At 45.0% G+C, this 230,686-nt stretch carries 208 protein-coding genes, 20 tRNA genes, 1 other RNA gene, 2 pseudogenes and 1 riboswitch (2 of these 232 only partly in view); of the genes and pseudogenes, 126 read left to right on the top strand and 105 right to left on the bottom strand.

What is annotated here, in order from left to right:
* Window positions 1-1,238, bottom strand: partial view of a DNA phosphorothioation system sulfurtransferase DndC gene (gene dndC / locus OCV20_RS13390; RefSeq protein ID WP_086775564.1) — the 5' portion only. 724 nt of this gene lie to the left of the window's left edge; only the first 1,238 of its 1,962 coding nucleotides appear in the window; the start codon lies at window positions 1,236-1,238; its stop codon lies off the left edge, out of view.
* Between the two features lie 207 nt (window positions 1,239-1,445).
* Between dndC and dndA the strand changes: the two genes are divergently transcribed.
* Together dndA and OCV20_RS13380 are read left to right on the top strand one after the other, a co-directional pair.
* Window positions 1,446-2,570, top strand: a complete 1,125-nt coding sequence (dndA, locus tag OCV20_RS13385; RefSeq protein WP_086775565.1) for a cysteine desulfurase DndA — start codon at window positions 1,446-1,448, stop codon at window positions 2,568-2,570.
* 5 nt (window positions 2,571-2,575) lie between these two features.
* Window positions 2,576-3,379 carry a restriction endonuclease gene (locus OCV20_RS13380; protein WP_086775566.1) on the top strand — a complete coding sequence of 268 codons (804 nt, stop codon included), beginning with the start codon at window positions 2,576-2,578 and terminating at the stop codon, window positions 3,377-3,379.
* A 4-nt stretch (window positions 3,380-3,383) separates the two neighbouring features.
* Here the strand turns inward: OCV20_RS13380 and OCV20_RS13375 are convergent, their stop codons facing one another.
* Both OCV20_RS13375 and OCV20_RS13370 read right to left on the bottom strand, forming a co-directional pair.
* Complete coding sequence (locus tag OCV20_RS13375; RefSeq protein ID WP_086775567.1) at window positions 3,384-5,408, bottom strand: DNA phosphorothioation-associated putative methyltransferase; 2,025 nt, start codon at window positions 5,406-5,408, stop codon at window positions 3,384-3,386.
* A gap of 26 nt (window positions 5,409-5,434) precedes the next feature.
* Window positions 5,435-5,962 carry a hypothetical protein gene (locus OCV20_RS13370; protein WP_086775568.1) on the bottom strand — a complete coding sequence of 176 codons (528 nt, stop codon included), beginning with the start codon at window positions 5,960-5,962 and terminating at the stop codon, window positions 5,435-5,437.
* Window positions 5,963-6,149: 187 nt separating this feature from the next.
* Between OCV20_RS13370 and OCV20_RS13365 the strand changes: the two genes are divergently transcribed.
* The 4 genes from OCV20_RS13365 to OCV20_RS13350 all read left to right on the top strand — a co-directional run bounded on the left by OCV20_RS13365 (window position 6,150) and on the right by OCV20_RS13350 (window position 10,816).
* Window positions 6,150-6,944 (top strand): YeeE/YedE thiosulfate transporter family protein, encoded by a 795-nt coding sequence (locus tag OCV20_RS13365; RefSeq protein WP_086775569.1) that lies wholly within the window; start codon window positions 6,150-6,152, stop codon window positions 6,942-6,944.
* Between the two features lie 46 nt (window positions 6,945-6,990).
* Window positions 6,991-7,674 carry a DUF429 domain-containing protein gene (locus OCV20_RS13360; RefSeq protein ID WP_086775570.1) on the top strand — a complete coding sequence of 228 codons (684 nt, stop codon included), beginning with the start codon at window positions 6,991-6,993 and terminating at the stop codon, window positions 7,672-7,674.
* 143 nt (window positions 7,675-7,817) lie between these two features.
* Window positions 7,818-8,627 (top strand): M15 family metallopeptidase, encoded by an 810-nt coding sequence (locus tag OCV20_RS13355; RefSeq protein ID WP_086775571.1) that lies wholly within the window; start codon window positions 7,818-7,820, stop codon window positions 8,625-8,627.
* Between the two features lie 305 nt (window positions 8,628-8,932).
* Window positions 8,933-10,816, top strand: coding sequence for an ATP-dependent zinc protease family protein (locus OCV20_RS13350; protein ID WP_086775572.1), 1,884 nt, complete (start codon window positions 8,933-8,935; stop codon window positions 10,814-10,816).
* A 217-nt stretch (window positions 10,817-11,033) separates the two neighbouring features.
* Here OCV20_RS13350 and ssrA read toward each other — a convergent pair.
* Together ssrA and smpB are read right to left on the bottom strand one after the other, a co-directional pair.
* Window positions 11,034-11,400, bottom strand: a transfer-messenger RNA (tmRNA) gene (gene ssrA, locus OCV20_RS13345).
* 66 nt (window positions 11,401-11,466) lie between these two features.
* Window positions 11,467-11,952 carry an SsrA-binding protein SmpB gene (gene smpB / locus OCV20_RS13340; protein WP_004735156.1) on the bottom strand — a complete coding sequence of 162 codons (486 nt, stop codon included), beginning with the start codon at window positions 11,950-11,952 and terminating at the stop codon, window positions 11,467-11,469.
* A 119-nt stretch (window positions 11,953-12,071) separates the two neighbouring features.
* On the opposite strand from smpB, the gene OCV20_RS13335 reads away from it, so the two are divergent.
* Window positions 12,072-12,500 carry an SRPBCC family protein gene (locus tag OCV20_RS13335; RefSeq protein WP_012603332.1) on the top strand — a complete coding sequence of 143 codons (429 nt, stop codon included), beginning with the start codon at window positions 12,072-12,074 and terminating at the stop codon, window positions 12,498-12,500.
* Between the two features lie 3 nt (window positions 12,501-12,503).
* The gene (locus tag OCV20_RS13330; protein ID WP_017084430.1) at window positions 12,504-12,815 is read left to right on the top strand and encodes an RnfH family protein; all 312 of its coding nucleotides are present in this window, start codon (window positions 12,504-12,506) and stop codon (window positions 12,813-12,815) included.
* 144 nt (window positions 12,816-12,959) lie between these two features.
* On the opposite strand, the gene OCV20_RS13325 is transcribed toward OCV20_RS13330, so the two are convergent.
* The 4 genes from OCV20_RS13325 to recN form a co-directional block, all read right to left on the bottom strand.
* Entirely contained in the window at window positions 12,960-13,802 is an 843-nt protein-coding gene (locus OCV20_RS13325; RefSeq protein ID WP_108721729.1) for an IS3 family transposase, read from the bottom strand.
* The gene (locus tag OCV20_RS13320; protein WP_086774936.1) at window positions 13,799-14,308 is read right to left on the bottom strand and encodes a helix-turn-helix domain-containing protein; all 510 of its coding nucleotides are present in this window, start codon (window positions 14,306-14,308) and stop codon (window positions 13,799-13,801) included. The genes OCV20_RS13325 and OCV20_RS13320 overlap by 4 nt, the downstream gene beginning before the upstream one ends.
* A gap of 103 nt (window positions 14,309-14,411) precedes the next feature.
* A complete protein-coding gene (gene bamE / locus OCV20_RS13315) occupies window positions 14,412-14,771 on the bottom strand; it encodes an outer membrane protein assembly factor BamE (protein WP_004735159.1) in 360 nt (119 codons plus the stop codon).
* 167 nt (window positions 14,772-14,938) lie between these two features.
* Window positions 14,939-16,603 carry a DNA repair protein RecN gene (gene recN / locus OCV20_RS13310; RefSeq protein ID WP_017059862.1) on the bottom strand — a complete coding sequence of 555 codons (1,665 nt, stop codon included), beginning with the start codon at window positions 16,601-16,603 and terminating at the stop codon, window positions 14,939-14,941.
* 726 nt (window positions 16,604-17,329) lie between these two features.
* Between recN and OCV20_RS13305 the strand changes: the two genes are divergently transcribed.
* Window positions 17,330-17,617, top strand: a complete 288-nt coding sequence (locus OCV20_RS13305; RefSeq protein WP_086775469.1) for a GIY-YIG nuclease family protein — start codon at window positions 17,330-17,332, stop codon at window positions 17,615-17,617.
* A gap of 139 nt (window positions 17,618-17,756) precedes the next feature.
* On the opposite strand, the gene nadK is transcribed toward OCV20_RS13305, so the two are convergent.
* Complete coding sequence (gene nadK / locus OCV20_RS13300) at window positions 17,757-18,641, bottom strand: NAD(+) kinase (protein WP_017066747.1); 885 nt, start codon at window positions 18,639-18,641, stop codon at window positions 17,757-17,759.
* Window positions 18,642-18,784: 143 nt separating this feature from the next.
* Between nadK and grpE the strand changes: the two genes are divergently transcribed.
* From grpE to dnaJ, 5 genes are all read left to right on the top strand, one after another.
* Entirely contained in the window at window positions 18,785-19,366 is a 582-nt protein-coding gene (gene grpE, locus OCV20_RS13295) for a nucleotide exchange factor GrpE (protein ID WP_017069543.1), read from the top strand.
* Between the two features lie 388 nt (window positions 19,367-19,754).
* Entirely contained in the window at window positions 19,755-21,029 is a 1,275-nt protein-coding gene (locus tag OCV20_RS13290) for a dicarboxylate/amino acid:cation symporter (protein ID WP_086775470.1), read from the top strand.
* A gap of 522 nt (window positions 21,030-21,551) precedes the next feature.
* The gene (locus OCV20_RS13285) at window positions 21,552-22,589 is read left to right on the top strand and encodes a polysaccharide lyase family 7 protein (RefSeq protein WP_086775472.1); all 1,038 of its coding nucleotides are present in this window, start codon (window positions 21,552-21,554) and stop codon (window positions 22,587-22,589) included.
* A 389-nt stretch (window positions 22,590-22,978) separates the two neighbouring features.
* Complete coding sequence (dnaK, locus tag OCV20_RS13280) at window positions 22,979-24,892, top strand: molecular chaperone DnaK (RefSeq protein WP_017059868.1); 1,914 nt, start codon at window positions 22,979-22,981, stop codon at window positions 24,890-24,892.
* 284 nt (window positions 24,893-25,176) lie between these two features.
* Window positions 25,177-26,325 (top strand): molecular chaperone DnaJ, encoded by a 1,149-nt coding sequence (gene dnaJ / locus OCV20_RS13275; RefSeq protein ID WP_048608049.1) that lies wholly within the window; start codon window positions 25,177-25,179, stop codon window positions 26,323-26,325.
* A 155-nt stretch (window positions 26,326-26,480) separates the two neighbouring features.
* On the opposite strand, the gene OCV20_RS13270 is transcribed toward dnaJ, so the two are convergent.
* On the bottom strand, window positions 26,481-26,963 hold the full coding sequence (locus tag OCV20_RS13270; protein ID WP_414503115.1) for a type IV pilin protein: 483 nt from the start codon (window positions 26,961-26,963) through the stop codon (window positions 26,481-26,483).
* A 51-nt stretch (window positions 26,964-27,014) separates the two neighbouring features.
* On the opposite strand from OCV20_RS13270, the gene OCV20_RS13265 reads away from it, so the two are divergent.
* The 7 genes and pseudogenes from OCV20_RS13265 (at window position 27,015) to tadA (ending at window position 33,954) form a co-directional block, all read left to right on the top strand.
* Window positions 27,015-27,521, top strand: coding sequence for a GspH/FimT family pseudopilin (locus OCV20_RS13265; protein WP_086775474.1), 507 nt, complete (start codon window positions 27,015-27,017; stop codon window positions 27,519-27,521).
* A complete protein-coding gene (locus OCV20_RS13260) occupies window positions 27,502-28,134 on the top strand; it encodes a PilW family protein (RefSeq protein WP_086775475.1) in 633 nt (210 codons plus the stop codon). Before OCV20_RS13265 ends, OCV20_RS13260 begins: the two co-directional genes overlap by 20 nt.
* A complete protein-coding gene (locus OCV20_RS13255; RefSeq protein ID WP_086775476.1) occupies window positions 28,131-29,471 on the top strand; it encodes a hypothetical protein in 1,341 nt (446 codons plus the stop codon). The genes OCV20_RS13260 and OCV20_RS13255 overlap by 4 nt, the downstream gene beginning before the upstream one ends.
* Window positions 29,461-29,910 (top strand): prepilin-type N-terminal cleavage/methylation domain-containing protein, encoded by a 450-nt coding sequence (locus tag OCV20_RS13250; protein ID WP_086775477.1) that lies wholly within the window; start codon window positions 29,461-29,463, stop codon window positions 29,908-29,910. The genes OCV20_RS13255 and OCV20_RS13250 overlap by 11 nt, the downstream gene beginning before the upstream one ends.
* A gap of 298 nt (window positions 29,911-30,208) precedes the next feature.
* Window positions 30,209-31,771 carry an AbgT family transporter gene (locus OCV20_RS13245; protein ID WP_086775478.1) on the top strand — a complete coding sequence of 521 codons (1,563 nt, stop codon included), beginning with the start codon at window positions 30,209-30,211 and terminating at the stop codon, window positions 31,769-31,771.
* Window positions 31,772-31,965: 194 nt separating this feature from the next.
* Window positions 31,966-33,255 (top strand): hemolysin family protein, encoded by a 1,290-nt coding sequence (locus OCV20_RS13240; RefSeq protein WP_086775479.1) that lies wholly within the window; start codon window positions 31,966-31,968, stop codon window positions 33,253-33,255.
* 85 nt (window positions 33,256-33,340) lie between these two features.
* Window positions 33,341-33,954 (top strand): annotated as a pseudogene (tadA, locus tag OCV20_RS13235) (tRNA adenosine(34) deaminase TadA).
* A gap of 61 nt (window positions 33,955-34,015) precedes the next feature.
* Here tadA and OCV20_RS13230 read toward each other — a convergent pair.
* On the bottom strand, window positions 34,016-34,147 hold the full coding sequence (locus OCV20_RS13230; RefSeq protein ID WP_017059878.1) for a hypothetical protein: 132 nt from the start codon (window positions 34,145-34,147) through the stop codon (window positions 34,016-34,018).
* A 317-nt stretch (window positions 34,148-34,464) separates the two neighbouring features.
* Window positions 34,465-36,033, bottom strand: coding sequence for a membrane-bound lytic murein transglycosylase MltF (mltF, locus tag OCV20_RS13225; RefSeq protein WP_086775481.1), 1,569 nt, complete (start codon window positions 36,031-36,033; stop codon window positions 34,465-34,467).
* 329 nt (window positions 36,034-36,362) lie between these two features.
* On the opposite strand from mltF, the gene purL reads away from it, so the two are divergent.
* From purL to OCV20_RS13210, 3 genes are all read left to right on the top strand, one after another.
* Window positions 36,363-40,274 carry a phosphoribosylformylglycinamidine synthase gene (purL, locus tag OCV20_RS13220; protein ID WP_086775482.1) on the top strand — a complete coding sequence of 1,304 codons (3,912 nt, stop codon included), beginning with the start codon at window positions 36,363-36,365 and terminating at the stop codon, window positions 40,272-40,274.
* 254 nt (window positions 40,275-40,528) lie between these two features.
* A complete protein-coding gene (locus OCV20_RS13215; RefSeq protein WP_086775483.1) occupies window positions 40,529-41,062 on the top strand; it encodes a DUF3332 domain-containing protein in 534 nt (177 codons plus the stop codon).
* A 120-nt stretch (window positions 41,063-41,182) separates the two neighbouring features.
* A protein-coding gene (locus OCV20_RS13210) for an IS3 family transposase (protein WP_108721736.1) occupies window positions 41,183-42,354 on the top strand; the annotation gives its coding sequence in 2 pieces (ribosomal slippage) (window positions 41,183-41,465 and window positions 41,465-42,354; 1,173 coding nt in all).
* Window positions 42,355-42,435: 81 nt separating this feature from the next.
* On the opposite strand, the gene dapD is transcribed toward OCV20_RS13210, so the two are convergent.
* Entirely contained in the window at window positions 42,436-43,467 is a 1,032-nt protein-coding gene (dapD, locus tag OCV20_RS13205; RefSeq protein WP_050653306.1) for a 2,3,4,5-tetrahydropyridine-2,6-dicarboxylate N-succinyltransferase, read from the bottom strand.
* Between the two features lie 504 nt (window positions 43,468-43,971).
* On the opposite strand from dapD, the gene ushA (OCV20_RS13200) reads away from it, so the two are divergent.
* Window positions 43,972-45,672, top strand: coding sequence for a bifunctional UDP-sugar hydrolase/5'-nucleotidase UshA (ushA, locus tag OCV20_RS13200; RefSeq protein ID WP_086776002.1), 1,701 nt, complete (start codon window positions 43,972-43,974; stop codon window positions 45,670-45,672).
* A gap of 83 nt (window positions 45,673-45,755) precedes the next feature.
* On the opposite strand, the gene OCV20_RS13195 is transcribed toward ushA (OCV20_RS13200), so the two are convergent.
* The 6 genes from OCV20_RS13195 to OCV20_RS13170 form a co-directional block, all read right to left on the bottom strand.
* Entirely contained in the window at window positions 45,756-46,397 is a 642-nt protein-coding gene (locus OCV20_RS13195) for a MarC family protein (RefSeq protein ID WP_048614308.1), read from the bottom strand.
* 145 nt (window positions 46,398-46,542) lie between these two features.
* On the bottom strand, window positions 46,543-47,856 hold the full coding sequence (locus OCV20_RS13190; RefSeq protein WP_086775497.1) for an IS4 family transposase: 1,314 nt from the start codon (window positions 47,854-47,856) through the stop codon (window positions 46,543-46,545).
* A gap of 208 nt (window positions 47,857-48,064) precedes the next feature.
* Window positions 48,065-49,054, bottom strand: a complete 990-nt coding sequence (locus tag OCV20_RS13185) for a GGGtGRT protein (RefSeq protein WP_050646971.1) — start codon at window positions 49,052-49,054, stop codon at window positions 48,065-48,067.
* A gap of 23 nt (window positions 49,055-49,077) precedes the next feature.
* Entirely contained in the window at window positions 49,078-49,770 is a 693-nt protein-coding gene (locus tag OCV20_RS13180) for an iron-sulfur cluster assembly scaffold protein (protein ID WP_048608014.1), read from the bottom strand.
* A 194-nt stretch (window positions 49,771-49,964) separates the two neighbouring features.
* Window positions 49,965-50,049, bottom strand: a riboswitch (Fluoride riboswitch).
* Between the two features lie 155 nt (window positions 50,050-50,204).
* Window positions 50,205-50,498, bottom strand: a complete 294-nt coding sequence (locus tag OCV20_RS13175; RefSeq protein WP_008223840.1) for a YebG family protein — start codon at window positions 50,496-50,498, stop codon at window positions 50,205-50,207.
* Window positions 50,499-50,586: 88 nt separating this feature from the next.
* The gene (locus OCV20_RS13170; protein ID WP_050645516.1) at window positions 50,587-51,483 is read right to left on the bottom strand and encodes a LysR family transcriptional regulator; all 897 of its coding nucleotides are present in this window, start codon (window positions 51,481-51,483) and stop codon (window positions 50,587-50,589) included.
* 163 nt (window positions 51,484-51,646) lie between these two features.
* Here OCV20_RS13170 and OCV20_RS13165 point away from each other — a divergent pair, with 163 nt between their 5' ends.
* The 5 genes from OCV20_RS13165 to recD all read left to right on the top strand — a co-directional run bounded on the left by OCV20_RS13165 (window position 51,647) and on the right by recD (window position 62,532).
* On the top strand, window positions 51,647-52,624 hold the full coding sequence (locus tag OCV20_RS13165) for a TDT family transporter (RefSeq protein WP_048615247.1): 978 nt from the start codon (window positions 51,647-51,649) through the stop codon (window positions 52,622-52,624).
* 127 nt (window positions 52,625-52,751) lie between these two features.
* Window positions 52,752-56,228, top strand: a complete 3,477-nt coding sequence (gene recC / locus OCV20_RS13160) for an exodeoxyribonuclease V subunit gamma (RefSeq protein ID WP_086773665.1) — start codon at window positions 52,752-52,754, stop codon at window positions 56,226-56,228.
* A 6-nt stretch (window positions 56,229-56,234) separates the two neighbouring features.
* Window positions 56,235-56,396, top strand: a complete 162-nt coding sequence (locus OCV20_RS13155; RefSeq protein ID WP_162290804.1) for a hypothetical protein — start codon at window positions 56,235-56,237, stop codon at window positions 56,394-56,396.
* Between the two features lie 260 nt (window positions 56,397-56,656).
* On the top strand, window positions 56,657-60,331 hold the full coding sequence (gene recB, locus OCV20_RS13150; RefSeq protein ID WP_086773664.1) for an exodeoxyribonuclease V subunit beta: 3,675 nt from the start codon (window positions 56,657-56,659) through the stop codon (window positions 60,329-60,331).
* Window positions 60,331-62,532 carry an exodeoxyribonuclease V subunit alpha gene (gene recD, locus OCV20_RS13145; RefSeq protein ID WP_086773663.1) on the top strand — a complete coding sequence of 734 codons (2,202 nt, stop codon included), beginning with the start codon at window positions 60,331-60,333 and terminating at the stop codon, window positions 62,530-62,532. Before recB ends, recD begins: the two co-directional genes overlap by 1 nt.
* Before the next feature lie 52 nt (window positions 62,533-62,584).
* Here the strand turns inward: recD and OCV20_RS13140 are convergent, their stop codons facing one another.
* Together OCV20_RS13140 and argA are read right to left on the bottom strand one after the other, a co-directional pair.
* The gene (locus tag OCV20_RS13140) at window positions 62,585-62,776 is read right to left on the bottom strand and encodes a hypothetical protein (RefSeq protein ID WP_008223046.1); all 192 of its coding nucleotides are present in this window, start codon (window positions 62,774-62,776) and stop codon (window positions 62,585-62,587) included.
* Window positions 62,777-63,070: 294 nt separating this feature from the next.
* Window positions 63,071-64,408 (bottom strand): amino-acid N-acetyltransferase, encoded by a 1,338-nt coding sequence (gene argA / locus OCV20_RS13135; RefSeq protein WP_086773662.1) that lies wholly within the window; start codon window positions 64,406-64,408, stop codon window positions 63,071-63,073.
* Window positions 64,409-64,569: 161 nt separating this feature from the next.
* On the opposite strand from argA, the gene OCV20_RS13130 reads away from it, so the two are divergent.
* The 4 genes from OCV20_RS13130 to csdE all read left to right on the top strand — a co-directional run bounded on the left by OCV20_RS13130 (window position 64,570) and on the right by csdE (window position 67,629).
* Window positions 64,570-65,043, top strand: coding sequence for a DUF2850 domain-containing protein (locus tag OCV20_RS13130; protein ID WP_086773661.1), 474 nt, complete (start codon window positions 64,570-64,572; stop codon window positions 65,041-65,043).
* 81 nt (window positions 65,044-65,124) lie between these two features.
* Window positions 65,125-66,237: a murein transglycosylase A gene (gene mltA / locus OCV20_RS13125; protein ID WP_086773660.1), complete on the top strand. Its 1,113-nt coding sequence runs from the start codon at window positions 65,125-65,127 to the stop codon at window positions 66,235-66,237.
* 113 nt (window positions 66,238-66,350) lie between these two features.
* Window positions 66,351-67,160, top strand: a complete 810-nt coding sequence (tcdA, locus tag OCV20_RS13120) for a tRNA cyclic N6-threonylcarbamoyladenosine(37) synthase TcdA (protein ID WP_086773659.1) — start codon at window positions 66,351-66,353, stop codon at window positions 67,158-67,160.
* A gap of 37 nt (window positions 67,161-67,197) precedes the next feature.
* A complete protein-coding gene (csdE, locus tag OCV20_RS13115) occupies window positions 67,198-67,629 on the top strand; it encodes a cysteine desulfurase sulfur acceptor subunit CsdE (protein WP_086773658.1) in 432 nt (143 codons plus the stop codon).
* 332 nt (window positions 67,630-67,961) lie between these two features.
* Here the strand turns inward: csdE and csdA are convergent, their stop codons facing one another.
* The 3 genes from csdA to OCV20_RS13100 all read right to left on the bottom strand — a co-directional run bounded on the left by csdA (window position 67,962) and on the right by OCV20_RS13100 (window position 71,014).
* The gene (gene csdA / locus OCV20_RS13110; RefSeq protein WP_086773657.1) at window positions 67,962-69,173 is read right to left on the bottom strand and encodes a cysteine desulfurase CsdA; all 1,212 of its coding nucleotides are present in this window, start codon (window positions 69,171-69,173) and stop codon (window positions 67,962-67,964) included.
* A gap of 87 nt (window positions 69,174-69,260) precedes the next feature.
* Window positions 69,261-70,154 (bottom strand): 2-dehydropantoate 2-reductase, encoded by an 894-nt coding sequence (panE, locus tag OCV20_RS13105; RefSeq protein ID WP_086773656.1) that lies wholly within the window; start codon window positions 70,152-70,154, stop codon window positions 69,261-69,263.
* Between the two features lie 110 nt (window positions 70,155-70,264).
* On the bottom strand, window positions 70,265-71,014 hold the full coding sequence (locus OCV20_RS13100) for an outer membrane protein OmpK (RefSeq protein WP_065104971.1): 750 nt from the start codon (window positions 71,012-71,014) through the stop codon (window positions 70,265-70,267).
* A gap of 587 nt (window positions 71,015-71,601) precedes the next feature.
* On the opposite strand from OCV20_RS13100, the pseudogene OCV20_RS13095 reads away from it, so the two are divergent.
* A pseudogene (locus OCV20_RS13095) lies at window positions 71,602-72,896 on the top strand (DUF4397 domain-containing protein).
* Window positions 72,897-72,963: 67 nt separating this feature from the next.
* Here the strand turns inward: OCV20_RS13095 and OCV20_RS13090 are convergent.
* The 4 genes from OCV20_RS13090 to OCV20_RS13075 form a co-directional block, all read right to left on the bottom strand.
* Window positions 72,964-74,322, bottom strand: coding sequence for an AmpG family muropeptide MFS transporter (locus OCV20_RS13090; RefSeq protein WP_050052883.1), 1,359 nt, complete (start codon window positions 74,320-74,322; stop codon window positions 72,964-72,966).
* A gap of 53 nt (window positions 74,323-74,375) precedes the next feature.
* Window positions 74,376-74,924 (bottom strand): peptidylprolyl isomerase, encoded by a 549-nt coding sequence (locus tag OCV20_RS13085; protein WP_019823852.1) that lies wholly within the window; start codon window positions 74,922-74,924, stop codon window positions 74,376-74,378.
* Complete coding sequence (locus tag OCV20_RS13080) at window positions 74,924-75,493, bottom strand: YajG family lipoprotein (protein WP_017059907.1); 570 nt, start codon at window positions 75,491-75,493, stop codon at window positions 74,924-74,926. The genes OCV20_RS13085 and OCV20_RS13080 overlap by 1 nt, the downstream gene beginning before the upstream one ends.
* Before the next feature lie 66 nt (window positions 75,494-75,559).
* The gene (locus OCV20_RS13075; protein WP_086773655.1) at window positions 75,560-76,711 is read right to left on the bottom strand and encodes a methyltransferase; all 1,152 of its coding nucleotides are present in this window, start codon (window positions 76,709-76,711) and stop codon (window positions 75,560-75,562) included.
* A gap of 174 nt (window positions 76,712-76,885) precedes the next feature.
* Between OCV20_RS13075 and bolA the strand changes: the two genes are divergently transcribed.
* The 9 genes from bolA to nqrM all read left to right on the top strand — a co-directional run bounded on the left by bolA (window position 76,886) and on the right by nqrM (window position 85,006).
* Window positions 76,886-77,194, top strand: a complete 309-nt coding sequence (bolA, locus tag OCV20_RS13070) for a transcriptional regulator BolA (protein WP_017064186.1) — start codon at window positions 76,886-76,888, stop codon at window positions 77,192-77,194.
* A gap of 521 nt (window positions 77,195-77,715) precedes the next feature.
* Window positions 77,716-79,056, top strand: coding sequence for a Na(+)-translocating NADH-quinone reductase subunit A (locus OCV20_RS13065; protein WP_019823845.1), 1,341 nt, complete (start codon window positions 77,716-77,718; stop codon window positions 79,054-79,056).
* A 5-nt stretch (window positions 79,057-79,061) separates the two neighbouring features.
* Window positions 79,062-80,306 carry an NADH:ubiquinone reductase (Na(+)-transporting) subunit B gene (locus tag OCV20_RS13060; protein ID WP_017067139.1) on the top strand — a complete coding sequence of 415 codons (1,245 nt, stop codon included), beginning with the start codon at window positions 79,062-79,064 and terminating at the stop codon, window positions 80,304-80,306.
* Entirely contained in the window at window positions 80,296-81,063 is a 768-nt protein-coding gene (locus OCV20_RS13055) for a Na(+)-translocating NADH-quinone reductase subunit C (protein WP_019823841.1), read from the top strand. The genes OCV20_RS13060 and OCV20_RS13055 overlap by 11 nt, the downstream gene beginning before the upstream one ends.
* Window positions 81,063-81,695, top strand: a complete 633-nt coding sequence (locus OCV20_RS13050; protein ID WP_008223083.1) for an NADH:ubiquinone reductase (Na(+)-transporting) subunit D — start codon at window positions 81,063-81,065, stop codon at window positions 81,693-81,695. Before OCV20_RS13055 ends, OCV20_RS13050 begins: the two co-directional genes overlap by 1 nt.
* A gap of 7 nt (window positions 81,696-81,702) precedes the next feature.
* Window positions 81,703-82,299, top strand: a complete 597-nt coding sequence (gene nqrE / locus OCV20_RS13045; protein ID WP_009848375.1) for an NADH:ubiquinone reductase (Na(+)-transporting) subunit E — start codon at window positions 81,703-81,705, stop codon at window positions 82,297-82,299.
* A 29-nt stretch (window positions 82,300-82,328) separates the two neighbouring features.
* On the top strand, window positions 82,329-83,555 hold the full coding sequence (gene nqrF, locus OCV20_RS13040) for an NADH:ubiquinone reductase (Na(+)-transporting) subunit F (RefSeq protein WP_017631923.1): 1,227 nt from the start codon (window positions 82,329-82,331) through the stop codon (window positions 83,553-83,555).
* A gap of 175 nt (window positions 83,556-83,730) precedes the next feature.
* A complete protein-coding gene (locus OCV20_RS13035; RefSeq protein WP_048607978.1) occupies window positions 83,731-84,735 on the top strand; it encodes an FAD:protein FMN transferase in 1,005 nt (334 codons plus the stop codon).
* A 16-nt stretch (window positions 84,736-84,751) separates the two neighbouring features.
* Window positions 84,752-85,006 carry a (Na+)-NQR maturation NqrM gene (gene nqrM / locus OCV20_RS13030; protein ID WP_009848378.1) on the top strand — a complete coding sequence of 85 codons (255 nt, stop codon included), beginning with the start codon at window positions 84,752-84,754 and terminating at the stop codon, window positions 85,004-85,006.
* 135 nt (window positions 85,007-85,141) lie between these two features.
* On the opposite strand, the gene OCV20_RS13025 is transcribed toward nqrM, so the two are convergent.
* A complete protein-coding gene (locus tag OCV20_RS13025; protein WP_086773654.1) occupies window positions 85,142-86,380 on the bottom strand; it encodes a GGDEF domain-containing response regulator in 1,239 nt (412 codons plus the stop codon).
* A gap of 164 nt (window positions 86,381-86,544) precedes the next feature.
* Here OCV20_RS13025 and dinB point away from each other — a divergent pair, with 164 nt between their 5' ends.
* On the top strand, window positions 86,545-87,621 hold the full coding sequence (gene dinB, locus OCV20_RS13020; RefSeq protein WP_086773653.1) for a DNA polymerase IV: 1,077 nt from the start codon (window positions 86,545-86,547) through the stop codon (window positions 87,619-87,621).
* 107 nt (window positions 87,622-87,728) lie between these two features.
* On the opposite strand, the gene OCV20_RS13015 is transcribed toward dinB, so the two are convergent.
* Window positions 87,729-89,663: a RecQ family ATP-dependent DNA helicase gene (locus OCV20_RS13015; RefSeq protein ID WP_086773652.1), complete on the bottom strand. Its 1,935-nt coding sequence runs from the start codon at window positions 89,661-89,663 to the stop codon at window positions 87,729-87,731.
* Window positions 89,664-89,808: 145 nt separating this feature from the next.
* Between OCV20_RS13015 and OCV20_RS13010 the strand changes: the two genes are divergently transcribed.
* From OCV20_RS13010 to OCV20_RS13000, 3 genes are all read left to right on the top strand, one after another.
* The gene (locus OCV20_RS13010; protein WP_050052877.1) at window positions 89,809-90,282 is read left to right on the top strand and encodes a GreA/GreB family elongation factor; all 474 of its coding nucleotides are present in this window, start codon (window positions 89,809-89,811) and stop codon (window positions 90,280-90,282) included.
* Window positions 90,283-90,370: 88 nt separating this feature from the next.
* Window positions 90,371-91,129: a YggN family protein gene (locus OCV20_RS13005; RefSeq protein WP_086773651.1), complete on the top strand. Its 759-nt coding sequence runs from the start codon at window positions 90,371-90,373 to the stop codon at window positions 91,127-91,129.
* A gap of 289 nt (window positions 91,130-91,418) precedes the next feature.
* Window positions 91,419-92,780 carry a sodium-dependent transporter gene (locus tag OCV20_RS13000; RefSeq protein WP_048614238.1) on the top strand — a complete coding sequence of 454 codons (1,362 nt, stop codon included), beginning with the start codon at window positions 91,419-91,421 and terminating at the stop codon, window positions 92,778-92,780.
* 181 nt (window positions 92,781-92,961) lie between these two features.
* Here OCV20_RS13000 and lipA read toward each other — a convergent pair whose 3' ends face one another.
* From lipA to leuS, 12 genes are all read right to left on the bottom strand, one after another.
* Window positions 92,962-93,927, bottom strand: a complete 966-nt coding sequence (gene lipA, locus OCV20_RS12995) for a lipoyl synthase (RefSeq protein ID WP_017059920.1) — start codon at window positions 93,925-93,927, stop codon at window positions 92,962-92,964.
* A 4-nt stretch (window positions 93,928-93,931) separates the two neighbouring features.
* Window positions 93,932-94,591: a lipoyl(octanoyl) transferase LipB gene (gene lipB / locus OCV20_RS12990; protein ID WP_086773650.1), complete on the bottom strand. Its 660-nt coding sequence runs from the start codon at window positions 94,589-94,591 to the stop codon at window positions 93,932-93,934.
* 198 nt (window positions 94,592-94,789) lie between these two features.
* Window positions 94,790-95,068 carry a DUF493 family protein YbeD gene (gene ybeD, locus OCV20_RS12985; protein ID WP_086773666.1) on the bottom strand — a complete coding sequence of 93 codons (279 nt, stop codon included), beginning with the start codon at window positions 95,066-95,068 and terminating at the stop codon, window positions 94,790-94,792.
* Between the two features lie 232 nt (window positions 95,069-95,300).
* Window positions 95,301-96,482 (bottom strand): serine hydrolase, encoded by a 1,182-nt coding sequence (locus OCV20_RS12980; RefSeq protein ID WP_017068508.1) that lies wholly within the window; start codon window positions 96,480-96,482, stop codon window positions 95,301-95,303.
* Window positions 96,483-96,575: 93 nt separating this feature from the next.
* The gene (locus tag OCV20_RS12975; RefSeq protein ID WP_019820805.1) at window positions 96,576-97,415 is read right to left on the bottom strand and encodes a septal ring lytic transglycosylase RlpA family protein; all 840 of its coding nucleotides are present in this window, start codon (window positions 97,413-97,415) and stop codon (window positions 96,576-96,578) included.
* 3 nt (window positions 97,416-97,418) lie between these two features.
* The gene (gene rodA / locus OCV20_RS12970; protein ID WP_086773649.1) at window positions 97,419-98,540 is read right to left on the bottom strand and encodes a rod shape-determining protein RodA; all 1,122 of its coding nucleotides are present in this window, start codon (window positions 98,538-98,540) and stop codon (window positions 97,419-97,421) included.
* Window positions 98,540-100,432 (bottom strand): penicillin-binding protein 2, encoded by a 1,893-nt coding sequence (mrdA, locus tag OCV20_RS12965; protein WP_061040425.1) that lies wholly within the window; start codon window positions 100,430-100,432, stop codon window positions 98,540-98,542. Before mrdA ends, rodA begins: the two co-directional genes overlap by 1 nt.
* Before the next feature lie 6 nt (window positions 100,433-100,438).
* Window positions 100,439-100,909: a 23S rRNA (pseudouridine(1915)-N(3))-methyltransferase RlmH gene (rlmH, locus tag OCV20_RS12960; protein WP_004735246.1), complete on the bottom strand. Its 471-nt coding sequence runs from the start codon at window positions 100,907-100,909 to the stop codon at window positions 100,439-100,441.
* A gap of 3 nt (window positions 100,910-100,912) precedes the next feature.
* Window positions 100,913-101,230: a ribosome silencing factor gene (gene rsfS / locus OCV20_RS12955; protein WP_004735247.1), complete on the bottom strand. Its 318-nt coding sequence runs from the start codon at window positions 101,228-101,230 to the stop codon at window positions 100,913-100,915.
* Between the two features lie 64 nt (window positions 101,231-101,294).
* Window positions 101,295-102,320, bottom strand: coding sequence for a DNA polymerase III subunit delta (gene holA, locus OCV20_RS12950; protein WP_048607954.1), 1,026 nt, complete (start codon window positions 102,318-102,320; stop codon window positions 101,295-101,297).
* 12 nt (window positions 102,321-102,332) lie between these two features.
* Entirely contained in the window at window positions 102,333-102,986 is a 654-nt protein-coding gene (locus tag OCV20_RS12945; RefSeq protein WP_086773648.1) for an LPS-assembly lipoprotein LptE, read from the bottom strand.
* A 175-nt stretch (window positions 102,987-103,161) separates the two neighbouring features.
* A complete protein-coding gene (gene leuS / locus OCV20_RS12940) occupies window positions 103,162-105,738 on the bottom strand; it encodes a leucine--tRNA ligase (RefSeq protein WP_050052874.1) in 2,577 nt (858 codons plus the stop codon).
* A gap of 263 nt (window positions 105,739-106,001) precedes the next feature.
* Here leuS and OCV20_RS12935 point away from each other — a divergent pair, with 263 nt between their 5' ends.
* Window positions 106,002-106,472 (top strand): zinc ribbon-containing protein, encoded by a 471-nt coding sequence (locus OCV20_RS12935; RefSeq protein WP_017062329.1) that lies wholly within the window; start codon window positions 106,002-106,004, stop codon window positions 106,470-106,472.
* Between the two features lie 90 nt (window positions 106,473-106,562).
* Here OCV20_RS12935 and lnt read toward each other — a convergent pair whose 3' ends face one another.
* The 5 genes from lnt to miaB all read right to left on the bottom strand — a co-directional run bounded on the left by lnt (window position 106,563) and on the right by miaB (window position 112,295).
* Window positions 106,563-108,080, bottom strand: coding sequence for an apolipoprotein N-acyltransferase (gene lnt / locus OCV20_RS12930; RefSeq protein ID WP_086773647.1), 1,518 nt, complete (start codon window positions 108,078-108,080; stop codon window positions 106,563-106,565).
* Between the two features lie 32 nt (window positions 108,081-108,112).
* Window positions 108,113-109,003, bottom strand: a complete 891-nt coding sequence (gene corC / locus OCV20_RS12925; protein WP_012603382.1) for a CNNM family magnesium/cobalt transport protein CorC — start codon at window positions 109,001-109,003, stop codon at window positions 108,113-108,115.
* 120 nt (window positions 109,004-109,123) lie between these two features.
* A complete protein-coding gene (gene ybeY, locus OCV20_RS12920) occupies window positions 109,124-109,585 on the bottom strand; it encodes an rRNA maturation RNase YbeY (RefSeq protein WP_012603383.1) in 462 nt (153 codons plus the stop codon).
* Window positions 109,586-110,707, bottom strand: coding sequence for a PhoH family protein (locus tag OCV20_RS12915; RefSeq protein WP_048607945.1), 1,122 nt, complete (start codon window positions 110,705-110,707; stop codon window positions 109,586-109,588).
* A gap of 163 nt (window positions 110,708-110,870) precedes the next feature.
* The gene (miaB, locus tag OCV20_RS12910; RefSeq protein ID WP_012603385.1) at window positions 110,871-112,295 is read right to left on the bottom strand and encodes a tRNA (N6-isopentenyl adenosine(37)-C2)-methylthiotransferase MiaB; all 1,425 of its coding nucleotides are present in this window, start codon (window positions 112,293-112,295) and stop codon (window positions 110,871-110,873) included.
* A gap of 308 nt (window positions 112,296-112,603) precedes the next feature.
* Between miaB and OCV20_RS12905 the strand changes: the two genes are divergently transcribed.
* Window positions 112,604-113,779, top strand: coding sequence for a 2-octaprenyl-3-methyl-6-methoxy-1,4-benzoquinol hydroxylase (locus tag OCV20_RS12905; protein ID WP_086773646.1), 1,176 nt, complete (start codon window positions 112,604-112,606; stop codon window positions 113,777-113,779).
* A gap of 75 nt (window positions 113,780-113,854) precedes the next feature.
* On the opposite strand, the gene OCV20_RS12900 is transcribed toward OCV20_RS12905, so the two are convergent.
* The 25 genes from OCV20_RS12900 to lolB form a co-directional block, all read right to left on the bottom strand.
* The gene (locus OCV20_RS12900) at window positions 113,855-114,895 is read right to left on the bottom strand and encodes a lactonase family protein (protein WP_086773645.1); all 1,041 of its coding nucleotides are present in this window, start codon (window positions 114,893-114,895) and stop codon (window positions 113,855-113,857) included.
* Window positions 114,896-115,053: 158 nt separating this feature from the next.
* A tRNA-Leu gene (locus OCV20_RS12895) sits at window positions 115,054-115,138 on the bottom strand.
* 55 nt (window positions 115,139-115,193) lie between these two features.
* Window positions 115,194-115,270 (bottom strand) — tRNA-Met (locus tag OCV20_RS12890).
* Window positions 115,271-115,302: 32 nt separating this feature from the next.
* A tRNA-Leu gene (locus OCV20_RS12885) sits at window positions 115,303-115,387 on the bottom strand.
* A 55-nt stretch (window positions 115,388-115,442) separates the two neighbouring features.
* A tRNA-Met gene (locus OCV20_RS12880) sits at window positions 115,443-115,519 on the bottom strand.
* A gap of 50 nt (window positions 115,520-115,569) precedes the next feature.
* Window positions 115,570-115,654: transfer RNA gene (locus tag OCV20_RS12875), tRNA-Leu, on the bottom strand.
* Window positions 115,655-115,722: 68 nt separating this feature from the next.
* Window positions 115,723-115,797 (bottom strand) — tRNA-Gln (locus tag OCV20_RS12870).
* A gap of 30 nt (window positions 115,798-115,827) precedes the next feature.
* A tRNA-Leu gene (locus OCV20_RS12865) sits at window positions 115,828-115,912 on the bottom strand.
* Between the two features lie 94 nt (window positions 115,913-116,006).
* Window positions 116,007-116,081, bottom strand: a tRNA-Gln gene (locus OCV20_RS12860).
* 29 nt (window positions 116,082-116,110) lie between these two features.
* Window positions 116,111-116,195 (bottom strand) — tRNA-Leu (locus OCV20_RS12855).
* A gap of 68 nt (window positions 116,196-116,263) precedes the next feature.
* Window positions 116,264-116,338: transfer RNA gene (locus OCV20_RS12850), tRNA-Gln, on the bottom strand.
* Window positions 116,339-116,367: 29 nt separating this feature from the next.
* Window positions 116,368-116,452: transfer RNA gene (locus OCV20_RS12845), tRNA-Leu, on the bottom strand.
* Between the two features lie 108 nt (window positions 116,453-116,560).
* Window positions 116,561-116,635 (bottom strand) — tRNA-Gln (locus tag OCV20_RS12840).
* A 30-nt stretch (window positions 116,636-116,665) separates the two neighbouring features.
* Window positions 116,666-116,750, bottom strand: a tRNA-Leu gene (locus OCV20_RS12835).
* A gap of 68 nt (window positions 116,751-116,818) precedes the next feature.
* A tRNA-Gln gene (locus OCV20_RS12830) sits at window positions 116,819-116,893 on the bottom strand.
* A 30-nt stretch (window positions 116,894-116,923) separates the two neighbouring features.
* Window positions 116,924-117,008: transfer RNA gene (locus tag OCV20_RS12825), tRNA-Leu, on the bottom strand.
* Window positions 117,009-117,082: 74 nt separating this feature from the next.
* Window positions 117,083-117,159: transfer RNA gene (locus tag OCV20_RS12820), tRNA-Met, on the bottom strand.
* Window positions 117,160-117,236: 77 nt separating this feature from the next.
* Window positions 117,237-117,311, bottom strand: a tRNA-Gln gene (locus tag OCV20_RS12815).
* A 29-nt stretch (window positions 117,312-117,340) separates the two neighbouring features.
* A tRNA-Leu gene (locus OCV20_RS12810) sits at window positions 117,341-117,425 on the bottom strand.
* A 67-nt stretch (window positions 117,426-117,492) separates the two neighbouring features.
* Window positions 117,493-117,569 (bottom strand) — tRNA-Met (locus OCV20_RS12805).
* A 280-nt stretch (window positions 117,570-117,849) separates the two neighbouring features.
* Complete coding sequence (gene ychF, locus OCV20_RS12800; RefSeq protein WP_010439159.1) at window positions 117,850-118,941, bottom strand: redox-regulated ATPase YchF; 1,092 nt, start codon at window positions 118,939-118,941, stop codon at window positions 117,850-117,852.
* 10 nt (window positions 118,942-118,951) lie between these two features.
* Window positions 118,952-119,542 carry an aminoacyl-tRNA hydrolase gene (gene pth, locus OCV20_RS12795; RefSeq protein ID WP_004739815.1) on the bottom strand — a complete coding sequence of 197 codons (591 nt, stop codon included), beginning with the start codon at window positions 119,540-119,542 and terminating at the stop codon, window positions 118,952-118,954.
* A 208-nt stretch (window positions 119,543-119,750) separates the two neighbouring features.
* On the bottom strand, window positions 119,751-120,695 hold the full coding sequence (locus OCV20_RS12790; protein WP_004739814.1) for a ribose-phosphate pyrophosphokinase: 945 nt from the start codon (window positions 120,693-120,695) through the stop codon (window positions 119,751-119,753).
* Window positions 120,696-120,722: 27 nt separating this feature from the next.
* On the bottom strand, window positions 120,723-121,598 hold the full coding sequence (gene ispE, locus OCV20_RS12785; protein ID WP_162290825.1) for a 4-(cytidine 5'-diphospho)-2-C-methyl-D-erythritol kinase: 876 nt from the start codon (window positions 121,596-121,598) through the stop codon (window positions 120,723-120,725).
* Window positions 121,595-122,242 (bottom strand): lipoprotein insertase outer membrane protein LolB, encoded by a 648-nt coding sequence (gene lolB, locus OCV20_RS12780; RefSeq protein WP_086775694.1) that lies wholly within the window; start codon window positions 122,240-122,242, stop codon window positions 121,595-121,597. The genes ispE and lolB overlap by 4 nt, the downstream gene beginning before the upstream one ends.
* 160 nt (window positions 122,243-122,402) lie before the next feature.
* On the opposite strand from lolB, the gene hemA reads away from it, so the two are divergent.
* From hemA to kdsA, 6 genes are all read left to right on the top strand, one after another.
* Window positions 122,403-123,662: a glutamyl-tRNA reductase gene (gene hemA, locus OCV20_RS12775; RefSeq protein ID WP_019821588.1), complete on the top strand. Its 1,260-nt coding sequence runs from the start codon at window positions 122,403-122,405 to the stop codon at window positions 123,660-123,662.
* 28 nt (window positions 123,663-123,690) lie between these two features.
* Complete coding sequence (gene prfA, locus OCV20_RS12770; protein ID WP_019821589.1) at window positions 123,691-124,779, top strand: peptide chain release factor 1; 1,089 nt, start codon at window positions 123,691-123,693, stop codon at window positions 124,777-124,779.
* 5 nt (window positions 124,780-124,784) lie between these two features.
* Window positions 124,785-125,645, top strand: coding sequence for a peptide chain release factor N(5)-glutamine methyltransferase (gene prmC, locus OCV20_RS12765; RefSeq protein ID WP_086775693.1), 861 nt, complete (start codon window positions 124,785-124,787; stop codon window positions 125,643-125,645).
* Between the two features lie 173 nt (window positions 125,646-125,818).
* Window positions 125,819-126,202, top strand: a complete 384-nt coding sequence (locus tag OCV20_RS12760; protein WP_009848726.1) for a SirB2 family protein — start codon at window positions 125,819-125,821, stop codon at window positions 126,200-126,202.
* 27 nt (window positions 126,203-126,229) lie between these two features.
* The gene (locus OCV20_RS12755; protein WP_048609600.1) at window positions 126,230-127,039 is read left to right on the top strand and encodes a SirB1 family protein; all 810 of its coding nucleotides are present in this window, start codon (window positions 126,230-126,232) and stop codon (window positions 127,037-127,039) included.
* 22 nt (window positions 127,040-127,061) lie between these two features.
* Window positions 127,062-127,916 carry a 3-deoxy-8-phosphooctulonate synthase gene (gene kdsA, locus OCV20_RS12750; RefSeq protein WP_017069619.1) on the top strand — a complete coding sequence of 285 codons (855 nt, stop codon included), beginning with the start codon at window positions 127,062-127,064 and terminating at the stop codon, window positions 127,914-127,916.
* 63 nt (window positions 127,917-127,979) lie between these two features.
* Here kdsA and OCV20_RS12745 read toward each other — a convergent pair whose 3' ends face one another.
* Together OCV20_RS12745 and OCV20_RS12740 are read right to left on the bottom strand one after the other, a co-directional pair.
* Entirely contained in the window at window positions 127,980-128,822 is an 843-nt protein-coding gene (locus tag OCV20_RS12745) for an IS3 family transposase (RefSeq protein WP_108721729.1), read from the bottom strand.
* On the bottom strand, window positions 128,819-129,328 hold the full coding sequence (locus OCV20_RS12740) for a helix-turn-helix domain-containing protein (protein WP_086774936.1): 510 nt from the start codon (window positions 129,326-129,328) through the stop codon (window positions 128,819-128,821). The genes OCV20_RS12745 and OCV20_RS12740 overlap by 4 nt, the downstream gene beginning before the upstream one ends.
* 474 nt (window positions 129,329-129,802) lie before the next feature.
* Here OCV20_RS12740 and ushA (OCV20_RS12735) point away from each other — a divergent pair, with 474 nt between their 5' ends.
* Window positions 129,803-131,464 (top strand): bifunctional UDP-sugar hydrolase/5'-nucleotidase UshA, encoded by a 1,662-nt coding sequence (gene ushA, locus OCV20_RS12735; RefSeq protein WP_017064163.1) that lies wholly within the window; start codon window positions 129,803-129,805, stop codon window positions 131,462-131,464.
* A gap of 118 nt (window positions 131,465-131,582) precedes the next feature.
* A complete protein-coding gene (gene ybaK, locus OCV20_RS12730; protein ID WP_086774113.1) occupies window positions 131,583-132,056 on the top strand; it encodes a Cys-tRNA(Pro) deacylase in 474 nt (157 codons plus the stop codon).
* 103 nt (window positions 132,057-132,159) lie between these two features.
* Here the strand turns inward: ybaK and rluF are convergent, their stop codons facing one another.
* The 3 genes from rluF to OCV20_RS12715 form a co-directional block, all read right to left on the bottom strand.
* Window positions 132,160-133,293: a 23S rRNA pseudouridine(2604) synthase RluF gene (rluF, locus tag OCV20_RS12725; RefSeq protein WP_086774112.1), complete on the bottom strand. Its 1,134-nt coding sequence runs from the start codon at window positions 133,291-133,293 to the stop codon at window positions 132,160-132,162.
* 176 nt (window positions 133,294-133,469) lie between these two features.
* Window positions 133,470-134,051, bottom strand: a complete 582-nt coding sequence (gene smrA, locus OCV20_RS12720; protein WP_086774111.1) for a DNA endonuclease SmrA — start codon at window positions 134,049-134,051, stop codon at window positions 133,470-133,472.
* A 170-nt stretch (window positions 134,052-134,221) separates the two neighbouring features.
* Window positions 134,222-134,362 (bottom strand): DUF3149 domain-containing protein, encoded by a 141-nt coding sequence (locus OCV20_RS12715; protein ID WP_017062321.1) that lies wholly within the window; start codon window positions 134,360-134,362, stop codon window positions 134,222-134,224.
* Window positions 134,363-134,617: 255 nt separating this feature from the next.
* Between OCV20_RS12715 and OCV20_RS12710 the strand changes: the two genes are divergently transcribed.
* Window positions 134,618-134,694 (top strand) — tRNA-Pro (locus OCV20_RS12710).
* A gap of 279 nt (window positions 134,695-134,973) precedes the next feature.
* On the opposite strand, the gene OCV20_RS12705 is transcribed toward OCV20_RS12710, so the two are convergent.
* Together OCV20_RS12705 and OCV20_RS12700 are read right to left on the bottom strand one after the other, a co-directional pair.
* On the bottom strand, window positions 134,974-135,396 hold the full coding sequence (locus tag OCV20_RS12705) for a hypothetical protein (protein ID WP_086774110.1): 423 nt from the start codon (window positions 135,394-135,396) through the stop codon (window positions 134,974-134,976).
* A gap of 121 nt (window positions 135,397-135,517) precedes the next feature.
* On the bottom strand, window positions 135,518-136,405 hold the full coding sequence (locus tag OCV20_RS12700; RefSeq protein ID WP_086774109.1) for a TraB/GumN family protein: 888 nt from the start codon (window positions 136,403-136,405) through the stop codon (window positions 135,518-135,520).
* A gap of 405 nt (window positions 136,406-136,810) precedes the next feature.
* On the opposite strand from OCV20_RS12700, the gene OCV20_RS12695 reads away from it, so the two are divergent.
* Window positions 136,811-139,462 carry a beta-N-acetylhexosaminidase gene (locus OCV20_RS12695; RefSeq protein WP_086774108.1) on the top strand — a complete coding sequence of 884 codons (2,652 nt, stop codon included), beginning with the start codon at window positions 136,811-136,813 and terminating at the stop codon, window positions 139,460-139,462.
* Window positions 139,463-139,998: 536 nt separating this feature from the next.
* A complete protein-coding gene (locus OCV20_RS12690) occupies window positions 139,999-140,712 on the top strand; it encodes an oligogalacturonate-specific porin KdgM family protein (protein WP_048615708.1) in 714 nt (237 codons plus the stop codon).
* A 247-nt stretch (window positions 140,713-140,959) separates the two neighbouring features.
* On the opposite strand, the gene OCV20_RS12685 is transcribed toward OCV20_RS12690, so the two are convergent.
* Both OCV20_RS12685 and OCV20_RS12680 read right to left on the bottom strand, forming a co-directional pair.
* Complete coding sequence (locus OCV20_RS12685) at window positions 140,960-141,400, bottom strand: DUF411 domain-containing protein (protein ID WP_048615709.1); 441 nt, start codon at window positions 141,398-141,400, stop codon at window positions 140,960-140,962.
* Window positions 141,390-144,203 (bottom strand): heavy metal translocating P-type ATPase, encoded by a 2,814-nt coding sequence (locus OCV20_RS12680; RefSeq protein ID WP_086774107.1) that lies wholly within the window; start codon window positions 144,201-144,203, stop codon window positions 141,390-141,392. Before OCV20_RS12680 ends, OCV20_RS12685 begins: the two co-directional genes overlap by 11 nt.
* Window positions 144,204-144,491: 288 nt before the next feature.
* On the opposite strand from OCV20_RS12680, the gene gltX reads away from it, so the two are divergent.
* Window positions 144,492-145,919: a glutamate--tRNA ligase gene (gene gltX / locus OCV20_RS12675; protein WP_017069020.1), complete on the top strand. Its 1,428-nt coding sequence runs from the start codon at window positions 144,492-144,494 to the stop codon at window positions 145,917-145,919.
* 89 nt (window positions 145,920-146,008) lie between these two features.
* Here the strand turns inward: gltX and OCV20_RS12670 are convergent, their stop codons facing one another.
* From OCV20_RS12670 to OCV20_RS12585, 18 genes are all read right to left on the bottom strand, one after another.
* Window positions 146,009-146,473 (bottom strand): Sbal_3080 family lipoprotein, encoded by a 465-nt coding sequence (locus tag OCV20_RS12670; protein WP_086774106.1) that lies wholly within the window; start codon window positions 146,471-146,473, stop codon window positions 146,009-146,011.
* An 8-nt stretch (window positions 146,474-146,481) separates the two neighbouring features.
* Window positions 146,482-147,705 carry a beta-ketoacyl-ACP synthase gene (locus OCV20_RS12665; RefSeq protein WP_048611281.1) on the bottom strand — a complete coding sequence of 408 codons (1,224 nt, stop codon included), beginning with the start codon at window positions 147,703-147,705 and terminating at the stop codon, window positions 146,482-146,484.
* Complete coding sequence (locus OCV20_RS12660) at window positions 147,702-148,427, bottom strand: 3-ketoacyl-ACP reductase FabG2 (protein ID WP_086774105.1); 726 nt, start codon at window positions 148,425-148,427, stop codon at window positions 147,702-147,704. Before OCV20_RS12660 ends, OCV20_RS12665 begins: the two co-directional genes overlap by 4 nt.
* Window positions 148,424-148,888 carry a hotdog family protein gene (locus OCV20_RS12655; protein WP_086774104.1) on the bottom strand — a complete coding sequence of 155 codons (465 nt, stop codon included), beginning with the start codon at window positions 148,886-148,888 and terminating at the stop codon, window positions 148,424-148,426. The genes OCV20_RS12660 and OCV20_RS12655 overlap by 4 nt, the downstream gene beginning before the upstream one ends.
* Window positions 148,881-150,080, bottom strand: coding sequence for a beta-ketoacyl-[acyl-carrier-protein] synthase family protein (locus OCV20_RS12650; RefSeq protein WP_086774103.1), 1,200 nt, complete (start codon window positions 150,078-150,080; stop codon window positions 148,881-148,883). The genes OCV20_RS12655 and OCV20_RS12650 overlap by 8 nt, the downstream gene beginning before the upstream one ends.
* Window positions 150,081-150,085: 5 nt before the next feature.
* Window positions 150,086-150,709 carry a DUF3261 domain-containing protein gene (locus OCV20_RS12645; protein WP_086774102.1) on the bottom strand — a complete coding sequence of 208 codons (624 nt, stop codon included), beginning with the start codon at window positions 150,707-150,709 and terminating at the stop codon, window positions 150,086-150,088.
* Window positions 150,706-153,078, bottom strand: coding sequence for an MMPL family transporter (locus OCV20_RS12640; protein WP_086774101.1), 2,373 nt, complete (start codon window positions 153,076-153,078; stop codon window positions 150,706-150,708). Before OCV20_RS12640 ends, OCV20_RS12645 begins: the two co-directional genes overlap by 4 nt.
* A complete protein-coding gene (locus tag OCV20_RS12635; protein WP_086774100.1) occupies window positions 153,050-153,736 on the bottom strand; it encodes a LolA family protein in 687 nt (228 codons plus the stop codon). The genes OCV20_RS12640 and OCV20_RS12635 overlap by 29 nt, the downstream gene beginning before the upstream one ends.
* Window positions 153,723-154,250: an acyl-CoA thioesterase gene (locus OCV20_RS12630; RefSeq protein ID WP_086774099.1), complete on the bottom strand. Its 528-nt coding sequence runs from the start codon at window positions 154,248-154,250 to the stop codon at window positions 153,723-153,725. The genes OCV20_RS12635 and OCV20_RS12630 overlap by 14 nt, the downstream gene beginning before the upstream one ends.
* Window positions 154,251-154,305: 55 nt before the next feature.
* On the bottom strand, window positions 154,306-155,853 hold the full coding sequence (locus tag OCV20_RS12625) for an HAL/PAL/TAL family ammonia-lyase (protein WP_086774098.1): 1,548 nt from the start codon (window positions 155,851-155,853) through the stop codon (window positions 154,306-154,308).
* On the bottom strand, window positions 155,831-157,636 hold the full coding sequence (locus OCV20_RS12620) for a glycosyltransferase family 2 protein (protein ID WP_086774097.1): 1,806 nt from the start codon (window positions 157,634-157,636) through the stop codon (window positions 155,831-155,833). Before OCV20_RS12620 ends, OCV20_RS12625 begins: the two co-directional genes overlap by 23 nt.
* Window positions 157,629-157,991: an ApeI family dehydratase gene (locus tag OCV20_RS12615; RefSeq protein WP_086774096.1), complete on the bottom strand. Its 363-nt coding sequence runs from the start codon at window positions 157,989-157,991 to the stop codon at window positions 157,629-157,631. The genes OCV20_RS12620 and OCV20_RS12615 overlap by 8 nt, the downstream gene beginning before the upstream one ends.
* Before the next feature lie 89 nt (window positions 157,992-158,080).
* Window positions 158,081-159,469 carry an AMP-binding protein gene (locus tag OCV20_RS12610; RefSeq protein WP_086774095.1) on the bottom strand — a complete coding sequence of 463 codons (1,389 nt, stop codon included), beginning with the start codon at window positions 159,467-159,469 and terminating at the stop codon, window positions 158,081-158,083.
* Between the two features lie 6 nt (window positions 159,470-159,475).
* Window positions 159,476-160,033, bottom strand: coding sequence for a COG4648 family protein (locus OCV20_RS12605; protein ID WP_086774094.1), 558 nt, complete (start codon window positions 160,031-160,033; stop codon window positions 159,476-159,478).
* Window positions 160,033-160,290, bottom strand: coding sequence for an acyl carrier protein (locus OCV20_RS12600; protein WP_004739745.1), 258 nt, complete (start codon window positions 160,288-160,290; stop codon window positions 160,033-160,035). Before OCV20_RS12600 ends, OCV20_RS12605 begins: the two co-directional genes overlap by 1 nt.
* Before the next feature lie 10 nt (window positions 160,291-160,300).
* Complete coding sequence (locus OCV20_RS12595; RefSeq protein WP_017040431.1) at window positions 160,301-160,561, bottom strand: phosphopantetheine-binding protein; 261 nt, start codon at window positions 160,559-160,561, stop codon at window positions 160,301-160,303.
* Between the two features lie 105 nt (window positions 160,562-160,666).
* Complete coding sequence (locus OCV20_RS12590) at window positions 160,667-161,437, bottom strand: lysophospholipid acyltransferase family protein (protein WP_086774093.1); 771 nt, start codon at window positions 161,435-161,437, stop codon at window positions 160,667-160,669.
* The gene (locus OCV20_RS12585; RefSeq protein WP_197275617.1) at window positions 161,434-162,183 is read right to left on the bottom strand and encodes a beta-ketoacyl synthase chain length factor; all 750 of its coding nucleotides are present in this window, start codon (window positions 162,181-162,183) and stop codon (window positions 161,434-161,436) included. Before OCV20_RS12585 ends, OCV20_RS12590 begins: the two co-directional genes overlap by 4 nt.
* 72 nt (window positions 162,184-162,255) lie before the next feature.
* Between OCV20_RS12585 and OCV20_RS12580 the strand changes: the two genes are divergently transcribed.
* From OCV20_RS12580 to OCV20_RS12570, 3 genes are read left to right on the top strand one after another with little or no spacing between them, the layout of a single operon-like run.
* Window positions 162,256-162,645 (top strand): hypothetical protein, encoded by a 390-nt coding sequence (locus tag OCV20_RS12580; protein ID WP_048611313.1) that lies wholly within the window; start codon window positions 162,256-162,258, stop codon window positions 162,643-162,645.
* Between the two features lie 28 nt (window positions 162,646-162,673).
* Complete coding sequence (locus OCV20_RS12575) at window positions 162,674-163,747, top strand: methyltransferase (RefSeq protein WP_086774092.1); 1,074 nt, start codon at window positions 162,674-162,676, stop codon at window positions 163,745-163,747.
* A gap of 23 nt (window positions 163,748-163,770) precedes the next feature.
* Window positions 163,771-165,012 carry an NAD(P)/FAD-dependent oxidoreductase gene (locus OCV20_RS12570; protein WP_086774091.1) on the top strand — a complete coding sequence of 414 codons (1,242 nt, stop codon included), beginning with the start codon at window positions 163,771-163,773 and terminating at the stop codon, window positions 165,010-165,012.
* 129 nt (window positions 165,013-165,141) lie between these two features.
* Here the strand turns inward: OCV20_RS12570 and OCV20_RS12565 are convergent, their stop codons facing one another.
* Both OCV20_RS12565 and OCV20_RS12560 read right to left on the bottom strand, forming a co-directional pair.
* Window positions 165,142-165,648, bottom strand: coding sequence for a Fe3+-citrate ABC transporter substrate-binding protein (locus OCV20_RS12565; RefSeq protein WP_086774090.1), 507 nt, complete (start codon window positions 165,646-165,648; stop codon window positions 165,142-165,144).
* A gap of 139 nt (window positions 165,649-165,787) precedes the next feature.
* Window positions 165,788-166,921 (bottom strand): flagellar assembly protein FlgT, encoded by a 1,134-nt coding sequence (locus tag OCV20_RS12560; RefSeq protein WP_050633648.1) that lies wholly within the window; start codon window positions 166,919-166,921, stop codon window positions 165,788-165,790.
* Between the two features lie 192 nt (window positions 166,922-167,113).
* On the opposite strand from OCV20_RS12560, the gene OCV20_RS12555 reads away from it, so the two are divergent.
* Together OCV20_RS12555 and flgP are read left to right on the top strand one after the other, a co-directional pair.
* Window positions 167,114-167,749, top strand: a complete 636-nt coding sequence (locus tag OCV20_RS12555) for a FlgO family outer membrane protein (RefSeq protein ID WP_017064137.1) — start codon at window positions 167,114-167,116, stop codon at window positions 167,747-167,749.
* A 9-nt stretch (window positions 167,750-167,758) separates the two neighbouring features.
* Window positions 167,759-168,190 carry a flagellar assembly lipoprotein FlgP gene (flgP, locus tag OCV20_RS12550; RefSeq protein ID WP_017062265.1) on the top strand — a complete coding sequence of 144 codons (432 nt, stop codon included), beginning with the start codon at window positions 167,759-167,761 and terminating at the stop codon, window positions 168,188-168,190.
* A 313-nt stretch (window positions 168,191-168,503) separates the two neighbouring features.
* Here flgP and OCV20_RS12545 read toward each other — a convergent pair whose 3' ends face one another.
* The 3 genes from OCV20_RS12545 to flgA all read right to left on the bottom strand — a co-directional run bounded on the left by OCV20_RS12545 (window position 168,504) and on the right by flgA (window position 170,238).
* Window positions 168,504-168,929: a flagella synthesis protein FlgN gene (locus tag OCV20_RS12545; protein WP_017064136.1), complete on the bottom strand. Its 426-nt coding sequence runs from the start codon at window positions 168,927-168,929 to the stop codon at window positions 168,504-168,506.
* A gap of 66 nt (window positions 168,930-168,995) precedes the next feature.
* Window positions 168,996-169,313 (bottom strand): flagellar biosynthesis anti-sigma factor FlgM, encoded by a 318-nt coding sequence (gene flgM, locus OCV20_RS12540; RefSeq protein ID WP_086774089.1) that lies wholly within the window; start codon window positions 169,311-169,313, stop codon window positions 168,996-168,998.
* Window positions 169,314-169,491: 178 nt separating this feature from the next.
* Complete coding sequence (gene flgA / locus OCV20_RS12535) at window positions 169,492-170,238, bottom strand: flagellar basal body P-ring formation chaperone FlgA (protein WP_048611324.1); 747 nt, start codon at window positions 170,236-170,238, stop codon at window positions 169,492-169,494.
* 77 nt (window positions 170,239-170,315) lie between these two features.
* On the opposite strand from flgA, the gene OCV20_RS12530 reads away from it, so the two are divergent.
* The 59 genes from OCV20_RS12530 to ccmI form a co-directional block, all read left to right on the top strand.
* The gene (locus OCV20_RS12530; RefSeq protein WP_019825285.1) at window positions 170,316-171,242 is read left to right on the top strand and encodes a chemotaxis protein CheV; all 927 of its coding nucleotides are present in this window, start codon (window positions 170,316-170,318) and stop codon (window positions 171,240-171,242) included.
* An 11-nt stretch (window positions 171,243-171,253) separates the two neighbouring features.
* Complete coding sequence (locus OCV20_RS12525; RefSeq protein ID WP_004736174.1) at window positions 171,254-172,081, top strand: protein-glutamate O-methyltransferase; 828 nt, start codon at window positions 171,254-171,256, stop codon at window positions 172,079-172,081.
* A gap of 255 nt (window positions 172,082-172,336) precedes the next feature.
* The gene (gene flgB / locus OCV20_RS12520) at window positions 172,337-172,732 is read left to right on the top strand and encodes a flagellar basal body rod protein FlgB (RefSeq protein WP_004736175.1); all 396 of its coding nucleotides are present in this window, start codon (window positions 172,337-172,339) and stop codon (window positions 172,730-172,732) included.
* A gap of 4 nt (window positions 172,733-172,736) precedes the next feature.
* Complete coding sequence (gene flgC, locus OCV20_RS12515) at window positions 172,737-173,150, top strand: flagellar basal body rod protein FlgC (RefSeq protein WP_017631739.1); 414 nt, start codon at window positions 172,737-172,739, stop codon at window positions 173,148-173,150.
* A gap of 17 nt (window positions 173,151-173,167) precedes the next feature.
* Window positions 173,168-173,881 (top strand): flagellar hook assembly protein FlgD, encoded by a 714-nt coding sequence (flgD, locus tag OCV20_RS12510; RefSeq protein ID WP_010439286.1) that lies wholly within the window; start codon window positions 173,168-173,170, stop codon window positions 173,879-173,881.
* Between the two features lie 49 nt (window positions 173,882-173,930).
* Complete coding sequence (gene flgE, locus OCV20_RS12505; RefSeq protein WP_017062260.1) at window positions 173,931-175,235, top strand: flagellar hook protein FlgE; 1,305 nt, start codon at window positions 173,931-173,933, stop codon at window positions 175,233-175,235.
* Window positions 175,236-175,488: 253 nt separating this feature from the next.
* Window positions 175,489-176,238, top strand: a complete 750-nt coding sequence (locus tag OCV20_RS12500; protein ID WP_019825277.1) for a flagellar basal body rod protein FlgF — start codon at window positions 175,489-175,491, stop codon at window positions 176,236-176,238.
* A gap of 21 nt (window positions 176,239-176,259) precedes the next feature.
* Window positions 176,260-177,048, top strand: a complete 789-nt coding sequence (gene flgG / locus OCV20_RS12495) for a flagellar basal-body rod protein FlgG (RefSeq protein ID WP_017062259.1) — start codon at window positions 176,260-176,262, stop codon at window positions 177,046-177,048.
* A gap of 88 nt (window positions 177,049-177,136) precedes the next feature.
* Window positions 177,137-177,913 carry a flagellar basal body L-ring protein FlgH gene (flgH, locus tag OCV20_RS12490; RefSeq protein ID WP_017064132.1) on the top strand — a complete coding sequence of 259 codons (777 nt, stop codon included), beginning with the start codon at window positions 177,137-177,139 and terminating at the stop codon, window positions 177,911-177,913.
* Window positions 177,914-178,007: 94 nt separating this feature from the next.
* Window positions 178,008-179,099 (top strand): flagellar basal body P-ring protein FlgI, encoded by a 1,092-nt coding sequence (locus OCV20_RS12485; RefSeq protein WP_086774088.1) that lies wholly within the window; start codon window positions 178,008-178,010, stop codon window positions 179,097-179,099.
* Window positions 179,100-179,110: 11 nt separating this feature from the next.
* On the top strand, window positions 179,111-180,037 hold the full coding sequence (gene flgJ / locus OCV20_RS12480; RefSeq protein ID WP_086774087.1) for a flagellar assembly peptidoglycan hydrolase FlgJ: 927 nt from the start codon (window positions 179,111-179,113) through the stop codon (window positions 180,035-180,037).
* Between the two features lie 209 nt (window positions 180,038-180,246).
* The gene (flgK, locus tag OCV20_RS12475) at window positions 180,247-182,127 is read left to right on the top strand and encodes a flagellar hook-associated protein FlgK (protein WP_086774086.1); all 1,881 of its coding nucleotides are present in this window, start codon (window positions 180,247-180,249) and stop codon (window positions 182,125-182,127) included.
* 10 nt (window positions 182,128-182,137) lie between these two features.
* A complete protein-coding gene (gene flgL / locus OCV20_RS12470) occupies window positions 182,138-183,328 on the top strand; it encodes a flagellar hook-associated protein FlgL (RefSeq protein ID WP_086774085.1) in 1,191 nt (396 codons plus the stop codon).
* A gap of 418 nt (window positions 183,329-183,746) precedes the next feature.
* Window positions 183,747-184,883, top strand: a complete 1,137-nt coding sequence (locus tag OCV20_RS12465; RefSeq protein WP_086774084.1) for a flagellin — start codon at window positions 183,747-183,749, stop codon at window positions 184,881-184,883.
* A 648-nt stretch (window positions 184,884-185,531) separates the two neighbouring features.
* A complete protein-coding gene (locus tag OCV20_RS12460; RefSeq protein ID WP_048616124.1) occupies window positions 185,532-186,665 on the top strand; it encodes a flagellin in 1,134 nt (377 codons plus the stop codon).
* An 881-nt stretch (window positions 186,666-187,546) separates the two neighbouring features.
* On the top strand, window positions 187,547-188,677 hold the full coding sequence (locus OCV20_RS12455) for a flagellin (RefSeq protein ID WP_048607820.1): 1,131 nt from the start codon (window positions 187,547-187,549) through the stop codon (window positions 188,675-188,677).
* Window positions 188,678-188,758: 81 nt separating this feature from the next.
* Window positions 188,759-189,184, top strand: a complete 426-nt coding sequence (gene flaG / locus OCV20_RS12450; RefSeq protein ID WP_048607821.1) for a flagellar protein FlaG — start codon at window positions 188,759-188,761, stop codon at window positions 189,182-189,184.
* A 22-nt stretch (window positions 189,185-189,206) separates the two neighbouring features.
* Window positions 189,207-191,234 (top strand): flagellar filament capping protein FliD, encoded by a 2,028-nt coding sequence (fliD, locus tag OCV20_RS12445; RefSeq protein WP_086774082.1) that lies wholly within the window; start codon window positions 189,207-189,209, stop codon window positions 191,232-191,234.
* A 3-nt stretch (window positions 191,235-191,237) separates the two neighbouring features.
* Window positions 191,238-191,543 (top strand): flagellar protein FliT, encoded by a 306-nt coding sequence (gene fliT / locus OCV20_RS12440; RefSeq protein ID WP_086774081.1) that lies wholly within the window; start codon window positions 191,238-191,240, stop codon window positions 191,541-191,543.
* A 12-nt stretch (window positions 191,544-191,555) separates the two neighbouring features.
* Window positions 191,556-191,966, top strand: a complete 411-nt coding sequence (gene fliS, locus OCV20_RS12435) for a flagellar export chaperone FliS (RefSeq protein WP_004736194.1) — start codon at window positions 191,556-191,558, stop codon at window positions 191,964-191,966.
* A 228-nt stretch (window positions 191,967-192,194) separates the two neighbouring features.
* Entirely contained in the window at window positions 192,195-193,661 is a 1,467-nt protein-coding gene (locus OCV20_RS12430; RefSeq protein WP_017064122.1) for a sigma-54 dependent transcriptional regulator, read from the top strand.
* 184 nt (window positions 193,662-193,845) lie between these two features.
* Entirely contained in the window at window positions 193,846-194,886 is a 1,041-nt protein-coding gene (locus OCV20_RS12425; protein ID WP_019820743.1) for a sensor histidine kinase, read from the top strand.
* A 33-nt stretch (window positions 194,887-194,919) separates the two neighbouring features.
* On the top strand, window positions 194,920-196,329 hold the full coding sequence (locus OCV20_RS12420; RefSeq protein WP_017060685.1) for a sigma-54-dependent transcriptional regulator: 1,410 nt from the start codon (window positions 194,920-194,922) through the stop codon (window positions 196,327-196,329).
* Window positions 196,330-196,461: 132 nt separating this feature from the next.
* The gene (gene fliE, locus OCV20_RS12415) at window positions 196,462-196,773 is read left to right on the top strand and encodes a flagellar hook-basal body complex protein FliE (protein WP_017060684.1); all 312 of its coding nucleotides are present in this window, start codon (window positions 196,462-196,464) and stop codon (window positions 196,771-196,773) included.
* Window positions 196,774-196,789: 16 nt separating this feature from the next.
* Window positions 196,790-198,532 carry a flagellar basal-body MS-ring/collar protein FliF gene (gene fliF / locus OCV20_RS12410; protein WP_017060683.1) on the top strand — a complete coding sequence of 581 codons (1,743 nt, stop codon included), beginning with the start codon at window positions 196,790-196,792 and terminating at the stop codon, window positions 198,530-198,532.
* Window positions 198,525-199,586, top strand: coding sequence for a flagellar motor switch protein FliG (gene fliG, locus OCV20_RS12405; protein WP_017060682.1), 1,062 nt, complete (start codon window positions 198,525-198,527; stop codon window positions 199,584-199,586). Before fliF ends, fliG begins: the two co-directional genes overlap by 8 nt.
* A 125-nt stretch (window positions 199,587-199,711) precedes the next feature.
* Window positions 199,712-200,512, top strand: a complete 801-nt coding sequence (fliH, locus tag OCV20_RS12400; protein ID WP_017060681.1) for a flagellar assembly protein FliH — start codon at window positions 199,712-199,714, stop codon at window positions 200,510-200,512.
* Complete coding sequence (gene fliI / locus OCV20_RS12395) at window positions 200,512-201,831, top strand: flagellar protein export ATPase FliI (RefSeq protein WP_086774080.1); 1,320 nt, start codon at window positions 200,512-200,514, stop codon at window positions 201,829-201,831. The genes fliH and fliI overlap by 1 nt, the downstream gene beginning before the upstream one ends.
* Before the next feature lie 19 nt (window positions 201,832-201,850).
* Window positions 201,851-202,288 (top strand): flagellar export protein FliJ, encoded by a 438-nt coding sequence (gene fliJ, locus OCV20_RS12390; protein ID WP_017056876.1) that lies wholly within the window; start codon window positions 201,851-201,853, stop codon window positions 202,286-202,288.
* 182 nt (window positions 202,289-202,470) lie between these two features.
* Entirely contained in the window at window positions 202,471-204,588 is a 2,118-nt protein-coding gene (locus OCV20_RS12385) for a flagellar hook-length control protein FliK (protein ID WP_086774079.1), read from the top strand.
* Window positions 204,589-204,641: 53 nt separating this feature from the next.
* On the top strand, window positions 204,642-205,130 hold the full coding sequence (fliL, locus tag OCV20_RS12380; RefSeq protein WP_050621056.1) for a flagellar basal body-associated protein FliL: 489 nt from the start codon (window positions 204,642-204,644) through the stop codon (window positions 205,128-205,130).
* Window positions 205,131-205,137: 7 nt separating this feature from the next.
* Window positions 205,138-206,181: a flagellar motor switch protein FliM gene (fliM, locus tag OCV20_RS12375; protein WP_017631770.1), complete on the top strand. Its 1,044-nt coding sequence runs from the start codon at window positions 205,138-205,140 to the stop codon at window positions 206,179-206,181.
* 29 nt (window positions 206,182-206,210) lie between these two features.
* Entirely contained in the window at window positions 206,211-206,621 is a 411-nt protein-coding gene (fliN, locus tag OCV20_RS12370; RefSeq protein ID WP_004739851.1) for a flagellar motor switch protein FliN, read from the top strand.
* On the top strand, window positions 206,621-207,061 hold the full coding sequence (fliO, locus tag OCV20_RS12365) for a flagellar biosynthetic protein FliO (protein ID WP_017060675.1): 441 nt from the start codon (window positions 206,621-206,623) through the stop codon (window positions 207,059-207,061). Before fliN ends, fliO begins: the two co-directional genes overlap by 1 nt.
* Window positions 207,048-207,977 (top strand): flagellar type III secretion system pore protein FliP, encoded by a 930-nt coding sequence (fliP, locus tag OCV20_RS12360; RefSeq protein WP_181949921.1) that lies wholly within the window; start codon window positions 207,048-207,050, stop codon window positions 207,975-207,977. The genes fliO and fliP overlap by 14 nt, the downstream gene beginning before the upstream one ends.
* An 11-nt stretch (window positions 207,978-207,988) precedes the next feature.
* The gene (gene fliQ, locus OCV20_RS12355) at window positions 207,989-208,258 is read left to right on the top strand and encodes a flagellar biosynthesis protein FliQ (protein ID WP_029235191.1); all 270 of its coding nucleotides are present in this window, start codon (window positions 207,989-207,991) and stop codon (window positions 208,256-208,258) included.
* Window positions 208,259-208,264: 6 nt separating this feature from the next.
* Window positions 208,265-209,047, top strand: a complete 783-nt coding sequence (gene fliR, locus OCV20_RS12350) for a flagellar biosynthetic protein FliR (protein ID WP_017060672.1) — start codon at window positions 208,265-208,267, stop codon at window positions 209,045-209,047.
* A 9-nt stretch (window positions 209,048-209,056) separates the two neighbouring features.
* Entirely contained in the window at window positions 209,057-210,187 is a 1,131-nt protein-coding gene (gene flhB, locus OCV20_RS12345; RefSeq protein ID WP_017060671.1) for a flagellar biosynthesis protein FlhB, read from the top strand.
* Window positions 210,188-210,397: 210 nt separating this feature from the next.
* On the top strand, window positions 210,398-212,497 hold the full coding sequence (gene flhA / locus OCV20_RS12340; RefSeq protein ID WP_086774078.1) for a flagellar biosynthesis protein FlhA: 2,100 nt from the start codon (window positions 210,398-210,400) through the stop codon (window positions 212,495-212,497).
* A 27-nt stretch (window positions 212,498-212,524) separates the two neighbouring features.
* A complete protein-coding gene (gene flhF / locus OCV20_RS12335; RefSeq protein ID WP_048607835.1) occupies window positions 212,525-214,087 on the top strand; it encodes a flagellar biosynthesis GTPase FlhF in 1,563 nt (520 codons plus the stop codon).
* A gap of 13 nt (window positions 214,088-214,100) precedes the next feature.
* Window positions 214,101-214,988 (top strand): MinD/ParA family protein, encoded by an 888-nt coding sequence (locus OCV20_RS12330; RefSeq protein ID WP_017060668.1) that lies wholly within the window; start codon window positions 214,101-214,103, stop codon window positions 214,986-214,988.
* Entirely contained in the window at window positions 214,981-215,715 is a 735-nt protein-coding gene (locus tag OCV20_RS12325) for an RNA polymerase sigma factor FliA (protein ID WP_017060667.1), read from the top strand. The genes OCV20_RS12330 and OCV20_RS12325 overlap by 8 nt, the downstream gene beginning before the upstream one ends.
* Before the next feature lie 42 nt (window positions 215,716-215,757).
* Window positions 215,758-216,126: a chemotaxis response regulator CheY gene (gene cheY / locus OCV20_RS12320; protein ID WP_016767062.1), complete on the top strand. Its 369-nt coding sequence runs from the start codon at window positions 215,758-215,760 to the stop codon at window positions 216,124-216,126.
* Between the two features lie 105 nt (window positions 216,127-216,231).
* Window positions 216,232-216,963, top strand: coding sequence for a protein phosphatase CheZ (locus OCV20_RS12315; protein WP_017064113.1), 732 nt, complete (start codon window positions 216,232-216,234; stop codon window positions 216,961-216,963).
* A gap of 9 nt (window positions 216,964-216,972) precedes the next feature.
* On the top strand, window positions 216,973-219,171 hold the full coding sequence (locus tag OCV20_RS12310) for a chemotaxis protein CheA (RefSeq protein WP_086774077.1): 2,199 nt from the start codon (window positions 216,973-216,975) through the stop codon (window positions 219,169-219,171).
* 13 nt (window positions 219,172-219,184) lie between these two features.
* A complete protein-coding gene (locus tag OCV20_RS12305; RefSeq protein ID WP_048616090.1) occupies window positions 219,185-220,309 on the top strand; it encodes a protein-glutamate methylesterase/protein-glutamine glutaminase in 1,125 nt (374 codons plus the stop codon).
* Window positions 220,310-220,319: 10 nt separating this feature from the next.
* Window positions 220,320-221,102: a ParA family protein gene (locus OCV20_RS12300; RefSeq protein WP_017064111.1), complete on the top strand. Its 783-nt coding sequence runs from the start codon at window positions 220,320-220,322 to the stop codon at window positions 221,100-221,102.
* Window positions 221,089-222,267: a chemotaxis protein CheW gene (locus OCV20_RS12295; RefSeq protein ID WP_261881412.1), complete on the top strand. Its 1,179-nt coding sequence runs from the start codon at window positions 221,089-221,091 to the stop codon at window positions 222,265-222,267. The genes OCV20_RS12300 and OCV20_RS12295 overlap by 14 nt, the downstream gene beginning before the upstream one ends.
* Window positions 222,268-222,320: 53 nt before the next feature.
* On the top strand, window positions 222,321-222,815 hold the full coding sequence (locus tag OCV20_RS12290; protein WP_017064109.1) for a chemotaxis protein CheW: 495 nt from the start codon (window positions 222,321-222,323) through the stop codon (window positions 222,813-222,815).
* Window positions 222,815-223,327, top strand: coding sequence for a DUF2802 domain-containing protein (locus tag OCV20_RS12285; protein ID WP_086775685.1), 513 nt, complete (start codon window positions 222,815-222,817; stop codon window positions 223,325-223,327). Before OCV20_RS12290 ends, OCV20_RS12285 begins: the two co-directional genes overlap by 1 nt.
* Before the next feature lie 278 nt (window positions 223,328-223,605).
* Window positions 223,606-224,223 carry a cytochrome c biogenesis heme-transporting ATPase CcmA gene (gene ccmA / locus OCV20_RS12280; protein WP_017060659.1) on the top strand — a complete coding sequence of 206 codons (618 nt, stop codon included), beginning with the start codon at window positions 223,606-223,608 and terminating at the stop codon, window positions 224,221-224,223.
* Window position 224,224: 1 nt separating this feature from the next.
* Window positions 224,225-224,893: a heme exporter protein CcmB gene (ccmB, locus tag OCV20_RS12275; RefSeq protein ID WP_017060658.1), complete on the top strand. Its 669-nt coding sequence runs from the start codon at window positions 224,225-224,227 to the stop codon at window positions 224,891-224,893.
* A 148-nt stretch (window positions 224,894-225,041) separates the two neighbouring features.
* Complete coding sequence (locus OCV20_RS12270; protein WP_017064107.1) at window positions 225,042-225,782, top strand: heme ABC transporter permease; 741 nt, start codon at window positions 225,042-225,044, stop codon at window positions 225,780-225,782.
* A gap of 14 nt (window positions 225,783-225,796) precedes the next feature.
* Window positions 225,797-226,003: a heme exporter protein CcmD gene (gene ccmD, locus OCV20_RS12265; RefSeq protein WP_009848525.1), complete on the top strand. Its 207-nt coding sequence runs from the start codon at window positions 225,797-225,799 to the stop codon at window positions 226,001-226,003.
* Window positions 226,000-226,482 (top strand): cytochrome c maturation protein CcmE, encoded by a 483-nt coding sequence (gene ccmE / locus OCV20_RS12260; RefSeq protein WP_017064106.1) that lies wholly within the window; start codon window positions 226,000-226,002, stop codon window positions 226,480-226,482. Before ccmD ends, ccmE begins: the two co-directional genes overlap by 4 nt.
* Entirely contained in the window at window positions 226,479-228,449 is a 1,971-nt protein-coding gene (locus tag OCV20_RS12255) for a heme lyase CcmF/NrfE family subunit (RefSeq protein ID WP_017060654.1), read from the top strand. The genes ccmE and OCV20_RS12255 overlap by 4 nt, the downstream gene beginning before the upstream one ends.
* 5 nt (window positions 228,450-228,454) lie before the next feature.
* Window positions 228,455-229,006 carry a DsbE family thiol:disulfide interchange protein gene (locus tag OCV20_RS12250; RefSeq protein ID WP_017060653.1) on the top strand — a complete coding sequence of 184 codons (552 nt, stop codon included), beginning with the start codon at window positions 228,455-228,457 and terminating at the stop codon, window positions 229,004-229,006.
* A complete protein-coding gene (locus OCV20_RS12245) occupies window positions 229,003-229,494 on the top strand; it encodes a cytochrome c-type biogenesis protein (RefSeq protein ID WP_086775686.1) in 492 nt (163 codons plus the stop codon). Before OCV20_RS12250 ends, OCV20_RS12245 begins: the two co-directional genes overlap by 4 nt.
* Window positions 229,494-230,686, top strand: partial view of a c-type cytochrome biogenesis protein CcmI gene (ccmI, locus tag OCV20_RS12240; RefSeq protein ID WP_050621064.1) — the 5' portion only. It continues 28 nt past the right edge of the window; 1,193 of the gene's 1,221 nt are visible here — the first part of the coding sequence; its start codon is at window positions 229,494-229,496; its stop codon lies off the right edge, out of view. The genes OCV20_RS12245 and ccmI overlap by 1 nt, the downstream gene beginning before the upstream one ends.

Raw genomic sequence — 230,686 nt, 5'->3', positions numbered from 1 at the left:
TTTTTAACATCAGATGGTCCGCACTCTCTAACTTCCATCTGAGCTTGCAAAACTTTACGAAGCATTGATTCCCTGAAGGTCTGTTTATAAGGACCACGAACAATATCAGCAGGTAAATTTTCGTATTTAAAATCGGTGTTATCTTCATATTGAGCTAACAACTCAAACATATCCTCACTATCAGCCAGATCTTTTTGTTCGCTGAACTCTTTCATGCTGATATGAACGGTAAGGCTACCATTCATTCTTCTAAAGTCGCGATTGTGTTTATCTCTCGCGATTTTATTGGCTTTAGCGTCTTTGTTAGAGTCATTGATGTCTATCTCATTGCGCAGAGCAAGCAGTGGTAACATCCACTCTTTTTCTTCGTCATTAGCAATCATTGCTGCCATAGACTTATCTTCCCCTACCATAGTGCATACGTAACAACCAAAACGGCTGTCACCACAACTTGGAGTAGACTTATCAACGACAAGAGGACATTCACCACCGTCAGTAGCACCTTGGTACATACCTAAGAGGTCAGTGTTTCTATAACCCCAAGGGTTTTTCTGTTGGGTTAGAAAAGACCAAACATCATCATTTGTCCAATCTTCCACGGGTGTATATACCCATACGCGATCAAGCTGAGTATTTACGTTTAATCCATCATCTTTACGAGTATTGTCTGAGCGGTTTTCTATGTTCTCCATACTCGCAGCGCGAACTGTGCTCTCATGTTTACGAGTACCTAGTACTAAAATCGCTTCACCGTTCTTTTTAACAACATCCTGAATAAATGTGTTTGAAGGGCTGATCTTTAATCTATCTGTACACCAACGGAACTTATAGCGAGGTGCAGGGTAACCTTTACCAATTAAGTTAACCCAGAATCTGTCTTCAGTTTTTGGTGTGAGACGATGAGGATGAATAGGCAGTTCTTGTTCATCAACCGCTTTCTGCATTTGTTTAAGAGAACGATCAACCCAAAGAGCTACGATTGGGTTTTCGACTAATGTGTCGGTGCTAATGACGTGAACAGGCTTAGTCGCTTTCCCTTCTTCTTTTAGTTCGGACATAGCATTCCAAACGATTTGAAGTATGGCTGTTGAATCTTTACCGCCGCTATAACCTATAACCCAAGGGATATCATCCTTTTGGTAAAGCTCTTTTGTTTTTTCCGTTAGCTGTCGTATAGTTTTTTTGAAGCCGAGTCGGTTAAATGCAGAGTAGGTAACATGTTGATTTTCAAGTGCCATGGGGTTCTCTTAGGTAATAGGGAGACTTTCCGTATTAAGATTTGTAGAATTGCAGTTTCTTTAACTAAACGAGCCAGAAAGACAGCGTAGTTTAAACGAATACGGTTGTCGTATCTACATGCTAAATACAGGGACTTATCAACAAGGTTGTTGTGATGAAACTGTCACCGTTGACCAAACTGATCTAATTACGCAACAGGAAACTTAATGACTACATACCTAGACTGCAACGCAACAACTCCAATAGCACCAGAGGTCGCTGAAATTGTTAGTAAATATATGTTTGAAGAGTACGGAAATGCAGGAAGTCGAACTCATGAATTTGGTGTAAGGGCAAAGCAAGCTACTGAACTAGCGAGGCAACAAGTTGCGGATGTTGTTGGAGCTGGGAAGAATGAGGTGATTTTCACTAGTGGTGCAACTGAAAGCAATAATATTGCTATTTTAGGTCTGAAGTCATGGGCAAATAGCCAAAACAAAAAACACATCATAACCACTAAAATTGAGCATAAAGCGGTTTTAGAACCATTTGAAGTTCTTGAAAAAGAAGGGTTCGATGTTACCTATTTAGATTGCGATGAATCTGGACTGATATCGAAAGAGTCATTAGTAGAGTCCTTGAGAGACGATACTTGTTTAGTGAGCATTATGCATGTCAACAATGAAACAGGTTCTATTCAGGACATTTCTGGGTATTGTGAAGTTTTAGAAAACCACACTGCATATTTCCATGTTGACGCTGCACAAGGTTTTGGGAAGTACAGTGAACCTCTAAACCATAGCCGTGTTGATATGATGAGTGTAAGTGGTCATAAGTTGTATGGCCCGAAAGGTATTGGGGCTCTTATTGTTAGGCGTCGAGGCTTTAAAAAGGTTCCATTACAACCGTTGATGTACGGCGGTGGTCAGGAGCGTGGCTTAAGACCTGGTACATTGCCAGTTGCTTTGATTGCTGGTTTAGGTGAAGCATGTTCTTTAGCATATAAAAACTCAGAAATGTGGTCGCAACACTGCCAATCTTTAAAGGATAAAGCTTTGAGTGCTCTTTCTGAGATTGGAGTAGAGGTTAATGGGCAAAATGCAGCGCCTCATGTACTCAATTTCTCTATCCCCGAAGTGAATTCTGAAGCTACTATGGTGGCTTTGAAAGGTATTGCGGCAGTTTCAAATGGCTCGGCTTGTACTTCATCAAGCTACACTCCTAGCCATGTTTTAACGGCTATGGGGTTAGATGAAGAACGTATTGATAGTGCGATCCGTATGTCTTGGTGTTATCAAACAAAAGAGTTACCATTGGAAGCTATAGTAGAAAAAATCAAACAATATCTGTGAGTTAAATGAAAATTTATGAGGCTGCTATAGCGGCATTAAACTCTCTTCAAAAGCCAGCAACAGCGTCTGAAGTGTATGAAACGATTGTTGGTAATCAGCTATATGTTTTTGGGGCAAAGAAGCCGATTGAAGTTCTTCGAGTGACGATGGATAAGCACACTAAGAACAAAGCGTTCACAAAAATGAATGCTGAAAGGTATTTCTACAAACATACAAATGGTAAGTATGAACTTTTGGAAGAGTACCGTAAATTTTCAATAGGCTATGAAATTAAAGAACCTTCTCCCGAAGAAATTCAAAGTGACGATTGTTCTGAGCAAATTTTTGAGTTGGCAACGCAACAAAAAGAGAAGTGTAAAGCTGAAATCCTTTCTTACTTACGATCTCTGTCCCCTAGTGAATTTGAAGAGTTTAGTGAGTTGTTTTTGAATAGGTATGGCTTTAAAAGTATGAATGTTACCTCTGTTGGCAGAGATGGTGGGATTGATGTGAAAGGAGCTTTGAAAATTGGTATTGCAGAGATGAGAGTTGCTGCTCAATGTAAACGGTATGCTGAAAACAATAAAGTTGGCCGTCCGGATGTTTCTCAGTTTCGAGGTGATATTACCGGTGAGTACGAGCAAGGAATTTTTATAACGACGAGCAGCTTTACAAAAGAAGCCCAAGAGGTTTCATTCAAGCCTGGTTGCGTTCCTATCGTTCTAATTGATGGTGAACAATTAGCGGAAACAATTATTGAAAAAGGCATCGGTATTCAAAAGCAACAAGTTGAGATTTATGACTTTGATGCTGACCTTATTTATAGTTGATTCACTAGTTAGTAGAGGAACTCAAAGTAAACCCTTTGATTTCTTTGTGTTCCTTCCCTAAAAGCACCTCAAATTCTGCTCTCACCATTTGCGTTTCTTCACTTGATTCAAACTCCATGAGCTTCGCCAATCGTTTGTCGAAGCTCTTTTGTTTCTTGTAGTTATCATGTTCTGTGGGCATGTAAAGGTGCTTATTGAGCAGTGGCGGCCTGCGATCTTCATTGACGTAGTCGAAGAAATCGATGTCTTGTTCTGCCATCTTGATTTTTATGCGTTCTACTAAGAAAGGCACAGATTTTTTAAAGTCATCATAGGCGGTGAGGGTAAGTTTTCCTGATGTGATATGAATTTTAATTAGGTCTATTTCTTCATCCAGTTCGCCATACATTTGCAACCCTGCACCAACGTATACTCGCAGCAGTAGTGGTAAGTCGTCGATAAAGTCTCGATGTAGGATCAGTGAATGTCCTTCGTTGAGTAGGCTTGCTGGTAGTAGGCTGTATGCTTTCTCGCATTGCTGATGAATTAAGTCTGTGTCTGCAATCGCGAACAGTAATTCTGCAGCCAGGTTGATCGCGGTTTTGTAATCATCAAACAAGGCTTTGATGTCGCGCTTTAGCAGCTCTGGTTGCTGCGTATAGGGTTTTCTTTTCTCAAACAGTCCCATAGTAAAATAGAGGAGAAGATCTTCTTTTCGGCTCTTTTCTGCTTGTTCAAACTCTTTGGTATCAAACATCTCTTGCAGTAAGTTAAAGGTTTTTCTGTGTGAGCCAACCAGCTCTCTTACTTTGTCTGATTGTTCAAATTCATCATTGGCAGGAATACGCCCTAGCTCTAAGCAGGTGTTCCAAAAGTCATTAAACAAGTTTTGATGCTGGGTAATAAGCAGTTTGGCTTTGTCTTTGGCTTCAATAGGCTCTGGCGAAGTCAGTTGCTGCCATTTATGGTGGCGTTTGTATTTACTCTGCAGGTACTGTTGCTCTTCCAATTTGTCTTTGAAGATATAGAAAATACCAGGCGCGACGGTAATGGCGTCTTCTTGTAGACTTCTCTCTATGTACGCTTTGATCTCTGATTGCGCATAGTATTTTTGGAAGGTGTTACGAGAGGTGATGACCCCATCCTTATAAGGTTTGAACTGAGCAATGTAGTTTTCGTTGGCCAGCATGACAGAAACCACCAGAAATTTATCTACTAGCTCCCATGCGCCTAGTAGGGCATCGAGTCTTTCATCTTGATCTTCTATTACGTTAAGAACAAACCCTATGTTTACGATATCAGAATTGGATTTGTCGTTGTCGGGTTGAAAGTTCGGATCCCAACCCAGAGCGTCGAGGCCATGTGCTTCAAGCTCTCTTAAATCGTCTCCGCGGCCGCAGCCATAATCGAAAATTGAGTGTTCGCCTTTTAAGTAACCATGTTTAACGAGAGTCTTCATTGGTGCGGAGAGTTCATGACGCACTATGGCTGTTCTGTGCCTATCAATCCCAGCCTCTTCTTGCGTTGTCACAGAGGAGCATCGGAATAATCGACCATCGACAAGCTCGTAACCATGGCGCGCTATTAGGTTTTCCCAAGAACGTTTAAAACCAATCAAACGGCTGTTTTCGTACAGGCCTGCATTCTCGCCTTCTTGTGTGAGTGAAACGAAGTGTTCGTAATATTCACTTGTTGGCAAAACCATGGTTTCTTTTCGATGTAAGATCGGCGGGTTTTCAGATTCGCGATAGCCTGTAATTTTGTGACTTAGCTTAGAGAGGTCGACATTGAGGCTTTGTTCTAATGCGGGATAGGAATCAGTATAAAAATCAGGGTAATGAAGAAGAGATAAACGGAACTCTTTTTTAAACAGCTTAACGAGGTTCCAGTCTTCTTCATCTAAGTTAACGGCTTTTGCTACGGCAGGAATGAACTGTGTTAATACTTTAGGCAATGCGCTGAATGCGTCTTTATGAAGATAAATGGCATCGGGAAGTTGTTTTCCAACTTTTATTTGAGAGGTAAGTTCAGCAAATAGCTCTTCGTTCATTCCTAATCCTTAGGTGTTTTTGAAGATTATAAATCATCAAACAATGCCTGTGTGGCGCTGCCTTTTGCACTTTTTGTGTTTACGCGAAGCCCATCACTTCGGCGTTGTCGGATAAGGGCGTATTTTGAATTATCAGCCCCAACGCTAATATGTAGAGGTTTATCTTTGCCATAAAAATAGAGTCGATCGAACTCTAAATGCGTGCAGATAAATCGAGCGACCTCATCCATACGTTGCTCATACCCTTCAACATAAATATCACACGCAGCCCCATTGCGCTTACAGATACGGCTATCCCGGGAGTTGAGTTCCATAGAGGCATGTTGGTCAATATCTGGCGCCATATCTCCAGGGCTATTTTTCAATATCCACCTCAAAAGAGGATGACTTGTATAACCATAGGTCACCGTTACTTCTCCTAGTGAGCATTCGATAGGTTGTAAAATTTGAACCGCTAAACACTGAAGCTCAGTGGCAGAAAGTTTATTAACCTTGTTGTCTCCTAAGTAATTAGGGTGCCTAAACTTATGCCAATCAATAAGCTTGTGGTGCATGTTCTGTCCTTAGGGTTCTTGCTTCCTACTATATTTAACGAACGACGACAGCAAAATCAATGCAATTCGGGGGCTATGTATGTTGTTCATTCTCGCTTTACTCTGCATTTTCTTATTGGGATATCTAGCCCAAACCACAGGCCTCTGTATGGTGAGAGGAGTAAAAGAGGCGATAAAAGGCTCACCAATGTTCATCGTCGCGATTGTTTTTAGTGGTTCATTGGCTTGGGTCTCTATGGCTCTTGGCTCTGTCGTAGAAGGGCGGCTTTTATCCACCGCTTTTTGGCCGAGTCTGTTTTCTCTGTTTGGTGGTTTTCTGTTTGGTATTGGAGCGGCAATTAATAGTGGTTGCGGGGTATCGACGGTTAGCCGTTTAGCTCGTGGTGAAGTTGTGATGCTGGCGACCATATTAGGGTGGTTCGTTGCTTGGTTGTTATTTGCTCCCGTTTTACCTAACGAGTTAAAGGGAGATAAGTTGGTATTGTCTGATTTTTCTCGCTATGCATTTCTTGGAAGCATTTCGCTCATTATTGTGGTGAGTTGCTCTTTCATGAATGCGGTAAATCGTAAGTTATGGTTATCAATGCTGGGAATTGGCTTAACGGCAGGTTTTGTATTCCTTTATGAACCACACTGGACGCCAAGTGGGTTGTTGAAATCTATGGGGACTTCTCTTTGGCATGGTAAAGCTGAAGATTGGCCAAGCAGCGAGCGTTTTATCTTAATGATCTCTCTGTTAGTTGGAATGGTCAGCGCCGCGTTATTTACTGGGTCGTTTTCACTGAGGTTAAGTCCTATACGTCGATTGGGTAAACATTTGGTTGCTGGTGTGCTTATGGGGCTTGGCGCTGTGATGGCTGGTGGAGGGAACGATACTCAACTGTTAGTGGCGATGCCTGTACTTTCTCTGGCGGGTGTTTTTTCTGTGTTGAGTATCATTGTGGGTATATATACCGGAGTTAAGTTGATTCAAAGCCGATAGTTAGCGACAGTACGTAAATAACATGGGCACGTAATTTGAGAACATAATGAAATACATCGGAATTGATGGCTGTAAGGCGGGGTGGATCGCTTGGATTGTCTCTGATAATCAGATGCCAGTGTTCAAAGTGGTAAAGGCGCTCGATGAGCTAGCGAGTGATCTTATCGGTTCTACGGTGCTTATCGACATGCCGATTGGTTTTAGTGACGCACAAACTCCAGATCGCCTATGCGACAAAGCAGCGAGGCGTTTTCTAACCAGCAAGCGTGGTTCGTCGGTGTTTCCGGTTCCGTCTCGTGAGGCGGTTTACCAAACCGATTACATTGCGGCGTGTAATGCCAATGTGCAGCAGCTTGATAAGAAGTTTTCTAAACAGACTTGGGGAATTGTGCCCAAGATCCGCGAGCTTGATGAGCTCATTGAATCTCACCCAAGCCTTTCGATAAGGGAATCACATCCAGAGGTGGTGTTTGCAGCTTTGAAAGGCGAACCGCTGACGTTTTCAAAACGAACTCAAGAGGGCAAAGAAGAACGGCTTTCTATTATTCAGCAACTCGCCCCTCAATGGTGTGACGGCTTGTCGTTGGCCATTTCAAACACTAAACGTAAAGACGTTGCGATAGACGACATCTATGATGCGTTCGTGCTTATGTTAGTTGCCTATTACGCTCCGCAATTATCGACCTTACCAGAGCCTTTTGATGTTGGTGGAGAAGCGGATGTCGACTAGAACGGACGAGTTCGAGAGATTGTCTATTGGGACAAAACGCGTTAACAAAGCGTGCGCTCCACTTGGCTTAATATGTTACTTTCCAACTTATGTTATTTTCCAACTCTGCTACTTTTCACTCTTACTATTTTTGAGTCTTTGATATGAAACGTTTTATTGTCGGCTTGCTGACAACTGTGCTTAGTGCTGCGAGTTATGCCCAAGTTGCCCCTATATCTCAATGGCAATGCGACATGATGAAAAAGAACCATGTCTTGAGTAGTGGTGCGCCCGTTGGTTGTGAGCGATTATCCAAAGTGGACTTCGATTTCATTAATTTCAAAGGGGAAACGCAACAGGGCAATATGATCGTGCTTGATGTGGTTGCACCTGCGGTTGAACAAATCTTTTCAGAGCTTAAACAGCGTAATTTTCCTCTTCATTCTGCTCGCCTTATGCGTGAATTCAGAGGTGACGATAACGCCTCAATGGACGCGAACAACAGCAGTGCGTTTAACGCTCGTCCTATAACAGGCGGAGGAGGTTGGTCGAAGCATGCCTATGGTGTGGCAATCGACATCAACCCAGTTCAAAACCCTTTCTTAGAGTTCGACAGCACCGGGAAAATCACGGTAAAGCCTTCACAATCTGCGACAAGCTATGTGAACCGTACTCGCTTTCGTGCGCGTGATGAACTTGAACGCCGCGGCATGGCAGAAAATGTGGTTGAGCTTTTTGCCCATCACGGATTTATGATCTGGGGAGGGGATTGGAATAGTCCAATCGATACTCAGCATTTTGAGGTTGGATCAAGAAAGTTCGTTAACCAACTGCTCTCTAAACCACAACCTGAAGCCAAGGTGTTATTTGAGCGCTACGTCGAATCTTATCAACAGTGCTATCTCAAAAATAAAGGTGAGGACGCAGAAAAAGCTCGGGCTATCTGCGCAAAGAAAACAGTCGGGACCTTTTAGTGCTATGTTTATCTAGAACCGTTTGTGTTTTAGCAAGTTAAACTCGCTTCAGGTGTGTTTTGAATAGCTAAGGTCAGCGCTCGTCGTTGGCCTTTTTTGTATTCATTCCTTCAATAGAACACCGAGCATTGAAAAGGTTATTGGGTATCCATTAGTCAATAATCGATAAGCGAATGCAGCGCAAAGTCATCGGTTTGTCATTGAAAAACTCATAGCGTTAACGTTATGTGAGAACCATTGCTGGTGGGGGAACTCTTCGCTGAAACGCCAGTATTATTAGTGAACTGATCACAACGGACCAACTAATGAAAAAGATACCTTTGGCTCTAACTCTTTTAAGCACTCTACTTTTTTCACAATACACTTTGGCTACTGATACTTCACATACCACTCAAAACCCTACTTACGAACTCGATGGTAAGTCGGTATTAGGTCGCACTGAGAACGTGTACCTATCTAGCGTTCAAGGGCTAAAAGACGTTCCTTTCATTGGTAAAATTGATACTGGTGCAGAAACCACTTCTATGCATGCTGAAGACATTCATGTGAAAAGCTCTAATCCCGATTACCAAAACCTCAAAGACAAAGAGTTGATGGCGGCGTTAACCGAAGACCTGTTGAACAATTCCGATGTTGATTACGATGATTGGGATGGCAGCACCTTCGCGAAATATGAAGCTGTGGTCTCTTTTAAGGTCCAAAACCCACGCACGGGAGATATGGTATTAATCGAAGCGCCTTTAGAGCGGGTCAGCATGATACGCAGCCGTACTAGCAGCACGCCTTTACTTCGTCCTACCGTAAAAATGTCGCTCACCATTGCAGACCAAGAGCTAAAAACAGACGTTAACCTGACCGACAGAAGTCACTTCTCTGCGCCAGTATTGATCGGCAAAACCTTCCTTGCAGATAACGCATTGGTGTTTGCAGGCTACGACTACTTACAAGAGCAAGAGAACGCAACAGTGGTTGGCCGTAAAGAGGTAGTGTCTATCTCTGGAATGGCGATGAATGCGACCTTCTCTTTAAAGAACCGCTACAGCATTTTGCATGCAAAAGACATCGACATAGACAAAAAGAACAAAGAAGTGACGTTTGATATGTTCGACAACGACGGCAAGCAAAAAGAGATGACATTGCCGTTGGTTCGTATGTTAAGCGTGAGTGGTAAGAAGAGACCTTTGGTGTATGTGCCTGTTCAACTCGATGAAAACACAACTAAAGACGTTCTGGTGTACCTACGTGAGCGCTCGAGTAGTGAGTCGCAGTTGAGATTTGGAACCAGCACCGCCAGCGAACTCTTCATGATTGACACCAGTGCTGAGAATATTTTATCAGAAGGTTCAGAGAACTTTAGTGATGTGGCTGAGTCTGGTGAGCCTATGATTATCTCGCCGGAAGAGGACATCACCCTCGATGACTTCCCGCTTAAGGCGGTGGCTTCTTTCACTGTCAATACGCCTTTGTTGAAGGTCGACAGTTTTGAAATGACAGGTAAAGGCAAAGATGCTTCCGTTGAATTTTATCTTACGGATGTAAATGGTGAGAAGCAGAAGGTGACCAAGCCAATTATTAAGAAGCTTAAAGTCGGGGATGATACTCGTCCGGTTGTAAGTGGTGAGTTTGCGGTGTCTGGAAAAAAAGTGCGCACGCAAGAGTTTGCCATAGACGTGCTCAATACAAATGAGAAAGAAGCGTACTTTATTTTAGGTAAGAAGATGGCAAAAGAAGGCGTTTACGTTAATACACGTTCTGATTACCTTCTGAAAGCTGAGCCACTGTTTAAAGTAGGGCACATCGAAGTCGTTGAAGTGAACGGCATGAAGTTCCCGGCCAAGCTCGACACTGGTGCGGATGTAAGCTCAATGAACGCAGTCAACATCAAACGATTTAAGAAAGATGGCCAAGATATGGTGAGCTTTACCTATCAAAACAACCAAGGTGATAAGCAAGATTTCACCAAGCCAGTGATTGATGTAATGCGTATTAAAGCCAAGAAAGGCGAGAAGGTGAACATTCGCCCTGTCGTTGAAATGAAGGTTAAGCTCGGTGACTTAGAGAAAGAGGTGAGGGTAAACCTTCAAGACCGCTCTCGTTTCGAATACAGCATGATCCTAGGTAAGAACTTCCTGAAACATGGTGCGGTAGTGAGTAGTGATGAAGATTATTTGTTAGGTGATATGGAGTAACGCCTAAACTTTCTAAGTTCGTATCAGAACAGTTCTAAACAGCCACACATTTCAGTATTGGGATGTGTGGCTTTTTGTTGAGTGTCTGTTTTTGGTGTTGATGTTGATGTTGATGTTGTTGGTTAAGTATTTGTTATAAATAATTTTATCTACTAATACATAAGATTCAGACAAACAAAAAGGGCCAACTCTTTCGAGTTGGCCCTTTCCAAACGTTTGGTGGAGCTGGCGGGAGTTGAACCCGCGTCCAAAAATCATTCATCATTGGTACTACATGCTTAGTCGATCTTTAATTTCACCAGCAACCTGCGAACCGACACGCTAGTTAAAGGCTAACCTGAATTATAATTCGCGCTTTTCCTCTCAGGTGGGAGAAGCCACGCTAGCTAGTTTGGGTTTGATCTCTTATTGGTCCCCGTCTTACGAGCGGAAGCTAGGGTAAGAGAGCTCTGAGCAGGTTATTAAGCTGCTAGTGCGTAGTTTTCGTCGTTTGCGACTATTTTTTTGCGGCTTTTAACGTGGCCAACCGCCCCACGGCATGCACCTCAGACTTCAAAATTCCTGTCGAATCCTAAATCAGCCCCAAGTGTTATTTGCATAGTACCAGAAAAGCTTACCCTGTCTAGCACTGTGCGTTTAAGTGCTTAAAATTAACGCAAATTACTCTTCATAATTCGTGCTTTATCTCTCGCCCAATCTTTTTCTTTCATATCAGTACGTTTATCGTGCAGCTTTTTACCTTTCGCTACGCCAACTTTAATCTTCGCCCAAGAGCGAGACCAGTAAAGTGCGGTTGCGACAAGTGTCATGCCTTCACGGTTAATACGACCGATAAGGTTATCGAGTTCTTTTCTCGACATCAGGAGTTTACGGATACGTGTTGGGTTCGCCACGATATGAGTACTCGCTTGAGTCAGCGGAGTGATCGTCATACCACTGATGAATGCTTCGCCATCTCGGATGTAAACGTAGCTTTCTGCGATATTGGTTTTGCCTTCACGTAGGGATTTTACTTCCCAGCCTTGTAGCTCAAGCCCCGCTTCTATCTCATCGTCGATGAAATATTCGTGGCGAGCTTTCTTATTAAGCGCAATGGTATTACTACCGGCTTTTGATTTTGATTTATTCTTTGCCATAATGGCCTCATTATACGGATTGCGCCCTAGTTGGGGAATCCTTTTTATTTGCGCTCTGGCCCAATACAATTAAAATTGCAGTTTGTGTTAATGTAACGCTGTCTTTAACAGGAGTCTATATGCCAAAGGTTACTCGTTCAGCATTAGTGTCGTTTAGTGCCGACCAGATGTTCAGCTTGGTCAATGATGTTGCTCGTTATCACGAGTTTTTGCCAGGGTGTTCTGGTTCACGTGTGATCGAATCTTCAGATTCAGCTATGGTGGCTTCGGTTGATGTATCTAAAGCCGGTATCAGCAAAACATTTACTACGTCTAACCGCTTAGCGGATGGCGCTGAGATCTTGATGGAGCTGGTGGATGGCCCATTTAAGAAACTGCAGGGTGGTTGGTATTTCACTCCGCTCGACGATCAAGCGTGTAAGGTTGAGCTTAAGTTGGAGTTTGAATTCTCTAGCCGAATGATTGAAATGGCATTTGGTAAGGTTTTCAATGAGCTGACGAGCAATATGGTCAGTGCTTTTACTCAACGCGCGAAACAGGTTTACTAAGCCATGACTATTGAATCAGATATGATCCACGTAGAGGTTGTGTTTGCACTTCCGCACGAGCAGCGTGTGTTTACCTTGATAGTGAACAAGAACGCAACCGTTGAAGAGATTATTGCGCAGTCTGGTGTTTTGGAACTGTATCCAGAAATCGATTTAGCGAAAAATAAGGTTGGCGTGTTCAGTCGTAACGTAAAGCTTGATGCGACGGTTCGCGATAAAGATCGTATCGAAATCTACCGCGCATTGTTGGCTGATCCAAAAGAGATTCGCCGTAAGCGTGCTGAACAAGCAAAAGCGGCCGCAGCTAAATCGTAATGCTAAACAAGTTTGACTAAGAAGAGAGCTCGCTATATTGGCGAGCTTTTTTGTGCCTACGGATTAGACAACGGACCTAATTTGTTAGCAGATATTAAAAAGCCTGCTCATTGTGAAGTGACCCCGTAAAGTTGGACATTTCTGTTAAGCGGCTTTCAAGGCCTGAGTTCGATATTCTATCGGAGTCAGGCCTTTTAGTTTCACTTTTATACGTTTGGTATTGTAGTACTCGATGTATTCTTTAATCTGCTCTATCAGAGCATCTGCATCTTCAAAGCTTTGGTTGTGATACATCTCGGTTTTGAGTAAAGCAAAAAAGTTTTCAGCAACAGCATTATCCAAGCAGTTACCTTTTCTCGACATGCTTTGCGTTAACCCACTCTCCGCTACCTTTTTCTGATACTGTCGATGGCGATATTGCCAACCTTGATCGCTATGTATAATTGGCTTTGAGTTGGGTTTAAGCGTTGATATAGCTTCCGTCAGCATATCTGTGACAAGCGGCAAGCAGGCATTTTTGGCCACTCTATAAGCAACCACCTCCTGAGTAAACAAGTCGACAACGGGAGATAAGTATACTTTCTGCTCTTTGACTTTGAACTCCGTGACATCAGTTACCCACTTTTCATCGGGTTGAGTCGCACTAAAATCTCTTTCAAGAACGTTGGGAGCAGCTTTTCCTGACTCTCCTCGGTATGAACGATACTTTTTAATCCTGACCGTCGATTTAAGGTTGAGCTGAGCCATAAGCCTTTGAACCGTTTTGTGATTAAGCACGAACCCCTGATTCTTTAGTTCCAAGTGAATACGGCGGTAGCCGTATCGCCCCTTATGTTCATGATAAATTGACTTTATCAACCGCAGCTCACGTTCGTAGCTATTTTGGCGCTTGCTCGTTTGAGCCTGATAATAAAAGACACTTTTTGCCAACTGTAGAGTGTGCAGTAAGTGCTTTAATGGGTACTTGCCTTTAAGAGTTAGAGCTATGACCGCTTTTTCTTTGTTCGACGGTTTTTTTTCTGCTCCAACTCTTCCAACTTTTTTAGAACGGCATTCTCGGTTCGTAAGTAGACCAACTCCTCTTTTAGCTCCTCAAGTGTCATTTCATTATCAGGCTTAGTGGTACGTTGAGGTTGCTGTTTCATTGAGGGTCTTCCTTTCTGGCGCATTTCGAGCCCCTTGATACCGAGCTCATTAAATCGTTTAAGCCAGACAGAGAGTATTCCAGGGGATGAGAGGTTTAATACAGCGCTAGTGTGCGTGAGAGACCATTCATTCGTCCACATTAAATTCAATGCTTTTCGTTTTGTTTGAGCAGTCGCGGCATGATTAGTTGGTAAAAATGAATCAGTACCATGGATGGCAAAGACTTGAGCCCAATACCGTATCTGCCTTGAAGAAATTGAATATTGTTTTGCTAAGTAGAGAGATGACGTGCCATCTAAGTATTGCTTAGCAATGATACATTTTAGCTCTCGGCTATATTTGGACATAAAAAGACCCCCAATAATTGGTGTCCAACTATTGGGGGTCAGTTCATTGAGCAGGCTTTTGCGATTCTGGCTCTGTCGACTGAGAGCTTTGTTGACTGGAAAGCTAGCGAAGGCTTTCGAAGAACTCATCACTGGCTTCAAAATCACCATTGATCGTTACTAGAGTGCCAGTAGCATCAAAGTTCACGACTAGGTTTTTCTGAATCGGGTCTTCATGGCCTTTTTGGTGGTGGTAAATGTAGTACCACGTATCTGGGTAGCCATTTTCGATAAGCATAGGTGAGCCCATAACGTAACGAACTTGTGTTTTTGTCATGCCAAACTTGAGCTGGTCGACAGCTTCCTGTTCAACATAGTTACCCTGATTGATGTCAATTCGATAAACCAACTTCTCTAATAGAGAGCAACCGGTCAACATTGTTAGTGCAAGTGGAACTGCAACTAACCACTTTTTAATTCGCATAGTTTGAGATCTTTCTTCGCTAAAATACTGCCTGATAATAAACAAGCTCCAGCAAGAAGTAAAAAGCTCCTTGCGCTTTGAGCTTGTTATGACTGGCAATTTTGAATTAAGTTGCAAAATTGCCAAGATTTTTCGGTAAATTATCAGAAAGTTGCTGAATATGTAACCTAAGCTGCGATTAATAACTCTTTTGCGTTGGCAAGCGTCGATTCGGTAATCTGGCTGCCACCAAGCAGTCGAGCAAGCTCTGAAACGCGTTGTTGCTCATCAAGCGTGTGCATTTGAGTCTCGGTTTTACCTGATTTCGTGTTCTTCGCTACAAACAGCTGCTGGTGACCGCAACCGGCAACTTGAGGTAAGTGTGTCACACACATCACCTGCGTAGATTCACCCAGCTTACGTAGCATTTTTCCGACAACCGCAGCGGTTGGTCCACTGATACCTACATCGACTTCATCGAAAATCAGGCTTGGTGTGTCCACTTTTTGCGCTGTGATCACCTGAATCGCCAGCGAGATTCGTGATAACTCACCACCAGAGGCCACTTTAGCAATCGGCTGCATTGGTTGGCCTGGGTTGGTCGAAACAATGAAGGTCACGTTATCCATACCCAATGGAGAAGGGTGTGTGTTGGTGTTGTTCACTTCAATGGCAAACTGCGCTTTTTCCATGCTCAGCTCGTGCATGCTTTGCGTGATCAGCTTGTTGAGCTCTTTTGCGTAACGAGTTCGAGATTTATGAAGCTTCTCTGATTTAGCAACGAACGATTGGTATTGGTTTTCCACCTCGTTTGCCAGTTCTTCCAATTTTTCATCAGAACAATCAAGCGCTTCAACTTGTTGTAGTAAGTCTTGATGGTGCTTATACAGCTCTTCAGGTAACACGTGGTGTTTACGAGACATCGACATCACTTTAGAGAAACGCTCCTCAACGTAAGCCATACGGCCGGGATCAACATCAATGCTGTCTAGGTATGTTCTTAACTCGTTGTTGGTTTCTTCAATCTGAATAATGGCTTCGGAAAGCAAGTTTGGTAACTCGGCTAATCTTTCATCGAGCTCAGCTAGTTGAATTAAGGAGTTATTGGCCGATTGCAGAATACCAAGCGCATTAACTTCTTCGCCTTCATAAATAAGTTCGATAGCTTGCTGACAGGTTGTGGCCAGTTCTCCGCTATTGGAGAGGCGCTTATGCTCTTGTTCGAGGTCTTCATATTCTTCCTCCCCAATAGACAGCTCATTTAACTCTTTGATTTGGTATTCAAGAAGTTGTTTTTGAGCTTGGTTTTGCTGGCTATTTTCACGTAACTCTTTTAAGTGGTTATCCGCTTGTCGCCATGCTTGGTAAGCATTGCGTGTCGATTTCAATAGGTTCAAGTGGCCAGCGTATTGATCAAGCATGGCCATTTGGTAATCGCTTTTCATCAATTGGTGATGCGCGTGTTGACCATGGATGTTGATCAGCAGTTGTCCAAGTGATTTCAATTGCGAAAGAGGGACAGGGCTACCGTTGATGAATGCACGAGAACGACCTTCTTTTGATATGGTTCTGCGCAGGATGCACTCACTGCCATCAAGTAGTTCGTTGTCTTCTAACCAGCGGGTAGCATGCAGATTGTTCTCAAGTAAAAAAGCGGCACTGACTTCGGTTTTTTCTTCACCTTGTCGAACCATTCCTGCATCGGATCTTCCTCCAAGGCACAAGCCTAAAGCATCGATAGCGATAGATTTACCCGCACCAGTTTCCCCGGTGATTGTTGTCATGCCTTTAGAGAGTTCTAGCTGTAAAGACTTAACAATAGCGAAATTATTAACACTTAAATGAGCCAGCATTTTTATTTACCTGTATAACTGAACAATACTGTATATAAGCTCAGTATATACTGTTTCTTTATACAGTAAAGTCGACAGGTGAAAATTTTTTGCGACAGCTCTCAGAATTGAGCTTGTCCGTAGATCACTGAAACCGCTATAGATTCCCAACTCAGTCGTCCCTCCCTCTTGGGAATGACGATTATTTTTGAGTTTTGATGTCCGTTGTCGTCATCCCCTACAGCGACGTAGGAGCGTGATAGGGGACCTGTTTTTGTAGTTGTTTGGGTGTCAGAGATTCTAAACACCTCGTTCCTCGGTTTTGGAATGACGGTCATTTTTGAGTTTTGGCGTTCGTTGTCGCCATTCCCTACGGTGATGGAGGAGCGTGATAGGGGGGCTATTTTTGTAATTTGTTTGGGTGTCAGAGATTCCAGATACCTCGTTCCTCGGTTCTGGAATGACGGTCATTTTTGAGTTTTGGTGTTCGTTGTCGTTATTCCCTACGGTGATGGAGGAGCGTGATAGGGGGGGCCGTTTTTGTAATTTGTTTGGGTGTCAGAGATTCCAGATACCTCGTTCCTCGGTTCTGGAATGACGGTCATTTTTGAGTTTTGGTGTTCGTTGTCGTCATTCCCTACAGCGACGAAGGAGCGAGATAGGGAATCTCGTTTTGTTAGTTCTTATTTAATACTCTTGGTTCTTCAGCCTTTGTTAGTTTTAAGAGCTCAACATTAAGGAGGAAGGATGAAGCGACCTGCAATTTACATTCTAGCTAATCGTTCGAATTCAGTTTTGTACATAGGCGTTACTGGGAATCTTAAGCAAAGAACCTGGCTGCATAAAGCGGGAAATGTTGAAGGTTTTACTAAGAAGTACAATGTTGACAAGTTAGTCTATTTTGAAGTTTTCGAAGACTTCAGATCCGCGATTGAGAGGGAAAAGCAGCTAAAGAAATGGAATCGTTTATGGAAGGAAACGTTGATTAGTGAGTTGAACCCTAGTCGACGTGATCTCTACGACGAAATATTATGATACTCCCAACTCAGTCGTCCCTCCCTTTTGGGAATGACGATGTGGTAGATTGACGTAAAGATAGAGGCGGTGGGCTTTTAATCGGCAATAAAAAAGGCTGACGAATGTCGTCAGCCTTTTAAAATAGTTCGCTTTTCACTTAGAACAGCTTACTCGACCAGCCTAGCTTGTTACGTAGAACGTGGTAGTAGTTGTAGTCTTTAGGGTGGATCAGTTTGAGCACATTTGGGCTTTGGTAAATGTGGATCTCATCACCAGGGGAAACGGGCAGAGAGATTTGACCATCGCAGCTCACTTCCTGAGTTCCACGGTTATCAGGCGATACGATAAGCTTAATACGACGCTTGCCATCTACTACAAGTGGGCGGCTTGAAAGGGTGTGTGGGAACATTGGCACGAGTGAGATAGCATTTAGGCTTGATGACAGGATAGGGCCGCCGCCAGAAAGCGAGTAGGCGGTAGAACCTGTCGGTGTTGAGACGATTAAGCCATCAGAGCGCTGTGAGAAGGCGAAGCTGTCATCGATGTACACTTCGAACTCGATCATGTGAGCAACTTGTCCGGGGTGCAGTACAGCCTCATTAAGGGCTGCATTGTGGCTTTTTATCTGGCCGTGACGATGAATTTCCGTTTCAAGTAGGAAGCGCTCTTCTTCCATGAACTCGCCTTTGAGTACATCAGTCAGCGCGCTCTGGAAGTTTTCAGGGTTAAGATCGGTTAGGAAGCCAAGGTTGCCTCGGTTAACACCAATCACTGAAATGTCGAAACGTGACAAGATTCTAGCGGCACCGAGCATATTTCCGTCACCACCGACCACAATGGCGAGATCGGCGCGTTTACCTAATTCAATCAGGCTAGAAAAATGTTCTTTTGGGATGTCGTCTAAAATAGTGGCGAGTCTGTCATCAACAAAAACTTGATAACCCTCAGCACTTAACCACTGATAGAGCTCTCTATGAGTCTGAATTGCTTGCTGATCTCGAGGTTTACCGATAATGGCGATGACTTCAAATGGCTTTTTCATAACGTTTCCAAACGAATTAGGCTTGAATCAAAATTCTTCATCCCCATAATAAAGGCAAGTTGAACGTCTATGCGAGTGTTTTATATCAATTTGGGGCGCAAACACGCCTGTCACTTGCATTGAAAACGAATTCTGGAGATATCATGAGCAACGAAGAAAACAAAGTAACCGAAGCAGAGCTAGATCAGATCATCGCTGAAGCTGAGAAAGTTGAAGAAGCTGAACTGAATGAAGACGCTGCTGATGAGCAGGAAGCAAAAATCGCTCAACTGGAAGCTGCACTGCTTTCTAGCGAATCTAAAGTGAAAGAGCAGCAAGATTCTGTTCTTCGCGCGAAAGCTGAAGTTGAAAACATGCGTCGCCGTAGCGAACAAGAAATTGATAAAGCGCGTAAATTCGCTTTGAACAAGTTTGCTGAAGGTCTGCTTCCTGTAATCGACAACCTAGAGCGTGCAATGCAAGCGGCAGACGCTGAAAACGAAGTGGTTAAGCCACTGTATGAAGGTGTTGAGCTAACGCACAAAACGTTCGTAGACACAGTTGCTAAGTTTGGTCTTAAAGAGATCAACCCTGAAGGTGAAGCGTTCAACCCTGAATTCCACCAAGCGATGTCTATCCAAGAAAGCCCAGATCACGAATCAAACACGGTTATGTTTGTGATGCAAAAAGGCTACGAACTAAACGGTCGTGTGGTTCGCCCAGCGATGGTTATGGTTGCTAAGTAATGACGAATTACGTTGCCAAGTGATTGACTGGCGCATTGACTGAGTTAGTCGCAGCGACAAAATAAATCACTGGTTTGCGTAAAATAAAAAGAGAGGCATAGGCCTCTCTTTTTTTGTGCCTATAACTTGAGAGTCCACGTAAATAAGCATCAAAACCGCATTAAGAATGTCGTTCTTTTTATTTCATTCAGATCAGCGATTTAGAGTTTTGTGTTATGAAACTTGTTGTGATTGAGTAAATGTTTTGATGTCACATTTGTGATGTTTTTGTAAATAAATACTTTTAATTGTTATCTTTGTATGTAAAATCCACTGCCATATAGCGATTTTGGTTGCATATATAACTATAAAAGTACAAATTTTAAACACAACAAACTGGAGAAGAACGATGGATAAATCGCTCTCAAGTAAAATTTTTGTAGGCTTGTTCGCCGGTCTACTTATTGGTACTGCTATTCAGTACCTATTCAGCGGTATTGCTATTTTTGATACGTATCTACTTGGTGCTGCCGAAGGTGCTGGTGGTATGTTCGTATCACTTATCAAATTGCTTGTAGTTCCTCTTGTATACGTATCTATTGTTTGCGGTATTGTTGAGCTAAAAGATATTCGTTCATTTGGTCGTCTTGGTGGTAAAACCTTTGGTCTTTACATTATTAACACCATCATCGCGATTTCAGCAGCGCTAACGATTGGTCTTATTTTCCAACCAGGTGCAGGTGCGAATCTAGCGGGTAGGGTTTCTGAGACAATTGCGCTTACAACAACTGAAACACCAGACATCTTCTCTCTTGTTGTTAACATCGTTCCTAGCAACCCTGTAGAAGCGTTCGCAAGCGGCGACATGCTACAAATCATCTTCATGGCAATTTTGACAGGTCTTGCTATTCAAGCGCTTGATTCTCGTGGTGGCCCAGCTATCAAGACATTCAAGATGGCTAACGAAATCATGATGAAGCTTATCGGCCTAGTAATGAGCTTGGCGCCATACGGTGTATTTGCTCTGATGATTCAACTGGGCGCAACACTGGATGCAGACACGCTAATGTCAGTTGCTGGCTATGTGGCGCTTGTGGTTGCAATGCTTGTGTTCTGGATTTTCTTCTTCTACCCAATGATGGTTGGTTCATTCACTGGTATTTCTCCAAAGCAGTTCCTACGCGCAACTCGTGAGCAAGTTCTATTCTCACTATCTACAGCAAGTTCGAACGCAACAATCCCAGTAACAATGCGTACTCTTACTGACAAACTAAACGTATCTAAGTCAGTAGCAGGTTTCGGTGTACCACTAGGTGCAACCATGAACATGTCTGGTGTATCTATCTACATCGCACTGGCAACTATGTTCGTAGCAAACGCGTTTGGTCAGCCAATCAACACTGCTGATATTTTCACCCTTGGTCTAACTATCCTGCTACTGTCTATCGGTGCTGGTGGTGTTCCTGGTGGCGGTGTTGTGATGGTCGGTGTTCTATTGCACCAACTAGGTTTACCACCAGAAGGTCTAGCGATTGTTGCTGCTGTTGACCGTATCTGTGACATGTTCTGTACTTCTTCAAACGTAGTCGGTGATACAGCGGTGAACACTATCGTTGCTAAATCTGAAAACGAAATTGGCGTTGAAGCTAACGAAGAAGCTGAGCTGCAAAAAGCAGAAGCTTAATCCTTAATTAAAACTCGATAATTAGGGGCTGTTGACCTTTCGTGGTTGAGTTTTGTTCGAGATAAAATCGTTTTAGGCGCGGCGAAGAGTATGTAGCCTAGTCATTCTAAGCAAATATTCTTTAACAAAGCATAAAACGATTTTAGCCGAACCCTTCGGGCAGCCCTTGTGGTTCATTTCTACTGCGTTATCGGCTTTTCATGTAGGCCAGCTACACGTCAAAGCCTCTTCCTTGTATAAATTTCCCACAAGATGCTGCAAAACCCAGCTCGAAAGGTCAACAGCCCCTGAAGCCCCGCTCAACTAGAGCGGGGCTTTTTTATTTCTGCTGATCGGTGTTTTGGGCTATCTGCTGATGGGTCAAAAGAGGGGGCTGTGTTGGTGCGAAGTCTCATTTTTTCTTTTTACTCGCGCTGAATTGGTCATCAGTTTTCAATATTTAATATAGATCACATATAATAATACAATATTATTTTATTGTTCTGGCAACCTACATTATGACGACATAAAGGAAACCAAATAATGAAGTTGTCTTACCTAAGCTTACTGACTGCTAGCCTCTTAGCGGCTCCCGCTCTTGCTTCTAATCACGATATTGGTCAACAGTTCAATCTTGATCCAGCAAAAGCACCAGCACAAAACTTCGATTTATCTAAATGGAAAATTAACCTACCGGAGCTAACAACAGAAGGCTCTAGAAAAGGCAAAACATTGGAGATCGGTAAGCAAGAATTGTCGAATGTAGAAACGCCTTACGTTCATCCTAAATGGTTCTACACTGATGCAGAATCTGGCGCGATGGTATTTGTGGCTCCGAATACAGCACCAACGACACCAAACAGTAAAAACACGCGCAGTGAACTAAGAGCGATGCTGGCAGACAGCTACTCGGCGCCGAGCAACAACTTCGCGATTTCAAGCCATAAGAATGCAGAAGAGTTTGGTTCTATCGGTGGCCAAATGACTGCAACACTTTCTGTTGATCAGGTGAGTACCAGCGGTAGCTACAAAAAAACCGGCGCATTCTCGGTAGTGATCGGCCAAATTCATGGTTCAGACAATGAGCCTCTGAAAATTGTTTACCGTAAACTGCCGGAGCATGAGCATGGTTCGTTAACGTGGAACTATGAACTCAATCCGCCGACAGAGATGAAAGATGCGAAGGATGAAAACGGAAAGAAACTTCGTAAAGACATTCGCCATGATGTGTTTGGTCAATACAATCTGAAAAAAGGCAGTTCTGATCCTGCTGATGGTATTAAGCTAGGTGAAGTGTTCTCATACGATGTGAACATCAAAGACAACATCATGCACTTAACATTTACTAAGAATCCTAACTCAGCTGATCCAATTGTGAAGACGTATGATGTTGATTTGGCTAAGGGTAAATATCAGGGGCATGATATCGACCTTGGTTATGGACAAGACTGGATGTACTTCAAGGCGGGCGCATACAATCAATGCAACACTAAGAAGTCGAGCTCTGCCTGTGAATGGCGTGGTATGGAAGCGGGTGATTACACTCAAGCGAGCTTCTACCAGTTAGTGCTCAACCAATAACATGTATGAATCAGTAATCATTTGAACAATATTTAACTGATTAACATCTATTTGAAAAAGACCTTCTACATGAAGGTCTTTTTTTATGGCATCTGGAATAGGGTTGAGGTTTTAATATGGCGTCAAATGCGAGACCTTCTCAACATCGGAGCCTTAATTGACAAGGGATCGGTCACTTTTTACCTTTATGTAAAAAGATACGGGAAAAAATAGATTTTTTTTACTTATTCCCTTGAAAACCAGTTTGCAGCCCTTATCTATGGTGCATACGAAAGCAAATTACATTTGCACTTAAATTTTGTGTATTAGGGTTGAATCCCTGATTACCGCCCCCCACATATGTGGGTATAGCAAAAAACTAATATAGATTATATTTCGGAGATAGCCTGATGGGTCGAATCATTGGTATTGATTTAGGTACTACTAACTCTTGTGTTGCTGTTTTAGACGGCGACAAACCACGCGTACTAGAAAATGCTGAAGGCGAACGCACAACAGCATCGGTAATCGCATACACTGACGGCGAGACGCTAGTTGGTCAACCTGCGAAACGTCAAGCAGTTACTAACCCTCAAAACACGCTATACGCAATTAAGCGTCTAATCGGTCGTCGTTTTGAAGATGAAGAAGTTCAACGCGATATCGAAATCATGCCTTTTAACATTGTTAAAGCTGATAACGGTGATGCATGGGTTGAAGCGCAAGGCCAAAAAATGGCTGCTCCTCAAGTATCTGCTGAAGTTCTTAAGAAAATGAAGAAAACAGCTGAAGACTTCCTAGGCGAAGAAGTAACTGGCGCAGTTGTTACTGTTCCTGCTTACTTCAACGATGCTCAACGTCAAGCAACTAAAGATGCTGGCCGTATCGCTGGTCTAGATGTTAAACGTATCATCAACGAACCAACTGCTGCTGCTCTAGCTTACGGCCTAGACAAGCAAGGTGGTGATCGCACTATCGCTGTATACGACCTTGGTGGTGGTACATTCGATATCTCTATCATCGAAATCGATGAAGTAGAAGGCGAGAAGACTTTCGAAGTTCTTTCAACTAACGGTGACACTCACCTTGGTGGTGAAGATTTCGATAACCGCATGATCAACTACCTAGTAGATGAGTTCAAGAAAGAGCAAGGCATCGACCTTAAAGCTGATCCACTAGCAATGCAGCGTGTTAAAGAAGCAGCAGAAAAAGCGAAAATCGAGCTTTCTTCTACTACTCAAACTGACGTAAACCTACCTTACGTTACTGCTGATGCGACTGGTCCTAAGCACATGAACATCAAAGTGACTCGTGCGAAGCTTGAGTCTCTAGTTGAAGACCTAGTTCAACGTTCTCTTGAGCCACTAAAAGTTGCTCTAGCAGATGCTGACCTATCTGTAGGCGAAATCACTGACGTTATCCTAGTTGGTGGTCAAACTCGTATGCCTATGGTTCAAGCTAAAGTAACTGAATTCTTCGGTAAAGAGCCACGTAAAGACGTGAACCCTGACGAAGCTGTTGCAATGGGTGCTGCTGTTCAAGGTGGTGTACTAGCTGGTGACGTTAAAGACGTTCTACTACTAGACGTTACTCCTCTATCTTTCGGTATCGAAACGATGGGCGGCGTGATGACTAAGCTTATCGAGAAAAACACAACTATCCCTACTAAAGCGGATCAAGTGTTCTCTACAGCTGAAGACAACCAAAACGCAGTAACTATCCACGTTCTTCAAGGTGAGCGTAAGCAAGCGACTTACAACAAGTCTCTTGGTCAGTTCAACCTAGAAGGCATCCAACCAGCACCACGTGGCATGCCACAAATCGAAGTAACATTCGACCTAGATGCTGATGGTATCCTGAACGTATCTGCTAAAGATAAAGCAACAGGTAAAGAGCAGAAGATCACTATCCAAGCATCAGGCGGCCTGTCTGAGGAAGAGATCGAAGCAATGGTACAAGAAGCAGAAGCTAACAAAGAAGCGGACAAAAAGTTCGAAGAGCTAGTAACTGCACGTAACCAAGCTGACCAAATGATTCACGGCACTAAGAAGCAAGTAGAAGAAGCTGGTGAAGCTCTACCTGCAGACGAGAAAGCTAAAATCGAAGCGGCTATCACGGCACTAGAAGAAGTTAAGTCTGGTAACGATAAAGAAGCTATCGACGCTAAAGTTCAAGAACTTATGCAAGCAGCTCAAAAGCTAATGGAAATTGCTCAACAGAAAGCTCAAGCTGAACAAGCTGGTGCTGACGCTGGTGAACAACCTAAGCAAGACGACGATGTTGTAGACGCTGAGTTTGAAGAAGTTAAAGAAGACAAAAAATAATTTCGTTGCAGAGTAGCCTGATTTCGTTGTCGGAAGTGCTCACCTACTAACGTAGGCTCCGCGCTTCCTCCTAGAACTCAAGCTATCTGCTTAGAAATTTGTCTCAAAGACTTATTATTGCGGGCGTCAGAGGTAACTCTCACGCCCGTAAATTTGTATTTAGACTTGTCGATCTAGATAATAGCTTTATTCGGCGTTTCAGCCGGCAGAACTTTTATCTAGATTGATACACAGACTACTGAAGTGATCATTCGGTAGTAGCAATTATTTTGGTGACCTAGAACATGTCAAAACGTGATTTTTACGAAGTATTAGGCGTAAGCCGCGATGCATCAGAGCGCGATATTAAAAAAGCGTACAAACGCTTAGCGATGAAATTCCACCCGGACCGTAACCAGGGTGACGAGACCGCAGCAGATAAGTTTAAAGAAGTAAAAGTAGCGTACGAGATCCTAACTGATTCTCAAAAGAAAGCAGCTTACGACCAATACGGTCACGCAGCCTTTGAACAAGGTGGCATGGGCGGCGGCGGCGGTTTCGGCGGCGGTGGCCAAGGTGACTTCGGCGATATCTTCGGTGACGTATTTGGTGACATCTTCGGCGGCGGTCGTCGTGGTGGCGGTCAACAGCGTGCACAACGCGGTTCAGATCTACGTTACAACATGGAACTTTCTCTAGAAGAAGCGGTTCGTGGTGTTTCTAAAGAAATCGAAGTACCAACACTTGTAGAGTGTGATACTTGTGACGGCAGCGGCGCGAAAGCGGGTTCTTCTGCACAAACGTGTGGCACTTGTCATGGCCACGGCCAAGTACAAATGCGCCAAGGTTTCTTTGCGGTTCAACAGACTTGTCCTACTTGTAACGGTAAAGGCAAGATCATCAAAGACCCATGTAACTCATGTCATGGTCAAGGTCGCAAACAGAAGACAAAAACACTTAACGTTAAGATCCCTGCTGGTGTTGATACTGGCGATCGTATTCGTCTATCTGGCGAAGGCGAAGCGGGAGAGCAAGGCGCTCCAGCTGGCGACCTGTACGTACAAGTACACGTAAAAGAGCACAACATCTTTGAGCGTGACGGCAACAACCTTTACTGTGAAGTGCCAGTAAGCTTCTCTATGGCTGCTTTAGGCGGTGAAGTTGAAGTTCCAACACTAGATGGTCGTGTAAACCTTAAAGTGCCAGAAGAAACACAAACGGGCCGTATGTTCCGTATGCGTGGCAAAGGCGTGAAAGGCGTTCGTGGCGGCGGTGTGGGTGACCTAATCGTTAAGCTAGTGGTTGAGACTCCAGTTAAGCTAAGCTCTCGCCAGAAAGAACTACTGCGTGAATTCGAAGAAACATGTTGTGGCGAAGCGGCAAGCAAGCACAAGCCAAAATCTGAAGGCTTCTTCAGCGGCGTTAAAAACTTCTTCGATGACCTAACTAAGTAATTAGGTTGTTGATAATTTAAGTTGTTGATAAAATTAGAAAAGCCTGCTCATGTAGCAGGCTTTTTTGTATCTGTAGATCAGAAGAAAAGAAGCTCGAGAAGAAAGAGAACGAGGTTTCTCTGATAAATTCTAGAGCCCTTTGGCGGTTGCTCTTGCTACTTCCAACACGCTTCTGGTTCTGAAACCCCTGAGTGGTGTAATTCCAAGATATCGGTCGTTGAATCTAAGCACTCATCGTTTGTTTGTGGTGAAAGTGGTTCAGCCTGAATCGAATAGGTGGTGCTACTCGCAGAGATCGCTAGCGTGTACCGGCTAGTATCGGTATCGCAAAACAAGCATGTCCCTCCTGAAATAATATTCTCCGCTGCCGATGCATAGTTCCCTGTGTATAGGGTTTCTATCTCCAGTTGTATCTTGGTTAAGTCGGCCATCGCTGTAACTCGATGCGCCTTGGTCACATGGCTGGTATAACTCGGGTACGCAATGGCGCCAAGTGTCCCTACGATGACGACAGCGAGCAATAATTCGATCAATGTCATTCCTCTAATGCTTAAGTTGTTGTTGTTGCATATATTTCTTCGAATCATCGCGAGTAGTTTCCTTTCATAGCTCTGCCCATTTTTCTCTGGTGGTAGCATCGGTGCAAGATTAAATGCAGTTACGCATTGAGTTACATAGGAATTTGGGAAATGACTCGCGGGTTTACTTTATTAGAGCTGTTAGTAACGGTATCGGTGCTGTCGATACTGATAGCTTCGGCTGCCCCGAGTTTTAGTTCGGTTACTGAAACCGTCAAGATGCAGCGACTCGCCGGAGATTTGAATGGTTTTCTCATTCAAGCCAAGTCTGAATCGGTTAAAAGGAACCAAGATCTGTGGGTGCATTTTTCTATGGATAAAAATGAAGTGCAATCTACCGGAGAATGGACTGTGCGGTTAAAGCCTACGGAGGATCTTTCTGGAGAAACATTACTGATGTTGTCAGGCGAACCGTTTCGAGATGTATCGTTTTCCCATAACTACACAGGTGCAAGAATCAGTTTTGAGAGTGTAAGAGGAAGGCCATCCAGAGGTACGATTTATCTCTTTCCTAATGGTGTGTCAACCGACCGACTTTTAATCAAATTATCTAGCCCACCGGGTCGAATAAAGGTATGCGGCGAGTCGAGCGCACAGTATGGCTATTATGCGTGTTAAGTCGATTGTGGCAGTGCCTAGCAAGCAACAAGGCACATCATTGATTGAGTTAATGGTGGCGTCCGTTATTGGCATCTTCGCGATTTCGATTATCGGCAGTGTGTTTATTACCGGGCAGCGAATTGCCAAAGATAAGGGTATTGAATTACTACTGCTGCAAAACCTAACCAGTACTATGCAGGTCATGAAAGAAGATATTCAACGAGCGGGCTACGATGGATCTAATGGTTATTCAATCAAGTTGTCTGGTGCGACGGATACCATTCAAGTAAGCGGTGGTGTTGCTGTTGGCTTTGTTTACTTCCGAGAGGGGTCGAGCGCAAGTAAAGATCATCGACATATCGTTTACCGTAAGAATGGTACTCGACTACAAATATGTGAAAAAGGCACGCTTGTTAGCGAGGATCTCCTTTCTTTCAATGAAGTCACCGGATGTTATTCGCTGTTTGATGACAGCCTGATCGAGGTGGACGCATTCAGCGTTGATGCTCACCTATTAGAGCAGAACTCTATTAAAACCACGCTTACCGATATTAGCATCACAGCTTCAATTCCAACCGCGGGTGTTTCTAAGTCGGTTTCGGTTTCTGTTAAACAAAGGAACTGGCAATGATGATGTTTAGAAAGCAACGCGGTGTGGTGACTTTATTGATTACGTCGGTGCTTTTAATTGGATCTTTGGTGGTGACGTTAGGCACGTATCGCAGTGTTTTCCATCAAATTAAAGTTGCTCAGAATGAAGTTCAGGGCAGACAAGAACACTGGCGCTCGGAAGGGGGCTTAGAGTGTACCTACTCCTATTTACTTGAATTCGGCAAGACAATTGCTGATATCAAAGACGCGAGTGCTCGTCCTGCAGATTTTTCTGATTGGTGTTCTCCTTACGAAAATAAACCGCAGATCGACATCTCTGATAGTGCGATTTCTAGCGCTTACATCGTAGCGTCATCCTCAAACGCACAGTCACTTTTTAAGACAATAAGAGAAAGATCTCAGTTCGGCAGTGGAGCGATTCAGTCGACGGGGCCTATTGAGCTTATTGGTACCTTAAGCTTGAAACCGACAGCAAAAGAAGACCCAATCAGCGGCAATGAATACGAGTGTGTCAGCGTCTCTTTTGCTGATCTCTTCACCTATCAATATGACACAAAACATAGTAATTCTGGGCAGGCATTGGGGTTAGAGGTGTTGGATCCGAGTGTTGATGGTCCATTTTCTGGCTTCGATGGCATATGCCATAGTGAGTATAAAACGGAGATCCCGAAAGGTACTTCCGGTACTACTCATTCGATTTATGCCCCTGATTACTATCAAGGCACTAATCCAGCGCCTTTCCAAAAAGACTTTAATCCTGATCCCAATATGAATCCCTTTTACACCTTTTTTGGTGTCGCTAAAACCGAGCAAAATATTGTCGATTTATCACAAGATACGGATTTGTTTAAGCATGTTCAGCTATTGAATGCGACTGAGTGCGGAACTGAGATAATGGACCACTTTACGGCAGGGCAAACCAAAGGGCTGTGGATTGAAGGCAACTGCCATATCAACGCTGCGGTTTCGGCGACCATCAATCCATCACAGCTTTTGGTTGTGCAGGATGGTGTGTTGGCTCTGAATGGAGCCATGGCTTACAACGGAGTGATTTACCATTTGGTCGATTATCAAAAGAGCCATGTGAAAAATCGAGTCGATGGTTTCTGGAATTCGCTCGCTGCTAATAACGTGTTTGCGCCTTTTATCAAAGATATTGATGAGGCTAGCGTCGTTAAAAAAAGTGTCGGGATTCAGTTTGCATCTGGTTTGCCTTCTGGTGGCCTTATTTTTGACTCACCAGCAGGTGTGACGACCATTGTTGGTGACATGGACTTAGATTTTCGTGCGGATTCTAATCCGATTGATCCGCCTTCAACTTATCAGTGGAAGCGAGGATCATGGAATGATTTCTAAGAACTCAGGTTTTAGCTTGATAGAGGTTCTTATCTCTTTTCTGTTGATTGGTGTTGCCTCACTAGGGCTGGTTAAATTGCAGGTCTACGCTGAACAAAAATCGGATTTTGCGCTCCACAGCGTAGAGGCGCTGCATTTTGCTGAAAGGCAGATGGAGTATTATCGAACTCGGGCGTCTAATGTGAGTGGAGCGGTAAGTTTAATTCCTTTTTCGGAACTAAATCAGGCGAGTCATTGTCTCAACATAGCAAGTTCAGATCCTTTATCCGGTTTGTCGGATTCTGCCTATGCCATGACCTGTGAAGTGACTGATGCAAATGGTGCTCTGTCTAGCGCGTTAAAAAGCATTACTGTCACAATTGCATGGCAAGATCGTATGAACCACACACAAAGCATTTACCTCGAAACTATGCTCTCCAAATACAGTGAGTTTGATTGACCCTCAAGCAAACGTTTACTGCATGCCAAGGCTCATGCCACTCCTTTTACTGATAATTTTCACTTCTCGGACATTGTTTGCGTGCTAGTTAAAACTCTGTATATGGAATGGTGTTTTTTGTGTTTTTATATTGTTGTGGTTGTATGGTGTTTTTGCAAAATATGTCTCCATTTATGGAAAATCAGGTGGAATCTTGTGCTTTTTAACAACGACTTTAATAGAATATGTGCTGTACCAATAGGCCGTGGTCAAAACTTATATTAGGCCTAAACAAAACAACATCACATATGGAGTTACAATGAGTAACCAAGCCGTAAAAAAAGCACCATCGACTGAGAAGATCAGTGGTATGGACCGCTTTCTAAACTTCATTGAACGCGCCGGCAACAAAATTCCAGATCCAGCAATCCTGTTCTTCTGGGCTCTAGTTATTGTATGGGTAGCATCTGCACTTTTATCGAATCTTTCATTCGACTTAATCAACCCTCAAACGGGTGCTGCTCTTGAAGTAAACAACCTACTAACTGGTGAAGCGCTTGCTAGCTTCCTAGCGAATATGGTTACCACGTTCACAGGCTTCGCACCTCTAGGCATCGTACTTGTTGCTATGCTAGGTGTTGGCGTTGCAGACTCTTCAGGCTTCATTACGACTGGCCTTAAGAAGATGCTTAACTTCACGCCAGCTAAGCTACTAACGCCAATGCTAATTCTTGTTGCTATCGTATCTCACACAGCAGCAGATGCAGGTTACGTTCTAGTAATCCCTCTTGGCGGTATCATCTTCCACGCTGCGGGGCGTCATCCTCTAGCGGGTATTGCAGCAGCGTTTGCTGGTGTATCAGGTGGTTTCTCAGCGAACTTTATCCCTTCAGGTATTGATCCGCTACTAGCAGGTTTCACTCAAACAGCGGCAAACGTTCTTGACCCTGCATACGTGGTTAACCCTCTAGCGAACATCTTCTTTACTGGCCTATCTTCAGTTCTTATTGTTGCTATCGGTTGGTACGTAACTGAGAAGATTATCGAGCCTCGTCTTGCTAATACGCCAGTTGATGAAGATGCAGAGCAAGCTCCTGATCTAGGCACGTTCACGGCAATCGAATCTAAAGCATTCAAATTTGCTGGTTGGGCAATGGTTGCAGGTATTGGTCTGCTTATCGCAGCTTTGGTTCCTGAAAACTCAGCACTTCGTTCGCCGGAAGGTGAGCTAACAGCGTTCTCAGCACCAGTGATGAAGTCTATCGTTCCTCTTATCTTCATCCTGTTTATTATTCCGGGTATCGTCTACGGCCGTGTAGCGGGTACTTTAAAGAATAGTAATGATGTTATCAAAGCAATGTCTGAGACGATGGCAACGATGGGCGCATACATTGTAATGTCGTTCTTCTGTGCTCAGTTCCTATCTGCATTCGCTCAATCAAACATCGGTACTATGCTGGCACTTTACGGTGCTGAAGGCTTGAAAGCGATGGACCTTCCAGGTGAAGCAACGGTTGTTGGTATGATTCTACTAACGGCTTCAGTTAACCTGCTTGTAGGTTCGGCTTCAGCTAAGTGGGCTCTTATCGGTCCAATCCTAGTTCCAATGCTAATGGTTGTGGGTATCTCTCCTGAGCTATCTCAAGCGGCTTACCGTGTAGGTGACTCAGTGTCTAACATCATCTCTCCACTAATGGTGTTCTTCCCACTGGTTGTTGTTTACTGTCAGCGCTACGTTAAGTCGACAGGTATCGGTACTCTAGCTTCTCTAATGATGCCATTCTCGATTGCTATGCTAATCGGTTGGTCTATCTTCTTGCTAGCTTACTGGGCTCTTGGTATCCCACTAGGTATCCAAGCACCTTACACTTACACAATGTAAGATTGAACTAAGCAAAACTAAGCTTTATTCATTGCTAAGCCCGCACTGAAATGTGCGGGCTTTTTTTTTGCTATTTTTTTATATCCAAGACTTTTCCTATATCCAAAACTTTTTATATCCAAAATAAACGCACTCAGCTTATACTCCGGATTACGGCTAATTGTTGGCCGGTAAATTTAGGAAATCCAAGCCACATGAAGATTCTGCTTTTAGTAGGGTTAATTGTTTTAAATGGTCTGTTTGCCATGTCAGAGATTGCATTGGTAGCAGCAAAAAATAGTCGGCTGAAACGCTTAGCCGAAAAACACCGTTCCGCTCAGATTGCTCTTGAGCTCAAAGAAAACCCAACCCGCTTCCTCTCTACAATCCAAATCGGTATCACGGTAATCGGCCTACTCAGCGGTATTGTGGGTGAGGCGACGCTATCGGCTCCACTGGCCGTTCAACTGGAACTGTGGGGATTAGACCCAACACAAGCAAATATCTTGTCTACTGCAGTTGTGGTGGTAGGTATTACTTATTTCGCTATCGTTGTCGGTGAGTTGGTACCAAAGCGTTTTGCTCAGTCTCAAGCTGAAAACATCGCTGTGTTAGTCGCATTGCCAATCTTCTGGTTATCTAAAATCGCGACGCCGTTTGTGTTTGCATTGTCGGCTTCAACGGAAGGTATTCTTAAGTTGATGGGCCGAGGCGGAGAAGAAGATAGCGTTACTGAAGATGATATCCATGCACTTGTAAAAGAGGGCTCTGAATCGGGTGTGATTGAACGCGGCGAACAAGAGATGATTCGTAATATCTTGCAGCTTGATGATCGCCTTGTGAGCTCATTGATGACTCCGCGTCGAGACATCGACTTTCTGGATGTCGACCAACCCGTTGAGCAGATATTAAAGAAACTGCGTTCATCAAAACACAGTGTGTTTCCATTGTGCCAAGACCACCTCAATAAAGTGGTGGGTACAGTGTCAGCCAAAGCGTTACTGAATCAGGCGGGCAATTTAAGCATTCAAGTGATCATGGGGCTGTCTCGCTCGCCGATCTATGTTCCAGAATCGATGAAAGCTCTGCGTTTACTTGGCTACTTTAAAGAGTCGGGTACCGAGATGGCATTCATTGTCGACGAGTATGGCGATGTTCAAGGCCTTGTGACTCATTACGATATTCTTGAGGCGATTGCTGGCGAGCTATCGAATAACCCAAACGATCTTTGGACCGAGCAAGTGGAAGACGGTTTGCTGGTGGATGGATTGATTCCTATCAGTGAACTGAAAAACCGTTTAGAGCTGTCAGATATTGAGGGCGAAAGCGAGAGCTTCCAAACGTTGAATGGCCTTGTGACTTGGTTAATCGGGCGTTTACCGGATGCAGGCGAAGTTGTTCAATACCAGCAGTGGCAGTTTGAAATTATCTCTGTCGAGAACAATCGCATTGTGAGCATCAAAGCGACGCCAATAGCCGATGACACAGAAGGCGTTAATAGCTAATAGTTCGACCAACCAGCAAGCGGCAATGGTTCATTGTCTCTTGTTGTCTTAACCTCTTTATTGTTCATTATCACGAAGATTAGGTATGCTTCACCGCATACCTATTTTCGTTTTTATCCTTTGTTTTTGGAGTTCCCTTTGTCAGACCATCAATTCACCCCTCAAGATGAAATCTTTATGCGACGCGCCATAGAGGTAGCTAAGCAAGCAGAGAGTGAGGGAGAGGTTCCTGTGGGGGCTGTATTAGTGAAAGATGGGGAGATTATCTCTGAAGGATGGAACCGCTCGATTGGCAGCCACGATGCAACGGCACATGCAGAAATTGAAACCTTGCGTAAAGCCGGTCAAACCTTAGAAAACTATCGTCTACTCGATACCACTTTATACGTCACGCTAGAGCCTTGCCCCATGTGCGCAGGTGCCTTGCTACACAGCCGAGTAAAGCGGATTGTGTTTGGTGCCCCAGACTTAAAAGCGGGTGCTGCAGGTACAGTGTTGAATTTGTTTGAAAGCCAGGCCTCATACCACTTTGCCGACGTTGAACATGGTTTGTTAGAGGAAGAGTGCCGTGAGCAATTACAGGCGTTTTTCAAGCGTCGTAGAAAAGAGATAAAAGAGATAAAAGAGAAGCGAAAGCAAGAACGTTTGTTGCAAGAGCAGCGTTTAGAGGCGGAGATGAAGGCTGGCAACAAGAAATAGCAGCGTACTTTCGGCACTCTCAATCGCAAGAGTGCCAAGCAAACTGATTGAGTAACTACATTTACTCAGCAATCATCTGCATGAAAGCGCGATTGCGCCAAATGATCTTCTTTTTATTATTTGAAAGCATACGCTTACGACGGTTTGCAGCAACGGTCTTATCAAGGCGTTTCGATTTCAGTTTCTTCATCATTTCAATGATTTCCTATTTGTCGTCTGACTTTTTAGTTTGGACTAACGATTTAATTATAGTGTTATTCGTTTGTTTGGCCTGTCGCACGCTTGGCTTACTTAGAAGAGCAGTTCTAGCCTAAAGCCAGGATCGAAGTGCAACAGAGCATAATCTTGATTGTGGTGTGCCGTTATAAGGCTCGATTGTTACTGTAATATGACACTCGAGCTCTCATCATTATTTTCCCTGTCTCTTCTCCTTATCACGTAGCGACGAAAGAAGAGTCGAAAAAAGACAATAAAAAAGAGCAATGCTAGATGGCATTGCTCTTTTGGTTTTTATTGCGAAGGCTCAGAACTGCTTACTGTCGACTGAGCTGCGCTGATACTCGATTCAGCACCTGAGGTCTCTAAAGGTGGGATCACCACCAAACCTTCAAGGGTCGCTTCTTGTTCTTTATTGCGCTTATTTACATGGCCAATAATACTTTGGTAATAACGGCGAATGTTTTCAACGTAGTTTCTCGCTTCATCGCCACGTGCATACCCATATCGAGTTTGGCTGTAGTATTTCTTCTGTCTCAATAGAGGCAATCTGTCTTTTACATCACCCCAAGCGTCAGGATCACCACCTTGTGCCTTCGTGAGGCGACGCGCGTCCATCATGTGTCCGTAACCGACATTGTATGAGGCTAGGGCAAACCAGATCTTCTCGTGCTGAGTGATCGAATCTGGCACTCGATTAACGATACGACGCAGGTATTCAACCCCGCCTTGTACCGACTGTTTCGGGTCGAGACGGTTGGTTACCCCAACACTCTTCGCGGTTGGCAGTGTCAACATCATCATGCCACGAACACCTGTTGGTGAGCGTGCAACAGGATTCCAGTGTGATTCTTGGTAGGCTAAAGCGGCAATCAAGCGCCAATCAAATTCTTGAGAGTACTTTTGAAATAGCGGTGACCATTTTGGCAGCTTGCTGTCCAGTGCTCGGATAAAGGCGCGAGTATCAACGTAGTCAAAAGTACCGATGTGGCCGATGTATTTCTCTTCCAGTGAAGCCAGTTCACCAGACTGTTTTAGGTTACCGAAGAACTCAATCAACAGAGCATAAAGGCTTTCATCTTCAGACTTCTGCAAATACCAAGAGATAGGTTGGTCTTCTGTCAATTCAAAAGCCAAAGCTACGTCTGGGTATAAACGTTGTGCCAGTGATAGCTCAATCGAGTCAGCCACTGTGAATAAGCGCTCGCCAGTCGATACTTCTTTGAGCAGGTCGTTGATATCAGCATTGCCGACCGCATCATAGATAAAGTCATCGTGTGTTTTCTGCAGCTGTTTTAGTGTTGGCTCAAAGTGTGAGTCTTTCACCACGACCAAAGATGGCGTTAATGTGTCAGTAGACGCCGCCTCTTCTGATTCAGTTTGTGCTTTAACAAAGTCAGCCTGACGCTCATTCTCGAAATTGATCAGTTGCTCAAGATTTCTTGGTCGCCACTGGCCTTTTTTGTATACGACCTGTTGGCTTACATAGTAATAAGCAGGCGCGGCGCGATAAGCGCGTGTCAGTTTGCTGTTTTGCGTTAAGCCGGTCGCGATAAGATCGATCTCGCCTTTCTGCAGTGCAGGGAACAAGCCAGACAAACGGTAAGCGGGTTTAACCTCAAGCTTTACACCAAGCTCCTGCGCAAATTCACGAGCTAATTCGTAATCCAAGCCAGCAGGGCCATCAGGACCGATGTAATAAGAGAGTTGGTTATTTAGGGTGCCGACACGAAGAACGCCACGATCTCGTATCTGCTCAAGGACACTTTTAGGTTCAGATTCAATCTGGCATCCAGCTAACCCAAATAGGGCGATGGCGAGCAGAAGGAACTTAGACGAAAAGATGAGCGTAAATTTAGGCATCAAAATGAAATCTCGAAAAGTGGAAGCCCCTTTATACCAAACCCCGCAAGGCTGGCAAAGCAGGTTTAATTAAACAGTTGTAAAAGTGGTGATAAATGCAGCAAAAGTACCATTTACGCAGAAAGATAAAAAAAATCACGCAAACGGTTGCTTTTGGTGTTACGTCACAAAAAGAAATGCTTTATAATGCGCTCGCATTGAAGAGGTGGAATCGGCATAGGTTTGGCAACCTTCGGGAATAGCTTCGAAGAAAACAGTTAGGTTGTTCCTATAACCCACTGAATTTATTCCAATACTACCTTAATCAACTGCATAAGAGACGTAAGCACATGAGAATTTTGCGTGGCTCCCCAGCTCTATCTGAGTTTCGTGTTAACAAGCTTTTAGAGCTTTGTCGTGAATTAAGCTTACCTGTAACAGGTATTTACGCTGAGTTTGCCCACTTTGCTGATCTAACGGCAGACCTAGATGAGTCTGAAGTTGAGAAGCTAGAAAAGCTACTGACTTACGGTCCAACGATTGAAGAGCATGAACCTGAAGGTTTACTGCTGCTTGCAACGCCACGCCCGGGCACTATCTCGCCTTGGTCTTCAAAATCAACAGATATCGCACACAACTGCGGACTGGCTAAAGTGTCACGTCTAGAGCGCGGTACTGCTTTCTACATTGAAACCTCTGCTGAACTTTCTGAGCTTCAACTTGTTGAGCTGAAAGCAATCTTGCACGACCGTATGATGGAAGTGGTTTTCACTGACTTCGAATCAGCGGCTGCACTATTTACCGTTGCTGAGCCTGCTCCTTATGCGGAAGTTGACCTATTAACTGGCGGACGTAAAGCGCTTGAAAAAGCAAACGTTACCCTAGGTCTCGCGCTTGCAGAAGATGAGATTGATTACCTTCTTGAAAGCTTCACTGAGAAGCTAGGTCGTAACCCGACTGACATCGAGCTAATGATGTTTGCACAAGCGAACTCAGAGCACTGTCGTCACAAGATCTTTAACGCTGATTGGACTATCGATGGCGTTAAGCAAGAAAAATCATTGTTCAAGATGATTAAGAACACCTTTGAAACGACACCAGAACACGTTCTGTCTGCTTATAAAGATAACGCAGCGGTAATGACTGGTTCTGAAGTTGGTCGTTTCTTCCCAGATCCAGAAACTCGCCAGTACAGCTACCACCAAGAAAAAACACACATCTTGATGAAAGTTGAAACGCATAACCACCCAACTGCAATCTCTCCGTGGCCGGGCGCATCGACAGGTTCAGGCGGTGAAATTCGTGATGAAGGCGCAACCGGTATTGGTGGTAAGCCAAAAGCGGGTCTTGTTGCTTTCTCTGTATCTAACCTTAAGATCCCGAACTTCGTTCAACCTTGGGAAACTGACTTTGGTAAGCCAAGCCGTATCGTTACAGCTCTGGATATCATGCTTGAAGGTCCTCTTGGTGGCGCGGCATTCAACAACGAATTTGGTCGTCCAAACCTACTTGGCTACTTCCGTACTTACGAAGAGAAAGTAAACTCTCACGCAGGTGAAGAAGTGCGTGGTTACCACAAACCAATCATGCTAGCGGGTGGTCTTGGCAACATCCGTGACGAGCACGTTCAGAAGAAAGAGATCCCAGTAGGTGCAAGCCTAATCGTTCTTGGTGGTCCTGCGATGAACATCGGCCTTGGCGGCGGTGCGGCATCTTCAATGGATTCTGGTTCTTCTTCTGAAGATCTTGATTTCGCTTCTGTACAACGTGAAAACCCAGAAATGGAGCGTCGTTGTCAGGAAGTTATCGACCGTTGTTGGCAGCTAGGTGATGCAAACCCAATCGCATTCATCCACGATGTGGGCGCGGGCGGTATCTCGAACGCACTTCCTGAGCTAGTAGACGATGGCGAGCGTGGCGGTATCTTCAATTTACGTGACGTACCAAACGATGAGCCGGGCATGAGCCCACTTGAGATCTGGTGTAACGAATCTCAAGAGCGTTACGTAATGGCAGTTGCTGATAAAGACATGGCAACATTCGACGCGATTTGTAAGCGTGAGCGTGCACCATACGCAGTGGTTGGTAAAGCAACGGAAGAGCGTGAGCTTAAACTTGAAGATTCACACTTCGACAACACGCCAATCGACATGCCAATGGACATCTTATTAGGTAAAACACCTAAGATGCACCGTGACGCTAAGACGCTAAAAGCGAACAACCCTGCGATTGACCGCTCTGGTATCGAGATGAACGAAGCGGTTGACCGTGTTCTTCGCTTGCCAACAGTCGCTGAGAAAACATTCCTTATCACCATCGGTGACCGCTCGGTAACAGGCCTTGTAGCTCGTGACCAAATGGTTGGTCCATGGCAGGTTCCTGTTGCTAACTGTGCTGTAACAGCAGCAAGTTACGACTCTTACCACGGTGAGGCAATGTCTCTTGGTGAGCGTACGCCAGTGGCACTTCTAGACTTCGGCGCATCGGCTCGTCTAGCGGTTGGTGAAGCTATCACTAACATCGCAGCGACCAACATCGGCGATATCAAACACATTAAACTGTCGGCTAACTGGATGTCTCCAGCAGGTCACCCTGGTGAAGATGCCGGTCTTTACGAAGCGGTTAAAGCGGTTGGTGAAGAACTATGTCCAGCACTGGGTCTAACTATCCCAGTGGGTAAAGACTCAATGTCGATGAAGACTAAGTGGGAAGAGAACGGCGAGCAAAAAGAAGTAACCTCTCCGCTATCTCTTGTTATCACTGCGTTCGCACGTGTTGAAGATGTTCGTAAGACGATTACTCCCCAGCTTCGCACCCCTGATAACCTTGAAGGATTAGGCGACACTTCACTAGTGCTTATCGATCTAGGTAACGGCAAAAACCGTATGGGTGCGACAGCACTTGCACAGGTTTACAAGCAGCTTGGTGATAAGCCAGCAGATGTAGACAACGCAGCGCAACTAAAAGGTTTCTACGAAGGCGTTCAAGCACTTGTAGCGAACGACCAAGTTGTCGCTTACCACGATAAAGGCGATGGTGGTCTATTCGTAACGCTAGCAGAAATGGCGTTCGCAGGTCACTGTGGTGTTAACGCTGATATTGCGGCGTTAGGCGAAGATACACTTGCGGCACTATTCAACGAAGAACTGGGTGCTGTAATCCAAGTTCGCAACGATGACCTAGACGTAGTACTTGCTACTCTTGCAGAAAACGGCCTAGAAACGTGTTCACATGTCATTGGTTCTGTTGAAGCGTCTGATGAGCTAGTGATTAAGTCTGGTGAGTCTGTAGTAATTGAACGTAACCGTACTGAACTACGTACTATCTGGGCTGAAACCACGCACAAGATGCAAGGTCTGCGTGATAACCCAGTGTGTGCTGACCAAGAACACGAAGCGAAGAAAGACAACTCAGACCCAGGTCTGAACGTAAAACTAAGCTTTGATGTAAACGAAGATATTGCAGCGCCATTCATCAACACAGGTGCTAAGCCTAAGATGGCGATTCTGCGTGAGCAGGGTGTTAACTCTCACGTTGAAATGGCAGCTGCATTTGACCGTGCAGGCTTCGAAGCTACCGATATTCACATGAGCGACATCCTAACGGGTCAAGCGGTTCTAGAAGAGTACAGCGGCCTTGTGGCTTGTGGTGGCTTCTCTTACGGTGATGTATTAGGTGCTGGTGAAGGTTGGGCTAAGTCGGTTCTGTTTAACGACTCTACTCGTGACCAGTTTGAAAACTTCTTCAAGCGTGAAGATACCTTCTCTCTAGGTGTGTGTAACGGTTGTCAGATGTTGTCTAACCTACGTGAACTTATCCCAGGAGCTGAGTACTGGCCACGTTTCGTTCGCAACGAATCAGAGCGTTTCGAAGCACGTTTCAGCCTAGTTGAAGTTCAGAAGTCAGATTCTGTATTCTTTAACGGCATGGAAGGTTCTCGTATGCCAATCGCAGTTTCTCACGGTGAAGGCCGCGTAGAAGTGCGTGACAACGACCACCTAAACGCGATTGAAAACTCAGGTACGGTTGCACTACGTTACGTTGATAACAACGGTAACCAAACGCAGCAATACCCGAACAACCCGAACGGTTCGCCAAACGCTATCACTGGTTTAACGACGACAGATGGCCGTGTGACTATCATGATGCCGCACCCAGAGCGTGTATTCCGTACGGTTGCAAACTCTTGGTCTCCGGAAGGTTGGGGCGAGAATGGCGCTTGGATGCGTATGTTCCAAAACGCACGTAAGAATGTGGGTTAATCACTTTCTTACTAGCCGCATTAATCTAGGCTAGGTTATGCAAAAATGAAAAGCGCAGATCGAAAGGTCTGCGCTTTTTTATTTCTCAAAATTTAGGAACCAGAGCGAAGAAATTAACATTTGCAGTTTGCTGTTCTAAAAATCTCCACTACGCTAAATGTTATGGAATCAATTTGTTAGGCCATGAATTTCTGTATGTGTGCAGGTTTGGCTATGCAAAAACTGAATCAATCATCGTGGCATAAGAGGGAACTATGAAAACAACAATCACAAAAGCAGTTGCAGTGGCAGCGATTGTCATGTCGTTAGCTGGGTGTGTCGGTAGTAACGCCGTTACTGGTAAATTAATGAAGTTCAACGTTGAGGTTGTAGATAACCGTTACGCTCGTGCAGGGGTCAACTTCTTGCTTGCTCCGGTTTATGCACTAACAACCGCAGCCGATTACATCGTATTTAACTCGATTGAATTCTGGGCGGGTAAAAACCCATTGACTGGCGCGCCTCACATCTTCGATAGTAAAGTCGATACCATGATTGATGTGAACGACAGCCTTGATGATTCACTGAAAGATGCGCCACTTGGCTTCAACAATCGTCAGATTGAATGGGGTGAGATGCATCAAATCGACGAGAACACCATTCGTATGGACATTACTTACAACGATGGTCAAAAAGCAGTACTGACAGGCGTTCGTGATGGTGACAAGGTCAGCTATTACATGGATGGCACACTAGTTTCAGAGACTTCTATTCAAGCTCTTGAGCAGCTAGCCGCAGAGAAAGCATAACCCACTCTGTTCTGCCTATATAAAAGAAAAGCCGTTGGATTTAACCCCAACGGCTTCGTAATTTCTAGCATCTGATGTGACCCCATAAAAGTAGACACTTAATACAGAGCATTGAGTGTCATGAAAGTAAAATCACAAAGACAATATACAGACGAATTTAAACGAGAAGCTGTTCAGCGATCTCTCGATTCTTCTGATACCGTTAAGTCAGTAGCACTATCCTTAGGAATATCGCCGGTGCTACTTTCTAAATGGAGATGCCAAATGACATCGAAAAAGACTAACTCCCTCCCAATACCTAACCACGGCCCCGAAAAATCCTTTGCACAACTGGAGAAAGAGATCCGTCAATTGAAAAAGAAGCTTGAGATGGCAGAGCTGGAGAATGATTTCTTAAAGGAAGCGAAGGCTTTCTTCGACAGCCAAAAAGAATAAGGTTCGAGTATATCCTTAAGAAGGCCAGTGTGAAGCTTCCTGTCATACGACTATGCCAATGGTTGGGTGTTTCTAAAGCGGGTTATTACAAGTGGCTAACAAGGAAACCATCGAAGCGAGAGACAGACAATGAGTCTTTAAGTCACTACTTGAGGAGAGAAAGCAAAGCTCAGTATTGTATTCCAGGCTATCGAAAGCTTTGGGAAGCAGCGGTCGCTAACGGCTTTATTTGTAATAAAAAGCGAGTACAGAGGCTTCTGCAGAATATGGGCTATCGCTCTTGCGCGAGCAAGAAGCGATATGGACGAGCACCAAGACAAAATACGCTTATACCTGCCTATAACATTCTTGCCCGTCAATTTAAGGTGGATAAACCCGATCGAGTTTGGGTGTCAGATATAACTCAGGTGCGCTGTACTGATGGTTGGCAATACCTGTGCGTCGTCTTAGATTTGTTTTCACGCAAAGTGATTGGTTGGTCGACAAGTCGCATTAATAACGCAAAGTTAGTGCTAAGAAGCCTGAATAAGGCTTGGAAACAAAGGCAGCCCTTAGGTCACGAGCTTTTGTTTCACTCCGATCAAGGTATACAGTATCGAGCGTTGGAGACGATCCGTTGGCACCGTAAACGAAAGATTAAAGTCAGCATGTCGAGAAAAGGAAACTGTTGGGACAACGCTTGTTCCGAAAGCTTCTTTGCGCAATATAAGAAAGAGTGGATGAACAACTTAGATCAGCTTTCACGACAAGAAATGACGATGCAGAGTCGAATTTATATCGATACCTATTATAATCCAGTAAGAAGACATGGGACTCTAGGTGGAGTGAGTCCCATGGACTTTGAACTAATCAACTAAACCCCTGTGTCTACTTTTTAGGGGCCATATCAATATCACATCTAGCATCTAGCATCTAGCATCTAGCATCTAGCGCTTAGATTAGTTGTTGCTGTGTAGCTCGCTGTTTAGCTCAACAGCAGACTTGTTCGCAAGACATTCAATTTGGCCAGTGATTGAGTTACGACGGAACAGAAGGTCAGAAACGCCAGCTAGGTCGCGAGCTTTAATGATTTCTACTTCGTTGCCTTCTTTATCTAGCATGCGAACCTTAGTTCCCGCAGTCACGTAAAGACCAGACTCAACCGTACAACGGTCGCCCATAGGGAAGCCAAGACCAGCGTTTGCGCCTAGTAGGCAGTTTTCGCCGATAGAGATAACCATAGTACCGCCACCAGACAGAGTACCCATGATAGAAGCGCCGCCGCCGATGTCAGAACCGTTACCTACAACAACACCTGCAGAGATACGACCTTCAACCATGCTCACGCCAGTTGTACCAGCATTGAAGTTGATGAAACCTTCGTGCATTACTGTTGTGCCTTCGCCCACATGTGCGCCAAGACGAACACGAGAAGTGTCAGCAATACGAATACCTGTTGGTACCACGTAATCCACCATTTTAGGGAACTTGTCTACGCAATCTACAGACAGAGCGCGACCTGCCAGGCGAGCTTCGATTTGACGCTCAGCCAGCTCAGGAAGGTCGATTGGGCCTTCGTTTGTCCATGCGATGTTGTGCAGTAGACCGAAGATGCCGTCCAGCACCGTACCGTGTGGTTGTACTAGGCGGTTAGAGATAAGTTGTAGCTTTAGGAAGCCTTCAGCAACTGATGCTGGCTTCTCGTCAGTAGCAAGAACAACAAGAACAAGTGGCTGTTCAGACGCTGCCGCTTTTTCTGCGAAAGATGCGTTAGCTGCATCGTCGTTTGCTGCGAATGCTTTCGCCAGTTCTGCGCTTTGTGCAGCAGAGATTTCGATAGCTTGGTTGCCTTCAGTGTAACCTGATACTTCTGCCACAGCCGCTACAAGAGCGTCGCTTGGGTTTAGAAGTGGGTTAGGGAAGAACGCTTCAATGATTTTATTGTCGCGATTTTTGGTTGCCGTACCGAAGGCTAGTGAAAAGTAAGCCATGTTGAATCTCCATGTGTTGAGTCTTGATTTTGCTATTCCAAAACAACGGCTCGAATAACAAGCGCTGCCGTTAGCAAAGTTAATTTAATTGCGTTCATCATAAAGAGAGCGCCCTCGTTATGAAAGGGCGCATTGGGATAAAGTCTGTAAAATGATATTGCTTGTCTTTCTAGCGATAGTTTTCATTATCCGGATACTGCACCATGTTCTTAATCTTACGGCGTTTTATTTAACCAATCAGTATGCTTTCATTTCCATATCTGTCACTCATATCTAACTCACCTTCTTGTTAGCAGTATCAATAGAGTAAGTCACATTTTCTTTATAAATCCATGTTTATTATAAGAATTGATCGAGTTATGTTGATTAATCGCTTGTGCTTACAGTCCGAGTAAATACTCAATTTTTCAGCTGCGTAATTAAGATGAAGATCACTATAACCCTATATTAATTAAGTATATTTCCATCCACAACGACATTAAAACGATTAATAAAGGATCTTCTATGAATTTTACTAAGTCTTTACTGGTGCTCTCTATCGGTGTAGCGATGGTTGGCTGTGGCTCGGACAGTGACGATATCGCAGTGACATGTGACACTGCCGCTTCTTGTACCAAGTTTACTGTTTTACATACCAACGATAACCACGGCCGTTTTTGGGAGAACAGCAAGGGTGAGTATGGAATGGCTGCACGCAAGACTTTGATCGATAGCATTCGTGCAGAGGTCACTCAAAACGGTGGTGAGACGATCCTACTGTCCGGTGGTGACATTAACACTGGTGTACCAGAGTCTGATATGCAGGACGCGGTTCCCGATTTTGTTGGCATGAACCTACTTGGTTACGATGCGATGGCATTAGGTAATCACGAATTCGATAACAGCTTAGATGTGTTAGACATGCAGGAGGAGTTAGCTGATTTCCCTATGCTTGCGGCGAATATTTATATCAAAGATGGAGACACAGTTACTGATGAACGCCTTTTCTCTCCATATAAAGTATTCACCATTAATGGTTTAAAGATTGCTGTTATTGGCCTGACAACCAAAGATACGGCTAAATTAGTTAATCCTGACAACGTCGCGACAATTCACTTTGCCGACCCACAAGTTGAAATCAAAAAAGCCATAAAAGAAATTGAGGCCAATGAAACTGTTGACCTGATTTTTGCTACCACGCATATGGGGCATTACGCAGATGGTCAGCATGGTAGTGAAGCGCCTGGCGATGTATTGCTTGCTCGCTCTCTAGAAGAAGGTCAGCTAGACGCAATTATTGGTGGGCACTCTCAAAACCCTGTTTGTATGGAAGGTAATGAATACGCCGACTTCAACCCAGGGGATGACTGTAAACCTGATCAGCAAAATGGTACCTACATCATGCAAGCCCACGAGTGGGGTAAGTATGTAGGTCGAGCTGACTTTGAATTTTATGACGGCAAACTGCACTTAGCGAAGTACGATCTGGTTCCTGTGAACCTAAAAGAGAAGGATGAAAATGGTGATTATCAGTTTATTCAATCTGAAATAAAGCCTGATGCAGTTGTAAAAGCTACTCTCTACCCATATCAACAACAAGGACAAGACCTCCTCGATGTCATCATCTCAAAGACAGATGCAAAACTGGAAGGTGATCGTGATGTTGTTCGTTCAGAACAAACTAATCTTGGTCACTTGTTAGGAGAAGCATACCGCACTTATGAATTGGTGAATGCTGACTTTGGTGTAATGAACTCTGGTGGTGTTCGTGATTCAATTGCGGCAGGTGACATTGCTTATCGTGATGTACTGACGGTTCAACCTTTCGGGAACTTCGTAACTAAAGCAACGATGACAGGAGCTGAAGTAAAAGCGTATTTGGACGTTGTTGCGACGAAGACTGCAGGATCCGGCGCTTATGCCCAACTCGACAATATTAGCTTAACGGTTGACTGCGATTTGAGTGATGTGACCATTCGAGACATCAACGGCAAAGGCTTTAATCTAGCAGATACTTACACTTTCTCCGTGATCAGTTTCAGTGCTGCTGGTGGTGATGACTACCCAGTAATTGACGTTGAATCTACACAGTTAACGGATGCCTCGGTACTGCGCGAATTCTTTGTTAAGAACCCTGATGTCACTGCAGCGAATTACGCACCAGCGGATGGTGATCTAATCTACATGAGTAAAGGTTTAGAAGTAAAAGGCTGCCCTGCGAACTAATTTATAATTCGTAAACAAAAGCGTCAGAGAAAATAGCCAGCAAGTTGCTGGCTATTTTTGTATCAGAATTTCGTGGTTTGGGCTTAAACAAACAGTGCCTTATGAGCTTGTTCAATACCTTCAATCAACATCTGCATGCCGATGACAGCAAGTATCAAACCCATCATTCGGGTAATTACATTCAATGCACTTGGTCCAACGGCTTTAACGAAGCGCTCGCCGAATACAAACAATACGTAGGTTAAGGCGCATAGTAGGCCAAAGGCGACGATGGTGATGATGGTTTCGTAGATGCCTTCGGTGCTGGCAAAGTTCATTGCGGTGGCAATGGTGCCCGGGCCTGCCAATATTGGCATTGCCAGTGGCGAGACTGCGATACTGAGCGCCGCATCTTGTTGGGCGTCTGAGTTGACCTTCTCTTTCGCTTTAGAGTGCGTTGAGTCACCTTGCAGCATGTGAAAGCCAATCAAGAACACGAGGATCCCGCCGGTGATACGAAGCGCGTAAAGCGTGATACCAAAGAGGTCGAAGATGAGTTTACCCGACACAGCAAAGGTGCTGACGATGATGAAGGCGATGAAAACCGAGCGGAAAGCGATAGACTTGACCGTTTCCCTATCATTATCACCCGTTAATCCAAGAAAGATCGGTGTGTTGGCGATAGGGTTCATGATGGCAAAAAAGCCCATGAACACGGTAATGGTATGAATGATGAGCTCTTTCATATTATTCCTTTGAAAGTATGCAGTTAAATACGACAGTAGAATGTATTTAATCTTAGATACAAATAATTATTAGAAATAGATAGTAGAGCAAGTGTGAATAAAAAACAGCCAGCATAAGGCTTAATGCTTGTAAGTTAAGCATCGTTTAGCGTCTTCTTGGAGGCCTTGTCGCATAGCGACAAGGCCTCTTTTTTACTGCTCTTGGGTAACTTCGTTCTCGCCTCTCAGGTAAAACAAAGCTTTCTGACATATCCAGTATGTAGTTTATTACTTCTGGGATTCGTCCCGGTGCGACCGCTGGTAATAATTGAAGCTGTCCAACAAGGAATAATGAAGCCTGTTTAAAGCCGATTTGATAAGGCATCACTGACTTCTGATGATAGGCCATTTGACACATCATGAACCGCAGTAGATTGTAAGCAACCAGCATTCCCCAAAGCTCTTGATTCACTAACTCTGGCTTTTTGCTTCTTAACGTAAGTTGGTTCTGAAGCATGTATTGCTTCATCTCACGATACCCCAACTCTATTTCCCAACGATGGCTATATAGTTCGGCGATATCAGCACCAGGATATTTCATCGTGTCTATCATTGACGTTAATAGTCGGACTTCTTTTCCTTTAATCGTCTTTGTGATTAAACGAGCTTGGAGAGTTTTGGGGGCATCAACCCACTTCTTTTGAGCTTGAGGTGATAGCTTGAGCTCAACGAGCTCTTGTCCTCGGCCTACCTTCGATAACACAGTGTATTGAGCCCCTTTTCTTAATGGGAGCAGCCAATGTTTTTCATCGCCACTGGTTTGCCATTTATGCAGTAAGCCCAAGGCGTAAAATCCGCGGTCAAAAATAGTTAAGCTGTTTGAGGGAGATTGTTCAATAAGCGGGATCGTAAGGTCGACTTCACTTTTAGATACTGAGTCGAATGAAGCGCTGTTGAGTAAATGACTGGTCAGCTCCATATGGCAGACCATTCTCACTTGAGGGTAGTCAGATATCGTTGTTTTATTGCCTGTTCTACTAAAATGCTCATCATTACTTTTAGTGTCTGGTGTTCTCCACACAACACCATCTACAGCATGAAGTGTTAACCCATGCCAATCGGGATGAGGAGTCTTGCGGTGCCAAAGTCGTTGAGTGTGATTGAACACGGCTTCCATAACGTCGGAACCAAGTCGGTGACGTGCCTGTATGACAGCGCTAGGTGCGACGAATGGCTTCTTACCCGGTAGGAGAATATCAAGTTGCGAGACTACTTTATCCATCGATAAATGACGGTAAAGGGACATCCCTAAAACACTCCAAACCATCATTTCCATTGGTAACCTGCGCTTTCGAATAGTCGCAACCCCAGATTCTTGGAGGCACTGTTCGACGAGTTCCGGGGACAGCAGGTCTGATAACCCTGAGAGCTGTTCTGGAGAGAAGTTATGGACTTGATTAAGGGCTTGTCTAAGAAACATAAAAAATCCGAGTGTTAAAGAAACACTCGGATTTTGACATCCTTGGAGGATCGTTCAACCAGTCTTTTTTACTTAACTGATCGGCATTACAGCATAAGGCTGGCTGTTTAGTTTTAGTGATAGGTGTAGAGTTTTAGTCGTTCGTTATTGCTTGATTCTCAACTAACAGACACTACATAACAGGCAGGTTGTGGGGCTCATTTTACCGTTATGCGTTTTGAGATTCGCTCACAGCCACAGCCAGTGCAACCGTCGCACCGACCATTGGGTTGTTGCCCATGCCGATGAAGCCCATCATCGCTACGTGAGCAGGAACAGAAGAGCTACCTGCGAACTGCGCGTCAGCGTGCATTCTGCCCATGGTATCGGTCATGCCGTAAGACGCTGGACCTGCTGCTACGTTATCTGGGTGCAATGTTCGACCTGTACCGCCGCCTGAAGCAACTGAGAAGTATGGCAAACCTTGACGAGTACGTTCTGCTTTGTAGATACCCGCTACTGGGTGTTGGAAGCGAGTTGGGTTGGTTGAGTTACCCGTAATACTGACATCCACTTCTTCTCTGTGCATGATTGCTACACCTTCTCGTACATCATCAGCGCCGTAACACAAGATGTCGCCGCGAGGGCCTTGTGAGAAGCGGCGACGTTCTGTTTCAACAAGTTCACCGGTTTGGTAATCGTATTGAGTGCGCACGTAAGTGAAGCCGTTGATGCGAGAGATAAGATAAGCCGCATCTTTACCTAAACCATTTAAGATCACTTTCAATGGGTTTTGACGTGATTTGTTGACGTTTAGCGCAATTTTAATCGCACCTTCTGCTGCAGCAAAAGACTCGTGACCCGCAAGGAAGGCGAAGCAGTGGCTCTCTTCATTGAGAAGACGAGCGGCTAGCGCGCCATGTCCAATACCAACTTGGCGTTGTTCAGCAACACTGCCAGGTTTGGTGAATGCTTGAAGACCTTCACCAATAATGTTTGCCGCTTGTTCTGCGCTGGTGGCTTTACGAAATAGCGCCAGTGCTGAGCCAAGGATATAAGCGTCGGCAGCGCTTTCAAAAGCGATAGGTTGGGTGTCCATTACTAACGCTTTTGGATCAACGTTGTGGGCTTTACAGTATTGGTCAGCTTGCTCCAAAGAGTCGAAGTTCATTTCTGCCAATACGCGAGTTACTGATTCATTAAATTGAGTGTTCATCATATCTTTCCTCTAAATTGGCAAAATTACTGTTGGCGTGGGTTAATAGTGGTCACGGCTTCATCGAAGCGGCCATAGGTCCCTGTCGCAAGGTCGGCCGCTTCATTCGCTGGCACGCCTTGGTTAATCGCCTTCATCATTTTGCCGAGGTTGAGATATTCGTAGCCAATCACTTCGCTGTGATCATCAAGCGCTAGCTTGGTCACGTAACCTTCTGCAAGCTCTAGATAACGAACGCCTTTTGCCGCGGTTGAGTAACTGGTACCCACTTGGCTGCGCTGCGTTTGACCTAAGTCTTCTAATGCTGCGCCAATTTCTAGACCGCCTTCAGAGAAAGCTGATTGAGTTCGACCGTAAACAAATTGCAGGAAGATTTCACGCATGGCTACGTTAATAGCGTCACACACTAAGTCAGTATTTAGGGCTTCAAGAATGGTTCTTCCGGTGAGGATTTCTGCTGCCATCGCGGCTGATTGAGTCATGCCTGAACAACCAATAGTTTCGATTAGTGCTTCTTCGATGATGCCGTTTTTTACGTTCAGCGTTAGTTTTGCTGCACCTTGTTGTGGTGCACAAGTGCCGACGCCATGGCTTAAGCCAGAAATAGCGATGACATCTTTTGGACTAACCATAGCGCCTTCAACTGGAATTGGTGCTGAAGTGTGTAGATCACCCCTTTGAATAGGGCACATTGATTGAATTTCTGAAGAGTAGTGCATAATGTTTTCTCACTATTAGAGTCATTGAAGACCTAGGGCGTTGAGAAAACAGGACGTGTTGGAAGAGGTGCGGCTAATTCACTACAGATCTTGAGTATCGATAATCCAAAGGCGTCATGGAACTTGGTCTTAATAGACTAAGTCCATTTCAAAATGGAGGAATAGCGATACATCCAACAGTATTACCTGTTTTCGATTCTGTAGGAGTCATTAGCACTGTTCGGAAAGAACGGGCGGTTGAAGCAAAAGCTTAGGTGGAACCCCATCACCTGATGGCTATAGATTAGATCTTTATCACACTTTCATGCAAGCGAATGTTTAGAGCAATTTCGACTATAAACAAGCTTCATTATATTTCGATAAGTATAAAAAAACGCCAATAACGAACTCTGATTAGAGGCGTCATTGACGTTTTTTAGAAAGCGATCAGCTAGTTACGCTGCATCTTCTTCTGCGTCTTCAACAGCTTCAAGTTTCTTAGCTTTTTTCGGAGCTGGTTTACGCTTAGCACCTAATGCGTAAAGAACTTCTTCTTTGTTCTTCGCTAGGTACATTGCAAGTTCTTCTTGCTTGCCTTCATCTTCAACTAAATCGCTTTTGCCTAAAAGTTCAAAAAGCTCATCAGCCATATCCAGCATTTTGTCGTATGCGTCGGCTTCGGCTTTAGAGGTAAAAGTCATTTTCTCTTCTCCGTTGCGTTCCACCACGTACTTGACGATAACAGCCATGGTTAATCCTCTAAGTTTGATAAATTTTACTGGCTTTTTATACAGTTTCTGATGCTAAAAGTCCAGTTGGAGCCCTAACTATGCGGCCTCAATCTTGATGTGTAGCCCAGTCTTCACAATAACTCATGAAAGATTTCAGAAGCGGGCTCTGGTATTTGTCTTTGTGTACCAGCATCCAGAAACGTCGTTTCATGTCGAGTGGCACATCAAGCGCTTTTACTCGGCCTGAATCAATCGCTCGTTGTGCCGCCAATCGTGATAAACACGCGAATCCAAGATTGGCGGAAACTGAATTGATGATCGCCTCTGTGGTGTTGAGTTCAAAGGATTCATACCAATGTTCGATACGTGGCGCGACGGCTCGTAGGAAAAACTCACGAGTCCCTGAACCTGACTCACGTAAAATCCAATGGCTGTCTTCTAAATCGCTTAAAGTTACTTTTTCTTTTGCAACGAGAGGATGTTGATTACTCACAATAATACACATTTCATCGCTGCTAAACTGACTCGAAATGAGTTCAGGGTGTAATGTTTTTCCTTCAATTAGCGCGATATCAAGTTCATAATCCACCAACTTTTGACAGATCAGTGCACTGTTTGAAATGAACAAGCTTTGATCCTGATGTTGAGTTCGTTCGCGAAAGCCTGACAAAATAAACGGTGCGACCTGATTACCAATCGTGTCACTCGCGCCGACCTTTAGATTGCCACTTAAAGGCTGATCATCACGGAACAAAACATCAATACCAGCAGCTCGATGTAATATCTCATCCGCCAATGGAAGTAACTTATGTCCCTCTTGGTTGAGAATTAATCGGTTGTTTACCCGGTCAAATAGAGAGTGGCCGAGTTGCTTCTCCATTTCGCCTAATGCCATGCTGACAGCGGCCTTAGACAGAAACAGAGCCTCAGAGGCAGCAGTCAATGTCGAGTGCTGAGTAATAGTGACGAACACTTTGAGCTGTTTTATTGAAATATTAGCCATCAGATTCCTAGTTTAACTCTGCTGGTGAAAATGGGTTTTGTTCATTATTTGTGAACACTTGTTATATATAATTGGATATTGTTTAACGAAGTGCAAGCGTATTATGGCTTCAACAAGCTGATGAGTTCACAAGTTTTGTGAATTAAGTTTAAGAGAGGCTGACATGATTCAACGTATTAAATATAGATTAACAGGAGCTCCAACACCCATGGCAGGGTTAGGCCTAGCAATAGCAAGCTTAGGCTGGAGCTGGGAAAATGTTTTAGACTGCAACGGTTATGCTCAATGGTTTAGTGCCGCAATTGGTGGAGTATTACTCACAATTCTTGCTATCAAATTTTTAGTCCACGGCCACCTATTGCGTCAAGACCTTGCTCACCCAGTTGTAGGAAGTGTTGTACCAACATTTGCGATGGGGGTTATGGTAGTTTCAAGCTCAATTGGACACTTTTACCCACAAGCGGGCAATGCAATTTGGCTAGCGGCTGTCGTACTACACGTCGTGTTTTTAGTGAGTTTCTTTTACCACCGTGCAAAAGACTTTGAATTACACCACATGGTACCAAGTTGGTTCGTTCCACCTATCGGCATCGTAGTTGCTGATGTGGCTTTCTCTGGTGAACCTTCATTACAATGGATAGCAGACTCGGTTCTGTGGTTTGGTTTGGCATCTTATGTCGTCATGCTACCTATGATGATTTATCGCCTAATCTTTACTAATGAAGTTCCAGATGCAGCAAAACCAACTATTGCGGTAATGGCTGCCCCTGCAAGTGTTTCATTGGCTGGTTATTTAGCGGTGAGCCCTGAACCATCTCCAGTTATCATTGGTATGTTGTTTGGTATAGCGGTTCTGATGACATCGATAATCTACGTAGCGTTTCTAAAGCTTATGCGTTTACCATTTAGCCCTGGCTATGCAGCGTTCACTTTCCCACTTGTGATTAGCGCAACGGCATTATTTAAAACGGCTGACTGGATGGAGAGTGTTAATGTAGCTAGCGAGTATGTAGCGCAAGTGAATGGGTTGGCGGACATTGAGCTAATGATTGCAACGCTTGTCGTAAGCTATGTAGCGATTCGTTACTACATGAACTACAAACCACATCGTGTTCTAAGTTCGGTAAGCGGTAAATTGTAATCCGCATTAGTTCAAAAGATAAACGGACCTTAAGTTTTCAGTATTTCATAAGCTTATATTCCTAATCCAAACACGGCACTTATGCTAATCTGGCTTTATATTGTGGCAAGATTAGCGTGAGTGCACTTTGTTTACTGTTTACCATTCCAATAAAGTTGATACTTTAAAAATCCTTCTCGTTCACTTAATCAAAAGTGACCCTTTAGCCAATCCCTTCGAAAAAGAGCAGATCTTGGTTCAGAGCCCAGGTATGTCTCAATGGCTTAAGATGGAACTCGCCAAAGAGTTTGGCGTAGCAGCAAATATCGATTTCCCACTTCCAGCAACCTTCATTTGGGATATGTTTACCCAAGTGCTTCCTGATGTTCCTAAACGCAGTGCTTTTAACAAAGAAGCGATGACGTGGAAGCTGATGAGTTTGCTACCCGCTAAGCTTGACCACCCTGATTTTCTTCCTTTACAGCGCTATCTTGAAAACGACGAAGATGATTCGAAGTTGTACCAATTGGCAGAAAAAATTGCCGATATATTCGATGGCTACTTAGTGTATCGACCTGAATGGATGGCGATGTGGGAAGTGGGAGAGGCCGTTGCAGAACTTATCGATGAGGAAGGGCAGCAAGAGCACCCTTGGCAACCGATTTTGTGGCAAGCGCTCTATGATCAAACTCTGTCTCAAGGCCAATCTAAATACCACCGTGGCAACTTGTATCACGACTTCATTGAAGCGCTAGCTAATCAACAAGGTCAACTGCAGCACCTACCTAAACGCTTATTTGTGTTTGGTATTTCTTCGTTGCCTCCTCGTTATATGGACGCGTTGAAAGCGCTAGGTGAGCAGATTGATGTGCACTTGATGTTTACCAACCCTTGTCAGCATTACTGGGGCGATATTCGTGACCGTAAATACTTGGCGAGAGTCGAAGCACAGCGCCGCAAGCAGTTCGCTCTGGTTGATGGTTTACCTCAGCTTGAAGGCGAAGCCTCACCATTGAAAGATGGCATTGAAGCCAATATTGAAGACGAACTGCATACCAGCCAAGCCGTGGGTAATAGCTTACTGGCGTCTATGGGTAAATTAGGCAGGGATAACCTGTTCTTGCTATCTCAATCAGACAGCGAAGAACACGAATTCTTTATTGATGTTGAGAGAGACAGCCTGCTGCATCAGCTGCAAGCCGATATTCTCCAGCTCGAAGAACATCAAGACGACCACATCTTAGATTCCAGTAACCATAAGCAGGTGGTTGAACTGGGTGATCGCTCGTTGACGGTGCACGCTTGTCATAGTCCAATGCGTGAGGTTGAAGTCCTTCATGATCAGTTGTTGGCAATGTTTGATGTTGACCCGACACTGAAACCACGCGATATCATTGTGATGGTGTCTGACATTAATGCTTATAGCCCAGCGATTCAGGCGGTATTTGGTAATGCCCCGGGTGAGCGCTATATCCCTTACTCGATCTCTGATAGAACCGCAGACCAAGAAAGCCCAATTCTGACGGCATTCATGCAGTTGGTCGCGCTACCAAACACGCGCTGTTTAGCTTCTGAACTTCTAGAGTTATTAGAAATCCCAGCGATGATGGCACGCTTTGGTATTGATGAGTTTCAATTCGAGCAAGCCAAGCAATGGGTTGAAGAAGCGGGCATCCGTTGGGGTGTCGACTCTTCTACCGCAACGGAATTTGATCTACCTGCAACCGAGCAAAATACCTGGCTATTTGGTATTCAGCGTATGTTATTGGGCTATGCAATGTCGGATTCTGCTGGTTTGTTTGAGACCGAGCATTCTCCGATTGCCGCTTACAATGAAGTTCAGGGTATTAACGCCGAACTTGCTGGTAAATTAGCGCACTTTATCGATCGTATTGCCCATTACCGCCAACGCTTAACTGAAACACAATCTATCGATATGTGGCGTGAAACCTTGCTGCAAATGATTGATGACTTTTTTGCAGTGGAGCTAGAAGGTGAGGTGGTGCTTAAGTCGATTCGCGACGCGCTTTCTCAACTGAATGAACAGCTTGATGATGCCTTATACGAACAAAAGCTATCGCCAAGCATTATCTATCAGTACTTGAATAATAAACTGTCGGGTGCGCGTATCAGTCAGCGCTTCTTAGCGGGACAGGTTAACTTCTGTACTCTGATGCCGATGCGTTCTATCCCGTTCAAAACCGTTTGTCTGTTGGGCATGAATGATGGTGTTTACCCTCGTTCAATGCCGCCAGAAGGTTTTGACATGATGAACGGGCGCACACGACCTGGCGATCGTTCTCGTCGTGATGATGACCGCTATCTATTCTTAGAGGCGATGCTGTCGGCGCAAGAGTGTTTATACATCAGCTATGTCGGCCGTTCGATTCAAGATAATACCGAGCGAGTGCCGTCGGTGTTGGTTTCTGAATTGATAGAGTACTGCCAACAGAACTACTGCCTAAGTGAAGACCAAGCACTACCAAGTGACGATTCTGGTATCAACCTGACTCAAGCGATCAGCTTTGAGCACACCATGACACCGTTCAGCCCCGCTGCGTTTACTCAAGGTGATGCGAGCTATGTATTGAGTTATGCCAAAGAGTGGTTACCTGCGGCTAACCGTTCAGGTGAACGCAGTGGTGAGTTCAATCGCGCATTGGACGACTATTTGTTGGGTGCGACCTATCCATTGGAGCTCGATCTGGTTGAGCTACAGCGTTTCTGGCGCTTGCCAGTGCAATACTTCTTTAATCGCCGTCTAAAAGTAGTGTTTGAGCCGCCGCTTCCGGTAATGGAAGACGATGAGCCGTTCGTGCTTAATGGCTTAGAAAGCTTCCAGCTTAAAGATGCGCTGCTGCAAGTGTTACTAGACCACCCTGAAGGCGCAGACAAAGCCGTTCGATTGTTTGTCTCTGAGCAAAAAGCACAGGGCCGATTACCGGTCGGAGCTTTTGGTGATATCGAATTTGAAACCAACCGTGTTCAAGCGGAAGACTTAGCCAAAGAGATTCGATTTGTGAGCGGATCACCGCAACAAGATCTCGAAGTGAATATCGAGTTTGACGTGTTAGGCGAAGGTAAGCCTGTTCGCTTGATGGGGTGGTTAACTCAAAACTATCAGTCAGGTCTGGTGCGTTTCCGTAGCGGAAAAATACGCTCTCAAGATTATTTGGCTGCGTGGATTGATCATCTATCCTGCGCTGTTATGGGGCACGGAAAAACGACCCATATTATTGGCTATGACAGAAAAGAGGGCGTGGTTCATCAAACGCTACAACCTATCGGCGATGCGCAGCAAGCGAAGAGTATATTAGCTGAGTTAGTACGACTGTTTTATCAAGGCATGACAGCACCATTGCCTTACTTCCCGAAAACCGCATTAGCTGGTGTTGAAGCGGGCTTTAGCCGTGGTAAGTGGGTCGATGACGAAGAAAAGTCACTCAAGAAAATGGCCGATACCTTTAATGATAGCTTCGCCTTTACGGGCGAGGGCAGAGATACCTACATCTCACGAATTTGGCCTAAGTGGGATGATGAACTGGCTGCTCAATCACGTATGTACTCGACACTTGTGTTGCAGGCGGCAAGGTTGGCTGCAGCCGAGCTGGAAGATCAGGAGTAGGTGGCTGTGATCGACAAGATCAATAGCGAGTGCGCTGAATTAATGAAGAACGAAAGAGAGTCGCTGGTAAGCATTTGGGGTACTTGCTTTCAATGTGAATGGAATCAAGCTGAAGAGAAGCAAGGTACAGGAAATAAAGTGGCCGCCAGTAAATCATTATTAGTGTAGGGCGTTCGCTGTACGGCCACAGGTCAGAGGGACCATTATTCTGTGGTTCAAAGTAACGTCGTAAAGTACAAAACTCGTACGCGCTCCTGAACTCGTGGGCGCATAGTAGCGAGGCGATCCGAATTGATCCGTGAGAGAGATCGCACTAACTATTAACAAATTAGCGTAGGACGTAAATTGAATGACGTTTTCCACGCTAGGTCACATTTATAGCAATAGTCACATTTTTAACAGACTCATCTATCAAAAGGCAGTAAGGCATGACGACCACAAGCAGTGTTCAGGTAATCGCTCCAAAAACACTCGATACCATGACGTTTCCACTTCATGGCGCGCGTTTAATTGAAGCATCGGCGGGTACGGGTAAAACATTTACCATTGCTGGCTTGTACTTACGCTTACTGCTGGGTCACGGTACGGCTGCGCCGCAAGGTGATCTGACGGAAGCTACTCGGCACCATGAGCCACTGACCGTGGACCAAATCTTGGTTGTGACCTTTACTGAAGCGGCAACGGCTGAGTTACGAGATCGTATCCGTGCTCGAATCCATGACGCACGTATTGCGTTTGCACGTGGGCAAAGTGACGACCCAGTGATTGCGCCTTTGTTGCAAGCCATCGATGATCATGCTGGTGCGGCGAAAACTCTGCTTAACGCTGAAAGACAAATGGATGAGGCAGCGGTATACACCATTCACGGTTTCTGTCAGCGAATGTTGACCCAAAATGCTTTTGAATCAGGAAGCCGTTTTGATAATGAATTTGTGACCGATGAAAGCCACCTAAAAGCGCAAGTGGTTGCCGACTATTGGCGTAAACAGTTCTACCCGCTGCCCATTCAACTGGCTGGTGAGGTTCGTAATATTTGGGGCTCTCCCGCTTCGTTATTAGCAGACGTAAATCGTTATCTGACAGGATCTCCGCTGAAATTGACGGTCGATGCGATGTCGGGCGACCTGCAAACTCTACACAATCAAAACCTAGATAAAGTGAAGCAACTTAAAGCGCTGTGGTGTGAATCTGAAGCGGACTTTTTGGCTTTGATCTCTGGTTCAGATGTGAACAAGCGCAGCTACACCAAGAAGTCTTTACCGACTTGGTTAGAAGCGGTGACTGCATGGGCACAAAGCGACACTCATGATTACCAGTTTCCAGATAAATTAGAGAAGTTCTCACAAGCCACTCTAATTGAAAAAACACTAAAGGGCACCGCGCCTCAGCACGCGGTGTTTGAGGCGATTGAGGACTTCTTAAATTCTCCAGCAGATCTAAAAGCTCCGTTGCTGGCGCATGCGATTACCCATTGTCGAACTATGTTAGCCAAGGCGAAACAACAGAAGCAGTGGCTATCATTTGATGACTTGCTGACTCAGTTGTCGGCGTCGATTGATGTGGATGAGCAATCACTGCTGGTGGAGAGAATCCGCACCTTATACCCAGTGGCTATGATCGATGAATTCCAAGATACCGATCCGCTGCAATACAGTATTTTTAGCCGAATATATCTCGATAACCCGCAGTGTGGTCTGTTTATGATCGGTGACCCGAAGCAGGCTATCTACGGTTTCCGTGGCGCGGATATCTTTACCTACATTAAGGCAAGAAACCAAGTTAGTGCTCACTATACGTTAGGCACTAACTGGCGTTCGAGTGCTGATATGGTCAGCGCGGTAAACCAAGTGTTTATGAATTCAGATAGCCCGTTTATCTACGACCAAGACATTCCATTTCTGCCCGTCGCTGCCAGTCCATCGGCTGATAAACGTCAATGGGTAATGAACGGAGAAACTCAACACGCACTGACCTTTTGGCTACAAGAAGCAGAAGATAAGCCACTACCTAAAGGCGAATATCACAAGGCAATGGCAGAAGCGACGGCGAGTCAAATTCAAACCATTCTGGCCGCTTCTCAAAATCATCAAGTCTATTTTGATAACGGCAAAAAACAACATGCCGTGAATGCGGGTGATATTGCTGTTTTGGTTCGAACCGGTAGTGAAGCTCGCCTGATCAAGAACGCGCTATCGGAGCAAGGCATTGCGAGTGTGTATTTGTCCAACCGAGACAGTGTGTTTACCAGCTTGGTCGCGCAAGATATTCAACGCCTGCTACAAGCGGTGCTGACACCAGAAAACGATCGTGCATTGCGTGCCAGTTTAGCCTCCGAGTTGTTTGCTCTGGATGCGGCTTCATTGGATGAACTCAATAATGATGAGGTTGTGTGGGAAAACGTAGTTAACGAATTTCGAGAATATCGTAAGTTGTGGCTTCAGCGCGGCGTGCTGCCAATGCTTCGTAGCGTTATTAGCAAACGACATCTCGCTGAGCGCTTACTGGAAGAAGAAAATGGTGAGCGCTCACTCACTGATTTGATGCACATTGGCGAATTGCTACAACAAGCAAGGCAGGAACTCGACAGTGACTATGGCTTGCTGCGTTGGTTGGCAGAAGCGATTTCCGATGCTCAGAATGGTTTAGGTGGCAGTGAAGACGATATTCAACGCCTTGAATCAGAAAGAAACTTGGTTCAAATCGTTACCATTCATAAGTCGAAAGGCTTGGAATATGACCTGGTATTTTTGCCGTTTGTCGCGAGCTACCGTGAAGCGAGCGAAGGCAAGTTCTACGATCATGATTCAGATACTACCGTGCTTGATATTACTGGCAGCGACAGTGCCTTAGCACAAGCCGATAAAGAGCGATTGGCGGAAGACTTACGCTTGATTTATGTGGCGCTGACTCGTGCAGTATATGGATGTTTTATTGGTATGGCTCCTTTACGTAAAGGGCGTTCAACCAAAGAGCCAACTGGCGTTCACTTGAGTGCTATGGGCTATTTGGTTCAAAACGGACAAGAGCAAGGCATCGCCGAGTTGCATCAAGCTCTATCGGCTATTGAGGGTAAGAATTCCAGTGTGCTGTTAGCCGAAACACCTACCGCTCACGAACAAATTTTTGTGCAAACAGAGCAAGTGAGTGACGACTTACAGGCCAGTGAACTTAAGGCTTCAATTGACCGAGCTTGGCGTATTACCAGTTACTCGGGGCTTGTAAAGCAAGGCAGTCACGGTGCGAGCCATGACGCGACTATTGAGGTGTCTGGCTTTGATATTGACTCGGCGGATGAACAAGATGAGTCGGAATTGATTGAACCTGAACGTTCTATATTCACGTTCCCTCGCGGCGCTCGCCCGGGTACCTTCTTACACACCTTGTTTGAGGATGTTGAATTTACCGAGCCAGCAACCAGCGAACATAACACGCAAGTAATCACTCACTTATTAGAGTCGGAGCAATACGAACTAGAGTGGTTACCTGTGCTTCAACAACTGGTCGATACGGTGCTGAACACCGCGCTGGATGGTAAGAACTTAAAGCTAAGCGAGAAAGACTCAACGCAACGATTAGTCGAGATGGAGTTCTTGTTGCCGATCGAAGTGTTAGCCGCATCGGAATTGAATCAAACCATTCAGTATCACGATCCGCTATCAGCAAAAGCGGGTGACCTTGGTTTCCAAACCGTGCAAGGCATGTTGAAAGGCTTTATCGATTTGGTGTTCGAGCACCAAGGTAAATACTATGTCCTCGACTGGAAATCGAATCATTTAGGTGATGACGTTGCTGTCTACCATGGTGAAGCATTGAAATCGGCGATGGCCGACCACCGTTACGATCTGCAATATCAAATCTATGCGTTGGCATTGCATCGTTTCTTACGCAGTCGTGTTGCAGATTACAGTTATGAACAACATTTTGGTGGGGTTTATTACTTGTTTTTAAGAGGAATGGACGGCCAATCTCAACAAGGTATTTTCTCGGCTAAACCTACATTGGCTTTGCTCGATGAAATGGATCAATTGATTGACGGTAAAGTGATAGACAGACGTTCAGCACAATTGAATGACAATGAAACTGGACAGATGGGGCTTCTATAATGACAACGACGACTAATATGGAAACAGCGAACTCTGTAAAGCCAGTTTCACTTATTCCTGAACAGCTCATGGATGTACTCAAGTTCCTCGCGGATAAGGGCTCGATTCGTCAGTTGGATTATCAGTTTGCCCGTTTTATTACGCAGCAAGCGACGAGTCACCCTCAAGAGATCGGCTTTCTGGCTGGGGTGGTGAGCCATGAATTAGGCAAGGGGCACATTTGTACTCAGCTTATACAGCAGCATACGGTAGGCGCTGAACAAACGGCAGATCTAGCTCAGTTACTTGGTTTGTATGGTGAGACGGCATTGCAACTGAACCAGAAATTGTTAGGTATTGATTGGGCGACGGTTCTGCAATCGTCAAACTTAGTGGGTACGGCCAACGATTGTGTTAAGCCGCTAATGTTCGATGGGCAACGTGTCTATTTACAGCGTTATTGGAATTACGAAGTTGTGTTGGCTGAGACCTTAAACCGTTTAAGTAAGCCTGTAGAGTTCAATACTGAGCAGAAAAAAGCGCTAACCGAAACGTTGAATCAGCTTTTTGCACGTAGCTATCACTTTCTGTTTAACGCCTTAGCCAAGGCTGAAGCAAGCCATCACACCTCTCAGGTATTACGTCAACAATTGGTATGTGACCATCTTGATATTGTGAATGAGCAGGCTCTAGATTGGGGCGCAATCGACCAAGCGATTGTACAAGCTAAGCAAGTGACAGATTTAGATGTATTAGACGACTTGGTGCCGTTATCGGCATGTTTGAACTGGCAAAAAGTCGCAGCCGCGGTGGCACTGAGTCGTCGTTTTGCGGTGATTTCTGGTGGTCCGGGTACCGGTAAAACCACCACGGTAACCAAGTTATTGTCGGCTATGGTCGAGCAATCGCTCAGCCAAGGTAAAACACCGACGATTAAACTGGTGGCACCGACGGGTAAAGCAGCGGCGCGTTTAACCGAGTCGATTGGCAAAGCGATTGAACAGCTGCCATTAGCGCCTGAAGTAAAAGCCAACATACCAACAGAATCCAGTACGTTACACAGATTACTCGGCGCGATTCCTAACCGTGCTGAGTTTAGACATAACCGACGCAATCCACTTCACCTTGATATCTTGGTAGTGGATGAAGCTTCTATGGTTGATCTGTCGATGATGTATAAGCTGGTTGATGCACTTCCTGAGCACGCAAGGCTCATCTTATTGGGTGATAAAGACCAACTCGCTTCAGTAGAGGCAGGTGCTGTGCTCGGTGATATCTGTTCATTCAACTCTGCAGGGTACAGCACAGCGCAAGGCAATTTGATTGCGGAAATGACAGGTTTTGATGCGATAGCTAAACCAAGGCAAGACAAAGCTGGATCGGTGAATCCGCCTGCGATTGCAGATAGCTTGTGTATGCTGCAGAAGAGTTATCGTTTCGATGCGCGCTCAGGTATCGGGCAGCTGGCAAAAGCAATCAATAACGGCTCTGCGAATCAAGTAGACCAAGTGTTTGCCAAAGGTTTTGGCGATATCGAAAATCATCCTCTATCGAGCGATAGCTATAACTTGATGCTGCGTACCTTGGTTAATGAGTATGGTGCGTATCTCAATCGAATGAATGTGCCATTAGAAGAGTTAGAAACTCAAGAATCGAGAGCTAAATCGGTGCTCGATTTGTTCAGCCAATGCCGACTGTTGTGCTCTATTCGTGAGGGCGATTTTGGTGTTAATGGCCTCAACCACAGAATTGAAAGAGCGCTTGCCGCAAGGCGTTTAGTGAGTCCACACAATGATGAATTGTGGTATCACGGGCGACCAGTGATGGTAACGCGTAACGATCATGGTTTGGGTTTATATAATGGTGATATTGGTATCTGTATGCTTGAATCGGATTCAAACCAACCTGACGCAACTCCTCGTTTGAAGGTTTATTTTGAGTTGCCAGATGGCAGCGTGAAAGCGGTACTACCAAGCCGAGTACCTGAGCATGAAACGGCTTATGCGATGACAATTCATAAATCCCAAGGTAGTGAATTTGATTTGACCTTAATGATTCTGCCACCAGATTTCAGCCCGATCTTGACTCGAGAGCTTATCTACACGGGGATTACGCGTGCGAAGAAACGACTGATGATGTTCAGTGATACGAATGTATTGAAGCGTGGGATTAAGGTGAAAACAGAGCGAGTGAGTGGTTTAGGAAGTCGCTTAACCAACTAGAGATAATTGAGGCATATGTACAAAGCAACCATCCCTGGTTGCTTTGAGCGTGCTAGGAATCAGTACCTAAAAACGCTCGAGTAAACGATATGTGGTTTATCTTGTATTTTGCTTGGCAATTCAAAATAAACTCTTTTAGATTTTCGCTCACAGGGAACACGCAGTGTACGTCTAGCCCTTCTAAGAATTGGTTATCAGCCATATCCCAAAAACTTTGCAGCGAGTTACAAACAATGGTTCTCATATCAATGTTGCTCTTTTTGCTGTTTATATCAACGACCAGAGCATCAAGCGCCTGCTGATCGTTAACGGGTATAGCAATCCGTGCAGTAACCACTTCGATTCGCTCAAATGATTTGTGTCATAGGGCGTTCGAGGTGGTCATTCCAATAAAAACATTTGTTATTTTGTTAAAGCGACCAAATTCTAAACAATTTTGTTTGTGAGTTAAAGTGCATACCTAATAAATCTCATATAGAAAACGATTACATTTGCAATTATTTTTCCTTTGAAGTGAGATTTTAGTCCAAAACTTTGTTTACACATTTAACGCTAAGATTTTTGAGTTACGTTGATAGTTGTATAGGCCCTGTTTTTCCATCGGTAGCTCATCAACTCCAATCTCGTAAAACCCTTGTTCACGGAACCAATGCAGGCTATGTGTGGTTAAAACAAAAATTTGGTCGATATCACGAGACTTCGATTGATGACGCATATAGTCCAGTAATATTTGCCCGCGGTTGCCATCACGATAATCAGGATGGATAGCCACACAAGCCATCTCCGCCATATGATCTTCCGGGTATGCGTAAAGTGCAGCGCAACCAATAATCAGTCCGTCTTTTTCGATGATCGTAAAGCGGTGAATCTCTTGTTCCAATTGTTCTCTTGAGCGACGAACGAGAATGCCTTGTTCTTCCAAAGGACGAATAAGGTCAAATATGCCACCAATATCGTCAATCTGAGCTTGTCTTACTTGCTCGGCACTAGCCATGACCACTTGGGTTCCAATACCGTCAAAAGAGAACAACTCTTGGATTAATGCGCCATCTACCTTGTAGCTGATTAGATGACAACGAGGCACACCAGCTCGACAAGCGGAGATCGCTCCTTTCAAGAAGCGCAGTGTTCCTGTGCTCATGTCTTCGGCAGGATTTTGAGATTTCGTTAATCGTTCTAGAATTTGCTTGGCATCTTTAGGGAAGAGTTCGGCGAGCACGTTACCGCGTTCATCTGTTACCCCTTGTTCGGAACAAAAGCCAATCAGCTTGTCGGCCTTTAGACGAATTGCAACTTGGGTCGCGACCTCTTCAGAAAGTAGGTTGAAACTTTCGCCTGTCACAGAGCTGGCAATAGGGCCAAGCAGTACAATTGAACCTTGGTCAAGAGTGCGATTGATCCCTTCTATATCGATTCGACGAATACGCCCGCTGTGGCAATAATCCGTACCGTCATCCACGCCAAGCGGTTGAGCCGTAATGAAGTTACCACTCATCACATTGAGTTGAGTTCCTGCCATCGGGGTGTTGTTTAAACTCATCGAAAGTCGAGCAGTGATGGCAAGTTGTAGTTGGCCAGCAGCCTGCATAGCGACGCCCAGAGAATATTCATCAGTGACCCTAATATTCTTGTGATAAGGCGTATGGCAATCTTGCTTGGCGAGCAATTGGTTGATCTGCGGTCTTGCCCCGTGAACGAGAACAATCTTTACCCCAAGGCTGTGGAGCAAGGCTATATCACTAATAATGTTGCCAAAGTTTCTATCGGCAACGGCTTCGCCTCCCAGCATAATGACCATGGTTTTGCCACGGTGAGCATTGACGTAAGGGGTAGATTGTCTGAAACCTTTTACTAGCGCTGTACTTCTTAATTTCACAGAACAAGTCCATTTTGTTTATTTATTCGATAATTTAGCATTTAAATTCAAATGTAAACAACACCTTTTTGGAATAAAGCGCAAACTATTCTTATCTAGGCTTCAATATATAAACTGTCTCAGTGTAGAATGTGCATAGCATCCTTATGAGTAGTCACCGAATGCAACAAGCTCCAGCGACAAACAACAAAATCGATGAGATAACCAAAGGCCTCTACAGCGAAGCTGATCAGCGCAATCAATCTAAGTTGAAGCGTAAGATCATTGAACGCTGTTTAATGATTCTAGCCTTGGTGGGTTCATTTGCGGTGGTTTCTTTGTTCGGCGATGTGCTTTCCCGAGTGCAAGATGCGGCAACGCCCGACAATCTGATATACGGCACTTGGATAGAGCAGGATGTTGCACATTATGCGACGGATGAGTTTGTTCTGAATGCTAATGGTGTGTCAGTTCGCGGGTCTGTTGTTTCGACGAGCTTTGACTTTGACGGTAGCTACTTTGAATATAAGGCGGGTGATAAAACCTATCGCTTCCGCATGACCAATTCTGACAATACAGAAATGGTGCTCGATTCTGACAGTCACTACAATCCCATCTTCCGCCTTAAAGGCCATATCGATAACTCCGTCCGATAGGTTATCTTCTTGTAAACTCTTACAATCTACGATTGTGTTATCTGACTGTTTTTGTCATCCTCGATGCATAGAATTTTTAGGATGACTCTTGTGATTAAAAAATGGCTTCCCCTTGTCGCTGCCTCTTTGTTATTTGGCTGTGCTCAACCCACTGACCTTGCTCAACAACACCTTGATGACGAATTTCCTCATACCTTGAATCAGGTCGATCAGGTTGAATCCAATAAACCAAGAGACTACACCGCATTTGCAGAGCAAGCTGAGATGGTGGTTTCTAAATCCCCTTCGATGGCTAAAATCTATGAGCCGCTTTATCAACAACTCAATGAGTGGGCGATGCTGAGTGGGGATCCAAGTGAGCTCGCTAATTTTGGCGTTCAAACTGCTCAACTAGGCGGTGGTGATAAGCAAGGTAATGTTTTGTTCACGGGCTACTTTTCTCCTGTGATGGAGCTGCGCCACGAAGCGAATGAAGAATACCGTTACCCTGTTTACGGGCTTCCTGAGTGTGGTAAAGAGTGTCCAACACGCGAAGAGATCTACAACGGCGCATTAGAAGGTCAAGGCCTTGAGTTAGGTTACTCTGCCAACCGTATCGACCCATTTATGATGGAAGTGCAGGGCAGTGGATTTGTGCACTTCGGTGATGATGACACGCTGCAGTATTTCGCCTACGCGGGTAAGAATAATAAAGCTTATGTGAGTATTGGCCGTGTTCTGATTGAACGAGGCTTAGTTCCACGTGAAAAAATGTCGCTAAAAGCAATCAAAGAGTGGGTATTGGCAAACGATCCTGAAGTGGTCAAAGAGCTGCTTGAGCAAAACCCATCTTTCGTGTTTTTTGAAGCGAGAGACGACCTATCGGTAATGGGCAGCGCGGGTATTCCTCTATTACCTATGGCGGCGGTAGCGGGCGATCGTTCTATTTTGCCAATGGGTACTCCGATTCTTGCCGAGGTTCCACTACTGAATGCCGATGGTACCTGGAGCGGTGCTCACCAACTAAGACTGTTACTGGTTTTAGATACGGGCGGCGCGGTTAAGCAAAACCATTTGGATCTTTACCACGGTATGGGCCCACGAGCGGGTACCGAAGCGGGTCATTACAAGCATTTTGGTCGTGTGTGGAAGCTCGGCTTAGATGGCAGCGCGACTGAAGCTCCTTGGGCTTTGCCTCCTGAAAAGGTTGAGTAAGCGACAATAAAATAGGGCATTGAAAGCGAATCGCTAATCCCCTAGACTTTTTATTCAAGAGTGCGTATAAAACGCACTCTTTTCTTTTTCTCAGAAATAAATTGGCGGCAACAATGCGTGAATTGACCACTCCAGCTTCAGAAAACTATGACCAACGATTTGGTGGCACTCGTCGCCTATATGGCAATAGTGAAGTCGATATACTTAGAGCAGCACACGTGTGTGTGATCGGTATTGGTGGTGTAGGTTCATGGGCTGTTGAAGCGCTTGCTCGTACTGGTTTAGGTGAGCTGACTTTGATCGATATGGATGACGTGTGTGTAACTAACATTAACCGTCAGATCCACGCAATGTCGGGCACGGTCGGTAAGAGCAAAATCGAAGTGATGGCCGAACGCGTTAAGCTGATTAACCCTGAGTGTAAAGTTAACCTAATTGACGATTTCATCGGCCCTGACAATCAGGCTGAATACCTATCGAAAGAGTTCGACTTTGTATTAGATGCGATTGACAGCATGAAAGCTAAGGCTTCACTGTTGGCATATTGTCGTAGCAACAAAATTAAGGTGATCACCACGGGTGGTGCAGGTGGTCAAATCGATCCCACTCAAATCAAAGTGGCTGATCTGACTAAGACGATTCAAGATCCGCTAGCGAAGAAGCTTAAAGATACCCTTCGTCGTAATCATAATTTCCCTAAGAATCCAGCACGTAAGTTTGGTATCGATTGTGTGTTCTCAACTGAACAGTTGAAATACCCTCAAGCTGACGGCAGCGTATGTGCTGCGAAAGCGACAGCAGAAGGTCCAAAACGCATGGATTGTGCGACAGGTTTTGGTGCGGCAACGGTTGTAACCGCGACGTTTGGTTTTGTGGCTGTTTCGCGTATCGTTGAAAAGCTGATTCAAAAGCACACTAAGTAACGTCTTATACTCAATTAATAATCGACTGGATATTAAAATGACCACATTCCCAAGCTCTCCATTCGGCACTGAAATTACCAGTGATGATATTGTCGCGAAGATGCAGACATTCAGCGGCTGGGAAGACCGTTATCGCCAAGTGATTCAATGGGGTAAGAAACTGCCAACGATGCCTGATGAACTGAAAAGTGAGCAGGTGATTGTCTCTGGCTGTGAAAGCCAAGTGTGGTTGGTTTCTCAGAATATCGACGGTGTTTGGCACTTTTGTACAGATTCTGATGCGCGTATCGTTCGCGGTCTGATTGCATTAGTAATGGCTGCGTATGATGGAAAAACATCAGAGCAGGTTCAAGCGTTCGATATTGATGGTTATTTTGAACAAATCGGTCTAATTACCCATCTAAGCCCGTCTCGCGGTAATGGATTAAAAGCGATTGTTGAGCAAATTAAGAACCTCGCTAACTCGTAACTGTCCTAACACTTTCTCACCATAATGCTTTAAATAGATTCCAGATACTTCGTTCCTCAGTTCTGGAATGACGAATTCTAACTGTGTTTCGTCATTCCCTAAAGCGACGAAGGAGCGTAATAGGGAATCTCGTTTGGATGGTTTGCTATTTGAGGTTCCAGATACTTCGTTCCTTAGCTCTGGAATGATGACTGCTAATTGAGTCTCGCCATCCCCTAAAGCGACTAAGGAGCGTAATAGGGAATCTCGTTTGGATAGTTTGCTATTAGAGATTCCAGATATTTCGTTCCTCAGTTCTGGAATGACGATTTCTAACTTAGTCTCGCCACTCCCTAAAGCATATCAACGGCTTTTTCTATCGCAGCTGTAAGCTTATCAACGTCATCCATGTTGTTGTAAATACCAAATGAAATTCGAACTGTGCCTTTCACATTAAGTGCATCCATTAATGGGTGAGCACAATGATGTCCTGCACGTACTGCGATACCTTGCTGATCCAGTAGAGTCGCTATATCTTGATGGTGAACACCATCCATCACAAAAGTAATCACACTTGCGTTAGGTTGATACCCTAAAATCTGAATGTCATCCAGTTTATTGAGCGCAAGATAAGTCTCGTGTTGTAGCTGGTGGATATGATTTTCGACATCTTGTTGTACAAAACCACTTAACCATTCTATTGCGGTGCTTAGTGCTATGGCTCCTGCCACATTTGGCGTGCCCGCTTCGAATTTGCCAGGCAGTTCTGAAAAAGTAGTGCCAGAGAAAGAGACGCGCTCAACCATTTTGCCACCGCCATGCCAAGGGGGCATCGCTTCTAAAAGTTCAAGCTTGCCGTAAAGCACACCGATACCCGCAGGGGCATAGAGTTTATGACCTGAGAAAACGTAGAAATCCGCACCTAAAGCAGCAACATCAACCGATTCATGAACGATGCCTTGTGCGCCATCAACCACCACAACCGCATTCATCTTGTGAGCTTTTTCGATGACTTGTTCAATCGGCTGACGAGAACCCGTTACGTTGGTTATCTGAGCTAATGCAACAATCTTGGTTTGTTGGTTTAAAAGTGCATCAAACGCAGTGAGGTCAAATTCACAATCCGATGTCATCGGTACTTTAACGACTTTAGCGCCGGTTTGTTCTGCAACAATTTGCCAAGGCACTATGTTGGCGTGATGTTCCATTTCACTCACTAAGATCTCATCGCCTGGCTGAAGAGTGCTTCTTGCGTAGGTTTGAGCAATTAGGTTGAGCGCTTCGGTGGCACCGCGAGTCCAGATGATCTCTTTTGAAGAGCTTGCTCCAATAAACTGAGCGACCTTATCTCTGGCTGCTTCAAACTGACTGGTCGCGTTCGCTGTTAAACTATGACTACCGCGGTGAACATTGGCATTTTGTTTGGAGTAATATTGGCTAATGGCATCAATAACTACCTGAGGTTTTTGTGTCGTTGCCGCGCTGTCTAAGTAAATCAATGGTTGTTGATTGATGGTTTGTGATAGCGCAGGAAACTGCTCTCGGATGTGATTGATATCAAGCATCTATTCTTACCTAAAATCTTGGAAATTGGTGCCAGCGTTACGCTTAGCGGTATTGTTATTTTATCGCGACTTGTTGACCGTTGCTGACTAATCTTGATGATTCCAGCTATTTTCTTGCTTTTTGACCTGTTCGAACAGCTTTTGGTTAACGGGAGCTTCTATCTGATGCTTAAGCGCTGTTTTTATTAGGTGTCCAGTGATGAAGTCAATCTCTGTTTTACGTTGGTAAAACATATCCTGCTTCATGGATGAGTTGTTTTGAGCTGTGGCTTGGATGACCTGTTTGACGCTTGCTTCTAATCCGTCGAATGAACAAGCGATCTCTTCGGCCTGCATAACTTGTGTGAGCTCTTCAACGATAGAACTTAAAATACCCTCAAACCTTTGGTCTGCAAGTTCACCATTCTTGATTTGTTCCAACCCAGTAAGTGGATTGATAGCACAATTGATGGCGAGTTTAGACCAGAGCGCGGTTTTTATCTCTGGGTTCCAACTCACAGCGGGGAGAGCATTATCCAACACATCAACTAAAAACGTGCACTGCTGACCCGTTTGGTTAAAAGCACCCAATTGAGTTTGGCCTATTCCTGTGTGAGATACACTATTACGATCAGGTTTGAATGCTGCTTGGGTCGTGGTTGCCAATACTATTGGGTGAGCATTAATTTGGGTGGCGATGTTGTCGACCGCTCCCATTCCGTTATGCATGAACATGAGAATGGTGTCAGAGTCGAGATATTGAAGTAACGGAGTAGTGGCTTCTTCTACTTGCCAAGCCTTGACTGTGAAGATCACTAAGTCACTCGCTGATAGCTTTTCGATATTGTTATTGCTGAAGGAAAGTGAAGCTTGCTTATCAAGTGTTAGGTCAATTGAGGTTTCAGGGGAGCGACTCCACAAAGACACATTATGACCCGCTTTAAGCAGTTTTATCGCCCATAAAGAGCCGATAGCTCCGGGTCCAACAATAGTGATGTTCACAGCAATACCGAGATAAGAAAGTGATGCTGCAAGGATAGCGAGGCATTAAATGAAAGCAATAAAAAATGGCACCCGAGGGTGCCATTTTATCTAATAAAGATTTAACTTGATTAGAAGTTGTACTGTAGACGGTAGATGATTAGATCTTGGTAATCTTCACGTGCTAGTTTGTTTACTGTGTAACGGTAAAGTACGCCTGTTGACCAGTTTTGGTGGAAGTTCCAAAGTGCGTTGATGCTACCGTTTAGACCGTAGTCACCACCTTGAACTGCTGAGTACTCATCGTTACGAGCGAATTCGTATTCACCCCAAGTAGAGAATGTGAAGTTTTGACCAGCAATGTCAGTATTGTAGTAACCAACCCAACCAGCCATACCACCGTTAGAACCGCTGATATCGCCAGAGTTAATTTGGTGTGCACCGATGAATGGTGTGAATGCCCAACCGTCGCCGCTTAGACCAGTATAGCCAAGACCAAGAACACGGTTTTGCTCATGGAAACCAGCATCAGTATCTGTGTTGTAAACTTGTGCGTAAAGGCTAACTTTAGTATCCATTAGGTTGTAGTGGATAGTACCTTTAGTTGAAGCTCCGCGATCATCACCAGAACGGTCAACACCTTCGTAGTCGTAGAAGCCGTAGATTTGACCCCAGTCAAATGCAGCACCGCCTTCGATACCAATAACAGCTTGGTTACGATCTGAGATGTCGCCACCGAAGTTATCGTCATCGTTACCAAAGCCTTGGTCCCAAACTTGGTAATCAGCATACATGCTACCAAAGCCATATAAGTATTCTGCCTGAGCAGGGATTGCTGTTGCAGCTGCAACTACGCCAAGAGCTAAAAGTGATTTACGCATAATGGAACTCTCTATGTTTGAAATAAGTAACCCGCTAATCCGTGCGTGTTTATGATGTCCGAATGCCGAGCATAATAGCGATTTTGTTCTCAAATAAAAGTGAGACAGAGTGAAAACCACAATTATTAAGGTGAGGTTGATCACACTAATGATCTAAATGATGGAACTTTAAGGTGGAAATGCATCTTGATGCACCTCTGATTCTATTGGTTTTGTGAAATTCGATTATTTTGTGGATAAATAGGTGAAATACTGCTCTAAGCAAACGATTCTACTAATTAGAGTGACATGCATATCAAAATCAACAGTATTCCTTTCTAAGCGTTTTCTCTTAAAAAATGACTCATTCAACCCGTCTTACAATCCAGCCTTTGATCTATTTTTGACCAACATCGTAATGGTGTTGGAATCAATTGATGAACAACTCATGTGATAAGTAATTTGGAATGTGGGCCTTATTACTTTTCAAATCACAGATATTATTGAGACAGTTCACTGCACTAAATACTGAGAGAGTGTTTAAAGATTTTCTACTGAGCCTATCTTTTGTGTGACGAACTGGTTTAACTTTTTTGGAGAGAAGACCAATGAAATATTCACCAGTACTCGCTATAGCGATATCAGCCCTTTTCATTGTTGGGTGTGATGATGACGATGAACCAACAACTCAACTACAAGCTGTACATGCATCGCCTGATGCGCCTTTAGCTAACGTTTTAGTCAATAGTCAGGCGCGTTGGAGCGGTGTCGATTATGCTCAGGCATCCGGATACGCCTCAGTAGATCAAGGGCAGACAACTCTTCAAGTCGATGTTCAACTCCCAGGTGACGCTGTTGCTACTGTTATTTCGCCAAGCCAATTCGATTTAAGCGGTGAATTAGATTACACCGTGATGGTGGTCGGCGATGCTGACGGTTCCAATAACCCGGTTGAGGCTTTGGTTGTTACACGACCTGCTGCGGGAACGGCGATGTAAACCTATATGTGACAGGGCCGAGTGATCCATTGGGCGCTCCGCTTGGTACGCTGGGCTATAAAGATTTTACTGACGTACTCAATATTCCTGCAGGACAATATCGTGTGAGATTAGAAACCGTGAGCGGCAATGCTATTGCTTTTGACTCTGGAGAAATCACTCTGTCTGGCGGTAGCGAGCTAACTATTGCGGCGGTGCCAAGAGCGGATTCAAACAGTGCATCTCCAGTGAAGTTGATGGTGATGGATGGTAGTGGTTCTTCTCTAATTTACGATATGGCAGAAACGGCAGAAGTAAGAGTGGGGCATTTAGTTGATGGGGCGCCGGATGTGGATCCATTTGTGAACGGAGCTGCATTTGCACCTCTTGCTGATTTGATGTTTAAAGAGATCCGTGGATTTATCGATTTAGCTGCAGGAAGTTATGACATTGACATCTTTGCTGACGGCACTACAACTAATGCATTGGTTGATGCGGATGGTGTCACTGTATTTGCCGGCATGGATTACAGCATCTATGCGGTTGGGACGGTGAGCCCACTGAATTTGGAAGCTTTGGTTGTTCCTGAGAACCGTCGTCCGGTGGCGACCAGTGCGGTATTAAACATTACCCACGCTGCTGCTAACCCAATTGCGGCATCGGTGGACATCTACTTAACAGAAAACGTAGGTATCTCTGGTAGCACTCCGGCGTTAAGTGATGTGAAGTTCAAAGATTATGCGAATGGCATTTATGTGGCAGCGGGATCTTACTATGTGACGATAACGGTGGCAGGACAACCATCGGTTGTGGCGATTGATTCAGCGCCGGCTACTTTGGCTAATGGTGTGGTGTATCAAGTCGTGGCGATTGATGATTCGATGGGTACGGGTTTTAACCTAATTGTCAGTGAAACAACAGACTAGATCTGAAGACAGAACGTAGAAGAGGGTAGCTCAATGCTACCCTCTTCTTATTTGTATTCTTTTACTCTTATTCTTGGTTGTTTTTGGCTTTTTCTAATAAATCCGTGAAAAAGTGGCGTAACGAATAGAGCATGATCAAACTTGGAATCACCATAAGTGCGGTCAGTATAAAGAAGGTTGACCAATCATTGAGGTAATCGACCAATTCACCACTAAATGAAGCCAGTGTTGTTCGACCGAAATTCCCCAAGGATGCGAGTAAGGCATATTGTGTCGCTGAGAAAGCTTGCCCGGTTAATAGTGTTAAGAAAGAGACAAAGGCTACTGTCGAAAAGGCGGTCGTGAAGTTATCGACAATAATCGTTGCCAAGAACAAGGTTTCACTTGGGCCTGTTTGAGCTATCCAAGCAAACATTAGATTACTGGCTGCCATTGCAACACCGCCAATCATCAGTCCGCGTACAATACCGAATTTCACATTGAAGACACTGCCTACCAAAGTGAAGAATATGGTTGCGCCCCAACCAATTAACTTCGAATAGTGGCCGATCTGTTCGTTACTAAAACCTATCTCTTTATAGAAGGTGATCGACATACGACCTAGGAAGGCTTCACCTATCTTAAATAGGAATACGAACAGCAGTAGGGTGATGGCAACTTGAACTCCGTTTCGTTTGAAGAAGTCATAAAACGGTTCTAACACGGTAACACTGAACCAAGCCACGACTTTCGAACCGATAACCTTATTGTGGCGTTGCTGAGCTTGTTCTTGCAGGGCTTCGCGTTGTGTGTTTGGCTCTCCGACAAAAAGCGTAAACAGCATTAGTACGACAACGACGCCTGCCATTCCGTAATACACACCATTCCAACCGATTGAGTCTGCGTTAATAAAGGCAAGGTAGCCTGGTAGAGAATACCCCGTCCACCAACCCATCACTGCCATTGCAGAAGCTTGCGGCAGTTTTGATGCTTCGGATTTTGGGAAGGTATCAATACGAAATGCATCAATCGCGATGTCTTGCGTGGCTGAGGCAATGGCAATAGCGAGCGCCAACATTGAAGTAAACGCCAAGTTCTCTGCGGGATTGACGCCTGCGATGAATAAGGTACCGATTAAAACAATGGTTTGGCAGAAAAAGATCCAACTGCGGCGCTGGCCGAGTATTGCGTGAAGCACCGGCAGTTTTACTCGGTCTACCAATGGTGCCCATAGAAAGTTAATCGCATACACAGCAAACACACTACCAAAGTAGCCGATGGCCGCACGCGTTAAACCTGCATCTTTTAGCCAGCCAGACATGTTGGATCCAATAAGAACCCATGGGAAGCCGCTCGAACAGCCGAGCATAAACACCCAAAGTAGGCGTTTATCAAGGTAGCTGCGGAAAGTCTGCATCCAAGAAAGAGAGGGAGTGCCTGATGACATAGGGCGTCCTTGTAGAGAAAAACGCCCTTAAGAAATAAGGGCGTTAGATTGGATTACTTAAGAAGGGTCACTTTAGTGATGACGATTGGGTCGACTGGGATGTCTGACATGCGGCCCATTCGCTTGGTTGGAATCGTTGCCATCTTTTGAACAACATCAAAACCTTCAGTTACTTTGCCGAATACAGCGTAGCCTGGGTTACCACCTTTTGCGTTCAAGAAATCATTATCAGAGAAGTTAATGAAGAACTGACGAGTTGCAGAATCTGGCGCATTAGTACGAGCCATAGCGATTGTTGCTGTATCGTTTTTCAGGCCATTGCTGCCTTCATTCTTGATAGGAGCGTAAGTTGCTTGTTGATTCATCTCTTGATCGAAGCCGCCACCTTGCGCCATAAAGCCAGGAATAACACGGTGGAAGATAGTGCCTTCGTAGCTGCCGTCTGCCACGTATTTTAGGAAGTTCTCCGCGCTAACCGGTGCTTGCTCTTGGTTAAGCTCGATAGTGAAGTCGCCTAATGTTGTTTCCACGTTTACTTTAGGACCAGCCCAAACGCTCACACTCACTAGCATTAATGCGATAGAAGATAAAATACGACCCATTAGAAACGTTCCTTCATATAAGTTTGTAGCTCTTGGTCGTTAGCGATCTCAGTAAGAACCAAGTTGATTACGTCATTAAGCACCATAGAGATGTCGTCGTTTGATGCGCTCAATGCACCAGTGCGTGTTGCAGTACCGTTGAATGTTTTAACTAGTTTGCCTTCAGGCGTTTCCGCGGTAACTTCAAGCGTTACTTTACCGTCCATTTTGTTTTCCATAATGGTGTGTTCTACGGTAACGAGTGCTTCTTGAATTTCTAAAACAATTGAGTTTTCACTGTTTACGCTTGCACGAAAACCTTGAGACTCTAACTGTTGAGCAACAGCGTTTTCTAGAGAAATACGCATGTTTTGCTTAGCGTGAATTGGCTGAATGTTTGAACGGCCACTATCAACCAATGCAACATATTGAGCGGCACGAACATCTTTACTGGTTAGTGTGTATGTTTTGCCTTGTACAAGGTTGCTTGAGCTTAGTGAAGCTTCTGGCATTACATTGATCTGTTCTTGCTGAGGGGCTGAACATGCTGTCAAAGCCATAATAGAAGCAGCCAAAATCAGTTTTTTCATTCCTTTATCCTTTCTAAATTCACACCAGAAGCTCGGTATCTTAAATTCTTGTGAAGTCGTTTCTGCTTATTTATTAAAATTCGCAGGTTCTCTTGTTGCTTGTAATATCTCAAATTTTTGGTTTAGTTCAAGCGTTTCAACGTTAGCTTCACCAAATAGTCTTGCTAGTTTGACATCGTATCCGAGGTGTCGGTTGCCAATAACAATTAATTTGCCTCCATTGCTTAGAACATGCTTTGCATCACAGAACATTTGCCACGCAATGTGATCCGTAATCGCTTGTTGCTGATGGAATGGAGGATTACACATTACTAAGTAGGTGCTGTTTTTCTTGAAGCCATCTAAACAGTTATTGGCGATGAACTGGAAGTTGCCTTCTTCACCAAGGTTATCCTTGACGTTTTGGCGCGCCGATTCCACTGCCATAAAGCTTTCATCCACACAGGTGATACGAGCTTGTGGGTTCAATTGCCCTGCTTTTACACTCAATACACCGTTGCCACTGCCAAGATCGATGATATGACGCAGCTCAGGATCTTGAGGGATGTGCTCTAGCATATAGCGAGCGCCTTGATCGAGTGCTTCCCCTGAGTAAACATTTGGTAAATTTTTCAATCGGATATCTTCACCGTCTACATCCCATTCAACAAAAGGCTCTACCGTTTGAATCGGCTGGCAGTTTGGTGATGAGAAGACTAAGCGGTGTTTTTTCTTCGCTAGTGATGTTTTGGTTTCACCTAGGTATTTTTCGAACAAGTTAAGCGTAGAGGTGTGAATCTCTTTTACCTTGTTGACGCCGATCACTTGGCAGCCTTCAGGCAAAGCTTGGCGTAGCTGGCTCAATTGCCAGATTAGGTGACGATTTGTTTTTGGCAGCTGCATGATCACAAGATCGATACCGTGTGGGATATCATCCATCGTGTTCAAGAAGTTCACTCGGTTACTTTGATTGCGCTGCAAGTTTTTCAGGGCGCCACGGTGAGAGATAAATGAGTCGCTCATCATAGTGACATCATGATCTTTCGAGAACCAAGTCGATAGGGCACCGAAGCTGTCGTTCATGATCAGGATATGTTTGCCAGGTTCAAGGTTCATCTCTTCGACATGACTGATCAGGTATTCGTCGCCCGCATCCCAAGCTTGAAGGGTTTCATTTGAACGTTTCGGGAAACGATGTAAGGTCAAAGTTCTGTCGTGAAGGGTAAGTTCGGTTTTCATTGCTTGAGATACTTATGTAAGAAATAACAAAGATATTGTCTCAAATGCAGGCTGAACAAGATAGAAAAAACTCAACCAAACCTATGCCATTCGCTATCAAATACTCAGACACTCGACCTGTTAGGGTTTATACTGACCCCACGGATAATGCCAATACGTTATTAAGGAATCACAATGATCCAAGAAGTTATCGAAACAAAATTGCACAATGAGTTTTCACCAAGTCATTTAAACGTGGTTAATGAGAGCTATATGCACAATGTTCCGGCCGGTTCTGAGAGTCATTTTAAAGTGATTGTTGTCAGTGATGTGTTTGAAGGATTGCGTCTTATTGCTCGTCATCGAGCGGTAAATAAAGCTCTTTCAGAAGAGTTAGCGAACAATATTCACGCACTGTCCATTCACACTTATACAAAAGATGAATGGATGAAGCAGCTCGATAACGTGCCAGACAGCCCTATGTGTATGGGTGGTGGCAAGTAACACAACGAGCATGTTGACAAAAGGTGGTGATGCCGCCTTTTTTGTCGCCAAACCTATGTGTTTTTCGTTGTTATATCACTCAAACTGATGGCAATTTGAACGACTAAAAATACCTACAATGAGTAATGTTTTTATTAACAGTGTTTCAACATAACTCGTAAAATAATAGTTTGTGACAGAGTATTAATCTCTTGTTTAAAACACGTTTCAAAAGCCATTTTATCTGTGCGGCTCGTCAAATTTATACATATTTGAGAGTCCATATGCTTCAAATCTCACCAAATAAAGGCGGTATTCAAGTTATTGGTCATGGCATCAAGTTGTCAAAAAATGCTAGAATACGGCACCTGATAAATCTCACATAATCTTTGTGATGAGTTTATTAATGTAATGTTGCGATTTTGGTATCTCAAATTTACCAAAACCGGACACTGTAATGTCGTGTCTAAGGGCGATTTTAAAACGTCCCGAATTTACGCAATTAAAAGAATCTTTTTCCCGATAAAGTAGTGCAAGTGCGTATGATTACAATAAAGAAGGGTTTGGATCTTCCTATCGCAGGAACTCCATCCCAGGTGATTAATGATGGTAAGTCCATCACTAAAGTCGCCTTGCTTGGCGAAGAGTACGTTGGTATGCGTCCTACGATGCATGCTCGCGTTGGTGATGAAGTGAAGAAAGGCCAAGTTCTTTTTGCAGATAAAAAGAACCCAGGTGTTGTATTTACTTCTCCAGCAAGCGGTAAAGTTATTGAAGTGAACCGTGGTGCTAAGCGTGTTCTTCAATCAGTAGTGATTGAAGTAGCAGGCAATGAGCAAATCACGTTCAATAGCTATGAAGCTAACCAACTAGTAGGCCTTGACCGTGAAACGGTTAAAGCTCAGTTAGTTGAGTCTGGCGCATGGACCGCTTTGCGAACTCGTCCGTTCAGCAAGGTTCCAGCAGTTGATTCTGAAACTCAGGCTATTTTCGTTACTGCTATGGATACTAATCCGCTAGCAGCTGAGCCAGAATTAATCATTAACGAGCAGTCTGATGCTTTCGTTGCTGGTTTAGATCTTCTTTCAACTCTGACTAACGGTAAAGTGTACGTTTGTAAAAAAGGTACTAGCTTACCTCGTTCAGCTCAGTCTAACGTTGAAGAACATGTTTTTGATGGCCCACACCCTGCAGGTCTTGCAGGCACGCATATGCATTACCTATATCCGGTAAATGCACAAAATGTAGCGTGGAGCATTAACTACCAAGATGTTATCGCATTCGGTAAGCTTTTCCTTACTGGTGAGATTTACTCTGAGCGTGTTGTTTCTCTGGCTGGTCCAGTGGTGAACAACCCACGTCTAGTTCGTACTCAAATTGGTGCTAGCCTTGAAGAGTTGACAGACAGCGAGTTAATGCCAGGCGAAGTTCGTGTGATTTCTGGTTCTGTACTTACGGGTACTGAAGCAACAGGTCCACATGCTTTCCTTGGTCGTTACCATCAGCAAGTTTCTGTTCTACGTGAAGGTCGTGATAAAGAGCTATTCGGCTGGGCTATGCCTGGTAAGAACAAGTTCTCTGTTACTCGTTCATTCCTTGGTCACCTGTTTAAAGGTCAGTTGTTCAACATGACAACGACAACAAACGGTAGTGACCGCTCAATGGTTCCAATTGGTAACTACGAGCGCGTAATGCCTCTAGATATGGAACCTACATTGCTGCTTCGTGATCTATGTGCAGGCGACATCGATAGTGCTCAAGCACTTGGTGCGCTAGAGCTAGACGAAGAAGATGTAGCATTGTGTACCTTTGTATGTCCAGGTAAGTACGAGTACGGTCAACTACTTCGTGAATGCCTAGATACGATTGAGAAGGAAGGGTAATTTTCATGGGCCTTAAAAAGTTTCTTGAAGACATCGAGCATCATTTTGAGCCAGGTGGTAAACACGAGAAGTGGTTTGCGCTTTACGAAGCAGCAGCGACAGTGTTCTACACGCCAGGTCTTATTACAAAGAAAAGCTCGCACGTTCGTGATAGCGTTGATTTAAAACGTATCATGATCATGGTTTGGTTCGCGGTATTCCCAGCAATGTTCTGGGGTATGTACAACGCGGGTGGACAAGCTATCGCAGCACTTAACCATATGTACGCAGGCGCTGAACTAGCATCTGTTATCAGCGGTAACTGGCACTACTGGCTAACCGAAATGCTTGGAGCCTCCTTAGGAGCCGATGCAGGTGTTGGCAGCAAGATGCTACTTGGTGCGACTTACTTCCTACCTATCTACGCAACGGTATTCATCGTCGGTGGTTTCTGGGAAGTTCTGTTCTGTATGGTGCGTAAGCACGAAGTAAACGAAGGTTTCTTTGTTACTTCTATCTTATTCGCGCTTATCGTTCCGCCAACACTTCCTCTATGGCAAGCAGCACTAGGTATCACCTTCGGTGTTGTAGTCGCTAAAGAGATCTTCGGTGGTACGGGTCGTAACTTCCTGAACCCTGCACTTGCTGGTCGTGCGTTCCTATTCTTTGCATACCCTGCACAGATTTCAGGTGACGTAGTTTGGACTGCTGCAGATGGTTTCTCTGGTGCAACTGCTCTTAGCCAATGGGCTCAAGGCGGCGGTAGCGCACTAATGAACGTAACATCTGGTGAAGCAATCACTTGGATGGACGCATTCATTGGTAACATCCCAGGTTCTATCGGTGAAGTATCGACTCTAGCACTTATGATCGGTGCTGCGATGATTGTTTACATGCGTATCGCTTCATGGCGCATCATTGCTGGTGTAATGATCGGTATGATTGCTGTGTCTACGCTGTTTAACGTGATCGGTTCTGATACTAACGCAATGTTCAGCATGCCTTGGCACTGGCACCTAGTTCTAGGTGGCTTTGCATTCGGTATGTTCTTCATGGCGACTGACCCAGTATCAGCTTCATTTACCAACAAAGGTAAGTGGTGGTACGGCATCCTAATCGGCGCAATGTGTGTAATGATTCGTGTAGTTAACCCTGCATACCCAGAAGGCATGATGCTTGCGATTCTATTCGCAAACCTATTTGCTCCTCTGTTTGACCACGTTGTAATCGAGAAGAACATTAAGCGGAGACTAGCGCGCTATGGCAAGTAATAACGATAGCATTAAAAAGACGCTGTTTGTTGTTATCGCATTGAGCCTAGTGTGCTCAATCATCGTTTCAACAGCTGCAGTTGTTCTTAAACCTAAGCAACAAGCTAACGCGGTTCTGGATCAGCAAACTAAGATCCTTGAAGTTGCGGGCATTGAACTTGCGGGTAATATCCCTGAACTGTACGCAGAGAACATTGAACCTCGTCTAGTTGATTTCGCTACTGGCGATTTCGTTGACGGCGATGCTGCTGCATACGACCAACGTAAAGCGGCAAAAGATCCAGCTCAGTCAATCAAGCTTTCAGCTGAAGATGACATCGCTAAGATCCTTCGTCGTGCTAACACGGGTACTGTATACCTTGTGAAAGATGGCGCTGAAACTTCTAAAGTTATCATCCCTGTTCACGGTAACGGTCTATGGTCAATGATGTACGCATTCGTTGCGGTAGAAACTGATGGCAACACAGTTTCTGGTATCACTTACTACGAGCAAGGTGAAACTCCTGGACTTGGTGGTGAAGTTGAGAACCCAACTTGGCGCGCTCAATTCGTTGGTAAGAAATTATTCGACGAAAACCACAAACCTGCTATTCAGGTTGTTAAAGGTGGCGCTCCTCAAGGTTCTGAGCACGGTGTAGATGGCCTTTCTGGTGCAACACTGACTAGCGTTGGTGTTCAACATACATTTGACTTCTGGTTAGGTGATATGGGCTTTGGTCCGTTCCTAGCAAAAGTTCGTGACGGAGGTCTGAACTAATGTCTAGTGCAAAAGAAATTAAAAAGAGCATCTTAGCGCCAGTGTTGGACAACAACCCAATCGCGCTACAGGTTCTTGGTGTGTGTTCTGCTCTTGCGGTAACCACTAAGCTAGAAACAGCATTTGTTATGACTATCGCGGTAATGTTTGTTACTGCTCTGTCTAACTTCTTCGTTTCTTTGATCCGTAACCACATTCCTAACAGTGTGCGTATCATCGTTCAGATGGCAATTATCGCATCATTAGTAATCGTGGTAGACCAAGTGCTTAAAGCATACCTATACGATATCTCTAAGCAGCTATCTGTATTCGTAGGCCTAATCATTACTAACTGTATTGTAATGGGTCGTGCTGAAGCATTCGCAATGAAGTCTGCGCCAATCCCATCTCTAATTGATGGTCTTGGTAACGGTCTTGGTTACGGTTTCGTTCTTATCACTGTTGGTTTCTTCCGTGAGCTTCTAGGCTCTGGCAAACTATTTGGTATGGAAGTACTACCTCTAGTGAGCAACGGTGGTTGGTATCAGCCAAACGGCTTGATGCTTCTAGCACCTTCTGCATTCTTCCTAATTGGTTTCTTGATTTGGGCAATTCGTGTGTTCAAACCAGAACAAGTAGAAGCGAAGGGGTAAGGTAGTCATGGAACATTATATTAGTCTGCTAGTTAAATCGATTTTCATCGAAAACATGGCGCTTTCTTTCTTCCTAGGTATGTGTACATTCCTAGCGGTATCTAAGAAAGTTAAAACTTCTTTTGGTCTTGGTGTTGCGGTAGTTGTAGTACTTACAATCGCTGTTCCTGTAAACAACCTTGTTTACACACACATCCTGAAAGAAAACGCGCTTGTTGAAGGTGTCGATTTAAGTTTCCTTAACTTCATCGCATTCATCGGTGTTATCGCGGCACTTGTACAAATCCTAGAGATGGTTCTAGACCGTTTCTTCCCACCTTTGTACAACGCACTAGGTATCTTCCTTCCACTGATCACAGTTAACTGTGCAATCTTTGGTGGTGTATCTTTCATGGTAACTCGTGACTACAACTTTGCTGAATCTGTTGTTTACGGCTTCGGTTCTGGTGTGGGTTGGATGTTAGCTATCGTTGCTCTTGCGGGTATCCGTGAGAAGATGAAGTACTCTGACGTACCTCCAGGTCTTCGTGGCCTTGGTATCACGTTCATTACTGTTGGTCTGATGGCGTTAGGCTTTATGTCTTTCTCTGGTGTTCAACTGTAGGGTAAGCACCCAGTAATAAGGAATAACAAATGCAAAGCATTATTCTTGGCGTAGCGATGTTTACCATTATTGTATTGGCTCTAGTACTAGTGATTCTTTTCGCTAAGTCTAAGCTAGTACCATCAGGTGACATCACTATTGCTGTAAACGGCGACCCTGAAAAGGCGATCGTTACTCAACCTGGTAGCAAGCTACTTGGTGCCCTAGCTGGCGCTGGTATCTTCGTATCTTCTGCTTGTGGTGGCGGTGGCTCTTGTGGTCAGTGTCGTGTAAAAGTTAAGTCTGGTGGTGGCGACATCCTTCCGACTGAACTTGATCACATCACAAAAGGTGAAGCTCGCGAAGGCGAACGTCTTGCATGTCAAGTTGCTATGAAAACTGACATGGAGATTGAACTAGACGAAGATATCTTTGGTGTTAAAAAGTGGGAATGTACTGTTATCTCGAATAACAACGAAGCTACTTTCATCAAAGAACTTGCTCTAGCGATCCCTGAAGGTGAAGAAGTTCCGTTCCGCGCGGGTGGTTATATTCAGATTGAAGCTGAACCACACCACGTGAAATACGCAGATTACGATATTCCTGAGGAATACCGTGGTGACTGGGATAAGTTCAACTTGTTCCGTTACGAGTCTATCGTTAAAGAGCATTCGATCCGTGCTTACTCTATGGCTTCATACCCAGAAGAGAAAGGCATCATCAAGCTTAACGTGCGTATCGCAACTCCGCCGCCAAACAACCCTGACGTAGCTCCTGGTGTGATGTCTTCATACATCTGGTCTCTTAAAGAAGGCGACAAATGTACTATTTCTGGTCCATTTGGTGAGTTCTTTGCTAAAGACACAGACAATGAAATGGTATTCATCGGTGGTGGTGCAGGTATGGCGCCAATGCGTTCACATATCTTCGACCAACTTAAGCGTCTTAACTCTACTCGTAAGATGTCTTACTGGTACGGTGCACGTTCTAAGCGTGAGATGTTCTACATTGAAGATTTCGATGGCCTAGCGGCTGCAAACGAGAACTTCGTGTGGCACTGTGCTCTGTCTGATCCTCAACCAGAGGACAACTGGGACGGTTACACAGGTTTCATCCACAACGTATTGTACGAAAACTACCTGAAGGATCACGAAGCTCCTGAAGACTGTGAGTACTACATGTGTGGTCCACCAATGATGAACGCGGCTGTTATCGGCATGCTGAAAGATCTTGGTGTAGAAGATGAAAACATCCTACTAGATGACTTCGGTGGTTAATCCATTTAAGTGATTGATATTATGGCTGACTCTCACGAGTCAGCCATTTGTTTTTCTAAGACTATTTTTGACAACATACTGGCTTATATAAGAAAGAGTAAGGCATTCAAAATACCTATTTTTTTACTCTTATTTTTCCTTATATAAATCCTCAACATTAGACAGGAGTAAGCAAGTGAGAATTTGGCTTGTTGCATTAACTTCTTTGATTTTTCTTGCGGGCTGTGAGCAGGCAAGAGAGCAAGTACACTTAAGTGGCCCGACTATGGGCACCAGTTACAATATTAAATACATCAATGGTGATGAATTTCCTGAGTCTAATGAAGTTCATACTGAGATCGATCGTCTACTTGAAGAAGTGAATGATCAAATGTCGACTTACCGTGAAGATTCAGAGCTGAGCCGTTTCAACCAACATAAAGGCGCGGACGCATTCGAAGTCTCTGAACAAACCGCTATCGTTGTGAAAGAAGCGATTCGTTTGAACGGTCTTACTGAAGGAGCGTTGGACGTTACGGTTGGTCCATTAGTTAATCTTTGGGGTTTTGGTCCTGAAGCGCGTCCGGAAGTGGTTCCATCAGATGAAGAGCTTGCTGCTCGTAAAGCTAAAGTTGGTATTCACCACTTGAGCGTTGAAGGCAACAAGCTAACTAAAGACTTGCCTAATTTGTATGTCGACCTGTCAACTATTGCAAAAGGTTGGGGCGTTGATGTTGTTGCTGACTACCTTGATTCCATTGGTATTCATAACTACATGGTAGAAGTCGGCGGTGAAATCCGTTTGAAAGGCCTAAACCGCGAAAGCGTAGGCTGGCGTATTGCCATCGAAAAGCCAAGTATTGACGAGCGCAACATTCAAGAGATCATCGAACCCGGTGATATGGCGATCGCAACGTCTGGTGACTACCGCAACTATTTTGAGCGTGATGGTGTTCGTTACTCACACATCATCAACCCAGAAACAGGAAAGCCTCTTCATCATAAAGTGGTTTCTGTGACTGTTTTAAACCCGTCTTCAATGACTGCAGACGGCTTATCTACTGGCCTTATGGTCTTAGGTGAGGAAAAAGGAATGGAAGTCGCAAACCAACATAACATCCCAGTGTTCATGGTGGTAAAAACAGCAGATGGCTTTAAAGAAATTGCTTCTGAAGCATTTAAGCCATACTTAGGTAAATAAGGTAAGCGAGATAATTATGAATACATTTCTGATTACATTTGGTGTTTTTCTTGCAGTAATCGCAGCGATGTCAATTGGCTACATTATCCAAAAGAAAGTTGTGAAAGGTAGCTGTGGCGGTTTGGGTGCTGTTGGTATTGATAAAGTATGTAACTGCCCTGAACCTTGTGACGCGCGTAAGAAGCGTGAAGCACGTGAAGCTTACCGTGAAGAGAAGCTGGCTGAGCGTCAACAAAAAGAAGCGGCTTGGAGTAAAGACCGTATCGCTTAATTGGTGACAGTCATTAGGGGTAGAGTTATCTATGCCCTTAAATTGAAAAGCTCAAGATTACCGTCTTGAGCTTTTTTAGTTTTGAAGTATAGCAATTAATCTTGGCATACTAAAAATGGAAACAAAAGCGAATGACTATTGTTCGATTTGCATGCTGTTACGCGCAAACACTAGCTGGTTTCTACCTTGCTCTTTTGCCGTATAAAGAAGCTCATCAGCGGCTTTGATCTGCTCATCTAGCTTCGCGTCTAAATCGGTTACGCCGATACTGATACTGACCTTGATTCTTTGAGAGTCATGCTCAACAACATGGCTTTCAATGGCTTCTCTCATGGACTCTAAGTTGTCAACAAAGCTCTCAAATGCACCGCATGACTGAATACAAAACTCTTCACCACCGAAGCGCACAGCGACATCGTCTTTGAAATGATCTTTGATGATTTTCCCTACATCGATCAGCACAGCATCACCACCATCGTGGCCAAAGGTATCATTCACTTTCTTAAAGAAGTCGATATCCATCATCGCGATGTTTCGTTGATCGCAGCCTTTACAAGGATGATTGAACAGGTAGCGACGATTCCATAAGCCAGTAAGAGCATCCTCGTTGGCATGTCGAAACAGCTCATTGGCTGCTTCTTTCATATCAAGCAGTTGATGGATTCGGCAGAAAAACTCTTCTTGGTTAAAAGGCTTGTAAAGGAAGTCGTTAGCCCCCGCTTTAAGGAATCGCGCTGTCATGGTGCGGTCATCGCTGCCCGATAGACCTAGAATGGCCAGCTGGTTTCTGTCGTGATCACGTCGAATCTCACGGATCATCGCTATACCGTCTTTCTTCGGCATATCATGGTCTGTAACAACGAATGTAATATCGGGATCGTTATGAAGAAGCTTTAATGCTTGTTCGCCATCTTCGGCTTGGATAGTTTGGATATATTGGTGTTCTAGAAGTTGAGCTATGTAACGGCGAACGACTGCTGAATCATCGACAACCAATGCTTTGTGGTGGCGATTATTCGAAATTCTTTGAACCAGAGGGAGTAGGTAGCTTACTGATGACATACTGTCTTTAAGTATGTAATCGATAACGCCTTTGGCTAGGACTTGCTCTCGCAGTTGATTGTCAAACATCCCGGTCAGGACAATGATTTTCTGTTGGTAGCCTAAGACGAGGTCAATGATCTCACCGTCTTGCCCGTCAGGTAAGCAGTAATCCAATACGGAACACAAGAAATCCGTCTCTTGTTCCAATATGTTTTTTGCTTCTGCAATCGATTCAGCAACTGCTACCTCATAACCGCTATTTTTAAGCTGTTGGTACAGGTAGTTGCGGAATGCTCGGCTATCTTCCACCACTAGTATTTTTTCACTCACAAGCGATCCCTACTTATAGACTAAATACTCGTTAACAATAGTATCAGAAGAGCTCATGGCTATTGAAGCGAAACCTCTTTAGCTGGACTCGAGATCGTTTTAAATCTGATAATAATTGGATTATACTGTTTATAGATACAGTTGTAAGGTCGAGTAATTTCTAGATGTGTAGCGCGGGTGAAGAGAAAGTAAGAAAAATAATTCATGTTGATATGGATTGTTTTTACGCGGCTGTAGAAATGCGTGATAACCCTGCTTACCGAAATCGCCCGTTAGCTGTTGGTGGGCATGAAAAGCAACGCGGTGTTTTGAGCACCTGTAATTACGAAGCCCGCAAGTTTGGTGTTCGCTCTGCAATGCCGACCGGAAAAGCCCTACAGCTTTGTCCTAATCTATTGGTTGTGCCGGGAAGAATGTCGGTCTATGTCGAGATATCTAAAAAGATCCGCGAAATCTTCTCTCGATACACATCGATCATTGAGCCTCTTTCCTTGGATGAAGCTTTCCTTGATGTCACCGATTCTAAGCAGTGCCATGGTTCGGCCACTCTGATTGCTGAGTCGATTCGCCGTGATATCTGGAACGAACTGAACCTGACAGCGTCTGCAGGAATTGCGCCGATTAAATTCTTGGCGAAAGTGGCCTCGGATCTGAATAAGCCCAATGGTCAGTTTGTTATCCCTCCACAAGACGTACAATCAGTGATTGATGAGCTGCCGCTTGAAAAGATTCCCGGTGTTGGCAAGGTGAGCATTGAAAAGCTGCATCAAGCAGGTTTCTTTACTTGTAAGGATATTAAAGAGTCTGACTATCGAGACCTCCTACTCAAGTTTGGCCGTCAAGGTGCATCACTCTGGAAGCGCAGTCATGGCATTGATGATCGAGAAGTTATCATCGAGCGCGAGCAAAAATCGGTAGGCGTAGAGCGCACCTTCACTCAAAATATTTCAACTTACGCTGAATGTTGGCAGGTAATCGAAGACAAGCTATTTCCTGAACTCGAAACTCGCTTAGAAAAAGCCAGCCCAAGCAAAGCGATCATCAAGCAGGGCATTAAGCTCAAGTTCGCCGACTTTCAACAAACCACGATTGAACACATCCACGCCTCTCTCGATCGTGAACACTTCAAAGAACTGCTAAGTGAAATACTGAAAAGACAACAGGGACGAGAAATACGCCTGCTTGGTTTAAGCGTAATGCTGCAACCCAAAGACCAAATGCGTCAGCTGAGTTTCTTTTAGGGAAAGGCGTTGAGAGTTTAGGCTTAGAGGTGACTTGAAGTGTTGGTGTTTGAGTACCGACTAGACTTTACAGCCTAGCCGGTTTTTACCTAAATATGGAAATTAGGTTATCTAGGAAGCTGTTTAACTCGCGCTAAGGTATCACTGAACGGTTGCTGCTCTAGCTTGCCGTAACCAACCATTTTACTGGCTTTCAGTTTGGTTGAAAGCGGGGTGGCGATTCCACATAAGAAGCGAGTAATCGCCTCGTCGGTAATCAGTTGTTGGCTGTTGGAAATGAACTCATGTATCCATGTCATCACCGTCTCATCATCGACAGGGTCAACATCAACGGTTGGTAAGATTGCCACTTCTCCTCTACATACAGAGCAGTGACCGCAGTTTGTTGGTGCTTTGTCATCGGCAAAATAACTCGCAAGGCGTGAGCTTAGGCAAGTATCCGCCTCAAAGAAGTTCAGCATTTGGTTAAGGCGGTTTATCTCACTGTGCTCTTTTGCTTTAAATAACTCAGTGAGGCGTTCTGACAGTTGCATCATATCTTCAGAGGTATTGTGGATCGCGTAGACATCGGTGATCTGCTTGCTTTCCAGTTCAATCCAACCTTGTTCATTGAAGTAGTCGATAGCCGCAATCACACGCTGACGATCGGCTTGGAAGTGTGTCCAAAGCGCATCGAAGTCGACTTGGCACCACACTCTTGCCTGAGGTGAACATTGGAAGATCGCTTCTACAAACTGACGGCGTTCATTTTGGAACTGTTCGGTGATTTGTTGTTTTGGACGAATGAACTTAAATTTGTAGTCTGCGAAGTAGCTGTACTTGGGTTCAATCACGCCTTCAATTTCCAGATATACCAACAGTGTTTTTAGCGGTAACTGACGAATGTTGGATTCACGTGATAGTTGATTAAGCATGAGCTCCCATTGATTCGAGCCTGAAGCGCCAATGTTTTGACTTTCGTAAATCTCTTTTAATACCGCTTGGATCGATATGTTGTCTGGCGTATCACCAAAAACGAAGTTCTCGAGTGTGCTCAAACCATGTTTGTTAGCGAGTAGAATACATTCAGACGCTTGCCCATCTCGACCAGCCCTGCCGATCTCTTGCGAGTAGTTTTCGATCGATTTTGGTAAGTCAAAGTGAATAACTCGGCGAATATTGGACTTATCCACGCCCATACCAAACGCAATGGTTGCCACGATACAACTCACTTCATCATTCATGAATTGATGTTGAATAGCATCTCTATTTTCAGGCTTGAGACCCGCATGGTAAGCCACTGCATTAACGCCAGCGTTACGAAGTTGCTGAGCTACCATCTCTGCTGTTTGTTGGAGTGTGACATAAACAATAGTAGGAGCGAGAGAAGCTTGGTTAACCACATTGCACAAGGTTTCTAACTTGCTGGTTTGTTCACAAGGTTGAATCGACAGATCGAGGTTTTGACGATAGAAGCCCGTAACCACAACGCGCTCCTCATCAATTTCAAACTTTGACTTCATATCTTGGATAACCGATGTGGTCGCAGTGGCTGTCAGTAGCAGAACCTGAGGAATATTGAGCTGCTTTTGGTATTGAGGAAGCTTCAGGTAATCTGGTCTGAAGTTGTGTCCCCATTCTGAAATACAGTGAGCTTCATCGACCACAAGCAGTGAGATTGGTACTTGGGAGATAAACTGGCGAAAGCGTTCGTTCTTCAAGCGCTCAACGGAGATCATGAGGATCTTGGTATCACCGTTACGTACCGACTGCATAACCTGTTGTGTGGTTTGCCTGTCTTGGCTTGACTCGATTGCGGCTGCGCTAATGCCTTTACTGTGCAGGAAAGCGAGTTGGTCTTTCATTAAAGCTAACAGTGGTGATATCACCAATGTTAAGTGCGGCAACTCTAATGCTGGTAATTGATAGCACAGCGATTTACCTGAGCCTGTCGGGAATATCGCGGCAGTCGAGTGACCAGATAGAACATTATCAATGACTTGCTTTTGCCCATTACGCAGTGAGTCGAATCCGAATACTTGTTTTAGCTTCTGCTCAATCATTTATGTTCTACCTGAGTTATTAAGTGTCGTATTGATGCTAAAGCGGGCGTCTATTCATGATAGCGTCGCTTGATGAATCAAATGTCTTGCACCTGATTGTACCTAATTCTATTCTGTAGCTCCTATAGAAAAGCACCCCAATAGTATGAATAAGTCTGAGCTTCGCCAAATAATCATAGAGCAACTCGAATCCCGATTACGTATCGCACAATCTGCTACTCAACGCGCGATTGATGCTGCGACAGATGAAGAGACAGTGCCTGAGCATAAGTACGATACATTGGCACTAGAAGCTTCATATCTCGCCCATGGCCAAGCGGTGAGGGTGCAAGAGTGTGAGGACGACATTCAGTGTTATCGCAACTTAGTGCTGCGTGATAGTGAGAAGATTACAGTGAGCAGTTATGTTGTGGTCATAGACGAGTATGATCAATATAAACATTTCTTTATGGGGCCGAGAGTCGGCGGACTTTCTGTCACGTGGAATGAGAATGAGGTAGCTATTGTGACGGCAAATGCACCTTTCGGTCAGGCTCTAATGGGTAAAGAAGTTGGCGATGAGATTGAATTTAAGGTCGCTGATAAACAGTTTTGCTACGAAGTTATCTCTATCGACTAACTAGTTGATTAGTCGATATTAAACGTTTCTCTGACAAAGAAGTATATACCAAGGGTATAGTAATCTGTCAGATTGATGAGAGGATGTTATGAAAAACTATGTATTAATTGCATCACTAACAGCGGTTATCGCTGTTGTGAGCCTGCCAACGTTTGCTGCTCAGTGTCGAGTTGATTTGAAGAATGAACTACGAATCGATGATCAAAAAGTCGAAATCCATCAAGTGAATGGTGATACGGCCGTTTTTGATGATAACAACGATCTCTATATCCATGGTGAGAGGGTAGAGCTTGATGCCGACCAACAAGCGGCGATTGAGAAATACCGCGAAAACATGAGTGAGTACTTACCTCGAGCGAAACAAATGGCCAACGATAGCTTAGCGTTAGCCAATGACGTGATTGATGATATCGCGGCTAGCCTGGATTCACCTGAGTCATTTGATAATGTAAAAGAATCAATGAAAACCTACTTTGCAGAACTGGAAGCGCGTTACTACAACGATGGCGAATTAGTGTTACCAGCAGAAAGCTTTGATTCGATGGCCAATGGCTGGTCTGAAGATTTTGAGAAGGCGAAAGAAATCTTTAACCAAGAATTTATCTCTAGTGCTTTTAATGCGATGTCAGAAAAAATGAAACAAGACGGTGGCCTAAACCTGACTGAATTGGCTGACAGCATGGCTGAATTAAAATTAAAAGTTGAAGAGCGAATGAAAGAACACTCTCAACAAGTACAAGAAGAAGCGAATGAGTTCTGTGATTCTCTTGATGAGATGGCGGAACAAGAGCAAGAGTTGCATGAAATCATTCCGAACCTAAAAGACTATCAAGTCTTTACGATCTAATCTGGATCGACGTAGGAATAGCAAGAGCACCAGTTGGTGCTCTTTTTGTTTGTATAAATGGAACCACACGGCGAGTATTTATCTCTATTTAATCCATTTCCTTCTCAAGCCTTCCACTTCGCTTTGTTGCTTCTAATTGAACGATAAGACTGGTTATTTGTTAATTTTGTGGTTCTAAATAGCGCATTGATTGTAAAAATCAGAGAATTGTTCATTTATTAGTTGTGCCTATCATTGCTTTTTATTACTGTACTTCTCAACTAGTTCACTGATTTTTAATGCGGGCGATATGGACCAACAATCTTCCTCTTCAAGAGAGCACTTTAGCTCTCGTTTAGGCTTTATTTTAGCAGCGGCTGGTGCAGCGGTTGGCTTGGGTAATATTTGGGGCTTCCCGACTCAAGTTGCCAGCAACGGTGGCGGTGCTTTCCTTTTGGTCTATTTGATCATGATCTTCGTGGTTGCTTTCCCAATGTTGGTGGTAGAGATGGCTATCGGCCGTCATGGCCAAGCAAACCCAGTTGATAGCATGCGATCTTTGACGACAAACCCTTTGGGTAAGAAAGTCGGTGAGTTTGTCGGTTGGATTGGACTGAGTGTACCAAGCGCTGTGTTGGCGTTTTACAGTATTGTTGGTGGTTGGTTGATCTGCTTCCTAATTGGTGCAGTCGCTGATCTTATCGGTCTAGAAGCGATTGCTGATTGGTTTAAAGGCTTCAGTGTTGAGCGCAACGTGTTTGGTACCGTCGCGTTCTATGTACTGACTATCTTGATTGTGCAGGGTGGTGTTAAGCAAGGCATCGAGAAATGGTCGACTCGTTTGATGCCTGCGCTGTTTGTTTTATTTGGCTTATTGTTTGTTTACATCATGACGCAATCTGGCGCGATGGAAGGCCTAAAACATTACCTTGTTCCAGACTTTGAGAAAGTGTGGGATAGAAAACTGATTCTGGCGGCAATGGGACAGGGCTTCTTCTCACTCACCATTGGTGGTTGCTCTATGTTGGTTTATGGCTCTTACTTAAGCAAGAAAGAGAACCTGCCAAAAATGGCGATGAACGTGACGCTTGTTGATACTGCAGTGGCTTTTATTGCTGGCCTAGTGGTGATGCCAGCAATGTTTGTTGCGATGCAAAAAGGCGTTCAAATCTACGCTGAAGACGGCTCACTATTAAGCTCTGACACGCTAGTATTCACGGTTTTGCCGTTGATGTTTGATAGTTTAGGTGTGCTTGGTCAGATCTTTGCGATTGTGTTCTTCTTACTACTAACGATTGCTGCACTGACTTCTTCTATCTCGATGCTTGAAGGCCCTGTAGCGCTAGTGAGTGAGCGTTTCAATACTAGACGAACGCCAACAAGCTGGGTGATTGGTGGTGCTATCGCGCTGTTTAGTGTGGTGATTGTTTACAACTTTGCTGCGATGTTTGGCATGGTAGCGATGATTGCAACTCAGTATCTTCAACCTGTCGCTGCACTGATGTTCTGTGTGTTTGGTGGTTGGGTGTGGAGCCGAGCTTCAAAAGTGAAAGAGCTTGAGCAAGGTTGTCCTGATTTTCAGCTTGGTTGGTTTGGTAAGGTTTGGCCAATGTATGTGAAGTTTGTGTGCCCAATCTTGGTAGCAACGGTTATCTGGGCTTCTTTCGGTTAATGCAGAACCCTATCAGGGCTTTTTGAAATTACCTCCTCAGAACTTGAAATATTAAGCACAAGGCCACTCATAAGAGTGGCTTTGTTGTTTTTATATAAAGCTATAGCGGCTCGAACAAGATAGAAAAAAGGCGCTGAACATAATATTCAGCGCCTTTGCATTGTTCGTTAAGCAACCGTGATTACTTAATTTCCATACCTTGAGCTTGCAAGTCCGCATGGTAAGAAGAACGTACAAACGGGCCACATGCTGCGTGAGTGAAGCCTAGCTCTAGAGCAATCTCTTTCAGCTCATCGAACTCAGAAGGCGGTACGTAGCGTTCTACTGGTAAGTGGTGACGGCTTGGTGCTAGGTATTGGCCTAGTGTCAGCATAGTCACACCATGTTCGCGAAGGTCTTTCAGTACTTGAACGATCTCTTCTTTTGTCTCGCCAAGACCCATCATCACACCTGATTTTGTTGGGATGTCAGGGTGCTGCTCTTTGAATTTCTTCAGTAGATCAAGAGACCACTTGTAGTTCGCACCTGGACGCGCTTTACGGTATAGACGTGGCGCTGTCTCTAGGTTGTGGTTGAAAACATCTGGCGGGTTGTCTTTCATTAGATCAAGTGCAACGTCCATACGACCGCGGAAGTCTGGAACCAGTGTTTCGATACGAATATTTGGGTTTAGTTCGCGAATCTCACGGTTACAGTCAGCAAAGTGCTGAGCACCGCCGTCACGCAAGTCATCACGGTCAACTGAAGTGATTACAACGTACTTCAGTTTCATGTCTTTAATCGTCTTAGCCAGCTTCTTCGGCTCTTCAGCTTCAGGAGCAACAGGGCGACCATGGGCAACATCACAGAACGGGCAGCGACGAGTACAGATAGCGCCAAGAATCATAAACGTTGCCGTACCGTGGTTGAAACACTCGGCTAGGTTAGGGCAAGACGCTTCTTCACAAACTGAGTGCAGGTTGTTTTTGCGCATTGCTGATTTGATTTCTTGAATACGATGGCTGTCTGAAGGAAGTTTAATCTTCATCCATTCAGGCTTACGTAGAACTTCTTTCTGTTCAGCAGGCATATTCTTTACGGGAATTAATGCCATTTTGTCAGCGTCACGATATTTAACGCCTTTTTCCATTTGGATTGGTTTGCTCATGATTTTATGCTTCTGCTGTAATGTTACTGGTGGCTTGAATGTCTACTTGGTCATAGCCGAGTAGCTCTACGAGCTCTTGTATTAACTGTTGCTCAACGTTTTCTAGTTCACTTGGTCCGCCGAGTTGGCTTACCTGCGCCATTTCCATACCTTGGTAACCACATGGGTTAATACGTAGGAATGGAGACAGGTCCATATCGACGTTGAGTGCTAACCCGTGGAACGAGCAGCCACGTCGAATACGTAATCCGAGTGAACAGATTTTCTTGCCATCGACATAAACACCAGGAGCGTCAGGTCGGGCAGCTGAATCTATATTGTAAGCTTTCAGAGTATTGATTACGAGGTTCTCGATATGAGTAACCAAATCACGCACTCCGAATTTCTTGCGGCGGATGTTAATCAGAAAGTAAGCCACTAATTGGCCTGGGCCGTGGTAAGTCACTTGGCCACCGCGATCGCTTTGTATTACAGGGATATCACCGGCATTTAATACATGCTCGGCTTTACCTGCTTGTCCTTGAGTGAAGACAGGGTTGTGTTCAACCAACCAAACTTGGTCTACGTCTTCTTCCGTGCGTTTGTCTGTGAACTTATGCATGGCTTTCCATACAGGTTCGTAATCCTGACGGCCTAATTTTTTTACGATTAGCTTATTTTGCAAAGCAGCACTCCCTCAAGGATTAATAAAGTGAACGCATTATAAACGCGAAACATGATTCTAACTACAGACGGACTGCAAGGTTTTTCAACTTTCTTTGTATTTATTGAAAATTAAGTTGAATGAATTTGAGCTAGATAGGGTGTTTTAAACAAAAACAGCGGCAATAAGCCGCTGTTTTTCATGTGTAATCGGAGATTACTACAGAACCATACGAACTATTTCGATCTCGCCCAGTTCTTTATAAAGAGTTTCTACTTGTTCAATTGAAGTCGCAGTAATATTGATAGAAACAGAGTGGTAGTTACCTTTCGCACTCGGTTTTAGCGTTGGGTTGTAGTCACCAGGAGCATGACGCTGGATCACTTCTAGTACTAGCTCAGTCAGTTCTGGCTTAGCGTGGCCCATTACTTTGTAAGTGAATGAACAAGGGAACTCTAAGAGGTCTTTTAGTTTTGCATCAGAATTGATGTTCATGATTAGCTCCAAAAGGCTAGACTCTCGCAAATTGGCGAAATGTCGATAAAAAGCGTGTTCGGTCAACAGACACGAGTAATAAGGCGGAATATTACGTGTAAATATCACCGAACTCAAGATCAACAAAAGCCGCACATGGCGGCTTTTGGTTCGCTAATGAGTAAATCATGAACTTACTCATTAGGTTAGCTATACAATAAGCTTAGGTTTTACCTAGAACAAACCTTTGGCTTGTTTAGAATAAACCCTTGAACAGAAGAACTAGGTAGTCCCATAGGCGGCTGAATAGGCTGCCTTGGTCTACATCTTCAAGTGCTAGTAGTGGGTATTCAGCAACGTCTTCACCGTCTACTTGGTAGAATAGTTTACCAACTACATCGCCTTTGCTGATTGGCGCTTCTAGCTCTTTCTCAAGAACGAAGCTTGCCTTCAGGTTCTTAGCTTGACCACGAGGTAGCGTAACGAATGTATCTTCGTCGACACCTAGTGCAACTGTGTCCTTGCTACCCATCCAGATCTTCTCTTCTACGAAGGTTTCACCGGCTGTGTGTGGTGCCACTGTTTCAAAGAAGCGGAAGCCGTAGCTAAGCAGTTTTTTGCTTTCTGTTTTACGAGCATTCGCATTCTTGGTGCCCATAACTACAGCAACTAGGCGCATTTTGCCTTCTGTCGCTGAGCTTACTAGGCTGTAACCTGCATTGCTTGTGTGACCCGTTTTGATGCCATCAACGTTCATGCTCTTATCCCATAACAGACCGTTACGGTTGTATTGGGTGATGCCGTTGTATGTGAATTTCTTCTCTGAGTAGATACGGTACTCGTCTGGTACGTCGCGAATCAGCGCCTGACCAAGTAGTGCCATATCGTAAGGCGTTGAGTATAGGTTCGGGTTGTCTAGACCGTGCACGTTAGCAAAGTGCGTGTCTTTCATGCCGATAGAGCTTGCCCAAGCGTTCATTAGGTCAACGAATGCATCTTCAGAGCCAGCGATATGTTCAGCCATAGCAACACATGCGTCGTTACCTGATTGAATGATGATACCGCGGTTTAATTCTTCAACTTTAACCGTAGTGCCAACTTCAACGAACATCTTAGATGAATCTGGGAAGTTTTTAGCCCAAGCATTTTCACTGATTACAACATCGTCGTTTAGGTTGATGTTGCCACGATCGAGCTCTTGGCCGATCACGTAGCTCGTCATCATCTTGGTTAAACTTGCTGGAGAAAGCTGAGTATTCATCTCTTTCTCTGCTAGTACTTTGCCTGAATGGTAATCCATCAGAACAAAACCTTTAGCGGCGATTTGAGGTGCATCAGGAACAACAATAGGAGCGGCGAATGACGATGTAGCTATCGTTGCAGAAAGAGCAACAGAAGTAGCAAAAATCGATTTAACAAGTTTATTAGATTTAATCATTTTGAATGCAATTATTTGGTGAACTATTCATATATTAACAGAATCACTCTGTCACACCAGAGCGCTGATTACCAGAAGTAACTGTTAGATTAATTAGCGAGTTAGGGTGTGTTTTTTTATATAAGCTGACGGGTAACCCATTAGCTTAACTTGTTCTAATTTCTCTTGAGTCAGAGCATAGTCATGAAATGGCCCAATCATCAGACGGTAGTTGTCATCATTTGGCTGCAAGAACGTTGCTACTTCTAGCTTTTCGGCTAGATCTTTCGCTAACTTTTCGGTTCTGTCTTCATGCGGAGATGTTGCGACTTGAATAATAAATTGCGGTAAAGCAGCCTTTTTATTTGCGTCGGTTGGCATAGCTACAGTAATGACTTCAATCTCAACATTTGCCGTGCCGGTTCTCAATACATCGAGCTTGTAAGCTGCCGCATAACTAAGGTCAATGATTCGGCCTTCATGGAATGGGCCGCGGTCATTAATTCGCACAATCGTCGTTTTGTTATTGTCAGTATTCGTCACTTTTACATAGCTTGGAATTGGCAATGTTTTGTGCGCTGCAGACATCGAATACATGTCGTAGATCTCGCCGTTAGACGTTAAGTGACCATGAAATTTCTTACCGTACCAAGAGGCTTTGCCTTTCTCAGTAAACCCTTCGGTCTTCTTTACGATTTTGTAGTCTTCGCCACGTAAAGTGTAATCCGTGTTACCACCTAAACTATAAGGTTCATACTGAGGGTGAGCATCCTCTAGATGCTCTACTGAGATAGGTGCATCTGGTGCAATATCTGAATCAATATCGTAGCGGCCTGTTGGCTGTTTTGAAGAACACCCATTGATTAAAATCGCTAGCCCCAAGATAGAGACTATTTTTTTGATTGGCAGCTCTTCAACCAAGGATGCTTTTTTTGGAAACGTTGTAATAGACATCGATTAGGTCGCCTTTGAGAATGCTTTTCTGTGTGTATGGATCGACATTAAAATACCAAAACCAGCCATAAGGGTAACCATTGAAGTACCGCCATAACTGACTAGAGGAAGAGGAACACCAACCACAGGTAGAATGCCACTTACCATGCCAATGTTTACAAAAATATAAACGAAGAAGCTCAGGACAATACTGCCGCCCATCATTCGACCGAATGCGGTTTGAGCTTGGCTCGCAAGCACTAAGCCACGTCCAATAATGAACAGGTAGATAGCAAGCAAGAACAAGATACCAATCATGCCCCATTCTTCGGCGATGACCGCAAAAATGAAGTCGGTATGACGCTCAGGGATGAACTCTAGTTGAGATTGAGTACCTTGCAGCCAACCTTTTCCAGATATACCACCCGAACCTATCGCAATCTTACTTTGAATGATGTGGTAACCCGCACCTAATGGATCTGATTCAGGATCAAAAAGGGTTCTTACACGTACTTTTTGATATTCACGCATCAAGAAGAACCATAGGATTGGGATAAATGCCCCTAGCGCGATTGCAGCGCTAGCAATGATTTTCCAACTGATACCTGCCAGGAATATCACGAAGATACCGGATGCAGCGATAAGGATAGATGTACCTAAGTCGGGTTGCTTTGCGATTAGAATCGTCGGTACAAACACCATCACTAGCGAGATCGCTAATGTTTGGAAGGTGGGCGGAAGTGAGCGCTTACCGATAAATCGTGCCAGCATCAAAGGCACTGCCAGCTTTAACAGCTCTGACGGTTGGAAGCGAACAAAGCCGAAGTTTAACCAACGTTGTGCACCTTTAGAGGCTTCACCAAAGAACAACACGCCTAATAGCAAGATGACACCACCTGCAAACAGCAGTGGTGCCAAGGTCTCATAAGTGCGAGGTGAGATTTGCGCTAGGAAGATCATCACACCTAAAGACAGAGCCATGCGCATCGCCTGGCGGTCCATCATCGCAACGCTTTGTCCGCTTGCGCTGTACATGATCAGCAGGGCAAAGCCCATTAAAACCAGAATGCCAAGCAAAAGCGGCAGGTCGATATGCAGCCTTTCGAATAGGGCTCTATTTCGTCCAGTTGAAGGATCAAGTTTCATTATTTAATTGGCTCACTTTGATAATCTTCTGCAAGGATAATATGGTCTAAAATCCTTCTTACTACTGGGCCGCCGTTAGAAGAACCGCCACCTGCGTTCTCTAGAACTATAGTTACGACGGCTTCAGGATCTTCAAAAGGCGCGTAACCTGTAAAGAGGGCGTGATCGCGTAAGTGCTCTGCGATTTCATCCGCGTTGTACTCTTCATCTTCTTTTAAGCCGAATACCTGCGCGGTACCCGATTTACCAGCGGTTTGGTAAGACATCTTCTGGAATGAACGTCTTGCCGTACCTTTCTTACCGTGGTTAGCCAGCCTCATACCTTCCTGAGCGATATCCCAATACTTCTTCTTAACCCCGGTTAGCGGTGGGTAAGTTTCAATGTCCGACATGATTTGTTCATCGAATGGACGACCGTTATCAATGGTTGAACGAAGTAGGTGAGGTGCTGTTACTTCACCTTCATTGACCAAAACTGATGTGGCTTTTGCAATCTGCATGGGTGTTGCAGTCCAGTAGCCTTGGCCAATGCCAACTGGGATAGTGTCACCTTGGTACCAAGGCACACGGTGTCTTGCCATCTTCCAATCACGAGTTGGCATATTGGCTTTGCTCTCTTCATAAATATCGATGCCAGTATAATCACCAAAGCCGAACATCATCATCCACTTGGATATGCGATCAATGCCGAGATCATAAGCAATTTGGTAAAAGAAAGTATCCACTGACTCTTCAATCGCTTTCTCTATATCAACGACGCCGTGTCCCCAACGTAACCAGTCACGGAATGGTCTTGTTTTTGAATTAGGGATCTTCCAATAACCTGGGTCATTACGCGTTGTATTGGGTGTAATCACACCTTCTTGCAGAGCCGCAACAGCAATGAATGGCTTGATCGTCGATGCTGGTGGATAAATACCTAGCGTTGCACGGTTAACCAAAGGGCGGTCTTTGTCTTGAAGTAGGGCGTTATAACCTTTAGACGAAATACCATGTACGAATGCATTTGGGTCGTAGCTTGGGCTAGATACCATGGCTAACACGCCATTGTCTTTCGGGTCGAGAACGATAGCTGAACCGCGGCGGCCATCAAGTAACTTATGTACGTATAGTTGTAGCTTGATATCCAAGTTGAGCACGATATCTTTACCCGGAACCGACGGTACAAACTTAAGGGTACGGATCACTCGTCCACGGCTGTTAACTTCGACTTCTTGATAGCCAGCGGTACCGTGAAGCATGTCTTCGTAGTAGCGCTCAATACCAAGTTTACCGATGTCGCGAGTAGCTTGGTAATTGGCGTCTTTCTCTTCGCGAACCAAGCGCTGCATATCACGGTCATTGATGCGCGATACGTAGCCAATCACGTGAGTTAACACATCACCATAAGGGTAGAAACGTTTTAGCGTACCTGTAACTTCAACACCTGGGAACTTATGCTGATTTACAGAGAAGATCGCAACTTGTTCTTCGGTAAGCTGATTCAGAATAGGTACTGACTTGAAGCGTCGTGAATTGCGACGATCACGATCAAATCGTTCAATACGCTCTGGCGGGATCTCGATTAATTCTTGTAGACGGATGAGCGTGTCATCCATATCTTTGATTTTTTCTGGTGTGATTTCTAGGTTGAAAACCGGGCGATTTTCGGCAAGAAGTACACCGTTGCGATCGTAAATCAAACCACGGTTGGGGGCGATTGGAACGACCTTGATGCGGTTATCGTTAGAGCGGGTTTTATAGTCTTGATATTGATTGACCTGAATGTTGTACAGGTTAACAACCAACATCGATATCATGACTATGATCCCCGCAAACGCAACAAAAGCACGATTAGTAAATAGTCGTGCTTCTGCTTTGTAATCACGGATTTGGCTACGTTTACGTAACATTAACGCTTATTCTCGATGATAAGGGTGGTTAGCAGTGATGCTCCAAGCTCGATACAAGCTTTCAGCCATGATAACGCGTACTAATGGGTGAGGGAGAGTAAGCGCAGACAGAGACCAACTTTGGTCTGCAGCCGCTTTACATGCAGGTGCTAATCCTTCAGGCCCGCCGATAAGGATAGAAACGTCGCGTCCATCCAACTTCCAACTTTCCAATTGCTCTGCCAGTTGTGGGGTGTCCCACTTTTTACCTGGGATATCAAGCGTGACAATGCGGTTGCCTTTTGGAACCGCTGCCAACATCGCTTCGCCTTCTTTTTGAAGAATGCGTGCAATATCCGCATTTTTACCGCGCTTTCCCGCAGTGATTTCAATGAGCTCTAATGGCATATCATGAGGGAAGCGGCGTTTATATTCTTTAAAGCCTTCTTCAACCCATTTTGGCATTTTTGTACCAACTGCGATTAATTGGATCTTCAAAGCTTAGCCCCAAAGTTTTTCTAGTTGGTACAGTTCACGGTGTTCTTCTTGCATAACGTGAAGCATGCTTGTGCCCATATCTAGAACAACCCATTCACCTTCTTGCTGGCCGTCCATGCCTAGTGGCTGCATACCTGCTTTACGTACTTCATCAGCAACATGCTGTGCAATAGAAGCAACATGACGCTTAGAGGTGCCAGTACAAACAATCATGTAATCAGTAACGCTTGATTTGCCTTCTACATCGATAGTCACAATCGATTCTGCTTTCATGTCGTCGGCTTTGTCTGCAAGAAAATCTTTTAGTTCTTCACGTAACACGGGGTGTTCCTTTAATCTGAATTTAGCTTTTTAGGGGCTGTTGACCCTTGAATATACCACGCTTTTAAGCATGAAATGGTATTGAAGCTGAAGGGATACAAAACTCTACGCTTAACTGATGAATTAATGGCCAAGGCGACTGTTCATATTGAGTTTTTGTCATCAATTCAGCTTGAGTGAGCAACGCGAACAAAGAGTGTAATTGAGAAATCGAAACTCTTGTTAGCGCGGCGTTATAAAGAGGTTTTTTAGATTGCCAGATACGGTGTTTCTCGAAGACCTGACCAATCGGCATCTGTTTCATTTGTTGTTGCATTTGTAATAGCAGAGCAAGCTCACGTTGTATGCTACGTAATAAAATGACGGGTTCGACACCTTCGGCTTCTAGCTGACGTAGGATTCGTTGTGCTCGGTTTCCTTTGCCTGCCAATAACGCATCACTCCAATGGAATGGAGTAAAATGGTTGTGTCGACTCAGCGATTCTTCTAAGCGTACTAACGTGAGTTTTCCATCTGGGTATTGGAGAGCCAGTTTTTCTAGGCTTTGGGTCAGAGCAAATAGATTGCCCTCATGCCATTGCGCCAGCATTTGAATCGCTTCAGGATCTGGTGTTAAACCGATTTGACGGCAGCGTGCTTGGACAAACTGAGGTAATCGGCTGACATCTGGCGTTAGGCAGCTGACCCAGTGACCCTGATTCGAAAGTGCCTTAAACCACTTAGCGCTTTCTTGAGCTTTGGTTAGCTTAGTGCCTACCAAGATCAGCAGGATATCACTGTGGATATGCTCGGAGATTGCGAGTAGCTCTTTTGCGATTGCGGCATTGACGCCTGACTCAGGCAGCTCAAGCTCGATGACCTGACGACTAGAGAATAGGCTCAGTGCTTGAGTGCAGTCGTAGACTTGATTCCAGTCGAGACTGCTATCAATCGCAAAGCGGTGACGTTCTTCAAAGCCTTGTTGTTTTGCAGCCTTTTGAATCGCTTCTCGGCTCTCTTGCAGCAGTAGAGGTTCGTTACCAAAAATTAGGTAAACATTACTCAACTGTTTAGCCAGTTGCTCTGATAAGCGGTCAGCAAAAATACGCATCAAATAAACCTATTACTCAGCCGAATCACTAAGTGTTGGTTGTTCTTCTGAAGCTGGTACGGTCTCAACGTCGTCAATTTCAACATTCTTGATGTTGTATTGCTTTTCGAGTTCTTTCACTTGAACGTGCTCTAGTGCATCTAGATCCATGCTATCAGCGGCAATGTTCGCTTTTAGTCGAGCCATCTGACGAAGGATTTGGCTTGTTGCCAACTTACGCATCTCATCTTCGATCATGTCTCGCTCAACCGACTTCGCAAGTGCAGTTAGCGGGTTATCTAGATAACTACGGGTAACGCTGGTTGAGAATGTCTTTGAGCCTAGATCCGGGACAGTAACTCGATATCTTGCTCGGAATGTCAGTTCTTTCTCTGCTGCACGAGTGTTTTGGTATAGAGACAGAGTTCGCTCACCTACGCTCTCACTAATAATGTGCAGGTTAGGGGTATTCTCAGCCGGTGGTACAATTTCTACATCATTCATACGCAGTTGACCTTTCATCATACGTGTAAACGTACTGTATTGGTCGTAACTGGTTACGGAGATCTTGTTGAGTTCTTCGGGTACGGAGTAATCACCACGCAGGTGGAAACCACAGGCACTTAATAGGCTGACGGTTAAAACAACAACAGTAACTTTCAATGAAGATAGTGAAATCAGGCGCATTATTTGATGGCTCTCATGAAGGTAGAATACTTATTTAAAGGCTTTAGCTTGAGTGGTTAGGCTCTAGTCTAAAGCGCTTAAATAAGTAGACAGGGCAATTAGCTACCCTGTCTACAGACTGCTTTTGATGAATTAAGTTCGTTAATTCTTTAGCAATTGCATTGTGCTAACGAAATTAGTTAGCAACGATGTTTAGAAGCTTACCTGGTACGAAGATAACTTTACGGATAGTTAAGCCATCTAGGAACTTCTTAGCGTTCTCATCGTTTAGACCAAGCTCACGAACTTGCTCTTCTGTTGCATCAGCAGCAACGGTTAGTTTCGCACGTAGCTTACCGTTGATCATTACAACGATAGTTTTCTCGTCTTCAACTAGCGCTTTCTCATCGAAAGTTGGCCATGTTGCTGAGTCTACGTTTGATTCACCAAGTGCAATCCACATTTCGTAAGAGATGTGTGGAGTCATTGGGTAAAGCATGCGTACTACCGCTTTTAGCGCTTCGTCAAGGATTGCACGGTCTTGTACAGATTCTTGAGGAGCTTTCGCTAGCTTGTTCATCAGTTCCATGATTGCAGCGATTGCCGTGTTGAACGTTTGGCGGCGGCCAATATCGTCCGTTACTTTCGCGATAGTCTTGTGGATATCACGACGAAGTGCTTTTTGGTCGCCAGATAGCGCAGAAGCATCAACAGATTCAGCAGCACCTTTAGAAGAGTGAGCGTGAACCAGTTTCCAAACACGTTTAAGGAAGCGGTTAGCACCTTCAACGCCAGACTCTTGCCACTCAAGCGTCATGTCTGCAGGTGATGCAAACATCATGAATAGACGTACTGTATCAGCGCCGTACTTGTCTACCATCTCTTGTGGGTCGATACCGTTGTTCTTAGACTTAGACATTTTGATCATGCCTGAGTGCTCAACTTCACGGCCTTGATCGTCGACTGCTTTTTCGATGCGACCTTTACCGTCACGTTCAACCGTTACGTCAGTCGGTGCAATCCACTCTTTGGTGCCTTTTTCGTTTTCGTGATAGAAAGCGTCAGCCAGAACCATGCCTTGACACAGTAGTTGCTTGAACGGTTCATCAGACGTCACGTAGCCAGCATCACGTAGAAGCTTATGGAAGAAACGAGAGTAAAGCAGGTGCATACAAGCGTGCTCGATACCACCAACGTATTGGTCAACTGGTAGCCAGTAGTTTGCTTTCTCTGGATCTAGAATGTCATCAGCTTGTGGTGAACAGTAACGAGCGTAGTACCAAGAAGATTCCATGAACGTATCGAACGTGTCAGTCTCACGTAGAGCGGGTTCGCCGTTGAATGTTGTTTCAGCCCAAGACTTGTCTGCCTTGATTGGGCTAGTTACGCCATCCATTACTACATCTTCAGGAAGAATGACTGGCAGTTGGTCTGCTGGTACTGGGTGAACTTGACCGTCTTCAGTGGTTACCATTGGGATTGGAGCCCCCCAGTAACGCTGACGAGATACACCCCAGTCACGTAGACGGAAGTTTACTGTCTTCTTACCTTTGCCTTCAGCTTCAAGCTTCGCAGCAATTGCATCGAATGCTTCTTGGAACGCAAGACCATCGAATTCACCAGAGTCGAACAGTACACCTTTTTCAGTGTAAGCCGCTTCAGACACGTCTAGTTCAGAACCATCTTCAGGTTTGATTACTGGGATGATATCGATGCCGTACTTAGTTGCGAATTCGTAATCACGTTGATCGTGAGCAGGAACCGCCATTACCGCACCCGTGCCGTAATCCATAAGAACGAAGTTAGCTACGTAAACAGGAACAACACGACCGTTAAGAGGGTGGATAGCCGTTAGGCCAGTATCCATACCTTTCTTTTCCATCGTTGCCAGTTCAGCTTCAGCAACTTTAGTGTTACGACACTCTTCAACGAATGCAGCAAGCTCTGGGTTGTTCTTCGATGCTTTCTCTGCAAGAGGGTGACCTGCAGCTATACCAACGTAAGAAACACCCATTAGTGTATCCGGACGTGTTGTGTACACTTCTAGTGGTGCTTCTTCACCGTTAACAGCGAAAGATAGCTCAACACCTTCAGAGCGGCCGATCCAGTTACGCTGCATGGTCTTAACCATTTCAGGCCAACCTTCAAGGTTGTCTAGATCGTCGAGTAGCTCTTGAGCGTACTCAGTGATTTTAATAAACCACTGTGGAATTTTCTTTTGTTCTACCGGAGTATCGCAACGCCAGCAGCAACCGTCTTCTACTTGCTCGTTTGCCAGTACAGTTTGGTCGTTTGGACACCAGTTCACAGAAGAAGTCTTCTTGTAAACCAGGCCTTTTTCGTAAAGCTTAGTGAAGAACTCTTGTTCCCAACGGTAGTACTCTGGAGTACAGGTTGCGAATTCACGGTTCCAGTCGTAACCAAAGCCTAGAAGCTTCAGTTGGTTCTTCATGTACTCAATGTTTTCGTAAGTCCATGGTGCAGGCGCTGTATTGTTTTTAACAGCTGCGTTTTCTGCTGGTAGGCCGAATGCATCCCAACCAATTGGCTGCATTACGTTTTTGCCTTGTAGACGTTGGAAACGAGATACCACATCACCGATGGTGTAGTTACGCACGTGACCCATGTGCAGTCGGCCACTTGGGTAAGGGAACATAGAAAGACAGTAGAATTTTTCTTTGTTTGGGTCTTCACTTACAACGAAAGTCTCGCTGTTATCCCAGTGTTGTTGAACCTTTTGTTCAATCTCTTGCGGGTTATATTGTTCTTGCATCGATGGTATCCGGTTATCTTGGAATTTGTGAGTTCGGTTAGAACAGAATCTTACAGATCGTCATAGAATACCTAAAGGAGCTGAGTACAACAATAGTTATACCCTTCATACTTGCAGTTGCTGCCTAGTAGATTGTGTAATTTTCACTGAATTTCGCAGGGCAACTATACTTAAGAGTATGAATTGCATTTGTTTGTAAGCGGGAGTGCATTGCAGCGCATTCGTTTGCTCACTAAAAGGTTGGTTATCTTAAGGAGGTTGTTATGCCGAAGAAAAAAGCGCTCTATGAAGAAGTCGTCGAAGAGGTGATTGAAACGCTGAAGCATAGCCCTGAAGAGCTCAACAACAAAATCGAAACGTCGGGCAAGTTTGCGAAAGCAGCTAATGATATGACGAAAGATGAGCTTTCATTGATCTCTGCCTACGTGAAGTCGGACTTAAAAGAGTTTTCCGAAAGCTATGAAGAGAGTAAAAGCGGTCCATTCTATTTGATGATTGCGGACTCTATTTGGCAAGGGCTGTTGGATATTACTGATCGTACTAAGGTGGAGTGGGTTGAACTGTTCCAAGACTTAGAACACCAAGGCTTGTATCAAGCGGGTGAAGTCATTGGCTTGGGCACCTTAGTATGTGACGAGTGTGGTCACCAAACCGAATATAACCACCCAACCAATATCATTCCATGCATTAAATGTGGTTCTAAAGGGTTTAGTCGTAAAGCCCTTAAACCGTAAGCTTCTGAACCATAGCGTATCAACGTAAAACCACAGCAATGAAAAAGGGTTGACCCAATCAGTCAACCCTCAAATCACTTTTCGTCGAATCTAGCTTTTTGGCTTTCTAATTACCCAACCAATCACCAAGCTGAGCATCGCCCAGATATACAGTGGCCAAGTACCTACTGTGTGATAAGGCGTTTGACCATCCGTTGAAATGAGTTCAGCTTTTAATACTGCTGTTTCAAACTGAGGCACTTGCTTGATGATGTTGCCTTTGTAATCGGTTACTGCGGTCACACCATTGTTGGTCGAGCGAATAACCGGCTTACCAAGCTCCAGAGCACGCATCTGTGCGATTTCCATATGTTGCAATGGCCCAATCGAACGACCAAACCACGCATCGTTAGAGAGCGTTAAAATAAAGTCAGTCTCATCGGTTACGTTCTGTCTAACTTGATCATTAAAGATGATCTCGTAACACAACGCAGGCGCTAAGTGACGACCATTTGCCACGATGTTGGGTTGAACAAAGTCGCCACGGCTAAATGATGACATTGGCAAATTAAAGAAAGGTGCTAATGGGCGCAAGATATCTTCAAACGGCACAAACTCACCAAATGGTAACAGGTGATGTTTATGGTAGCGTTCGTCAGGATCGTAGCTGTATTCACCATATGGGTTCACGCCGAGAGAAAGAATACTGTTGTAGTATTTCTTATCTTCAGACTGATTAAGCACACCAGTGATGATCGAGCTGTTATTCATCTTCGCTGCGCTATCTAAGTTACGTAGGAAAGAAGGAATCTCTACCTCAAACGCAGGGATAGCGGCTTCAGGCCAGATGATGATATCCGCGTCCCAATTTTCTCTGCTTAAGTCGGTGTACTTCATCATGGTCGGCCAGCGATGACTCGGCAGCCATTTGCTATCTTGATCGACATTACCTTGAATCAATACCACTGATGTTGTTTTTTCAGGGTTAGGCGTGACCCAATCGATATTTCGAATACCAAAACCTGCGCTAAATACGACAGCGGGAATGAGAGCGATGCTCCAAGCCCGGTTAACAATTGCATAAGTGAATGCAGAGGCTGAAACAATGATCACTAGAGTAATTAATTCGACACCGCCAATCGGTGCAAATGACCCCAATGGCGAATCGATTTGGCTGTAGCCCAACCATAGCCAAGGGAAGCCCGTCATTACCCAGCCACGCAGCCAATCACAGACTAACCACAATGCAGGAGCAGCAAGGAAAAAGCGGCTTAGGTTATTGGCAGGGAAGAATTTATTCAAACCCCAGGTAAATAGCCCTGAATAAACGGCTAGGTAGCCAACAAGCAATGCCATCAAAAATAGGTTGGCTGCCAGTGGCATGCCGCCAAAACCATCAATGCTGACGTATACCCAGCTGATACCTGTGGTGAATTGACCTAAACCCCATGCGTAGCCAATCCAAAGCGCACTTTTAGGAGAGCGGTTGTGGATCAGTAACAGCAACAAAGCTGGGCTGAGAATAGCAAGAGGCCATATAGAGTATGGAGCGAATGAAAGGGTGGTTATAGCGCCAACAAAAACGGCCGCAAGCGGCCGTAATAGGCGATGAATAAATGTCTTAGTCATCTAATTTCTGTCATCTCTTTAGAGAGAAGTTGTTATTCTTCGATAGTCGGAAGAGGCTGTTCGTCAGGAATGGTTACCTGTAGCTGAATCACACGACGGTTATCTGCTGATGTTATTTTGAAATGGTAGTTTTCGATTTCTACAATTTCGCCACGAACTGGCAGGTGACCGAGTGCTGTCATAACCATGCCGCCTACCGTATCCACTTCATCGTCACTAAAGGCAGTGTTAAACGTATCGTTGAACTCTTCAATAGTGGTTAAAGCTTTTACAGAGAAGGTATGCTTACTCAGCTTACGAATATCTAGCTCTTCTTCATCGTCGAACTCGTCTTCAATTTCACCAACGATTTCTTCGAGGATATCTTCAATGGTTACCAGGCCAGAAACTCCGCCAAACTCATCGACAACGATAGACATGTGGTAACGCTCTTCCTGGAATTCCTTGAGCAGGCGATCAACTCGCTTACTTTCAGGAACAACCACGACAGGGCGAATCACTTGTTCGATATCAAATGGGGCACTTTCTGAACCCAAATACTTAAGTAGGTCCTTCGCTAATAGAATGCCTTCAACATGGTCTTTATCTTCACTGATCACTGGGTAGCGAGAGTGTTGAGCATCAGTAATGAGCGCAATCAATGTATCTAGATCATCGGTGCGTTCAACTGTAACCATTTGAGAGCGAGGCAGCATGATATCGCGTACTCGCATCTCTGAAATTTCCATAACACCCTCGAGCATGTCGCGTGTGTCGTGGTCAATTAGGTCATTAATTTCTGAGTCGCGGATTACATCTACGAGCTCTTGGCGATCTTTTACTTCACCTTGAAATAGTTGGCCTAGGCGTTCAAAGAAGGACTTTCTACTCGGACCTTCAGATTTTTTACTTCCCTCAGAAGTGGGGGGGTTACCTTCGTTCATGATTTCTCAAAAAATAACGCTATCAGAAGTGTGATAGCACACGTTACAACTCAGATTCCTGCGAAAATCACAGGTTCGATGAGTTATTGTTTCTCTGCAACCTACTTAACTAGAATCAATTTACTTTTCTAGAATGTAAGGGTCTTCAAACCCCATAGATTGCATGATTTCTGTCTCGAGTGACTCCATCTCTTCAGCTTCATCATCTTCGATATGATCATAACCTAGCAGATGCAGACTGCCATGTACAACCATATGAGCCCAGTGTGCTAGCAGAGGCTTACTTTGCTCTTCTGCTTCTTTTTCGACAACTTGGCGGCAGATAATGAGGTCGCCCAGTAGATCTAACTCGATCCCTGGAGGAGCCTCGAATGGAAAAGACAACACGTTAGTTGGCTTGTCTTTGCCACGATATTCATGATTGAGCTGGTGGCTTTCTTGTGTATCAACGATACGAACCGTCAACTCAGCGTTCTCTTGAAACTGAGGAATTGTCTTGTCCAGCCAAAGCTGAATATCTTGCTCAGTTGGAAGACCTTGCTCATTTTCGACCGCTAATTGCAGGTCTAGTTCAATAGACATCTATTTATCACCTTGTTCTGCAATTACAGAGCTATTTTGTGTTGCTAATTGTGTCGTAACTGCCTGCTGAGCCTCAAGAAGTTTGGCTTCGCGCTCTTCACGTTTACGCTTTTCAAACTCTTTACGCTCTTTCTGGTCTTTTGCTTCCCACTTCTCGTATGCGTTGACGATACGAGCAACCACAGGGTGACGAACGACGTCTTCAGACATGAAGAAGTTAAAACTAATGTCATCGACTTCATTGAGGACTTCAGTCGCATGGCGTAAGCCTGACTTTGCACCACGAGGTAAATCGATTTGCGTAATATCACCAGTGATCACAGCGCGTGAGTTAAAACCGATACGGGTTAAGAACATCTTCATCTGTTCTACCGTCGTGTTTTGACTCTCATCAAGAATGATAAACGCATCATTCAATGTACGACCACGCATGTAAGCCAGTGGCGCAACTTCAATTACGTTACGTTCAATCAGCTTCTCAACTCGCTCAAAGCCAAGCATCTCAAACAGCGCATCGTAAAGTGGACGCAAATATGGGTCTACTTTCTGGCTTAAATCACCCGGTAGGAAACCAAGCTTCTCACCAGCTTCAACAGCAGGGCGAGTCAGTAGGATTCGGCGAACCTCTTGGCGTTCAAGTGCATCAACTGCTGCCGCAACGGCTAAGTAGGTTTTACCTGTACCTGCTGGCCCAATACCAAAGGTGATGTCATGAGTTACCATGTTCATTAGGTATTGTGCTTGGTTTGGCGTTCGAGGTTTGATAACGCCTTTTTTAGTCTTAATAGTCACTTCTTTGCCGTAGTCAATTTCAGACTCGACGTGTTGCTCCAAAATGCCTGACTCGGTGATCGCCAGATGTATTTGCTCTGGTTCGATATCGATTATGTTGCCTTTAACTGGAGCCGTTTCAACATAGAGGTGTTTGATGATGTCTAAAGCTGCGGCTGTAGTGTGAGGCTTACCGACAATCGTGAAAAAGTTGCTACGGTAATTAATCTCAACGCCCAGACGACGCTCAAGATGCTTGATGTTGTCGTCAAATGGTCCGCATAAACTTGCCAAGCGCTTGTTGTCTGCTGGCTCTAGATTTATCTCTAAGGTAACGATTTTATTGCTCAAATTAGCCTCTCATTTTGTGCCACACACTCTTAAATAAAACAAAGAGCAAAAAGCCCGATTTAGACCGGGCTTCTGATGGTGATGTCCCTATTTCTAAGATGGTCACTTAGTTAGGTAATTTCAAGCTTTGTGTTTGCGCTTTGTGCTCAAACAGTTGTATTGCCTATGGCGTAAATGTCGCTACACCTAGCTCGTCTTCACGTTTTGTTTTTTCCATCATTTCTGCTGGAGTCATAACAACGCGTAGACCCATGTCTTTTTCTGTGCGAACTAGCTCACCACGTAGTGAGTTGGTGTAAACCTCAGTGATCTTCACATCTACGAACTGGCCGATTAGGTCTGCAGAACCTTCGAAGTTCACAACACGGCTGTTTTCTGTACGGCCGCGAAGTTCCATTAGGTTCTTTCTTGATGGACCTTCAACAAGGATACGTTGCTCTGTGCCTAACATTAGACGAGAGAAGCGCATAGCTTGTGTGTTTACCGTTTGCTGCAGTTCGTACAGACGATCTTTCTTCTCTTGTGCTGGTACATCACATGGGTAATCTGCCGCTGGCGTGCCTGGACGTGGAGAGAAAACAAAGCTGAAGCTCATATCGAAATCAACTTCTTTAATTAGCTTCATTGTATCTTGGAAGTCTTGCTTAGACTCACCAGGGAAACCAACAATAAAGTCAGAGCTGATTTGAATGTCAGGACGAGCTTTACGCAGTTTACGGATAATAGATTTGTACTCGATAGCCGTATGTGGACGCTTCATCATCGTAAGAATACGGTCACTACCACTTTGTACTGGTAGGTGAAGGAAGCTCACTAATTCTGGTGTGTCTTTGTAAACTTCAATGATGTCGTCACCAAACTCAAGCGGGTGGCTTGTTGTGAAACGAATACGGTCGATACCGTCGATAGAAGCAACAAGACGAAGCAGTTCTGCGAATGAACAGATATCACCTTCGTGAGTTGGACCGCGGTATGCGTTTACGTTTTGACCTAGCAGGTTAACTTCACGTACACCTTGCTCTGCAAGTTGAGCAACTTCGAACAGTACATCATCCATTGGACGGCTAACTTCTTCACCGCGTGTGTATGGTACAACGCAGTAAGTACAGTATTTAGAACAGCCTTCCATGATAGAAACGAACGCCGTCGCGCCTTCGGCTTTTGGCTCTGGTAGGTTGTCGAACTTTTCGATCTCTGGGAAAGAGATGTCCATTACTGGCTTTTCGTTAGACAGTGATGATTTAATCATCTCAGGCAAACGGTGTAATGTTTGTGGGCCAAAGATAACGTCTACGTAAGGTGCACGTTGACGAATGTGATCACCTTCTTGAGTCGCTACACAGCCACCCACACCGATCACCACACCTTCTTTTTTATCTTTAAGCGTTTTCCAACGACCAAGCTGGTGGAATACTTTTTCTTGCGCTTTTTCGCGGATAGAACAAGTATTCAATAGTAGTACGTCTGCTTCCTCAGGTACTTCAGTTAGCTCATAGCCATTTGCAGCGTTAAGCAGGTCGGCCATTTTTGATGAATCATATTCATTCATCTGACAGCCCCAAGTTTTAATTAGCAGTTTCTTACTCATTATATGTTCGCTCGATCGTTAGTTTAATTTAAGGGAGCAAATCGCCCATTATTCATCCGCTAGCCCCGTTTGTCATAATACGGTATTCAATTTTATGACAGGCTCTAGCGGCAAGCGGCGTATTGTACTGGTTTCAAAACCGACTGACTAGTAGTCTGAACAAATCTCTTATGTAGTGGTTTTTATTATCGTTAACGCCATATGCCATAAGGGATAACCCTTTTTTCGAATAAGGTTTTTGGTTACAAGTTAGTTATGAAAAAGTACAATCAAAAACAGTCAAAGAATCAAACTGATAAGTACAAAATATGAACAGTTACGATATTGTAGTAGTCGGTGGCGGCATGGTTGGCGCAGCAACAGCAATCGGTTTTGCAAAGCAAGGTCTGAGTGTTGCGGTAATCGAAGGTTTTGCCCCACAAGCTTTTGATGAGTCACAAGCGATGGATATTCGTGTGTCAGCGATTTCTCAAGCATCGGTCGATTTGCTTGAAGAGCTTGGTGCATGGCAAGGTATTGCAGCGATGCGAGTGTGTTCTTATAAGCGTTTAGAGACGTGGGAGCACCCAGAGTGTCGTACTCGGTTTGATGCTGCCTCACTGGACCTTCCTCGTTTGGGCTATATCGTTGAGAACAGACTCATTCAATTAGGTTTATGGTCTCAATTTGATGCCTACGACAATCTCGAACTGTTATGTCCAGAAAAGCTCGATGTGATTGAGTTTGGTGAAACCAATATCGTTAAGCTTCAATCTGGGGTTGAGTTATCTGCGAAGTGGGTGGTTGGTGCTGATGGCGCGAATTCAGCCGTTCGTCAGCAAGCTGGCATTGGTATTACTGCTTGGGATTACCGACAGCACTGTATGCTTATCAATGTAGAAACAGAACAACCTCAGCAAGATATTACTTGGCAGCAATTTCTACCAAGTGGCCCTCGCTCATTTTTGCCTTTGTGTTCACTAACCTCTGACGATCAAGAAGTCGGGCAGGGCTCGTTAGTTTGGTATGATTCTCCGCTGCGTATTAAGCAACTGTCAGCAATGACTCCTGAAAAACTACGAAATGAAGTACTTACTCACTTTCCTAAAGAGTTAGGTGATATCAAAGTCTTGAATTCGGGTTCTTTTCCTCTGACACGACGTCATGCTCAATCATACTCGAAGAGTAACTGTATTTTAGTCGGGGACTCTGCGCATACGATCAACCCTTTGGCTGGGCAGGGTGTTAACTTAGGCTTCAAAGATGTATCAGTACTGTTGAATGTCACCAAAGAAAAGGGTGAATTGAATCAGTCTGTAGCAAGACGCTATGAAGTGATGAGAAGAGGCGACAATCTAATGATGCAAAGTGGCATGGATTTCTTCTACAAGACATTCAGCAACGACATTGGTCCGCTTAAGTTTGTACGTAATGCCGCACTAAAACTAGCAGAGAACTCTGGGCCGATTAAAACTCAAGTATTGAGATACGCCTTGGGTCTTTAAGTCGCTAGTTTAATTGGTTACAAAAGAAGAGGAGAGCAGATGCTCTCCTTTTTTGTATGGTGTTGAATGCTATAGCTACTGCGTAACGCAAACCGGTGCATCGATCTCTAAAGAGTACCCTGTATAAACCAAAGACCCATCTTCATTATCTCGCTTGAATGAGGTGATGTTGTTGGAGTGCTGGTTGGCAGCGATAAGCCATTTCCCATCGTTCGTTATATGGAAGTCTCTTGGGAATTTGCCTTCAGTGTCGTAGCTATCAATGAAAGTCAGCTTTTGAGCCTCAGAGTCGACTTTGAAGCTGCTGATTCTTGATTGGTGTCGACATGACACATAAAGGAATTGCTCATCAGGGGATAGCTTAATCGCAGCTGCGGCTTCGCCCTTCTCCATATTAGGCAATGCATCAATCTCTTTCACTGCATTCCAAATGCCTAAAACCTTTTCTAAAATCAGTAACGTTTCAGAGAGTTCACAGACCACATAGGCTCTGTCTTCAGCTTTGTTAAAGATTAAATGGCGAGGTCCATTGCCGGCTGGCACTCTAAGAGACTGCATTGGCTCATCAAGGAACTCTTCTTGCTCTTCATCAAAGCAATAGAAGTTGATGCGATCGGTGCCGAGATCGACGGTCACAAACTGTGGTGAGTTTTGTAGGAACAGACATTGATGGGCGTGTGGGCTAGTTTGTCTCTCTTTGTTCGGCCCGGAACCAACCATCTTGATTGTTTTGAGTCGTTTATCGATGCTGCCATTGATACTTAAGCTAAAAATATCGAATGTGCCTGATGAGTATTGTGACGTGATAGCAAACTTATTGTGTGGATCTATCGCGACGTGACAAGGGTGCTCTCCTGAAATGAGGCTCGCATTGGGCGTTAGCTGTGAATCAACATTAGGTATATGAATGAGCTGGGGCTGTTTTTGCTGGTCAACTTCCGATGCAGTATAGATCCCAGCCTTTGTTACAGTAACAAAAGAGGGGTTAGTACATTTGATGATCAGCTCTAGAGGTAATAGTTTTCCTGTTTCTAGATCTAACTGAGTTTGATAAACACCTTGGCTTTTACTTGGCGTATCTGTGTAGCAACCGATCGTTAAGGGGAGGGCTTTCATAGGCTAGTCATACTCAATTAGAAAATGGAGCTGACATTGTCTTATAAAATCGTATTAAAAGTGAGGTTATAGAAGAGAATACTTGGTGACTTGGCTAGCAGATTTGCATATTCCAGATAAAACAAAACCCAGCTAAAAAGCTGGGTTCTATTTAATGATGGTGCGGTCGGAGAGACTTGAACTCTCACACCTCTCGGCGCCAGAACCTAAATCTGGTGCGTCTACCAATTCCGCCACGACCGCAGCAAATCTTTATAGTCATATCGAATATTGGTGCTTCAATAAGACGTTGTATAAGTGGTGGCTACTGCGGGATTTGAACCTGCGACCCCATCATTATGAGTGATGTGCTCTAACCAACTGAGCTAAGTAGCCATAATAAATCTAATAGATTCATTATTAAATAATGGTGCGGTCGGAGAGACTTGAACTCTCACACCTCTCGGCGCCAGAACCTAAATCTGGTGCGTCTACCAATTCCGCCACGACCGCAGCAAATCTTTATAGTCATATCGAATATTGGTGCTTCAATAAGACGTTGTATAAGTGGTGGCTACTGCGGGATTTGAACCTGCGACCCCATCATTATGAGTGATGTGCTCTAACCAACTGAGCTAAGTAGCCATAATAAATCTAATAGATTCACTATTTGTTCTCTAATGAAAGAGAAATAATGGTGCGGTCGGAGAGACTTGAACTCTCACACCTCTCGGCGCCAGAACCTAAATCTGGTGCGTCTACCAATTCCGCCACGACCGCAGCAAAGCTTTTACTCTAGCGAAGAGTATAGTTAAGAAGACTTATGGTTTGTCTAAGTAACGTTGTAATGGCTGGGCTACCTGGATTCGAACCAGGGAATGCTGGCATCAAAAGCCAGTGCCTTACCGCTTGGCGATAGCCCAACAATGATATCACTTAAGATATCTAAATAATGGTGCGGTCGGAGAGACTTGAACTCTCACACCTCTCGGCGCCAGAACCTAAATCTGGTGCGTCTACCAATTCCGCCACGACCGCAGCAAATCTTTATAGTTATATCGACATTGGTGGTTCGATGTAACGTTGTGCTCTTGGTTAACCACTTAAGTAATTAAACAAAGAGTTTAAATAGTGGCTGGGCTACCTGGATTCGAACCAGGGAATGCTGGCATCAAAAGCCAGTGCCTTACCGCTTGGCGATAGCCCAACAGGATATCAATTAAGATATCTAAATAATGGTGCGGTCGGAGAGACTTGAACTCTCACACCTCTCGGCGCCAGAACCTAAATCTGGTGCGTCTACCAATTCCGCCACGACCGCAGCAAAGCTTTTACTCTAGCGAAGAGTATAGTTAAGAAGACTTATGGTTTGTCTAAGTAACGTTGTAATGGCTGGGCTACCTGGATTCGAACCAGGGAATGCTGGCATCAAAAGCCAGTGCCTTACCGCTTGGCGATAGCCCAACAGGATATCATTTAAGATATCTAAATAATGGTGCGGTCGGAGAGACTTGAACTCTCACACCTCTCGGCGCCAGAACCTAAATCTGGTGCGTCTACCAATTCCGCCACGACCGCAGCAAATCTTTATAGTTATATCGACATTGGTGATTCGATGTAACGTTGTGCTCTTGGTTTGCTATTTAACTTAAAAACAAGCTAAGTAAAAACAAAGAGTTTAAATAGTGGCTGGGCTACCTGGATTCGAACCAGGGAATGCTGGCATCAAAAGCCAGTGCCTTACCGCTTGGCGATAGCCCAACAATGATATCATTTAAGATATCTAAATAATGGTGCGGTCGGAGAGACTTGAACTCTCACACCTCTCGGCGCCAGAACCTAAATCTGGTGCGTCTACCAATTCCGCCACGACCGCAGCAAAGCTTTTACTCTAGCGAAGAGTATAGTTAAGAAGACTTATGGTTTGTCTAAGTAACGTTGTAATGGCTGGGCTACCTGGATTCGAACCAGGGAATGCTGGCATCAAAAGCCAGTGCCTTACCGCTTGGCGATAGCCCAACAATGATATCATTTAAGATATCTAAATAATGGTGCGGTCGGAGAGACTTGAACTCTCACACCTCTCGGCGCCAGAACCTAAATCTGGTGCGTCTACCAATTCCGCCACGACCGCAGCAAATCTTTATAGTTATATCGACATTGGTAATTCAATATAACGTTGTTTGTTCTTCTTTCATAAAGAAAGAATGGTGGCTACTGCGGGATTTGAACCTGCGACCCCATCATTATGAGTGATGTGCTCTAACCAACTGAGCTAAGTAGCCATCTGAGAGCGAAGTAATATAATATAATCTCGCTTCCAATGCCATTATCTTTTTAAAGATAATTACACTTTAAATTGTGGCTGGGCTACCTGGATTCGAACCAGGGAATGCTGGCATCAAAAGCCAGTGCCTTACCGCTTGGCGATAGCCCAACAATGATATCACTTAAGATATCTCAATATGGTGCGGTCGGAGAGACTTGAACTCTCACACCTCTCGGCGCCAGAACCTAAATCTGGTGCGTCTACCAATTCCGCCACGACCGCTTTACTTTCCTAAAAACTCTTGTCGTTAATAAACATGTGTTTAATAACAAGCAGAGTGCTTAGGAAATGGTGGCTACTGCGGGATTTGAACCTGCGACCCCATCATTATGAGTGATGTGCTCTAACCAACTGAGCTAAGTAGCCATTTCCAAATTGTCGTTCATTTCGATACGTTGCCGCTTCGTTGTGAACGGGGCGCATTATGCGTAGTTGAGCGAAACCCGTCAACTTTTTTTTTGAATAAATCGCGAATAAACATCTGTTCGGTTTCTTTTTAGGCAAAGAGGCGTATTTGTCGACAAAAAACAGGTCTAAAAGGCGATATATATAGGAAGTTAAGTTTCTGGTGAGGGGCAATTTAGAAAGGGGAAAAACAAAAAGGCCAGTGAATTCACTGGCCTTTTTTCTAGATGTTTAATCAGAATTATACGTTGAAGCGGAAGTGAACAACGTCACCATCTTTAACGATGTATTCTTTACCTTCAAGGCGCCATTTACCTGCGTCTTTCGCACCGCTCTCACCGTTAAATTCGATGAAGTGATCGAATCCAACAACTTCAGCACGGATGAAACCTTTCTCGAAGTCTGTGTGGATCTTACCCGCTGCTTGTGGTGCAGTTGCACCTACAGGGATTGTCCAAGCACGAACTTCTTTAACGCCAGCTGTGAAGTAAGTTTGAAGAGTCAGAAGCTCGTAACCAGAGCGGATCACTCGGTTAAGACCTGGTTCTTCGATACCCATATCCGCTAGGAACTCTTCTCGATCTTCGTCATCAAGTTCAGAAAGCTCAGATTCGATTGCTGCACAAACAGCAACAACTACGTTGTTTTCGTTTTCAGCGTATTCACGAACAGCGTCTAGGTATGGGTTATTTTCAAAACCATCTTCTGCAACGTTTGCGATGTACATTGTTGGCTTAAGTGTTAGGAAGTTTAGGTAGCCGATTGCTGCCGCTTCTTCTTTGCCAAGTTCAACAGTACGCGCCATACCACCTTCAGTTAGAACTGGAAGTAGCTTTTCTAGTACAGTGATTTCGAATTTAGCGTCTTTGTCGCCGCCTTTCGCTTTCTTCGCGTTACGTTGAATTGCACGTTCACAGCTGTCTAAGTCAGCCAGTGCAAGTTCAAGGTTGATCACTTCGATATCTTCGATTGGAGATACTTTGCCAGCAACGTGAACAATGTTTTCATTTTCAAAGCAGCGTACAACGTGACCGATAGCGTCAGTTTCACGGATGTTAGCTAGGAATTTGTTACCAAGACCTTCACCTTTAGATGCGCCAGCAACTAGGCCCGCGATATCTACGAATTCCATTGTCGTTGGAAGGATCTTCTGTGGATTAACAATTTTTGCTAATGCATCTAAGCGTAGATCTGGAACCGGAACGATACCTGTGTTTGGTTCGATCGTACAAAATGGAAAGTTTGCTGCTTCGATGCCTGCTTTAGTCAGTGCGTTAAACAGAGTTGACTTACCAACGTTTGGTAGACCAACGATGCCACATTTAAAACCCATGATATAAACCTTATTCTGCTTTGAACGTATGTAAGCGATTTTGTGCTTTTGGTAGGCCATCTTTTAATAAGATGTCTAGGCTGCGAACCGATTCGTCAACGACGGCCTCGATACACTCTTGCTCTTTTTGAGGAGCTTTGCCTAATACATAACCTGCAACTTTATCTTTGTGTCCTGGATGGCCAATGCCTAATCTAAGACGATAGAATTCTTTATTGTTACCCTGCTTGCTGATGATGTCTTTCAGACCATTGTGTCCACCATGACCACCACCTTTTTTAAACTTTCCAATACCAGGAGGCAGATCTAACTCATCGTGAGCGACCATGATCTCTTCTGGTTTAATTTGGTAGAACTTTGCTAAGGCTGCAACTGCTTTGCCTGACAAGTTCATAAAAGTCGTTGGGATCAGCAAACGAAGATCTTCACCGTGAACCATGATACGACCCGTTAGGCCAAAGAACTTTGGTTCGTTCTTTAGTGTCACGTTATGTACACGCGCTAATTCTTCAACTACCCAAGCACCCGCATTGTGGCGAGTTTTGGCGTATTCTGGACCTGGATTAGCCAGTCCAACGAGAAGTTTTATTTGTTGGCTCAAGGTATGGATCTCTCTTGGGATTTCAAAAAGCGCCGTATGATATCACAGTTTATGAAAAAGGTGCGAGCTAGCTGATGGCTGCGCGATTATTCCTGTTTGTGATAACCAGCAGTGCAATATTACTCAGACATAAAAAAAGCACTTCATTGAATGAAGTGCTTAATGTTTTTCTCTCACGTGTTTCTAAAACAAAGCTATTGGGCTTTGATTAGTTGAACATCGCTGAGATTGATTCTTCGTTGCTGATACGACGAATCGCTTCAGCAAGCATGCGAGAAAGGCTAAGTGTTGTCACTTTACCAGTCGCAGCCATCTCTGGAGATAGAGAGATAGAATCCGTTACGATAACTTGGTCTAGAACAGAGTTCTTGATGTTGTTCGCAGCAGTACCAGAGAAAACAGCGTGAGTTGCGTAAGCGAATACACGCTTAGCACCGCGCTCTTTAAGCGCTTCAGCTGCTTTACATAGTGTGCCACCCGTATCGATCATGTCATCAACGATAACACAGTCACGGCCTTCAACATCACCGATTAGGTTCATTACTTCAGAAACGTTAGCACGTGGACGACGCTTATCAACGATAGCGATGTCAACATCACCTAGCGCTTTAGCCGTTGCACGAGCACGTACAACACCACCAAGGTCTGGAGAAACCACTACTGGGTTTTCTAGGCCACGGTTAGCCATGTCTTCTAGAAGAACTGGAGTGCCGAAGATGTTATCAACAGGTACATCGAAGAAGCCTTGGATTTGCTCTGCGTGTAGGTCGATAGTAAGAACGCGGTCAACGCCAACGTTAGAAAGGAAGTCTGCAACAACTTTTGCAGTAATTGGCACACGAGCAGAACGTACACGACGATCTTGACGGGCATAACCGAAGTAAGGGATTACAGCAGTAATACGGCCAGCAGAAGCACGGCGCATTGCGTCAATCATTACCACCAATTCCATAAGGTTGTCATTGGTTGGTGCACAAGTTGATTGAATCAGGAATACATCGCTACCACGAACGTTTTCATTGATTTGAACAGCGACTTCGCCATCAGAAAAACGGTCTACAGTAGCATCGCCAAGAGAGATGTATAGACGATCAGCAATACGTTGGGCTAGTTCAGGTGTTGCGTTACCAGCAAATAGCTTCATATCAGGCACGGTGGAAACCTCGGGTTGCGTCCAGTTTTAAATAGATTGTGGGTGGGCTGATTGGTATTCAGCCAGAGTTTCTTTTAAAGGAGAAATGTTTCTTCCTTTCGCTACGAAAGCGGAAACTGTGTCAGGCAGTTGTTCTCGCACCAATTCGGCTTCTTTTTTGCTGTTAAATTCAGCAAAAACGCACGAACCTGTGCCAGTCAATCTCGACGGCGCGTATTGTAGCAGCCATGAAAGTTGCTTATCAACCTCTGGGTACAGCATTCGCACAATTTTTTCGCAATCGTTTACGTATTCTTGCTCTAGAAGCGTTGATAGCGCTCGCTTTGGCGTGTTTCGAGTTAATTCTGAATGTGTGAATATGTCTACAGTTGCTATGCTCACTTGAGGTTTGACCACAAGATACCATTTTTCATCCGGATTAGCGGGTTGTAGCTGTTCTCCAACCCCTTCAGCAAAGGCGGCGTGGCCTCGAACGAAGACAGGAACGTCAGCACCAAGCTTCAAACCGATCTCGGCGAGTTGATCATCCGACAGGTTGAGCTGCCATAAATAATTCAGAGCGACCAATACGGTTGCTGCATTTGAAGAGCCTCCGCCAATACCGCCACCCATAGGCAGTACTTTCTTGAGTTCAATATCGGCACCGAAAGAGGTTGAGGTATATTGCTGTAGCGCAGTAGCGGCTTTCCAGATCAGGTTGTCTTCAAGTGCTACCCCAGGAATTTCTGGTGTGATTGTTATCGAGCTAGTTTCTGAGTTTGCGGTAACCGTCAGTTCATCACCAAAATCGACAAACTGAAATAAGGTTTGAAGTTCGTGATAGCCATTATCACGTCGACCTGTGATATAGAGAAATAAATTCAGTTTAGCCGGAGAAGGCCAATGGGTTGGCGTTGTTATCATTTTTTCAGTGTCCACTTCGAAACTACAATGTTGATTTTGTTATTGTCTTGCTTGAATGACAATCGAGTAGGGAGTGGGATTGTCTCTACCTTAGTGTTGTCTTCATCCGATAGTTGCTTATTCGGCATCTCTGTATTGCGATAGTTAGCAAAACTCAGTGTCCATAGTTGGTTGCTGACTTGTTTGGTGAGAGATTCAAGCGTGTTGGTGGTGTTCAATTGGTAGCTATCGGCTTGGTCTGGAATGCCAAGGAACCATTGTGGTAGATGATCAATAGGGATCTGTAAGCCTGTCAGCTGTTCAACCAAGACTGAAGCACTCGCATGAGTAAATACTTGATCATCGTAGGTCACGACTTTTGCACCTGATGGATCAATGGTTAGGTTCAATGCAGTTTGACCGAGAAAAGTCGTAAGCCTTAATTGACTTTGATTTGGTGAATGCTTCCAAATGAAATTTAGGCTTTGGCGTTGCTCTGGGGAAATGTAAGCGAGCTTGCCTGAGGCTTGATAGTTTTCTATCTGTAAAAGCCGATCTTGATGACTTTTCCATTCAACGCTGGTTGGTTGTTCTGGGATAGACGAGCAACCCACCATAATTATGGCCATAAAAATAAGAGACGCGATTTTGAGAAGCTTGCTCATATTTGCTCACAACTTGTTCAAATTTATCTAAAAAACGCTTCAACTATAGCATTGAATTCACGAAGTCAGGAAAACAAATCCCGCTTGCTCTTTAAATAGAGCCATGCATCAAGTAAAATTCGCCCCTTGTTTCCATTCCCTGATCGAGAACTTCTGATACATGTCTTTGCTTGCCGTAGGTATCAATCACAATACAGCGTCGGTTGAATTGCGAGAAAAAGTCGCTTTTGGTCCAGATAAATTATCTGAGGCACTCAAGCAACTTAACGCAAATGCACACGTAAATGGAAGTGTCATACTTTCTACCTGTAATCGAACTGAATTGTATTGTGACGTCAAAGGCGTGGCAAAAAACAAGTTGATCGATTGGTTGTCAGTTTTCCATCAAGTGAGCCCTGAAGAGCTAAAACCGAGCATTTATGTCCATGAAGAGCAGGCGGCGATTAAACATTTAATGCGCGTAGCTTGTGGCTTGGACTCTTTGGTATTGGGTGAACCACAGATCTTAGGTCAGGTGAAGCAAGCTTATACAGACTCGCGAGAGAACAAATCTGTTGATGCTTCAATGGAAAAGCTGTTCCAGAAATCATTCTCTGTCGCGAAGCGTGTTCGAACTGAAACAGAGATCGGCGGAAGCGCAGTTTCGGTTGCTTACGCAGCTTGCACGTTAGCCAAGCACATCTTTGAGTCGATTGCCGATTCAACTGTGTTATTGGTGGGTGCAGGTGAAACCATTGAGTTGGTGGCTAAGCATCTTTCAGCGAATGGCTGTACCAAGATGATTGTGGCTAACCGAACTCGTGAGCGTGCTTTAGGGTTGGCTGAAGAGTTTGGTGCTGAAGTGATCAGCCTCAATGAGATCCCTGATCATCTGCATCGAGCGGATATCGTGATCAGCTCAACCGCAAGTCCGTTACCTATCATTGGTAAAGGCATGGTTGAAACCGCACTGAAAACAAGAAAACATCAACCTATGTTGCTGGTTGATATTGCGGTTCCGCGTGATGTGGAATCTCAGGTTGGTGAATTGAATGACGCCTACCTTTATTCAGTGGATGATCTGCAGTCGATTGTTGATGGCAACATTGAACAACGCAAAGTGGAAGCGATTCAAGCGGAAGCAATCGTTAGCGAAGAAAGTGCAGCATTCATGAGTTGGATGCGTTCACTGCAAGCTGTAGACAGTATTCGTGACTACCGTAAATCGGCCAACGAAATCCGAGAAGAATTATTAAGTAAGAGTTTACAATCACTTGCCGCTGGCGGTGACCCTGAGAAAGTCTTACTTGAGCTAAGTAATAAGCTCACAAACAAATTGATCCATGCTCCAACGCGCGCACTTCAAAGTGCAGCTGAGCAAGGAGAACCTGCAAAATTAATGGTCATTAGACAGAGTTTGGGCTTAGAAAACCCTCAATAATATTAGACCTCCAACAGAATAAGACATTATGAAAGCCTCGATTCTAGTAAAGCTTGAAACACTTGTTGAACGCTATGAAGAAGTTCAACATCTACTTGGTGATCCAGATGTAATCGGGAATCAAGACAAATTCCGTGCACTTTCTAAAGAGTACTCTCAACTAGAAGAAGTGACGGCTTGCTTCCAGTCATACCAGCAAGCTCAAGAAGATTTAGAAGCTGCTGAAGAGATGGCGAACGAAGATGACGCTGAAATGCGCGAAATGGCTCAAGACGAAATCAAAGACGCAAAAGCGGCGATTGAACGTTTGACTGATGAGCTACAGATTCTTCTGATTCCAAAAGATCCAAACGATGAGCGTAACTGTTTCCTTGAAATCCGTGCAGGCGCGGGTGGTGATGAAGCGGGTATCTTCGCGGGCAACCTGTTCCGTATGTACTCTAAGTTTGCTGAGAAGAAAGGTTGGCGCGTTGAAATCATGAGCAGCAATGCTTCTGAACAAGGCGGCTACAAAGAGATGATCGCTAAGGTTAGTGGCGACGCTGTTTACGGCACCATGAAGTTTGAGTCAGGCGGTCACCGTGTACAACGTGTACCTGAAACCGAATCTCAAGGCCGTGTTCACACGTCAGCATGTACGGTTGCCGTTATGCCTGAGATCCCAGAAGCCGATCTTCCAGAAATCAAAGCGGGCGACCTTAAAATTGATACTTTCCGTGCATCAGGCGCGGGTGGTCAGCACGTTAACACTACGGATTCAGCAATCCGTATTACTCACTTACCAACGGGTACAGTAGTAGAGTGTCAGGACGAGCGTTCTCAGCATAAAAACAAAGCGAAAGCGATGGCTGTTCTTGCTGCTCGTATTGTTCAAGCAGAAGAAGAGCGCCGCGCGGCAGCGGTTTCTGATACACGTCGTAACCTACTAGGTTCGGGTGACCGTAGTGACCGTATTCGTACGTACAACTACCCACAAGGTCGTGTTTCTGATCACCGTATCAACCTTACAATTTACCGTCTTAACGAAGTACTTGAAGGTGACATGCAAAGCTTGCTTGATCCTGTACTTCAAGAGCACCAAGCCGATCAGCTTGCTGCACTTGCAGAGAACAACTAATCAGTATGCAGTCAGCATATACGGTTGAAAGTGCTTTAAAAGCAGCAATCGTAAAGCTTCAAGAGGGTGATAACACATCACCCTCTATTGATGCCGCGGTACTACTTTGTCACGCCTTAGATAAACCAAGATCTTACCTACTTACTTGGCCTGAAAAGCATCTCACCTCAGAGCAAGAGTCTGAATTCAATGCCCTTCTAAAACGTCGCTTAACCGGTGAGCCTGTGGCTTACATTATTGGTGAGCGTGAGTTTTGGTCACTGCCGTTAAAAGTTTCGCCTTCTACTTTAATCCCTCGCCCAGATACCGAGCGTTTGGTTGAGGTGGCTTTGGATAAAACTTACGGCAAGCAAGGCGCGATTCTCGATTTAGGGACGGGTACAGGTGCTATCGCGTTAGCGTTGGCGTCAGAGATGCCGAATCGACAGGTGACGGGTATTGATCTTCGCCCTGAAGCGCAGCAGCTTGCGACAGAGAATGCACAACGTCTCAACATCACCAATGCGACTTTTTTGCATGGCAGTTGGTTTGAGCCTTTGAGCTCTGAAGAAGTTGTGAAGTTCTCTCTGATTGTTTCTAACCCGCCATACATTGAGAAGAATGATCCTCATTTGTCTCAAGGTGATGTGCGTTTTGAACCGATCACAGCACTGGTTGCTGAAGAGAAAGGACTCGCGGATATCCGATACATTTCTGAAAACGCACGCGGCTTTTTGGAAAATGAAGGTTGGTTAGCATTTGAACACGGCTATGACCAAGGTTTGGCAGTTCGTGAGATTATGCAGGCGCTCGGTTATCTCGATGTTGTCACAGAGAAAGATTACGGTGGTAATGACCGAGTGACATTGGGTCGTTACTGTTCATAGTTAGTGATTGTTAATCGTCTTGTGAGCAATGGATGATGAACTTGCTAAATTGATACCTTTAACTCGACAATACATTTAACTCGGTAATGCATTTAACGAAGAAATACAGGGCATTAACGGGTATTGTGAGGCTCGTGTTAACGAAAGCACATATAAAAATATAAAGGAATACCATGTACGAAGGTCTAAAACATTTTCACCTATTAACGATTGCTATAAGTGCGCTACTTCTTTCGATTCGTTTCGCTCTTATGATGGCTAACTCACCTAAGCTTAAGCATCCTTTCTTGCAGCGTTTCCCTCATATCAATGACTCGTTGCTATTGCTATCGGGTATTGGATTGATTTTCATCACTGGCTTTATTCCATTTACACCAGCAGCACCATGGTTAACCGAAAAACTAACTTGTGTTATGGCTTACATCGCATTAGGTTTCTTTGCGCTTAAGCTAGGTAAAAACAAGCTACTGAGAGTATTCTCTTTCTTTGGTGCGCTTGGCTGGTTAGCGATGGCAGGCAAAATCGCAATGACCAAGACACCAACATTTTTCGGTTAATTATCTCCTTATTTCGGTTAACTATCTATGTACGAATTTTTTGATGAAGACTTTGACCAGCTAGAGTTAGCTGAAGGTGCATTGATCTTAAATAAAGCGATTAACCCAGAAACTCAAGACAGTTGGGCAGAGCAAGAGCTAGCGAGATTGTTAAAAGACGCCGAGTTTGCTCTGGTTAATGAAACCGATGAACAGCAGAAGTTTGAATCTTTTATTCGACTATTCTTTTATGAATGGGGCTTTGCTGGCGATAAAGATGCGTATTTCTCTTCGGAAAACGCGTTCATCGATAAAGTGCTTGAGAGAAAGAAAGGCATTCCAGTGAGTCTGGGGGCGATCTTTCTTTTTCTAAGTCGCAAGCTAGGCTTTCCTGTAGAGGGCGTCTCTTTTCCGACTCAATTCTTACTTAAAGTAAGCTGGTACGGGCAAGCTGCAGCCTATATTAACCCTTATAACGGTGAGTACGTTGGCGAACAAACGCTGCGAGCATGGTTAATTGGACATGACGGCCCATTAGCTAAGGTGAAACCTGAGCATCTAGAAGTCGCCGACCACCCAACAATTATTGGTAAGTGGTTAGCCCTGCTCAAGAGTGCCCTGCTGCGAGAAGAGCGTTATACACTTGCATTGAAGTGTACTGACCTTGCTTTGACGTTTGTACCTGATGATCCATATGAAATCCGTGACCGTGGTTTTATCTATCAGCAGCTAGACTGTCACCAAGTAGCCGCAACCGATTATCAATATTTTATCGACCAATGCCCAGATGACCCTGCATCTGAGTTACTGAAATCTCAAGTGAACGTCATGAACGAAAAGACAGTGGTTGTTCACTAATTAATAATTATTTAGAGAGAATATGATGGAACAAAAAACAGTTCACATTGGCGATATGCCAATTGCTAACGACAAGCCATTTACGCTATTTGCAGGCATGAACGTTCTTGAATCTCGTGATCTTGCTATGCAGATCTGTGAGCACTATGTAAAAGTAACCGAGAAGCTGGGCATCCCTTACGTATTTAAGGCGTCTTTTGATAAAGCGAACCGCAGCTCAGTTCATTCATACCGTGGTCCAGGTATGGAAGAAGGTCTTAAAATCTTCCAAGAGCTGAAAGACACTTTCGGCGTGAAGATCATTACTGACATCCACACAGAAGCTCAAGCTCAGCCTGTTGCGGATGTGGTTGATGTAATCCAACTACCTGCATTCCTAGCTCGTCAAACTGATCTTGTTGAAGCAATGGCTAAGACTGGCGCAGTAATCAACGTGAAGAAGCCTCAGTTCATGAGCCCGAACCAAGTTGGCAACATCGTTGATAAGTTCGCTGAGTGCGGTAACGACAACATCATCCTTTGTGAGCGTGGCGCTTGTATGGGTTACGACAACCTTGTTGTGGATATGCTTGGCTTTGGCGTAATGAAGAAGTCTTCAAACGGTAGCCCAATCATCTTTGATGTGACGCACTCTCTACAAATGCGTGACCCATCAGGTGCTGCATCTGGCGGTCGCCGTGAGCAAACGGTTGAACTAGCGAAAGCTGGCCTGGCGACAGGTATTGCGGGTCTGTTCATTGAAGCTCACCCGAATCCAGATCAAGCTCGTTGTGATGGCCCATCTGCGCTACCTCTAGACAAACTAGAGCCGTTCTTGAAGCAGATGAAAGCACTTGATGACCTTATCAAAGGCTTTGAGCACATCGATATTAAATAATCGAACTGCATATAATTAACAGCCGGCACAAATGAAGTGACCCCGTAAAGTTGGACATTTCTGTTAAGCGGCTTTCAAGGCCTGAGTTCGATATTCTATCGGAGTCAGGCCTTTTAGTTTCACTTTTATACGTTTGGTATTGTAGTACTCGATGTATTCTTTAATCTGCTCTATCAGAGCATCTGCATCTTCAAAGCTTTGGTTGTGATACATCTCGGTTTTGAGTAAAGCAAAAAAGTTTTCAGCAACAGCATTATCCAAGCAGTTACCTTTTCTCGACATGCTTTGCGTTAACCCACTCTCCGCTACCTTTTTCTGATACTGTCGATGGCGATATTGCCAACCTTGATCGCTATGTATAATTGGCTTTGAGTTGGGTTTAAGCGTTGATATAGCTTCCGTCAGCATATCTGTGACAAGCGGCAAGCAGGCATTTTTGGCCACTCTATAAGCAACCACCTCCTGAGTAAACAAGTCGACAACGGGAGATAAGTATACTTTCTGCTCTTTGACTTTGAACTCCGTGACATCAGTTACCCACTTTTCATCGGGTTGAGTCGCACTAAAATCTCTTTCAAGAACGTTGGGAGCAGCTTTTCCTGACTCTCCTCGGTATGAACGATACTTTTTAATCCTGACCGTCGATTTAAGGTTGAGCTGAGCCATAAGCCTTTGAACCGTTTTGTGATTAAGCACGAACCCCTGATTCTTTAGTTCCAAGTGAATACGGCGGTAGCCGTATCGCCCCTTATGTTCATGATAAATTGACTTTATCAACCGCAGCTCACGTTCGTAGCTATTTTGGCGCTTGCTCGTTTGAGCCTGATAATAAAAGACACTTTTTGCCAACTGTAGAGTGTGCAGTAAGTGCTTTAATGGGTACTTGCCTTTAAGAGTTAGAGCTATGACCGCTTTTTCTTTGTTCGACGGTTTTTTTTCTGCTCCAACTCTTCCAACTTTTTTAGAACGGCATTCTCGGTTCGTAAGTAGACCAACTCCTCTTTTAGCTCCTCAAGTGTCATTTCATTATCAGGCTTAGTGGTACGTTGAGGTTGCTGTTTCATTGAGGGTCTTCCTTTCTGGCGCATTTCGAGCCCCTTGATACCGAGCTCATTAAATCGTTTAAGCCAGACAGAGAGTATTCCAGGGGATGAGAGGTTTAATACAGCGCTAGTGTGCGTGAGAGACCATTCATTCGTCCACATTAAATTCAATGCTTTTCGTTTTGTTTGAGCAGTCGCGGCATGATTAGTTGGTAAAAATGAATCAGTACCATGGATGGCAAAGACTTGAGCCCAATACCGTATCTGCCTTGAAGAAATTGAATATTGTTTTGCTAAGTAGAGAGATGACGTGCCATCTAAGTATTGCTTAGCAATGATACATTTTAGCTCTCGGCTATATTTGGACATAAAAAGACCCCCAATAATTGGTGTCCAACTATTGGGGGTCAGTTCAAAACGCCGGCTTTTTTGTACTTATAGATAAGCGAGTTGCGGTTACGTTGATACTTTCAAACCAGTTAGCCTACCAATTGCTATGTTATAACCTATCAATTAAAGCTTTGATAAATAGAATAAATTTAACGAAGGTCACTTTTCGGGGATGTTGAATTGAGCCAATCACAAATAATCTAAAAAATTATGAAAACGTTTGCCTGTGATCACTTATTTGCTCAAATGTAACTTTGCCGCTTTGTTACACACTCGATAGGAGATTAAGGTGATCTATCCTACATAAATATGAAATCACTCTGTTAGGTTTACCTTCTTAATTTAAACTACTTCATGTTTTACTAAATTCTAACGATGTTTCCTTAGCGGACATTTGTTGAGTTTGAGTGATAAAAAAGCAGTGGATTCCCCTAAAAGTTCAAAGGTATGACAATGAAGCAACGCCTTATTCTAAAGACAGCACTAAGTGCTGCAATCCTAGCTACTCTAGCTGGGTGTGCGTCTCAATCAGCTCATGATTGGAACCAAGACGAAACTTACAAGCTAACTATTCTTCACACAAACGATAACCATGGTCGTTTCTGGCAGAATAAATATGGCGAATACGGCATGTCTGCGCGTAAAACGCTAGTTGACCAACTTCGTTCAGAAGTTGAAGCAGAAGGCGGTAGCGTGTTGCTTCTATCTGGCGGTGACATCAACACGGGTGTTCCAGAGTCAGACCTTCAGGACGCAGAACCTGATTTCAAAGGTATGAACAAAATTGGTTACGATGCAATGGCATTGGGTAACCACGAGTTTGATAACTCTTTAGACGTATTACAAAAGCAGATCGATTGGGCTAACTTCCCAATGCTATCTGCAAACATCTACGATAAAGCGACAGGCGAACGTAAGTTCCAAGCTTACGAGATGTTCGAAAAGCAAGGTATCAAGATTGCGGTTATTGGTTTAACAACTGAAGATACCCAAAAGATTGGTAACCCTGAATTTATCGCAGGCATCGACTTCCGTGATCCTAAAGAAGAAGCGAAGAAGCTAATCGCTGAACTTAAAGAAACAGAAAAACCTGATCTAATTTTTGCTGTGACTCACATGGGTCACTACGAAAACGGCCAACGTGGTGTTAACGCACCGGGTGATGTAGCACTTGCTCGTTACCTAAACGAAGGCGATCTAGACATGATCGTTGGTGGTCATTCTCAAGAGCCTGTATGTATGGAAGGCCCTAACGTTGCGAAGAAAAACTTCAAGCCGGGTGATGAGTGTAAACCAGACGTACAGAACGGTACCTACATTGTTCAAGCTCACGAGTGGGGCAAGTACGTAGGTCGTGCTGATTACGAATTCCGTAACGGCGAGCTAGAGATGGTGAGCTACGACCTGATTCCAGTTAACCTTAAGAAGAAAGTTAAGATTGACGGTAAGAAGCAACGTGTTCTTATTCAAGATGAAATCGCACAAGACCCTGAGCTACTTGAGTTCCTACGTCCTTTCCAAGAGCAAGGTCAAGCACAGCTAGAAGTTCAAATCGCTGAGACAAATGGCAAGCTTGAAGGCGATCGTAACGTCGTTCGCTTCCAACAGACTAACCTAGGTCGTTTGATTGCGACTTCTCACATGGAGCGTGCAAAAGCAGACTTCGCTGTGATGAACTCTGGCGGCGTTCGTGACTCAATTGAAGCTGGTAATGTTACTTACAAAGATGTACTGAAGGTACAACCTTTTGCAAACATCCTGACTTACACAGATATGACAGGTAAAGAAGTTCTAGATTACCTAAATGTCGTGGCGACTAAACCAATCGATTCTGGTGCTTACGCTCAGTTTGCTGGTATCTCTATGACAGTAGCGAACGGTGAAGTATCGAATGTATTCATCGGTGGCAAACAACTTCGTCTAGACGAAACATACCGTTTCACAGTACCAAGCTTTAACGCTGCTGGTGGTGACGGTTACCCTAAACTGTCTGACCACCCAGGTTACGTAAATACTGGTTTTGTTGATGCTGAAGTACTGAAAGAGTACCTAGAAGCAAACAGCCCGGTTGACGTGAACAAGTACGCGCCTTCAGGCCAAATGGTTTACAAGTAATTGAATCCAAGCAATTGTATCAATAGGTGTTAAATTAGATTGACTCTAGCACCATGATAAATTTAACTAAAGCGACGCCTCGGCGTCGCTTTTTGTTTATCTATCGTTTGGATTTGTTATGACCCCTGCAATCAATCTCGCCAAGAAAAAGAAAATCGCTCATAGCGTGCATCAGTATCATCATGATGCCAATAATACGAACTATGGTTTAGAAGCAGTTGAAGCGCTTGGTCAAGATCCCAAACGTGTATTCAAAACGCTGTTGTTCTGCTTGAATGGTGTGGCGAAAGATTTGGCAGTCGCCGTTATTCCTGTCGACCAGAAGCTAAATCTAAAGCTTGCAGCAAAAGCCGCTAAAGGCAAAAAAGCAGAGATGGCTGATCCTGAGATTGCTCAGAAAACCACGGGTTATGTTGTTGGTGGAATTAGTCCGCTTGGTCAGAAGAAAGCACTGCCTACCTTCGTTCATTCTACTGCGACAGATTTTGAAACGATATGTGTGAGTGCAGGTAAGCGTGGGCTAGAGATTGAACTCGATCCAAAAGACTTAACGCTGCTGACTCGCGGCCAGTTTGCTGATCTATGTTTATAGATTGTTGTCATGATGATAAAACTATCGAATGATAAACAAAAACGCCCGCTAGACTAATCTAGCGGGCGTTTTTATATCGAGTGTCTCGTCTTACTGATTCAGACTACTTCTTCAGACCTAAAGTACCACCAACACGCTTTGGTGCAGGCTTGTTCGGTCTGTTTGAATCTTGACTACGGTTTGCCGGTTTACCGCTTCTACGATCGTTATTGTCGCGCTCTGTACGATTGCGATCCGAACGGTTTCTATCTGAATTAGAACGCTCTGAACGAGAGTTCGATTTCCAGTTCTCGGTATTACCACCGCTTTCACCATTCGATGAATTGCGGCCACGCTTTGAGTTAGGTGCATGACGGAATTCATCCGCATTGTTACCGCGGTAAGTGCGTGTACGGTTCTCGTTTTGATTACGGCGCGCTGTTGAAGCTTGGTTCTCTTCACGGCTATCAAAAAGTTTCGCGTCAGTCGCTTTGCGAATGCGTTGACCTTTCGCGTTCATTTTTGACGCATCTTCCGTACTTACTGAGCCTTCACACATCGCTAAAATTTCAGTGATCTCTTCGTCGCTCAGGTAGCGCCATTTGCCGTTAGGAATACCGTCTAGTGAGATGTTCATAATACGAACGCGACGCAGTTTAAATACTTCATAACCGAGCGCTTCACACATACGGCGAATTTGGCGGTTAAGGCCTTGTGTTAGTGTAATTCGGAACGAAAACTTGGTTTCTTTCTCGACCTTACATGGCAAGGTAACAGTATCGAGAATATGAACGCCAGCGCCCATTTGCTTCAAGAATTCCGTCGTAATCGGCTTATCTACACGCACCACGTATTCTTTCTCGTGGTTGTTACCTGCACGTAGGATCTTGTTTACGATGTCGCCATCGTTGGTCAAGAAGATAAGACCATCAGAAGGCTTATCTAGACGACCAATCGGGAAAATACGTTTGTGGTGGCCGATAAAGTCGACGATGTTGCCAGGAATATCACGCTCAGTCGTACAGGTGATACCTGTTGGTTTATTAAGAGCAATGTAAATCGGTTTCTCTTTTGAGCGAACAGGCTTATTGTCGATCTCAACATCATCACCTGGCAAGACTTTAGTACCCATTTCAGGGATCTTACCGTTAATAGTAACTCGGCCTGCATCAATGAGCTTATCGGCTTCGCGGCGTGAGCAAAAACCAGTTTCACTGATGTATTTATTAAGGCGTTTAGCTTGGGATTCTTGTGACATGATATTCTCTTAGCGTTTCACAACGGAAATATAGATAAACAAAAAGCAACCTTTGGATAGTTGCTTTGAGTTGGAATTCGTTAACTGAGGCAATTTTAGCACTTGGCGTGAGTCTAGGCACGAAATATCGATCTTGATGCAAAATCGTTACTAGTCCATTTATCTATCTCAACCTATTAACTGGTGCGCTTTTGATGGCGCTCTCTGTTCTCTAGCTTTTTCTCATTACTCTTTCTGAGCATGACATAGACTGCGCCCGTACCACCATGATATTGCTGAGCAGAATGAACACATTGCACGTCGTTGATTTGTGTTAGCCAATTGGCTACGTAACTTTTCATCATTGCAGGTGGGTTCGAACGTTCACCCTTACCGTGAACAATGATGACGGTACGAACATCCATTCTTAAACACTGACGCAAAAATGAAAGTACTTCGTTACGTGCGTCTTTCAGTGTTTTCCTATGAAGGTCGAGCTTGGCTTGAATAGGGTATTTGCCAAGGCGCAGCTTTTTGTATACGCCTTCTTGTACACCGTCTTTTTTATAAGCAACGACATCATCTGGCTTGATCATTGGCGAATAGTCTAATGATAAGTAGTCTTTCTCGTCGTCAGACAGCCACATAGCGGCTTCACGCTTAGCAAGGTGAGATTCGGTGACTCGGTGTACTTTCTGGTGTTCAGCGGTGTCATGGTCGATACGTTTAACATCGCCCATCATTTCTTGGAATAGATCTAGGTCGTCATCATGAGACATAGTGTGTATCTCAAGTTGGAGAAGGATAGGGTAAGTATACCTAAGTTGAGGCTGGGTTTAAAAATGAAAAAACCGGAGAAGACAATAAGTCTGCTCCGGTGCAAAGCGTTTTGACATTTACTTATAGAGTAAAAGAATACTTAAAAGTAAATGATTTAGGCTGAGCGATTCTAGTGAGGAGATTTTTCAGTCATAACTTTGTAGATGAAGAAGCCTCCATAAAACATCATGAGACCCAGAGCCCCGAAGATTACTATCATTGAAGATAGTCCCACCGCATTACCAAATAGGAGATCTAGCCAAAAGTCCATGTGTATACCTCAAAGTTATATGACACGGGTTAGTGTATTAACTAGTGTTATCAATTCACTGATCTGGATCAATCCTGTTTCATAAGTTAAATACTTGTTGGTAACTGTGTGTTTTTCGTCACATTAAGCGTGTTGTTGTATGTCTTTTGTTCGAACGATTCGAATTCACAATAAATATGAGAAAAAGCGCTTGCGGATAAATTTAGAATCCGTATTATACGCTCCATCGACAGGCAATCAGCCAGTTAGATATCTCGGTGAATAGCGCAGCTTGGTAGCGCATCTGGTTTGGGACCAGAGGGTCGGGGGTTCGAATCCCTCTTCACCGACCACATTAAAGAAAGCCGTAGCAGAAATGCTACGGCTTTTTTGCATTTCAGGATAAAGATAATCACTTGGTCAACGGGTTCGCCTGATGTTCAAAATAAGCTCTTCACCGATTACATTGAAAAAAGTCGTAGCACTCTCTGTAATAGAAGGGACTACGGCTTTTGCGTTCTGGTATATGTGTAACTCATTAGAGCGACGAAGGAGTGAGTCGGGAATCTCTGTTGTTCTAAACACCAAGTTTAGATACAAGGATTGACCCAATAAGCCCGTCCCAAATCTGTTTACTTAACATCGCACGTAATATCTTTTATTGGTGTTTCCGAGGTAACAAAACAAACATACGCTTCCGCTGGCTTATTCGGGCCTATTCGAATGTAACCTGCCTTTACTTCATCTTCGTCAAACGCCACCGAGTGAGAGCTTCCCGTTTGGTTGTCGTAAAAGTTGGCTTCAAAATTGTTGTTCATTTGGCTTGCGATACGGTTTCGTGTTGTAGAGGTTGTGAATGTAATATTGGCGCAGCGCATCGGTGGTTTCTCAGTAATCAAAAACTGTCCGCTTTCTTTATCTAATACACCGCCTTTGGTATCCGGTTGTATGTCTATCGCCTGAAACTGTTCGATGGTGCATGTTTCTTTGGCTGAGGCTATTGAGGGCATCAGCATCGTGAGGGCTAAAGGGAAAGCAAAAAGTACTGGTTTCATTAGAACAACGCCATAGGTAAAAAGAGCGAAAGATAATAGCACCGCAATGATGCTATTAAATGTAAAGATTCTGTTATTAAGGAAATGCTTTTATAACGAAAACAAAATGAGGTGAATATTGTTAGCTTTTTGGGCTAGCCTCAAATTGACATTGGGCCGCTTGGCTTTGTGATTGCTGGATGACACTGAAGCCTTTCTTTTCTAATAACTGTATAAGGTTACCTTCTCCAATTAGGTGCAAGGTGCCTACTACTATCAAGTAGTTCCCTTTAGACTTAAGTTTCCAATCGTTGGAGGATAGTTTGTTTGCCCAGTCTATGTTGCGATCGGTTAAGAACGCTTTCTCAAGTTCAGGCGACATCTCTGACAGCTCTGAGAAGACTTCCAGCTTCGCTAAATCACCCGCTTTCCAGCTTTCAATCAGGCAATGAACCACACGATCAGTTTGGTCGAACTCTTCAAGGCTACTGACTAACCACTCTTTACCGTCGTCCTTTTGTTTTGTCATCAGGTCTATTTGGAATTGTAGTGGCTCTAAACTGATAACCGGAACATCTTGGATAGTCGCTTTGTAAGCTAGCGTCACATCAACGCCGCTGGCGGAGCTATAACCAAGGTTTTTTAGCTGCTGCATCTGTATCGAAAGAGAAGTCGCCCAAGGCGGTGAGCTAAGCAGTTGTTGCGTCGGCATGCCCAATGATTTTGATATGTCGGTTAATAATTGCAGCTGTTGTTCATTGAGTACATCGGCAGTTGTGAGTTTGTTGTGGGGATATACAACGCCATCGGACTTTCTGATATCCGTTTCGATAACTAACCCATCACTGTTTTTTAGCGCGTCGGTGATTTTCGAAGGGAGTGGGTACATACTCTCGTCCCCAACGTGCACCGAACCTAGGATAGTGAGTGTCAGGTCATCCTTTTTTGCTTGCCAATAAAGGGGCTCGGCGACCGCTTGCCTAGCTGAAAAAGCGAGAACGAATAAAACCATGTACCAGAGTGGGCGCAAAGGGAGCTCCTTGAGGAAGTATTAAACTCGTTAAAATCGATTTTGACGGTGTTTTTTAACGGTTTTTTTTGAGAACGATGTCACGTTGTTTGTACGAAAAGTATAACAACCCGAACAAACTCTTAAACCTTTCTCTCTATCAACGACACGATTTTATGAAATCCTTTAAAAAGATTGTGATTCAATTCTCAATTTTTACGTCAAAATAAAACTGACGGAAGTGCCGTTAATTCTAACTTGATGATTTTTATATAATTAATTTTGTCGCTGATTTTGAGATTTGAAGCTGATCACTTTATTAGCTTGATTTAATTCACGGTAAAAAATAAGCCCATATAGTTTAGCTAACTTTCGAAGCGCTCCAATTTGCTTCTTACTCAATTTTTAAATTTATGGGTGAATACGATGTTGAAGAGAAACTTACTATCTGTAGCGGTACTGGCTGGTTTGGCGGGTTGTGCTGTGACACAAGCACCAGAGCAAAAGGTGGTGAATGCACTGGCTGATAACCTTGATGTGCAATATGAAATCTTGACGAACCACGGTGCAAACGAAGGCATGGCTTGTCAGGACTTAGGCGCAGAGTGGGCATCATGTAATAAAGTGAACATGACGTTAACTAACGATGGTGAAGCGATTGATTCAAAAGATTGGACCATCTACTTCCACAGTATTCGCCTTATCTTAGATGTTGATAATGAGCAGTTTAAAATCACTCGCGTAACCGGCGACTTACACAAGCTTGAACCAACAGAAAAGTTCGATGGTTTTGCAGCGGGTGAAGAAGTGATTCTTCCATTAACCAGTGAATACTGGCAACTGTTTGAAACCGACTTTATGCCGGGTGCATTTGTAACGGCACCAAACGCAGAACCTAAGATGATTGCTTCATTGAATACGGAAGATGTCGCGTCGTTCGTAACAGGTTTAGAAGGAAACAACCTAAAGCGTACGCCTGATGACAATAACGTAATGGCGACTGCTGTTACGCGTTTCGAAAAGAATGCGGATCTAGCAACGCAAGACGTATCAACCACTTTACTACCAACGCCAATGTCGGTAGAAGCCGGTGAAGGTTCAGTTAGCATTGCTGGTGGTATTGCCCTACCTAAAGACGCATTCGACGCTGAGCAATTCGCAGCAATTGAAGAACGTGCAGATGTGGTAAACGTAGATGTGAGTGGCGACCTACCTGTAAGTGTCGCTGTTGTTCCTACTCAGTTTACGGGTGATTTAGCGAAATCTGGCGCTTATGAACTAAGCATCTCGGAAGAGGGGATTGCAATTAAAGCGTTTGATAAAACCGGCGCTTTCTACGCAGTTCAGTCTATTTTTGGCCTAATAGACAGTCAGAACGCTGAATCATTACCACAACTGTCGATCCAAGATGCGCCACGCTTTGATTACCGTGGTGTGATGGTGGATGTTGCTCGAAACTTCCACTCAAAAGATGCCATCTTAGCAACGCTAGATCAAATGGCAGCCTACAAGATGAATAAACTGCACCTTCACTTAACGGATGATGAAGGTTGGCGTTTAGAAATCCCAGGTTTACCAGAGCTAACGGATGTAGGGTCTAATCGTTGTTTCGATTTGGAAGAACAAAGCTGTTTACTGCCTCAGCTAGGTTCAGGTCCAACAACAGACAACTTCGGCTCTGGTTTCTTTAGTAAAACGGATTACGTCGAGATCTTAAGCTACGCAAAAGCGCGCAGCATCGAAGTTATCCCAGAGATTGATATGCCAGCACACGCTCGTTCTGCTGTGGTATCAATGGAAGCACGTTACACTCGCCTAATGGCGGAAGGTAAAGAAGCGGAAGCGAACGAATACCGTCTGATGGATCCACAAGATACATCGAACGTGACGACTGTTCAGTTCTACGATAAGCAGAGCTTCATTAACCCATGTATGGAATCGTCGACTCACTTTGTTGATAAAGTGATCTCTGAAGTGGCAGCAATGCACCAAGAAGCGGGTGTTCCGCTAACGACTTGGCACTTTGGTGGCGATGAAGCGAAAAACATTAAGTTAGGCGCTGGCTTACAAGATATTAATGCAGAAGACAAAGTGGCATGGAAAGGTAACATTGATTTATCTAAGCAAGATAAGCCGTTCCAACAATCTCCACAATGTCAGAAATTAATTGCTGACGGTACAGTAAGCGATTTCGGTCACCTGCCAAGCCACTTTGCAGAAGAGGTGTCTAAGATTGTTGCTGAGAAGGGCATTCCACACTTCCAAGCGTGGCAAGATGGCCTGAAATACAGCGAAGGTGAAGAAGCATTTGCAACAGAAAGTACGCGCGTTAACTTCTGGGATGTTCTTTACTGGGGCGGTACTTCATCAGTTTACGACTGGTCAGCGAAAGGTTATGACGTAATTGTCTCTAACCCAGATTACGTATACATGGATATGCCATACGAAGTAGACGCAGCAGAACGTGGTTACTACTGGGCAACTCGTGCAACCGACACTCGTAAGATGTTTGGTTTTGCTCCAGAGAACATGCCACAAAACGCAGAAACATCTCTAGACCGTGACGGCAATGGCTTCAGTGGTAAAGGTGAGATTGAAGCGAAACCTTTCTACGGTTTGTCAGCTCAGCTTTGGTCTGAAACAGTACGTACCGATGAGCAGTATGAATACATGGTATTCCCACGCGTTCTTGCTGCAGCTGAGCGAGCATGGCACCGAGCGGATTGGGAAAACGACTACAAAGTGGGCGTTGAGTACTCTCAAGATACTGACTTAGTGAATAAGCAGGCTCTAAACAGTGACTTTAATCGTTTCGCGAATATTGTTGGCCAACGTGAGCTGGCTAAGCTCGAAAAGGCGGGTATCGATTACCGACTGCCAGTTCCGGGTGCAAAAGTGGTTGATGGCAAGCTTGCAATGAACGTTCAATTCCCAGGCGTAGAGCTTCAATACTCAGCTGATGGTGAAAACTGGCTAACGTATGATGAGCAACAACGTCCATCGGTTTCTGGTGAAACTTACATCCGCTCTATCTCTGAAAGTGGCGAGAAAGTAAGTCGAGTGACTTCGGTAAAATAATCGATAAGCAACATTAATAGAAAAGCTCCCTAGCTATTGTCTTATTCAGATAAAAGTGGGAGCTTTTTTTTCGTCCAAACTAAGTTAGGCACTTCTCTTAAGCTGAAACATATGGAAATACTCTTTGCTTATATCGTCAACAATGCACATAAGGTGAGTTCCATCGCAAAAGTGACGCGCTTCTCATTATTCTCTTCAAAAAATAAGTCCCCCATAAAAAACTCTAAATCAAGTGTGATTGAACTAACTCATTCTAATTTCGCAGCGTGAAATAATGTGATCTGGATCTGTACGTTTTTTCGTCTTGAGTTTTTTATCAATTTTTATGTTTTTAAGTACATGATTTTAAAGTGTTAAATAACTTGTTCTTTTTTGATAGTGAGAGAGATCACTCTGCCCATTCTTTTATTTTTAAACGCGAATTAATTCGAGCAACATAGATTTCATGCCAGGGAGGCTACCAACTACTCAAGCGGTGAAGGTGAATGATGTACCGAAGATGTGCCGCTGAAAAAATTAAACTAAGGCAGTTTACTATGAAAAAAATTATCGCTCTAAGTGCTCTTTCTCTTGCTTTCGCTTCTAGTGCTTTTGCTGGTTCTTCTTACGTAACGGGTAACATCCAAATTCATGACGATGGCCGTATCCACGGTTCTGACATGACTTCTACGCTAGAAGCTGGTCACACGTTCGACAACTCTCTAGGCGGTTTCACGGTTTATTCTGAGTTTGATGGTATCCAATTGGGTGAGCTTGAAGGCCTGACTTCAGCTGAAACTGGTGGTGCGCCTACTACAGGTAACAACACTCCGGGTATCACTGTAGGTGGTGAGCAATCTTTCAACATCACTGACAAACTATGGGTTGCTGCGGGTTACCAACACCTATTCTCTGCAGGCGAAAGCATTCAATTCCGTCCACTAGTTAAGATCGGTTACAACTTCGACAACGGCATCTCTATTAGTAACCGTACTCGTGCACACATCGATGATACTTCAGCTAATGCTGACACAGATTACCGCATGGATAACCGCATTGCTTACACAGTGAATGCTGATTTAGCGCTTAGCTACAACAACGTTTACATGATTGACGCTGAAGCGATGGACCACGAGTTACGTGCAACATGGACTCGTCAAGGTGTTCAACCTTACTTTGAGTTCCGTAGCCAAGCTAACGGTGTAGATTTCGCAAACGGTGCTTCTAAGCAGAACAACGCATTCGTATTCGGTGCTTCTTACGGCTTCTAAGCTGATTCGCTTGGTTGCTTAGTCGATTAGATTATTAGCCGAGTGAACTTCTTTGTTAAATAGCTTGCTAGCTAATTAGCGAGGGGAACATAGCGGTACTAACAGCCCGGTTAGTGCCGCGACAAGATTTGCTTTACTGTCCAAAAGCAAAGAGCCTAGCAAGTAAACCACAGTCTTGGGTTTACTGAATGCTAGGCTCTATTTTTATGACTTCTTTTTTATTGCTGTGTGTTGGTCTGTTTAGGTTCTATTTTCCGTTGTAGTGACGGTATTCAAACACCTGACCTTTTTCATTAAACGCATAGACAGAATACTCGTCTTTCTTATCGCCATACTCCATGCCTGGCGAACCCATTGGCATACCCGGAACCGCTAAACCAATCGCATTACGTGGTGGGTTTTCTAGAAAGGCTTTAATGTCATCTGCTGGAATGTGTCCTTCAAATACGTAACCGTCGATCTCTGCAGTGTGGCAAGAGGCTAGCTCTTGTGTGACCCCTAGCTTTTGCTTGATTGGGTTCATATCATCGTGGAGTTTCTCTGTAACATCGAACCCAGCATCTCGCATATGTTCAGTCCATTCTGTGCAGCAGCCGCAGTATGGAGATTTGTGGTTTAGAACATCAGTAGCTAAAGCTTGTCCTGACATTGCAGCGAGTGCAGTAAGAGTCATAATTTTACGAATCATGGTTAACCTCATGAATATGGTTTTTATTAATATTAGAATGAGTTGGTTTGAACAATCTCAGCCTGTTGGCATTGCTTACTACAGTAATTGACGACATCGCCATCGCAGCCCCTGCAACTACTGGACTAAGCAGAAATCCGAAAAATGGGTAAAGCACACCGGCCGCGATAGGAATACCAAGCGAGTTGTAGATGAAGGCACCAAATAGGTTTTGCTTCATATTTCTCACGGTCGCTTGAGATAGCTCGATCGCGTTGCTTACTGATAATGGCGATGAGTTGAGTAGCGTCATTTGCGCACTTTCAATCGCGACATCACTGCCACTGCCCATTGCGATTCCTATATCTGCTTGAGCAAGAGCGGGTGCATCGTTAATACCGTCTCCGACCATGGCAACGCTCTTATATTGCTGTTGAAGCTGAACAATATGTTGAGCTTTCTGCTCTGGAAGCACTTCCGAGATAACCTCGTCGATACCGACGCTTTTACCTATTGCTTGAGCTACAGAGTCGTTGTCGCCCGTTAATAGCACAGTGTGAATTCCGGCGGATTTTAGTTGAGCTATCGCCTGTTTGCTATCTATTTTTAACGCGTCTGAAATGCCCAATATACCTTCCAGTTTTTGGTCAATCACAATGAAAATAGGCGTCCACGCTTGCGAGCGGCAAAGCTCAATGAAATCCGCGCCAATTTCTGTATTGATACCTAATTGGGTGAGGTACTTAAGCGAGCCAACTTGCACGTTCTTGCCGTTAATTATTGCTTGAACCCCTAGCCCTCGTTGGTTTTCAAATTCGCTGTGAGGGAGTACTGAAACTTCCAAGCTCTCTGCATATTGGCACACGGCTTTGGCGAGTGGGTGCTCAGATCCTACTTCTACTGAATAAGCATAAGCCAGTAACTCTTGCTCCGTTAGATTAGCGTAAAAGGCCTGTTGAACGGTTGGTTTGCCTTGGGTCAATGTCCCTGTTTTGTCAAACACAACAGCATCGATCTTGCTGGCAGACTGCAATACATCCGCATCTTTAATAAGAACGCCAAACTCAGCCGCTTTACCGACGCCAACAGTAATTGAAAGCGGTGTGGCTAGGCCTAATGCACATGGGCAAGCGATGATCAGTACGGTAGTTGATACCACTAACATGTAACTGGCGCTTGGTTGTGGACCTACAAAAAACCAAACTAAGGCGGCAACCGCTGCGATTGCGACCACAACTGGAACAAAAACGGCTGAGATAGAATCGGCAAGCTTGGCGATTGCTGGTTTACTGCTTTGCGCTTGGCGAACCATTTGAATGATTCTAGCCAACATGGTGCTTGAGCCAATCCCAGTCGCTTCAATAATTAAGCTACCATCACCATTAATGGTGCCCGCAGAAACGTCATCATTAGTTGATTTAACGTTGGGAAGTGGTTCACCGGTCAGCATCGATTCGTCGATATAAGATTCACCTGAGACTACAACGCCATCAACCGGCACTTTTTCTCCGGGTTTTACTCGTACCTGCATGCCGACCTGAATCGCTTCTACGGCGATGGTTTGTTCTTTGCCATCGACGATAACTACCGCTTTTTGAGGCTGTAAATTAATCAGTGCTTGCAGCGATTTTGTAGTACGTGCTTTGGCTTTGGCTTCGATGTAATGACCCAAAGAAATTAAGCCAACGATCATTGCGCTTGCTTCAAAGTAGACATGGCGAGATGGTTCTGGGAACCATGATGGAATCAGCACAACCAGCATTGAGTAGAACCATGCTGCGCCAGTACCTAAAGCGACTAGCGTGTCCATGGTTGCACGTTTGTGCATCAGTGACTGCCAAGCATTCGTGAAGAAGCTGCGACCTGAGGTTGCAAGCAGTATCAAACAAACGACACCAACCAAGCCCCAAGCCAGTTGATCGTTAAATGTGGCAATGGTCATGCTGCCACCGAACACGCCCCATGCCATCAGCGGAGCACCGATCACCAGCGCACTTACGGAGTTTCTAAGGAAGGCTTGTTGAGTACGAAGTTGCTGTTCTTGTTGTTTTTGCTGTTGAGTCGCCGCATCGTCGACAAACTCAGCGCCATAACCAGAAGCTTTCACGGATTCTATTAGAGCATTTTCAATGATGTCTCTTGTTTGAGAGGTGAAAACCAAGGCTGTCTGTTCAGCGAGGTTGATCTGTGCTTGGTCGACGAACTCATTCTTTTTCAGCGCTTTCTCTACCGAAGAGACACAACTCGCACACGTCATACCTTCAAGAACAAGGTGATAGGTATATTGGCTAGCTGTGGTTTTATTTTCAGTATCTTCAATCTTTTTATCAGCTTGTTCGTTTTCTGAATCAGAATTAGATAAAAGGTTATCGGCTTCAGAATAGGGAGCTGCGTGATAACCCACACTTTCAACCAGTTCAATAAGCTCTGATTCTTCAAGTAGAGTAACCAACGACAATTCATCTTTGGTGACTTCTAGATTTGAGGCTTGCTCGGTTTGTTGAAGCGCTTGAGTCAGCTTGTTCACGCACTTACCACAGCTGAGACCTGATAATGAAAGGTGCAGCGAACTACCCATTGAATAACCAAGGGTTGCTAACTGTTCGTTGAGTTCAACATAACTAAAAGGCGTCGAAATATCGATGTACGTCGGCGATATGTCATTGATCGTCGTATTCTCGAGATCATCAAACAGTGTGCGAACTTTCTTCGCACACCCCATGCAATTTAGGCCGTTGAGCGCAGTTGTGTAATGGTTCATATCGATACTCCAATTCTCATCTAGCCCTAACATAAACCTTGCCGTAAGGGTAAGGTCAAACATAAATTCAAGAATTTAATATTTGTTGGAATATTGAGTGGTGGAATGGATGAGATTTATCGCGAGCGTGACGAGCATTTGCTTATTTAGAGCGTATGACATGGACTTGAGCTATTGGTTTTCTCCTTCTACGATAGCTTTCGTACAAGATCAGCACATTAATCATTCACTACTGATTGTAGATTTAAGCTGTGGTGATAAAATAGCGCCCAAAATTTAGTGATATTTGTCTGTTACAGGCTTTGTAATGGCGAGCACTAAAAGAATCACCTACATAATCAAGGTATTTAAATGACGGTTAAAACTCGTTTTGCTCCTAGCCCAACTGGCTATCTTCACGTTGGTGGTGCACGTACTGCACTTTACTCTTGGCTATTCGCTAAGAACCAAGGTGGTGAATTCGTTCTACGTATCGAAGACACGGACCTTGAGCGTAACTCTCAAGAAGCAGTTGATGCAATTCTAGAAGGCATGCAATGGATGGGTATGGAATGGGATGAAGGTCCTTACTACCAATCTAAGCGTTTTGACCGTTACAACGAAATGGTTGATAAGCTACTTGCTGAAGACAAAGCATTCAAATGCTACGCGTCTAAAGAACTGCTTGATGAAATTCGTGCAGAGCAAGAAGAAAACAAAGAGATGGCTCGTTACGATGCTAACCACCCTAAAATTGTTGCAGCAAACGAAGCAGCAAAAGAAGGTGATGCATGCGTTATCCGTTTCCGTAACCCTAAAGAAGGCAGCGTAGTATTTGATGACCAAATCCGTGGTCGCATTGAAATCGCGAACAGCCAACTTGATGACCTAATCATTCGTCGTACAGACGGCGCTCCAACATACAACTTCGTAGTGGTAGTTGATGACTGGGATATGGGTATTACACACGTTGTTCGTGGTGAAGATCACATCAACAACACACCTCGTCAAATCAACATCTATGAAGCACTAGGCGCGCCAGTTCCAACTTTCGCTCACTGTGCAATGATTCTTGGTGATGACGGTGCGAAACTTTCTAAGCGTCACGGTGCTGTTTCAGTAATGCAATACCGCGACGAAGGTTACCTACCAAATGCACTGAACAACTACCTAGTTCGTTTAGGCTGGTCTCACGGTGACCAAGAGATCTTCTCTCAAGAAGAGATGATTGAATTCTTCAGCCTGAACGCTATCAGCAAGTCTGCTTCTGCATTCAACACTGATAAGCTACTTTGGTTGAACAACCACTACATCAAGACTTCTGAGCCTGAGTACGTTGCTAAATACCTGCAATGGCACCTAGACGCACAGAAGATCGATACAACAAATGGCCCGGCTATCACTGAAGTGATCAAGCTAGTTGGTGAGCGTTGTAACACGCTTATCGAACTTGCTGAGCAATCTCGTTACTTCTACGAAGATTTCTCTGAGTTTGAAGCTGGCGCAGCGAAGAAGCACCTACGTGGTGTTGCTAAAGGCCCACTAGAGCTTGCTCTTGCTAAGGTTGAAGCGCTTGAAGATTTCACTACTGCAAACATCAAAGATGGTGTGATTGCAGCAGTATGTGAAGAGCTAGAGATCGGCATGGGTAAAATCGGTATGCCACTTCGCGTAGCAGTAACAGGCGGCGGTCAGTCTCCTTCTGTTGATGCAGTGATGGAGCTTGTTGGTAAAGAGCGCGTAATCGCTCGCATCAAGATGGCTCTTGAGTTCATCGCTGAGCGCGAAGCTAACGCTTAATTGAGCGATTGCTAGAATTTAAAAAGGGTCAGTAACTTGGTTACTGACCCTTTTTATTTGTCTCGAGTTTTACTATCTGAATAACTTCGTTAAAGCTTGTCGTCGGCAATCATTTGAGTTGCTTGCGCGGCTGTTTTCTTATCGAACAAGATATCCATCATCGCTTTGATGCGTTCCATATCGTCACCAAACTTAGAAAAGTTTCCGTTGTTTGGCGCTTTGAATTCGACATTGCCTACGCGCTGTTGATCCTGATAAGCAGAGATCTTTGCGTCAGCCACAAATGTTCTGAAATCCCAACTCCAACGAGAGACATAATCCAGCGTGATGTCCTCTGGATTATGTTCTGAGCCGTCGGCAACGACTTTACATTTGACCTGATTATTCAGGCACCAGTCGAGCATGGAATCGAGGAAAACAGTGCGAGTTTTCTCGTCTTCAACAATCGTTACTTGTTCGATTGTATTTGCTTCTGGTAGTGCGTTTCCTGAATATTTCGGAGCACTACAACCTGCGAGTAAAACGACAACAGCAGCAACTAACCAGTTTTTCATTATCTATCCTAGATTTTTTTGAAGATGATTGAGGTGTTGATTCCGCCAAAAGCGAAGTTGTTGCTCATCAGATATTCAACGTCCAATTCGCGACCAGAGCCTGTGATGTAATCGAGCTTGCCGCACTGTTCGTCGATATTCTCAAGATTCAATGTTGGGCTGAACCAACCTGAATGCATCATCTCTAGACTTAACCAAGCTTCAATCGCACCACACGCGCCAAGCGTATGACCAAAGTAGCTTTTCAATGAGCTGATTGGCACTTCACCAAAAATGTTCGCGGTCGCATTACTTTCCGCAATATCGCCTTTTTCAGTCGCCGTTCCGTGCGCAGATACATAGCCAATCTTTTCAGCCGGAAGTTGCGCATCTTTCAGTGCTTTTTCCATACAGATTTGCATGGTTTCCATTTGAGGTTGGGTCACATGAGCAGCATCGCAGTTGCTGGCAAAACCAATGATCTCAGCGTAGATCTTCGCACCACGAGCCACGGCATGTTCATACTCTTCAAGAACAAGCGTGCCAGCGCCTTCACCGATAACAAGGCCATCGCGCCCACTGTCGTAAGGGCTAGGAGATTTCTTGGGTGTGTCGTTTTTTAAACTGGTAGCAAAAAGGGTATCGAAAACGGCAGACTCAGTTGGGCATAGCTCTTCACCACCACCGGCAACCATCACGGTTTGGTAGCCGTGCTTAATCGCTTCATAGGCATAACCAATCGCTTGGCTTCCTGAAGTACACGCACTGCTGGTGGGAATCACGCGGCCGCGCAGGCCGAAGAACAGACCCACGTTGACCGCGGCGGTGTGTGGCATCATTTGAACATAGGTGGTTGCTGTGATTGCTCGTGTCGATTTCTCGTTAAGCATCACGCCAAACGCACCAACGGCATCAGTACTGCCGGTTGAAGAACCGTAAGCAATGCCGGTTTCACCATTGGTTAAAATATCGTGGCCGATCAGCCCTGCTTGCTCTAATGCATTTTCTGTCGCAACGGTGGCTAGGCGGGATACTCGTCCCATGCCACGCACTTGTTTACGCTTGTAGTGTTTTGGCAATTGGAAGTCATCAATAGGCGCAGCAAGCTTAGTGTTGAGACCATCATACTGCTCAAAGCTTGGCATGTATTGAGTTGCATTTTCACAGGCTTTTAGTTTCGGTTCGATCTGCTGCCAGTCATTACCAAAGGCAGTAACACCAGACATGCCAGTTACAACAACGCGGCGGGTCATACTAAGCCTCCATTAACCGAAATCACTTGGCGAGTCACGTAGCCTGCAATGTCAGACATAAGGTAGCTGACTAGGCCTGCCACTTCTTCTGGTTCACCCATGCGGCGCAGTGGTACTTGAGGAAGCGCATGATCTTTCACGTGCTCGTCAACCATGCCGGTATCAATTAAGCCTGGAGCGACACAGTTTACCGTGATCTTGCGTTTCGCGAGTTCTAAAGCCAGAGACTTAGTTGCGCCAATCACGCCCGCTTTTGCCGCTGCATAGTTGGTTTGACCGCGGTTACCCATGATGCCCGATACAGAAGCCAGAGTAACGATGCGACCGCCTTTGCGTTTTTGAACCATTGGCATGACACACGGGTGGAGCACATTGTAGAAGCTGTCGAGGTTGGTATGAATAACGCCGTCCCACTCTTCTTCTGTCATCGCTGGAAATGCGGTGTCACGAGTAATGCCGGCGTTGTTCACAACACCATAGTAAGCGCCATGTTCAGCGATATCAGACTCAAGCTTTTCGCGACACTCGCCGCGGTTGCTGATATCAAATTGGATAAGACGACCTGCGCCACCCTGTTCAGTGATCGACTGCAGCGTCTCTTCAGCACCTTGCTTGTCACCCATGTAATGAACGGCGATTTCAAATCCGTCTTTCGCGAGTTGAATAGCGATCGCTTTACCAATGCCTTTACTGGCACCAGTGACTAAAACCTGACGGCTCATGATGGGCTCCTAGTTTTCATTTCTTGTAATTTTTGTTCGGTCGGCACGTAGACATTGAGTTGGCATTGAGCCACTAACTCGCCTTGGTCTTCGACTCTAGCGGTAAACACGGCCATGCCACTGTCTTCCATCAGTTGCTCGGCGTAGATATCAAGGGTCTGACCTTGAGTAAATTCATCACACAGTGACTTGTAACGGCGAGAACCGAGTAAGAAACCGATTGGGGGAGTGATGCCGTTTTTCAGTGCATGGTATCCAGACCAAGCAGCAACAGACTGCGCCATAAATTCGATACCCACATACGCGGGCATGGTTTGAGATTCGGCGTCAAAGAACAGGTTATGGTCACCAATATCGACCTGGCAGTGGATCGACAACGCCTCTACGCTGATAGCACGATCGATTAATATCATCGGATCATCGTGAGGGAGGAGTTGGTCTACAGAAGGGATATCAGTCATTTACTACACCAAAAATCAGGCTAATGTTGTTACCACCAAAAGCAAACGAGTTGCTTAAGATGTTCTTTACTTTAAGTTTCTGGGTACAGTTTACCAAATCAATCTCAATATCTTCAGCTTTATCCTGACATTTTTGTAAGGGAAGCGGTAAGTCATATTTTAAAATATGCCATGCAATTGCCGCCTCAATCGCACTTGCTGTTCCTAGAGTATGCCCGGTAAGCGGCTTGGTTGAGCTAACGGGAACCTTGTTTGCAAAAATACGATGGATGGCTTTGCTTTCCATTGAATCATTGAGTGGCGTTGCTGTGCCATGGGCATTGATATAACCGATGTCTTCTGCTTGTAACTGTGCAGAATATAACGCTTTTTTCATCGCTTGTTCTGCTCCGTTGCCTTCAGGGTGGGGCGCTGAAATATGGTGTGCGTCAGAGCTGTCACCACAGCCTAATAAGGCAATGTTTGATGTGTCTTGCGCTGTATTTAAACCGGCTAGTTTTGTTTTGCTGAGCAACATAAATGCCGCCGCTTCGCCGATGTTGATACCATCTCGGGTTGCACTAAACGGCTTACAATGTGTCGTTGAGAGTGCTTCCAGGCCATGAAAACCGTTGAGTGTCAGCTTACATAAGGTGTCCACACCACCGACTAACACAGCATCAGCCATGCCTGAATCTAGCAAACGTTGCGCAGTGAGAAACACACGACCACTGGATGAGCAAGCTGTCGAGATCGCATAGCTTGGCCCGGTTAATGAGCAGTATTGACTAACAAAGTCAGAGGTGTTCCCTAGCTCTTGTTTTGAGTAGTGATAATGTTCGGGAAAAGAACCTTGGTCGAGTTTGTGCTTAAAAGCGGCCTCACCGTCCGAAATTCCCGAAGTACTGGTGCCGATAACCACTGCAATTCTATCTGCGCCAAACTGAGATTTTGCTTGTTCGATAGAGTCTTGGATTTGATTTAGAGCTGATAACGCCAGTTGATTGTTGCGAGTGGCGTATTGCGTAAGATCTGAAGGAATCGCTGGCAGTTCACCCGCGATCTGACCAACGACAGTATGTTTACCATCGTTCAGCATATCATTTACTTCGACCATATTTGATTCACGTTCGTCTTTCAGGCAGCCATGAATGTCCGCAATCTCTGAACCTAGCGCTGAGTGGAAACCACAGTCTTGGATGTAAATAGGCATAGTGTTCAACTCTTAATTGGGTTGTCGACAATCGTTGAGTACAACGTTTGTATGGTGATGGTGTAGCCTTGGATTAGATGCTTGAAAACAATCTCTCCAGATGTCTTTGGTTCGCCGACTTTTGCTTGGTATTCAATACTAATGATGGCTTGTTGGTTGTCGTCAAAAACGGTTCTTGTTGTGTCGGTATCGACTAGGTGCCAACCTATGCTCTGTAAAGGTTGCGCCCATGCGTTTGCTGGCCATAAGGTCAGCATTAAATTAAAAAGCACCTGTTCGGGTTGCGGTAAAGTCGCGCCAAGGCCAGATAGAACTTGTGTGTCGATCACTTGATTCTGGTATTGCAGCGATAGAATGCGAGTACCCCATGAGGAGAACCCAGCTAAAACCACTTTATCCGCTGTGACCTCGACTTGAACAGGCAGTTGCTGTGTATCATTTTCCCACGTAGCGCTAATCAGCTGACTGGCCGTGAGGGAGTATCCCAGTTCAGCAGGCATTGGTAGTGCGAGCTCGGTGTCATTGTCGATAGATACACTGGCACCACTCGGCTGCTGAGCGACCATCGAGCAGGCAGTGAGTAGAATACCCACTAGTGTAGCGAAGGTTACCTTTAACGTCTTATTCATCTAAAAGCCTCTCGAGAGGTTGGTCGTTCTGCGCTTTTACCACTGTTGATCGCGAGCGGAGAAAGTAGCCACGCGACAAAGATGCCTGTCAGAACGGTTACTCCAAAGCTATGAATGGCATGGGTCTGGCTCAGTGACAGTAAGCCGAATGACAGCAATGTCGTGAGGCCTGACAAGGTAATCGCCAATAAGGTACTTAGTGATTTCTTCTGCTCAGCGAAGAACAGGGTGTAGTCGATACCAATCCCTAAAATCAGAATCAAGCCAAGCAAATTAAATAGGTTTAGTGTTGAGCCTAAAATACCCGTGACCGCTAATCCCGCCACTCCGGCAATCAATGAAGGCAACAGCATTAATAGGCTTTGCTTCACACCGTAACGCCAACCTAACACCATTCCAATAGCGGCTAACGCTATCAATAATAACTCGGTGATTTTGACTCTGTATTCCGCAAAGAGAGCAGAGATTTCATCGGCTTTATTGAGGTATTTAACACCTTGCTGTTGAGCAAAGCCTGAATCGAGCCATTGAGAGAACAGTTCTGAGTTTGTGACGTCTTTGATCAAAATGACTGACGCTGCTTGACCGTCGATAGGTTTTAACCAAAGTGGTCGAACGGGTTCTGACACCGGTGAATCTAAAAATCCGGATACCGTGATGGGTTCGAACTTAGGTAGCTCTGGAAAGCTAGGCCAACCAAGAGTGTTCTGTAAGATATGGCTTTGCTGGCTATAAAGTTGTTCAACCAATTGATAGTTATCATGTTGCTCTTGTTCGCTTAGCAACTGTTGATTGATGCTGCGATACCCTGAGATAGCTTGGCTATCGACTAGAGAATCTAAGCTTGTGGTGATTTCTGCCAGTTTTTTGAGTAGCTTTTGGTCGCTGTTGGCAGTCACCAAAAGCATATTTTGCCCACTGCCTAATCCTGAGATTTCAGTAATGGCTTGCTCTTGCTGTTTGAGTTGCTCTGGCATCGCCTGAAGTTGGCGAATATCGTCGTCGTAACGAATTTGACTGAGTGACATCAGGCTCAAGACAGTCACAGTTAACGGTAAGCCAATTTTAAATTTTTGGTTGCTCCAGAGGCTTAACCAAGTATGCCAAAGTTTCGACAGGGGAAGAGGTCGCTCTTGGCTCGGTTTTGCCGCTAAAACTGGATACCAACACACCACGCTGGCGTAAGCTGCGATCAGTCCAATCGACGAAAACAGAGCAAGTTGCTGCAATCCCGGGAAAGGCGCGACCAGCAAACCTAAGTAGCCAATCAAACTGGTAATAAGACCCAAGGTGATCGCAATGAGAATGTGCTTCAAGCCTTTGTCACTTTGCCATTTACTTCCAGCTGCCAAGCGGTCAGTCAGGTAGTGAAAGGAGTAATCGATGGACACGCCAATCAAGCTAGCACCGAACACCAAACTAAACAGATGAACTTTACCGAAGATAGCGACGGTGCTTGCCAGCGCAACCAATAACCCAGTACTGATTGATAGCAAAGATAATGCAAGTGGTAGCGCACTCCGAAACGTCAACCACACCAATAAAATAACACCTGCCAAAGAGCCCAAACCAATGGTACTGATTTCTGATTTCGCACTTTCGGTACCGTAATTGGCGTAGAACACCACACCGGTATGCTGCACTTTGACGCCAAACTGCTTTTCGACTTCGCGCTCAATTGAATCAAGATCGGGAAGTTGTTCTTGAATCGCCAAGCTATAAGGCGAGCCAGCCAGTGTAGCGGTCACCAAAATATGAGTTTGGTCATTAGATTGAGCGGTGAGGTATCCCTCTTTCAGAACAAAGTTACTTGATTGAACGCCAACAGCACTGATGTAGTCGCGAAATAGTAGAAATGGATCCATCGACAGTTCGGCTGCAGTGACGCCTGAGAACGGATTGTACAGAGACTGAATGACGTATTGAGCTCGCGAATCAGGAGAGTGGGTCAGCGTCTCTTTTTGTTGTTGGGTCAGCAGTTGAGCTCGGTGGCGAAAGTAGAAATCGCTCCATTGGCTTTGGGTGCTGGCGCTGATTTTGCCTTGAACTTGCTGAAACAGAGTTGGCTGACTTGAAAAGGCTCTTTGGTTGAGAGCTTTTTCAAAAGCGTCGGTCGCAACCATGGCTTGTTCGATGTCTGGGGCGCTGATGATAAACACCACTTGCTCGCTCATCGAGCTGGATATCTGCTGAAAGGCTTGCTCTACCATTGGATCTTGCTGGTTTTCTGGCAGTAACTTTAGGATGTTGCTTTCAATCGGTACCGACGAAGAAAAAGCGAATTGTTTTATCAACAATCCGCTAAATAGCATGACGACAACAAGCCAAACAAGGGCAAGACTAGAGTTGGAATTGTTGCGCTTCAGCATCTGATAATACTTCCGGTAGATGGCTTAACTGACTAAATTCGATCACCGTGCTGTCTCCACGAATCTCTCTCAATTCAATGCGTTCAATATCATTTTTACCTTGCAGCGTAATGGCTTCAAATACCGCGTTCATCGGTGCACTTTTAGGCTTTAGAGTCAGTGTCCAAGACTTATTCTCTGTATTTTCATCAGAGCTTGTGACAGTTGCTGGCTCAAAATCGAGTGCGAACTGTTCCTGAAGTTTTTGCGTGTCCCCATGAAACACCGATAAGAAGATATGGCTGAAATAAAACGCCATTGGGTTTTCTTTATCGGTAATGATTTTAGCGGGTTGATCGGCAAACCTTTGGCTCAGTTTGTTATCTGTGAGCACCAAGCTCACAGGAAAGGGGGTAGCTTGTGTCCAAAGCAAACCGTTCGACTTATCTAACAGGAAAGTACCTTGTGATGTTAGAGGTTGGGCGAACATTTCCATGTTGCGCGTTTGAGTGAACTCACCACGCACTATGTTGTTTGCGCTTAATACTGTTTGCAGATCTGAAATAGAGCCGACGGTTGCTGAATTCTCGTTAGCAATAATAAAGCTACTCGCCATCACAGAGGCAAGACCTAGTAGTGCGATGCTGATTTGCTTACGTCCGCGCTTAAACAGATTCATGTTTCACCTGCTGTGTGTTAGGTACTTGAGATGGGCCGGATTGTTGGTCGCTTGGCTGCTGCTCAGTTGATTGGGATAAGCAGCCAAATTGATGCCAGTGCTCGACTTTATCGGTAAACACTTTCGGCGAAGCGAAGCACATCTCTTGCTCTTCAATAGTCACTGCAACCTGCATGGTGTGGGCGCGCGTCATACGAGCACCGGTTAGGGCATCATGAATTTCATAATCGACGCGCAGGCGGTTTTCCCACTCGGTGAGCTTCGCCGTGACCTTAATCTTGTGATTAAACGGTATCGCCTTAACGTACTTTACACGCGTGTCGATGATCGGCCACATGTAGCCTGAATCCTTCATCTCATGGTAGTTGTACTCAATCTTATCCATCATGATGCACCTAACTTCTTCAAAAAATCGGAAGTAGTTGCCGTGATAGATCACGCCCATCGGATCGGCATCTTGGAATGAGGTGATAAGCGTCACCTCAGATTGTAATGGATGAATAATTTCAGACATAAATCGCTCTCAACAATATTGCGTAAAGGGTGGCTACTTTATGAAGTTAGCTACTTTATGAGTAAAGTGACCAGTGCTGACTTTGAATACGAGCAATGAAGTGACGTAGATCGCCTTCAAGTGGTCGATCTTCAACGATAAATTCAAACTCTTTAAGCACTTCGTCGCGAATATGCTTTAGGTTCTCACTCATGTGGTGCTCATCAAGCTCATTGTGGCGTTTACGAAGCTCAAGTGCTTGTGTACCAGCAAGTAGTGACGCAGCCGCAACTTGTTCTGTCAGTTCAAGAACACGTAAGCAGTCGCGAGCCGCAATGGTGCCCATGCTGACTTTGTCTTGGTTGTGACACTCTGTTGAACGAGAGAACACGCTTGCTGGCATAGTGTGTTTCAATGCCTCTGCTGTCCAAGCTGAAACGCCAATCTGTACTGCTTTAAAGCCGTGGTTAATCGGTTTACGTTCGCCTTCAGCGCCCGTTAGGTTAAATGGTAAGCCGTTGTTGAACTTGTAATCCATCAACTGCGCCATTTGGCGATCAAGCAGGTCTGCAAGGTTGGCTACCGCTGTTTTTAGTGTATCCATTGCCATTGCGATATGGCCACCGTAGAAGTGTCCACCGTGTAGTACGCGCTCATTGTCGCCATCGATAATTGGGTTATCGTTAGCACTGTTTAGCTCGTTCTCAATCATTTGGCGTAGCCAAGGTAGTGAGTCTTGAACCACACCAATCACATGTGGAGCACAACGCAGAGAGTAACGATCTTGTAGGCGATCACTGTTGCGTGGCGGGCGATCCGCTTGTAAGTCATCACGTAGCCATGCAGCAACTTGCTGTTGACCCGGATGAGGCTTCACTGCAAACAGCGCTTCATCGAAGTGAAAATCATTGCCGTGCATACCCACAGATACCATTGCGGTGATCTTAGTTGATAGCTGAGCTAGGTATTCCGCACGCTTGTAGGCGATACAAGCCAAAGCCGTCATTACTGACGTGCCATTCATTAATGCCAAGCCTTCTTTTGGCTTAAGCTTGATAGGGCTAATGCCTAATTCTTTGTAGACGTCACTGGTTGGGCGAACTTCGCCTTTGTAAATAACATCGCGCTCGCCGATTAGGGCTGCAGCCAAGTAAGAGAGAGGCGTTAAGTCGCCACTGGCACCGACAGAGCCTTCTTGAGGAATACGCGGTGATATGTCTTGGTTAATCAGAGTAACGATTTGGTTGAGCAAATCATGAGTAACACCAGAAACACCTTGTGACAGCGAGCACAGACGTGTTGCAAGGACTGCGCGAGCTTGTTCGTGAGACAGTATTTCACCTAAGCCACAACCGTGGAAGCGTGTTAGATGCAGTGGTAATTCATCAACAAGGTTTGATGGAATCGCAACGGTACATGAATCACCGTAGCCCGTTGTTACACCATAAATTACGCCTTCTTCTTTTAGTAGGCGTTCTAAGAAAGCGACACCACGGTCGATCTTAGATGTGAATGCTTCACTTGAGTTCATCGAGGCTTTTGCGCCTTGTGAGATAGCGACAACATCATCAATCGTGAGGCGTTCGGCACCAAAGGTGATGCTATTTGGATTCTTTTTCGTCATGGTGCTTGCTCAATGTCCAAAAATTAAAAAAGTTGTACCACTGAAGCGGTGCTTTCAGTGTGTAGTGCTGAAGTCGGTCTGCGTATTTCTGCACGACTTGCTGTAAAGATTGTTCGCGAGTCTTTCTTGGTAGTTCTATCTTGTCGCTAAAATGCTCGAAATAGACATTAAAATGCGGCTTGGATTGTGAATCGTCACGTAACCCAAATAATAGAAATACTGGCGCTTTGAGAACCGAAGCTAACATAAATGGCCCTTGAGGGAAGGGCGCTTCCTTACCCAAGAACTCAGCCCATACCGAGCGACTCTCTTTGCTGGTGGAGGTTCTATCGCCAACAATCACAATCCACTCGCCTTGCTCCAACTTCTGTTGCAACAAGATAGCGGTATCAGGCCCCATTGAAGTTACCTGAATCAGGTTTAAATCAGACTGCGGGTTAACCGCTTTCATCACCGAATTAAAACGTTCGGCGTGTTCTGTAAAAACCAGAGCATTGATTTTGATGTTCGAGTGTCTGCGACCCAAAGCTCGGCATAGTTCAATATTACCAAGGTGAGATCCAAGGATTAGCACACCTTGCTTATTTGCAACCATGCTCTCGAATTGGTCTTGGCCATGAATCGTCAGGTTATCTGCCGAGAAATCACCTTTCCATGCCGCCAGTTTATCTAACATGGTATGGCCAAACGAAAGCAGATGGTTATAGCTGGTTAGCTCGGTGGGTAACTCGATATTTTGCTGTTCCGCATAGGCTTTCAATTGAAATAAGTATTGTTCAGAAGCGTTTCGCGCGCGCTTGCCCGTTAGGTGGTAGTAACGCATCACACCACGCAAAATCAGGTTGAATACACCGCGACCTAACAGGGTGTAAATGGCTAGTAACAGCTTGATGCCAAGTACGGTACCGCGTTCTTGAGTACGGGACCAATGAGGCTGTTCTGACTCGTTGTTGTTTGATCCAGCCCGGGAATCTTGGTTTTGACCATCTTCAGCAGACGTTGATTTGAAATGGCGAGCAATCAGCTTTGGTGCTCTTGGCAACATGCCAAAGAACAATCGCGTGTGCATCCAGCTGATTTTTACGTTGTCCCACAGCGCATCGAAATGAGAGATGCCGTTTTCAGGGTAGATAACGCGAGTTTCAACGAAGTCGATGTCGCAGCCTTCCCAATACAGTCGAACCAGAATCTCGATATCGAAGTCCATTCTCGAACCGACATCGTATTTATTCAATACGGTTTGCGTCTTATCGATTGGATACGCTCTAAAGCCACACATGCTGTCTTTAATTGATAGAGATAGGGTTTCTATCCATACCCAAATGTGTGTCGCGTAGCGCCCGTAGAGCCTTGCCTTGGGCACGCTCTCGTCATAAACAGGCTGACCTGATATCAAGCGCTGAGGTTTATTTTGCGAAGCTTGGATTAATGCGGGTAGTGCTTCAAGGTCGTGTTGGCCGTCAGCATCAATCTGGATGGCATGACTAAAGCCGAGCTCTTGTGCTCGCTTGATACCAGCCTTTACTGCGCCACCTTTGCCTTGGTTCTGTTCAAGCGTCACCAAAGTCACGCTTGGACTATCGGCAAGGGGAGTCAGAAACTGTTTGGTCTCGAGTTCACTGCCATCATCAACAATAATGATCGGAAGTTCGAAATTAAGAAGTGATGAGACCACCGCGGGCATGGTTGCGCCATGGTTAAAGCACGGAATCAGGAAGCAGGCGTTGTAGCTGCTTTCTTTGGTTTGGTGTTGAGAATTAGCCTCGACTGGAGTGCTATTCACTTTTCTCTCCCAGCTTCATTTTGCCTGAAGAGTGAGTTTGTTCGCCGTTGTTCGAGGTGTAGCTGAAGTTTAACTTATCTTTGTCGGCGTCCCACTTGAGTGATAGCTGAATGGTCGAGTCGGGCAGGATAGGCTCTTGGAATTTGATGACCTCCATGCCTTTAAAGCAACCAGGGACATTAAGCTCTTGGACTGCATAGTAAAGCGCCCAATCAATCTGTGTAACACCCGGAAGAATAGGGAAGCTCTTGAAGTGCCCCTTAAAATCGGTGATGTCTCCGGTAACATGGAGTGTCAGGGTCGATTCATTCTCTGCAGTGTCAACAGCAATGATGTTTGGCTTTCTCTTATCCATAGCGTGTGCTTAGAATCCTTGGGCTGAAAATGGGTGTTCTGACAAAAATATAAAAAGATAAACTCAGTGTAAAACACGATAAGCGATTTCTATGATTTTACGAGTTGCTCGATTTGAGAAGTTAATCGCTTACCTTGGCTGTTGAGAGGAATCTCATCAACCACACGATACTTTCTCGGGATGGCGATTGGCTCTAACCATTTTCTGAGTTCTGAACGCAGCATCAACCAGAACTTGCCTCTGCTCATGCTAGCGAGTGTCGCTTGGCCTTCGTCTGATAATACCAAAACCGACGCCAAGATTAAGCGTTCAGGCTCTTCAAATGGAATCACCACGCATTCACTTATCCAAGGCAGTTGCTCTAGTCGCTTTTCGACTTCAACCAGTGATACTCGTTTTTCTTCTATCTTGATCACTCGGTCGGTTCGGCCTTTCAATATGAATTGATTATCCGAGACCATTTCGCACTCATCGGCGGTTTGATACCAGATGTTTTTGTCGATGTACGGCGACAATAACTTAATGCAATTCTCACTGTTGAGACTAGCCTCAATACAGTCAAAAAGTTGCCAAGGTGTTTGAGCGCTCTCTTGCTGACGAAAAGCGATGCCGCCGGTTTCTGTGCTGCCAAAGACCTCGATTGGTAAATGACCAAGCAGGCTACGCGATTGGTGAGCCGATTCGGTTGGCAATGGGCCACCAGAAGAGAACACACCAGCAAGCTGTGCCGATTTTGTTTCGTGCTTTAATCGTTTGAGCAGAGCAGGGCTGCTGATCAGCACACAGTTTTTATTGGCGTGAGACAAGATCTGTTCTGGGTACTCAAGGTTGTTTCGAGCAAATGGAACAGCAGAGCATAGAGGCCATAAGATTCGAAATAACAAACCATAAATATGTTGGTGCGAAACTGTGCTGTGAACTTGATTACCGTTGATTAACTCGCCCCAGTTCTTATCTAGCTGAGCCGTTTCAATATCAAGGTGTTCTAATGTTTTACTGATTGCCTTGGGTGTGCCGCTTGAACCTGACGTAAACAAGGTCAAATGGATTTCAGCCAAATCAATGGTCGCAAGATTATCGATTAGAGGTTGTTTTGACGAGGTGCTTGAGTCCAATAAGTTTTGGATATTGAGAACGTCACTAACCTCAACTTCACCAATCGAGTCATCAACTAGCAGACAGTCAAAATGTTCACTTAGCTCGGCAAGCGCACAAGGTTGATAGTTACCGGGCAATATGATGTGTTTGTGGCTGACTGCACACGCTAAAAAGGCCACCGAAAATAGGTAGCTGTCTTGGGTGCAAATCGCAACTCGTTGAAAAGGGGATGAACATAAAAGGTGCACGAGTTGAGATAAGTCGGCGTTAAATGTTTGCCACGTAATCTCGCTATTGTCGTCAAAGCAGACAATCGATTCAGGGGATCTTGTTTGACTGAGAAGCTCAGATAACGAGATGTAAGATACGGTTTGTGTCATAACAATTTAACTCTGACGAATGCGCTGTCTTACTATCCACTCTCCTGCAAAGAGTAACCCTGCGAATAAATAGCTGAGTAAGCCATTGTATAGGGTCCATATCTCAAGAGGTTGGAAGCAGGTGTAAAGGGCAATAGAGCCATTGATAACAAAGAACAAGCACCAAACTTTGGTGACTTTTCGTGTGTAATCAACGCCACTTTGCGGAAGTTCAGGCTCTTGGAGTCGAGCAAGACGCTCGATAATCGTTTGCGGTTGCCAAAGGCTTGAAGCGAACACAACCAACATACAAACGTTAACGATGACGGGGTAATAGGTTAACCAGCCATGCTGCTTGAAGGTTAATCCTAATGCCAGCAGAACAATACCGGCACTACCACTGATCCAAGCTAGGTGTTTTAGCTCTTTGATTTTAGCCTGACCGCCAGTAAAAATACGGACAGCAAAGATAACGGCCAAGACGATACCAACGGTTTGTAGGCCAAACTTGTTGAGTCCAAAGTAAACCGCTATTGGATAAGTGAAAAGTATGATTGCCGACAGTAAAGTCAGCAGAGGACGCATTATGCGTCCTTCAATAGTTCAACCACAGACTCTACAACGTCATTAACGGTGCGTACTGCTTTGAACTCTTCAGGTTTGATCTTCTTACCTGTTACGTTCTGTAGGTGAACGACCAAATCAACCGCATCAATGCTGTCTAGGTCTAGATCAAGATAAAGGTGTGCTTCAGGCGTGATATCTTCAGCATCAAGCTCGAACAGCTCAATCAGCGCATCTTTAACCTGGTTGTATACTTCTTGTTGGTTAGCTTGTGTCATAAAGATCTGTCTAGTTGTTCGTTTGAGATGAGATGTAGTTTGCTAGGTTTTCAACGGATGCAAAGTGCTGGCGAGTGTTTGAATCGTCGGCATCGATAACAATGTTGTACTTCTTCTTGATAGCAAGACCAAGCTCTAGCGCATCAATAGAGTCTAATCCAAGTCCATCACCAAATAGTGGAGCTTCCGTTTCAATCTCATCAATATTCATGTCTTCAAGGTTCAATGCGTCGATGATCAGTTGTTTCAGTTCGTTGTGTAATGTTTCCACTTTGGCCTACTTAATGCTTTATCTGAATGCTGCTTTAAGGGGGCGATTCTACATTATGCGATGTATTTTCGAAATGCTGATATCGCCAGTTGCTTTATTGATGAGCTAAATGCTTTCTTCGGAAGGGAAAATAGAGTGTGCAAGGTGATGATTAAGGCGCCTTGCTGCCGAAGTTAAGTTATTTGAATGCTCAATAAATGGTGCGACTTCTATTTTACCTTTCACCGCGATATGAAAAAAGGGTTTCGTCGCAGGAACTTGATACCATTTTTTCTCTTTCGTTAAGAATGTCGGAGAAACCGTAATATGAATCACGCGTAAATCGGTTTGTGTTCGAGTGGCGATTTGCGCCGCCCCACGTTGTAAGGATGGTTCAATTCCGGGCGTTGTGCGAGTTCCTTCGGGAAAAACCAGCAGCACATTGCCACGTGAGAAACGTTCTTCACAGCGCTCTAAAAGATCGTCAGGGGCTTGGTTCGGTATATAACCCGCCGCTTTGACAATCCTTTTCATGAAAGGGTTTTCCCAAATAGCGGCCTTAACGAGGCAATCACATTGAGGAAGTTGAGAAGCGATCAGCACATAGTCGATCAAGCTAGGGTGATTAGCGACGATGATGCAGTTACGATCTTCACGTAATAGATCCGCGCCATCAATTCGGTAATCAATCGCGCCGGTGAACTTCATGATTTGGCAAAAGGCGTTGAATGAGAAGCGAATCAATCGCTGTGCTTTAAGCTCTCTTTTAATGGTATTGGGAGTCGTTAGCGCGATAGTGGGTAAGATTAAGAAGCTCAATACTAAGCCACCAAAACCAAAGATGGTAAAGCACAGCCCTGTCGCGAACACTCGCCAATATTGGTCTACTTTGCTCATGACTGTGGACCTGTCTCGGTGTTCTTTACCCACGACCAAGTTTGGTGCTTGCCAGCAATAGCCCACTTATTTGTACCCAATAAGATATGTTGGAGCGTTTGTAGCCCTTGCGGTAATTCGGAAGGTGCTTGGTTGGCTTCTACTGCTCTAGCAATAGAGTATTCACTGCCAGCGGTGAGTACGAAGCCCAGAGCGTAATCAGCATAGTGTTGTGTTTCGTATTCTTGGTAAAGCTCAGGCAAAGGCTGGTCGAAGTCAATGACGAGTACACGATGTGACGGATACTGATGAAGGTAAAGATAAGCTTCAATCAGAGCGTTATGGAAAGTATCTTGCCCTGCGGCGATTGAAGTCAGTGGAATCGGCGCTTTGGCGGCAATGGTGGTTAGCCCGGCTGCGGTATTATGTACCGACTGCGAGAACGCCATCGGCGAGGCATCGTCACCTTCTAATATCGACTGAATCAAAGTGGCGGTTCGGTGCAGCTCACCATGTCGGCTAGCAAAAACCAGATAATCAATCGAGGTGTCTTTTAATAGGGTTAACGCGGTTTGGACGGCAAGTTTGCTTTGCACACTCATTCGACGGCGCATCATTGGAGGGATAGCTTTAAATTCAGTTGAGCCATCTTGTGGCCAATCTAAATTAGTGCTCCACGCTTGCCATTGGGTAACAGAATTGAGACCAGCCGAATTTGCAGACCATTTCTCAATATTAAACGACATTAATTGGGATTGATTTGACATAGAGTATTGATTTGCTTTGGGTCTAACTAAATACTATGCGCGCTTATAAATAAACACAGATAAGGAATTTAAATGAAATTACTAAAAATAGCGGTTTCAATGTTATTCATATTCGTTCTTGCAGGATGTGGACGCGTCCAACCTGTAATGAATGTTGAGGATACTCCAGTTGCACTGAATCTTCAAAGTAAACAGGTTAAATCAGCTATTTATGAATCGGCTGAAAATCGAGGCTGGTTGGTTTCAGAAATAAAGCCTGGCTTGATACGTGCTGAGCTGTATGTTCGTTCGCACCACGCTGTGGTTGAAATTCCTTATAGTAATAAGTTTTACTCTATTCTTTACGTTGAGTCAGAGAATTTGAAGTACGACGATGGTGAAATACACCGTAATTACAACCGTTGGGTTAATAACTTAAACGTTGATATTAAACGTAAGCTTGCACAAATGGCAGCTGAGTAACTCTCTATTATTTAAAGTTAGGTTTTTCGTGTCGGAATATAAATTAGATCCATTCAACGCATTAGAAGCAAAAACAGAAGCGCAGAAATTGTCTTTCGCTCCTATTGTTTTTCATACTGCTCGTACACTTCGTGATTTAGGCATCTTGAAAGCGTTAGATAACGCTGGCAACGAGGGTTTGCCAGCAAGATGCATCTCTGAATCAACCGGAGTTTCTGAGTACGGCGTGAAAGTTCTGCTCGATATGGCGTTAAGTGCGCATATTGTTACTTGGGACAAACCTAACTACAAAATGGCCAACCTTGGCTTCTACCTTCTGCACGATGGCATGACTAACGCAAACATGGATTTCACGGCTGATGTTTGTTACGCCGCGATGATGCATCTAACCGAAGCGATTGAAGAGGGCACTCCTGCTGGCTTGAAAGAGCTTGGAGATTGGGAAACCATTTACCAAGGCTTGTCTCAATTGCCAGAAAAAGCCAAAGAGAGTTGGTTCAAGTTCGATCACTTCTATTCTGATCGCTCGTTCCCAGTATTACTTGAAAAAGTCTTCAGCAAGAAACCTAAATCGCTGGTGGATATTGGCGGCAATACAGGCAAGTGGGCGATGCAGTGTTGCAACCATGATGCGGACGTTGAGGTGACGATTGTTGATTTGCCACAGCAGCTAGAAATGGCAATGGCAAACGCAACGCAGCACGGTCATCAAGATCGAGTAACGCCATTCCCGGCCAACATGCTCGATAAACAGCAAGCGCTGCCAACGGGCGCGGATGTTTGGTGGATGAGTCAGTTCCTTGATTGCTTCTCGCCAATGGAGATTCTGAGTATATTAAAGCGTGTTCGCTCTCATATGTCAGAAGACGCGACTGTCTATATCCTTGAACTGTTTTGGGATGCACAGAAATACGATGCGGCTTCTTATAGCTTAAACGCGACGTCTCTCTACTTTACCTGCTTGGCAAATGGCAACAGCCGTTTTTACCGCAGTGAAGATTTCTTAGAGATCGTTGAAGAAGCGGGCTTTGAAGTGGTAACTCGTACCGACGATATCGGTCTTGGTCACACGCTTCTTGAATTGAAAGCTGGCGCGCAATAAAAATAACAAACATGGCTTAAATAATGAAAAAACTATCAACTCAAGTGGTGATCATCGGAGCTGGGCCGTCAGGTTCAATTGCAGCGTCTTTGCTTCATAAAAAAGGCATCGATGTTCGAGTGATTGAAAAGAGCGTATTCCCTCGCTTTTCTATTGGTGAAAGCCTATTACCCGCTTGTATGGAAGTGATTGAACAGGCTGGGATGACTGACGCAGTAATCCACGGCAACTTCCAATACAAAGATGGCGCAGCCTTTCGCAAAAATGGTGTTTATACGGCGTTCAATTTTGAAGACAAGTTCTCTTCTGGTCCAGGAACCACGTTTCAGGTTCAGCGAGGTGCCTTTGATAAGGTTTTGGCGGATACGGCTGAGTCGCAGGGTGTCAGCATTGATTACCAACATGAGTTGATGGGCATTAATTTCACCGACGACAGCACCATTTTAGATGTGCAAGTGTTGGGTGGAGAACGCTATCAGCTAGAAGCGCAATACGTTTTAGATGGCAGTGGTTTTGGCCGAGTGCTACCGAAAATGCTTAACTTGGAAGAGCCGTCATCACTTCCCCCACGCAAAGCTATTTTTACGCACATTAACGATCATATTGCAGAGGTTGATACCGACCTTGAATATGACCGCAATAAAATCCTGATCTCAGTGCACCCAACCAACCCTGATGTTTGGTATTGGTTGATCCCGTTTAGCAACGGTGTCTCTTCGTTTGGTGTGGTAGGTGAGCCTAAGTTCTTTGAATCCTACTCAGAAGACAAGATTGCTGCCATCAAACAGCTAGCAGCGGAAGAGCCGGGCTTAGCCGAGATTCTAGCAAATGCCGATTATCCAAACCCTGCGGGTGAAATTGGTGGCTATTCTGCCAATGTAAAACATCTGGCGACGGATAAGTACGCGTTGCTTGGCAATGCTGGTGAGTTCCTTGATCCGGTATTTTCATCCGGCGTGACGATTGCTATGAAGTCGGCGCAGTTTGCGGTTGAGTGTGTTGAAAAGCAGCTTAACGGTGAACAAGTCGATTGGGAGCGCAATTATGCCGATCCGTTGATGGTGGGCGTAAACACCTTTAGGACGTATGTTGAGGGGTGGTACTCAGGTACTTTGCAGGATGTGATTTTCTATCAAGATCCAAACCCAAAGATTAAGCAGATGGTGTGCTCAATTCTTGCGGGCTACGCATGGGATCAAACCAACCCTTATGTGAAAGAGTCTAAGCGCAGACTCACAACATTGGCTGAGATATGCCGAAGCTAGGTGGTCTATTTAGTGTGTGAACAACACGCTAAAGCGCCAAGATGCCTAGCCTAAAAATAAAAACAGCCGCAATGTGCGGCTGTTTTTGTATCTGAATAATACAGCTAATCAACCTAATGGCATTCTAGGCTACTTCAGGTCGATGCTGTTTAATCGTCCCATAAAGACAAGTAGATCAATCACATCTTTGTGGGCATCAAGCAGGGCGCGTTTGGTTTGGCTATAAGCGGCAAGTCTGCCGTGCTTTCTAATGGAACACACCTTAGTTTTGTATTTGTAGTCGCCGTTTTCTGAGAATACACGCCACTTAGCGATGTAGCATTCGTCGCGGTGTTCGGGATCACTCTGAGTTGGATTTGGTTTGAATACAATTTTGGGTTCTAGACTATGAGGCAGGCGCGTCATCAGGTAGGGATCTTTGAGGACTTTGGGCCAAAATTTGCCCCATAGTTGTCTGCCCAGTTCATCTCTTAATTTAATGGTTTTCTTCAGTGCTTTGTCTTCACCCATACGAACAAAACCGACCGAACGATGCAACACCGTATCTTCGGGAGTATGAATGTGGATCTTAAAAGCGGTTCTACCTTTCGAGATAAAGCGGTAACCGGTAGCACCAATTAGATTATTCTGACTCATAGTTTGCTAAGTGATGATTATGTTATTAATAAGATTACGCCAAATACTGCAAAACCGAAACTAATACCCATGAAAAAAATAAAGCCTTAACAAAAGTGCTAAGGCTTTATTAGAAACTATGAGGCGGGCGTGTCGCTAACTACATGATTTTCTGCATCACATCACCAATTTGAATGCTTCCTGCAAGGCTTGGCTGGTCGATCGTCAGTTCTGCTTCGTTTTCATAAACGCGAGAAACCGTCAGTGTGATATCGCTTTGAGATACCTTATTACGTGGCAAGCCACGTTGGTCGATAAACGAACCTGTATGCCACAGTTGCAGTTTGTCACCTTGTTGAACACCATGCATTCGACCTAAATCAATGGTCACCGTGTTACCAAATACCGCTGCCACCTCTGGAAGCGTGATCTTACATGACACTTCAGATTCCAAGTCCAACATAATATTGCGGCTAACACGCAGCATCATACTGCCGTAGGTTGATGCCCAGAAACGAGCACTGCGGGTGTCCACTTCACTGGTCTTAGCAAATGGCCACTTTGCCACTTCACGATAGCTACGGTTGTAAACCTGATGTCCTGTTTTACCATCGAAGACTTGCATCTCTAACGCAAACTGACGATTGATGATGTCGTCTTTCAAAAGCTTGGATTCGATGGTCGCGGTTAAATCGGTAATGTCACCACCAATGATGTACTGCGCGCCAGTATCTTGGGCGATCATCTTGATCACCTCAGGTCGACGTTTGTCGATGTCGTAATTGGTCGTGCCAACGGAAACAAAGCTGCGAGACTCTTGCGCCAGCTGTCGATCCACGACATGGCCAAAATCATCACCAATGTTATAGATTCTGCCCATTACAGCTTGCTGTGGAGAGGTCACATCAATGTTGCCGACCAAAAATGTCTTCTTGTATTGGCTCTCATGGCAAGCATTTGCCGAAGGATAGATATCGATCCTTGCAGTGATCATTATATTGCCACTGCGCTTTTTCTCTTTTTCTACCAAGATGTAGCGCACTTCATGATTGGTAAATTGAAATTCTTTCTTGTTTGCGTCGAGGTAGGGCGTGAGGTTGGAGATACTACCAATATCAGCACCTGAGAACTGGATTGCTTTATATACCGCGTCTTCCAAAGCATGGACCCTTGCGGCGCTCTCTGACGATACGATGGCTGCGGTACCGGTAACTTCATACCAAGAGGCATGAGCACTGAAGCTTATGGTTATCAGTGAACTTATTGAAAATAAGTAAGAAATTATTTTTTTCATCTATTCGTTACCAGTTGGGTATAAATATTGCTTAACAAATAACTATAAGCTTGAAGCTGACTTAAGTGCGTTTTTCTTAATCTGAACCATTAATGAAAAGCAAAGACTGTTCCAACATTGTAATCCATTGAAAAGAATAATGGTGAGAACATATTGGAACAGGAAGCACTAAAACTATCTGGAGATAAGAGAATGAAAAAATGGCTCGTAGTAATGAGTGTCATGTTATTGACCTCATGTGCTTATTCGCCAATCTATAACGGCAAGTCTGAGTATTCAGGCAGTCAGTTTATGTTGATGGATAGCCCTCGTCATACCATGGATTTCTTCGTGGAAAGTATGACCGAAGATCTGATCATTTCGAATACGAGTATCTCAGCAAGAACTCCGATAGCGATCACTTCGTTTGTTGACCTACAACACATGGACACAACGAACTGGCTAGGAAACTCGGTATCAGAAGGTTTCATTCATCAGTTTCAGCGTCGTGGCTTCAAGGTTGTTGATTTCAAAACAACAGGTTCTATTCAAGTGACTCACCAAGGTGACTTCGCGTTAAGCCGCGATTGGAAAGACTTAGCTCAAGAGCAAGACGTACAGTACGTACTGACAGGCACTATGCTTCGCCAAGAAGGCGGTGTGTTAGTCAATGCTCGTGTTGTTGGCATGCAAACTCGCATTGTCGTGGCGACGGCACAAGGCTTCTTGCCTGCAGACCGTATTGGTCGTGACCTAGATACCCTGAACAGTATTCGAACTCAAGATGGCGTTATCATTCGTTCTGACCCAACGATCAGCCAGCCTTATACTGTTATTCTTCGCCCTTAGGAGTTCGAGATGAAGAAGTTAATATTTGTTGTTGCCGCTTTACTGCTTGTTGGCTGTCAGCCGCTGCAAAATATGAGGCCAGACGACTACTTGGTTGCCGTTGGTTATGCGAGCATCAGCGAGCAGAAGGGACGTAACGACGAAGAAAGACGTATCCGTGCGATGAGAGCTTCCAAGATCGACGCCTATCGTGAACTTGCTGAGCAAGTCTATGGTATGCGAGTGAGTGGTCGAGCAGAGTTGGAAGATCAACGCCTTGGTACAGAACGTACTTCTGGTGCGGTTGATGGCGTAATCCGCGGTGCAGAAGTGGTACGCAGCTACCCAGTGGGTGACAGCTATGTAACAGAGCTTCAGCTTGATATCCGTAAGATGGAACAGCTACGTAATTACGGTGAAGTTCAGCCTGTACCTGAAAAGAGACAACAAACGTTGTTCTAGCTTAAGGGGCGTCTAGCGTTAGAATTATCCAGTTATATTGGCTGCTCTCGTTTTCCAGATGGCGTATCGGCAACCAATAACTGATATGAATCATAAGCGGCAAGTATGAAAATACTTGCCGCTTTTTTGTGTCTGTCGATTTGTTCGGCGCATTTACCGATCTAGTGGGAGTTTTGACGGATGTCATGCTAAGGATAAGCTGAGATACAGATACAGATACAGATACAGATACAGATACAGATACAGATACAGATACAGATACAGATACGAGCAGGAAGGTGACTAAAGATATTATTGAAGACAGGGGGCTTAATTATGCTTTTACGTTGGTTCCCAGCGTAGAAATCGTATGCGTTTGACCACCGGCATTGTAGGTCATGCCAATTTTCCCGTGGCTTTGCTGCATCATATTGCTGAGTTTTTTGAAGCTAAGGTGCGCTCGATTCAAGGCTTCGCCATTCACAAGGTTCGCTTGCTGGCAATCGTGCACTATGGACTGGATCTTAGTGACTAACTGAGCAAGTTCAGGATTCTCGGTCAGCTCTGAGATATTGGTATGGGCTGCGATTCGCTGATCGGTTGATCTTAGTTGTTCAACTAGGACCACTTTTTCTTTGGCGATTCGCTCAATATCGTTTGATTGTCGGCTCGTAATAGCGGTTTTCTCTGAACTTAATAATTCAGATAAGGCTTTGGCATTTTGAAGTTGGAAATTAACTAAATCTGCTAGTGCCGCCATAACGTAAACCTATTTATAACCTCGTGTGCTTTAAGACAATCACTTCAATCAAAAGTGAGTGCTGACTTAAAGACCTTTTAATTCATCTTCGAACTTGATCATGTTGTCTGCCAGTTTTTCTGGATCGACAGTGTATGAACCGTTCGCAATTGCTTCTTTGATCGCTGCTACTTTCACAGAATCAAAGCTTGGCTGTGCTGCCATATCTTGGTGGAGCTGACCAATCGCTTTGCCTTGATGGCTCAGTGAAACCGCATCTTTGCTTGCTGGTGATTTAGTTGATACATCAGAGCGTGATGCCTCAGAACTAGAGTCAGAGCGTACTGCTGGTCGGTTAGTGGTCGTTAAGGTTTGCCCTGAACGAATATTATCAATGCCTGCCATAGTTAAGCCTTTTTCTTCAAAAATGGGAACCTGTACAGTCAATATCGACCAAGGGTTCGAATACTTTAGCAATTTTTAGCTCAATAGTCGAAAAGGGAGAAAACACCGCAGCCGTTATATTTGGCGTTAGAGTTGAGGGTGAAATCGCTAACGATACCGTCAATTTAGAAGTAAAGAGTTAAAAGTAAACCGTGACTTCAGACATGCTGGTAACAATCCCTTCAATTATACGCTGTGATTTATCATTTTTCACTCTTACTTGATCACCCATAGAGCCATCGGTAAGTGCAGTACCTTTGGTGGTAATGGTCATGCCACCTTTTACTGCCTGTATGATAACCTTCTCGTTTCGGCACACGACACAGATATCACCTCTTTCTACAACATCGCCCGGTCTTAGGTTCTTTTTTACCTTAGCGCCGATGACCTGATGTGGAGCTGTGAAACCTTGGCGACGAAACTTGTTAAGAGAAATCATAGCTGTGGTGACATCGTATTGACCGACGATTTCGCCTCTCGCGATTGAGCGAGTGGTGGTGACAAGAGGCACCGACATCGAAAGGCGAACGGGTACATAAACTCGCCACTCATCAGGAACGCATTGCACTAAAACCGTAATACTGCTGCGGGTATTGGTGGTCGTTGAAGCGCTGGTCTCTAAAGGCACTGGGCAGTCTGTCGCTTTGATTCTTGAGTCAACATTTGCTGAATTAACAAAGAGTTCGCCACCTTGTGGCTGCTCAACCGTATCAAGGATATGTTGCTCTGCTGCAGACTGAATCATCTCAATTTGTTCTGGGGTCGCAGCTTGTACAAAAAAACTAAACAATATTGATAAAATGCCGATAAACTTAGCGACAGTTTTAAAAGTAGCTCTACACATTGCTATAGAAAGAGGTGGCAAATTTGATTTATAATACGTCATTCCGTTTCTCTGGTGGTTCGTAGCCTGCAGTAGACTAACACTTTTTATACAAAAAAGTTTGATATGGAGATGAGCTCATGACGGGTATTCTTGATTCGGTGAATCAGCGTACGCAACTCGTCGGTCAAAACCGATTAGAATTACTAACCTTTCGCCTAATGGGGCGTCAGCGTTACGGCATTAATGTCTTTAAAGTAAAAGAAGTGCTTCAATGCCCTAAGCTGACAAAGATGCCAAACTTGAACCCTCTGGTTAAAGGTGTAGCACACATTCGTGGCCAAACGATCTCTGTGATCGACTTGAGCTTAGCGATTGGTGGCCGTCCTACAACGGATGTTGAAAAGTGTTTTGTGGTTATCTCTGAGTTTAACCGAACCATTCAAGGTTTCTTGGTAAGTTCAGTTGAGCGCATTATTAACATGCACTGGGAATCGATTCTTCCGCCGCCAGATGGCGCAGGTAGAGCTAACTACCTGACAGCGGTAACCAACATTGATAATGAATTGGTAGAAATTCTTGATGTTGAGAAGATCCTTGCAGAAATTTCTCCTGTTGATGAAACAATGGACAGCAAGATTGCTGAAGATATTGCGAAAGTAGAACAAGAGAAAGAACTGGTTCGCCGCATCTTGATTGCTGATGACTCGACCGTTGCTCGTAAGCAGGTTCAGCGTGCTATTGAGTCGATTGGTTTTGAAGTTATCTCGGTGAAGGATGGTAAAGAAGCCTATGAGAAGCTGATGCAGATGTCATCAGAAGGCAGTATTTACGATCAGATTTCATTGGTGATTTCTGATATCGAAATGCCAGAAATGGATGGATACACGCTGACTGCTGAGATTCGTCGTCACGCCGAACTTAAAGATTTATACGTAATTTTACACTCATCGTTGAGTGGTGTATTTAACCAAGCCATGGTTGAGCGTGTTGGAGCTAACTCCTTCATCGCTAAATTCAACCCGGATGAGCTTGGTGCAGCGGTAAAAGCTGCGTTAACTAACTAAAAGAGACATTAATGACTGCTATAACAATAAGTGATCAAGAGTATCGCGATTTCAGCCGTTTCTTAGAATCTCAATGTGGCATTGTATTAGGTGACAGCAAGCAGTACTTAGTGCGCAGTCGTCTAAGCCCATTAGTAACGAAGTTTAAGTTAGCTTCGTTGTCTGATTTGTTGAGAGATGTAGTAACAGGTCGAAACCGTGAGCTGCGTGTGGCTGCTGTCGATGCCATGACGACGAACGAGACACTTTGGTTCCGTGATACTTACCCGTTTGCTGTGCTTGCGGATAAGCTTCTACCGGAAATAGCGGCAAATAAGCGTCCTATTAAGATTTGGTCTGCGGCAAGCTCTTCAGGCCAAGAAGCATACTCAATGGCAATGACGATTCTTGAAACTCAAGCTCGTAAGCCAGGTATGCTGCCAAATGTATCGATTACCGCAACTGACATCTCAGCAAGCATGTTGGATATGTGCCGCACTGGCGCTTACGACAACCTTGCATTGGGACGTGGGCTTTCTCCAGAGCGCCGTCGTACTTTCTTTGAAGATGCGGGCGATGGCCGTATGAAAGTGAAAGATAACGTCAAGCGCATGGTGAACTTCCGCCCTCAGAACCTGATGGACAGTTATGCTTTGTTAGGCAAGTTCGACATTATTTTCTGTCGTAACGTGCTGATTTACTTCTCGCCTGATATGAAGTCAAAGGTACTTAACCAGATGGCAAATAGCCTCAACCCTGGTGGTTACTTACTATTGGGTGCGTCTGAATCGTTAACAGGCTTAACCGATCGTTTTGAAATGGTTCGCTGTAATCCAGGCATCATCTACAAATTAAAGTAACGAGCGGCACCCATATTAGGTGTAACGTTACCGTCTAAATTTAAAACCCAGCCAAGTGCTGGGTTTTCTTTTTCCTGCTTAAGCTATATCTTTAAGTCAGAGTGACATTCCAATTTACTCTATTTTTTGGCTTGTATATTGCAAGTTTACCCACGAGTAACCTGTAAAAGCATTGATAGACCGCCTTGTTTTAAAAGTTGGTATATATATTGCTTTGGTTATTTCATAACAGTCAGTTCTTGAGTTGAGGTTTACATGGCTATTTCTTTTGACAATGCTTTGGGCATTCACCAGCACACAGTTGGTGTACGTGAGCGTAACGCTGAGGTGCTTTCCACCAATATCGCGCAAGCAAACACGCCTGGGTATAAAGCAAAGGGATTAGACTTTAAGAAATCACTGCAAGCGGCAAGTTCTGGGGCAAGCATTGGTCTTAGCCGTACAGATGGTCGGCACATTTCTGCCTCAACAACGGTGAACGGGGAAACGAAGTATCGAATTCCTACACAACCTGATACAGGAGATGGCAACACGGTTGATTTGGATTTGGAAAGAAACCTTTTCATGCAAAACCAAATTAGGCATCAAGCCTCTCTCGACTTCTTAGGAAGTAAGTTCAAGAATTTAACTAAAGCGATTAAAGGGGAATAATTAGATGAGCTTATTTAATGTATTCAATGTGACTGGTTCTGCGATGAGTGCTGAATCTGTTCGTCTAAATACGACCTCGAGCAACCTTGCGAACGCGGACAGTGTAAGTAGTTCTGCTGAAGAAACTTACAAGGCTCGTCACGCAGTGTTCGGCGCTGAGTTAAATCGAGCACGCAACAGTGACCACACTGTGCCTGTGAAAGTATTAGGTATTGTAGAAAGCGATAAGCCGCTGAGCGCGGAGTACAACCCGGATCACCCATTAGCGAACAACGAAGGCTATATCTACAAGCCTAACGTAAACGTTATGGAAGAGATGGCAAACATGATTTCGGCATCACGTGCGTACCAAACGAACGTACAGGTTGCTGACTCGAGTAAACAAATGCTGCTGCGTACGCTGCAGATGGGTCAATAAGGATAAGGAGGTAGCACATGGCTGGAATCAACAACAATGTTGGTCAAAGCGGCTTGTCCTATGTTGACCAGCTGAAGAGTCTTCAAGATGGCGCTAAGAAGCCCGACGAAACAACAGGTAAGCAGGATCTTAAACAAGAAGACTTTTTATCTTTGTTGACTAAGCAACTAGCACAACAAGACCCTTTTAAGCCGGTTAGCAATGACCAGATGATTGCGCAAATGGCTTCATTTGCGACCGTAGATGGCATTGGCAAAATGAATACACAGTTTGAAAGCTTGAATTCATCAATGACCTCTAACCAAGCACTTCAGGCATCCTCTTTGGTTGGCCGTGATGTATTGGTTCCTGGTGCGGCAGGTGTAAAACCCGGTGATGGCGGTATGGCGGCAATGGTTAAGCTTCCTCAGGCAATGGACAATGTAATGGTCCGTGTTGAGAACGAAGTTGGCCAATTGGTTCGTACATTTGATATCGGCTCTAAACCATCTGGTGATACACGTGTTGAATGGGACGGAAAAGACGAAGACGGTAACCCATTGCCGGCCGGTAAATACAACGTGAAAGCGTCGGGTTTGCTGGATGGCGAGAACACAGAGTTCCAAGTTTCCAGTTATGCGAACGTGAACAGTGTGCTTCTTGGTAAGGGCGATGGCAACGTACTACTCAATCTGGCTGGTTTCACATCGCCAGTACGACTTGCTGAAGTACTAGAAGTTGGTAAAGCGTAGCTCTTTATTGAGTGACTATGCTAGCTAGATAGATTAGGAGAATAATGGAATGTCATATGTAGCTTTAAGCGGCCTATCCGCTGCACAATTAGACCTGAATACAACCAGTAACAACATTGCGAACGCAAACACATTTGGCTTTAAAGAGTCTCGTGCCGAGTTTGGTGATGTTTATTCAAGCTCGTTGTTCACTAACGCAAAAACGACGGCAGGTGGCGGTGCGCAAGCTAGCCAAGTGGCGCAACAGTTCCATGAAGGTTCAAGTATTTATACGAACAACCCAATGGACTTACGTGTAAGTGGTACAGGTTTCTTTGCAGTATCGAAAGACCGCATGGTGCCAGAGATTAACGAATTAACGCGTAATGGTGCATTTCACCTAAACAAAGACAACTACATGGTTACCGCTAACGATGAGTTTCTTTTAGGTTACGATGTTGATCCAAACTCGGGTGAAGTTCTTTCTTACGCGCCAAAGCCTCTCGACATTCCTGCTGAGTTTGGTAAACCAAAACAGACAGAAAACATTGAAGTAGGGGTTAACCTTCCTGCAAACGGTGATCTTAAAGACCCGGCTGCATTTAACTTCAAAGATGCTGATACTTATAACCGTGCAACGTCTTCGACGGTATACGATTCTATGGGGCAGTCTTACAAGTTAACGACTTACTACCTCAAAGATCAGACTCAACCAAACACTTGGCAAACGTACTACACCATGTCAGATGAGAACGGTGAAAAGCCGGTCAACATTACTGGTGGTGATGCGACGAATGCACAAGGTCATGTTGGTCACACAATGAAGTTCAACAATGACGGTACGTTAGCAAGCCTGAACAATGGTCAGCCGATTAACTCGGAACCACTGGGTGCTGGTGCGAACCCTATTGACTTGAACGGTGCTGATCCAACTCAAGTGCTTAAGTTTGGTCTAGATTCTTCAACTCAGTTTGCCGCTCCGTTTGAATTGACTAAATTTGATGAAGATGGCGCGACAACAGGTTTCTTAACAAAAATCGATTTCGATGAGTACGGCAGTGTTCTAGGTACTTACTCAAATGGTGAAAACGTGATGCTTGGCCGTGTAGGCTTGGTTCGTGTACCAAATGAGCAAGGTCTAGATAAGAAAGGCGGTACTCAATGGGATTCTACCAACGACTCTGGTGACAAGATCTGGGGTGAATCGAACAAAGGTTCATTTGGTAGCATCAACAACGGTTCGCTAGAGCAGTCGAACATCGATATGACTCAAGAACTGGTTGATTTGATTTCTGCTCAACGTAACTTCCAAGCGAACTCGCGTTCTCTAGAAGTACACAACCAGCTACAACAGAATATTCTTCAGATTCGTTAATCGTTTCGAGCGTTTGAATCATCTGCGAATACCCAATTCAATGTTATTGAATTGGGTATTGTTGTTTGTCTTCTTATTTGCCGCCCCTATTGCCGCACGGTAATGCCACTGGCAACAATTCTTCCTGAATGATCCTTTAATGATCACCCCTCTTTGTTCATTTTCTATTTAAATTATTGATAAATAACAGTTAAAAATATTGGCACAGTGTTTGCTTTATAAGCTCTAGAAGATGATTTTTTGGAGCAAAATTATGGATCGCGCACTGTTTCTTGCCATGAGTGGCGCAAAGCAAAATATGCAGGCTTTGCAGCTACGTGCAAACAACCTTGCCAACGTAAGTACAACGGGTTTCCGTGCTGATTTAGCACAAGCACGTTCAATGCAAGCGTATGGTGAAGGCATGCCTACTCGTGTTTTCAGCATGACAGAGCGTCCTGGTCATAATTTCGCGCAAGGTAGTGTGGTTACCACTGGCCGAGATCTCGATGTTACCGTTCAAGGTGATGGTTGGATTTCAGTGATGGATAACACCGGCCGCGAAGGTTTAACGCGTAACGGTAATCTAAAGGTTGACCAAAACGGTTTGCTAACTAACGCAAGTGGCCATTTGGTGCTAGGTGAAAACGATGCACCAATCACACTGCCCATCCCAATCAGTAAAGTAGAAATTGGTACTGACGGTACGATTTCGGTGATTCCTCAAGGCGCTCCAGCTGAAGAATTGGCCGTCGTTGATCGTATTAAGCTTGTGCGTCCAGACAACCAAAGTTTGTTTAAAGATACGAATGGTCTATTCCGTTCGAAAAACCCAGATCAGGCATACGAAGCAGATGCAGCGGTAACGTTGCTAAAAGGTGCTATCGAAGGCAGTAACGTAAATGCCGTAGGTGAAATGACCAGCTTAATTGACTTACAACGTCAATTTGAGATGCAGGTCAAGATGATGAGCACAGCAGAGGAAATGGACAAGTCGTCTGATTCACTGCTTCGTATGAGCTAATAGAATTTAAAGGACATTGCTATGCATCCAGCATTATGGGTAAGTAAAACGGGTTTAGACGCCCAACAAACCAATATCTCAACGATTTCGAACAACCTTGCTAACGCCTCGACCATTGGTTTTAAAAAGAGTCGCGCGGTATTTGAAGATCTGTTCTACCAGAATATTAATCAACCGGGTGGGCAATCGTCTCAGAATACTGAGCTGCCAAGTGGTTTGATGCTGGGTGCCGGTTCTAAGGTAGTGGCAACTCAAAAAGTGCACACTCACGGTAACGCACAAACGACATCTAACAGCTTAGACATGATGATTGAAGGCGACGGTTTCTTCCAAGTTGAAATGCCAGACGGTGAAACAGGTTACAGCCGCAATGGTCAGTTCACATTGAACGGTGAAGGTGCGATCGTAACGTCGGGCCAAGGTTACCCTCTACAACCAGAAATCGTGATTCCTGAAGACGCGATCTCGGTAACGGTTGGTAACGACGGTGAAGTATCGGTTCGCCTACGTGGTGAGCAAAACAACGTCGTGGTTGGTCAAATCACCATTACTGACTTTGTAAACCCAGGCGGTCTAGAACCTGTAGGTCAAAACCTTTACTTGCCAACTGGTGCGAGTGGTGACCCACAAGAGGGTGTTCCGGGTTTTGATGGCCTAGGTAACATTCGCCAGTCGATGCTAGAGACATCGAACGTAAACGTAACCGAAGAGCTGGTAAACATGATTGAAGCTCAGCGTGTATACGAAATGAACTCGAAAGTTATCTCGTCAGTAGACAAGATGATGAGCTTTGTTAACCAACAGCTGTAATTGGTTTATTCGCCGCTTACTTTTTTAATTAATCGATCTGTTTTTGCTAATTGACCCATTTACCACTGCCTGCTGAGAGTATATCGCCATGAAACGTATTTTTTGTTTAGCTTTGTTTATGTCTATGTCGGGGTGTGCTGTTCTGGACCCGATCGAGACTCCAGCAGAAGAAAATGCAACCACAGTGGTTGATGCTGTGGAAGGTGATAAGTCGGCGCAAGAGAGCTCAGGCATTATCGACACGCTTCGTGGTAGAACCGATCCAATTGCTGGTGACCCTGCATGGGCGCCAATCAACCCAAAGCAGAAACCAGAGCATTACGCAGCGGCAACGGGCTCACTGTTCAATGTGAACCACATTGGCAGCATGTATGACGACTCAAAACCGCGTGGTATTGGTGACATCATTACTGTGGCGCTAGATGAGAATACTCGAGCGACCAAAAAAGCCAACGCAGACATGTCTAAGTCGAATGATGCATCGATGGAGCCACTGGCTGTTGGTGGTCAAGAGCTGACGATCGACAAGTACAACTTCTCTTATGACCTGAGCAACACCAATACCTTTGCGGGTGATGCGTCAGCCAACCAAAGTAACAGCATCAGCGGCTACATCACCGTTGAAGTCATCGAAGTACTAGCCAATGGCAACCTAGTCGTTCGTGGTGAGAAGTGGATGACACTGAACACAGGCGATGAGTATATCCGTCTAAGCGGTACCATCCGTCCAGACGATATTGACTTCGAAAATACCATCGCTTCAAACCGTGTTTCTAACGCGCGAATTCAGTACTCAGGAACTGGCGTACAGAAAGATATGCAAGAGCCTGGATTCTTGGCACGATTCTTTAATGTATCACTGTAGAGCTTGAGAGGGTGTCGACATACTGACAGCCGCTATCACGCAGCCATATTTAGCTAAGCTATTATAAATTAAAGCAATACAGACAGGTTACTCAATGAAAAAACTAACACTCGTACTATTCGGCATGCTATTTCTTGCCACCAGTGCCCATGCTGCGCGTATCAAAGACGTGGCAAAAGTGGCGGGTGTTCGTAGTAACCAACTTGTCGGTTATGGTTTGGTGACTGGTTTGCCGGGTACAGGTGAGACAACTCCCTTTACCGATCAAACGTTTAACGCGATGCTGCAAAATTTTGGCATTCAATTGCCGCCCGGCATTAAGCCAAAAACCAAAAACGTAGCGGCAGTAATTGTTACCGCTGAACTTCCGGCATTCTCTAAGCAAGGTCAGGAAGTTGACGTAACAGTATCTTCTATCGGTTCAGCAAAAAGCCTTCGTGGTGGTACCTTGCTACAGACCTTCCTGAAAGGTCTAGACGGTCAAGTGTATGCGGTCGCGCAAGGTAACTTAGTGGTAAGTGGCTTTAGTGCGCAAGGTAACGACGGTTCCAAGATTGTCGGTAACAACCCTAACGTCGGTATTATCTCTAGCGGTGCAACTGTAGAGCAAGAGATCCCAACCCCATTCGGCCGTGGCGACTACATCACCTTTAACCTAATTCAATCTGATTTCACAACGGCTCAGCGTTTGGCTGATGCGGTTAACAACTTCCTAGGTCCACAAATGGCGTCTGCGGTAGACGCGACGTCAGTAAAAGTTCGCGCTCCTCGAGAAATTAGCCAGCGCGTGGCTTTCCTGTCGGCAATCGAAAACATCGAATTTGATCCAGCAGAGGGCTCTGCAAAGATCATTGTTAACTCTCGTACCGGTACCATTGTGGTTGGTAAGCACGTTCGTCTAAGAGCGGCGGCGGTCACCCATGGTGGTATGACGGTCGCAATCAAAGAAAATCTAAACGTAAGCCAACCGAATGCATTCTCTGGTGGCCAAACGGTAGTGGTTCCTGATTCTGATATCGAAATCACGGAAGGCGATGGCAAGATGTTCAAATTTGAACCTGGCCTAACGCTGGACGATTTGGTCCGCGCAGTCAATGAAGTGGGCGCTGCACCTTCTGATTTAATGGCAATCCTTCAAGCACTGAAACAAGCGGGTGCGATTGAAGGCCAGTTGATCATTATTTAAGGAGGCAAAGCATGATTAAGAATAACAATGACATCGGCTTTATTCACGATATCGGCAGCCTAGACCGCCTTCGTCAACAAGCAGTAAACGGTGAAGAAGGCAGCGAGAAAGAAGCATTAACCGCTGCGGCGAAACAGTTTGAATCGATTTTCACCTCGATGTTGTTTAAGTCGATGCGCGATGCTAACTCGAGCTTTAAGTCGGATATGCTGAACAGCCAGAATGAGCAGTTCTATCGTCAGATGCAAGATGACCAAATGGCGAGTGAGTTGAGCGCTTCAGGTTCGTTAGGTCTTGCGGATATGATCGTAGCTCAGCTAAGCGCTGGCCAAGTAAGCGATGCCTCTGAAGAGAAGGTTCGCAGTGAAGGCTTTGATGCTTCATTGCAAAGACCACAATACTCAGGCCGTTCGGAAGAGCGAGCGTCAGACGTTCAATCAGCGCAAGCTATGTCAGCAGCAAAACAGCCAGTATCCTTTGATTCTCCAGAATCGTTTGTGACTTCAATGAAGCCTTACGCTGAAAAAGCGGCAAGTGCGCTTGGTGTGGACTCGTCTCTACTATTGGCACAAGCAGCTCTTGAAACGGGTTGGGGTTCTAAAATGATTAAGAACTCTTTGGGCAACAGTAATAACCTATTCAACATCAAAGCAGACAGAAGTTGGAAGGGTGATAAGGTTGCTACGCAGACGCTTGAGTTCCATGGTAAAACTGCGGTTAAAGAGTCCGCATCTTTCCGTTCTTACTCGAACTTTGAAGATAGCTTTAACGACTATGTGAAGTTCTTGAACGAAAACCCAAGATACGAAACGGCATTGCAGCATCAAGGCAACTCAGAGAATTTCATCAAAGGTATTCACCAAGCAGGTTACGCAACCGACCCTAACTATGCAGACAAGGTCTTGCGAGTGAAAGTCAAGATTGACGAGATGAACTAGCGTTATTGAATGTACTCGGGAGCTTGCCATTGGCAGGCTCTTTTCTTATCTGCCACCTCAAAGTTTGCTGCGAAACCCTTAGTTATCTCCTTACACTTCAATAAATTATTGTCTTTTAGCTCTCTGCTATCCCTATTGGCACATATATTGCTTTTTAAACTAGTAGTTAATCAGTTTATCCTGATTTTGTTAAGTTTTTTGGGGGCATTATGGCGTCGGATCTTCTGAATGTAGGGGCACAAAGTGTTCTTACTGCTCAGAGACAGCTAAACACCACAGGTCATAACATTTCTAACGCCAACACAGAGGGCTATAGCCGCCAATCTGTGATTCAAGGTGTGAATGACCCGCGTCAGTACGGTGGCCAAAGCTACGGTATGGGTGTGCATGTGGAAAATGTTCGCCGCTCTTGGGACCAATTTGCCGTCAACGAACTTAACTTATCGACAACCAATGCCGCCAATAAAGGCGACACAGAAGCGAACCTCGATATGCTGTCGAGTATGCTGTCATCGGTTGCTTCGAAGAAGATTCCAGAAAACCTTAATGAATGGTTTGATTCGGTTAAAACATTAGCCGATACACCGAATGATGTAGGTGCTCGAAAAGTTGTACTAGAAAAGGCTGGACTACTCAGCAAGACGTTAAATGAATTCCATGAAACGGTTCGTCAACAGTCTGATTCTACGAATAAAAAACTAGATATGGGTATCGAGCGAGTTAATCAACTTGCGTACGAGATCCGTGATGTTCAGCGTTTAATGATGCGAACTCCTGGCCCTCACAATGACCTACGAGATCAGCATGAAAAGTTGATTAATGAGCTTTCTGGTTACACCAAAGTAACGGTGACACCACGCTCAAATGCCGAAGGGTTTAATGTCCATATTGGTAATGGCCATACCTTGGTCTCTGGTAGTGAAGCAAGCCAATTAAAAATGGTTGATGGTTTACCCGATGCACATCAGCGCCGCCTAGCAATTGTTGAAGGTAAGTCTTTAAAACCGATCACCAGCAGTGATATCGACGGAAAAATCGGCGCCATGCTAGACATGCGTGACGAACATATCCCGGCAATCATGGATGAGCTTGGTCGTTTGGCGACCGCGTTTTCATATGAGGTCAATAGTCTTCAAGAACAAGGTTTGGATCTTAACGGCAACGTAGGTAAGGACCTGTTTACCGACGTGAACTCAGAGCTGGTGGCAAAATCTCGTGTCACGGCTAGCGGGCAATCGAAAGCCGATGTTGCGGTATATATTGATGATACCTCTGCCTTAAAAGGCGGTGAGTATGGCCTGAAATACGATGGCAGTGATTATGTCGTGACTAAGCCGAACGGTGAGACCGTCAAGATGGCGACTGACTCTAGCGGTAATGCGTTTTATCTTGATGGCATGCGAGTGGAAGTACGTAATCCTCCTGAACTAGGAGAGAAGCTGTTACTGCGTCCAACGCGTAATTTTGCTGCTCAAATGCAGATGGAAACCAAAGACCCGAAAGACATTGCTGCGCAAAGTTATGAGGCATCGACCACGTTTGCCAAGGGTACAGCGGGATTCAAAATCCTAGAAGCAGGTCAACTGCGTGAGTTTGAAGTGATTGTCTCACCAAAAGGTGAGCAGTTTGCTGTGACGGATCCGAAGGGTAACATTTTAATGCAGCCTCAACCGTATCCGCCACAAGGGCCAGTGACCATCAACGGTACAACGTTTGAGCTCACACCCGGCGCGGTGGCAAACGATAAATTTACGGCAAACCTTGTCCCATCAGAAGGTGACAACGGTAACCTGCGTAAGCTGCAAGATCTTCAAACAGGAAAGCTGTTGAATGATGGTGAGTCTACGATTTTAGACCTTTACCACAACCTGAATACCAATACGGGCTTGAAGTCTTCAACGGCCAATCGCCTGAGTGATATTGCGACGTTAGAAAAACAGTCGGCTCAAGAACGTATAGCTTCTATCTCGGGAGTAAACCTAGATGAAGAAGCGGCAAATATGATGAAATTTCAGCAAGCGTATATGGCTTCTTCACGCATCATGCAAGCAGCCAACGATACGTTTAACACTATTTTGGCTCTGAGATAGGAAGGTATAAATGTTGAATCGTATCTCTAGCTTCCATAATTATCAGTCAGTACAAAATGACTTGCGCCGTCAAGAGAACAAGGTGCATCACAACCAAGCGCAACTTGCTTCGGGTAAGAAGTTACAGTCGCCAAGTGATGACCCATTAGCGACGCACTATTTGCAGAACATTGGTCAGCAGTCAGAACAGCTTAAACAGTATGTCGATGCGATTACTCTAGTCAGAAACCGTCTTGAGCATCATGAGGTATTGGTTTCTAACACTGAAGGCTTTGCTGATGAAGCAAAACGAACCGTGATGGAAATGATCAACGGTGCGCTTTCTCCAGAAGACCGTTTAGCTAAGAAGCGTGAAATTCAAGAACTGGCGAATAACTTCCTGCATTTAGCCAACTCTCAAGATGAGTCGGGTAACTACACATTTGCGGGTACTAAACCGAAAAATCAGCCTTTCTTTCGAGATAACGAAGGGAATGTGACATATCAAGGTGATGACTACCAACGCAAGATGCGTGTGGCAAGTAGCTTTGAAATGGCGATGAATGATCCGGGCAGCAAGATGTTTATGGAAATAGACAACCCGTTCGGTGATTATGAACCTCAATACGAGCTTGAACCTGCTTCTGAATTACTTTTGGAACGTGCGACGAACTCAGCTGAAGATGGGTCAACGTATAAAGTGACGTTCGTTGATATGCAGACAGGAAATTATGCTTATCAACTTGAAAAAGATGGCGCAGTGGTGGCCGCGGAAGATTTTGATCCTTCGACAGGCATTGTCTACGAAGGGCTGAATATCCAACTTAAAGGCCAGATCACGAAAGGTGACTCGATCACCTTAGAGCCGAGAAAGACATTCTCTATCTTTGATACGTTTAAAGAAGCCGCTGAACAGGCTGAAAATCCAGTATCGGATGCATCGGCGACGGCGAAATTGCACCAAGTAACCGAAGAGTTCCATGCCGCGTTTATTCATTTAACCAAGGCAAGAACCGATGTTGGTGCACGTTTAAGTACGCTGGATATTCAAGAGCAGCAACATGAAGATTTTAAGTTGTCTTTAGCAAAAGCAAAAAGCAACTTTGAAGACTTGGATTACTCGAAAGCGATCATTGAGTTCAATGAAAACTCTCGAGCACTACAGGCTTCTCAACAAGCGTTTGGCAAAACCAAAGACCTGACCTTGTTTAACTATATTTAATGATCAATCGGTATTTAATGGTGGCTTGTCGATCACCATGGCGTTGATTCCTTGCCGTATGTGCTATGCCATACGTGCGAATAACGCCTCAGTTTGCCGCTTTTTTGTACGAAGCATGATGTTTCTAGAATAGCGGCAAAAAACGGCAATAAGGAAGGTGAATGTTTTTCATCTTCTAATGGTAGAAAATCATAATTGCGCAGTGTTGTTTGTAAGTTTCTGATTTTTAGATAATTAAAAAATTATTTATATGATATTAAACTTGGCATACAACTTGTATCTGTGTTGGTTATAAATGATTAATACAGATCTTAAACCTTGTATAGGGTTTATCGAGTAATACACGGTCAGTGCTTATCCATATGAGAGTAAAGCTGGCCGCTTCGCAGAAACTTTGCGAACTCATAAGGAGAGCAAAATGGCTATCAATGTAAGCACTAACGTATCTGCTATGACAGCACAGCGTTACCTGAACAAAGCATCTAATGACTTAGCGACTTCTATGGAGCGTTTGTCATCGGGTCACAAGATCAACAGCGCAAAAGATGATGCAGCGGGTCTGCAAATCTCGAACCGCTTGACAGCTCAATCTCGTGGTCTTGATGTAGCAATGCGTAATGCCAACGACGGTATTTCAATTGCTCAAACCGCAGAAGGCGCGATGAACGAATCAACTAACGTATTACAACGTATGCGTGACCTAGCGATTCAATCATCAAACGGCACTAACTCTCCGGCGGAGCGTACGGCACTGAACGAAGAGTCGATGGCACTTCAAGATGAGCTTAACCGTATCGCTGAGACAACGTCTTTTGGTGGCCGTCGTCTATTGAACGGTTCATTTGGTGAAGCATCGTTCCAGATTGGTTCTAACTCTGGTGAAGCGATGATCATGGCTCTGACGAGCATTCGTGCCGATGACTTCCGCATGGGTGGTACAACGTTTGATTCTGAAAACGGCAAAGACAAGAGCTGGGAAGTGCCTGCACAAGCTCGCGATCTTAAGTTCGAATTCAGAACCAAAGCGGGTGAAGACATCGTTTTAGATATCAATACCAAAGCGGGCGATGATATCGAAGAGCTTGCGACTTACATTAATGGTCAGTCTGATCTTGTGAACGCATCGGTTACTGATGATGGTCGCATTCAACTATTCGTTGCTGAACCTGACCTTGAAGGTGCAATGTCTATCTCTGGTGGTCTAGCGTCTGAGCTAGGTATTAAGAGTGAAGGCCGCGCAACCTCTGTTCAAGATGTTAGCTTAACCAGCGTTGCGGGTTCACAGAACGCGATCAGCGTGATTGATTCTGCAATGAAGTACGTGGATTCACAGCGTGCTGATTTGGGTGCAAAACAGAACCGTCTAAGCCACAGTATTAATAACTTGGCAAACGTACAAGAGAACGTAGACGCTTCAAACAGCCGAATCAAAGATACGGACTTTGCGAAAGAGACGACGCAAATGACCAAATCACAAATTCTGCAACAAGCAGGTACTTCAATACTTGCTCAAGCAAAACAGTTGCCTAACTCTGCGATGTCATTATTGCAATAGTTATTGGTTGAACTTGCTGCTCGTGTTCAGACGTGAGCCACGCAGCAAGGGAAACTGGCAAGCATACTTACTATTGAGTGTTTAGCTCTCTCATCTCTCACCTGCTATCCATTTTTACAGTAAGAATGCAACGGCAAGTCGGAAATGTGTTCATTTCTCGATGATCTCCACACAGGCTCTGACGCGCCAACTAGCCCCGGTTCTCTCAAAGGAAAAGGGGCTTTTTCCTTTCTGTATTTCTTGTTTCTGCTATTTATTTTCCTGCGAATTTTCTCGATCTACCTTTCTCAAATCTCTATTTGACGGTTCTTCTTCACTACAAATAATGTCATCTATTACACAAGATCTGCCTAAGCCAGAGATCTTTGGCAATTGATCATTTCTCCACCTTGAGCAATTTAGACGGCGATTCGTACGTTTTTCAAACAGGTTAGGATCTTTTCTCAATTGAAATCTATCGCTGCATTAGAAAGTGATGAAAATTAAATTGTTGATAAATATCAAATTAATATTTTTTTTGTGGTTTTTTGAAAGTTTTTCTAAAGCTTCTGATTTTCGCGCCGTTATTAAAAGTAACTTTGAGAGAACTACTTGGTTTTCCGAGACGTCGGAAACCGCTATACCGGAAAATCAATTGGAGAAATCACCATGGCAGTGAATGTAAATACAAACGTTTCAGCGATGACAGCGCAACGTTACCTAAACAACGCAAACAGCGCACAACAAACATCAATGGAGCGTCTAGCTTCAGGCTCAAAAATCAACAGCGCAAAAGATGACGCTGCGGGCCTACAAATCTCGAACCGTTTGAACGTTCAGAGCCGCGGCCTTGATGTTGCTGTACGTAACGCGAACGACGGTATCTCAATTGCACAAACTGCTGAAGGTGCAATGAACGAGACAACCAACATCCTGCAACGTATGCGTGATTTGTCTCTACAATCTTCAAACGGCTCAAACTCAAAATCTGAGCGTGTAGCGATTCAAGAAGAAGTAACAGCACTGAACGACGAACTAAACCGTATCGCGGAAACAACGTCTTTTGGTGGTAACAAGCTGCTTAACGGTACTCATGGTACTAAATCATTCCAAATCGGTGCGGACAACGGTGAAGCGGTAATGCTTCAACTGAAAGACATGCGCTCTGATAACGCTCAGATGGGTGGTAAGAGCTACCAAACTGAGAACGCGAAAGATAAAGATTGGAACGTTCAAGCTGGCTCTAACGACCTAAAAATGTCGTTCACTGATAACTTCGGTCAAGCACAAGAAATCGACATCAGCGCAAAAGCGGGTGACGACATCGAAGAGCTAGCAACGTACATCAACGGTCAACAAGACTCTGTTAAAGCGTCTGTAACTGAAGACGGTAAGCTACAAATGTTTACTGGTAACAACAAAGTTGAAGGCGAAGTGGCATTCTCTGGCAGCCTTGCTGGCGAACTAGGCATGCAACCTGGCAAAGACGTAACGGTTGATACTATCGACGTAACATCAGTTGGCGGCGCACAAGAGTCTGTAGCTATTATCGATGCGGCACTTAAGTATGTAGATAGCCACCGTGCTGAGCTAGGTGCTTTCCAAAACCGTTTCGACCACGCTATCAGCAACTTAGACAACATCAACGAGAACGTTAACGCATCTAAGAGCCGTATTAAAGATACCGATTTCGCGAAAGAAACGACTCAGATGACTAAGTCTCAGATTCTTTCTCAAGCTTCAAGCTCGATCCTTGCTCAAGCGAAGCAAGCTCCGAACTCGGCACTTAGCCTACTAGGTTAATCGATTGAAAGGCCACGTTGACCCTAGTGTTAACGTAGGGCCTCCACAAATTAGCTCGTGGTGAGAGATGAGCGCTAAACAAACCCAGCTTCGGCTGGGTTTTTTATTGCCCGTTATTTGGCGAGTATGTATTTAGAAAGGTGCAATGTTGGTAGGCAGGAGCAAAAGCGAGATTCCCTATCGCGTTCGTTCCTCACTGTAGGGAATGACGGGGTTGGGGTGTGGAGACTGTATAGCGGCTTTGGCAAGGTTAGATCGAGTAAATAATTACTCAGATTCAAACAATAGTTTTCAATCGTCATTCCAGAACCGAGTAGAACGAGGTATCAGGAATCTAGTTTTTTGAGGAAGGAGTTTGTTTCGTTCTTATCTACCACTGTAAGGAATGAAGAGTGAACCATAAGTCGGTGAGGGAATTAACCGTCATCCCAGAACTGAGCAGAATGAGATATCAGGAATCTAGTTTTTCGAGGAAGTGATTTCTTTAGTTTTTGTTTACCACTGTCAGAAATGAAGAGCTATCTGTAAGTCGGTTAGGGTAATTAACCGTCATCCCAGAATCGAGTAGAACGAGATATCAGGGATCTGCTTTGGTTTTTATGTGCAAGGCGACACTTATAAATGAGCGAAGATACGAAGCTTTAACGAATGCTGCTCTATTAATTGAAGCCCGATCACACTTTTCTTTGTTGTTGAAAAGAATACGAAAAAAATCGCATTTTTTATTAAAGCTTCTAATTAAGGGGCCGTTAAAGGGATTGAGAGAAATGATATGTACCAATGTAAGGTGAGAGAGACACTGGTGCATAAACAAATTGACATGTATTTGTGTGAGGTGAGAGTCACATAAGTGCATTAAAAATGCCTAAAGGAGATCAACTATGGCGATTAATGTAAACACTAATGTGTCTGCAATGACGGCTCAGCGCTACCTGAATAGCGCGGCTGAAGGTACTCAAAAATCAATGGAGCGTTTGTCTTCTGGCTATAAAATCAATAGCGCAAAAGATGATGCTGCAGGCCTACAAATCTCTAACCGCTTAACGTCGCAAAGCCGTGGCCTAGATATGGCTGTGAAAAACGCGAATGACGGTATCTCTATTGCACAGACAGCTGAAGGTGCGATGAATGAGTCAACCAACATTCTGCAACGTATGCGTGACCTTTCTCTTCAATCTTCAAATGGTTCAAACAGCAAATCTGAACGTGTTGCGATCCAAGAAGAAGTATCTGCTCTAAACACAGAACTTAACCGTATTGCTGAAACGACCTCTTTTGGTGGTAACAGGCTTCTTAACGGTACTTACGGTAGCCAATCTTTCCAAATCGGCGCAGACTCCGGTGAAGCTGTAATCCTTTCTATGAGCAACATGCGTACCGACACTCAAGACATGGGTGGCAAGAGCTACGGCGTAGAAGAAGGCAAAGATGCTTCTTGGCGTGTAGGTGCTGGTGCTGATCTAACGATTAAGTACAACGATAAGTTTGGTGAAGCTCAAGAGTTGTCTATTTCTGCGAAAGAAGGCAACGATATCGAAGAGCTAGCAACTTACATCAATGGTCAAAGCCAAGACGTTAAAGCGTCTGTGGGTGAAGGCGGTAAACTGCAACTTTTCGCTTCAAGTCAAAAAGTTGAAGGTGATGTTGAGTTTGGCGGCAGCCTTGCGGGTGAACTAGGTATCGGTGCTGGTAAAGACGTTACCGTTAACGATATCGACGTAACTTCTGTTGCAGGTGCAAACGAAGCAGTATCTATCATTGATGGTGCTCTAAAATCTGTTGATAGCCAACGTGCTTCTCTAGGTGCTTTCCAAAACCGTTTTGACCACGCAATCAGCAACTTAGACAACATCAACGAAAACGTTAATGCGTCTAAGAGCCGTATCAAAGATACCGATTACGCGAAAGAAACAACAGCTATGACTAAGTCTCAAATCCTACAACAGGCGAGTACTTCTATCCTAGCTCAAGCAAAACAGTCACCATCAGCAGCTCTAAGCTTATTGGGCTAAACTTACCTCGGTAAGTAGCGGTAAACTCTACTCTGGGTAGAGTTTTACTGTTTGGCTCATAAAGGAGGGAGGGAGAGTGTTATGGAAATATCATCCAACGCATCGAACATCCAGCCTTATGGCTCACCTAATGGCATTAAAATTGCAAGCGATGAAGGTAGTAGTGCGTCGAGTATTTCGCGACTAAAAGAAGCAACATCTTATGACAAGGTAGAGAAATCGAAAGAGGAAGCTACCGAAGCGGCGATTCAATTAGCTCAACATAGACAAGAGTTAAATGATGAAGAGCGAGTCAAAATGGTAGAGAAGGTAAACGAGTTTATCTCCTCTCTTAATAAAGGTGTGGCTTTTAAGGTCGATGAAGAATCTGGGAGAGATGTGGTTACCATTTATGAGACCACAACCGGTGATATTATTCGCCAGATCCCTGATGAAGAAATGCTTGAAATTCTAAGACGCCTAGCAGCCCAAAACTCGAATAGTCGAATATTTGAGGTGAAGGTTTAAGTCGTATTATTGAGGTGATTTAATGAGTTTTGGCCCAATGGGGATTTCGTCTGGCATGGATATCAATTCCATGGTCAGCAAAATTGTTGATTCGGAGCGTGTACCTAAACAGCAACGAATCGACAATGAACGAACGCGAATCGATACCAGCATTAGTGCCTATGGAAGACTCAGAGAATCCCTTGATTCGATGAAAAACCTGATGACAAACTTTCGTCAGGAAAAAGCTTTTGCTGTGCGAACAGTCGAAAGTACCGATGAAGGTCTTGTCTCTGCAACCGCGACTACCGAAGCGATCGCTGGCAAATATGCCATCGATGTGTTGCAGCTTGCCCAAAGCCATAAAGTGGCTTCTGATGTACTGTCAGAGGACATGAAATTTGGCCCAGGTAAGCTGCAGGTTTCGCTTGGTGATGACAGCTTTGATGTGCAAGTTGGCGACAGATCGAGACTTATCGAAGTTGTTCGTGGTATCAACGGTGCAGATAGCAACCCAGGCGTTCGTGCATCTATTATCAACGATGTCGAAGGTCCAAGACTTATTATTGCCTCGAACCAGTCTGGTTCCGATCAGCAGATCAGCATTAATGTTGAGTCAGATGCTGCCAATCCCCTGAAAAAACTCGAATACAAAACGCTTGAAGAACGTGTTAAAGCGCTAGAGAAAGCGCGCGTTGCTGCTCAAGATATTCTAGCTCTAACCCCCGCAGGAAAAGCCGTCGAACTCATCGATGAAGTGATCGCTAGCGATGACCCAAATGCGAATGAAACACGCGATAAAGATGGCAATATTATCCCAGCAGCCCAAACCGATTCTACTTCAGATGTTGACGGAGACTCTAAAAGTCTCAGCTACGGTGAGCAAGCAGCCGCCGACGGCCAAGCTGCCCTAGACGCAGCTCAAGCGGCAAAGTCGGTGATGCCTGAAGACAATATCCCTGGTTGGACTGAAACCGCGTCAGGTACGCTTTTAGATTCTTACTACACACCAGAACTTGAGCTTGATGAAAAAGCGATAGAGAAGGCACCCGATGTGCCGGGGTGGTCAAATGCTGCCTCAGGTACTCTGACCGATTCATACGTGACACCGAAAGAAGCCCAACAAAAGCTTGAGGCTGAGCAAGCGCGTATCGAAGAGAAGATTTCACAAGAAAAAGCGGAGTTGGCTGAGAAAGTTCAAAAAGGCGAACTCACCGCAGAACAAGCCAAGAAAATTGAGCGTGCCAAATTAGAACCCGAAGAGCGAGAGCTTTTAGAGAAGGTCGATAAAGCACAAGCTGACCTCGAACAAGCACAGCAATCTTTTGATACCTATAGCGGTATGACTGAAGTTCAGGCTGGCCAAGATTCTATGGTTGTCCTAGATGGTGTCGCTCAGCTGTCTAGTAATAACAATGTGATTGAAGATGCCGTTGAAGGTATTGATATTACGGTGAAAGGAAAAACGCCAAAAGATAAGCCGCCGGCAGAAATTGGTGTGGAGTACGACCGTAACAGTGTTCGCCAAGATATCGAATCCTTTGTGAGCTCTTATAACCAGTTCTATCAAGTGTCGAAAGACCTCGCCGGTGTTGATCCAACGACGGGTCGAAAAGGCCCGCTTTCTGGTGACAGTACAGTACGTAACGCCGACTCTCGATTGAAAGGGGTGTTCTCATCAAGTATCGAAGGTGCGCCAGACAACCTTAAGTCTTTGACTGAATTCGGCATCACCACCACAAGGCAAGGCTCGCTAGAAATCAACTACGACATGCTTGATCGTCAACTCAACAACAACTTCGATAAATTGGGTGAGTTCTTTGGTGGCAATAACGGTTTCGCCAAAAAAGTGGAAGATGCGATTCAAGGTATCACAGGTATTACGGGTTCAATCCGTACTAGAGAGAAGAGCTTGGTCGAGCAAAACTACCGCTTGGTTGATGACCAAAGCGCGCTTGACCGTCGCATGGACAGCCTAGAGAGCCGCACGCACTCTAAGTTCACGGCCATGCAAGATGCGACCAGTAAGATGCAATCTCAGCTGGGCAGTATGATGAATGCGTTGGGCTAATAGATGAATAGCCAGCTACAAGAGCTTTGTGAACTCGATCAACTAATTATCTCTAAACTGGAATTTAGTGAAATTAATGCTGAAGAAATAACGCAGCTTGTCGATAACAGAGAACAGTTATTGCAAAACGTGCTTCAAATAATCGACTCACATCCCGACGTTAAGCAAAGTTCTGAATGGTTTGAAGCCATTACCAGAACCAGAAAATTAGTCGAATTGATGCAGTCTGAGACGAGTCGAGTAGGTAGGACCCTACATAAATACCGTCACGGCGCTAAATCAGTTCAACAATACAAAAAGTTTTTATAGAAGAGGTTTACTATGCGCGGTTCTTTACAGGCATATAAAAAGGTATCAGTGGATAGTCAGCTAACGGCTGCCTCACCGCATAAGATTGTACAAATGCTAATGGCCGGTGCTATCGAGCGTTTGATTCAAGGCAAAGCGGCAATGCAAGCAGGCAACATCCCAGTGAAAGGTGAGCGACTTGGTAAGGCTCTAGATATCATTATTAGCCTACGTAGTTGCCTATCTATGGACGATGGTGGCGATATTGCGAAAAACCTAGATCAACTTTATGAGTTCATGATCACGCAAATTTCTGCGGCAAATCACAAAAATGACCCACAGCCTATTGATGATGTTATCGATATTATTCGCGAAATTAAGAGCGCTTGGGACCAAATTCCGAACGAATATCACAACTTGACGTCCGCTGACGTAGGCATTTAAAGAAAAATTGCAGTTTTAACCAATCTCATATCCCTTAATTGGTTGGTTGCCTTATTTTTTTAATCAAATAAAATAGAAGCCATTAGATAGCCTAATGGCTTTTTTCGTTGCTGATTTCCTAAATTTGTCCACGTAGACCATAATCATTGATACATCTCACTGTTTTATAGACTACGTTGCTCACCGTTTTTCCGCATCGCACCAAAATAAAGGCAATAATTCCTACTTATGCAAGGTTTGGCAAAACTGCTTGTCGTCGACGATAACGCTCAAGATCGTCACAATTTAAGCACAATATTAGAGTTTGTAGGAGAGAGCTGCGAAGTAATCAGCTCTGAACAAGCACGTAAAGTTGACTGGTCACTACAGTGGGCCGGCTGCATTATTGGTACCATTAAAGGTAAAGGCTTCAACGCATTACTGAATGAGAAGCTTGTTCACGCCAATCACATCCCTTTACTGGTGATTGGCAAAAACAATCACCCGGTTGACGAGTTGACTAACTATGTTGGTGAGCTTGAACTTCCTCTTAACTACCCGCAATTAAGTGATGCATTAAGACACTGTAAAGATTTCTTAGGCCGCAAAGGTGTTCAAGTTGTGTCTTCGGCACGCAAGAACACCCTGTTTCGCAGCCTAGTAGGACAAAGTGCTGGCATTCAAGAAGTACGTCACTTAATTGAACAAGTCTCTTCTACGGAAGCGAACGTGCTGATTCTTGGTGAATCTGGTACAGGCAAAGAAGTCGTAGCGCGTAACATTCACTATCACTCTAAACGTCGTTCAGGGCCTTTTGTTCCTGTAAACTGTGGCGCGATTCCACCTGATTTGCTTGAAAGTGAACTGTTTGGTCATGAGAAGGGCGCATTTACTGGGGCGATTACCGCACGTAAAGGCCGTTTTGAATTGGCTGAAGGTGGCACACTGTTTCTTGATGAAATTGGCGATATGCCGATGGCGATGCAAGTTAAGCTGCTACGAGTACTGCAAGAGCGATGCTTTGAGCGTGTAGGTGGCAACAGCACCATACAAGCTGATGTTCGAGTGATTGCGGCAACGCACCGCAACCTTGAAGATATGATCGACGATGATTCGTTCCGTGAAGATCTTTACTACCGCTTGAATGTATTCCCGATTGAAATGCCGGCACTTCAAGACCGTAAAGAAGATATTCCACTGTTGCTTCAAGAGCTGATGACTCGAATGGAAGCGGAAGGCAGCATGCCTATCTGTTTCACGGCTCGTGCTATCAACTCTTTGATGGAGCATTACTGGCCAGGTAACGTTCGTGAACTAGCGAACCTGGTTGAGCGAATGGTTATCTTGTATCCAAACAGCTTGGTTGATGTGAATCACCTGCCAACTAAATATCGATACAGCGATATCCCTGAGTTCCAGCCAGAGTTTAATAGCTTTGGATCTGAAGAGGAGCAAGAGCGTGATGCACTTGCTGACTTGTTCTCAGAAGATTTCAGCTTTGATCAGCAAGATGATATTGCCGACAATGCTAATGCGCCTCAAGAGTTACCGCCAGAAGGGGTTAACTTGAAAGAGCTCCTCGCGGATATGGAAGTGAATATGATCAATCAAGCGTTGGAAGCGCAGGGCGGCATTGTTGCTCGTGCTGCTGACATGCTTGGAATGCGTAGAACCACTCTGGTTGAAAAAATGCGTAAATATAACTTGCAGCGATAGTATCCAGTTTTCGATGAAAACGAAAAACTAGCACACACTTTTTAGCTATTTGGTAACTCTAGCTAAGTGAACAGATAAACCATAGTCGAGTTGTTGCTTGCTTAACTATGTGATAAATATAGCAAATAGCCTGACTCGTGTTGTACGTCTCAGGCTGTTTTAGTATTTGAGGCAAATTTTTGACATGCACGTATCTAACGAACCAGAAAATCAATCACACCTAGATTCTGTTGAACAGCAGGTTGAGCGCTATAAGCAAGTACTCGACGTGATGCCAGCAGGGGTCATCTTGTTAGATACACACGGCGAAGTGAGAGAAGCGAACCCTGAAGCGCACCGTATTCTTGGTGTTGAGTTAGTTGGCGAGAAGTGGTTTTCAGTGATTCAAAGTGCCTTCGACCCAAAAGACGATGACGGTCATGAGATCTCATTGAAGAACGGGCGAAAAGTGCGTTTGGCGATTTCAGCCTCTACCACGGGTCAGCTGATTTTGATTACCGATCTGACCGAGACCCGACTCTTGCAGTCTCGCGTGAGTGATCTTCAGCGTTTGTCTTCATTAGGCAGAATGGTGGCCTCGCTTGCCCATCAGGTTCGTACGCCGCTTTCAAGTGCAATGCTGTATGCATCAAATCTTGCCGCGCCAAACCTGCCGCCGGCAACAAAGACACGTTTTCAATCTAAGCTTATGGATAGATTGCATGACTTAGAGAAGCAAGTGAACGACATGTTGTTGTTTGCCAAAGGTGGTGACAACAAAGTCGTTAAGCCATTTACTGTGGCTGAATTGATTACCGAATTTCACCCTATGGTGGAAGCGGCATTGAAAACTAACCAGATTGATTATTGCCAAGAAGTTGAGGGCGAACAGACTCAAATGTTCGGCAACGCCAATGCTATCGCCTCAGCGTTAAGCAACCTAGTGTTGAACGCGGTTCAAATTGCGGGTAAGGAATCGCAGATCGATGTGTTTTTTAGGCCCGTAAATGGCGAGCTTAAGATATCAGTGCAAGATAGTGGCCCCGGCGTACCGAAAGAGCTTCAAGGTAAAATTATGGAACCCTTCTTTACCACTCGTTCACAAGGTACAGGTCTAGGCTTAGCGGTTGTACAAATGGTATGTCGAGCACATGAAGGCCGACTGGAATTGATATCAGAAGAAGGCGACGGCGCATGTTTTACCATGTGTCTACCGCTTGAAAGAAGTGCTTCTTCTGAAGACTAATAAGTTTTAACTGAATTTACACTGGAGAATCCTATGGCTCAAAGCAAAGTGTTAATCGTCGAAGATGATGAAGGTCTACGCGAAGCCCTTGTCGACACTCTCGCGCTTGCTGGCTATGAATGGCTGGAAGCGGATTGTGCGGAAGATGCTCTGGTCAAATTAAAATCGAACTCCGTTGATATTGTCGTATCTGACGTGCAGATGGCGGGCATGGGTGGCTTGGCGCTATTGAGAAACATCAAGCAGCATTGGCCAAATTTGCCGGTATTGCTAATGACAGCGTACGCCAACATCGAAGATGCCGTTGCTGCAATGAAAGAGGGCGCTATCGACTATATGGCAAAGCCATTTGCGCCGGAAGTGCTGCTCAACATGGTCAGCCGTTATGCCCCTGTAAAGTCGGATGACAATGGCGACGCTATCGTTGCTGATGAGAAAAGTATCAAGCTAATGATGCTGGCTGATAAAGTTGCGAAAACCGATGCCAACGTCATGGTGTTGGGCCCAAGTGGTTCTGGTAAAGAGGTGATGTCTCGCTACATTCACAATGCTTCTAGCCGAAAAGATGGCCCGTTTGTCGCGATTAACTGCGCGGCGATCCCAGACAACATGTTAGAAGCGACCCTGTTTGGTTATGAAAAAGGCGCATTTACTGGCGCTATTCAAGCTTGCCCGGGCAAATTCGAGCAAGCGCAGGGCGGTACGATTCTGTTGGATGAGATCAGTGAGATGGATCTTAGCCTACAAGCCAAACTACTGCGTGTTTTGCAAGAACGCGAAGTTGAGCGATTAGGTAGTCGTAAGAGCATCAAATTGGATGTTCGTGTATTAGCGACCAGTAACCGAGACCTTAAACAGTATGTTTCTGAAGGGAATTTCCGTGAGGATTTATACTACCGCTTGAATGTATTCCCAATTTCTTGGCCACCACTGTGTGAGCGAAAAGGTGATATTGAGCCTTTAGCCAAGCACTTAGTTGAGCGTCATTGCACCAAACTTGGTATGCCTGTACCGGTTATGTCAGCGCAAGCGATCAGCAAACTCGTCAATTATCCGTGGCCGGGCAATGTTCGCGAATTAGACAATGTGGTACAGCGTGCGTTAATATTGAGCGAACAAGAGAACATCTCTGGTGAGCATATCCTTCTTGAAGGTGTCGATTGGCAAGACGCAAGCAGCCTACAACAAATCGTCGAAGGCAGTGACGTAGCTGCGCCAGAAATCAAGCCTATTGCCGAAGCAAACCCAATCAATAAAATCGCGGCTAGCAGCGAAGGGTTAGGTAATGAGCTTAGAGATCAAGAGTATGCGATCATTCTTGAAACCCTGATTGCATGTAATGGCCGACGCAAAGATATGGCAGAAAAACTGGGCATTAGCCCTCGTACACTGCGTTACAAATTGGCTAAAATGCGCGATGCTGGAATAGATATCCCAAACTAAGGATAGATTAGTAGTGTCAGCTTTCTGACTAGTGTAATACGATATCTAGTCAATTTAATGTGTGGCACGCTAATTGCTCTGTCAATAATATAGCTAAATAGATGGTCATAATTTTGACTCCTGAGGTAGTAGATGAGAATAGATGGTTTACAAGGCGAAATGCAGGCAATGATGGTCGAAGCTGCCAGCGCGCGTCCCGCAGCAACGGGGCAAGCGGTCGGTGCAGATTTTGGCAACATGCTGACTAATGCCATCAATAATGTGAACTCATTACAAAAGACCTCAGGTGATCTTCAAGCTCGTTTTGATAGTGGCGACCAAAGCGTATCCCTATCGGACGTGATGATTGCTCGTAATAAATCTAGTGTGGCTTTTGAGGCGACGATCCAAATTAGAAATAAATTGGTTGAATCGTACAAAGAGCTGATGAATATGCCGGTATAAGTTGGGTAGTTAAATAGTGGCAGATAATAGTCAAACAACAGATTTAACCGTAAGCGATAGCAACGACCATGCACTGATTGCAGGCTCTGAGCTAGACGGAGAAGGGCAAAATCCCGATCTAGGTGAACGCAGTTCATCGAAGTTCGATATGGCTGTCGGTGATCTTGATTTACTTCGTCAGGTCGTCTTAGTCCTTTCTATCTCTATCTGTGTAGCGCTGATTGTGATGCTGTTTTTCTGGGTGAAAGAACCAGAAATGCGTCCATTAGGGGCTTACGAAACAGAAGAATTGATCCCCGTTCTTGATTACTTAGATCTGCAAAAGATCGATTACACGCTTGAAGGCAATACCATCTCAGTACCGGCGAGTGAGTACAACTCATTAAAGCTTAATATGGTACGAGCGGGTTTGAACCAAGAGCGAAACGCGGGTGATGACATCCTCATGCAAGACATGGGTTTTGGTGTATCACAACGTTTAGAACAAGAACGCCTTAAATTAAGCCGTGAAAGACAACTTGCCAAAGCCATTGAGCAGATGAAACAGGTGCGTAAAGCTCAGGTTTTATTGGCCCTGCCGAAGCAGAGTGTTTTTGTACGTCATAATCAAGAAGCTTCCGCTTCCGTATTCCTGACCCTGAAAACAGGTACTAATCTCAAGCAGCAAGAAGTCGATTCTGTTGTGGATATGGTGGCAAGTGCTGTTCCGGGAATGAAAACCTCACGTATTACGGTGACCGATCAGCATGGTCGATTGTTGAGCTCAGGCTCTCAAGACCCTATGTCAGCGGCGCGTCGTAAAGAACACGAGTTAGAGCGCAATCAAGAACAAGCGCTGCGTGAAAAAATTGACTCTATCCTGATTCCTATTCTTGGGTTTGGTAACTACACCGCTCAGGTTGATATTCAGCTCGATTTCAGTGCTGTGGAGCAAACCAGAAAACGTTTTGATCCGAATACACCGGCGACTCGAAGTGAATACACCTTAGAAGATTACAACAACGGCAATACTGTGGCAGGTATTCCGGGTGCGTTGAGTAACCAGCCTCCAGCGGATGCCTCAATTCCACAAGATGTGGCTCAGATGAAAGACGGCGCGATGACAGGCCAAGGCTCTGTTCACAAAGAAGCGACCCGAAACTTTGAGCTAGACACCACCATCAGTCATGAACGTAAACAGAGCGGCACGGTTAATCGCCAGACGGTTTCTGTTGCGATCAAAGACCGCCAATCCTTGAACCCAGATACGGGTGAAGTGGTTCATACTCCGATTCCGGCGAGCGAGATCAATGCGATTCGCCAAGTACTGATTGGTACGGTGGGCTTTGATGAAACTCGTGGTGATTTGCTAAACGTATTAAGCATGCAGTTTGCACCTCAAGTAACAGATGTTGTTGCTGATGTACCAATCTGGGAGCATCCAAACTTCAATGATTGGGTTCGTTGGTTTGCAAGTGCCTTGGTTATTATTGTGGTGGTGTTGGTACTTGTTCGCCCTGCAATGAAGAAACTGCTTAACCCAGCAGCAGACAACGATGAACAGATGTACGGCCCTGATGGTATGCCAATTGGTGCCGACGGCGAAACCAGCTTAATTGGTGGTGATATTGAAGGTGGTGAGCTGTTTGAATTTGGTTCAAGTATCGACTTACCAAACCTTCATAAAGACGAGGACGTGCTGAAAGCAGTACGTGCACTTGTAGCGAATGAACCAGAGCTAGCAGCTCAAGTAGTTAAGAATTGGATGGTAGATGGCTAACGAAATAGTTCCACAACAAACTGAAGGCGGTGAAGTGCTTGATGTCTCTAGCGTGGATATCGGCTCTATCTCAGGCGATGAGCGCGCTGCGATCTTGTTGCTCAGTTTAAATGAAGAAGACGCTGCTGGTATTATTCGTCACCTAGAGCCAAAGCAGGTTCAGCGTGTGGGTAGTGCGATGGCGCGAGCTACAGACCTATCCCAAGAGAAAGTAGGCGCTGTGCACCGTGCTTTCTTAGATGATATTCAGAAGTACACCAACATTGGTATGGGCAGCGAAGACTTCATGCGTAATGCGTTAGTTGCTGCTCTGGGTGAAGACAAGGCGAATAACCTTGTTGACCAAATCCTTCTTGGTACAGGTTCGAAAGGCTTGGATTCGCTTAAGTGGATGGATCCTCGTCAGGTGGCGAGCATTATCATCAATGAGCACCCTCAAATTCAAACTATTGTGTTGTCGTACCTCGATGCCGATCAATCGGCTGAGATCCTGTCTCAGTTCCCAGAGCGCGTTCGTCTGGATCTGATGATGCGTATTGCCAACCTTGAAGAAGTTCAACCTTCGGCGCTTGCTGAACTGAACGAAATCATGGAGAAACAGTTCGCGGGTCAAGCGGGTGCTCAAGCAGCCAAAATTGGTGGTCTGAAAGCCGCGGCTGAGATCATGAACTACATGGACAACAACGTGGAAGGCGTCTTGATGGATCAAATCCGTGATCAAGACGAAGACATGGCAACGCAGATTCAAGATCTGATGTTTGTCTTTGAAAACCTTATTGAAGTTGATGACCAAGGTGTTCAACGTCTACTACGTGATGTTCCACAAGACATTCTACAGAAAGCACTTAAAGGTGCCGATGAAGGTCTACGTGAGAAGATCTTCAAGAACATGTCTAAACGTGCTGCCGATATGATGAGAGACGATATTGAGGCGATGCCGCCAGTGAAAGTCTCTGACGTTGAAGCGGCTCAGAAAGAGATTTTGGGTATTGCGAGGAAGATGGCAGACAGTGGCGAAATTATGCTGTCTGGTGGCGCCGACGAGTTCCTTTAATACAGAAACCTCAAAAGCCCCACACTGTTGGGGCTTTTCTTTATCCAATCTCGAACTACAGATTAACTCAGTTTAACTGCTTGAATTCACAATACAGTTAAGCTCACTCATAGATAGGTACTGATATGTCAGGTGATAGAAAACGCGGCTTCCTTCGCCCTGAAGAAGATAATACGGTTGCCCAACCTCAGAAATGGGGGCTGCCTGACTACACCTCTGATGTGAGTAAACAAGCCAAAGAAACCGCCTTTAACTACGACCCTAGTTGGATGCCAACGGTTGAAGAAGCCATTGAAGACGAAGAACTGGTTCTGACTGAAGAGCAAATCGAGCTGATTAAACAAGGTGCTTATCAGGAAGGACTGCATCAGGGCCAAGAGGCGGGCTTTAAGCAAGGTTATGAAAAAGGCAAAGAAGAAGGTTTTGCCGCAGGTCACGAAGAAGGCAACGAGGCCGGCAAGCTTGAAGGTGTAACCGCGGGCCAAGAATATATCCAACAGCAAGTGGCCGTCTTCATGGGGCTGGCAAACCAGTTCGCTCAACCATTAGAGCTGATGAACGCTCAGGTGGAGAAGCAATTGGTCGACATGGTGCTTACCATGGTCAAAGAAGTGGTTCATGTTGAAGTGCAAACCAACCCACAAATCATATTAGATACCGTTAAAGAATCGGTAGAGTCGTTGCCGATCTCTGGTCACGCAATCACATTGAAGCTTAACCCAGAAGATGTGGCGATCATTCGCTCTGCTTATGGCGAAACTGAGTTGGATTGCCGTAATTGGACGCTGGTCGCAGAGCCGGCACTTAACCGTGGTGATGTACAAATTGAAGCGGGTGAGTCGAGTGTTAACTACCGCATGGAAGATCGCGTAAAGAACGTCATTCAAAACTTCTGTGGCGCAAATCGTCACCAAGGTCATGAGTAATGCTTGAGTTAGTGAATCGTCTCAGTCAGTACAAAGTCGAGGGGCTAAAATCGCGACCAATTGCCTCTGGTAAGTTAGTACGCGTTGTTGGCTTAACGCTTGAAGCGACCGGCTGTAAAGCGCCAATCGGCAGTTTGTGTTTAGTGGAAACCATGTCTGGTCAGATGGAAGCCGAAGTCGTCGGTTTCTCTGGCGATAACCTATTTTTGATGCCGAGTGAACAAATCACCGGGATCTTACCTGGCGCTCGCGTCACACCAATGACCACCGAAAGTGGTATCCCTGTTGGAATGGAACTGCTCGGTCGAGTGATCGACGGCGTTGGTAATCCACTCGACGGTTTAGGTCCAATCTATACCGAGCAACGCGCTTCATTTAATGCGGAACCAATCAACCCGTTAGCACGTAAACCGATTTCTGAGCCACTCGATGTCGGCTTGAAAGCGATTAATGGTTTGCTAACCGTGGGTAAAGGGCAGCGTATCGGCCTGTTTGCAGGTTCTGGTGTGGGTAAGTCGGTCACGCTGGGGATGATGACTCGAGGCACTACTGCGCAAGTGGTGGTGGTCGGTCTAATCGGTGAGCGTGGACGAGAAGTTAAAGAGTTTATTGAAGAAATTCTTGGTGAAGATGGCCGTAAGCGTTCGGTTGTTGTTGCCGCTCCTGCCGACTCATCACCATTGATGCGCTTAAAAGGCTGTCAAACCGCGCTGGCTGTCGCCGAGTATTTCCGCGACCAAGGCTTAGATGTTCTGCTACTCATGGATTCATTGACCCGTTTTGCTCAGGCTCAGCGTGAAATTGCTTTGTCTGTGGGGGAGCCGCCAGCAACCAAAGGTTATCCGCCATCAGTTTTCGCCAAGCTCCCTGCGCTGGTGGAACGTGCGGGTAATGGTGACGATGAGCAAGGTTCGATCACGGCCTTCTTTACCGTGTTAACCGAAGGCGATGACCTACAAGATCCGATTGCCGATGCGTCGCGAGCGATTCTCGATGGTCACGTTGTGTTGTCGCGTGAAATGGCCGATGCCGGTCATTATCCTGCGATTGATGTTGAGAAATCCGTCAGTCGTGTTATGCCGCAAATCACTACTGAAGAACATGTCTTGATGTCGAAAGCGGTAAGGCAAGTGCTGTCTATCTGTCGTAAAAACCAAGATTTGGTGTCGATTGGTGCTTACAAGCCAGGAACGGATCCAGCAATCGATAGTGCCTTCACGTTGAAACCAAAACTGGATGAGTACTTGCAGCAGAAGATGAAAGAGACCGTTCCATACGATATGTGCGTCAACATGTTGAAGCATGTCTTGGGTGGCTAACGAGTGAATAAGGTTAGTCATGGATAACGCATTAGAATTTTTGCTCGATCAAGCTAAAGATCAAGAGAACCAAGCTGTACTCGCGCTCAACAAAGCGAACTCTGAGCTGCAAGGTTACTATGAGCAAGTTGCGCAGATTGAAAAGTATCGACTGGATTACTGTCAGCAGCTCGTTGACCGCGGCAAGGCTGGTTTAACGGCGAGCCAATATGGTCACTTGAACCGCTTCTTAACTCAGTTGGATGAGACATTATCCAAACAGAGAGAAGCCGAGCACCACTTTAAAAATCAAGTCGACAACTGCCAAAGCTACTGGATGGAGTTACGCAAAAAACGTAAATCCTACGAGTGGTTGATGGAGAAAAAGCAGAAAGAGAAAGCAAAGCTGCAAGATCAAAGAGAGCAAAAGCAAATGGATGAGTTCTCGACTCTGTTATACAGCCGAAAGAAGATGTGATCCTAAGCCACGAATGACGTCAGTGCTGTTCTCGATATTGTGAGAACCGAACTTATAGGCATGTTTCTTGCTCCGTTTTATATAAAATTGCGCGTTATGCCCACCAAAGGCATGAAAAGCATCCGACTTTCTTTTTGTTGCCTGATTCATGGTAGCAAAGCTAGTAGATAGAGCTTGTATATATGAATGTTAGTCTTTCCTCAAATTCAGCGACCAACAAAACGTCATCGTTGTTGGACACCGGTTCTGCCTCTTCCAAGGTAGAAGAAACCGGCGACTCTAAAGGTTTCTTTGAGTCCTTTAAAGAAGCGCTTGGCTTTGAAGAAAGTGACAGTAAAGCCGCAGCAAAAGACACAGAAAGTACCACGAAACCTGATACTAAACAGGCCTCTACCGAAGGTGAAGCGTCAGCCGAAACGAGCAAAGCTGATTCAGCAGAACCAAAGGCTACTGACGAAGTGAGCGAAGCAAAAAGCAAGCAAGCAGCTTCAGAAGCAGAAGGCGAGAAAGCTGCTGATAAAACATCAGCAGAGTCTGGATCTGAGGCTCAGCTCAAAGCCAATTCGGGCACTGATAGCACTGTCGCTGATAAGACTGTCGCAGATAAGGCAGATAAGGCAGATGGTAAAGATGCGCAGGCTACGACTAACGGTTCTAAAGAACAGGTTGCTCAATCTCAAACTCAGGCTTCATCAGCTGTAGATGGAGCTACGCAGGCATCGCAAGCTAATGCAGCGATGAGTGAAGGCAATAAATTGCTTGGTCAATTGGATGAGGCAAACAAAACTCTCAATCAAGCGCCAAACGGCAAAGGCTTGCCTCAGCAAGGTCAGGTAGATCAAGCCCAAGGTAATATCACCGGTGCTTCTGTTGCAGGAGCTTCCGTTACGGATAAGGCGACACAACAAGCTAAGGTTGCAAATCAAGAGAAGAGCCTTGAAGTCGATTCTGAAATCGCTGTACTTACCGGAGGTAAGGGGGTTTCTCAGCTGACTGATGCTGAAATTCGACAGTTAATGGATAAAGGCGTCACTCCAGAACAAATTGAAGCCAGTATGAGCCGAGAGCTGAGCCAAAAGAATGCTGCTAGTGCGGTTACTGCCGATCAGAGCCAAGCATTGTCAGCCGCGGATATTGAACTGGCAAAGCAAGTAGATGCCCATACCAAAGCGCTAAACCAATTGAATGGACAAATCGAATCAGAGCAGTCTGTTGTCGATAGCTTGCTTGAGAAGCAACAAAGTGGTGCTAAGTTGACGGTTGATGAGCAAGCCGCTTTGGCTAAAGCGACCTCTAACCTAGACCTGTTGAATCAACAGCTCGCTAACGTTCAACAACAAGCAACAGCTTTGCTAAGTCAAGCTCCGGCTGTGAACGGCGCGCTCGGTGAACCCGCTGCTATCGATTGGGATAATACGGATTCAAGCGAAACTAAAGCCTTAGCTGCGGCAGTATCAACAGCAGCTGTAGCGACGGCGGCACAACAAGTGTCAGCGCAGGCCGCTTCTCAATCAGCAAACAATGCTGTTACGGATAAGGCGGCGATGCTGCACGCCAATAATGCGCATGCAGCTCAACAAGCTAATGTTGCTTCACCTCAGCAGCAAGCAACGTTGGATCCAGCTTTAACCGCGCAAGGTATGGCGATGAATGCAACGCCAGCTGCCACAAAAGCAGGCTCGACTGATACGCTTCTTAAAGCGGGCGCTGGTGCAGCAGCACTGTCTGGTTTGGGTAAAGCGGGAGCTAAAGAAGATTCTAAAGATTCAACCTTTGCTCAGCAGATCGCTTCTGCAGCTGGTGCACAAGGTACGGCAACGGTGGGTTCAGCACCTACGCGAGCTGAAATTCAAGCTGCTCAACAAGCACCTTTACAGCTCACCAAAGAGCTAGCCAATGAGCAAGTGGCTGAAAAAGTACAAATGATGATGTCTAAGAACCTCAAGAACTTGGACATCCGTCTCGACCCACCAGAACTGGGCCAAATGAAAATCCGCATGACCATGAATAATGACGTGGCAAACGTGCACTTTACCGTGAGCAATCAGCAAGCGAGAGATGTGATTGAACAAACCTTACCTCGCTTGAGAGAGATGCTTGCTCAGCAAGGTCTGCAGCTTGCCGATTCGTCTGTTCAACAACAGAACTCCGGTCAGGGACAAGATAGATACAACAATGGTGAGCAACAATCCGGCGCTAACCGCACAAATGATACGCAAGATGATGAAAACCTTGATAGTGGCAGCAATCTTGAATTGAATGTCGCATCAAAGCGTGATGGAATTAGTTATTATGCCTAATATCAGGCTAAGAACGCTTAGTTAATCGAAAGAACAGGAAGTTAGAGTAAAGTATGGCAGAAGAACAAGATGCACCTAAAGGGAAGAGCAAGCTCCTTATAATCATTATTGCCGTAGTCGTGTTACTGCTTGGTATAGGTGGTGCGCTGTACTTTTTCTTAGGTTCTGACGATAGCGCCTCTGAATCTCAGTCTCAGCCAGCAACAGCTGTGGTCGCGGTAGAGCCTGTTATGTATGTTAATATTCCTCAGCCCTTCTTGTTTAATGTGACAGGTGACAAAAAAGATCGCCTAGTTCAGATAAAAGCACAGCTCATGGTACGTGGCAGTAAGAATGAAGACCTAGCTCGTTACCACTCTCCGCTTGTAGAAAGTACGCTACTGGCCACGTTCGCTTCGGCAACGGTCGACCAATTGCGTTCACCAACCGGACGAGTTGAACTGCGTGACAAGGCAACAGAAGATATTAAAGCAAGCCTGGCTCAAGCTGTTGGCCAGCCTGTGATTGAAAAAGTGTTATTCACTGACTTCGTAATTCAATAGGTAATTTGTGACCGATTTATTAAGCCAAGACGAAATTGATGCGCTGTTACATGGCGTTGATGATGTTGAAGAAGTTGAAGATGTCTTAGAAACCGAAAATGACAATGCGGTCAATTTCGACTTCTCATCTCAAGATCGAATCGTCCGTGGTCGAATGCCGACCCTTGAACTTATTAACGAGCGTTTCGCACGTCATATGCGTATCAGCTTGTTTAATATGTTACGTAAAACGGCTGAAGTGTCGATCAACGGCGTACAAATGATGAAGTTTGGTGAGTACCAAAACACATTGTATGTACCCACCAGTTTAAACATGGTTCGTTTCCGTCCATTGAAAGGTACGGCACTCATCACCATGGAAGCTCGTCTGGTTTTCATTCTCGTAGAGAACTTTTTTGGCGGTGATGGTCGTTTCCACGCCAAGATTGAAGGTCGTGAATTCACGCCTACTGAAAGACGAATCATTCAGTTACTGCTGAAAATTGTTTTTGAAGATTACAAAGAAGCTTGGTCGCCAGTGATGGGGGTTGAGTTTGAATACTTGGATTCTGAAGTGAACCCAAGTATGGCGAACATTGTGAGCCCAACCGAAGTGATTGTTGTGAGTTCGTTCCACATTGAAGTGGATGGTGGTGGTGGTGACTTCCACGTTGTCATGCCTTATTCCATGGTTGAGCCGATCCGTGAACTGCTTGATGCGGGTGTTCAATCAGACAAGATGGAAACCGATGTTCGTTGGAGTACCGCACTGCGTGATGAAATCATGGACGTGCCCGTTAACTTCCGTGTGAACTTGTTAGAGCAAGACATCTCCCTTCGTGACCTGATGGAGCTGCGCCCTGGTGACGTTATCCCAATGAACATGCCTGAGCACGCAACCATGTTTGTCGAAGAACTGCCGACTTATCGTGTGAAAATGGGACGTTCTGGTGAGAAGCTTGCAGTACAGATTTCGGAAAAAATTCAAAGACCACATGTGGTTAAAACTGATCTCGCTTTTCTAGGTAAAGACTTAATGTCTGAACTCGAAAACAGCGATGATGACGAATAGAAAAATAGATAAAAGTATAGGAATTGGTAATGGAACCTAGTGAAGATCAAAAGCTAGCAGACGAATGGGCTGCAGCACTTGGTGAAGACCCTTCAGCGCCGTCAATTGATGTTGATGATGTGCTTGCGGCACCACTTGATGAGCTAACCGATTCATCATCTCCGATTTCTGAAGATGAGCGTCGTAAGCTGGATACCATTATGGATATTCCAGTGACTATTTCGATGGAAGTTGGCCGCTCTCAGATCAGTATCCGTAACTTACTTCAATTGAACCAAGGCTCGGTTGTTGAGCTTGACCGAATCGCTGGTGAGTCACTAGACGTGATGGTCAACGGAACTCTGATTGCTCACGGTGAAGTTGTTGTAGTAAACGACAAATTTGGTATTCGTTTGACTGACGTTATTAGCCAAACAGAACGAATTAAGAAGCTGCGTTAATGAGCTTTTTGTCTCAAAGACTGGCGGGCTCTTTTCTCGGAATGACAGGTTTGTTACGAGGAATCTTGGGAGTAGGGCTATTAACGGCTCCTTCCATTGCCTTTGCAGCAACACCGCCTTCTCTCGATTTAGCGACCACCTTTGGGTCGCTAATTTTCGTTATAGCCTTCATTTTATTTATTGCTTGGCTACTCAAGCGAATGCAAGTGCCTGCGATGTCGAATCAACAAGGTCTGGCGATTGTTAGGCAAATCCCTGTTGGTACTAAAGAGCGTATCGCTATTGTGCAAGCGGGTGATGAACAGTTCTTGGTAGGGATTACCACACAATCGATTCAGCTGATCTCTAAGCTCGATAAACCTCTTACTCAGGAGATGCTGGAAAAAAGTACATTTTCAAGTCAGCTTTCCCAGCTAATAAAAAAAGATGCAAACAAGTAACGGACTTTTGAACTCCTCTTACTTTCACCAAGCCGGAGCTTTCCGAGCGGTGAAAGTGAGGTTGGTTCAGCTCATTCTCCTATGCTCAATCGTATTCAGTGTGTCGGTATTTGCACAAGCTGAAGACGGCACCGTCATTCCTGCAAATACCGCTGGCTCAGAGTCGGTGACTATCAGCACGATGGAACAAGACCAAGCCAAATCGACAACCATGACCACGGGCAGCTTAACTGGCAATGGTGGCGGCATACCTGCCTTTACCATGACAACCAATGCCAATGGCGGCGAAGACTACTCGATCAACCTGCAAATTCTCGCGTTAATGACCATGCTTGGCTTCTTGCCGGCGATGGTGATTTTGATGACGTCGTTCACTCGTATTGTGGTAGTGATGTCTATTTTGCGTCAGGCGATGGGTCTACAACAAACACCGTCTAACCAAGTCATTATTGGTATCGCGATATTCTTGACCTTCTTCATCATGTCGCCAGTGATTAATCAAGTTAACGAACAAGCAGTTCAGCCTTATCTTAATGAACAGATATCGGCGCGACAGGCATTTGATGTTGCCCAAGAACCGATTAAGTCTTTCATGCTCAAACAGACTCGAATCAAAGATCTTGAAACCTTTGTTGAAATTTCTGGTGCGGAAGTGACTAACCCTGAAGATGTTTCGATGGCGGTTCTGATTCCAGCATTTATCACATCGGAATTAAAAACGGCTTTCCAAATCGGCTTTATGCTGTTCTTGCCTTTCCTAATCATCGACTTGGTGGTGGCATCGGTATTGATGGCTATGGGTATGATGATGTTGTCACCGATGATTGTATCGCTGCCGTTTAAGTTGATGCTGTTTGTTCTTGTTGATGGCTGGAACTTGATACTCTCCACACTCGCCGGCAGTTTTGCCTTGTAGCTGGGGGAATAATGAATCCTGAAATATTCGTAGAGTTGTTCCGAGATGCCCTTTGGATGGTATTAATCATGGTTTGCGCCATCATTATTCCTAGCCTGCTGATCGGTTTGGTTGTGGCTGTTTTCCAAGCTGCGACCTCAATCAACGAACAAACACTGAGTTTCCTGCCGCGTTTGATCGTAACTTTGTTGGCGTTGATGCTATTCGCACACTGGATGACCCAGATGATGATGGAGTTCTTTTTCGAACTCATCGAACGCTTGCCGCAAGTCCTTTATTAGACCGATATGGAATATCCAACGAGCCTTGTACTAGAGTGGTTAGCCAATTATTTTTGGCCATACACTCGCATCTCAGCGATGCTGATGGTGATGACGGTAACAGGGGCACGCTTCGTGTCTCCGCGTATTCGTCTGTATTTAGGTTTGGCGATCACTTTTGCGGTGATGCCTGCGATTCCGGCCGTTCCCAAAGAGATTGAACTTCTGTCCTTTCAAGGCTTCCTGACTGTCTTTGAGCAAATCGTGATTGGCGTGGCCATGGGCTTTGTTACCCAGTTCATGATTCAAACCTTTGTTATGCTCGGTCAGATCCTCGGCATGCAATCGAGCTTGGGCTTCGCTTCAATGGTCGACCCGGCTAACGGGCAAAACACGCCGGTACTTGGTCAGCTGTTCATGCTGCTAGCGACCATGTTCTTCTTGGCGACCGATGGTCACTTGAAAATGCTGCAGCTGGTGGTGTTTAGTTTTAAGACCTTGCCGATTGGCAGTGGCTCTCTAACCTCTGTGGATTTTCGAGAGCTCGCATTGTGGCTCGGTATCATGTTCAAAACGGCATTGGCGATGTCCTTGTCGGGCATTATCGCGCTGCTAACGATTAACCTCTCTTTTGGTGTAATGACGCGTGCGGCACCTCAGTTAAACATCTTTTCTTTGGGTTTTGCATTTGCGCTACTCGTGGGTCTGTTGCTTTGTTGGTACATCCTTGGCGGCTTATATAGTCACTATGAGCTATTTTGGATGCAGGGCGAACAACAGATATGTCGTCTAATCCGGTTAGATTGCTAGGAGACTGAAATGGCAGAGTCAGACGGTCAAGAACGCACAGAAGACGCCACGCCCAAACGCTTGCAACAGGCCAAAGAGAAAGGGCAGGTTGCAAGGTCAAAAGAGCTAGCGTCAGCGTCGGTACTTATTGTCGGTGCAATTGCATTAATGTGGTTTGGCGAATCGATGGCGAAGGCTTTGTTCGAGGCGATGCAACGCCTGTTCTCTTTGAGTCGCGACGAGATCTTTGACACCAATAAACTCTTAGAAATTGCCGGTGGTGCACTGGTGAACCTGCTGTTCCCGCTGTTTTTGATACTGATAACTTTGTTTGTTGCTGCCGTCATCGGCGCTGCGGGTGTCGGTGGGATTAACTTCTCAATGCAAGCGGCGATGCCAAAGGCGTCTAAGCTCAACCCACTGAGTGGTATCAAGCGTATGTTTGGCCTGCAAAGTTGGGTTGAACTGCTCAAGTCTATTCTTAAAGTAGCGCTCGTATCGGGGATGGCGATTTATCTGATTCAAGCCTCTCAGCATGATTTAATGCAGCTGAGTATGGATGTGTACCCGCAGAACATCTTTCATGCCTTGGATATCTTGCTCAATTTCATCCTGTTGATCAGCTGTTCACTGCTGATTGTGGTGGCGATTGATATCCCGTTCCAGATCTGGCAACACGCCGATCAATTGAAGATGACCAAACAAGAAGTCAAAGACGAATTCAAAGACACTGAAGGTAAGCCGGAAGTGAAAGGCCGAATTCGTATGCTTCAAAGGGAAGCGGCTCAGCGTCGCATGATGGCTGATGTCCCTCAAGCGGATGTGATTGTGACCAACCCGGAACACTTTTCAGTGGCGCTGCGCTACAAGCAGAATCAAGACAAAGCACCAATTGTGGTTGCTAAAGGTGTCGACCATATGGCGATGAAGATCCGAGAGATTGCGCGTGCAAACGACATCTATATCGTTCCAGCGCCGCCATTGGCGAGGGCGCTTTATCACACCACTGAGCTAGAACAACAAATTCCTGACGGTCTGTTTACGGCAGTTGCACAAGTGCTTGCATATGTTTTCCAGCTTAAACAGTACCGAAAACGAGGTGGTGAGCGACCAAAACTGCAAGATTCTAATATGCCGATCCCACCTGATTTACGTCATTAGATCAATTGCTTGAGCTCTGCGTGATGAACCCTGATAATAGCGAGCTAGCTAATCTTCCTTTTATAGAGGTGATGGCGATAATTTGACGTGAGATGTTGGTACAGTGTTTGCTGTAGTAGCCTGAACATTATAAGCCCATAGCAAACAGCCCTGACTAAGACCTAATCCACTTGTTCAGAGAGCTACAACATAGCGAAACTGTCTAGATTTATGAAATTCTCCCTGCCTTTTGCGGACAAGCTACCTAAAATCCCTAACCGTGCCATGCCTGCGATTGGTGCACCTGTTATGGTACTTGCAACGCTTGCTATGGTGGTGTTGCCCATTCCGGCGTTCTTGTTGGATATGTTCTTCACCTTCAACATTGCACTGTCTATGGTTGTGCTATTGGTATCGGTTTATACCCGCAGGCCTTTAGATTTTGCTGCATTCCCGACCGTCCTGCTGATTGCGACTCTACTTCGATTAGCCTTGAACGTTGCTTCGACACGTGTGGTATTGCTCCATGGTCACGAAGGTGGCGACGCGGCCGGTAATGTGATTGAAGCCTTCGGTAACGTGGTTATCGGTGGTAACTATGCGGTAGGTCTAGTGGTGTTCTTGATTCTTATGATCATCAACTTCATGGTTGTAACCAAAGGTGCGGGTCGTATCTCGGAAGTAAGCGCGCGTTTCACGTTAGACGCTTTACCGGGTAAACAGATGGCAATCGATGCCGACTTGAACGCAGGTTTGATCGACCAAGACCAGGCGCGTCTAAGACGTTTTGAAGTAACCAAAGAAGCTGACTTCTACGGTTCGATGGACGGTGCTTCTAAGTTTGTTAAAGGTGATGCGATCGCTGGTATCTTAATCTTATTCATCAACATCATTGGTGGCTTGAGCATTGGTATGGCTCAGTTTGACCTTGGTTTTGGTGAAGCAATCGAAATCTACACGCTACTGACTATCGGTGATGGTCTGGTTGCACAAATTCCATCTCTATTACTGTCTATTGCAGCTGCGATGATGGTAACGCGCCAAAATACTGATGAAGATATGGGTGAGCAACTTGTCTTCCAGATGTTCGACAATCCAAAAGCCTTGATGATCACCGCCGCCATCCTTGGCATCATGGGTATTGTTCCGGGTATGCCACATTTCTCGTTCTTGAGCCTTGCCATCGTTGCGGGAGCGGGGGCGTATTACATCGATAAAAAGAACAAGAAGAAGGCTGAACAACCCAACCTTCCGGCGACAGTTGAAGCGAATGGAGAAGTAGGCTCTCAGAAGGAGCTCTCTTGGGATGATGTTCAACCTGTCGATATTATTGGTTTAGAAGTGGGTTACCGTTTAATTCCTTTGGTTGATAGAGACCAAGGTGGTGAATTGCTTGAACGCGTTAAAGGTGTGCGTAAAAAGCTGTCTCAAGACTTTGGTTTCTTGATCCCAGCGGTACACATTCGCGATAACCTAGAACTGACACCAAACAGCTACCGCATTACCTTGATGGGTGTTGCTGTGGGTGAAGCTGAGATTAAGCCAGACATGGAGCTCGCGATTAACCCTGGCCAAGTCTACGGCATGATCGATGGCGAGCCGACGATTGACCCTGCCTTTGGCCTTGAAGCGGTTTGGATTCGTGAAGAGCAGCGTGAACACGCACAGGCTTTAGGTTATACCGTTGTGGACTCGTCTACGGTACTGGCGACACACCTTAGCCAGCTGCTAACCAACAATGCATCACAGCTCATTGGCCACGAAGAAGTTCAGAACTTACTTGAGATGCTTAGCCGCTCAACACCTAAGCTGGTCGAAGGTTTTGTACCGGATCAATTGCAGTTGGGTGTGGTTGTGAAAGTGCTACAGAACCTGCTGAATGAAGCGATTCCAATTCGTGACATTCGAACCATAGTCCAAACTTTGTCGGAGTATTCAGGTAAGAGTCAAGAACCTGACATACTTACTGCGGCGGTTCGTATCTCATTGAAAAGATTAATTGTTCAAGAAATCAATGGTATAGAGCCAGAATTGCCAGTGATAACCTTGATTCCTGAGCTGGAACAAATCTTGCATCAAACCATGCAGGCATCCGGCGGAGAATCTGCTGGTATTGAACCTGGTTTAGCCGAACGTTTACAGACCTCCCTCAGCCACGCTACACAAGAGCAAGAACTGAAAGGTGAGCCCGCGGTACTATTGACCTCTGGCGTGTTGCGTTCGACTCTGGCTAAGTTCGTGAAGAACACGATCCCAAGCTTACGAGTCTTGTCTTACCAAGAAATACCGGACGAAAAGCAGATACGTATAGTACAAGCTGTTGGTAATTAAGCCGCCTAATTAGAACGGACAATCGAATTGAAAATTAAACGATTTTTTGCAAAAGATATGCGAACGGCTCTGCTCCAAGTTAAAGAAGAACTTGGTTCAGAAGCGGTGATCATGTCTAACAAAAAGGTCGCAGGTGGCGTGGAAATTGTTGCCGCTATTGATGGCGAATCCAGCCCGTCGACAGCGAGCCAGAGACTAAATAAACCTCAGCAGCCTGCACAAAGCCAATATACGCAAATGGCCGCGCCCGCAGCCCCTGCAGGGCGACGTCAATTAGACGATGACAAGGTTAGCCTACAGTCGAATGCTGAAGGTGGACGCTCAATGACCAAACGCTTTGCGAACATGCTTAAGCAATACAGTCATGGCGCCGATGATGAGCCACAGCATCGTGCTGAAAATGAAGATTCATTGTCAGCATTGCTCAATCGCCAATCAAGCACGGGTCATAAGCCTCATAGTCATCAGAGTCAAAGCAATTTGCAGTCTCATGGCCATCAGCAGTCTCACGGTAACCAACAGTCTCACGGCAATCTCGATTCTGCATTTGCTCGTGAAACGGGTTTGTCTAAGTTGATTGCTGAAGACCGCAGAGTTGAGCGCCCTGCACCTCGCTTGGATCCGACCCGTTATGACCGTGGTCGAGAGAACACTCAGTCCAAAGGTTCTGATACTGAAATGGAAACGATGCGCGAAGAGATGACCTCAATTCGTCGTCTGTTAGAACATCAAGTTTCCGGATTAATGTGGCAAGAAGTTGAGCGTCGTGAACCGCTCAGAGCCATGCTTATTAAGCGCCTTGAGCGTATGGGTGTATCTGCAGAGCTTGCCGATCAAATGGCGTGTTACATTCCTGAAGATACTAAACCTGCACGTGCGTGGAAGGCTCTGTTAGCTCTGGTTGCAGACCAAATCTCCGTTACACAAAAAGATATTTTAAAACGCGGCGGTATTGTGGCTCTGCTTGGCCCAACCGGCGTGGGTAAAACAACGACTGTTGCAAAGCTAGCTGCACGTGCTGCCATGGAATATGGCGCGGATAACGTCGCACTGGTGACAACTGACACATATCGTATAGGTGCACATGAGCAGTTATCGATCTACGGTCGAATTATGGGTTGTCCTGTAAGAGTTGCTAAAGATTCTAGCGAACTGGCCGATGTAATATATCAGTTACGTAATCGTCGCCTGATTCTGGTCGATACTGCAGGCATGGGACAACGAGATGTTCGCCTATCTGAGCAGTTAGACACATTGATGCAAGAGAGTGGTTCCGTTATCAATAGCTACCTTGTGTTGCCTGCAACCGCGCAACGCAAAGTACTGCAAGAAACAATTGAACACTTTAGAAGAATCCCGTTGTCGGGATGCATCATGACTAAGCTGGATGAATCCCTAAGTCTAGGTGAATTCATCAGTGTCGTAATACAAAATGCATTACCAGTTGCTTACATAGCAAATGGTCAACGAGTTCCTGAAGATATCGTTATAGCTCAGCCAAAGTACATGATTGCTAAGGCTAATGAGCTATTAGAAAAATCTACAGAGAATGAACCTCATTACTGGAATAGCGATTCTGAAGGGCTCTAGGCGGCGGATAAATATGAATGAAAATATGATACATGATCAAGCTAGCGGCCTCCGTCGCTTAACCAAGCCTTCACTCACAAAAGTTATCGCTGTAACCGGCGGTAAGGGAGGCGTTGGTAAATCTAATGTGACGTTAGGTATGGCTATTTGCATGGCGCGCCAAGGCAAAAAAGTTATGGTGCTAGATGCCGATTTAGGGCTAGCGAACGTCGATATCATGCTAGGTATTCGTTCTAAACGAAACCTTGGGCATGTGTTGGCTGGCGAATGTGAACTTAAGGATGCGATTGTCGAAGGGCCGCACGGAATTAAAATTATTCCAGCGACATCGGGCACACAAAGCATGACAGAACTGTCACACGCACAGCATGCTGGTTTGATTCGCGCATTTGGTTCGCTCGAAGACGAGATGGACATCTTGTTGGTTGATACCGCAGCCGGTATTTCGGACATGGTGATCAGCTTCTCAAGAGCGGCACAAGACGTGGTTGTCGTGGTATGTGATGAACCTACCTCGATCACGGATGCATATGCTTTGATTAAGCTTTTGAGCAGAGAACACCAAGTTCAGCGATTCAAAGTTGTTGCAAATATGGTCAGAAGCTACCGCGAAGGCCGAGAATTATTTGCAAAGTTGACTTTGGTCACAGAGCGCTTCTTGAATGTGAGCCTCGAACTCGTAGCATGTATTCCTTTAGATGATAAAGTACGTCAATCAGTCAAGAGACAGAAAATCGTAGTCGATGCGTTTCCTCGCTCTCCAGCTGCATTGGCAATCAGCTCTTTGGCTAACAAAGCATTGACCTGGCCAATACCAAAAACACCGAGTGGGCACTTGGAGTTCTTTGTTGAAAGGCTGCTGAATCGTACTGAATTTATAGAGGAACCATTTGGTGAATAAAGCGCTTACTTACGACCAACACGCTAATCACAATAGCCAACAGGCTTTTTTTGAGAAGTACTCTGTGTTGGTTAAACGTATCGCTCATCACTTGTTGGGGCGATTGCCGCCTAATGTATTGGTTGATGACTTAATTCAAGCTGGCATGATCGGCTTGATTGAAGCGCAACAAAACTATGATGGTACCAAAGGCGCAAGCTTTGAGACGTATGCTGGTATTCGAATTCGCGGGGCAATGTTGGATGACATTCGCCGTGGAGACTGGGTACCGAGATCGGTTCATAAAAACAATCGAGAAATCAGCAGTGCAATTGCGGAATTAGAGGGTATCCTCAACCGCGACCCGAGTGATGCCGAAGTGGCAAAACACATGGGGCTCAGTTTAGAGCAGTATCACAGTGCTTTAACTGACATTAATTGCTCAAGACTGGTTGGAATCGAAGATTTAGGCGTCTCAGATGATGTAATATCTCCGAATGAAGACTCTCAAGATAATACGCCTTTTCAAGGGGTTGCTGATGAGTCATTCCGTCAAGCTTTGATCGATTCGATAAAACAACTTCCGGAAAGGGAAGGCCTTGTGCTTTCGCTTTATTACGACGAAGAACTCAATTTAAAAGAGATTGGGGAAGTGTTAGGTGTCAGCGAATCTCGTGTCAGCCAAATCCTGAGCCAATCTATGCAGCGTTTACGCACTAAGTTAAGTGCTTGGACACAGAACGACTAACAACACTGATCCTATTCAGTGGAGGCTAATTTGAACAAAAACATGAAAATTCTCATTGTTGATGATTTTTCAACGATGCGCCGAATTGTTAAAAACCTACTTCGCGATTTAGGTTTCAACAACACTCAAGAAGCAGATGATGGCTTGACCGCGTTACCTATGCTGAAAAAAGGCGAATTTGATTTCGTGGTAACTGACTGGAACATGCCAGGCATGCAAGGGATTGACCTGCTTAAACACATTCGCGCAGACGCAGAACTTAAGCACCTTCCAGTGCTTATGATCACAGCTGAAGCGAAGCGTGAGCAGATCATCGAAGCAGCGCAAGCGGGTGTTAATGGTTACATTGTGAAGCCTTTCACTGCTGCAACGCTGAAAGAGAAACTTGATAAGATTTTTGATCGCTTATAAGCATCAATAAATTTAGGCACTTCTAGGTAAACACTGGCTGATAAGTTATCTGTTTATCTCGATAGCCTAAGCGCACAAAGTATGCGGAGTAAGGCCGAATTCAGGATGATTTCATTAGAACAAGCAAAAAAATTAGTAGAGCTGCTTGAGAACGATGAGCAGCAAAATGCTGATTCTCTTGTGAGAAGCATTTATGAAGATAACTTTAGTCTTCAAGACAATCCAATGCTTCAAGAAATAGGAAGTCTGACACGCGACCTCCATGACTCTTTGACTCAATTCAATTTCGATGAACGCATCAGCGTTATCGCAAATGACGAAATCCCTGACGCAAGGGATCGCCTTCAGTATGTCATCGATAAAACGGAAGTTGCGGCAAACAAGACGATGGACGCCGTCGATCGCTGTATGCCAATTGCAGACAACCTACACGAGTGTTTACTTCAAGTAAGGCCTCAATGGAATGAACTGATGCATGGCCGCATTGAGCTGGCACAATTTAAAGCTTTATGTCACCGCATTGATGGATTGCTTGTCCAAGTAGAAGGCGACAGTACTGAACTACGCGGACAATTGACTGAAATCTTGATGGCTCAGGATTTCCAAGATTTAACTGGGCAGATAATCAGCAAAGTTATTACCTTGGTGAATGAGGTGGAAGGACGTTTGGTCGAGATTCTCACGGTATTCGGTGCGAATCAAAAAGAGCCAACTCCAGAGTCAGAGAAGAAAGCATCGATTGCGCCTGAAGGTCCAATTATGAACCCAGAAGAGCGCGAAGACGCTGTCGCATCTCAAGATGAAGTCGACGATTTGTTATCCAGTCTTGGATTTTAAAGGTAACGTATGAGCTACGATTTAGACGAAGATATTCTTCAGGACTTTTTAGTCGAAGCAGGAGAGATCCTTGAACTCCTATCAGAACAACTGGTAGAGCTTGAGAATAACCCTGACGACAAAGACCTATTAAATGCTATTTTCCGTGGTTTCCATACAGTAAAAGGTGGTGCTGGTTTCCTAGCATTAACTGAGCTGGTGGATACTTGTCATGGTGCTGAGAATGTGTTCGACATTCTACGAAACGGCCAACGCAGCGTAACATCAGGTTTGATGGATACCATGCTGCAGGCGCTAGATACAGTCAATGTACAGTTTCGCGCCGTGCAAGATCAGGAACCTTTAGTACCAGCTGACCAATCTTTATTGGATGAACTTCACCGTCTCTGCAAACCAGAGTCTGCGGATGAAGTGGCACCAGTAGAAGCGCCTGCACCCATTATCCCTGAACCTGTTGTTGCAGCGCCTGAGCCTGTTATTGCTCCGGAACCTACTGCTGAAAGCTCAAACATCAATGCATCTTCAGTCGATGACATCTCTGAAGATGAGTTTGAACGCCTACTTGATGAACTTCACGGTAAAGGTGGTTCACCAACAGCGCCTTCTGCACCAACACCGCCGCCAGCACCCGCGGCACCTCAGCCTGTAGCTGACAGTGGTGATATTACTGATGACGAATTTGAAAAGTTATTAGATGAATTGCACGGTGCGGGTAAGAGCCCAACAGCGGCAAGTTCAACGCCTCCTCCTCCGCCAGCGCCTCCTGCAGCATCTGTTTCGGCGATGTCTGAAGGCGATGATCTGATGACTGACGAAGAGTTCGAGAAGTTACTTGACCAACTACATGGTTCTGGTAATGGACCTTCGATTGAAGAATTGGATGCCGCGACTAAGCCTGCAGAAGTTAAGGCAGTAGCACCTCAAGCTGCGCCTAAACCTCAACCAGCCGCGCCAGTTGCCGTTAAAGCTGAGCCAAAACCGAGCGCTCCAGCAAAAGCTGAAGTTAAAGCGCCGGCGAAGAAGCAGCAAGCTGAAGCGACAGTTCGCGTTGATACATCAACACTGGACACCATCATGAACATGGTGGGTGAACTGGTATTGGTGCGTAACCGACTTGTCAGCCTAGGCCTCAACAGCAACGATGAAGAAATGTCGAAAGCTGTCTCTAATTTAGATGTTGTTACTGCAGACCTACAAGGTGCGGTAATGAAGACTCGTATGCAACCGATCAAGAAAGTATTTGGTCGCTTCCCACGAGTTGTCCGTGACCTTGCTCGTAGCTTGAAGAAAGACATTGTTCTTGAAATGCGTGGCGAAGAAACGGACCTTGATAAAAACTTAGTAGAAGCACTTGCTGATCCCCTGATTCACTTGGTGAGAAACTCTGTCGACCATGGTATTGAAATGCCGGACGACCGTGTTGCAGCAGGTAAATCTAGAACGGGTAAAGTGATTCTGTCTGCCTCTCAAGAAGGTGACCACATTGAGCTAGCTATCGTTGATGACGGTGGCGGTATGGACCCTGATAAGCTTCGTGCTATCGCGGTTAAACGTGGCCTGATGGATGAAGATGCCGCGTCTCGCTTATCAAATAAAGAGTGTTTCAACCTGATTTTTGCTCCTGGCTTCTCAAGCAAAGAGCAGATCTCGGACATCTCTGGTCGTGGTGTGGGTATGGACGTTGTGAAAACAGCGATCAACACACTGAACGGCTCTATTGATATTGATTCAGAAATGGGACAGGGCACCAAGATCACCATCAAGGTTCCACTAACCCTAGCGATTCTACCAACTTTAATGGTCGGTGTTGCGGGTCACCCATTTGCATTGCCATTGGCATCGGTTAACGAGATTTTCCACCTAGATTTAAGCCGCACAAACGTGGTTGATGGTCAGCTGACGATCATCGTTCGCGATAAGTCTATTCCGTTGTTCTACTTGCAAAACTGGCTTGCACCTAAAGCGGGTATTGTTGAACTGCGCAAAGGACACGGCCATGTTGTTATCGTGCAACTTGGTAGCCAACGTGTTGGTTTTGTTGTCGATACGCTTATCGGTCAAGAAGAAGTCGTGATCAAGCCGCTTGATAAGCTTCTGCAAGGCACGCCAGGAATGGCAGGCGCGACAATTACAAGTGACGGACACATTGCATTGATTCTAGATGTGCCGGACTTGTTGAAGCAGTACGCAGCTGCGTCAAGAATTTAATTTAAGGATAAATATGGCGATTAAAGTATTAGTCGTTGATGATTCGAGTTTTTTTCGTCGTCGCGTTAGCGAGATCATTAACTCAGAGGCTCGCCTAGAAGTCATTGATGTTGCAGTAAACGGTAAAGAAGCCGTCGAGAAAGCGAAACAGCTAAGACCTGACGTAATCACGATGGACATTGAAATGCCTGTCATGGACGGCATCACAGCCGTTCGTGAGATCATGGCCGCGTCTCCAACGCCTATTTTGATGTTTTCATCGTTAACGCATGATGGAGCGAGAGCAACGTTAGATGCGTTAGATGCAGGTGCTCTCGACTTCTTACCTAAGAAGTTTGAAGACATCGCACGTAACCGCGACGATGCAGTTGCATTGCTTCAACAGCGTGTGATTCAGATTGCTGCGAAGCGTGCGTTTATGCGTCGTGCTCCTATTGCGCCAAGAGCGACAGCAACGACTTCAACATCTACGCCATTGCGCCAGCCGATTTCAACAGCAGCTGCGACTTCGACAGCGAAGCCTGCGGTTGCATCAACGGCGAAATTCAGAGCGTCAGGTAAGAAGTATCAATTAACAGCAATTGGTACGTCGACTGGCGGCCCTGTTGCTCTACAGAAGATTTTGACTCGCATCCCTGCCAACTATCCTCACCCAATTGTGTTAGTTCAGCATATGCCAGCAACGTTCACCGCTGCATTTGCCAGCCGATTGAACACCTTGTGTAAGATTGAAGTTCGTGAAGCGCAAGACGGTGATGTGTTAAAACCTGGCGTGGCGTATCTTGCTCCAGGTGGTAAACAGATGATGGTGGATGGCCGAGCAGGGTCTGCACGTCTGCGAATTATAGATGGCGGCGACCGCATGAACTACAAGCCTTGTGTGGATGTCACATTCGGCTCTGCAGCGAAGATCTACGGTGACAAAGTCTTGTCTATGATACTGACCGGTATGGGCGCAGATGGCCGAGAAGGTTCGCGTATGTTGAAAACTGCGGGCTCGACGATTTGGGCACAAGACGAAGATAGTTGTGTTGTATATGGTATGCCTCAAGCTGTAGCAAAAGCTGGCATTTCTACTGAAGACCTACCTCTAGACCGCATCGCGGAAAGGATCTTGGTTGAAGTTGGGTTAGCTTAGGTAAATCGAAATGATTGTTTGGAGTGTTGCAAACCAAAAAGGTGGTGTTGGTAAAACGACCACGACCGTGACTCTAGCAGGTTTACTTGCGTTGAAGGGGCACCGTGTTCTGTTGGTTGATACTGACCCACATGCATCACTGACCACCTATCTGGGTTACGACTCAGATACGGTGGAATCGAGCCTGTTTGATCTGTTCCAGTTGCGTGAGTTTAACGCGCAGACGGTAAGACCTTTACTTCTACAAACGGAAGTCGAAGGTATCGATATTATCCCTGCGCATATGTCTTTGGCGACATTAGACCGTGTAATGGGAAATCGAAGCGGCATGGGGTTAATCTTGAAGCGTGCTTTGGCCGCTTTGAAAGACGACTATGACTATGTGTTGATCGATTGCCCGCCAATTCTGGGTGTGATGATGGTCAATGCATTGGCTGCAAGCGATCGTATTTTGATTCCGGTACAGACGGAATTTTTGGCGATGAAGGGCTTAGAGCGCATGATTCGCACTTTGACCATTATGCAGAAGTCTCGCAAAACACCGTTCAAGGTGACGATTGTCCCGACGATGTACGACAAGCGAACCAAAGCCTCACTGCAAACATTAACGCAGCTCAAAGATGATTATCCAAATCAAGTTTGGACATCTGCTGTACCGATAGATACTAAGTTTCGAGATGCGAGCCTAAAGCGCTTGCCAGCCTCTCATTTTGCATCGGGTAGCCGTGGTGTATTTGCTTATAAACAGTTGCTTATTTATCTCGAAAGGTTGGCGATAAATGAGCGCGAATAAAGAATCAACATTGGCGCAGCCAAGTCTCTCCAGTGAACAAGCACTGGATGATTATTTTACTGCGCTGTTAGGTGATGAAAGCTTTGAATCTGACGATTTTTTTGTTGACGAGTCGAGCGACGAATCACAATCTGAAGAGCCAGAGCCAGAGCCAGAGCCAGAGCCAGAGCCAGAGCCAGAGCCAGAGCCAGAGCCAGAGCCAGAGCCAGAGCCAGAGCCAGAGCCAGAGCCAGAGCCAGAGCCAGAGCCAGAGCCAGAGCGCCAGTTTTCGAGTCACCACTCAAGCTACGCAGAAATACGCGCGGCTGAGTTTGAGGTTCCTAACCTTGAGGATGTTCAGAAACTACTGAGTCGTTTAGAGGCGACCAATGTTGTTGATGAACTGAACCTTGATGAGTTGATGGATCAGAACACCCAGAAAATCGCGCAGCAAGCTGACATGCAAATGTTTGATGCCGAGGTTGAGTCTGTTCAAGTGTTCGAAGAGCCAGAGATTCAGGATTGGAATCTTCCAGAACCCGATTTATCAATTGTTGTAGAGCCACCTGTTGAATCGCAGCAAATTGAAGAGTTACAAGCTGAACCGTTAGCGACGGAACAAGTAGAAGTTAAGGCTGTTGAGCCTGAAGTTGATGTTCCTGAGCCCGAAACAGTTATTGAACCCGAAACTCAAGCAGGTGGTGCTGACCAATTTACCTCTTGGGAAAGTACGGTTCGCACAGAAGACTTTCAAGTCTTGTATTTTGATGTAAACGGCGTGACCTTTGCGGTGCCACTTGATGAGCTTGGCGGCATCCATCGCCTTGAAGAGTTAAGTCATATCATTGGTAAGCCAGCTTGGTATTTGGGTTTACAAACCAACCGTGATAGTCAGCTAGATGTGGTCGACACCGCAAAATGGGTGATGTCAGAGAAACTATCAGGTGACGAATACAAAGAAAACTATCAATATATAGTGATGCTTGGAGAGAGCTTGTGGGGCCTTGCGGGTACTGAGCTAAAAGGCACCGAGCTACTGAATACAGATAAAGTACGTTGGCGAGAAATGGCAGGGAAACGCCCATGGCTCGCTGGTATGGTAAAAGAAAAAATGTGTGCTTTGATTCATGTTGAAGCATTAATCGCCATGCTAAACGCAGGGCTAGATGTAAAAGCATTAAGCTAATAAACGCATCAAGTTAATAATAGTGGTCGGTAACGACGGCAAGAGGATTATCTATGTCTCATATGAGTGAAGTTGAAGTAAGAAAAGAGCAAACGAATGATGAAGTACTTCAATGGGTGACTTTCCAGCTAGAAGAAGAAACTTACGGCATCAACGTAATGCAAGTACGTGAAGTACTGCGTTACAGCGAAATTGCTCCAGTACCGGGTGCTCCAGATTACGTTCTAGGTATTATCAACCTACGTGGTAACGTTGTTACTGTTATCGACACTCGTTCTCGCTTTGGTTTGATGCAAGGTGAAATCACAGACAACACTCGTATCATCGTTATTGAATCTGAGCGTCAAGTAATTGGCATTCTAGTAGATAGTGTTGCTGAAGTGGTTTACCTGCGTTCTTCTGAAATCGACACAACGCCAAGTGTTGGTACTGATGAAAGTGCTAAGTTCATCCAAGGTGTAAGTAACCGAGATGGCAAGCTGCTTATCTTAGTAGATTTAAACAAACTACTAAGCGAAGACGAATGGGATGAGATGGCTCACCTGTAATGTTTGAAGCGCTTCCTTTAAGCCCTGTTGCTCTGATATCAGGCGTTGGGGTTTTTACGTTATTCATCGTGATTTTGATTAGCAAAGTAAAACGTGCGATTCAAAAGCAGCTAGATCAGTCACGCCTGCAAGTTCGCAATTTGGACAAAGAGCTTCAAAAATCGAGTAAGCAATTACTTGAGGTTCGCTCTGTTGTGGTTGGCCTTGGCCAGAAAGTGACGGAGCAGCAAGATCTGATCAAGCACTTGAATGAACGTATTGTTGAGTTGGAACATGCTGACACCGATGGCCGCTTGTACACACGTGCAACGAAAATGGTTCAGCTTGGTGCCGGGATTAACGAACTGATCGAAGAGTGTGAATTACCTAAAGCGGAAGCTGAGCTAATGATGTCTCTACAGAATAAGCTCGCGGGTAAGGAAAAAATCCCTTCGTTGAGAAGTGACCCTTCATCGTACGATGATCAACCCGATGCCTCTCGCGATCGCAGAGACCCGCCTCGACGTCGTTAAATTGAGCGCTTAATTCGTATTGAGCAATTGATGTTTATTACGTATTCCTCTTAAAAGAAGCTTCGGCTTCTTTTTTTATGTCTACTCGAACTATATAGAACGATGTTTATAAGTGCTTGTATCTACGACAATATCTTGTTTGTTGATGAAAATGTGTAAATTGTGATGCGGTGGTAACAGTTTCTTACCGACTTTGTTCTATCGAAAACGCCTAGTCCTGTTTTGTCACCATGTTGGTGTGCTACTATAGCGCTCTCATTACTCGACTAAATTTACCTATGCTAGAAGTCTCAAATTTAACTGCTATTCGTGACGACAGGATTCTGTTTGAATCGTTGTCTTTTCAATTGAAACCAGGTGAGCTGGTTCAAGTTGAAGGTCGTAACGGTACCGGGAAAACGACACTCCTTAGGATTATTACTGGTTTAGGCGATCGCGATGACGGCACTATCTCTTGGGATGGTGAGTCTATTGAATCGAGTCGAGATGTTTATCATCAAAATTTACTTTTTCTTGGTCACCAAACAGGCGTAAAGCGCGAGCTTAGTGCTTATGAGAATCTGAGCTTTTATCAGTCGATTCACAGTGGAGGTACCAGCAAAGAAGAGCTTTATCACGCGCTGGCTCAAGTCGGGCTTGCGGGCAGAGAAGACGTACCTGCGGGGCAACTTTCAGCAGGCCAACAGCGCCGAGTAGCGTTGGCTCGCCTGTGGTTGAGTAAGCAAATGTTGTGGATTCTCGATGAGCCGCTGACTGCCATCGATAAGCAGGGCGTGAAAGTTCTCGAATCTCTTTTTTCTCAGCATGCAGACAACGGTGGCATTGTGTTATTAACCACACACCAAGATATGTTTGCTGATAGCCCGAAACTAAGAAAAATAAAGTTGGGTGAGTAATATGATCTCTTCAATGACCACGATTATCCGACGCGAACTGCTTATCGCGTTTCGACGTCAAGCGGATATCTTTAACCCTTTGTGGTTCTTCATCATTGTTATAACTCTATTCCCTTTGAGTATCGGCCCCGAGCCAAACCTACTTGCGCGTATTGCTGCGGGTATTGTTTGGGTGGCCGCATTGCTCTCTGCATTGCTCTCTTTAGAACGTCTTTTCCGCGATGATTTTCAAGATGGCGCGCTTGAACAGATGATGCTGATGCCCATCCCGTTGCAGTTGGTAGTATTGTCCAAGGTCATAGCACACTGGTTGTTGACCGGGTTACCATTGATTTTAATCAGCCCATTATTGGCTGTTTTGTTGTCTTTAGATTTTGATACATGGCTCTCAGTTGTGTTGACCTTGCTGGTAGGAACACCCGCATTGAGTTTTATTGGTGCGATTGGTGTTGCGTTAACCGTTGGGTTACAGAAGGGCGGAGTCCTGTTAAGCCTGTTAATCTTGCCGCTTTACATCCCCATTTTAATCTTCGCGACGTCAGCGATTGACGCTGCGGCTTTGGGCGTTGCATACAACGGCCAATTGGCGGTGCTTGGGGCAATGTTAATGGGTGCGATGACTATGACGCCTTTTGCGATCAGTGCCGCACTTAGAGTGAGTGTGAACTGATTGGGGTTCCGTTATCGTATAGCCAATGTGAACCAAACGTGTCGATTGGACTCATAGAGTCAGTAAAACTGAAAGCAAGACAAATAAAATTATTATAATTATAGCTTTAATAGCTGTAAGCAATATGAAGTAAGAGTGAGATTACAACATGTGGAAATGGCTCCATCCCTATGCCAAAGCAGAAACCTCTTATCAGCTTGCTGGTAAACTTTTGCCATGGTTTTCGATCCTAGCGCTATTGTGTCTATCCGTCGGTACCGTGTGGGGGCTTGCATTTGCGCCTTCTGATTACCAACAAGGCGATAGCTTCCGTATCATCTACATCCATGTTCCGTCTGCAATCTGGTCGATGGGTGTATACATGTCGATGGCGATTGCTGCCTTTATCGGTTTGGTATGGCAGGTAAGGCTATCAGACATGGCCGCACTGGCGATGGCACCGATTGGCGCTGTGTTTACCTTCATTGCGTTACTAACCGGCGCTGTTTGGGGTAAACCAATGTGGGGCGCTTGGTGGGTTTGGGATGCGCGTTTAACCTCAGAGCTGATTCTTCTATTCTTATACTTGGGTGTGATTGCACTACACCACGCTTTTGACGACCAAAAAACAGCAGCCAAAGCGGCTGGCATTTTGGCTATCGTTGGTGTCATCAACCTACCTATCATTCACTTTTCAGTAGAGTGGTGGAACACACTTCACCAAGGCGCGACGATCACTAAGTTCGACAAGCCTTCTATTTCAAGTGACATGTTATGGCCGCTTCTTCTTAACATCTTCGGCTTCGCCTTTTTCTTTGGTGCTGTGACTATGGTTCGTTTCCGCAACGAAATCATCAGTAAAGAAAGTCACCGTCCATGGGTTCGCAAGCTTGCGGCTGAAAAAGCGTAGTAGGGTAGGTAATTATGTATTTTGAATCTTTGAGTGATTTCTTTGCCATGGGAGGCTATGCCTCGTATGTATGGAGTGCATTTGGAATCACATTCCTCGCGATGATCATTTTACTGGTCGTAAGCGTTCGTCGTGGTAAGCAATTACTAAATGAAGTACAAGCTAAGATTGATCGTCAAGCTCGTATCGATGCAGCAAAAAATATGGAGAACACTCTATGAACCCAAGACGTAAAAAGAGGCTGGGCATTGTCTTAGCGATCTTTTTTGGTATCAGTGCGACTGTTGGATTGATGGTTTACGCACTTAACCAGAACATGGATCTGTTCTACACACCAACTGAGCTGGTCAACGGCAAAGATGGTAAGAAACCTGAAGTTGGTCAACGCCTACGTATTGGTGGCATGGTCGTAGTCGGCTCTGTAAGCCGTGACAATGAATCACTACGTGTAAGCTTTGATTTGCAAGATGTAGGCCCTAAAGTAACAATTCTATACGATGGCATCCTTCCTGATCTTTTCCGTGAAGGCCAAGGTATTGTTGCTCAGGGTGTTCTTAAAAATGCAACGACAATCGAAGCGTTTGAGGTGTTGGCAAAGCACGATGAAGAGTACATGCCTTCTGAAGTTGCGGAAGCAATGAAGAAAACCCATGAGCCTTTGCAATACACGACTGAACAAAAAGAAGGAAATGCTCAATGATAGCCGAGATCGGCCATTTTGCGATGATCCTGTCCTTGGGACTTGCATTGCTGCTAAGCGTGCTCCCACTGTATGGAGCCGCTCGAAATAACACATTATTGATGAACAGCGCACGACCGTTGTCGTGGGGTATGTTCGGATTCTTAGCGATTTCGTTCTTTATCCTGTGTTACGCGTTCTACACAAATGATTTTACGATTCAATACGTAGCAAGTAACTCGAATAGCCAACTGCCTTGGTACTACCGAATTACGGCGGTTTGGGGCGCCCACGAAGGTTCATTACTGCTTTGGGTTCTTATCCAAGCGGGTTGGACGGTTGCAGTAGCGACGTTTAGCCGTGGTATGCCTCAAGAGTCTGTAGCTCGCGTACTAGCTATCATGGGTTTGATTACTGTCGGCTTCTTGCTGTTCATTATCGTAACGTCTAACCCATTCCTACGTACATTGCCTTTCTTCCCTGTAGATGGCCGTGACTTGAACCCACTACTGCAAGATCCGGGTTTGATTATTCACCCGCCAATGCTTTACATGGGTTATGTAGGTTTCTCTGTTGCGTTCTCTTTTGCCATCGCTTCTCTAATGAGTGGTCGTCTTGATACGGCATGGGCTCGTTGGTCACGTCCTTGGACAATCGCAGCTTGGTTATTCCTAACAGTAGGTATCGCGCTAGGTTCGTGGTGGGCTTACTACGAACTTGGCTGGGGTGGCTGGTGGTTCTGGGATCCAGTAGAAAACGCTTCATTCATGCCTTGGTTAGCTGGTACTGCTCTGATGCACTCACTAGCGGTAACCGAAAAGCGTGGCACATTTAAAGCTTGGACAGTATTACTGGCTATCTCTGCATTCTCGCTAAGCTTACTAGGTACATTCTTAGTTCGTTCGGGCATCTTGGTATCGGTTCACGCATTCGCGTCGGATCCTGCTCGTGGTATGTTTATTCTAGGTTTCCTAGTCTTTGTTATCGGTGGTTCACTGCTGCTGTTCGCCGTTAAAGGCGCATCGGTTCGTGTTCGCGGTAACTTCGATCTGGTTTCTCGTGAAAACGCACTGCTTGGTAACAACATCTTACTGATTGCAGCGCTTGTCGTTGTATTAGTCGGTACGCTACTGCCATTAGTTCACAAACAGTTAGGCTTGGGCTCGGTATCTATCGGTGCACCATTCTTTGATATGTTGTTCTTCTGGTTAATGATCCCGTTCTCGTTCTTGCTTGGTATCGGTCCTCTGATCCGCTGGAAACGTGACAACCTGTCTAAGCTTGTTAAACCAATGCTGATTTCAGGTGCATTCTCACTTGGTTTGAGTGCGCTAATGGTTGCTCTACTGGCTGACCGCTTCAGTGGTACTGCGTTTGCTGGTTGGGTAATGGCGTTCTGGATCATCTTCATGCACGGCTTTGAGCTGCATGAGCGTGCGACTCACCGTCATACATTCCTGAAAGGTCTCACTAAGCTACCTCGTAGCCACTGGGCAATGATGTGTGGTCACATTGGTTTAGCCGTGACAGTGATTGGTATCGCGATGGTGCAAAACTACAGCATCGAACGTGATGTACGTCTGGCGCCAGGTGAAAGCTACCAGCTTGAAGAGTACAGCTTCCTGTTTACAGGGGTTCGTGACAAAGATGGTCCTAACTACGATGGTTACATTGCTGACTTTGAAATTACTAAAGAAGGCAAATACATCAACACGCTTCACGCTGAAAAACGTTTCTACACCACAGCTAAGTCTATGATGACAGAAGCAGCGATTGACCGTGGCGTAACGCGCGACCTTTACATCGCAATGGGTGAACGTTTAGACGACAACAAGTCTTGGGCTGTTCGTATCTACTACAAACCATTTGTACGTTGGATCTGGGCTGGTTCTTTGATCATGTCGATTGGTGGCGCTATTGCTATCAGTGACCGTCGTTACCGTTTCCGTAAGCCAACAAAAAAGTCGGCTGAAGAGCAGGAGGCTTAATTCGAATGAACAAGAAGATTTTATTCATTCCATTGATTGCGTTCATGGTTCTAGCTGGAATCTTTGCAACGCAATTAATGCGCAACCAGTCGGGCGATGACCCGACTAAGCTTGAATCTGTATTGATTGGTAAGCCTGTTCCTGAGTTCGGTCTAGAAGATTTAGAGCAACCAGGTAAGTTTCATGATCAAGCAATCTTTAAAGGTGAGCCACTGCTGCTTAACGTGTGGGCGACTTGGTGTCCTACTTGTTATGCAGAGCACTCTTACCTGAACAAGCTTGCGGATCAAGGCGTTAAGATCATTGGTCTTAACTACAAAGATGATCGCAACAAAGCAGTTGGTTGGTTAAAAGAGCTGGGTAACCCTTACCTAATCAGTCTGTTTGATGGTAATGGCATGCTAGGTCTTGACCTTGGCGTGTATGGTGCTCCTGAAACTTTCCTAATCGATGCTAACGGCGTGGTTCGCTACCGTCATGTTGGTGACGTGAACCCAACCAACTGGGCATCGACCCTTGAGCCGATGTATCAAGAGTTGTTGGAGGAATCGAAATGATTAGAAAGGTACTGATTACTCTATTCGCTACGTTCGCAATCTCAGCGACAGTCTCTGCTGCGCCTATCGAGTTTCATGAATTTGAAACCGTGGATCAAGAACAGCAGTTTAAAGAGCTGAGCAATACGCTGCGTTGTCCTAAATGTCAGAACAACACGATTGGTGATTCGAACGCTGAGCTAGCGGTCGACTTACGCCAAAAAGTGTACGAGATGACAAAAGACGGCAAGTCGAAGCAAGATATCATTGATTACATGATTGCTCGCTACGGTAACTTTGTGACTTACAATCCACCACTGACACTAGCTACATCGATCCTTTGGATTGGTCCGTTTGCGGTGGTTGTGTTTGGGTTTGGTTTGATTATTTTACGAAGCAGAAAGTCAAAATCAAAAGCAGCAGTAGAGTCAGATAAAGACTGGGATGCAGACAAAGAAGCTCGCTTAAAAGCGTTACTCGATGAAGAGAACGACGGAGATAAGAAGTAATGACTCTATTTTGGATTTCTACCATTATCCTTTCGCTAGCGGCAATTTTCTTAATTGTTCTGCCCTTTATTAATAAGAAGGCAAACAATGATGAAATGCTTCGCGACGAGTTGAACAAAGCATTCTATAAAGACCGTCTTGTCGAGTTAGAAGTAGAAGCAGAGGAAGGTCTTGTTGATAACCAACAAGAACTGATCGCTGATTTGAAACAGTCTTTGCTTGATGATGTTCCTGCACAAGAAGAGATGAAGAAGACTCAAATCTCTACGCTTGGTGTGGTTGTACCGTCGATCATCCTTGTCGTCGTTGTAACTTATGGTATGTACTTTAAGTTCGGTGCATTGGACAAAGTTCAACACTGGCAAGAAGTGAGCTCTAACCTTCCTGAATTGTCTAAAAAGCTGATGTCATCGGAAGGTGGTGCACTAACGGATGATGAGCTGGAAGATTTGACTCTGGCGCTTCGTACTCGTCTGCATTACCAGCCAAAAGATTCAACAGGTTGGTTGCTGCTTGGTCGTATTGCACTGGCTAACCGTGATGCTGAAACAGCAAAAGATTCTATGGAACGAGCTTACAAACTTGAACCTAAGAATGAAGATGTTCAGTTAGGTTTCGCACAAGCACTGATGCTTTCACCTGATGAAGCTGATCAGAACCAAGCTCGTTTGATTTTGAGCCGTTTGATTCAAAACGATTACGTCGACCTTCGTGTGTTCTCACTGCTAGCGTTCGATGCGTTTGAGCGTCAAGATTACCCGGGTGCTGTGAAGTACTGGAGCATCATGCAGCAGATGATTGGTCCACAAGACAGTCGCTATGAAATGCTTTCGCGCAGTATTGAAAGTGCTCAGAAGAAAATGGGCGACACTATGGGTGTTGACCAAGGTAAGACTGTTGCTGTAACGCTCGATCTATCTGCAGACGTGAATGCTGACCCTAACTCAGTGTTAATTGTGTCAGTACACAGAGCTGATGGTTCTCCAATGCCTATCGCAGCGGCACGCTACCCACTAGGGACTTTCCCGCGTACTGTTGTTCTTGATGACGGCAACAGCATGTTGGAAGGACAAGAGCTGTCTAGCCTTGAAACTCTGATGGTTAGAGCTAGGCTTGATACAGACGGCAACGTTTCAACTCGCGAAGGTGATTGGTACGGTGAAAGTGAAGTGGTTGAACTGGGTGCTCCAGT

This window comes from Vibrio coralliirubri (assembly GCF_024347375.1).
In the GTDB taxonomy this organism is placed as follows: domain Bacteria; phylum Pseudomonadota; class Gammaproteobacteria; order Enterobacterales; family Vibrionaceae; genus Vibrio; species Vibrio coralliirubri.
This window is presented reverse-complemented; position numbering and strand designations above follow the sequence as displayed.

Coding starts and splice junctions, on each gene's coding strand:
- dndA (WP_086775565.1), top strand. CDS start 1,446: ATGACTACATACCTAGACTGCAACGCAACAACTCCAATAGCACCAGAG.
- OCV20_RS13380 (WP_086775566.1), top strand. CDS start 2,576: ATGAAAATTTATGAGGCTGCTATAGCGGCATTAAACTCTCTTCAAAAG.
- OCV20_RS13375 (WP_086775567.1), bottom strand. CDS start 5,408: ATGAACGAAGAGCTATTTGCTGAACTTACCTCTCAAATAAAAGTTGGA.
- OCV20_RS13370 (WP_086775568.1), bottom strand. CDS start 5,962: ATGCACCACAAGCTTATTGATTGGCATAAGTTTAGGCACCCTAATTAC.
- OCV20_RS13365 (WP_086775569.1), top strand. CDS start 6,150: ATGTTCATCGTCGCGATTGTTTTTAGTGGTTCATTGGCTTGGGTCTCT.
- OCV20_RS13360 (WP_086775570.1), top strand. CDS start 6,991: ATGAAATACATCGGAATTGATGGCTGTAAGGCGGGGTGGATCGCTTGG.
- OCV20_RS13355 (WP_086775571.1), top strand. CDS start 7,818: ATGAAACGTTTTATTGTCGGCTTGCTGACAACTGTGCTTAGTGCTGCG.
- OCV20_RS13350 (WP_086775572.1), top strand. CDS start 8,933: ATGAAAAAGATACCTTTGGCTCTAACTCTTTTAAGCACTCTACTTTTT.
- smpB (WP_004735156.1), bottom strand. CDS start 11,952: ATGGCAAAGAATAAATCAAAATCAAAAGCCGGTAGTAATACCATTGCG.
- OCV20_RS13335 (WP_012603332.1), top strand. CDS start 12,072: ATGCCAAAGGTTACTCGTTCAGCATTAGTGTCGTTTAGTGCCGACCAG.
- OCV20_RS13330 (WP_017084430.1), top strand. CDS start 12,504: ATGACTATTGAATCAGATATGATCCACGTAGAGGTTGTGTTTGCACTT.
- OCV20_RS13320 (WP_086774936.1), bottom strand. CDS start 14,308: ATGTCCAAATATAGCCGAGAGCTAAAATGTATCATTGCTAAGCAATAC.
- bamE (WP_004735159.1), bottom strand. CDS start 14,771: ATGCGAATTAAAAAGTGGTTAGTTGCAGTTCCACTTGCACTAACAATG.
- recN (WP_017059862.1), bottom strand. CDS start 16,603: ATGCTGGCTCATTTAAGTGTTAATAATTTCGCTATTGTTAAGTCTTTA.
- OCV20_RS13305 (WP_086775469.1), top strand. CDS start 17,330: ATGAAGCGACCTGCAATTTACATTCTAGCTAATCGTTCGAATTCAGTT.
- nadK (WP_017066747.1), bottom strand. CDS start 18,641: ATGAAAAAGCCATTTGAAGTCATCGCCATTATCGGTAAACCTCGAGAT.
- grpE (WP_017069543.1), top strand. CDS start 18,785: ATGAGCAACGAAGAAAACAAAGTAACCGAAGCAGAGCTAGATCAGATC.
- OCV20_RS13290 (WP_086775470.1), top strand. CDS start 19,755: ATGGATAAATCGCTCTCAAGTAAAATTTTTGTAGGCTTGTTCGCCGGT.
- OCV20_RS13285 (WP_086775472.1), top strand. CDS start 21,552: ATGAAGTTGTCTTACCTAAGCTTACTGACTGCTAGCCTCTTAGCGGCT.
- dnaK (WP_017059868.1), top strand. CDS start 22,979: ATGGGTCGAATCATTGGTATTGATTTAGGTACTACTAACTCTTGTGTT.
- dnaJ (WP_048608049.1), top strand. CDS start 25,177: ATGTCAAAACGTGATTTTTACGAAGTATTAGGCGTAAGCCGCGATGCA.
- OCV20_RS13270 (WP_414503115.1), bottom strand. CDS start 26,963: ATGCTACCACCAGAGAAAAATGGGCAGAGCTATGAAAGGAAACTACTC.
- OCV20_RS13265 (WP_086775474.1), top strand. CDS start 27,015: ATGACTCGCGGGTTTACTTTATTAGAGCTGTTAGTAACGGTATCGGTG.
- OCV20_RS13260 (WP_086775475.1), top strand. CDS start 27,502: ATGGCTATTATGCGTGTTAAGTCGATTGTGGCAGTGCCTAGCAAGCAA.
- OCV20_RS13255 (WP_086775476.1), top strand. CDS start 28,131: ATGATGATGTTTAGAAAGCAACGCGGTGTGGTGACTTTATTGATTACG.
- OCV20_RS13250 (WP_086775477.1), top strand. CDS start 29,461: ATGATTTCTAAGAACTCAGGTTTTAGCTTGATAGAGGTTCTTATCTCT.
- OCV20_RS13245 (WP_086775478.1), top strand. CDS start 30,209: ATGAGTAACCAAGCCGTAAAAAAAGCACCATCGACTGAGAAGATCAGT.
- OCV20_RS13240 (WP_086775479.1), top strand. CDS start 31,966: ATGAAGATTCTGCTTTTAGTAGGGTTAATTGTTTTAAATGGTCTGTTT.
- OCV20_RS13230 (WP_017059878.1), bottom strand. CDS start 34,147: ATGATGAAGAAACTGAAATCGAAACGCCTTGATAAGACCGTTGCTGCA.
- mltF (WP_086775481.1), bottom strand. CDS start 36,033: ATGCCTAAATTTACGCTCATCTTTTCGTCTAAGTTCCTTCTGCTCGCC.
- purL (WP_086775482.1), top strand. CDS start 36,363: ATGAGAATTTTGCGTGGCTCCCCAGCTCTATCTGAGTTTCGTGTTAAC.
- OCV20_RS13215 (WP_086775483.1), top strand. CDS start 40,529: ATGAAAACAACAATCACAAAAGCAGTTGCAGTGGCAGCGATTGTCATG.
- dapD (WP_050653306.1), bottom strand. CDS start 43,467: ATGGCTTACTTTTCACTAGCCTTCGGTACGGCAACCAAAAATCGCGAC.
- ushA (WP_086776002.1), top strand. CDS start 43,972: ATGAATTTTACTAAGTCTTTACTGGTGCTCTCTATCGGTGTAGCGATG.
- OCV20_RS13195 (WP_048614308.1), bottom strand. CDS start 46,397: ATGAAAGAGCTCATCATTCATACCATTACCGTGTTCATGGGCTTTTTT.
- OCV20_RS13190 (WP_086775497.1), bottom strand. CDS start 47,856: ATGTTTCTTAGACAAGCCCTTAATCAAGTCCATAACTTCTCTCCAGAA.
- OCV20_RS13185 (WP_050646971.1), bottom strand. CDS start 49,054: ATGATGAACACTCAATTTAATGAATCAGTAACTCGCGTATTGGCAGAA.
- OCV20_RS13180 (WP_048608014.1), bottom strand. CDS start 49,770: ATGCACTACTCTTCAGAAATTCAATCAATGTGCCCTATTCAAAGGGGT.
- OCV20_RS13175 (WP_008223840.1), bottom strand. CDS start 50,498: ATGGCTGTTATCGTCAAGTACGTGGTGGAACGCAACGGAGAAGAGAAA.
- OCV20_RS13170 (WP_050645516.1), bottom strand. CDS start 51,483: ATGGCTAATATTTCAATAAAACAGCTCAAAGTGTTCGTCACTATTACT.
- OCV20_RS13165 (WP_048615247.1), top strand. CDS start 51,647: ATGATTCAACGTATTAAATATAGATTAACAGGAGCTCCAACACCCATG.
- recB (WP_086773664.1), top strand. CDS start 56,657: ATGACGACCACAAGCAGTGTTCAGGTAATCGCTCCAAAAACACTCGAT.
- recD (WP_086773663.1), top strand. CDS start 60,331: ATGACAACGACGACTAATATGGAAACAGCGAACTCTGTAAAGCCAGTT.
- OCV20_RS13140 (WP_008223046.1), bottom strand. CDS start 62,776: ATGAGAACCATTGTTTGTAACTCGCTGCAAAGTTTTTGGGATATGGCT.
- OCV20_RS13130 (WP_086773661.1), top strand. CDS start 64,570: ATGCAACAAGCTCCAGCGACAAACAACAAAATCGATGAGATAACCAAA.
- mltA (WP_086773660.1), top strand. CDS start 65,125: ATGACTCTTGTGATTAAAAAATGGCTTCCCCTTGTCGCTGCCTCTTTG.
- tcdA (WP_086773659.1), top strand. CDS start 66,351: ATGCGTGAATTGACCACTCCAGCTTCAGAAAACTATGACCAACGATTT.
- csdE (WP_086773658.1), top strand. CDS start 67,198: ATGACCACATTCCCAAGCTCTCCATTCGGCACTGAAATTACCAGTGAT.
- csdA (WP_086773657.1), bottom strand. CDS start 69,173: ATGCTTGATATCAATCACATCCGAGAGCAGTTTCCTGCGCTATCACAA.
- OCV20_RS13100 (WP_065104971.1), bottom strand. CDS start 71,014: ATGCGTAAATCACTTTTAGCTCTTGGCGTAGTTGCAGCTGCAACAGCA.
- OCV20_RS13090 (WP_050052883.1), bottom strand. CDS start 74,322: ATGTCATCAGGCACTCCCTCTCTTTCTTGGATGCAGACTTTCCGCAGC.
- OCV20_RS13085 (WP_019823852.1), bottom strand. CDS start 74,924: ATGGGTCGTATTTTATCTTCTATCGCATTAATGCTAGTGAGTGTGAGC.
- OCV20_RS13080 (WP_017059907.1), bottom strand. CDS start 75,493: ATGAAAAAACTGATTTTGGCTGCTTCTATTATGGCTTTGACAGCATGT.
- OCV20_RS13075 (WP_086773655.1), bottom strand. CDS start 76,711: ATGAAAACCGAACTTACCCTTCACGACAGAACTTTGACCTTACATCGT.
- bolA (WP_017064186.1), top strand. CDS start 76,886: ATGATCCAAGAAGTTATCGAAACAAAATTGCACAATGAGTTTTCACCA.
- OCV20_RS13065 (WP_019823845.1), top strand. CDS start 77,716: ATGATTACAATAAAGAAGGGTTTGGATCTTCCTATCGCAGGAACTCCA.
- OCV20_RS13060 (WP_017067139.1), top strand. CDS start 79,062: ATGGGCCTTAAAAAGTTTCTTGAAGACATCGAGCATCATTTTGAGCCA.
- OCV20_RS13055 (WP_019823841.1), top strand. CDS start 80,296: ATGGCAAGTAATAACGATAGCATTAAAAAGACGCTGTTTGTTGTTATC.
- OCV20_RS13050 (WP_008223083.1), top strand. CDS start 81,063: ATGTCTAGTGCAAAAGAAATTAAAAAGAGCATCTTAGCGCCAGTGTTG.
- nqrE (WP_009848375.1), top strand. CDS start 81,703: ATGGAACATTATATTAGTCTGCTAGTTAAATCGATTTTCATCGAAAAC.
- nqrF (WP_017631923.1), top strand. CDS start 82,329: ATGCAAAGCATTATTCTTGGCGTAGCGATGTTTACCATTATTGTATTG.
- nqrM (WP_009848378.1), top strand. CDS start 84,752: ATGAATACATTTCTGATTACATTTGGTGTTTTTCTTGCAGTAATCGCA.
- dinB (WP_086773653.1), top strand. CDS start 86,545: ATGTGTAGCGCGGGTGAAGAGAAAGTAAGAAAAATAATTCATGTTGAT.
- OCV20_RS13015 (WP_086773652.1), bottom strand. CDS start 89,663: ATGATTGAGCAGAAGCTAAAACAAGTATTCGGATTCGACTCACTGCGT.
- OCV20_RS13010 (WP_050052877.1), top strand. CDS start 89,809: ATGAATAAGTCTGAGCTTCGCCAAATAATCATAGAGCAACTCGAATCC.
- OCV20_RS13005 (WP_086773651.1), top strand. CDS start 90,371: ATGAAAAACTATGTATTAATTGCATCACTAACAGCGGTTATCGCTGTT.
- OCV20_RS13000 (WP_048614238.1), top strand. CDS start 91,419: ATGGACCAACAATCTTCCTCTTCAAGAGAGCACTTTAGCTCTCGTTTA.
- lipA (WP_017059920.1), bottom strand. CDS start 93,927: ATGAGCAAACCAATCCAAATGGAAAAAGGCGTTAAATATCGTGACGCT.
- OCV20_RS12980 (WP_017068508.1), bottom strand. CDS start 96,482: ATGATTAAATCTAATAAACTTGTTAAATCGATTTTTGCTACTTCTGTT.
- OCV20_RS12975 (WP_019820805.1), bottom strand. CDS start 97,415: ATGTCTATTACAACGTTTCCAAAAAAAGCATCCTTGGTTGAAGAGCTG.
- rodA (WP_086773649.1), bottom strand. CDS start 98,540: ATGAAACTTGATCCTTCAACTGGACGAAATAGAGCCCTATTCGAAAGG.
- mrdA (WP_061040425.1), bottom strand. CDS start 100,432: ATGTTACGTAAACGTAGCCAAATCCGTGATTACAAAGCAGAAGCACGA.
- holA (WP_048607954.1), bottom strand. CDS start 102,320: ATGCGTATTTTTGCTGACCGCTTATCAGAGCAACTGGCTAAACAGTTG.
- OCV20_RS12945 (WP_086773648.1), bottom strand. CDS start 102,986: ATGCGCCTGATTTCACTATCTTCATTGAAAGTTACTGTTGTTGTTTTA.
- leuS (WP_050052874.1), bottom strand. CDS start 105,738: ATGCAAGAACAATATAACCCGCAAGAGATTGAACAAAAGGTTCAACAA.
- OCV20_RS12935 (WP_017062329.1), top strand. CDS start 106,002: ATGCCGAAGAAAAAAGCGCTCTATGAAGAAGTCGTCGAAGAGGTGATT.
- lnt (WP_086773647.1), bottom strand. CDS start 108,080: ATGACTAAGACATTTATTCATCGCCTATTACGGCCGCTTGCGGCCGTT.
- corC (WP_012603382.1), bottom strand. CDS start 109,003: ATGAACGAAGGTAACCCCCCCACTTCTGAGGGAAGTAAAAAATCTGAA.
- ybeY (WP_012603383.1), bottom strand. CDS start 109,585: ATGTCTATTGAACTAGACCTGCAATTAGCGGTCGAAAATGAGCAAGGT.
- miaB (WP_012603385.1), bottom strand. CDS start 112,295: ATGAGTAAGAAACTGCTAATTAAAACTTGGGGCTGTCAGATGAATGAA.
- OCV20_RS12905 (WP_086773646.1), top strand. CDS start 112,604: ATGAACAGTTACGATATTGTAGTAGTCGGTGGCGGCATGGTTGGCGCA.
- OCV20_RS12900 (WP_086773645.1), bottom strand. CDS start 114,895: ATGAAAGCCCTCCCCTTAACGATCGGTTGCTACACAGATACGCCAAGT.
- ychF (WP_010439159.1), bottom strand. CDS start 118,941: ATGGGTTTTAAATGTGGCATCGTTGGTCTACCAAACGTTGGTAAGTCA.
- ispE (WP_162290825.1), bottom strand. CDS start 121,598: ATGATAACAACGCCAACCCATTGGCCTTCTCCGGCTAAACTGAATTTA.
- lolB (WP_086775694.1), bottom strand. CDS start 122,242: ATGAGCAAGCTTCTCAAAATCGCGTCTCTTATTTTTATGGCCATAATT.
- hemA (WP_019821588.1), top strand. CDS start 122,403: ATGTCTTTGCTTGCCGTAGGTATCAATCACAATACAGCGTCGGTTGAA.
- prfA (WP_019821589.1), top strand. CDS start 123,691: ATGAAAGCCTCGATTCTAGTAAAGCTTGAAACACTTGTTGAACGCTAT.
- prmC (WP_086775693.1), top strand. CDS start 124,785: ATGCAGTCAGCATATACGGTTGAAAGTGCTTTAAAAGCAGCAATCGTA.
- OCV20_RS12760 (WP_009848726.1), top strand. CDS start 125,819: ATGTACGAAGGTCTAAAACATTTTCACCTATTAACGATTGCTATAAGT.
- OCV20_RS12755 (WP_048609600.1), top strand. CDS start 126,230: ATGTACGAATTTTTTGATGAAGACTTTGACCAGCTAGAGTTAGCTGAA.
- kdsA (WP_017069619.1), top strand. CDS start 127,062: ATGATGGAACAAAAAACAGTTCACATTGGCGATATGCCAATTGCTAAC.
- OCV20_RS12740 (WP_086774936.1), bottom strand. CDS start 129,328: ATGTCCAAATATAGCCGAGAGCTAAAATGTATCATTGCTAAGCAATAC.
- ushA (WP_017064163.1), top strand. CDS start 129,803: ATGAAGCAACGCCTTATTCTAAAGACAGCACTAAGTGCTGCAATCCTA.
- ybaK (WP_086774113.1), top strand. CDS start 131,583: ATGACCCCTGCAATCAATCTCGCCAAGAAAAAGAAAATCGCTCATAGC.
- rluF (WP_086774112.1), bottom strand. CDS start 133,293: ATGTCACAAGAATCCCAAGCTAAACGCCTTAATAAATACATCAGTGAA.
- smrA (WP_086774111.1), bottom strand. CDS start 134,051: ATGTCTCATGATGACGACCTAGATCTATTCCAAGAAATGATGGGCGAT.
- OCV20_RS12715 (WP_017062321.1), bottom strand. CDS start 134,362: ATGGACTTTTGGCTAGATCTCCTATTTGGTAATGCGGTGGGACTATCT.
- OCV20_RS12705 (WP_086774110.1), bottom strand. CDS start 135,396: ATGAAACCAGTACTTTTTGCTTTCCCTTTAGCCCTCACGATGCTGATG.
- OCV20_RS12695 (WP_086774108.1), top strand. CDS start 136,811: ATGTTGAAGAGAAACTTACTATCTGTAGCGGTACTGGCTGGTTTGGCG.
- OCV20_RS12690 (WP_048615708.1), top strand. CDS start 139,999: ATGAAAAAAATTATCGCTCTAAGTGCTCTTTCTCTTGCTTTCGCTTCT.
- OCV20_RS12685 (WP_048615709.1), bottom strand. CDS start 141,400: ATGATTCGTAAAATTATGACTCTTACTGCACTCGCTGCAATGTCAGGA.
- OCV20_RS12680 (WP_086774107.1), bottom strand. CDS start 144,203: ATGTTTGACCTTACCCTTACGGCAAGGTTTATGTTAGGGCTAGATGAG.
- gltX (WP_017069020.1), top strand. CDS start 144,492: ATGACGGTTAAAACTCGTTTTGCTCCTAGCCCAACTGGCTATCTTCAC.
- OCV20_RS12670 (WP_086774106.1), bottom strand. CDS start 146,473: ATGAAAAACTGGTTAGTTGCTGCTGTTGTCGTTTTACTCGCAGGTTGT.
- OCV20_RS12665 (WP_048611281.1), bottom strand. CDS start 147,705: ATGACCCGCCGCGTTGTTGTAACTGGCATGTCTGGTGTTACTGCCTTT.
- OCV20_RS12660 (WP_086774105.1), bottom strand. CDS start 148,427: ATGAGCCGTCAGGTTTTAGTCACTGGTGCCAGTAAAGGCATTGGTAAA.
- OCV20_RS12655 (WP_086774104.1), bottom strand. CDS start 148,888: ATGACTGATATCCCTTCTGTAGACCAACTCCTCCCTCACGATGATCCG.
- OCV20_RS12650 (WP_086774103.1), bottom strand. CDS start 150,080: ATGCCTATTTACATCCAAGACTGTGGTTTCCACTCAGCGCTAGGTTCA.
- OCV20_RS12645 (WP_086774102.1), bottom strand. CDS start 150,709: ATGAATAAGACGTTAAAGGTAACCTTCGCTACACTAGTGGGTATTCTA.
- OCV20_RS12640 (WP_086774101.1), bottom strand. CDS start 153,078: ATGCTGAAGCGCAACAATTCCAACTCTAGTCTTGCCCTTGTTTGGCTT.
- OCV20_RS12635 (WP_086774100.1), bottom strand. CDS start 153,736: ATGAATCTGTTTAAGCGCGGACGTAAGCAAATCAGCATCGCACTACTA.
- OCV20_RS12630 (WP_086774099.1), bottom strand. CDS start 154,250: ATGTCTGAAATTATTCATCCATTACAATCTGAGGTGACGCTTATCACC.
- OCV20_RS12625 (WP_086774098.1), bottom strand. CDS start 155,853: ATGACGAAAAAGAATCCAAATAGCATCACCTTTGGTGCCGAACGCCTC.
- OCV20_RS12615 (WP_086774096.1), bottom strand. CDS start 157,991: ATGGATAAGAGAAAGCCAAACATCATTGCTGTTGACACTGCAGAGAAT.
- OCV20_RS12610 (WP_086774095.1), bottom strand. CDS start 159,469: ATGACACAAACCGTATCTTACATCTCGTTATCTGAGCTTCTCAGTCAA.
- OCV20_RS12605 (WP_086774094.1), bottom strand. CDS start 160,033: ATGCGTCCTCTGCTGACTTTACTGTCGGCAATCATACTTTTCACTTAT.
- OCV20_RS12600 (WP_004739745.1), bottom strand. CDS start 160,290: ATGACACAAGCTAACCAACAAGAAGTATACAACCAGGTTAAAGATGCG.
- OCV20_RS12590 (WP_086774093.1), bottom strand. CDS start 161,437: ATGAGCAAAGTAGACCAATATTGGCGAGTGTTCGCGACAGGGCTGTGC.
- OCV20_RS12585 (WP_197275617.1), bottom strand. CDS start 162,183: ATGTCAAATCAATCCCAATTAATGTCGTTTAATATTGAGAAATGGTCT.
- OCV20_RS12580 (WP_048611313.1), top strand. CDS start 162,256: ATGAAATTACTAAAAATAGCGGTTTCAATGTTATTCATATTCGTTCTT.
- OCV20_RS12570 (WP_086774091.1), top strand. CDS start 163,771: ATGAAAAAACTATCAACTCAAGTGGTGATCATCGGAGCTGGGCCGTCA.
- OCV20_RS12565 (WP_086774090.1), bottom strand. CDS start 165,648: ATGAGTCAGAATAATCTAATTGGTGCTACCGGTTACCGCTTTATCTCG.
- OCV20_RS12560 (WP_050633648.1), bottom strand. CDS start 166,921: ATGAAAAAAATAATTTCTTACTTATTTTCAATAAGTTCACTGATAACC.
- OCV20_RS12555 (WP_017064137.1), top strand. CDS start 167,114: ATGAAAAAATGGCTCGTAGTAATGAGTGTCATGTTATTGACCTCATGT.
- flgP (WP_017062265.1), top strand. CDS start 167,759: ATGAAGAAGTTAATATTTGTTGTTGCCGCTTTACTGCTTGTTGGCTGT.
- OCV20_RS12545 (WP_017064136.1), bottom strand. CDS start 168,929: ATGGCGGCACTAGCAGATTTAGTTAATTTCCAACTTCAAAATGCCAAA.
- flgM (WP_086774089.1), bottom strand. CDS start 169,313: ATGGCAGGCATTGATAATATTCGTTCAGGGCAAACCTTAACGACCACT.
- flgA (WP_048611324.1), bottom strand. CDS start 170,238: ATGACGTATTATAAATCAAATTTGCCACCTCTTTCTATAGCAATGTGT.
- OCV20_RS12530 (WP_019825285.1), top strand. CDS start 170,316: ATGACGGGTATTCTTGATTCGGTGAATCAGCGTACGCAACTCGTCGGT.
- OCV20_RS12525 (WP_004736174.1), top strand. CDS start 171,254: ATGACTGCTATAACAATAAGTGATCAAGAGTATCGCGATTTCAGCCGT.
- flgB (WP_004736175.1), top strand. CDS start 172,337: ATGGCTATTTCTTTTGACAATGCTTTGGGCATTCACCAGCACACAGTT.
- flgC (WP_017631739.1), top strand. CDS start 172,737: ATGAGCTTATTTAATGTATTCAATGTGACTGGTTCTGCGATGAGTGCT.
- flgD (WP_010439286.1), top strand. CDS start 173,168: ATGGCTGGAATCAACAACAATGTTGGTCAAAGCGGCTTGTCCTATGTT.
- flgE (WP_017062260.1), top strand. CDS start 173,931: ATGTCATATGTAGCTTTAAGCGGCCTATCCGCTGCACAATTAGACCTG.
- OCV20_RS12500 (WP_019825277.1), top strand. CDS start 175,489: ATGGATCGCGCACTGTTTCTTGCCATGAGTGGCGCAAAGCAAAATATG.
- flgG (WP_017062259.1), top strand. CDS start 176,260: ATGCATCCAGCATTATGGGTAAGTAAAACGGGTTTAGACGCCCAACAA.
- flgH (WP_017064132.1), top strand. CDS start 177,137: ATGAAACGTATTTTTTGTTTAGCTTTGTTTATGTCTATGTCGGGGTGT.
- OCV20_RS12485 (WP_086774088.1), top strand. CDS start 178,008: ATGAAAAAACTAACACTCGTACTATTCGGCATGCTATTTCTTGCCACC.
- flgJ (WP_086774087.1), top strand. CDS start 179,111: ATGATTAAGAATAACAATGACATCGGCTTTATTCACGATATCGGCAGC.
- flgK (WP_086774086.1), top strand. CDS start 180,247: ATGGCGTCGGATCTTCTGAATGTAGGGGCACAAAGTGTTCTTACTGCT.
- flgL (WP_086774085.1), top strand. CDS start 182,138: ATGTTGAATCGTATCTCTAGCTTCCATAATTATCAGTCAGTACAAAAT.
- OCV20_RS12465 (WP_086774084.1), top strand. CDS start 183,747: ATGGCTATCAATGTAAGCACTAACGTATCTGCTATGACAGCACAGCGT.
- OCV20_RS12460 (WP_048616124.1), top strand. CDS start 185,532: ATGGCAGTGAATGTAAATACAAACGTTTCAGCGATGACAGCGCAACGT.
- OCV20_RS12455 (WP_048607820.1), top strand. CDS start 187,547: ATGGCGATTAATGTAAACACTAATGTGTCTGCAATGACGGCTCAGCGC.
- flaG (WP_048607821.1), top strand. CDS start 188,759: ATGGAAATATCATCCAACGCATCGAACATCCAGCCTTATGGCTCACCT.
- fliD (WP_086774082.1), top strand. CDS start 189,207: ATGAGTTTTGGCCCAATGGGGATTTCGTCTGGCATGGATATCAATTCC.
- fliT (WP_086774081.1), top strand. CDS start 191,238: ATGAATAGCCAGCTACAAGAGCTTTGTGAACTCGATCAACTAATTATC.
- fliS (WP_004736194.1), top strand. CDS start 191,556: ATGCGCGGTTCTTTACAGGCATATAAAAAGGTATCAGTGGATAGTCAG.
- OCV20_RS12430 (WP_017064122.1), top strand. CDS start 192,195: ATGCAAGGTTTGGCAAAACTGCTTGTCGTCGACGATAACGCTCAAGAT.
- OCV20_RS12425 (WP_019820743.1), top strand. CDS start 193,846: ATGCACGTATCTAACGAACCAGAAAATCAATCACACCTAGATTCTGTT.
- OCV20_RS12420 (WP_017060685.1), top strand. CDS start 194,920: ATGGCTCAAAGCAAAGTGTTAATCGTCGAAGATGATGAAGGTCTACGC.
- fliE (WP_017060684.1), top strand. CDS start 196,462: ATGAGAATAGATGGTTTACAAGGCGAAATGCAGGCAATGATGGTCGAA.
- fliG (WP_017060682.1), top strand. CDS start 198,525: ATGGCTAACGAAATAGTTCCACAACAAACTGAAGGCGGTGAAGTGCTT.
- fliH (WP_017060681.1), top strand. CDS start 199,712: ATGTCAGGTGATAGAAAACGCGGCTTCCTTCGCCCTGAAGAAGATAAT.
- fliI (WP_086774080.1), top strand. CDS start 200,512: ATGCTTGAGTTAGTGAATCGTCTCAGTCAGTACAAAGTCGAGGGGCTA.
- fliJ (WP_017056876.1), top strand. CDS start 201,851: ATGGATAACGCATTAGAATTTTTGCTCGATCAAGCTAAAGATCAAGAG.
- OCV20_RS12385 (WP_086774079.1), top strand. CDS start 202,471: ATGAATGTTAGTCTTTCCTCAAATTCAGCGACCAACAAAACGTCATCG.
- fliL (WP_050621056.1), top strand. CDS start 204,642: ATGGCAGAAGAACAAGATGCACCTAAAGGGAAGAGCAAGCTCCTTATA.
- fliN (WP_004739851.1), top strand. CDS start 206,211: ATGGAACCTAGTGAAGATCAAAAGCTAGCAGACGAATGGGCTGCAGCA.
- fliO (WP_017060675.1), top strand. CDS start 206,621: ATGAGCTTTTTGTCTCAAAGACTGGCGGGCTCTTTTCTCGGAATGACA.
- fliP (WP_181949921.1), top strand. CDS start 207,048: ATGCAAACAAGTAACGGACTTTTGAACTCCTCTTACTTTCACCAAGCC.
- fliQ (WP_029235191.1), top strand. CDS start 207,989: ATGAATCCTGAAATATTCGTAGAGTTGTTCCGAGATGCCCTTTGGATG.
- fliR (WP_017060672.1), top strand. CDS start 208,265: ATGGAATATCCAACGAGCCTTGTACTAGAGTGGTTAGCCAATTATTTT.
- flhB (WP_017060671.1), top strand. CDS start 209,057: ATGGCAGAGTCAGACGGTCAAGAACGCACAGAAGACGCCACGCCCAAA.
- flhA (WP_086774078.1), top strand. CDS start 210,398: ATGAAATTCTCCCTGCCTTTTGCGGACAAGCTACCTAAAATCCCTAAC.
- OCV20_RS12330 (WP_017060668.1), top strand. CDS start 214,101: ATGAATGAAAATATGATACATGATCAAGCTAGCGGCCTCCGTCGCTTA.
- cheY (WP_016767062.1), top strand. CDS start 215,758: ATGAAAATTCTCATTGTTGATGATTTTTCAACGATGCGCCGAATTGTT.
- OCV20_RS12315 (WP_017064113.1), top strand. CDS start 216,232: ATGATTTCATTAGAACAAGCAAAAAAATTAGTAGAGCTGCTTGAGAAC.
- OCV20_RS12310 (WP_086774077.1), top strand. CDS start 216,973: ATGAGCTACGATTTAGACGAAGATATTCTTCAGGACTTTTTAGTCGAA.
- OCV20_RS12305 (WP_048616090.1), top strand. CDS start 219,185: ATGGCGATTAAAGTATTAGTCGTTGATGATTCGAGTTTTTTTCGTCGT.
- OCV20_RS12300 (WP_017064111.1), top strand. CDS start 220,320: ATGATTGTTTGGAGTGTTGCAAACCAAAAAGGTGGTGTTGGTAAAACG.
- OCV20_RS12295 (WP_261881412.1), top strand. CDS start 221,089: ATGAGCGCGAATAAAGAATCAACATTGGCGCAGCCAAGTCTCTCCAGT.
- OCV20_RS12290 (WP_017064109.1), top strand. CDS start 222,321: ATGTCTCATATGAGTGAAGTTGAAGTAAGAAAAGAGCAAACGAATGAT.
- OCV20_RS12285 (WP_086775685.1), top strand. CDS start 222,815: ATGTTTGAAGCGCTTCCTTTAAGCCCTGTTGCTCTGATATCAGGCGTT.
- ccmA (WP_017060659.1), top strand. CDS start 223,606: ATGCTAGAAGTCTCAAATTTAACTGCTATTCGTGACGACAGGATTCTG.
- ccmB (WP_017060658.1), top strand. CDS start 224,225: ATGATCTCTTCAATGACCACGATTATCCGACGCGAACTGCTTATCGCG.
- OCV20_RS12270 (WP_017064107.1), top strand. CDS start 225,042: ATGTGGAAATGGCTCCATCCCTATGCCAAAGCAGAAACCTCTTATCAG.
- ccmD (WP_009848525.1), top strand. CDS start 225,797: ATGTATTTTGAATCTTTGAGTGATTTCTTTGCCATGGGAGGCTATGCC.
- ccmE (WP_017064106.1), top strand. CDS start 226,000: ATGAACCCAAGACGTAAAAAGAGGCTGGGCATTGTCTTAGCGATCTTT.
- OCV20_RS12255 (WP_017060654.1), top strand. CDS start 226,479: ATGATAGCCGAGATCGGCCATTTTGCGATGATCCTGTCCTTGGGACTT.
- OCV20_RS12250 (WP_017060653.1), top strand. CDS start 228,455: ATGAACAAGAAGATTTTATTCATTCCATTGATTGCGTTCATGGTTCTA.
- OCV20_RS12245 (WP_086775686.1), top strand. CDS start 229,003: ATGATTAGAAAGGTACTGATTACTCTATTCGCTACGTTCGCAATCTCA.